Origin of the sequence: Dactylosporangium sp. NPDC000244 (genome assembly GCF_040300725.1) — a bacterium.
GTDB lineage: Bacteria > Actinomycetota > Actinomycetes > Mycobacteriales > Micromonosporaceae > Dactylosporangium.
Window position 1 is genome coordinate 171,456 of record NZ_JBEPEH010000002.1, and the last position, 170,404, is coordinate 341,859.

At 70.5% G+C, this 170,404-nt stretch carries 146 protein-coding genes and 3 tRNA genes (1 of these 149 running past the window's edge); 69 read left to right on the forward strand and 80 right to left on the reverse strand.

Features of this window, described 5'->3' with window-relative positions; translation table 11 throughout:
* Positions 1 to 2,890, forward strand: the 3' portion of a protein-coding gene (locus ABT369_RS03250; RefSeq protein ID WP_350610045.1) for a helicase-related protein. 239 nt of this gene lie to the left of the window's left edge; only the last 2,890 of its 3,129 coding nucleotides appear in the window; the start codon falls outside the window, past its left edge; it ends in the stop codon at positions 2,888 to 2,890.
* Positions 2,890 to 4,896 carry an AAA family ATPase gene (locus ABT369_RS03255; RefSeq protein WP_350610046.1) on the forward strand — a complete coding sequence of 669 codons (2,007 nt, stop codon included), beginning with the start codon at positions 2,890 to 2,892 and terminating at the stop codon, positions 4,894 to 4,896. Before ABT369_RS03250 ends, ABT369_RS03255 begins: the two co-directional genes overlap by 1 nt.
* 15 nt (positions 4,897 to 4,911) lie before the next feature.
* Here the strand turns inward: ABT369_RS03255 and ABT369_RS03260 are convergent, their stop codons facing one another.
* The 6 genes from ABT369_RS03260 to ABT369_RS03285 all read right to left on the reverse strand — a co-directional run bounded on the left by ABT369_RS03260 (position 4,912) and on the right by ABT369_RS03285 (position 9,681).
* Positions 4,912 to 6,441, reverse strand: a complete 1,530-nt coding sequence (locus tag ABT369_RS03260) for a hypothetical protein (protein WP_350610047.1) — start codon at positions 6,439 to 6,441, stop codon at positions 4,912 to 4,914.
* Positions 6,442 to 6,505: 64 nt separating this feature from the next.
* Positions 6,506 to 6,754, reverse strand: coding sequence for a PspC domain-containing protein (locus ABT369_RS03265; RefSeq protein WP_350610048.1), 249 nt, complete (start codon positions 6,752 to 6,754; stop codon positions 6,506 to 6,508).
* 116 nt (positions 6,755 to 6,870) lie between these two features.
* The gene (locus tag ABT369_RS03270) at positions 6,871 to 7,446 is read right to left on the reverse strand and encodes a DUF7691 family protein (protein ID WP_350610049.1); all 576 of its coding nucleotides are present in this window, start codon (positions 7,444 to 7,446) and stop codon (positions 6,871 to 6,873) included.
* On the reverse strand, positions 7,443 to 7,766 hold the full coding sequence (locus ABT369_RS03275) for a hypothetical protein (protein ID WP_350610050.1): 324 nt from the start codon (positions 7,764 to 7,766) through the stop codon (positions 7,443 to 7,445). The genes ABT369_RS03270 and ABT369_RS03275 overlap by 4 nt, the downstream gene beginning before the upstream one ends.
* 44 nt (positions 7,767 to 7,810) lie before the next feature.
* Complete coding sequence (locus ABT369_RS03280; RefSeq protein WP_350610051.1) at positions 7,811 to 8,284, reverse strand: FMN-binding protein; 474 nt, start codon at positions 8,282 to 8,284, stop codon at positions 7,811 to 7,813.
* 2 nt (positions 8,285 to 8,286) lie between these two features.
* A complete protein-coding gene (locus tag ABT369_RS03285) occupies positions 8,287 to 9,681 on the reverse strand; it encodes a ferredoxin reductase family protein (RefSeq protein ID WP_350610052.1) in 1,395 nt (464 codons plus the stop codon).
* Positions 9,682 to 9,864: 183 nt separating this feature from the next.
* Here ABT369_RS03285 and ABT369_RS03290 point away from each other — a divergent pair, with 183 nt between their 5' ends.
* Positions 9,865 to 11,310, forward strand: coding sequence for a protein kinase domain-containing protein (locus ABT369_RS03290; RefSeq protein ID WP_350610053.1), 1,446 nt, complete (start codon positions 9,865 to 9,867; stop codon positions 11,308 to 11,310).
* A 1-nt stretch (position 11,311) separates the two neighbouring features.
* On the opposite strand, the gene ABT369_RS03295 is transcribed toward ABT369_RS03290, so the two are convergent.
* From ABT369_RS03295 to ABT369_RS03310, 4 genes are all read right to left on the reverse strand, one after another.
* Positions 11,312 to 11,947: a CBS domain-containing protein gene (locus ABT369_RS03295; protein ID WP_350610054.1), complete on the reverse strand. Its 636-nt coding sequence runs from the start codon at positions 11,945 to 11,947 to the stop codon at positions 11,312 to 11,314.
* A 214-nt stretch (positions 11,948 to 12,161) separates the two neighbouring features.
* Positions 12,162 to 12,968, reverse strand: coding sequence for a hypothetical protein (locus tag ABT369_RS03300; protein ID WP_350610055.1), 807 nt, complete (start codon positions 12,966 to 12,968; stop codon positions 12,162 to 12,164).
* The gene (locus ABT369_RS03305) at positions 12,958 to 15,078 is read right to left on the reverse strand and encodes a hypothetical protein (RefSeq protein ID WP_350610056.1); all 2,121 of its coding nucleotides are present in this window, start codon (positions 15,076 to 15,078) and stop codon (positions 12,958 to 12,960) included. The genes ABT369_RS03300 and ABT369_RS03305 overlap by 11 nt, the downstream gene beginning before the upstream one ends.
* Positions 15,075 to 15,866: a hypothetical protein gene (locus tag ABT369_RS03310; RefSeq protein ID WP_350610057.1), complete on the reverse strand. Its 792-nt coding sequence runs from the start codon at positions 15,864 to 15,866 to the stop codon at positions 15,075 to 15,077. Before ABT369_RS03310 ends, ABT369_RS03305 begins: the two co-directional genes overlap by 4 nt.
* A gap of 148 nt (positions 15,867 to 16,014) precedes the next feature.
* Here ABT369_RS03310 and ABT369_RS03315 point away from each other — a divergent pair, with 148 nt between their 5' ends.
* Together ABT369_RS03315 and ABT369_RS03320 are read left to right on the forward strand one after the other, a co-directional pair.
* Positions 16,015 to 16,536: a Pycsar system effector family protein gene (locus ABT369_RS03315; RefSeq protein ID WP_350610058.1), complete on the forward strand. Its 522-nt coding sequence runs from the start codon at positions 16,015 to 16,017 to the stop codon at positions 16,534 to 16,536.
* Positions 16,537 to 16,588: 52 nt separating this feature from the next.
* The gene (locus ABT369_RS03320; protein ID WP_350610059.1) at positions 16,589 to 17,296 is read left to right on the forward strand and encodes a Crp/Fnr family transcriptional regulator; all 708 of its coding nucleotides are present in this window, start codon (positions 16,589 to 16,591) and stop codon (positions 17,294 to 17,296) included.
* Between the two features lie 166 nt (positions 17,297 to 17,462).
* On the opposite strand, the gene ABT369_RS03325 is transcribed toward ABT369_RS03320, so the two are convergent.
* Positions 17,463 to 18,035: a Fic/DOC family protein gene (locus ABT369_RS03325; protein WP_350610060.1), complete on the reverse strand. Its 573-nt coding sequence runs from the start codon at positions 18,033 to 18,035 to the stop codon at positions 17,463 to 17,465.
* Positions 18,032 to 18,346, reverse strand: coding sequence for an antitoxin VbhA family protein (locus ABT369_RS03330; RefSeq protein WP_350610061.1), 315 nt, complete (start codon positions 18,344 to 18,346; stop codon positions 18,032 to 18,034). The genes ABT369_RS03325 and ABT369_RS03330 overlap by 4 nt, the downstream gene beginning before the upstream one ends.
* 178 nt (positions 18,347 to 18,524) lie before the next feature.
* On the opposite strand from ABT369_RS03330, the gene ABT369_RS03335 reads away from it, so the two are divergent.
* Positions 18,525 to 20,906: a TOTE conflict system archaeo-eukaryotic primase domain-containing protein gene (locus ABT369_RS03335; protein WP_350610062.1), complete on the forward strand. Its 2,382-nt coding sequence runs from the start codon at positions 18,525 to 18,527 to the stop codon at positions 20,904 to 20,906.
* Positions 20,907 to 20,932: 26 nt separating this feature from the next.
* Here ABT369_RS03335 and ABT369_RS03340 read toward each other — a convergent pair whose 3' ends face one another.
* The 3 genes from ABT369_RS03340 to ABT369_RS03350 all read right to left on the reverse strand — a co-directional run bounded on the left by ABT369_RS03340 (position 20,933) and on the right by ABT369_RS03350 (position 25,175).
* Positions 20,933 to 22,099, reverse strand: a complete 1,167-nt coding sequence (locus ABT369_RS03340; RefSeq protein WP_350610063.1) for a hypothetical protein — start codon at positions 22,097 to 22,099, stop codon at positions 20,933 to 20,935.
* Between the two features lie 218 nt (positions 22,100 to 22,317).
* The gene (locus ABT369_RS03345) at positions 22,318 to 23,289 is read right to left on the reverse strand and encodes a hypothetical protein (RefSeq protein ID WP_350610064.1); all 972 of its coding nucleotides are present in this window, start codon (positions 23,287 to 23,289) and stop codon (positions 22,318 to 22,320) included.
* 308 nt (positions 23,290 to 23,597) lie between these two features.
* Complete coding sequence (locus ABT369_RS03350; protein WP_350610065.1) at positions 23,598 to 25,175, reverse strand: plasmid pRiA4b ORF-3 family protein; 1,578 nt, start codon at positions 25,173 to 25,175, stop codon at positions 23,598 to 23,600.
* A 751-nt stretch (positions 25,176 to 25,926) separates the two neighbouring features.
* Here ABT369_RS03350 and ABT369_RS03355 point away from each other — a divergent pair.
* Positions 25,927 to 26,685: a DUF5131 family protein gene (locus ABT369_RS03355; protein ID WP_350610066.1), complete on the forward strand. Its 759-nt coding sequence runs from the start codon at positions 25,927 to 25,929 to the stop codon at positions 26,683 to 26,685.
* A 50-nt stretch (positions 26,686 to 26,735) separates the two neighbouring features.
* Here ABT369_RS03355 and tcmP read toward each other — a convergent pair whose 3' ends face one another.
* On the reverse strand, positions 26,736 to 27,926 hold the full coding sequence (tcmP, locus tag ABT369_RS03360) for a three-Cys-motif partner protein TcmP (protein ID WP_350610067.1): 1,191 nt from the start codon (positions 27,924 to 27,926) through the stop codon (positions 26,736 to 26,738).
* 502 nt (positions 27,927 to 28,428) lie between these two features.
* Between tcmP and ABT369_RS03365 the strand changes: the two genes are divergently transcribed.
* Positions 28,429 to 29,709, forward strand: a complete 1,281-nt coding sequence (locus ABT369_RS03365) for a YecA family protein (RefSeq protein WP_350610068.1) — start codon at positions 28,429 to 28,431, stop codon at positions 29,707 to 29,709.
* An 869-nt stretch (positions 29,710 to 30,578) separates the two neighbouring features.
* Here the strand turns inward: ABT369_RS03365 and ABT369_RS03370 are convergent.
* The 13 genes from ABT369_RS03370 to ABT369_RS03435 all read right to left on the reverse strand — a co-directional run bounded on the left by ABT369_RS03370 (position 30,579) and on the right by ABT369_RS03435 (position 50,987).
* Complete coding sequence (locus ABT369_RS03370) at positions 30,579 to 31,811, reverse strand: competence protein CoiA family protein (RefSeq protein ID WP_350610069.1); 1,233 nt, start codon at positions 31,809 to 31,811, stop codon at positions 30,579 to 30,581.
* Positions 31,812 to 32,291: 480 nt separating this feature from the next.
* Complete coding sequence (locus tag ABT369_RS03375; RefSeq protein WP_350610070.1) at positions 32,292 to 34,742, reverse strand: hypothetical protein; 2,451 nt, start codon at positions 34,740 to 34,742, stop codon at positions 32,292 to 32,294.
* A 258-nt stretch (positions 34,743 to 35,000) separates the two neighbouring features.
* Positions 35,001 to 35,159, reverse strand: coding sequence for a hypothetical protein (locus ABT369_RS03380; protein WP_350610071.1), 159 nt, complete (start codon positions 35,157 to 35,159; stop codon positions 35,001 to 35,003).
* A 362-nt stretch (positions 35,160 to 35,521) separates the two neighbouring features.
* Positions 35,522 to 37,066, reverse strand: a complete 1,545-nt coding sequence (locus ABT369_RS03385) for a class I SAM-dependent DNA methyltransferase (RefSeq protein ID WP_350610072.1) — start codon at positions 37,064 to 37,066, stop codon at positions 35,522 to 35,524.
* Positions 37,063 to 38,544 carry a restriction endonuclease subunit S gene (locus ABT369_RS03390; protein WP_350610073.1) on the reverse strand — a complete coding sequence of 494 codons (1,482 nt, stop codon included), beginning with the start codon at positions 38,542 to 38,544 and terminating at the stop codon, positions 37,063 to 37,065. The genes ABT369_RS03385 and ABT369_RS03390 overlap by 4 nt, the downstream gene beginning before the upstream one ends.
* Positions 38,541 to 42,077, reverse strand: a complete 3,537-nt coding sequence (locus ABT369_RS03395; protein WP_350610074.1) for a DEAD/DEAH box helicase family protein — start codon at positions 42,075 to 42,077, stop codon at positions 38,541 to 38,543. The genes ABT369_RS03390 and ABT369_RS03395 overlap by 4 nt, the downstream gene beginning before the upstream one ends.
* Before the next feature lie 894 nt (positions 42,078 to 42,971).
* Positions 42,972 to 44,306, reverse strand: coding sequence for a class I adenylate-forming enzyme family protein (locus ABT369_RS03405; protein ID WP_350610075.1), 1,335 nt, complete (start codon positions 44,304 to 44,306; stop codon positions 42,972 to 42,974).
* Positions 44,307 to 44,419: 113 nt separating this feature from the next.
* Entirely contained in the window at positions 44,420 to 45,550 is a 1,131-nt protein-coding gene (locus ABT369_RS03410; protein WP_350610076.1) for a fibronectin type III domain-containing protein, read from the reverse strand.
* A 642-nt stretch (positions 45,551 to 46,192) separates the two neighbouring features.
* A complete protein-coding gene (locus tag ABT369_RS03415) occupies positions 46,193 to 46,954 on the reverse strand; it encodes a GPP34 family phosphoprotein (RefSeq protein WP_350610077.1) in 762 nt (253 codons plus the stop codon).
* Positions 46,911 to 47,945: an acetamidase/formamidase family protein gene (locus ABT369_RS03420; protein WP_350610078.1), complete on the reverse strand. Its 1,035-nt coding sequence runs from the start codon at positions 47,943 to 47,945 to the stop codon at positions 46,911 to 46,913. Before ABT369_RS03420 ends, ABT369_RS03415 begins: the two co-directional genes overlap by 44 nt.
* A complete protein-coding gene (locus ABT369_RS03425) occupies positions 47,942 to 49,351 on the reverse strand; it encodes an APC family permease (RefSeq protein WP_502891690.1) in 1,410 nt (469 codons plus the stop codon). The genes ABT369_RS03420 and ABT369_RS03425 overlap by 4 nt, the downstream gene beginning before the upstream one ends.
* Before the next feature lie 245 nt (positions 49,352 to 49,596).
* A complete protein-coding gene (locus ABT369_RS03430; protein WP_350610079.1) occupies positions 49,597 to 50,049 on the reverse strand; it encodes a phosphatase domain-containing protein in 453 nt (150 codons plus the stop codon).
* Positions 50,046 to 50,987 carry a radical SAM protein gene (locus tag ABT369_RS03435; protein WP_350610080.1) on the reverse strand — a complete coding sequence of 314 codons (942 nt, stop codon included), beginning with the start codon at positions 50,985 to 50,987 and terminating at the stop codon, positions 50,046 to 50,048. The genes ABT369_RS03430 and ABT369_RS03435 overlap by 4 nt, the downstream gene beginning before the upstream one ends.
* Positions 50,988 to 51,135: 148 nt before the next feature.
* On the opposite strand from ABT369_RS03435, the gene ABT369_RS03440 reads away from it, so the two are divergent.
* The 6 genes from ABT369_RS03440 (at position 51,136) to ABT369_RS03465 (ending at position 57,940) form a co-directional block, all read left to right on the forward strand.
* Positions 51,136 to 52,206, forward strand: coding sequence for a nucleotidyl transferase family protein (locus ABT369_RS03440; protein ID WP_350610081.1), 1,071 nt, complete (start codon positions 51,136 to 51,138; stop codon positions 52,204 to 52,206).
* Between the two features lie 16 nt (positions 52,207 to 52,222).
* Positions 52,223 to 53,362 (forward strand): hypothetical protein, encoded by a 1,140-nt coding sequence (locus ABT369_RS03445; RefSeq protein ID WP_350610082.1) that lies wholly within the window; start codon positions 52,223 to 52,225, stop codon positions 53,360 to 53,362.
* Positions 53,359 to 54,288, forward strand: coding sequence for an alcohol dehydrogenase catalytic domain-containing protein (locus tag ABT369_RS03450; protein WP_350610083.1), 930 nt, complete (start codon positions 53,359 to 53,361; stop codon positions 54,286 to 54,288). Before ABT369_RS03445 ends, ABT369_RS03450 begins: the two co-directional genes overlap by 4 nt.
* A gap of 15 nt (positions 54,289 to 54,303) precedes the next feature.
* Complete coding sequence (gene tyrS, locus ABT369_RS03455) at positions 54,304 to 55,731, forward strand: tyrosine--tRNA ligase (protein WP_350610084.1); 1,428 nt, start codon at positions 54,304 to 54,306, stop codon at positions 55,729 to 55,731.
* 189 nt (positions 55,732 to 55,920) lie between these two features.
* On the forward strand, positions 55,921 to 57,363 hold the full coding sequence (locus ABT369_RS03460) for a hypothetical protein (RefSeq protein ID WP_350610085.1): 1,443 nt from the start codon (positions 55,921 to 55,923) through the stop codon (positions 57,361 to 57,363).
* A gap of 10 nt (positions 57,364 to 57,373) precedes the next feature.
* Positions 57,374 to 57,940, forward strand: a complete 567-nt coding sequence (locus ABT369_RS03465; RefSeq protein WP_350610086.1) for a GNAT family N-acetyltransferase — start codon at positions 57,374 to 57,376, stop codon at positions 57,938 to 57,940.
* Positions 57,941 to 57,956: 16 nt separating this feature from the next.
* Here ABT369_RS03465 and ABT369_RS03470 read toward each other — a convergent pair whose 3' ends face one another.
* The 3 genes from ABT369_RS03470 to ABT369_RS03480 all read right to left on the reverse strand — a co-directional run bounded on the left by ABT369_RS03470 (position 57,957) and on the right by ABT369_RS03480 (position 60,187).
* A complete protein-coding gene (locus ABT369_RS03470; RefSeq protein ID WP_350610087.1) occupies positions 57,957 to 59,156 on the reverse strand; it encodes a glycosyltransferase family 4 protein in 1,200 nt (399 codons plus the stop codon).
* Positions 59,157 to 59,204: 48 nt separating this feature from the next.
* A complete protein-coding gene (locus ABT369_RS03475) occupies positions 59,205 to 59,723 on the reverse strand; it encodes a prepilin peptidase (RefSeq protein ID WP_350610088.1) in 519 nt (172 codons plus the stop codon).
* A gap of 146 nt (positions 59,724 to 59,869) precedes the next feature.
* Complete coding sequence (locus tag ABT369_RS03480) at positions 59,870 to 60,187, reverse strand: winged helix-turn-helix transcriptional regulator (RefSeq protein ID WP_350610089.1); 318 nt, start codon at positions 60,185 to 60,187, stop codon at positions 59,870 to 59,872.
* An 817-nt stretch (positions 60,188 to 61,004) separates the two neighbouring features.
* On the opposite strand from ABT369_RS03480, the gene ABT369_RS03485 reads away from it, so the two are divergent.
* The 13 genes from ABT369_RS03485 to ABT369_RS03545 all read left to right on the forward strand — a co-directional run bounded on the left by ABT369_RS03485 (position 61,005) and on the right by ABT369_RS03545 (position 72,804).
* Positions 61,005 to 61,553 (forward strand): hypothetical protein, encoded by a 549-nt coding sequence (locus ABT369_RS03485; RefSeq protein ID WP_350610090.1) that lies wholly within the window; start codon positions 61,005 to 61,007, stop codon positions 61,551 to 61,553.
* Positions 61,547 to 62,473, forward strand: a complete 927-nt coding sequence (locus tag ABT369_RS03490; protein WP_350610091.1) for a hypothetical protein — start codon at positions 61,547 to 61,549, stop codon at positions 62,471 to 62,473. The genes ABT369_RS03485 and ABT369_RS03490 overlap by 7 nt, the downstream gene beginning before the upstream one ends.
* Before the next feature lie 149 nt (positions 62,474 to 62,622).
* Positions 62,623 to 63,231: an SAF domain-containing protein gene (locus ABT369_RS03495; RefSeq protein ID WP_350610092.1), complete on the forward strand. Its 609-nt coding sequence runs from the start codon at positions 62,623 to 62,625 to the stop codon at positions 63,229 to 63,231.
* A gap of 2 nt (positions 63,232 to 63,233) precedes the next feature.
* Positions 63,234 to 64,046 (forward strand): hypothetical protein, encoded by an 813-nt coding sequence (locus ABT369_RS03500; protein ID WP_350610093.1) that lies wholly within the window; start codon positions 63,234 to 63,236, stop codon positions 64,044 to 64,046.
* On the forward strand, positions 64,043 to 65,482 hold the full coding sequence (locus ABT369_RS03505; RefSeq protein ID WP_350610094.1) for a TadA family conjugal transfer-associated ATPase: 1,440 nt from the start codon (positions 64,043 to 64,045) through the stop codon (positions 65,480 to 65,482). Before ABT369_RS03500 ends, ABT369_RS03505 begins: the two co-directional genes overlap by 4 nt.
* A complete protein-coding gene (locus tag ABT369_RS03510; protein ID WP_350610095.1) occupies positions 65,479 to 66,381 on the forward strand; it encodes a type II secretion system F family protein in 903 nt (300 codons plus the stop codon). The genes ABT369_RS03505 and ABT369_RS03510 overlap by 4 nt, the downstream gene beginning before the upstream one ends.
* Positions 66,378 to 67,274, forward strand: coding sequence for a type II secretion system F family protein (locus ABT369_RS03515; RefSeq protein ID WP_350610096.1), 897 nt, complete (start codon positions 66,378 to 66,380; stop codon positions 67,272 to 67,274). Before ABT369_RS03510 ends, ABT369_RS03515 begins: the two co-directional genes overlap by 4 nt.
* A 90-nt stretch (positions 67,275 to 67,364) precedes the next feature.
* Positions 67,365 to 67,556: a hypothetical protein gene (locus ABT369_RS03520; RefSeq protein ID WP_350610097.1), complete on the forward strand. Its 192-nt coding sequence runs from the start codon at positions 67,365 to 67,367 to the stop codon at positions 67,554 to 67,556.
* A gap of 75 nt (positions 67,557 to 67,631) precedes the next feature.
* A complete protein-coding gene (locus ABT369_RS03525) occupies positions 67,632 to 68,057 on the forward strand; it encodes a TadE family protein (RefSeq protein WP_350610322.1) in 426 nt (141 codons plus the stop codon).
* Positions 68,054 to 68,548, forward strand: a complete 495-nt coding sequence (locus ABT369_RS03530) for a TadE/TadG family type IV pilus assembly protein (RefSeq protein WP_350610098.1) — start codon at positions 68,054 to 68,056, stop codon at positions 68,546 to 68,548. Before ABT369_RS03525 ends, ABT369_RS03530 begins: the two co-directional genes overlap by 4 nt.
* Positions 68,545 to 69,009 (forward strand): pilus assembly protein TadG-related protein, encoded by a 465-nt coding sequence (locus tag ABT369_RS03535; RefSeq protein WP_350610099.1) that lies wholly within the window; start codon positions 68,545 to 68,547, stop codon positions 69,007 to 69,009. The genes ABT369_RS03530 and ABT369_RS03535 overlap by 4 nt, the downstream gene beginning before the upstream one ends.
* Positions 69,010 to 69,043: 34 nt before the next feature.
* Positions 69,044 to 71,950, forward strand: a complete 2,907-nt coding sequence (locus ABT369_RS03540; RefSeq protein ID WP_350610100.1) for an AfsR/SARP family transcriptional regulator — start codon at positions 69,044 to 69,046, stop codon at positions 71,948 to 71,950.
* Positions 71,947 to 72,804: a hypothetical protein gene (locus ABT369_RS03545; protein ID WP_350610101.1), complete on the forward strand. Its 858-nt coding sequence runs from the start codon at positions 71,947 to 71,949 to the stop codon at positions 72,802 to 72,804. The genes ABT369_RS03540 and ABT369_RS03545 overlap by 4 nt, the downstream gene beginning before the upstream one ends.
* A gap of 218 nt (positions 72,805 to 73,022) precedes the next feature.
* On the opposite strand, the gene ABT369_RS03550 is transcribed toward ABT369_RS03545, so the two are convergent.
* The 16 genes from ABT369_RS03550 to ABT369_RS03625 form a co-directional block, all read right to left on the reverse strand.
* Entirely contained in the window at positions 73,023 to 73,682 is a 660-nt protein-coding gene (locus tag ABT369_RS03550) for a hypothetical protein (protein WP_350610102.1), read from the reverse strand.
* A gap of 208 nt (positions 73,683 to 73,890) precedes the next feature.
* Positions 73,891 to 74,265: a hypothetical protein gene (locus ABT369_RS03555; protein WP_350610103.1), complete on the reverse strand. Its 375-nt coding sequence runs from the start codon at positions 74,263 to 74,265 to the stop codon at positions 73,891 to 73,893.
* A gap of 173 nt (positions 74,266 to 74,438) precedes the next feature.
* Entirely contained in the window at positions 74,439 to 74,960 is a 522-nt protein-coding gene (locus ABT369_RS03560) for a hypothetical protein (RefSeq protein WP_350610104.1), read from the reverse strand.
* 283 nt (positions 74,961 to 75,243) lie between these two features.
* Positions 75,244 to 75,381 carry a hypothetical protein gene (locus ABT369_RS03565; protein ID WP_350610105.1) on the reverse strand — a complete coding sequence of 46 codons (138 nt, stop codon included), beginning with the start codon at positions 75,379 to 75,381 and terminating at the stop codon, positions 75,244 to 75,246.
* A 300-nt stretch (positions 75,382 to 75,681) separates the two neighbouring features.
* Positions 75,682 to 75,960 carry a hypothetical protein gene (locus ABT369_RS03570; protein WP_350610106.1) on the reverse strand — a complete coding sequence of 93 codons (279 nt, stop codon included), beginning with the start codon at positions 75,958 to 75,960 and terminating at the stop codon, positions 75,682 to 75,684.
* A 356-nt stretch (positions 75,961 to 76,316) separates the two neighbouring features.
* Complete coding sequence (locus ABT369_RS03575; RefSeq protein WP_350610107.1) at positions 76,317 to 77,573, reverse strand: winged helix DNA-binding protein; 1,257 nt, start codon at positions 77,571 to 77,573, stop codon at positions 76,317 to 76,319.
* A gap of 472 nt (positions 77,574 to 78,045) precedes the next feature.
* Complete coding sequence (locus ABT369_RS03580) at positions 78,046 to 79,086, reverse strand: C40 family peptidase (protein WP_350610108.1); 1,041 nt, start codon at positions 79,084 to 79,086, stop codon at positions 78,046 to 78,048.
* On the reverse strand, positions 79,074 to 79,952 hold the full coding sequence (locus tag ABT369_RS03585) for a replication-relaxation family protein (protein ID WP_350610323.1): 879 nt from the start codon (positions 79,950 to 79,952) through the stop codon (positions 79,074 to 79,076). The genes ABT369_RS03580 and ABT369_RS03585 overlap by 13 nt, the downstream gene beginning before the upstream one ends.
* An 8-nt stretch (positions 79,953 to 79,960) precedes the next feature.
* Positions 79,961 to 81,565, reverse strand: coding sequence for a type IV secretory system conjugative DNA transfer family protein (locus tag ABT369_RS03590; protein ID WP_350610109.1), 1,605 nt, complete (start codon positions 81,563 to 81,565; stop codon positions 79,961 to 79,963).
* Positions 81,562 to 82,794, reverse strand: a complete 1,233-nt coding sequence (locus ABT369_RS03595) for a hypothetical protein (RefSeq protein WP_350610110.1) — start codon at positions 82,792 to 82,794, stop codon at positions 81,562 to 81,564. Before ABT369_RS03595 ends, ABT369_RS03590 begins: the two co-directional genes overlap by 4 nt.
* A gap of 200 nt (positions 82,795 to 82,994) precedes the next feature.
* The gene (locus ABT369_RS03600; protein WP_350610111.1) at positions 82,995 to 84,767 is read right to left on the reverse strand and encodes a VirB4 family type IV secretion system protein; all 1,773 of its coding nucleotides are present in this window, start codon (positions 84,765 to 84,767) and stop codon (positions 82,995 to 82,997) included.
* On the reverse strand, positions 84,764 to 85,723 hold the full coding sequence (locus tag ABT369_RS03605; RefSeq protein ID WP_350610112.1) for a PrgI family protein: 960 nt from the start codon (positions 85,721 to 85,723) through the stop codon (positions 84,764 to 84,766). The genes ABT369_RS03600 and ABT369_RS03605 overlap by 4 nt, the downstream gene beginning before the upstream one ends.
* Positions 85,724 to 85,729: 6 nt before the next feature.
* The gene (locus ABT369_RS03610) at positions 85,730 to 87,838 is read right to left on the reverse strand and encodes a TrbL/VirB6 family protein (RefSeq protein ID WP_350610113.1); all 2,109 of its coding nucleotides are present in this window, start codon (positions 87,836 to 87,838) and stop codon (positions 85,730 to 85,732) included.
* Between the two features lie 2 nt (positions 87,839 to 87,840).
* Positions 87,841 to 88,281, reverse strand: a complete 441-nt coding sequence (locus ABT369_RS03615; RefSeq protein ID WP_350610114.1) for a hypothetical protein — start codon at positions 88,279 to 88,281, stop codon at positions 87,841 to 87,843.
* 285 nt (positions 88,282 to 88,566) lie between these two features.
* On the reverse strand, positions 88,567 to 89,397 hold the full coding sequence (locus tag ABT369_RS03620) for a hypothetical protein (protein WP_350610115.1): 831 nt from the start codon (positions 89,395 to 89,397) through the stop codon (positions 88,567 to 88,569).
* A 227-nt stretch (positions 89,398 to 89,624) separates the two neighbouring features.
* Positions 89,625 to 89,831 carry a hypothetical protein gene (locus ABT369_RS03625; protein WP_350610116.1) on the reverse strand — a complete coding sequence of 69 codons (207 nt, stop codon included), beginning with the start codon at positions 89,829 to 89,831 and terminating at the stop codon, positions 89,625 to 89,627.
* A gap of 236 nt (positions 89,832 to 90,067) precedes the next feature.
* Between ABT369_RS03625 and ABT369_RS03630 the strand changes: the two genes are divergently transcribed.
* The 4 genes from ABT369_RS03630 to ABT369_RS03645 are packed head-to-tail and all read left to right on the forward strand — an operon-like array spanning position 90,068 to position 93,457.
* Positions 90,068 to 90,808, forward strand: a complete 741-nt coding sequence (locus tag ABT369_RS03630) for a hypothetical protein (RefSeq protein ID WP_350610117.1) — start codon at positions 90,068 to 90,070, stop codon at positions 90,806 to 90,808.
* Complete coding sequence (locus ABT369_RS03635; protein WP_350610118.1) at positions 90,801 to 92,030, forward strand: TRM11 family SAM-dependent methyltransferase; 1,230 nt, start codon at positions 90,801 to 90,803, stop codon at positions 92,028 to 92,030. Before ABT369_RS03630 ends, ABT369_RS03635 begins: the two co-directional genes overlap by 8 nt.
* Positions 92,027 to 92,239 carry a helix-turn-helix transcriptional regulator gene (locus tag ABT369_RS03640; protein WP_350610119.1) on the forward strand — a complete coding sequence of 71 codons (213 nt, stop codon included), beginning with the start codon at positions 92,027 to 92,029 and terminating at the stop codon, positions 92,237 to 92,239. Before ABT369_RS03635 ends, ABT369_RS03640 begins: the two co-directional genes overlap by 4 nt.
* Before the next feature lie 3 nt (positions 92,240 to 92,242).
* The gene (locus tag ABT369_RS03645; protein WP_350610120.1) at positions 92,243 to 93,457 is read left to right on the forward strand and encodes a tyrosine-type recombinase/integrase; all 1,215 of its coding nucleotides are present in this window, start codon (positions 92,243 to 92,245) and stop codon (positions 93,455 to 93,457) included.
* Between the two features lie 143 nt (positions 93,458 to 93,600).
* Here ABT369_RS03645 and ABT369_RS03650 read toward each other — a convergent pair.
* Positions 93,601 to 93,673: transfer RNA gene (locus ABT369_RS03650), tRNA-Thr, on the reverse strand.
* Positions 93,674 to 93,890: 217 nt separating this feature from the next.
* Here ABT369_RS03650 and ABT369_RS03655 point away from each other — a divergent pair.
* Positions 93,891 to 94,982, forward strand: a complete 1,092-nt coding sequence (locus ABT369_RS03655) for an ABC transporter ATP-binding protein (protein ID WP_350610121.1) — start codon at positions 93,891 to 93,893, stop codon at positions 94,980 to 94,982.
* 106 nt (positions 94,983 to 95,088) lie between these two features.
* Here ABT369_RS03655 and ABT369_RS57905 read toward each other — a convergent pair whose 3' ends face one another.
* The 3 genes from ABT369_RS57905 to cysS are packed head-to-tail and all read right to left on the reverse strand — an operon-like array spanning position 95,089 to position 100,269.
* Positions 95,089 to 97,740, reverse strand: coding sequence for an Hsp70 family protein (locus ABT369_RS57905; protein ID WP_502891691.1), 2,652 nt, complete (start codon positions 97,738 to 97,740; stop codon positions 95,089 to 95,091).
* Positions 97,741 to 97,769: 29 nt separating this feature from the next.
* Positions 97,770 to 98,855, reverse strand: a complete 1,086-nt coding sequence (rlmB, locus tag ABT369_RS03665; protein ID WP_350610122.1) for a 23S rRNA (guanosine(2251)-2'-O)-methyltransferase RlmB — start codon at positions 98,853 to 98,855, stop codon at positions 97,770 to 97,772.
* 7 nt (positions 98,856 to 98,862) lie between these two features.
* A complete protein-coding gene (cysS, locus tag ABT369_RS03670) occupies positions 98,863 to 100,269 on the reverse strand; it encodes a cysteine--tRNA ligase (RefSeq protein WP_350610123.1) in 1,407 nt (468 codons plus the stop codon).
* Between the two features lie 67 nt (positions 100,270 to 100,336).
* On the opposite strand from cysS, the gene ABT369_RS03675 reads away from it, so the two are divergent.
* The gene (locus ABT369_RS03675; RefSeq protein WP_350610124.1) at positions 100,337 to 100,969 is read left to right on the forward strand and encodes an IclR family transcriptional regulator; all 633 of its coding nucleotides are present in this window, start codon (positions 100,337 to 100,339) and stop codon (positions 100,967 to 100,969) included.
* A gap of 34 nt (positions 100,970 to 101,003) precedes the next feature.
* Positions 101,004 to 101,813: an endonuclease/exonuclease/phosphatase family protein gene (locus tag ABT369_RS03680; RefSeq protein ID WP_350610125.1), complete on the forward strand. Its 810-nt coding sequence runs from the start codon at positions 101,004 to 101,006 to the stop codon at positions 101,811 to 101,813.
* Positions 101,814 to 101,924: 111 nt separating this feature from the next.
* Here ABT369_RS03680 and ABT369_RS03685 read toward each other — a convergent pair whose 3' ends face one another.
* The gene (locus ABT369_RS03685) at positions 101,925 to 102,047 is read right to left on the reverse strand and encodes a hypothetical protein (protein ID WP_350610126.1); all 123 of its coding nucleotides are present in this window, start codon (positions 102,045 to 102,047) and stop codon (positions 101,925 to 101,927) included.
* A gap of 468 nt (positions 102,048 to 102,515) precedes the next feature.
* Here ABT369_RS03685 and ABT369_RS03690 point away from each other — a divergent pair, with 468 nt between their 5' ends.
* Positions 102,516 to 103,766, forward strand: a complete 1,251-nt coding sequence (locus tag ABT369_RS03690; protein ID WP_350610127.1) for a hypothetical protein — start codon at positions 102,516 to 102,518, stop codon at positions 103,764 to 103,766.
* Positions 103,767 to 104,171: 405 nt separating this feature from the next.
* Here ABT369_RS03690 and ABT369_RS03695 read toward each other — a convergent pair whose 3' ends face one another.
* Positions 104,172 to 105,527, reverse strand: a complete 1,356-nt coding sequence (locus ABT369_RS03695; protein WP_350610128.1) for a hypothetical protein — start codon at positions 105,525 to 105,527, stop codon at positions 104,172 to 104,174.
* Positions 105,528 to 105,954: 427 nt separating this feature from the next.
* Between ABT369_RS03695 and ABT369_RS03700 the strand changes: the two genes are divergently transcribed.
* From ABT369_RS03700 to ABT369_RS03725, 6 genes are all read left to right on the forward strand, one after another.
* The gene (locus ABT369_RS03700) at positions 105,955 to 108,849 is read left to right on the forward strand and encodes an AfsR/SARP family transcriptional regulator (RefSeq protein ID WP_350610129.1); all 2,895 of its coding nucleotides are present in this window, start codon (positions 105,955 to 105,957) and stop codon (positions 108,847 to 108,849) included.
* Positions 108,850 to 108,860: 11 nt separating this feature from the next.
* Positions 108,861 to 110,246 carry a class II fumarate hydratase gene (locus ABT369_RS03705; protein ID WP_350610130.1) on the forward strand — a complete coding sequence of 462 codons (1,386 nt, stop codon included), beginning with the start codon at positions 108,861 to 108,863 and terminating at the stop codon, positions 110,244 to 110,246.
* A 24-nt stretch (positions 110,247 to 110,270) separates the two neighbouring features.
* Entirely contained in the window at positions 110,271 to 111,425 is a 1,155-nt protein-coding gene (locus tag ABT369_RS03710) for a glycosyltransferase (protein ID WP_350610131.1), read from the forward strand.
* Positions 111,415 to 112,170: a class I SAM-dependent methyltransferase gene (locus ABT369_RS03715; RefSeq protein WP_350610132.1), complete on the forward strand. Its 756-nt coding sequence runs from the start codon at positions 111,415 to 111,417 to the stop codon at positions 112,168 to 112,170. Before ABT369_RS03710 ends, ABT369_RS03715 begins: the two co-directional genes overlap by 11 nt.
* A 70-nt stretch (positions 112,171 to 112,240) precedes the next feature.
* Positions 112,241 to 112,726, forward strand: coding sequence for a SigE family RNA polymerase sigma factor (locus ABT369_RS03720; protein ID WP_350610133.1), 486 nt, complete (start codon positions 112,241 to 112,243; stop codon positions 112,724 to 112,726).
* Positions 112,723 to 114,042 carry a WD40 repeat domain-containing protein gene (locus ABT369_RS03725; protein ID WP_350610134.1) on the forward strand — a complete coding sequence of 440 codons (1,320 nt, stop codon included), beginning with the start codon at positions 112,723 to 112,725 and terminating at the stop codon, positions 114,040 to 114,042. Before ABT369_RS03720 ends, ABT369_RS03725 begins: the two co-directional genes overlap by 4 nt.
* On the opposite strand, the gene ABT369_RS03730 is transcribed toward ABT369_RS03725, so the two are convergent.
* The 4 genes from ABT369_RS03730 to ABT369_RS03745 form a co-directional block, all read right to left on the reverse strand.
* A complete protein-coding gene (locus tag ABT369_RS03730; protein ID WP_350610135.1) occupies positions 114,039 to 115,457 on the reverse strand; it encodes a WD40 repeat domain-containing protein in 1,419 nt (472 codons plus the stop codon). The two genes, ABT369_RS03725 and ABT369_RS03730, sit on opposite strands and share 4 nt — an antisense overlap.
* Positions 115,454 to 118,231: a DUF4407 domain-containing protein gene (locus ABT369_RS03735; protein ID WP_350610136.1), complete on the reverse strand. Its 2,778-nt coding sequence runs from the start codon at positions 118,229 to 118,231 to the stop codon at positions 115,454 to 115,456. The genes ABT369_RS03730 and ABT369_RS03735 overlap by 4 nt, the downstream gene beginning before the upstream one ends.
* Positions 118,232 to 118,254: 23 nt before the next feature.
* Positions 118,255 to 118,803 carry a hypothetical protein gene (locus tag ABT369_RS03740; protein WP_350610137.1) on the reverse strand — a complete coding sequence of 183 codons (549 nt, stop codon included), beginning with the start codon at positions 118,801 to 118,803 and terminating at the stop codon, positions 118,255 to 118,257.
* A 197-nt stretch (positions 118,804 to 119,000) separates the two neighbouring features.
* The gene (locus tag ABT369_RS03745) at positions 119,001 to 120,938 is read right to left on the reverse strand and encodes an Ig-like domain repeat protein (RefSeq protein ID WP_350610138.1); all 1,938 of its coding nucleotides are present in this window, start codon (positions 120,936 to 120,938) and stop codon (positions 119,001 to 119,003) included.
* 166 nt (positions 120,939 to 121,104) lie between these two features.
* Between ABT369_RS03745 and ABT369_RS03750 the strand changes: the two genes are divergently transcribed.
* The 3 genes from ABT369_RS03750 to ABT369_RS03760 all read left to right on the forward strand — a co-directional run bounded on the left by ABT369_RS03750 (position 121,105) and on the right by ABT369_RS03760 (position 123,401).
* Positions 121,105 to 121,773, forward strand: a complete 669-nt coding sequence (locus ABT369_RS03750; protein WP_350610139.1) for an RNA polymerase sigma factor — start codon at positions 121,105 to 121,107, stop codon at positions 121,771 to 121,773.
* Positions 121,770 to 122,420 (forward strand): hypothetical protein, encoded by a 651-nt coding sequence (locus ABT369_RS03755; RefSeq protein WP_350610140.1) that lies wholly within the window; start codon positions 121,770 to 121,772, stop codon positions 122,418 to 122,420. The genes ABT369_RS03750 and ABT369_RS03755 overlap by 4 nt, the downstream gene beginning before the upstream one ends.
* A 249-nt stretch (positions 122,421 to 122,669) precedes the next feature.
* Positions 122,670 to 123,401, forward strand: a complete 732-nt coding sequence (locus ABT369_RS03760; RefSeq protein WP_350610141.1) for a DUF429 domain-containing protein — start codon at positions 122,670 to 122,672, stop codon at positions 123,399 to 123,401.
* A gap of 249 nt (positions 123,402 to 123,650) precedes the next feature.
* Here ABT369_RS03760 and ABT369_RS03765 read toward each other — a convergent pair whose 3' ends face one another.
* A complete protein-coding gene (locus tag ABT369_RS03765; protein WP_350610142.1) occupies positions 123,651 to 124,142 on the reverse strand; it encodes a hypothetical protein in 492 nt (163 codons plus the stop codon).
* Between the two features lie 80 nt (positions 124,143 to 124,222).
* Here ABT369_RS03765 and ABT369_RS03770 point away from each other — a divergent pair.
* From ABT369_RS03770 to ABT369_RS03795, 6 genes are all read left to right on the forward strand, one after another.
* Positions 124,223 to 124,295: transfer RNA gene (locus tag ABT369_RS03770), tRNA-Arg, on the forward strand.
* A 99-nt stretch (positions 124,296 to 124,394) separates the two neighbouring features.
* Entirely contained in the window at positions 124,395 to 126,107 is a 1,713-nt protein-coding gene (locus ABT369_RS03775) for an ankyrin repeat domain-containing protein (RefSeq protein ID WP_350610143.1), read from the forward strand.
* A gap of 62 nt (positions 126,108 to 126,169) precedes the next feature.
* Positions 126,170 to 126,242 (forward strand) — tRNA-Ala (locus tag ABT369_RS03780).
* A 103-nt stretch (positions 126,243 to 126,345) separates the two neighbouring features.
* Positions 126,346 to 126,777 carry a hypothetical protein gene (locus tag ABT369_RS03785; RefSeq protein ID WP_350610144.1) on the forward strand — a complete coding sequence of 144 codons (432 nt, stop codon included), beginning with the start codon at positions 126,346 to 126,348 and terminating at the stop codon, positions 126,775 to 126,777.
* A gap of 31 nt (positions 126,778 to 126,808) precedes the next feature.
* Entirely contained in the window at positions 126,809 to 128,305 is a 1,497-nt protein-coding gene (locus tag ABT369_RS03790) for an SMI1/KNR4 family protein (RefSeq protein WP_350610145.1), read from the forward strand.
* A 101-nt stretch (positions 128,306 to 128,406) separates the two neighbouring features.
* Positions 128,407 to 129,726 carry an outer membrane protein assembly factor BamB family protein gene (locus ABT369_RS03795; protein WP_350610146.1) on the forward strand — a complete coding sequence of 440 codons (1,320 nt, stop codon included), beginning with the start codon at positions 128,407 to 128,409 and terminating at the stop codon, positions 129,724 to 129,726.
* Between the two features lie 18 nt (positions 129,727 to 129,744).
* Here the strand turns inward: ABT369_RS03795 and ABT369_RS03800 are convergent, their stop codons facing one another.
* A complete protein-coding gene (locus ABT369_RS03800; RefSeq protein ID WP_350610147.1) occupies positions 129,745 to 130,302 on the reverse strand; it encodes a helix-turn-helix domain-containing protein in 558 nt (185 codons plus the stop codon).
* Positions 130,303 to 130,377: 75 nt separating this feature from the next.
* Between ABT369_RS03800 and ABT369_RS03805 the strand changes: the two genes are divergently transcribed.
* Genes ABT369_RS03805 through ABT369_RS03815 form a run of 3 tightly spaced genes read left to right on the forward strand, consistent with a single transcriptional unit; the run spans position 130,378 to position 132,993 of the window.
* On the forward strand, positions 130,378 to 131,046 hold the full coding sequence (locus ABT369_RS03805; RefSeq protein ID WP_350610148.1) for an AzlC family ABC transporter permease: 669 nt from the start codon (positions 130,378 to 130,380) through the stop codon (positions 131,044 to 131,046).
* On the forward strand, positions 131,043 to 131,351 hold the full coding sequence (locus ABT369_RS03810) for an AzlD domain-containing protein (protein ID WP_350610149.1): 309 nt from the start codon (positions 131,043 to 131,045) through the stop codon (positions 131,349 to 131,351). Before ABT369_RS03805 ends, ABT369_RS03810 begins: the two co-directional genes overlap by 4 nt.
* Before the next feature lie 13 nt (positions 131,352 to 131,364).
* Positions 131,365 to 132,993: a fumarate hydratase gene (locus ABT369_RS03815; RefSeq protein ID WP_350610150.1), complete on the forward strand. Its 1,629-nt coding sequence runs from the start codon at positions 131,365 to 131,367 to the stop codon at positions 132,991 to 132,993.
* Between the two features lie 53 nt (positions 132,994 to 133,046).
* Here ABT369_RS03815 and ABT369_RS03820 read toward each other — a convergent pair whose 3' ends face one another.
* Complete coding sequence (locus tag ABT369_RS03820; protein WP_350610151.1) at positions 133,047 to 133,532, reverse strand: Lrp/AsnC family transcriptional regulator; 486 nt, start codon at positions 133,530 to 133,532, stop codon at positions 133,047 to 133,049.
* A 93-nt stretch (positions 133,533 to 133,625) separates the two neighbouring features.
* On the opposite strand from ABT369_RS03820, the gene hppD reads away from it, so the two are divergent.
* The 4 genes from hppD to hisC all read left to right on the forward strand — a co-directional run bounded on the left by hppD (position 133,626) and on the right by hisC (position 137,535).
* Positions 133,626 to 134,783 (forward strand): 4-hydroxyphenylpyruvate dioxygenase, encoded by a 1,158-nt coding sequence (hppD, locus tag ABT369_RS03825; protein WP_350610152.1) that lies wholly within the window; start codon positions 133,626 to 133,628, stop codon positions 134,781 to 134,783.
* A 220-nt stretch (positions 134,784 to 135,003) separates the two neighbouring features.
* Positions 135,004 to 135,516 carry an RDD family protein gene (locus tag ABT369_RS03830; protein ID WP_350610153.1) on the forward strand — a complete coding sequence of 171 codons (513 nt, stop codon included), beginning with the start codon at positions 135,004 to 135,006 and terminating at the stop codon, positions 135,514 to 135,516.
* 16 nt (positions 135,517 to 135,532) lie between these two features.
* Positions 135,533 to 136,504 carry an RDD family protein gene (locus ABT369_RS03835; RefSeq protein ID WP_350610154.1) on the forward strand — a complete coding sequence of 324 codons (972 nt, stop codon included), beginning with the start codon at positions 135,533 to 135,535 and terminating at the stop codon, positions 136,502 to 136,504.
* Complete coding sequence (gene hisC, locus ABT369_RS03840) at positions 136,501 to 137,535, forward strand: histidinol-phosphate transaminase (RefSeq protein ID WP_350610155.1); 1,035 nt, start codon at positions 136,501 to 136,503, stop codon at positions 137,533 to 137,535. The genes ABT369_RS03835 and hisC overlap by 4 nt, the downstream gene beginning before the upstream one ends.
* Before the next feature lie 26 nt (positions 137,536 to 137,561).
* On the opposite strand, the gene ABT369_RS03845 is transcribed toward hisC, so the two are convergent.
* Positions 137,562 to 138,887 (reverse strand): outer membrane protein assembly factor BamB family protein, encoded by a 1,326-nt coding sequence (locus tag ABT369_RS03845; RefSeq protein ID WP_350610156.1) that lies wholly within the window; start codon positions 138,885 to 138,887, stop codon positions 137,562 to 137,564.
* 682 nt (positions 138,888 to 139,569) lie between these two features.
* Positions 139,570 to 140,778: a fumarylacetoacetase gene (gene fahA / locus ABT369_RS03850; RefSeq protein ID WP_350610157.1), complete on the reverse strand. Its 1,209-nt coding sequence runs from the start codon at positions 140,776 to 140,778 to the stop codon at positions 139,570 to 139,572.
* Positions 140,779 to 140,916: 138 nt separating this feature from the next.
* Between fahA and ABT369_RS03855 the strand changes: the two genes are divergently transcribed.
* Positions 140,917 to 141,420 carry a hypothetical protein gene (locus tag ABT369_RS03855; protein ID WP_350610158.1) on the forward strand — a complete coding sequence of 168 codons (504 nt, stop codon included), beginning with the start codon at positions 140,917 to 140,919 and terminating at the stop codon, positions 141,418 to 141,420.
* A gap of 61 nt (positions 141,421 to 141,481) precedes the next feature.
* Here ABT369_RS03855 and ABT369_RS03860 read toward each other — a convergent pair whose 3' ends face one another.
* Entirely contained in the window at positions 141,482 to 142,450 is a 969-nt protein-coding gene (locus ABT369_RS03860; protein WP_502891699.1) for a hypothetical protein, read from the reverse strand.
* A 99-nt stretch (positions 142,451 to 142,549) separates the two neighbouring features.
* On the opposite strand from ABT369_RS03860, the gene ABT369_RS03865 reads away from it, so the two are divergent.
* A complete protein-coding gene (locus tag ABT369_RS03865; RefSeq protein ID WP_350610160.1) occupies positions 142,550 to 143,713 on the forward strand; it encodes a homogentisate 1,2-dioxygenase in 1,164 nt (387 codons plus the stop codon).
* Positions 143,714 to 143,718: 5 nt separating this feature from the next.
* Here ABT369_RS03865 and ispF read toward each other — a convergent pair whose 3' ends face one another.
* Positions 143,719 to 144,189: a 2-C-methyl-D-erythritol 2,4-cyclodiphosphate synthase gene (gene ispF / locus ABT369_RS03870; RefSeq protein ID WP_350610324.1), complete on the reverse strand. Its 471-nt coding sequence runs from the start codon at positions 144,187 to 144,189 to the stop codon at positions 143,719 to 143,721.
* A gap of 103 nt (positions 144,190 to 144,292) precedes the next feature.
* Between ispF and ABT369_RS03875 the strand changes: the two genes are divergently transcribed.
* A complete protein-coding gene (locus ABT369_RS03875) occupies positions 144,293 to 145,006 on the forward strand; it encodes a TVP38/TMEM64 family protein (RefSeq protein WP_350610161.1) in 714 nt (237 codons plus the stop codon).
* 265 nt (positions 145,007 to 145,271) lie between these two features.
* On the opposite strand, the gene ispD is transcribed toward ABT369_RS03875, so the two are convergent.
* Complete coding sequence (gene ispD, locus ABT369_RS03880) at positions 145,272 to 145,955, reverse strand: 2-C-methyl-D-erythritol 4-phosphate cytidylyltransferase (RefSeq protein ID WP_350610162.1); 684 nt, start codon at positions 145,953 to 145,955, stop codon at positions 145,272 to 145,274.
* A gap of 42 nt (positions 145,956 to 145,997) precedes the next feature.
* A complete protein-coding gene (locus ABT369_RS03885; RefSeq protein ID WP_350610163.1) occupies positions 145,998 to 146,483 on the reverse strand; it encodes a CarD family transcriptional regulator in 486 nt (161 codons plus the stop codon).
* Between the two features lie 622 nt (positions 146,484 to 147,105).
* On the opposite strand from ABT369_RS03885, the gene ABT369_RS03890 reads away from it, so the two are divergent.
* A complete protein-coding gene (locus tag ABT369_RS03890) occupies positions 147,106 to 147,603 on the forward strand; it encodes a hypothetical protein (RefSeq protein ID WP_350610164.1) in 498 nt (165 codons plus the stop codon).
* Positions 147,604 to 147,671: 68 nt separating this feature from the next.
* Here the strand turns inward: ABT369_RS03890 and ABT369_RS03895 are convergent, their stop codons facing one another.
* Both ABT369_RS03895 and ABT369_RS03900 read right to left on the reverse strand, forming a co-directional pair.
* Complete coding sequence (locus ABT369_RS03895) at positions 147,672 to 148,688, reverse strand: type III polyketide synthase (protein WP_350610325.1); 1,017 nt, start codon at positions 148,686 to 148,688, stop codon at positions 147,672 to 147,674.
* Between the two features lie 20 nt (positions 148,689 to 148,708).
* A complete protein-coding gene (locus ABT369_RS03900) occupies positions 148,709 to 149,419 on the reverse strand; it encodes a methyltransferase domain-containing protein (RefSeq protein WP_350610165.1) in 711 nt (236 codons plus the stop codon).
* Positions 149,420 to 149,464: 45 nt separating this feature from the next.
* On the opposite strand from ABT369_RS03900, the gene ABT369_RS03905 reads away from it, so the two are divergent.
* The 3 genes from ABT369_RS03905 (at position 149,465) to radA (ending at position 152,547) form a co-directional block, all read left to right on the forward strand.
* Positions 149,465 to 150,286 (forward strand): UbiA family prenyltransferase, encoded by an 822-nt coding sequence (locus tag ABT369_RS03905; protein WP_350610166.1) that lies wholly within the window; start codon positions 149,465 to 149,467, stop codon positions 150,284 to 150,286.
* Between the two features lie 85 nt (positions 150,287 to 150,371).
* Positions 150,372 to 151,100, forward strand: a complete 729-nt coding sequence (locus ABT369_RS03910) for a hypothetical protein (protein WP_350610167.1) — start codon at positions 150,372 to 150,374, stop codon at positions 151,098 to 151,100.
* Positions 151,101 to 151,140: 40 nt separating this feature from the next.
* The gene (gene radA / locus ABT369_RS03915) at positions 151,141 to 152,547 is read left to right on the forward strand and encodes a DNA repair protein RadA (RefSeq protein ID WP_350610168.1); all 1,407 of its coding nucleotides are present in this window, start codon (positions 151,141 to 151,143) and stop codon (positions 152,545 to 152,547) included.
* 277 nt (positions 152,548 to 152,824) lie between these two features.
* Here the strand turns inward: radA and disA are convergent, their stop codons facing one another.
* The gene (gene disA / locus ABT369_RS03925; protein WP_502891692.1) at positions 152,825 to 153,964 is read right to left on the reverse strand and encodes a DNA integrity scanning diadenylate cyclase DisA; all 1,140 of its coding nucleotides are present in this window, start codon (positions 153,962 to 153,964) and stop codon (positions 152,825 to 152,827) included.
* A 200-nt stretch (positions 153,965 to 154,164) separates the two neighbouring features.
* Between disA and ABT369_RS03930 the strand changes: the two genes are divergently transcribed.
* On the forward strand, positions 154,165 to 154,665 hold the full coding sequence (locus ABT369_RS03930; protein ID WP_350610169.1) for a hypothetical protein: 501 nt from the start codon (positions 154,165 to 154,167) through the stop codon (positions 154,663 to 154,665).
* Between the two features lie 128 nt (positions 154,666 to 154,793).
* Here ABT369_RS03930 and ABT369_RS03935 read toward each other — a convergent pair whose 3' ends face one another.
* The 3 genes from ABT369_RS03935 to ABT369_RS03945 form a co-directional block, all read right to left on the reverse strand.
* Complete coding sequence (locus ABT369_RS03935) at positions 154,794 to 155,462, reverse strand: hypothetical protein (protein WP_350610170.1); 669 nt, start codon at positions 155,460 to 155,462, stop codon at positions 154,794 to 154,796.
* A gap of 51 nt (positions 155,463 to 155,513) precedes the next feature.
* Entirely contained in the window at positions 155,514 to 156,023 is a 510-nt protein-coding gene (def, locus tag ABT369_RS03940) for a peptide deformylase (protein ID WP_350610171.1), read from the reverse strand.
* Positions 156,024 to 156,105: 82 nt separating this feature from the next.
* The gene (locus ABT369_RS03945; RefSeq protein WP_350610172.1) at positions 156,106 to 156,615 is read right to left on the reverse strand and encodes a glycine cleavage system transcriptional repressor; all 510 of its coding nucleotides are present in this window, start codon (positions 156,613 to 156,615) and stop codon (positions 156,106 to 156,108) included.
* Positions 156,616 to 156,632: 17 nt separating this feature from the next.
* Between ABT369_RS03945 and ABT369_RS03950 the strand changes: the two genes are divergently transcribed.
* Entirely contained in the window at positions 156,633 to 157,520 is an 888-nt protein-coding gene (locus ABT369_RS03950; RefSeq protein WP_502891700.1) for an HhH-GPD family protein, read from the forward strand.
* 409 nt (positions 157,521 to 157,929) lie between these two features.
* Positions 157,930 to 158,868 carry a polysaccharide deacetylase family protein gene (locus ABT369_RS03955; protein ID WP_350610174.1) on the forward strand — a complete coding sequence of 313 codons (939 nt, stop codon included), beginning with the start codon at positions 157,930 to 157,932 and terminating at the stop codon, positions 158,866 to 158,868.
* Between the two features lie 160 nt (positions 158,869 to 159,028).
* On the opposite strand, the gene ABT369_RS03960 is transcribed toward ABT369_RS03955, so the two are convergent.
* The 3 genes from ABT369_RS03960 to ABT369_RS03970 form a co-directional block, all read right to left on the reverse strand.
* Positions 159,029 to 159,883, reverse strand: a complete 855-nt coding sequence (locus ABT369_RS03960; protein WP_350610175.1) for a hypothetical protein — start codon at positions 159,881 to 159,883, stop codon at positions 159,029 to 159,031.
* A 566-nt stretch (positions 159,884 to 160,449) separates the two neighbouring features.
* Complete coding sequence (locus ABT369_RS03965) at positions 160,450 to 162,984, reverse strand: ATP-dependent Clp protease ATP-binding subunit (RefSeq protein WP_350610176.1); 2,535 nt, start codon at positions 162,982 to 162,984, stop codon at positions 160,450 to 160,452.
* A 381-nt stretch (positions 162,985 to 163,365) separates the two neighbouring features.
* Entirely contained in the window at positions 163,366 to 163,722 is a 357-nt protein-coding gene (locus ABT369_RS03970) for a histone-like nucleoid-structuring protein Lsr2 (protein WP_350610177.1), read from the reverse strand.
* Positions 163,723 to 164,022: 300 nt separating this feature from the next.
* Here ABT369_RS03970 and ABT369_RS03975 point away from each other — a divergent pair, with 300 nt between their 5' ends.
* Positions 164,023 to 164,745 carry a class I SAM-dependent methyltransferase gene (locus ABT369_RS03975; RefSeq protein WP_350610178.1) on the forward strand — a complete coding sequence of 241 codons (723 nt, stop codon included), beginning with the start codon at positions 164,023 to 164,025 and terminating at the stop codon, positions 164,743 to 164,745.
* Here ABT369_RS03975 and ABT369_RS03980 read toward each other — a convergent pair.
* Positions 164,742 to 165,503 carry a type III pantothenate kinase gene (locus ABT369_RS03980; protein WP_350610179.1) on the reverse strand — a complete coding sequence of 254 codons (762 nt, stop codon included), beginning with the start codon at positions 165,501 to 165,503 and terminating at the stop codon, positions 164,742 to 164,744. The two genes, ABT369_RS03975 and ABT369_RS03980, sit on opposite strands and share 4 nt — an antisense overlap.
* A 44-nt stretch (positions 165,504 to 165,547) precedes the next feature.
* Here ABT369_RS03980 and ABT369_RS03985 point away from each other — a divergent pair, with 44 nt between their 5' ends.
* A complete protein-coding gene (locus ABT369_RS03985) occupies positions 165,548 to 167,599 on the forward strand; it encodes a hypothetical protein (protein ID WP_350610180.1) in 2,052 nt (683 codons plus the stop codon).
* On the opposite strand, the gene nadC is transcribed toward ABT369_RS03985, so the two are convergent.
* The 3 genes from nadC to ABT369_RS04000 form a co-directional block, all read right to left on the reverse strand.
* Complete coding sequence (gene nadC / locus ABT369_RS03990; RefSeq protein WP_350610181.1) at positions 167,596 to 168,474, reverse strand: carboxylating nicotinate-nucleotide diphosphorylase; 879 nt, start codon at positions 168,472 to 168,474, stop codon at positions 167,596 to 167,598. The two genes, ABT369_RS03985 and nadC, sit on opposite strands and share 4 nt — an antisense overlap.
* Positions 168,471 to 170,117: an L-aspartate oxidase gene (locus ABT369_RS03995; protein WP_350610182.1), complete on the reverse strand. Its 1,647-nt coding sequence runs from the start codon at positions 170,115 to 170,117 to the stop codon at positions 168,471 to 168,473. The genes nadC and ABT369_RS03995 overlap by 4 nt, the downstream gene beginning before the upstream one ends.
* Positions 170,118 to 170,216: 99 nt before the next feature.
* Positions 170,217 to 170,404: hypothetical protein (locus ABT369_RS04000; RefSeq protein ID WP_350610183.1), on the reverse strand; the 188-nt coding region annotated here is incomplete at its 5' end.

Here is a 170,404-nt window from a genome sequence, read left to right on the forward strand (position 1 = left end):
GGACGTCGCCAAGCAGAACATCGACCGTCTGCGGGTCACCCCGGACGAGGCCGTCACGCTCTCAACGCGCCTGACCCTGCTGGCCAAGGAAGTCGACAAGCTCACCAGCGGCCAACCCACGCACGGCAAGCCCATCAACCTGGTGGCGTTCACCCCTGGTACCTCGTTCGACCAGGGCTGGCGTACTGGGGCGAAGGAGGAGCGCGCGCTGATCTTCCTCCTGCTCGAAGAGGCCGAACGTTGGGACGGCTGGCGAAGCCGCTCAGCGATTCGAGCGCTGCAGGGCAGCGTCAGCTCGCCGGAGCGGTTCCAACAACAATGCCGGCAACTCGAAACCGCCCTGAACGGGCAGTTGGATCGCACAATCGCGAGGCAGTTCATCCGCCTCGCCAAGAAGGACGGACTGCTCAAGGAGTTCAACGCGCTTCTTGACGAGGTCGGGCGCCGCGCGGCTCTTCCGGACGCGCTGCGCGAACGCTCCCGCCGACTCATCGGCGACCTCCGCGCCGTGCTCGCGCGGGCCGGGGTCGACGCGCTGGAACCCGACCTAATCATCCTCGACGAGTTCCAGCGCTTCCGGGAACTCCTCGACCCGAACGGCGGACCGGCCGCAGACCTCGCCAAATCCTTGTTCGATTACGGGGATGCGCGAGTGCTGCTGCTATCGGCGACCCCGTACAAACCCTTCACCTACGCCGAAGAGCGCGCCGCCGGCGAGGACCACTATGCCGACTTCCGGCAGATTCTCGGGTTTCTCAACCCGGACGATCAGTGGCACACCGAGGTCGCGAAGACGTTCGAGGCACATCGCGAGGCTCTTGTGCACGCGGAGCCGAGCGAGGCGATCCGGGCAGACCTGCGGGAGCTGCTGCTGCGGGTGATGTGCCGTACCGAACGACCAGCACTGAAACAGGCCGAAATGCTGCACGAGAACATCGTCACCGTGCACAACCTCGCCGCCGACGACCTGCGCAGCTACGCCGCAATGCGAAGGATCGCGAAGGCCGTCGAAGCGCCGGTAACCATCGAGTACTGGAAGTCCGCCCCGTACTTCCTGAACTTCCTCGACGGCTACCAGATCGGCGAGAAGGTCCGCGCCGCGCTCAAGGGTCGGCGCGCCGCCGAGATCCAACCGCTTCTGGCGAGCGCGCAGTTGCTCGACGCGGAGGCCGTCATCCAGCGACGCGCCATCGACCTCGGCAACGCCCGGCTACGCCACCTCGCCGCCGACACCCTCGACCGGGGCTGGTGGCAGCTGCTGTGGCTGCCGCCGTCGATGCCCTACTCGACGCTCGGCGAACCGTTCGCCAGCGCTGCCGCGCACGGCATCACCAAGCGGCTGCTGTTCTCGTCATGGAACGCGACACCGACGGCCGTGGCCGGGCTGCTGAGTTACGAGGCCGAGCGGCGCATCGAGGACGCCCGCGGGCCACGCGTCGAGCCGCCGCGCCGGCGGTCACGGCTCGACTATCGCCTCGACGGGGAGCGCGCCGCCTCCATGAGCACGCTCGCGATGTTTTGGCCACATCCGGGACTCGCGCAGGCCTGCGATCCGCTGGCGATCGCCCGCCGACGGCCCACCGAGACCCTGCCTCTGGAGGCCATCGAGGCTGAGGTACGCGAGCGACTCAGCCGCGATGCGCCGGCCGAATTCAGCGACCCGCGCCACGTCGGCGAGGTCCAGCCCTGGCACGCGGTGTTCCGTTGGCCGGGCGCGAGGGCTGGAATCGAGGAGTACTCACCGGCCGACGCCGCCGGGAACCTCGGCTCCGCGCACAACGAGGACGGCACGCCGACCGGCCTCGATCGGCACGTCAGCCAGGCTTATGAGGTCATCACCGCCGCCGAGCATCCGGTGGCACGCGAGGTCTCGGCGGTCATTGATGACTTGACCGCTATCGGGCTTCATGGACCGGGCAACATCGCGTGGCGGGCACTTGCCCGGCTTATTACACCGGACAGCAAGGTCACACCGGAATGCCATTGGGACTCTGCCGCATGCATTGCCGACGGCCTGCAGTCGTTGTTCAACCGGACCGATGCGGCGCAGCTGCTTGATCATCTGCAACCCGGCGTCGTGTATTGGCGAGCCGTGCTGCGCTATTGCGCCGCGGGTGGGCTGCAGGCAGTGCTGGACGAGCACCTGCATGTGCTGCGCAGCGCGAGCCCCGACCTGCCGCTGGATGATGAATCCCTTTACGCACTCTCACTGCGGGTGTTCGAGACCCTCACCGTCCAGCCGGTCACGTACCGGGCCTTCAATCCGCACCAGCCCGACAAGCCGATCGGTCTGCCGGGCCGATTCGCGCTGCGGTACGGCGGGCGGGGCGAGGAGCAGGCGCAAGTCGAGCGGAAGATCGCCGTCCGGCAGGCGTTCAACAGTCCGTTCTGGCCGTTCGTCGTGGCCACCACCAGCGCCGGCCAGGAGGGCATCGACTTCCACCAGTGGTGTTCGGCCGTCGTGCACTGGAACACCCCGCCGAACCCGGTCGACTTCGAACAGCGCGAGGGCCGTGTGCACCGTTTCGGTGGGCATGCCGTACGCCGCAACATCGCCGAGCACAATCGCGCCGCCGCGCTGTCCTCCGACGAGCGGGACGTGTGGAAATCCGCCTACGACGCGGCCCGCACGGATTCCGGCGCGCTGGGCGATTTCGCGCCCTATTGGGTGTACGGCGGAAAAGCCAAGATTGAACGACACGTCCTGCCGTATCCGCTGAGCCGCGACGAGGCCAGGCTCGAACGCCTGAAGGCCGATTTGGCGCATTACCGGCTGGCGTTCGGCCAGCCTCGCCAGGAGGACCTGCTGGCGCTCCTCCGGCGCACGGCGAAGGACGGCACGCCGCCGCCGGACGCGCTCGATCTCCGCCCTTACGGAAGCGGATGCTGATGACGCAGGATGCGTCGCTGCTTGATCAGCTCATCGACCGGCTGGCCGCTGACAACGTGCCCGACGACGTCATCGACCTGGTGCTCGCGGCCTACGTCGGCGACGAGGCGCTCGACGGGGTGCTCGATGGCCGACCGGTTGAGCTGCCCGCACGCGACCCCACCGTTCGGGCGCGGCCGCAGCCGTTGTACCTGGAGTCCGTCTCCGTCGCCGGGTTCCGTGGTGTCGGGCCGGAGCAGAGTCTGCGGTTGCAGCCGAACGCGGGCCTCACGCTCGTCGTCGGGCGCAACGGTTCCGGGAAGTCCAGTTACGCCGAGGCCGTCGAGCTCGCGCTCACCGGGGACAGCGCGCGATGGGCCGAGCGGAACAGTGTGTTCAAGGACGGCTGGCGCAATCTTCACCACGGATCGCCCTGTCACATTGAGGTACACCTGCGAGCCGACGGTGCCGGCAAGCCCATTCGCGTGCGGCGCAGCTGGCGGGACGACGACACCGAGGCCGATCAGGGCGTCGGGAGCGTGCTGACTGGGGACGGCACCGCGGACTTGCGATGGCAGCAGCCGCTGGAGACGTACCGTCCATTTCTGACCGCCAGCGACCTGGGCCGGCTCGTCACCTCCAGACCCAGCGGGCTCTTCGACGCCCTGGCGCCCATCCTCGGCATGACGCCGCTGACCGAGGCCGACGGGCGGCTCATGCGGGTCCGCCGCGAGCTGAGCGACAGGATCGCGACCGTCAAGGCCCGGCGCGAGGCCCTGCGCCTGGCGCTGGCGGAGGCCGACGACCAGCGGGCCGCGGACGCCGTCGCCATCCTGGCCAAGCGGACGCCCGACCTCGACGCCCTCGATCGGCTGCTCGCCGACGCGGGCGAGGACACCGCCGACCCGGTCGCGGTCGCTGGTCGTCGCGTGGTCGCCGTCGAGTTCCCCGAGCTCGAGCAGGTCGATCGGGTGGGTGAGGAGCTCGCGGAGGCGTCGCGGCGAGCCGATGAGCTGGTCGCCGCCAGCGCGGGCGCCGCCGACGAGGCCGCGCGGCTGCTGCGAATGGCGGTCGCCTTCCACGACGAGCATGGCGACGTCGCGTGCCCGGTCTGTGGTGCCGGGACACTCGACGCCGCCTGGCGCGCGAACGCCGGCGAGACCGTCGCTCGGCTGCAACGCAGTACCGCGGCGGTCGACCGGCTGCGGGAGGTGCGCGCTCGGGCCGAGCGCCTGCTCGATGTGGGCCCGCGAGTCCGTTCCGAGGATCTTGAAGCGCTCGGCGAGCCCGCGACGCGGTTCCGCGCGCTGCTCGATGCGTGGGATGCGAAAGCACTCTCCGCCTATCCCCCGCTGCTGGATGCGCTCACCGAACTCCAGGAGCACACTCGCGCCTGGCTGCGCCAGCGCCACGACGCCTGGCGCGAACAGGGGGCCGCGTTGCAGGAATGGCTGCTGCGGGCCCGCGCCACCTCCAAGGCTGACGCGCGGCTGAAGCGCGTCAACGCCGCCCGGGACTGGCTGAAGCCCGCCATCACCGCGCTGCGCGACGAGCGGTTCGAGCCGTTCGCACAACACTCCCAGGAGATCTGGGACGCGTTGCGCCAGGAGAGCAACGTCGAGCTGGCCGGGATGCGACTCGCCGGCGCCAACACCCGCCGCACCATTGCCTTTCCGGCCAAGGTGGACGGCACGGTGGTGAGCGGTGCCCGGGGCACGTGGCCGCGGGCCTGCGCGTGGCTCCTGCGGATGGCCCTGGAGTCGGCGATGGACGACTACTGGCGGCGCTGTCACCCCGGCGTGGCCGGCCTCAGGGCGAGGGCACCGCAGTTCCTCGTGCTCGAGCGGTACGCCGGCCGCCGGATCGCCGCCAACGCCGGCTACACGTGGTGGGCCCTGTCCCGCGCCGGGCACCACCACTGCTACGAGCTCGGCCTCACCGCCGGCGAACTTCGCCGGTTGCGGGACAGGGTGACGGAGCTCGTCGCCGACCTCCGCAGCGCGGAGGCCGGGCCGATCGCGCCGTGAAGGTCGCGGGTTTCGTTACGAGGCCAGGGCGGCGCGGAGGGCGGTCAGGTCCTCGGGCGCCCTGCGGCGGGCCTCGTCGAGGCGGCGGCACAGGTCCGCCAGGGACTGCCGCTCCTGCTCCACCATCTTGTCGGCCCGCTCCCGGGCGCCGCGCAGGCGCTCCTGCCGCTCGGCGGCCTCCATGCGGTCGGCGAAGATGCGGCGCACGCCCACGAAGGCGAAGATCAGGGCGACGATCACCAGCACGACCGCGAAGCCCAGCGGCACCGCCAGCGCGCCCAGGAGCAGCACGGCCGCGGCGGCGAACCAGGCGTACCGCTGCCAGATCTTGGAAGGTGGCTCGGGGTAGCGCGACTCGATCGCCTTGGCCAGCTCGGCGGCGTCGGCCGGGGCCGGGCCGCCTGCGCGAACGCGCACCGTCTGCCGCTCGATCGTGACCGTCTGCTCCTGCGGGTCCGGCACGTCGGTCTCGGCGCGCAGGGCCTCGCCGACCGCCAGCACCCGGTCCCGCAGGACGCGCCGGGCCAGCGCGCGGGGGCCCGGGGCCTCGCCGAACGCGTCCGTCACGAGCAGGCCCAGGGGCAGGCCGGCCGGGTCGTCCCAGCGCGCGGTCGGCGTGACCTCGCGATCGTCGATCACCGCGCGCAGCTCCGCGATGCGCCGGAGGGTCGCGGCCTCCTCCTTGCTGCCCTCGTCCACGAGGCCGGGCAGCAGCGCCTCCAGCGCCACCCGCGACTCCGCCGGAGCGTCCGCGGCAACCGGCGCCTGGGCCCAATCGCGAAGGGCGGCCAGGCGGGAGCTCGCGGTGAGGGCGGCGACGGCCCCGCGATCGGCGGAGGTGGTCACGCCCGTCACCGGGGCGGCGTGAATCCGGTCCGACAGCGAGCGGTCGAGCTCCGCGCGGCGTTCGTCGCCCAGGCCCGCGACCAGCGCGGACAGGCGCGCGGCGACGAGCTCGAGGGCCCCGTCGCCGAGGTGGCCGTCGGCGGCGGCGATCCAGACCGCGCGCTCGGCCGCCGTGAGCTGCGTGTCGGCCAGCAGGTCCCCGAAGGCCGCGCCAACCCAGCGGGGGTCGGCGGCGGCGCCGGACATCACGAGCAGCAGCGCGGTGCGGCGGGAGTCGCGGCCGGCGGCCCGCTCCAGGTCGGCGGCGGCGTCGTCGCCGCGGGTGAGGGCGGCCAGGGCGGAGGCGGCGGGCGCCAGCCAGTAGCCGTCGACATCCTCCGGAGCCGCGGGAAGGGCCGGAACGGCACCGGCGCGAAAGGCCAGAACCTGACGCATTCGGTACCGTGTGCGAGCCGCCTCATCGAATCCCGCCAGCTCGGCGCGCAGGTCACTGAGCTCGACGAACGCGTCGAAGGAGCGGATCAGGCGGCTGAGGCGCTGCTCCAGGGAGCCCTGCAGCCGCGACAGCTGCGAGCGCAGGGCCCGGCTCTCGGCGCGCTGCCCGTCGAGGGAGGACTCGATCTCGCGGATCGCCCGCTGTTGCTTGTAGTCCTGCCAGCTGTCGCTGACCAGCCAGTCCTGGAACGCGCTGTCGGACACCGGGACGACCTCCTCATGATCGGTCTCCCCCGGCACGGTATCGACACGGCGCCAGTCCCGCTGGTCAGGCGATGGAGGCGTCCCGCTCGCTCGGAGCCACGGCGGCCTCGGCCGGCATCAGAATCCACAGGATCGGGTAGATGAGGATCTGGGTGCCGGGGATGGCGAGCAGGATCAGCGCGAACAGCAGCCGCGCGGGCCACGGGTCGATGCCGAACCGCTGCCCGAGACCGGCGACGACACCGCCGAGCACCCGGCCCTGCGTCGGACGAACGAGGCCGTGCTGACGCAGCTTGCCGTAGACGGTTTCCATTGTCGGCTCCCTTGTCGAGGTACCAAATCTGATGCATTCAGCTTGGCCGTCGAAGGGGTTTCCGGGCATCAGGGACCGACCCTGGCCGGCCCCTGATGCCCTCACCCCGAGAGCGATCAGTGGTAGAAGCAGACGAGGTCCATGTCGTCGCGGCGGCATTCCAGCAGCCAGGACTTCACCTGTTCGACGGCCTCCACGACCTGGCGATCGTCGACCTTGGCGAGGTCGATGCCGCCCAGACGGTCGAGGTGCGACTGGAGGCGGTCTCGGGTGATGTGCCCCATCAGGGGGAAGTCGTCCGGCGCGGGGCAGTCGACGCCGGGTCCGCCGATGATGAGGTCGGTGAAGTCGTACTTGACGCCGGCCCGCGCGACCGCTTCGGAGACGGTGCCGAACCAGCCGTACCGCATCCCCCACCAGCCCTCGTTCGCCAGGTGCGCGCCCCAGAGCTCGCAGAGCGCCTTGACGCAGTACCCGTACAGATGGACGCTCCTCTCGACTGGGATTCGTCCGAGCACCAGGTCGGCCAGGAACTCCCTCGCCGGGCGTTCGGTATCGCTCCAGTCGTCGAGGTCGGCGAGCTCGGCCCGGCAGCGGTCGCGAAGCCAGGCGAAGAGCGCCTCGTCGCGCAGGGCCAGCACCTCGTTCAGGGCGTCCAGCCGAATCTTGAAGGGCATGATCGCGTAGCTCATCGGCCGGCCTCCTGCAGTCGTATCCAGCCCCAGATCAGCTCGACCACCTTGGCGGGCGCATCGACCGCGGTGGACACGGTGTCCGCCTCGATGCCGTCGCGGTGCTCGAGCGTGTAGTCGTCCGGGGCGTTGCGGTAGGTCTGAATGAACCGGCAGTCGTCGCCGGGGCGGCCGACGATGAGGAACGGGTTCGGCCCCTGCAACGCGTGCACCCAGAGGTCCAGCATCGCCTTGGTGAGAAACGGTATCCCGAGGTCGTCACCGCCGACGTTGAGCGTCACGTTCGCCCGGCCCAGTGGCCGTTCGTTGCTCTCGATCACAGCGCCACCGTACTGCCCCGGGACATCGACCGGGGGCTGATGCCTCAGGCGGCCGGGCGGCCTGCGCGGGCGGCGTCGATGGCCGACTGGAGCGATCGGCGATATCCGTCGCTCGTGTACGTCGCCCCCGAGACGGTGTCCAGGTCCGCGCTCTGCCGTTGCAGCGCCTGCTCCCGAAGCCGCGGCGCCGCGCGCTGGCCGATCTCGATTCCGCGCGCCGCGGCCGTGGGCAGCTGGACCGCGGCGACGTCGACCATGCGCCCGTCGTGGACCGTGATGCGCACCTGCACCGGCCCGAAGTGGTTCGGCACGACCGCGCCGAGGTGCTCGCCCTCGGTCATCCGGCTCAGGTCGACGATCCCGACGAGCGGCGCCTTCGTCGGCTCGGTGGGTGAGGGCGATGGCTCGGCCGCCGGTTGCGGCCGTGCCTCGGGCGCCCGCGCCTTCACGGCGACGAGGAGGGCGGTCAACAGCCCGGTGCCGAGCAGGGCGATCCCGATCCGGTGCAGGCCGGCCATGCTCAGAACTCGAACGGGTCGAGGTGGATCTGGCGTGGGGGAACCCCGGCCCGGCGCAGCGCGATGACCGAGGCGTCGACGAGGGCGGCCGACCCGCACAGGTACACGTCGCGCCGGACCAGATCGGGCACCAGCTCCAGCAGGCCGGCCGGGCTGAATGCCCGCTTCGGGCCGGGGTCGTTGCGCCCTCCGGTGACGTACCAGATGCGGGCGTCCCGCGCCTCGGCCAGCTGCTCGAGCTCCTGGCGGAAGACCAGCTCGTCGGCGCTGCGGGCGCGGTACAGCACGACGGTGCGCGGGGGCAGCTCCTCCAGCAGGGCCCGCACCGGGCCGATCCCGCTGCCGCCGGCGACGAGCAGCGCGCGGGCCTGCCGGCGCCGGTCGGCCGTGAAGTCGCCGCTCGGGCCCTCGATGTACACCCGTGTCCCGGGCTTCAGGCGCCGCAGTCCCGCCGTGTGGTCGCCGACGACCTTCACGGTGAGCCGCAGCCAATCATTGTTCGGCGCCGCCGACATCGAGAACGGATGCGCCTGCCACCAGTTCTCGGCGTCCAGGAACCGCCAGCGGAAGAACTGCCCGGCCCGCACCTCCAGGCCCCGCAGGCGATCCCCGCCGATGTAGATGGAGATCATGTCCGGCCCCTCGTCGACGACCGCACGGACCCGGAACCGGTGGCGCAGGTTCAGCCGCAGCGGCGCGGCGATCCGGCCCCACACGACCGCGGCAACGACAAAGATCCAGAGCAAGAGGGAGCTGTACCGCGAAAATCCCGCGACCGACATCTCCTGCCCGACGGCGAACTGGTGCCCGACGGCCAGCACGAGCACCGCATAGGCGCTCAGGTGCAGCAGGTGCCACACCTCGTACCGCAGCCGCCGTTTGATCCTGGGCACGGCCAGCACTGCGAGCGCGACGAGCAGCCCGGTCGCCACGAACGCGCCGGTCATGTACGCGTACTTGTCGACGGTCAGCAGCCGCGCGACCTCGTTCGCGGGGGACGTGTGCTCGAACCAGGCGTACCCGGCGACGATGAACCCGGCGTGGGCCACGACGGTCGCGACGACGAACATGCCCAGGTCGCGGTGCCAGTGCAGCAGGTCCCGGGCCCCGAGCCAGCGCTCCAGCCAACCGACGCGGGACATCAGCAGGACCTGCACCAGCAGCACGTACCCGGCGACCAGCCCGGTGATCCGGCCGACCGCGGTCAGCGAGGCGGCCCCGCCGGCCAGGAACCCGTCCGGCGTGTTCCACCACCACGGCGCCAGCGTCGCCGCCAGCCCGGCCCAGAAGACCGCGATCGTCGCCGCGCGCCACCCGTCGACCGACCTCCGCGGCCGATACGGCCGCCGGAACCGCCACGGGATCCGAGCCTCGTCCAATGCCCCTTGTGCGTCCACCGTGGACGGTTGTACCAGTCCGATGTCACACCGGACGAACGCTTGAAAGTCTTTTAACCAAGCCCTAATCGGACGGGCCTACAACCTTGATTGACTCCAGAATGCCGCCCGGCGCCCGGCCACAGTGACGTATCGCGACGGCCCTATGCGTTGATTGGGGCGATTGTGTCAGGGTTGGCCACCATGGCAGGGCGACTGTTGAACGGCCGGTACGAGCTGCGATCGGTCATCGGCCGGGGCGGCATGGCCGACGTGTGGCTGGCCGTCGACGGGCGGCTGGAACGACCCGTGGCCGTGAAGATTCTGCACGGCGACGGCGGCGCCGACCCGTCGCTGCCGGAGCGCTTCGAGCGCGAGGCGCACACCGCCGCACGGCTGTCGCACCCGAGCATCGTGGCCGTGTACGACTTCGGGGTCGACGACGGCACGCCGTACCTCGTGATGGAGCTGGTCCAGGGGCACAGCCTCGCCGACGAGCTGGCCGCGGGCCCGCTCGACCCAAGGCGCGCGGCGCACATCGCCGAGCGGGTGTGCGACGCCTTGGAGGCCGCGCACAACGCCGGCGTGGTGCACCGGGACGTGAAGCCGGCCAACATCCTCATCAGCGGCGAGGGCGAGGTGAAGGTCTGCGACTTCGGCATCGCCAGCATCACCGACCGGGCGCAGACCGCGCTGACCGCACCCGCGACCGTGATCGGCACCAGCTCGTACATGGCGCCGGAGCAGGTCCTCGGCGAGCCCGTGGACGCCCGGACCGATCTGTACGCGCTGGGCTGTGTGCTGTACACGATGCTCACCGGCCGTCCGCCGTTCATCGCCGACTCGCCGGTGCAGACCGCCTGGCAGCAGGTTCATGAGGCGGCGGTACCGGTGGCAGTCCTGCGGCCCGGCCTGCCGCCCCGGCTCGCCGAGCTCGTCGGCGCGCTGCTGGCCAAGCGCGCGACGGATCGCCCGGCCAGTGCGGCGCAGGCGGGTGCCGTTCTGGCCGGCGCCGCGACGACTTCCTTTGATCCAGAACCGGCGCCTTTTCGCGGCCGCGCCCCAGTACGAGCGGCAACGCGCAGCCTGCCCATGCTCGCCGAGCCACCCGCGCCGACCGCCCGGCGGCGACGGGGCCGTTCGGTCGGGATCGCCCTGGCGGCGCTCGGCGCGGTCGCCGCCGCCGTGTTCGCGCTCGGGACCCTCCCGGGCCGAACCGACCACCACCCGGCCGCGGCGCCCACCCCCGCAGAAACGACCCTGTCCCAGCCGTCCGCGGATGTCTCGAGCGCGGCGCCGAGCGAGACACCGAGCGACACCCCGAGCCCGACGCCGACCGACACCCCGAGCGAGGCACCGAGCGAGGCACCGAGCGAGGCACCGAGCCAGACGACCGAGGCGACGCTGGCCGCGGTTCGCGCCGCCCTGCGCGACGGCGGCCTGGACTTCCTGACCGCGCGTGATCTGAACCGCCGGCTCGACAGATTCGCTCGCGATCACGCGCGCGGCGATGACGACCGCGCGGCGGCGGAGCTGTCGGGTCTGAACGGCCGGCTCGACGAGCTGCACCAGGACGGCACCCTCACCAGCACCGGCTACTCGGCGATACGCGACCTGACCGACCAGCTCGCGGCGAATCTGCCGGCCTAGTTCAGGACGTCGTGTAGACCTTCCCCACGAACTCGGCGAGCCGGCGTTCGTCGAGGTTACGAGCCAGGTCAGACTCGCTGATCATGCCGACCAGGCGGTGGTTCTCGATGACCGGCAGCCGCTTGACCTGGTGGTCCTCCATCTGATGCAGCACCTCGTTCACATCGGCATCGGCATCGACCCAGACCAGCTCACCCCCGGTCAGGTCACGCACCCTGATATGGCCGGGGTCCTGGCTCTCGGCGATGCACCTCACGACGATGTCGCGATCGGTGATGATGCCGTGCAGCCGATCGTCCGCGCCGCAGATCGGCAGGGATCCGACGCCGAGATCGCGCATCTTCCGCGCGGCGGATGCGACGGTCTCCCCTTCGTCGACGCACTCGGCTCCCGGGTGCATGATGTCTCTCGCCTGCCGCTCCTGCTTCTCGCGAAGCGCCTGCTCATGGTCATCCAGAGCACGAAGCCTGCTGGCGACGGCCTCGGGTGTCGCGTGGCCGGTGTGCTCGGCGTAGCTGGCCTCGCCGAGCTCGTGCAGCAGCTTGTCGCGCTGGCGCTGGGCTCGCGTCTCGTCCACTCGGGCCCGGCTCGTCGCCAGGCCACGCTTGGCGGACTCCATCATTTTGTTGAAGGCCATGGTGCCCTCCCTCCGGCGTACCTCAACGCGGGGGTCAACAACGGCGGTGCAAAGCCAACGCTACGTCGCCCCCGCCGAGGAAACACCCGCGCCGCCACGACTCCAAGCCCTGGCCCTGCCTCGGCCAGATCCCTCGTTCGGGGGAGATTGGGGCCGGCGTCGTTCATCTCGGCCCGGGTCAGTTCGCCTACCGGAGTGTGGACGGTCGGCTCGGTCACGCAGCCTCGTCCATGCCGGCGCGTTTGCGGTACTCCGCGAGTGCTGCATCCAGCCCTTCTGCGTACTCGTAGAGTCCGATCTCGTTGAAGCTTCTCCCAGCCTTCTCCAGCAGGTCGATCAACTTCAGCAGCTCGTCCTTCCGCCCCTGCGTCATCGCCGTGAACACCTCAGCGAACGCCTCGTGTCCGACCAGCGCTGCCGCGTGCCGGTTTCGCGGATCCGCCTCCAATGCGGCCATGACTCGCGACCACGCTTGCGTACGCTCGCGCGTCAGCTCGGCTCCACGCATCGCCAATTCGTGCTCGGTCTGCATCTCGATGCGCCGCTGCCAGTAGGGCTGCATGCTCTTGCGAACACGGGGATCCGGCAGGACGAAGACCTCCGGCCGGCAGATGATCCGCTCCTTCAACTGGCCCATAGCCCAGTCCTTGGCAGACAGGCGCGTGTTGAGGTCGCGCTCGAGGTCGCGCGAGCGATGCGGTTCGTACGATCGTGCCACCCGCTCGGAACGAGTCCTCAGCGTGTACAGCGCATCCGGCATGTACGTGTCGACGAGGTTCTCGAATTTGCTGCGGGTCATGTGCTCGGCGTACCAGGTGAAGGTCGGCCTTACAGAGAAGTCGAAAGCGTCGCCGTGCGCGGCCAGAGCGATTGGTACGTCCGTGCGACACTCGCTCAGCTCGACCTCGAGGTCGGGTTGCTCAACGGCCGGGGGCTGCATCAGGCTCGCCAAAAAGCGGAGGAACCCTTGTTTGCCGGGCTGCTTGGCGGTCTGTGCTTCTGCGTAATAGTCAGTGGCCACGGCGGCGTTCCTCCAGCATGGTCGTGACGGTGATGAGAGTCGGGTTGTCCGGCATGCTGTGACGCCAGAAGCACTGAAGATAGAAATTGGCACGGCGAATGATCGGGCCGCCAGTGAGGACGTGGCTCAGTACCTCATGAACAACATCGGCGAGAGCCTCGTCGGTGGCGGCCAACCCGATCCAGCGTCCGAACGCCGACCACGCCTGACGCGCCGTGCCAGGGTGCAGCAGGGCACCGGGCCAGAGCCGGGCATGCTCCGCCGGCGCGACCTCACCAGCGGCGGTCTGGCAAAGGAGTGCGGGCCAGGCGGTGGTCCCCGCTTCGCGATCGGCGTTGCTGTTCACGTCGGCCAGGCGTACCAGGCAACGGCTCGCCATGGTCCGCAAGTTCGCGAACGGGGAATCGGACCACTCTACGAGCCGGTGCACGACCGCGGCGCCGAGCGAGTCGTAGATGCCACGGACTCCGAAAGGAACGGCGTTGCTGGTGCGCTGCATGTCGTCGCGGGCAGCCATGCTCAGCACCGTCAGTGCTTCCTGCGGGAGGCGTCGAAGGAAAGTTCGCGTGGCGTATGTGCGTACTGCGGTGTCACGTCGATACCCCGACTGCTCGGCCCAGGCCGCCACGCAGTGCAAGATCTGCGGTGTAAGGGCAGGATGATTAAGAACCGCCATTTCACACGCAAGCGCCGCCGCTTCCCGCCGCGAGCGCTGCTTGCTCACCGCCCATTTGTCCAGCAGGCGACTACGGATCTGCTCGAAGTCGTATTCACAGAGCAGGCCGGTAGCTGCCGCGACCGGTCGGGCGTCGGCGTTCTCGGCGAGATCGTCGAGCCACTCCAACAACGGCTGACGAGCTGTGTCGTACTCGTGCCATGCGACGTCGAGCAGTCCCCGAACCAGGCCGGGTTGGCGGAGCAGAGCCACCCGCGCGGCACCGACCGCACCGTCGACAGGCGCAGCGAGCCGGATGTCGTCGAGCAGGTCCTCGAGGTTGTGTTCGAGCACCGTGCGCTCGTTTATGGACCGGCCGACCGCCTCGTCAAGGCGCATGTTCAGAGCACTGGTGGCGTCAAAAACCCTGGTCAGTGGGTAATTGTTGAACACCGCAAACGCAAGGCGGGCGGCGCGGCGGTGCTGCGCCAGGTGGCGAGCGCGACGCCTTTCATAGGCCACGCCGTCCTGAGGATGCGCCGCCTCGAGCAGATCGACGGCCTTGGCGCGCAGTGCTGCGCGATCGGCGAGGAGGTCGCTGGCCACGCTGCCGTCCGGCACGAGTTCGGCGAAGTTCACAGCGAACCGCACGGCGTCCGTCATGGTGTTCACCGATAGGTGCCGCACATACTCGGCGCGGCAGCGCTCGACGTACGCCTGGACGCATTCGCCCTCGCAAGCGGGACAAACATCGATACAGCGGCCTTTGTCCCGCAGGTTTCGCTCAAGCCACACCAGGAAGACCTCGCGCGGGTCGGGACGGACGTGCTCGACGTTGTATTCGAGGAGTTGCCGGTTGCCGGCGTCGGCGCCGACGAATACCACCGAGGCGTGCGCTTCCCGGGCGAGCGTGGACAGCTGGGCCAGCTCCGACGACTCCGGCTTCAACGCACCCGTCAGTTCGACGATGTGTCCGTGGCTCGGGCGGAGCAGGTTGGGATCGGCGAAGTATGCACGAATCGGCTCGTCACCGAGGAGATGCAGCTGGGTGATCTTGTCCGCCGCGTGTGCGCGCGCCAGCGCGACAAGCGTCGCCGTCATCCGGCCGCTGCCGGGCGGTCCGCTGAGATACGCGACCGGCAGCCGGGCAAGCCGCTCGATCAGGCGGTCGGGCGTCGCGGTCTTGGCGTAGGTGTGGATGCGCTCCAGCACCAGAGCGCCGTCCAGTCGCTGGTTGACAAGCCGTTGCCCGGCTTGGCCAGCACCGATATTCAGCATCGTGCCGATTGCCGTCGAACCGGGCCCGAACGCAGACGGTCCGGGGAACTCCGAGTCCAGGATGCCGTAGGACCGGATCATGTGCGCCGGCAGCGACCGCACATGATCAGTGGTGCTGTCGTCGTCTTCCACGACTTCCGGATCAGGTTTCGGTTCCGGCTCTTCGACGGTGTTCATCGGTCAGCCGTCCCGTGCCACGGACCGTTCGCGGTGCCGATCGCGGTGCCGCCCGGTCCGAAGACTGCCGGTCCATGGGTCGTCACGCCGCTGATCTGATAAGTTGCCGCCGCCGCACTCGTTGCGGCGGCTGGCGTGGGCGGCTTCGATGGGGGCGGCTGATCCGCTGCGGGTGGCGGCTGCTTCCCGGCGAGTGCGCTTGCGTCCTCATCCGGTACAAAGATCCAAGCGTCGGTCAGCAGTTCCTTCACCTGCACCTTGACCTGAGCGAAGCGTTCAGGGCGCAGTCCGCGGTACCCGTGCCGAACAACGTCGTGGAAGATGCTGCGCGACACGATGAGCCCGACCGAGGCGTGCGGAAAGGCCACCAACGCCTGCCGAAGCGGGTCCGAGTCGAGCAACCGGCACACCTCGACGATCGCCTCGCCCGGGTACCCGTTGGCACCTGTCATGTGGACCAGACCCTGGTGAATCGCGACGCGCAGCCGAACCTTCGCCTCGGGCAGGAGACTGCTGTTGCGGTCGCGCAGGATTCGGTCGAGGGCGGGAACGAAGTCCGCCACGACGGTCAGCTCCGACGTATCAGCCGGCAGGATCGCCAGTTCGCCGTCGCCGCTCTGCTGCGTCGTCCAGCTCTGGCGATCCAGCCCGATGCCCGCGACTGTCTCGTCCATGACCTCGCGAAACAACTGCTGTGCACGGTACTGCCCTAGGTTGGTCCGCGGGCTGTACCGCTCGACGTCGACGGCAAGGACGATGCAACGTCTGGGATGGGTAGGCTCGGACACGGGGTCACCTCTCACCGTTCGGTCATGAGACCTGCCCATGTATATCGACACCTTCCGCTGGACATTCCGTCGAAATACGGCATGACCGAAGACGGTCAACCTGTCTTGTGACGCAATTGTTCATGGCGGTCCCGGCTGCGATGGATACATGAGCGAAACGCCCGAACCTCTGGAAGACCTGCGCACCGCGATGTCGGTCGGCACGGCAGCACAAACCGCGATTCAACACGCCGACTCGAAAGCGGCTCTCCTGTTGACCGGGCTGACCGGTGCGGGGGCTCTGACGGCCGACCAGCCAGGAATCGTGGCTGTTGCCGTGCGCACCGGCGCTCTTGCCACCATCGCCACGATCGGACTCGGAGCAGCGATCGTCGTCGGCGTCGCAGCCGCCGTATGGCACCTGGGCCGGTGCCTCGCACCGCGATTGACCGCACCGGAAAGTGCCGTTGGGAACCGGTTTGCACTGCCGGATCTCGGCGCGCACCGGAGGCCGCTTACGCCGGCGCCGATGGAGCAGCAACGTGACGAAGCCTGGGCGGCGGCAGAGGTGCTGGCCGGCATCGCGATGGAAAAGTACCGAGCGATCCGAGCGAGCCTGCCATGGGCGGCCTTGGCCGTCGTCGGCTCGATCGGGTGGCTATGCGTCGCCATCGTCACGGATACGCGATAAGGACTAGCCTTACGGCGGAGTGTGCATAGATCTGCACGAAGGGTGATTCCTGGTGGAGTTCCCGGACGTCGACACGACTGGGTGGGCGCACGGCACATACCTGCATCGGCTCACCGCCCCTGCGCGCAAGAATCTTCAAGCAATGTCCCCACGCCGTCGGATCGAACCCGGCGATGTGCTGATCCACCAAGGCGCGCTGGAACGCCACGTGATCCTGATGCACAACGGCATCGCGAAGGTCACTGCGCTGACCAGTGACGGCGCTGAGTCATTACTCGCCATCCGCGTCGGTGGAGACCTCGTGGGCGAAATGTCCGCGCTCAACGACCTTCCCCGCTCAGCTACCGTCGCGGCGTGCACACCGGTGGTGTACAGCGTCATCCACCGGCCACAACTCCATAAGTTCCTGGAGTGCCAGCCCGGCGCAGCCGTCGCACTGGCCGGCATGGTGGCAGATCGCCTCCGCTGGGCCAACCAGTTCAGGGTCGAGTTCACCGCGTACTCGGCGAAAGTGCGGGTCGCGCGGGTGCTGGTGAAGATGGCGCTTGCGTACGGACGCCGTACACCGGCCGGACTGGAGATCGGGTTCGAGCTGACACAGTCCGAGCTGGCGAGTCTCTGTGGCACAGCGGAGGTGACAGTGCAGAAGGTGCTGCGAGATTTCCGCCGCGACGGGTCTATCGTCACCGGGTACCGCACGGTGACCGTGATCGACCCGGAATCGTTGCGGAGAGCGGCAGAACTGCACGGCGAACTGTAGACCTACCACCCTTTCCCCGGCCGATTGCCGTGTACGACGCACTGACGCGCGACGCCCGACCTGTGCAACCTATTGCGTCGAGCCCGAGCTAATCCACTGTGGACGACCGGTGGCAGAGCTTTGGACCGTCCACCGCGCCGGTCCGGTCCCGTGGGTGCGACAGCAATCAGCAACCGACGAGTGAGTCGAGCATCTCGTGGAGCAGGCGGTTGTCGCCACGGAGCGAGGCCATCGAGGCCTCGGCGTTCCGCTCCGGATCAAGATTCGACCAGTTGATCGGCCAGCCGGCCTCCCGGCTCAACTGCCGGAAGAAAGCTCGCTGCGCCCGGCCATTACCCTCGCGGAACGGATGGATCGCGTTTACCTCGGCAAAGTAGTGCGCCAAGCGAGCGACGAAGTCGTCCCTGGACAAACCCCGCAGGAAGCGCTCCTTCCCCAAGGCATCGAACACCTCCGCCGAGTACCTCTCGATGTGGTGCGGCAGGCAAAAGGGATCCGTCTTGGCGATTCCTACGGTTCGGATCTCGCCGGCCCACGGGTAAAGGTCACCGAAGATCTCTGCATGGAATAGCCGCAGGTGGGTGAGGTCGTAACCGCCTGGCAGGATACGGGTGCCGAGATCCGCCAGTGCCGCCGCGGAGAGGTCTGCCTCCGCGTCACGAAGTCGCTGCGGGTCGGTGATCCCGAGCCGGTTACGCAGGACGCCGGAATCCGGGTCGGTATACGGATCGACAGTCATGCGACGTGGAGCTGCCGAATCAGTTCTCGCATCCGGATGGTGCTGAGCTCGCCGCGAGCCCACCGTTCCATGATCGTCTCAGCATCGGAGCTGATCGTGAGTCCCTCGGCCCGCACAGATGCGCCGGCCTGCGCAAGCGATTGGTTACGCTCGGCGGTCAGCTCATCGAACACCTCGACAGAAACCATGATCGCTTCCGTCTTTCGATGCGACCCCACGCCGACGGGCGTACGGTCGCCCTGGCGGAATCGCTCGAGCACCGTGGGCAGCTGTTCCCGGGCTTCTCGAACCGACAGCGTCTCAATCAGCATGGAAAAAGTGTACCCGACTGTGTACACATTTCGGAGGTCAACGAGCCGCGCGGGCCGAAGCCGGTATTGCTCCGCCAGGAGCTGGTTGCCTCCTTGCGCCACGCAGCACGGGGTGTGGCCACAGCAACCGTCGAATCGCGCGGACATGCATTCCGGAGCCGCATGCGACGATCCTGCCGTGGATGCCGATATTTCCGTGGGCGGCGATCTTGCTCGGCTTCGCCGGGAACTGGAGCGGTTACGGGCCGAGAATGCGCGCCTGGCGCGACTGCTGGACCTGCGTGGTGAGGACACCGTCCCAGCGCCTGAGCAGTTGTCCGTGGCGGTCGCGCCGCCCGGGTTCGTCAGCATGGCATCGCCGGTCGCGGAGAAGCTGGCCCTTTACGCCGACCGTTTCCGGGCTCGAGCCGATATGTACGCGGTGCGTTGGGAGAACGCCAGGACCGGCGCGGCAGGATGGATGCCCGCGGTCGCCGGAGGATGGCGAAAGGGTACCGATCGAAAGGCGGCCACCTATCTCCCGTTCACTGCCGAGGTCATTTCGGCGCATCTGGTGGGTGAGGTCTTCGTCGGGCTGTATCCGCTGCTCGGCGACAACTCGTGCCGGTTCTTGGCGGCGGACTTCGATGGCCCGGCCGCGATGCTCGACGCGCTCGCGTACACCAAGGCGGCTCGCGCGAACGGAGTGCCGGCCGCGTTGGAGATATCCCAGTCCGGGCGTGGTGCGCACGTATGGGTGTTCTTCACTGAAGCGATCTCAGCGGCCGTCGCCCGTTGCGTCGGCACCGCGTTGATCCACGAGGCCACGGTACTGCGCGGCTCGATGGACCTGCGTTCGTACGACCGGCTGTTCCCGAACCAGGACGTGTTGCCCGAGGGTGGCTTCGGCAACCTGATCGCCGCCCCGTTGCAGGGCCGGCGCCGCAAGGACGGGCTGACAGCGTTTCTTGACCTGGCCACGCTGGAACCCTACGAGGACCAGTGGGCGTTCCTGTCGACCCTCGACCGGCTCAGCCCCGGGGATGCGGCCAGACTCGCGCGCCGCGCGAAACAGGCCGTGGTCGGCGCGGAAGTCGCCGCCCTGAGCAGGTCCGACGCGACCCGGGTCCATCCGCCGCTACCTGTCGTGGTGCACGCCGAACTCGGCGCCACGCTGAGCCTGGACGCGACCCAGCTGACTCCCGCGGCTCTGTCGACGTTCAAGCACGCGGCCTCCATGGCCAACCCGAAGTTCTACGAGCTGCAACGGTTGCGCAAATCCACCTGGGACACGCCACGGTTCGTCCGTGGGTACGACCTCACCGTCGACGATCGCCTGGTCCTCCCCCGCGGGCTGCGGCACGCCGTCGAGGGGATCGTCGAGCGTGCCGGCTCGCGCCTGGCCATCGTGGACCTACGAACCCCGGGCCGCGAGATCGATGTCACCTGCACCGCAGAGCTCGACGGCACGCAGAGCACGGCAGTCGGCGCGCTGCTCGCGCATGACGACGGTGTCCTCGTCGCCCCGCCGGGATCGGGCAAGACCGTCATGGCCTGCGCGATCATTGCCGAACGGGCCGCGGCAACGCTGGTGCTCGTCGACCGCAAGGCACTGGCCGAGCAGTGGCGCGCCCGGATCGAGCAGTTCCTCGGCATCAGACCGGGGCAGGTCGGTGGCGGCCGGCGCAAGCTCAGCGGGGTGGTCGACATCGCTATGCTGCCGTCCCTGGCCAGACGCGATGACATCGCCGAGCTTACCAGCGGATACGGGCACGTCGTCGTCGACGAATGCCACCATCTCGCGGCAGCGGCATACGACCATTCGGTCAAGCGCATGGCCGCCCAGTTCTGGCTCGGCCTCACCGCCACCCCGACCCGCCGCGACGGACTCGGCGAACTCGTCACCTGGCAGCTCGGACCCATCCGGCACACCATCACCCACGAGCCGCCCCGCAACGACGACCGAGGGACGCTCCTGGAAGCCTTGAGCGCGAATGCCGGGCCTCGGCGCCTGCTGTACGTGCACGAGACCGGCTTTGAGTTCCGCTCCGACGATGCCGAGTCGTCCGCTCCCTCCGCGATCGCCGAGGCGCACCGCGCCCTCGCCGTGGATGAGGCACGCAACACTCAGGTCGTCGCCGACGTGACCGCCGCTCTGCAACGCGGGCGCAACTGCCTGGTGCTCACCCGCCGCGTCGCACACGTCGAATCGCTCACCGCCGCGCTCGCCTCGCATGGCCGGCAGGCCCTCGTACTGCAGGGCAACATGTCCACCAGCGACCGGCGTGCCACCGTTCGACTGCTCACCGACGCGAGAGCCGGTGATGGGGTACTGGTCGTCGGTACCACGCCGTTCATCGGTGAAGGCTTCGACGCACCTGCACTGGACACGCTGTTCCTGGCTGCGCCGGTCTCCTACGATGGGCTGCTCGTCCAGTGCGCCGGCCGGGTGATCCGCACGGCGCCCGGCAAGGAAGTCGCCGAGGTCCACGACTACCACGACCGGGCCGTCCCGATCCTCGCCGCCTCACTCCAACGCCGCCTGCCCGGCTACCGCGCGCTCGGCTTCACCAGGGCATGACACGCGCCGAGATCACGGAACCGCGCTCATGCCGACGTCTTCCCGGTGGTGCCCGCGATGAGGCCGGCGCGTTCGAGTCGGTCCAGCAGGCTCGGCTTACGGGCGTGCTCCAGGCGCAGCTGGTCCATCCGCCCGCGGAACGCCTTGCGCCGGCCGTCGCGTTCGCCGAGCGCCTTCAGGTCGGTCAGCAGCCCGACCGCCGAGTCGTACTCCTTGGGCTTCTTGGTCGCGATCAACTCCGCCACCTGCTGCCACGCCCGCTCTGGATCGGCGGCCAGCGCGTCGAGGCGCTGCTCGCGGGCAGCAGCGGCCGCCGCCTCCCGACGCGCCTGCTCGGCCGCCTTACGCTCCTCGGCCTGCCGCTGCCGGTCCGCCCAGCGCGACTCGGCGCCGGCCAGCAACTCGCCCACCGTCCGACCACCGCCCACGGCCTCCAGAGCCGCCCCGCCGCCGTACCGGCGCAGCAACTCGGCGCGAAGGTGCGCGCCGTCGCCACGCAGCAGCCGCACGATGACCTCGTCCTTGTCCGCCACCGGCAGCCGCCGCACCCACTTGGTCAACACCGCCACCGAAGGCGCTTGCGTGGTCAGAGGCGCGCTGGCCTGAGCCGCCGTGTCGAGCAGATCCGTGTCCAGGCGCAGGAAGTCGGCGAGGCTCCGCATCGGCCCCGACAGTTTGCCCAGGCCGGGCGGGACCGGTGGCTCGAACTCGTCCTCGTCCAGCTCCCGGTCCTGCACGCACAACAGCCACGCCAGGTACAGCAGCCGGGTGTCGCCGGCGGCCAGCTCCGCCCGGACGGGAACGATCGACGCGAGCGCGGCCTCGTCTTCCCACCACTCCTCGTCGCCGTCCTCGTCCCTGCTGTACAGGTCGAGGATCACATGCTCATCCGTGGCCCACGACGAGGCGGAGTCACCCGCGCAGTACGTCGCGGCAAGATCCGGATCCAGTACCTGCACCGGCAGTCGCAAAGCCACCCGGCGAGTGCCCCAGTTCGCCAGGTAGAGGTGAGCGTCGAAGTATCGCTCCATCCATTTACGTGGGTCGGCCTTCAGGTCACCCCACTCGTACTCGTTGACGAAGCTTGACGCGCTGATCCGGCCACGCGTCGACACCGCCCGCAACTCGCCCTGCTCGGCCTCCGTCAACGGCCGGTCGATCGCGACGAACTCGTAGTACTGGTACTCGCTCACGTGTCATCCACCCCAGTGCCGGTACGCCTCGATCCACTGAACGCCACTGGGCGGCGGATCCGGCAACGGAAGGTCCAGGATCGCGATCGCCTGCCGCTCATGCGGCAGAGTATCCCGGCCTTCGATCGACCCGCGTGAGAGGTCCGGTCCCACCGCCGGGCCATCACGGCGCGGGTGTTGTCGACGCGGTCGGCGACACCTCGTCGTGCCCGGCGTTGTCAGCGCGAGGAGCCACCCGATGAGTCACGGAGCCGGTTGGCAATGCGTTCGGCGTTGAGCCGGCCGATCACCTCGTCGACGGCGTCGGAGTCCCGCGGGTCGACGCCGCGGGCCTTCAGCTCGGCGGCGATCTGCTTCGCCGGCCCCCAGGACGTCTCGTCATCGACCGCGTGCTCGAACTGCGGCAGCCACATGTCGACCGCGGCGGTCACCGGCGTGATCCATTCGTCGGCAACCCCACGGCGCTCCAGCGCAAACCGCAACCAGTCCCGGAGGGCGTCGGGCAACGCGAGCCGGCCGTCCGCGTCGAGGAACGCCTTCCGCGGCAGCCAGTCGGCGAGGAAGATCGCGACCGCGTCGGGGCTCCAGCCGAGTGGGCGACTGTTGAGGTACCCGTCGCCGTAGTCGAGAAACAGATCCGCCAGGCTCCGGTACGCATCGGAGTCCGTCGTCTGCCCGACGAACGCCTCGATGAGTTCCGCTCGCTTCCCCTCGGCGAGGGGCTCGAACTCCGGCCACTCCGGCAGATACGCCCGGGATCGCGCCCACGCGAGCGCCCGCAGGTCGACGTAGTCCTCGTCGTCATGGCGCGGCCAGATCATGTCGGTGTGCCGCAGCAAGCCCGCCAGATCGGCCAGCGCTTCGTCGATCGGCACCTCCTCGAGCGGCATCGGCACCTCGCCGGGCTCCCGCGTCCTGTCCCACGCCTCGGCCGCGCCGCTCTGCGACAGGTACAGCTTCTCCACCATCGTCCCGCCGGTGGCGAGGATCTGGGCGAGCAACGTGTGGGTGCCGTACTCGACGAACAGAACCCGTTCGCTGTCGTACACGTCGACGGCGCGCAAGGCCCGCACGGGGACGAACGCCGCATCGAGCCATGGCGGCGCCGGCTGAGACTGCCGCAGCAGGTCGATCGCCTCGTCAAGCAGTGTGTACGCACGCGGCGGGGCGACCCTGCGCAGCGCTGCCACGGCGGCCAGGCCGTGCGCCGACGGGCGGGTGCTGCAGCGGCCGACGACCTCCAGGCAGAGCGTGTGCTCGGGCTCCTTGTCGCCGAGTGGTGCGGCCAGCCAGGCCTGGCCGAGCCAGCCGGAGGCCCATTCTTCGGCCTCGAGCGGATCGGTGCATGTGAGCAGATCCTGGGCGGCCCGGACGAGGCGGTCGGAGGGCCGCAGTGAACGCACGGGCTCCTGACGACGAGCCTTCGGCCTGCCCCGGCCGGCCGGGCGCCCGCGACTCTTCGGGCTCATCCCAACAGTTCAACACATCGACGAAGATGCTATCCATTCGGTACGCCGAGCAGCGCTGCCAGCCTTTTGTTGATCGCGCCGATGTCGAACGGCGTCGTACCGTCGCCGTCCTCGGGATGCCAGTCCTCGATCGGGGCGTCACCGCGGCCGTCGGTACACGTGATGGCAACAGCCGCGTCCGGCTCCTCCAGCTCGTCGATCTTCTCGACGGTGATCCGATGCTCCCAGCAGTCGCCGAGGTCGTAGACGTACGTCATCGTGGCGCCTTCGCGGGGCATGGCCTTTGCCAGCCGTACATCTGACTCGTCTTCATGCTCGTCGAGCGCAACATCCGGATCGGAATAGCGGCGCCGGTCGGCCTCGAAGGTGTGCAGATGACTGTCGTCCCATTCGAAGGCGGCCTGGATCGTGTAGTGCAGGACGTCGAGAGGGATTGACGCCGGTACGCGCAGCCGCCGCCACACGGGTGGCCTGACGTCGGACAGGACGATCTTCAGCTGGTACACCCGCTGGCGAGGGCGCCCGGCGGCGATGAGCGCGTCACGGAGTCCGGGCGCGCCCGGATGGCCGCTTGCGTCGACGACCGCCATGCCGCCGAATTCCTGCACGAGGTAGTACGCCTCTTCGAGGTCCTCGACGGCGAGCGCGTACTCCACGGCCAGCCAGCACCGGTCCGCCTCGCTCGGCTCCGGCTGATCCTCCGCCGCATCCCAGGTGGCCAGGGCCGCACGAGCGTGCGGGGCGAGCATCGGCTGTTCGAGCGCTGCCTGCCACACCGGTCGCATCGACTCACCCAGCGCGCCGACCAGATCGATCCCGGCGACCCGAGCCGCCGGCGTCCCAGCCTCAGCGGCGATCAAAACGTCCGCGACGGCCTCGTTGACGTCCCGACCGGCGAGCCAGCGCTGCGCGTGGCGCAGAAGGTCCTGCTCGGACATGGTTGCCAGCCTGGCCAGCAGTTCGGACGCCGACAGGTCCGGCGAGACCGATGGTGACGTAGTCGCCGCGAAGCGCCCGCTCGCCCACCGGCCCAGCGACGTCAGCCGGGCCGCGGTGTCCACTGCCCCGAACTCGGCCAGCACCTCCAGCCCGCCCTCGACGGGCATCACCCCTCGGCGGAACGCCTCGAAGACCGCGCCGAACTGCCACACGTCCTCCGCACGAAGCCGTTCGTCGACCAGGTCTTCGAGCTCGTCGACCTGTGGCTCGCCTTCCAGGACCGCCAGCAGCGTCCGGCACAGTACGACCGCACCCTTGGCGCGGCGATCGTGAGATTCCGCCCGCAGTACCGCGAGCAGCGCGGTCCACCACGCTTCCAGCTGATCGCCGACCGGGCCGGCCGTCGCCGTAGCCCGGGCCGCCCCGACCGCCACAAGTCCCATGGAATGGGCTGCGACCCATGGCCGGTGGAGCACTTCGATGTCGGCGGCGGTGCGAGCCTTCTCCGGAGCCTCCACGCCCATGGCTGCCGCGGCGGGCGAGATGTCGACCGGTCGGAGCACACCCTTCGCGGTCACCGGCCGCCCGGCGCCCACCCAATCGGCCAGCCGGCTGGCACGGGCCATGATCGTGCAGTTGACGGCGTCCTGGATGAGTGCGGCAGTCATCGGGAGAGCATAGGAGGATCGCCGCCAAGGCGCTCGCGCGCGACTCGCGCCTGCAGGCCGAAACGTTGCACACCATGGGCGAACCTGAGAAACCTCAGGTCGGGGCTTGATCAAGGGAGCCGACGGGGGGACTTGAACCCCCAACCTTCCGTTACCGACCGTCACGGTCGCGAGCTTGGCATTGACTGTCGAATATTGACATTGACCTGGGCGAACGCCGTCACGGGTTGGTCAACGTTCGTCGGTAGCGTTCAACGTTCGGTAAGGGTTTTCGAGGGGTAAACGGGGGGCACGATCCCAACCAACCCTTGGCGTTCGGTGACATCGGGCACAGGTTGACACCCCGCCGGGGGCACCAAAAAGAACTGCGCCACCCCACGGGGCGTGCTGATCGTCGAAGCGACCTACCCACTACCGCCGCTTCGACAGTCCTGACCTGCGGCTCATCAAGTCCTTCTGCTGCGGCGGTCCGCTGTTGTGACCGATCCGAGCGCAGGCGCTGTTGATCACGCCCGGAGATGGTTAGTCAGCGGCCGACGTAGGTTGATCCACTTTGTAGGCTGTTGCGGCTACGCACACGCTCTGGTCGGAGACAAGCGGCATGCCTGGCGCTGCCCAATGACGTGGAGAAGCCTGAGGCGTTGTACCAGGTGACCGACTCGACAGGTAACCAGTGGGGTACGACAGCTCGTGAGCCCTTCCGTACTGTACGGATGTTCGACAAGATGGTTGATCTCAGGGAGGTGATCCGGTGGCGGACCACAGCACCATCGAGTGGACAGAGGCGACGTGGAACCCGACGACAGGGTGCGACCGCATCTCTCCCGGCTGCGATAACTGCTACGCCCTTACCCTATCGAAGCGGCTGAAGGCCATGGGATCGGCTAAGTACCAGACCGACGGTGACCCACGTACCTCCGGACCTGGGTTCGGAGTCGCAGTTCACGAGGACGCCTTGGACATCCCGCGACGATGGCGGGATCCACGGGTGGTATTCGTCAACTCGATGTCCGACCTGTTCCACGCCCGCGTGCCGTTGGACTACGTTCAGCGCGTGTTCGCTGTCATGCGCGAAACGCCCCGGCATACCTACCAACTGCTCACCAAACGAGCCGCGAGGCTAGCGAAGGTGGCGCCGCAACTCGATTGGCCAGCGAACGTATGGATGGGCGTCAGCGTTGAGAACACCAGTGAAGTGGCTCGCGTCGATGATCTATTGCACGTTCCGGCCACCGTACGGTTCGTCTCGGCGGAGCCCCTCCTCGGTCCGCTTCCCGGGTTGACACTTGCGGGCATCGATTGGCTCATCGCCGGCGGCGAGTCCGGACGGAACTGCCGCCCCATGGACCCGCAGTGGGTGCGAGAACTTCGGGACCAGTGCAACGCGGCAGGGACGGCGTTCTTCTTCAAGCAATGGGGTGGCAGGACACCGAAGGCGGGAGGCCGGCTACTCGACGGTCGGACGTGGGACGAGATGCCATCCGGTCGGCGACTGACCACAGTGGGATAGAGGGCGTACGCTTCGCTGCTAGCATCCGCGCCAGCACGGTCGACGCGTACCTACCCGCGATGCAGTAGGTCTCTGAAAAAATACTTGCCCTTGCCGTCGTGGTCGATCTTGCGGCTGCTATGTAGCAGTTTGACCGCCGCTTTGACGTGTCGTTCCCATGCCTGGCCAAGTACAGTGCCGTAGACCTCCGGTACCCGGTCGGAGAGCTTGAAAGGGTCGCCATGGGCAAGTAGTGCCTCGATGTTTGCGGCGATGGTTCTCGTCCACACATCTCGGTTATCCACCTCGTACTGATTGTGGTCGAAGACCGGCGTTTCGCCGAACAGCGACCCCTGCCCAGCAGGCCCTTCTCGTTTCATCCGCTCCGTGAACCACGCCGCCGTCCAGTCGCGTCCGGCTCTGCCCAGCGCGTCAGCGAAGCACCAAGCCCCTTCACTGTCGGCGGTCAGCAACATCAGCACGTACTTGGGCGCCAGGTCCGGGCGAGGGCGCACGGGCATGCTGATCGCCTGGTATCTGGTTCCGGCGGTCAACCTCTGCTGGTACTCGGCACAGACTCGCATGGCGACGTCCGTGGCCTTCTGCTCGTCGCCGTCGTCGTGGACTCGGGCGAAATAGTCCTTCCACCAACCACCGTCAAGGAACCGGTCCAGACGCGCCGCCGTCTTACCGTCATCCGCTGAGAGCGCACCGTTCGACTGGCGAGCAGCGTGGACCGCTCGGCCCATGCGAGCGACGCTGAGCACGCTAAAGTGCAGCAAGACCTCGGTGGGCGGCCACTTCGGGCGTCCGAGCAGAGAACTCTTGATGATGTTGAAATCCAGCGCCGGACCGAACGGATCGAGGAAGGCGAACAACGAAGCGCCACCCGAGAGAGTGAGCAGCTCGGATAGGTGATCGTCCACTGAGCCGTGGCGAACCTCGAAGTTTGCCGGGCCGCCCTTGTCGCGCAGAACCCGTTCAAGGTTCGCGAAGCTGTCGTCGTCTTGCTCGACGAAGAACCCCAGGACATCGCGGCTGCCCTGCAGAAATTCGGCAGCCTGCGACAGCAGCAACGGCGACCCAGGCGATCCGTCCCTGTACTCGCCACGGCCGGCATAGCCGTCAAGGAACACGACCCGGCCGCCGTCCACGGCCGACCCCGTCTTGGAGGCGAAGACAACGGGGTAGCGCTTGAGGATCCCGTGCTTGAAGACGGCCTCCGCCTGCTTCGTGTTGAAAAACTCGTCGTGGCTACTCACAAACCCCCCTACACGCCGTGTTGTCAACATAGCGGACGGTGGAGGTTCGCAGAAGAGGCGTCCAGTAGCCATGGCCGATCTACGCATCGCGCCCCTCGGACGACAAGCAGGCAGGCGTGGCCATCACCACGCCTCCCCCGTTTACGCTTCCCCGGCCGGTGCGCGGCAGGGCGGACAGTGCGAACGTGGCCCTACCGTGTCCAAAGAGAGATGATCCGGTCGGCGGCGATCAATCACGCTCCGCGCGACGTCAGTATCCGGTGGATGATTCACCCCCGTTCGTCAGGCGGCCTGAACATCAGTCCGCACATTGATCCTCTCCAACTGATCGTGCTTCGCGTGCGGCGAGGCTGGGGCCGTCGCGTCGTTCCCCGCATCACGCCCGTTGCCGTTGGAGGGCGCTTGGGGCCGTACTTCTTCGACGATCCCTCAGTGATGCGCCCGCACGTGGGTCGAGAGGCAGTGGAACGCCAGACACAGCGATCGGTTGAAGTAGCGGTTCGTGGACAATGGGGTGATGTCGTCGTCACACGGAGATGCTGCGGAACGCCGTGCGAGCCGGGTTGCCGCAATGCTCGGCGTCCCCGAGTTCGTATACGGTCAGCCCGTCGTTCCCACCGGAAGCGGTATCCGTGAGGTCGGTGACGGCATCTTGTTGTGTGGTTTCGGCGGCGCAATCCTGCAAGTCAAGGCGCGCGGCCGGCGTGAAGGGCTTGCAGATTCAGACGACGCGGCTTGTCGGTGGATCCGCAAGCACAGCGCGAAGGCGGTCCGCCAAGGACGCGGGTCGAAGCGGACCATCACCTCATTTCAGACACGGGGTAACCCACTTACGGCAGTACCCGTACGGTCGATGGTCCTCAGCGGCGATCAGAGAAAGCAGTTTCACGTCCGACTCGATGAAGACTGTTCAGACTGGCCGGTCATCGTGGTCATCGCGCACCCACGCACTCCTGAGTTGATCCTGCCGTTCCATGACGATGTCTTCTACGTGACGATGGAGGACTGGCATCTGCTCAACCACCATCTGCGGTCGGTTCATGAGGTTCTTAGATATGTTCGCCTGGTCTTGGAGAACGGGTCGACCTTGGAGGTGCCCCTAGGGCGAGAAGGTTTGCGATTTCGAGCGTTGGCCTCGATGTATCTCAACGATGACCGGCCTCATCGATCGTCGGTAGCGCCGATATCGTTCGCTGCCGTCCACGCCCCTTCCGCCGTCGCGGCCTACAGGGATCTGATCGACAAGACGGCTGCGGAGAACGACGACTCCACAGGCTTCGTGGCCACAGATTATCGTGAGATACTGGACTATCTCGATGACGTTCCAGCCGCTGTGCAGGCGAACGTCGGGCAGCGCCTTATGCGATGGCATGACGAACTCCAGTCCACCCGGTCAATGGTGAGCGGCTCCGCACTGCTCAAGGATCGACTGCTGGTTTATATGGCGGACTTCGACAGCAATCAGCCGGACAAGAAAAAATGGTTGGCCACGCTGGGCATGTTGACCGCCCTACGTCAGATCGAATGGTCCGAACGGGTATCGAAAAGCGGCGCGGTGCTCGGTGTTGGCGTCCGCTTTAGCGACGGCGATCTAGTCGAGTACTCGTACATCCTAGTGCGTGGCGGCTCGAAAATCAGCACTCAAGACCGACGTCGCCTGGAGTGGGCCTTCGGCGTTTCGAATTTCAGCACCTTCCATGCTCGGCGGCCCCGAGTAGCCCGCAACGAACTGTGTCCCTGTGGTTCATCCCTGAAATACAAACGATGCCACGGAAGACGGTGAGACACACTCACATGCCACCGATGATGCGTGGTCGGTCCGCGTGGGAATGGGTTGGCGACACCGACCGCGCCCGGCCCGTGTCGGTGGCGGGTTTGCAAGCCTTCAGGCGGTATTCTCTTATTGCCGCCGGTCACGCGTTGCGAGGCTGCCGAAGGTGATCGTTCCTATCCGCATGTGGACCATCGTGTCGGACACGGGTGCTGGGGCCAGGGAGCACCGGATGATTGGCGATAGAGGCACCAACCTGCGCCACGTTCCGGACCTGAATACGCAGGTCTGGGCGGTCATAGCCGCAGCTCAACGGGGCTTGGCGGCCCCTTCGGCAGGCGCAGGTGCATCTCTAGCCGGGGGGCACCAAAAGAACTGCGCCACCCTACGGGGCGTGTTGATCATCGAAGCGACCTACCCGTTGCCACCGCTGCGGCAGTCCTGAAGCACGACCGTTCTCCGGCTCGAAGACGGTTCAGGCCGGTATCTCCCCGGGCAGGAGATACCGGTTCTGAACCGGTACTTCACCAAGTCGGGTAGCCGGATTTGAACCGACGGTTCCGTTATCGGCCGTCACGGTCCCTAGCTTGTGACTGGTCGTCAAATTTTGGCACTGAGCTGCCCAAACAGCGCCACGCAGTGATCAACACTTGTCGTCGATGGTCGACTCTTGGCAGGGGGTTTTCGGGATAACGGGGGGCATGATCCACTGTCTGGTGCCGGTGTCGTCAGGGCGCATGACGGCACAGGTCGGCGGCTTGCGCCAGGCGGAGGCCCGGGAGCTTCAGGTCACTGCCAGCCGCCGAGGCGACATCGAGCAGGCGCTTGCCTGTCGGGGAGTTCGCCGGCCGAGCGGTGCGGCAGGCAACACCTGTGATTAATCAGGTCGCCGGTGAGAGTGACCAGTCCTGGAGTTCGAGGCCACAGAGGTCGCAGGAGGAGTCGGCGTGGATTTCCGGCGGCCAAACGTGTGCGCAGGTGGCCGGGTCATGGCGGAGTTGTATCTGGAGCCAGCCGACGGACAGGGGTCGTACGCGTGCGATCCCGGCTGGTGAAGGTGTCAGCGGTGCGCTCTGCCTGTGTTGGTGTTTGGTGACGTGGTCGAGGGTTACGGTTGGGGCTTCGATGTGCTCGCCGGTGTCGCGTGGCCGCGCGGGCTCGGCGCGGACTTCGCTCTCCTGGCGGTAGTTGCAGGAGCGGCTGAGCGGCCGGGGAGCGACGCGGTTGTCTGCGGGAACGGCCGGACGAGTGTGGGTGGTCGTGCTGTCGGCTGCGTCGTGGACGCTGGCGATGTAGGTGGCCTTGTCGTCGTTGGTGACCCAGAACCAGTGTCCGGAGCCGCGGCTGGTCGGTATGTGGACCGGGACGTATTGCTGCCCGGCGGCGTTGACGATCAGGTCGTCGAGGCGCAGTTCTCGTGGAGTCCAGCTGGCGTGCCACCGGTTGCACCGGCCTCGTTTCCTGTCTGGGCAGACGACGGGGCGGTCCTGGCACCGTTCCATTCGCAGCGCCCGGATGCCACCACGGACGGGCAGTTCGGCGCCGTTGGCGATGTCGTGCCAGGGCATCCGGTCGATGCGGGCCCACGGTACCTGGTCGATGAGCTGCGCCTTGCGGTCGTTCGTCGTCCACAGCGGAGTGATGCCGTCCTGGCGGGCGATTGCTGAGCGTTTCCGGACTGCCGCGGCGGTGGCGTAGGAGATCTGCGCTTCGCAGCCGAGCAGGAATCCGTCGCTGCCGTGGACGAGAACGTCGGTGCGGCGTTTGCCGTGTTCGGCGCGGGCTTCCAGTTCGGCGGTGAAGCCGCCGTCTTCTGCGGCGGCGGCGATGCGGTCCTTGAGGGCCTTGTGGGTGTTGCTCTCGGAGCTCGTGTGTTCCCGGATCGAGGTGTTGTGGTGGACGGCGACGCGACGGTTGCCGGCGCGGGTCTGCAGGTACATCCATTCGGGGCAGTCGGGGTCGTTCTCCCTGCACTGGAGGCATTGCAACCGGCCGGGGCCGATCTTCGCCTTCCGCAGTTCTTCCCATAGGTGGGGTAGATCGGGATGGCCGAGATCCGGTAGGGTGAGGTTGAGTTCGATGCCGCGGTCGACGTAGTAGACGCTGTGAGCCACAAATCTCCCGTGTCTTTGTAGCGACAGGATGACGCACGCGGAGAGGTCAACCGCAGTGACCGCAATCTTTATTCCCGTGCTTGCATGCTCCCTCCATGATGCGGACCTAGGGACAATTCGGTCATTCAGCTCCAGGGTCCTCCGGCCAGCGCGTACAGCAAACAACGAGCCGTCGGCGCCAGCCCGACCTGGGCGGTTCTCGGCATCTTCCGAACGTCCCGGACATCAGTCCGGGACGTTCGTTATCTCTTGATCGCCGCTCTCACCAGCAGGTGGCCGCCGAAGCGCTGGACGAGCTCGTCGTCCTGCCCCGCTCCTGCGCCGCACCAGACACTTTCGGCCCACCTGTAGACCGTCGCAGTACCGCGGGCCCACGCTAGGAGACCTTGGTCGTCGGATAGCCGCACAAGGAGTGCCACGACGCCTTTCACGGCCCCAGTGGCCCACTGCGGTGGCAACTGATGTAGCGGGCGGCGACGATCATCGCGGCCACGGCGACGTCCGCCCCGTCTCGGCGTCAACGCGCAGATCAGTCACCGTGCTGGTTCCCAATCCGCATACGAGACGCGCAACCGGAGCGGCGACAGACCACGGCCGTTCCCTGATCTCCCGGCATAGGGCATCAATGCTGGACTGCTCCCACTCGGTGTGGGCAGTGGCGAGCACGATCTGATCTGCACGTAGCTGCTCAGCAAGTAGCGCCCGCTTCGCGACAACGCGCCGAAGTTCCTTGGCTACGCCAAGCGATCCTGGTCGTTTCGCCTCTGCCGTGACCAGCTGCCCGTCGCTGAGCGCAATGAGGTCGGCCTCGGCAACCGGGCCAGTGTCGGCGTTCCTTAGCTCCACTTCGGCGATGTCGACATAGCTGCGGCTGTTGACACGCAGGTGATGGGACAGCAGTAGCGGTATCTCGCCGTCCTGACTGAGGTGTTCGCGGACCGTCGGGTGCAGGTCGTAATACCAGTGCGGTTCGGTCTCTGGTTGCCGCCATCGCGCTTGGGACAGATTGTTGAGCGTCGCGCATCGAGGGCAACGATTGACCTGGGCGAGGTCGTCGACTGTGATGAACGCTGGACGGCCGCACTGGACGCAGCCCAAGACGAGGCCCCTGCGGAGAATGCCGCGTTCCAGCATTTCGTCCACCCGGGTACGGAACTCGGTTGCCGAGTCTCCACCCGCGTTGCCGTGGGCAAGGATGCCGGCGAAGGTCAGGTAGCCCTCCCAGAGATGATCGCCGGCTCCGGTGGGCAGGACGACCCCGTCCGTGTTATCGAACTTCAGGGCGGATTTCTTGCTCGATGGTCGAAACGCACGGAGCATCGGCAGCATCGATCCGGCGAAGTGCGCCGCCAGGGCAGCACGGTCGCCCCACAGTTGCCGCATGACCTCCACCCGTCGCCCAGCGGCCGAGAAGACCATGCGCTTGCCGTCCTGTGTGGCCATCAGGTCCGTCCACGTCGCCAAGCCGGGAGCGCGAAGCCGTGGCCGTGCGAGGCGTGACGCTGGTGGCGTGCCAGCGGCGATGAAGTTGAAGCGTTCAGACTCGTAGACCACGCTGTCTCGTCCGCTTCGGATCCACGTGAGGTAGGGGTCCTGTCCGTCTGCAAGCAGGACGTGCCCGTCGAGGCCGCGACCGCGAGGCGTGCTCCCCTCGATCAGCTCGACATCGACCTGCCAGTGCAATCCTGCGCTTGCGGCAAGGTCAGGGTGATTGATGACCGGAGATGGGCAGGGGACAACCATCTCGAGATCGTCAGCGTCGTTCCGCGTGATTGGAATGGCGTAGTCCTGATCGAACTGGCCATCAACCGCGAGGTATTGAACACCGTCCACAGGCCAGTCAACGACACCGCGTGTGACCTGCTCTTGAAAGCGTTGAGATTGTCGCTCCTGGTCTCCCTCGACCCAGAACGTAGGTTGCCGGAGGTCAGCCAGGATCGAATCGACGGCGGGGTCGTCGAGTGACGTCGTCGTAATGGTGACTGTGTCACCACGGGAGACGTGTCGGGAGATCACCCGACGGACAGAACTCGCTACTTGTTCGTCCGTTACGTCGCTCGGCTTCCACCACGTCGTGGGCAGCCAAATCGCGCGGCCGTAGAGGCGCTGGTATGCGTAGGCGAGGGCGAAGTCGTCCGCCGTCTCGCCAACGGACACCACGACGCGCCGCCGGCGCGAGAGCCCCCGGCCAATCGACGTGAGGCCGTGGCGGGTTCGGTCAAAGGCCGTACCGACAGCGGCAGGATCGACATTGAGCGCCGAATAAGGGCGCCAGACAATCTCGGACGGCGGCGCGCCGAGCCCTCCGTCGGCGTCGACTAGCCAAGAAACCAGCCGACGAAAATCCTTTTCATCGAGGCCGTGATCCCCGCCGAGACGTGGCTCTTCCACGACACCACACCGAGCGGCGACCGCCACACCCAGCGGGCCTCCCCAATCCTGCGGAGCACTCAAGCATGTACCTGCGGTGACATTCGGAATGTCGACGGCCTTCGTCAGTCTCAGCGCATCACCGTCAACGGCCAGCACCGTCACATCTTCGTCCCAGCCCGCCGTTCCCTCGTTGTGGCGACGGCGGTGAGGCGAACAGACACTGGTGACCCGGTCCCGCGCCTGGACGTCTGCCGCGAACCTGATCGGGTCATCGCCTTGCGCCTTGATGACCTGATCACGGTCTGCACCCTCCAGGTGCGATCCATCAGGCTTCGTTAGCTTGAGGGAGCCCGGTGCCGCCAGTTCTACAGTCCGCAGCGTCCGCTGCAGGGTGACCACATAGTCGGGGTCGTACACGCGCACCGCAGCGAGCAACTCTGACCGGACCCGGCCTTCGCTGTGCGGGACGAGGATGAACCCTTCCCCACCCCAGACCTTCGTGCAGGCGTGCAAGGCCAACCTTGCCCAGAAATGCCAGTTCTTGCCGCCGTCGAACACAACCGCGACCCTGGGAGGCCGTACCCCCACTCGGAGCGTCGCGTACCCCGGACTACTGACCAATGATTCCCCCGGCGTGGTCATAGGACAACCCGGGCTACAAGTTACCGTCAGCGGCTGACGCCAGCCCGTGCAGGCATCGCCCGGTACCTTGTCGAGACGCCGCGGACCCGCGTCCCTCAACGAGCGTGGGCGGGTTGCGGCAACGGCCGAAGCTCAACAAACGGCAACCCGGCCGCCGACAACTTCGTTTGAATCTCATACACGGATCAACGACGTCGGCGATACCTCCGGACAACAGCGTGCCCGCTCATCCGCGGTGACCAGGTGGACCACCGGTCCGCCCGCACCGTCATGCTCGACCGCGACGACAGCCAGGCCCTCCAGGCCCAACAGCTGGGTCGCATCGTTGACCATGCCCGTGGCTCCCTGTGATTTCCCTGCGTCAGCAACAGAGATGATCACCGATGAGTCGCGTGCCCCCACCACCGGGGCGTATGTCACCAGCCGGACAACGACTCACACGCGAATCCCGTTCAACTTCGAAGAGCCCCTTTGCTGCTCACTGTCGGTCACGAGGGTTGAGGGTAGGCCGACGGGTGCGCTCCAACTAGATTCAGGGATACCAGCACGTGGCGGGCCGTCGTGGCCTGCGGCGGGCTCGGCTGGTGGGCTCTAGGAAATCCTGCATCGCACGCAGCACCGAGGTGGGGAGCATGACCGCGACGAGCGTTGCCGCGGTGTAGTGGTCGAGGCCGGCCTGCGGCATAGATACGGCGTTACGCGAGTGTGTCGTCTGGAACCGGTTCGCCGAGTGCCTCGCCGATTGCTGCGAACTCCTGTAGCGCGGCTTGCAGGTCGTCAACGATCTCGCGGGCGATCACTCCCGGGGGCAACAGGCTGTCGGCATCATCGAGCGCTGGGTCTTTGAGCCAGGTGATGTCGAGATTCACCTTGTCTCGTTTGAGTAGCTCGTCGAGGGTGAAGGGGCGGAACCGGTCTGTCTCGACGCGTTCGGTACGGGGCCTTCCTGGCAGGTAGGCGCTGACGAAATCGTCAAGGTGCGCCCGGCGTAGGGGCTTGGTTTTGAGGGTGAAGTGCTGGCTGACCCGGAAGTCGTACACCCACAGTGCCGACGTCCACGGCTGCCCGTCGGTCCGCGGTGGCTTCTTGTCGAAGAACAGCACGTTGGCCTTCACGCCGCCCGCGTAGAAGATTCCGGTCGGCAGGCGGAGCAGGGTGTGGACGTCGAACTCCTTGAGCAGCCTGCGGCGGATCGCCTCCCCGGCGCCGCCCTCGAACAGCACGTTGTCGGGCAGTACCACGGCCGCACGGCCGTCGACCTTCAGCGCCGACATGATGTGCTGGACGAAGTTGAGCTGCTTGTTGGTGGTGGTGGAGCGGAAGTCGGTGCGATCGTACGAGATGTCCTCCTTGTCTAGGCGCCCGTCGGTGCCGTAGACGGTGATCGAGGACTTCTTGCCGAAGGGCGGGTTGGCCAGGATGAGCGACACCCGCTCGTTGCCGGTTGGTTGTTTCGCCAAGGCGTCGCGGACATCGATGAGGGATGGGCCGTCGCTGGCGCCGACGCCGTGTAGGAGCATGTTCATCGCGGCCAGGCGAGCCGTTCCAGCCACCAGTTCGACCCCGCGGATGGCGCCGCTGGATAGGCGCTCGCGCTGGGCTTTGGTCATGCGGTTGTGGTACTCACGGGCGATGTAGGCGTGGGCGGCAATGAGGAACCCGCCGGTGCCGCAGGCCGGATCGAGGATTGTCTCGTCCGGAGTGGGCTGGGTGACCTCCACCATGGCGTCGATCAGGGCGCGTGGGGTGAAGTACTGGCCGGCGCCGGTCTTGATGTCCTCGGCGCCCTTGGCGAGCAATCCTTCATAGGCGTCGCCCTTGATGTCGACGCCGGCAGCCGCCCATTCCTGCTTGCCGATCAGATCGACGGCCAGTTTCTGGAGCTTCGCAGGGTCGGCGATCTTGTTCTGGGCCTTCGCGAAGATCGTGCCGAGGTTGGTGTGCGGGTGCTTGGCCAACTCGATCAGGACATGTCGATAGTGCCGTTCCAACTCCTCGCCCTGCTTAGCGATTAGCGACGGCCAGTCCAGATTCTCTGGCACGATCCGTTTCGGCGCGTCGCTCAGATCGTTTCGGTACTGCTCGTCCGCGATTTTCAGGAACAGCAGGTAGGACAGCTGCTCCACGTAGTCGATCGTTGAAAGGCCGTCGTCGCGCAAGACTGTGCAGTAGTTCCACAGCTTCGCGACAAGGGAATTCGTCTCGGCCCGGGCAGTGGCGGCACTCGTGTCAACGCTCACAGCGGCAACTCCTCCTGAATTCCACTCGGTGCACCGCGAGCTAGTTTCGGCACTACCGCGGCCGATCTGGCATGTGGCACGCGAGGGCTCGTGAGACCACCCACTAGTGCGCCTTTGGCTCTAGTCAGTAGCTCCGACGCCGGTTCGTCCTCGGGGTTCTGAGGAACGAGCTTGCCCGAGAAGGCGTATGTCAGCAGTGCACGTCGGAGAGCGGCCGCCTTGCGATGCGCAGCTCTGCTCAGATCCGCGGCGTTGTCGAGTATGGATAACTGCTCCTCGATCTCCTGCGCCATCGCAGCCTGTTCGGCCTTGGGTGGAATCGGAACGGGGAACATCTTGATCTTACGAAGGCTAATCGAGGCCAGGTTGACGCTCTGCTTGCCGTTCGCCTCGAACCATCTACGGCCGAACCCATTCGCATGCCATGCGAGCAATCTGGGGTCAAGCATCTGGTCCTTGATTCGTGCGCGGAAGACGTGGTTCTGATGGATCATCTCCGGGATCTGATCTTCCCAGATCCATCCTCGCCCGAGCTTGTCGCGGTCTCCACCCTCATTCAACAGGACATCGCCAAACTGGAGGAAAAGATGTGCTGCTTTCGCCTTCGGGACGCGGATGTGCGCGATAGTAGTTAGGTCGATGTGTCCCCGCTGCACGTTGGCGACGCGCAGGTATGGAACATCGACGTAGTCGTCGCCTGCTTGCCTCTTTGCATCCTTTGTGACCCCGCCGACAACATCGGCCACTTCGCCAAGTCGCATCCAGCGCCACGACGATGGGATAAACGGAAGCTCGCCGTCGTCAACACCCGCAGGCGACGGGAAATGTGCCGCCTCGGATGGACGTGTCACGGCGATCCGATTCGTCGGCACCATCACGGCCTCTCGCAGGCGGTCAAGTCGCCGAAGTGTGACACCCAGACTCTTCTCTGCGGCATCCAAGCGTGAAAGGTGATCTTCGAGGGCATCGACAATGCGCTTCTGCTCGACCGTTGGCGGAAGTAGTACTTCGATTTCGGCGAGTGCGCTCTGCGAAATGTTGCGCATCGACTGCTGGGCACCGGTAGATCCGGCCGAGATCTGTCGGCGGGCAGTCGGGGAGGCAAGGGCATAGACGAGCCAGTGTGGATCAATTCCATCTACAGGCTTCAACCGAAGGCTTTTATCCGACAAGAGCAGGCGCGGCCGGCACTTGCCGACGAGAACCGGGGCGCCCACGTACGCCTCAGTGTTAGCGCGGCTGACAAGGATGTCGCCGGGCTGAATCTCGAACCTAGGGTCTGGCTCACGATGCGCAGGAAGTGCCTTGTTTTCCTTCTCGTTGAAGGTTCCCCACGTCATCGCGCTGACCTTGACTACGCCCCACTCGTCGGGTTCGGCGGGACGCGGCTCGCATGTAAACGACTTTCCGGCTTCAATACCGAGCAGAATGTCGCCTAGCCGGACGCGAGCCCAACCTTTAGGGAGTTCCTCGGTCAAGCTAGTTCTCGATCCAGTTCGGTGATGAGGGTTCGGGCCTGGTCTCGCCCGCCGAAGTGTCTGACGAGTCCGGCCTGGCCGCCGCGCTCGGTGAAGGGTATGTCATTGATGTCCTCGACGGTAACGCCGACCCCGATGGCGATGGTGTCGCGGATGTGTTCGAGCCACCACCGCTGTTCGATCGTGAAGTGGACCCCGGCCTGCTCCTGGCGCAACAGCCAGCCGGCGAAGCGTTCTTCGACGACGCTGCGATACGGCCGCAGGTCGGTGTCGAGACCGAGCTCGTAGCGGATGAGGCTGACGAGGTCTGGCAGGCCGGCGTCGCCGTCCGGGGTGGTCGCGGCCTTGTCGAGGGTTTCGTAGGCGTCCCAGAGGACGGCTGGGGTCCAGGTGTACGGGGGGCGGCGGATACGGGCGGCGATCTCGCCGAGTTTGGCCAAGGCGTCGCGCCCGCCGCCGCGGGTGTTGGTCAGGACGTGGATCGCGGTGATCTCGTCACGGTGCGCGTCGAGGTAGGCGTGCCAGGAGCCGATGACGGAGGCGGCGCGTTCCTCGCGCGGAACGAGTTCGAGCCGGGTGATCTGATCGGTGCTGGTGGCGTCGTAGGTGATGTCATGGTCGCGGCGGATCTCCAGGATCCGGACGCGGAAGTCGGGATTGCTCGTCAGGGGCGTGATGGCTTGGGCGACGAGCTGCCGGGCTGCGGCGTCGCCGCCGGTGAGCTGTGCCTGCTCTTGGGCGTCGGGATCGATCGCGGCAACGATATTCCGGGCCAGCGCAGCGATGCTGAGCCCGCCGACGGTGGCGAGTTCCTGCCGCTCCGCGGGGGTGATCTGCTGGTTGAGTCGCGACAGCCGTCCGGCGAGGGTGGCGGCTTCGGTGGCGTCGATGGACAGGCTTGCGCACTTCTGCAACAGCTTATCCAGGCTGACCTGTTTCTCGCTGGCCATGGTGAGCGGTTTGGCGTCCACGAGCGGGGAGTCGGTGACGCCAGCGGCGTCGAGCAAGATGAAGCGGGTCTTGGCGATGTCCGGGCCAGCGCCCGGGGTGACCTCGCGCAGCTCGTCGTTGTCGAGCGTGCGGGCGGCGCGGCCCTTCATCTGCTCGAACAGCACAGCGCTGCGTACGGCACGCATGAAGATCACGCATTCGAGGGCGCGGACGTCGGTGCCGGTGGCGATCATGTCGACGGTGACCGCGACCCGCAGCTCGGGGTCGTGCCGGAGGTCGTTGATGAGGCTGTCCGGGTTCTTCCCAGCGGCCCGGACCTTGTATGTGATCTTCGTGGCGAAGGCGTCGCCCTTGCCGAAGACGAGCTTGACGTGCTGCAGGATCTCCTCGGCGTGGTTGTCGTCCGCCGCGAAGATCAGCGTCTTGGGCAGCACATCCCGGTCGGGGAACCACGACCGCCAGTTGTCCCGGTAGGTGGCCAGCACGGTGCGGATGTGGTCCTCGGCGATAACGGACCGGCCGAGCTGCCGCCCGGTGTAGGTGAAGTCGTCGTCGAGCTGCTCGTACCGCTGAGCACGGGTCGCCCGATTGCGGATCTTGACGGTGGTGCCCTCATCGATCAAGGAGCCCTCGGTGCCGATCTGCGTCGACAGGCGGACGATGTCGAAGTCGACGTTCACCCCGTCAGCGACGGCCAGCTCGTAGGTGTACTCCGAGACCAGGTTCTGGTGGAAGAACCCGAGCGTCTGCTTGGTCGGGGTCGCGGTGAGCCCGACGATGTGCGCATCGAAATAGTCCAGCACGCCACGCCACAACCCATAGATCGACCGGTGGCATTCGTCGACCACGATCAGGTCAAACGACTCTGGCGGCACACGCGGGTTGTAGACCACCTCGACCGGTGCATCCGCCGCGTAGGTGTCGTCACCGGCGTTCACGTCGGCGTCGTCACCAGCGTCATCGGCCGCGTCGTCGTTGACGACCGTCTCGCCCCGCAGCAAGGCGTACATCTTTTGGATCGTGCAGATCACGACGCTGGACGACTCTTGCACGGTGTCACCGGCAAGCCGCTCAACGTTGTACAGTTCGGCGAACTTGCGCCCATCATCCGGCGGAACATAGTTGCGGAACTCCGCAAGCGCCTGACGGCCGAGGTTGTTACGGTCGACCAGGAACAGCACCCGCTGCGCCTTCACGTGTTTGAGCAGCCGGTACACCTCTGTCACGGCAGTGAAGGTCTTCCCGGCACCTGTCGCCATCTGGATCAGACCTCGCGGCAGATCCTGTGCCAGCGACGCTTCCAGGCCGGTAATCGCCTCGATCTGCGCCGGTCGCAGTCCGCTCGTTTCCAACGCTGGCAGTGCACGCAACCGCGCCCGGAAGGTTGGCGTCTCAGGGTGCTCCTGGGCCTGACGCATCCACCGGGAAATCGTCTCCGGCCGGTGGAACGAGAACACCTCCCGGCTACGCGCCTGCGGATCGAGACGGTTGAGGAACACCGTCTCCGTACCGGTCGTGGCATACCGGAACGCCAACGGTTCGTCCTGCCGCCACACTGCGAGCGAATGCTCCTTGAGCACACCCTTGGCATATCGGGCGTTCTGCGCCTGCGCAGCCGTCAGCGACTCGCCCTCTCGCTTCGCCTCGACGACCCCCACGATCACGCCGTCGACGTAGAGCACGTAATCCGCAGGCCCGGATGCCAGCCGGAACTCCCGCACCGCAACCCCGCGCCCAGCCAGCGGATTCAGATCCCGCATATCCTGCACAGCCCAGCCCGCGTCGGTGAGCATCCGGTCAATGACCCGACGGGCCTGCGCCTCGGTCAACGGCGCTGGCCGCGTTGCCCGCTCAACGATCGTCTCCCGCTGCGCCGCCGAGACCCGGGCAGGATGCTCCTTCACCGCAGCGAACGCAGCCTGCTGCGCCGCCCCCAATGCATCCAACTCCGCCAGCAACGCCGCGTTCCGCGACCGCAACTCCTCATGCAGGGCACGGGACACCGCGATCATGGACTCCGCCTCGACCAACGCCCGTTCATGCGCCTGCGCCATGTCCACGGCCTCACCAAGCCGAAGCTTCGACTCCGCAAGCGCCTGCCGGTCACGCTCCAGAAGCCTGCGCAACTCAGCTAGCTCGGCCGGATCGGCAACCGCCAGCTCAGCCGGGGGAACGAAGCCCTCCACCGCGCGGTCGCCCGACAACGCCCGGTGCAGCCACACCCCCAACTCCCACGCCAGCCGAATAGCCTCCAGCGCGCGAGCAGTGTCGAACATGTGCCGGTGCGCCGCCTGATTCCCCGACATACGCAGCGTGTCAAACGCCGCCCGCACCTCCCGGGTCAACATCCCCGCATTCGCCAGCACCGCCAGCCGGTCCACCTGACGGTCCCCATGCACCCGCAACCCCGAGCGGGTAATCAGTTCTTCGGCGAGAACCTCACCAAACTGCCGCATATGCACCAACGCAGCATTGGCATCGGTGAACGCCACCGACTCCGCCTGCGCTCCATACAGCGCCAGCAACGGACTGTACACAAACAAACGACCAAAGTTCGACGAAGACCGGGCAAGCTCAGCCAACCGCCTGTCCATACCGCCCCCTCGCACCAGACGCCCACGAGATACTACGCGACCCACCAAACACAGAACCGTGAAGCCACGTCCCGCGCGACTTCACGGACGATCGATCCACCCCACCCACGAGCACCGCAGTGTCGCGACGCCGACGAGCCATTATGGCGTTGCAGCCTGACCTCCACGACGTGACTGGTCACGTCGAAATGATCCGCTGGAATCACGCCGCCTCGCGTCAAGCCGGTCGCGGAACGCCGGGCTCACTACGTCGACGCGGTGCGGCGATCATTGATCGATGTCGGCTCCTGACGCAGTGCGGTGAGCAGTTCGGATACGCCGCTGTTGCGGATGGAGTGACCGTTGCGGCGCAGCCGCCGGGCGAGGGCGTCACGACTGACAGGGTGGCCTTCGCGGGCCAGTTCGTTCCGGGCTCGTTGCGGCGATACCGGCAATGGCCGAGGTGGCGGAGATGCGGACCAGGCCGCGGGCGCGGTGGCCCACGGGGACGCGGGTGACGAGCTCGGCCATGATCAACAACGCGAGGGGCTCACAGAGGACGCCGATTGGGTGAAGCCGGACGGTTCTGTGGCCACGCTGGGTGGTTGGCCTGGGCGATCGGTCGGCGGCAGGGGGTGAGGTCGCCGAGGTGGCGCCAGGTACTTGTGCTGCGGTCGTACAGGGCGGGAGTCCCGCATTGTCCGTCACATTCTGGTGCGTCGAGCGACAGCAGCAGTTTATGCGTGGTGGCGAATGTCTGGAAAGCAGTCGACGCTGCGCTGTCGAGCAACGGTTCGCGTTGAACGTTTCCCGAGTTGGCTCTCCGCCGGCGGCCGGAGCCGACGGCTTGAAGCCGGTTGCGGCACGCGATCAGGACGGCGTGCACCTGCGCGACCAGGCGGTTCATCGGGCGCCGGCTGCTGTTGGCGCTGCCTGGTCGGTGGTGATGGTGATCTGTTCGGCGGTAATGGCGGCACCGTGCGCAGCGCAGTGGTGCGCGAGCGCGGTGGCGGTGAGGGCTGTGGTGGTCCATGCCTGGACGTGGGCGCGGCGTAGTCCCTGTTGGTCGGGGACGATGTAGACGGCGGTGGAGGTCAGGTCGGGGTGGTCGGTGAGGGCTTGGCGGAGGGCGGTGACCCTGGTCCGGACGCCGTACGGGTCGAGGTAGTGGTTGGCTGGTTCCAGGCGGGTGAGGGTGAGGTTGCCGGCGGGGGTGAGGGTGCCGATGTCGCCGATGGTCCGCCAGGCGGTGGGTGGGGGGCAGGGCTGGTCGGCGCGGTGGGCGGTGGCGTCGCTGCTGCTGGCGCCTTCGATGAGGCCGGGCATGCCGGGCGGGGTGGGTCGGCCGGTGGGGTCGACGACGCGGAGCCGGGTGCCGGGTAGCGGGGCGAGGACGGTGAAGGGTTGGCTGGTGGTGTGGGCGCCGTCGTAGGTGGGGGCGTGGTACCAGACGGTGACGGTGGTGTCGGTGCCGGTGGTGAGGGCGGCGAGGTGGTCGACGTTGATGGCGGGCACCGTGGCAGGGACCACGACGCGTCGGAGTGTGCGGGTGGCCACGGTGAGCCAGCCGGCCATGGTGTCCTGGTGTTGCAGGAGGGCAAGCACCATGCCGGGGGCGAGGATGGCCCAGTCGGCGCCGGTCTCGACGGCGGTGGCCAGCCAGTCGTCGGTGGTGAAATCGGGGCGCAGCACGATGGTGCCGCCGGTGCACAGCTGCCGGATGGCGATGTCGAAGATGGCCGCGCGGTGCAGTGGGGCGGCGATGAGGGCGATACCGCCGGGGGTGAGGCCGATGGCGTCGGCGATGCGGGGGACGGTGGGTGGTTCACCGCCAGCGAGGTAGACGTATCGGCTGCCCTGTTCGGCGTGCAGGTGCGCACGCCACGGCCGGCAGTGGTGGGTGTGGCGGGTGGCGCGTTGCACGGCGGTGGCGACGAGCTTTGGTCTGGTGGTGTTGGGGATGGGCAGTGGGATGCCGCCGCCGAGCCAGACGCCGAGTGTCGCGGCGAGGGTGGCGCTGGCCGGTCGTACGGCGATGGGCACGATGGCGCCGGCCGCGGGCTGGTGGTAGGCGAAGTATTCGTATGCCTGCTGCCACAGCTCGCCGTACGTGGTGGCGCCGACGGCGTCGATGACGGCGATCCGGTGGGGTTGGCTGGTCGCGTGGTCGCGGAACCGGGCAACGATGTTCCGGATCGTGGTCGAGGTGCTCGCGGCGGCGTCCGCCGTAGTGATCATGGTCGGCTCCGGAGGGGGTAGCGGTTGGACGATGCGCCGTTGCGGCGCAGGCAGTAGATGCGCGAGCGCAGCCACGGGGATCGGTAGGCAGCTGACGTCCGGAGGTGGCGACGTCATCGCGGTCTGCCGGACGGTGTGGTGCTCGCGGTGGGTCTGGTGCTGCACACGTCGGGCGCGGCCACGACGGCGGTGGGGTGGTAGGCGACAGCGACGCGGATGCAGTAGCGGCGGGCGTGCGGGTCGAGTCCGGTGAGCCGGTAGCTGATAGTGGCGGCGGGCAGCGTCGCCGCGACTACCGGCGGATCGTCGTCCTTGATGAGGAAGATGACCGTGGCGGCGGTGCCGCCGCTGGGGTCATCCCAGGCGATGGAGATCGTGGTCCCGGTGTCCCGCGCAATGCGCACGTTCCATGCCGCTGCGCGCTGGGGCTGCCATGACTCGCGCGCCGCCTCCGTGGTGGTGGTCGGCGATGGAGTCGGCGGCGCTACTTGATGCTGCAGCGCGACGCCGAGCAGGACGACGGCGGTCACCGTGCCGGCGAGCAGGCACACGATCGCAGCGATCCGCAGCCAGTACCACCTCGGCGGCTCGGGCGGCGTGATGGCGCGGCCGTGGTCGGGTAGGGCGATGTCGGGCGTCTGGCCGAGCGCCGCCAGTTGTTCGACGAGAGGGTGGGCGGCGCCGAGGGTCCGGGGTGCTGCTGGTTGGAGGTGGGCGAGGAGGTTGCGGGCGGTGTCGTGGTAGCCGAGCGACCGGCGGAGCCTGGCCAGGTCGGTGCCGATCTGGACGACTTCGACCGGGGCGGTGCCGTATTCGCTGAGCAGGCGGTGGTAGGCGCGGGTGAGCGCCGGTTCGGCGTCGTGCGGGCGGCCCAGCGCCGCGACGGTGAGCGCCTGGCCAGCGGTGGCCAGCAGCATCGGCCAGCGTGCCCTCGGGTGGTCCTGCCGGGCTGCTTGGTGGTAGCAGGCGTACGCGGCGTCGAGGTGGCCTTGGGCGGCCAGGACCCGGCCTCGGGTGCAGGCCAGGATCGTCTGCTGGTACGGGCCGAGGTCAGCGTCGGCGAGCTCGACGACCAGTGTTTCGGCTTGGTCTGGGTCGCCGAGGGCGAGCATGGTCTCCGCCAGCAGCCGCCCCGCGTCGAACACGTCGGTGCTGGTGGCCTCAACCCCGTGGCCGATCAGCGACCGCGCCTCGACCAGCAGCTGATATGCCTCAGGGAACCGGTACGCGGTCAGGCACGCCATGGCTGCATCGATCGCCTCGGTCAGACTTTGCCCACCGCCGGCTGCTGACAGCGGCGAAGGGTCGGAGCCGCCGCGGTGCCGGCCGGCCACGCTACCGAGCCCGCGCCGGTCGCGAGCGGCAAACGACAACATCAGGGTCCTCGTAGTGCATCCGTGTGCGGGCAAAGGCTGGGCGGGCAGGGTTGGGGCCGCCCGCTGCTCTGTGCGCGGGTGCACACGCGGGCGGGCGGCCCCGGCGGTGACGTGGACGGCCGCCCTGCCGGGCTCTCGTTCGGGGGTCGGATCCCGATCAGGCCGCCGTGTGACGGTCACACGTCACCGCGCCGAGGAGGCGCTTCCAACGCCTACTCCGCCCGGGGTGGTGTCCGGGCCGGGCACCGTGGCCCAGACACGCGTCGTCGAACCGATCCGGACGCCCCCAGGCGCCTTGCGGTGCCGAGTCCCGGGGACGTCGCGGTGGTGCGCGGTGCGGGGCGGCCCGGCCGGGGAGGCTCGGGCGGGCCGCCCCGCGAGGGCGGCGGCCGGCCCTCGGCGGTGGAGGGTGGTGGCCGCCGCCCGGCGTCCCCGGGGCCGGGTGGCACCGCCGGTCCGGGAACGCACGCCATACGGAATGCAGGCAGCATCAGGTGGTTCGGGTCAGGGTCATCCGTACACCGGCACGGCTGCTTCGCCGATGAGGTGGTCGGTCTCGTCGAGGACCAGCCGCGTGGTCGGTCCCTCCGTGCCGATCCGGTCGACCATGTGCCCGAGCAGGCCGCGCACATCACGGCCAGAGCCGTCCAGGTACAGCTCGGAGACCAGGTCGAGGGCCAGGATCAGCCCGCCGAGCGCGTCGGTCTGCGGGTCCGGGCGGGTCGACCCGATCAAGGTGCTGTTCAACCGCCCCCGGATCCGGGGCAGCACATTGGGGTCGGTGGGCGGGTACCGGCGCCGACCCCGCATGATCCGCCGATGCGAACTCTGCACGATCAGGTTCCCGGCATACATCCCGGCCGCCGTGCGCTCGTAGGCGTCCGCCGCGAGCGCGCGGATCGCGTCCCGGACCGGCAACGGCTGGCGCGGCGGCGCGAACGCCGACCGGGTGACAGGACCGGCGAGCAGACCGACCGCCCAATCAGCGACCGGATCCCCGGACACACTCAAGCTGGTCACGAACACCCGGCGCTCCACCACTCGGATCCGCTCGACCGGCCGCAACAGTTCGTCGATGAGCACCGCCCCGGCCAACGCGACACCTGCTGCGGCGAGGCTGGCCAGCCGCTCACCGGTCTCGGAATGGGCGAGGAAGAACAACTCCACCCGCAGCGGCTGGCGCAGGCTCGGCGGCGGCTTCTCACCAATCGGATACGTCATCCGCGCATCACCGCATCGGCCGTACCAACGCCCGCAACCGCCGGTGCGCACCGCCGTAGGCGGTCGCGCCACGCAGGACAGCGGTGTCGATGGCGGCGTGCATCGTGTAGAGCGGGTCACACACGTTGCCCGGGGCGGCCTGCCCGGCCTGCGACACCAGCTGGTAGGCGTCGAGCAGCTCGAGGCCGGTGAGCTCGACGACCCAGCCGACCAGGTCCTGCTGGCTGATCCGGTACGCATCTTCCAGGGGCCGGGCGGCGCCGATCGAGATGAGCTGGGTGTCGGTCTCGATCCGCGGCCACGGCGTCGCCACCTGCTTGATGAGGTCGACGGCGACGGTGACGTGCATCGCGCACTCGACCGCGACCCCGCACACCTCACCGTGGCCTTGCCGGGCGTGGCCGTCGCCGAGCGCGAATAGCGCCCCGGGCACGTTCACTCCGAGGTACAGGGTGGTCCCGGGCCGCAGTTGCGGGGTGTCGAGGTTGCCGCCGTGCGCGTCCGGGACGATGCTTTGCCGGACCTCGCCGTGCGCGGGGGCGACACCGACGGTGCCGAGCATCGCATCGAGGGGCAGCTCCACCACGAAGTCCGACCGTCGGGCCGCATACCGCACCGTGCCCGTCTGGAGGTTGAGGTCGTACTGCCAGACCCGCTCCTCCAACGGAGGCTGCAGCGTCGGCGTGGTGTGCGTGGAGGTGAGGGCGCCGAAGTGCGGGAACGTCGCCGACATGCCCCAGTCCCGGGCCGGGGCGATCGCCGCGAAGTGCAGGGCCAGGGTGTCGCCCGGCTCGGCGCCGACCACGTGGAACGGGCCGGTGACCGGGTTGAACTGCGCACACACCTCCGACGGCAGATCATCCACCGTGCGGACCGCGCCGCCGAAGCAGTCCTCGGTGAACGTCCGCAGCACGTCACCCGGCCGGATCTCCGCGACCGGCGGCACGCCGCCGAAGGTGTAGAGCGCCGGGCCGGCGGGCTGGTGGTCGATCACTCGCACCCCGCGGTTGGCGCCCGAGGCGCTTGTGGTGGTGGTGGTCATGACTGCTCCTGGTTGAGGCCGGACAGCACCGGACGACGGCCCGCCAGATACAGCCCGATCAGCACGACCACGCCGATCCCGACCCAGATGAGGGCGAGGCGCTGCGCGGCGACGTTGGCGTTGACCGCCACGTAGGCCAGGATCGCGAACCCTGCCACAGGCAGCAGCAGGTGTGACCACAGGTTCCGGCTGCGGCGGCGGACGAGGTAGTGCCAGACCACGGCGACGTGCAGGGTCAGGAACGCGGCCAGGGCACCGAAGTTGATTAGCGAGGCAAGCAGCGCAATCCCGTCGGAACGCCACGCCATGTACAGGCCGATCCCGACCGATAGCACGCCGGTGAGCACGATCGCGTTGGCTGGCACCCCGTGCCGTACTGAAATCTTGCGCAGGAAGGCGGGCAGTTGCCGGTCGCGGGCCATCGCGAACAGCAACCGCGAGGTGGCGACCTGCGCGACGAGGGAGTTCGCCACCCCCCAAGCGATCGCCGTCGCCACCGCGCAGAGCGTCGCCAGCCAGCCGCCGCCGGCGACCCGGGCCGCGTCGTAGAACGCCACCCCGTCCGGATCACCGTTCGCAAGGAGCCCGGCCGGGTCCGGGACGAGGAGCGCGGCCACCCAGGTCTGCACGATGAACAACACGCCAGCGAGGATCAGGGCGGCGGTCATCGCCCGGCCGATCTGCCGCGGGCCGCCCCGGTTCTCCTCAGCCAGCATGGAGATGCCGTCGAAGCCGAGGAAGCTCAACACCGCGACCGAGACCGCGCCGAAGACGAGGGGCCAGGTGAACGTGCTCGGGTTGAACAGTGGTTCCCATGAGAAGCCGCGGCCCCGGCCGTCCAGCAGCGCCCGGACGCCGACCGCGAGGAAGATGGCCAGGACGATGATTTCGCCGACGAGCATGATGCGGGTGATGGCGGCGGTCATGCGGATGCCGAGCAGGTTCGTCACGGTGTTGAACACCACGAACCCGACCAGCCACGCCCACACCGGCACCGCCCCGACCGCCGCGTGCATCGCCACCGCCGCGATCAGGTACAACAGGCTCGGCACGAGGAGGTAGTCGAGCAGGACCGACCAGCCGGCGAGGAACCCGACCGGCGGCGCGATGCCCCGCCCGGCGTAGTTGTAGACGCTGCCGGCGAACGGGAACGCCTTCACCATCTGCGCATACGACGCCGCGGTGAACACCATCGCCACCATGCCGATCACATAGGCGAGGGCGACCATGCCGCCGGAACTCTGGAACACCCCGCCGAAAATCCCGAACGGCGCGATCGGCACCATGAAAATCAGCCCGTAGAACACCAGGTCCCTGAACCCCAGCGTCCGCCGCAACTCCGGCCGATACCCACCAACCGGCGACGACCCCTCCGCAGGGACCGGTATCTGCTGTGCCGTACTCAAGATCTTTGTCCTCCCACATCGATCAACTTCGGGGAAACCCGCCGACCGGCGGGCATGACCCATCCGTGCGTCTCCGCCCAACGCACTGATGTGTTGCTTTAGGTAGGACTGGTCGCCGCCTCAGCTAACGCAGTGACGACGACCAGCAGCCCCCTGGAAAACAGACGAGAGCCAACAGTCGGCAGCCATCGCTGTCCTATATGGCCGCTACGAACAGGTGCGGCGAGCGAACCGCATTGCACAGCTCATCGGGCCATCCACTGGGCGTGTTGAACCAACCATCCGGCTTGACGTAGAGAGGTCACGACCAGATCGTCATCGTCGATGATCAGGACGATGTCAAAGCTGCCGCGCAGCTGACCGAGACGTTCGACCTTGTAGATGGCGGCCGGCCGCATGTCGTCGTCCGCGCGCATGTGAAGGTTGGCAGTGGGTAAGCCCTGGGCCGCCAGCCAGCTGGCGGTGAGTTGTCGGTAGCGCTCGGGGCGGCCAGTCAGCCAGATGACAGTGGAGTCCAGGGCGTGCTCGTTGGCCACCGCAACGCCCTCAGGTAGCGATTCGTCGAGCGCCGCGCTGGCGAAGAACGCCTCCCAGTTCGGGGTTTCGCCGGTGACGAGGTGTTGGCGGTGGCGGCAGTTGGCCACGGTGCCATCGATGTCGATGATGACCGCGGCGGGCCTCGCCTCGGCAGGCTTCACAGCACGCCTTCCTTCGTGTCCGGATGGTCGAATTCGTTGTGACGCAACGCGTGTGCCTGACGAATGAGGGGCGCGAGACCGATCTCAAGCAGGTTGCCGAGTGCGGTGTTGCGGGGTGCGGCGACACTGCCGAGATCGACAGTCACCGCTCCATCAGCGAGCACCCACGCCCGGAAGGGATAGGGGTCGGTCTCGGCGCGGGTGGGTTGGTCGAATATCTGAACGCTGCCCAGGTCGTCGCGTACGGCGGCGATGGCGGAGCGGAACTGCTCGGTGGCGTAGCCGTAGATGTCGGCCTTGCGGGCGTCGGCGCGGCCAATCGGTCGGTACTGGGAGATAAGCCAGTATTCGACCCGCGTGCGCTGCGCGACGCTGCGGATCATGGCGGCCGTCTCCGGAAGGCGGCCGATGCTGTTGGCGGCCGTGAAGGTGTTGAAGGCCAAGGTCTTGCCGTGGTCGGCGAGCATCGCGACGTTGGCCGTGAAGCGGTCAAAGTAGCCCCGCCCGCGGAACCAGTCGGCTAGCTGCGCATCTGGACCGTCGATGGCCAGGGAGTAGACGTCAATCCACTCGCGTAGGCCGTGGAAGCGATCCTGGAGCAGCAGCCCGTTGGTGTGCATGTTGACGGCAAAGCCGAGCTCGGAGGCGTGCCGTACCGCCGTCTCCACGTGGTTGTCGTAGGGCATCAGCGGGTCGCCGCCGGTGAACACGACGCGGTGGGCGGCCGACTCGGCGCGCAGGGCGTCGAGGACCCGCAGGACGGTGTCCCGGTCGGCCTGGACGCGGTTGCGCTCGCGATAGCAGAACTTGCACACGCCAGGCGATCCAGACGTCGCCTCCAGCTGCCAAGCGTTGCAGTCTGTGTTGAGAATCAGGTGAATGATCGGTAGCTCCGCTTCGGTCAGCTGACCGCCAGCGACGGGGCGCGGGATCGTCACCCCGCTACCGTCGCTCGCCCACACTGATAGCGGCCAGACCACGGTGCCCCCTCACAATGAAGGTTCGCTATGGTCTGGCTCCCCTCGGATGCATCGAGCATCGTCGTTGAGAACCCAATGACGACCGCTCAGCCAAGAGGAGCGCACCGTGAAATCGAATACCGCACCTGGTCCGCCGATCGGCACCGATCCGGCCCAGCCGGTGATCTTTTCCGAGGGTTACTACCAGCACGTCGTGCGAGAGCATGGCTACGACACGTTCGAGCTGGAGCGGTTCACCTTCGACCTGGCCGGGCTCGGCGCCGGCGAGCTGAACGTGCGCTGGCTGTGCCACCACCGGGCCACCGACTTCCTGGCTACCCCTCAGCCGTCGCGGATTATCACGACCGGGTTCGGCATGTCTGGGGTGCCGCACATGGGCACGGTGTCGCAGATCCGGGGCATTACCGCGTTGCAGAACGGTGGCGAGCGGTGCCAGATCGTGCTCGGCGACCTGGACGCACACAATGGCAAGGGTCGGTCGCTGGAGCAGACTCGCGAGCTGGCCGACCGGTTCGCCGGGTTTTGTCGCAGAATGGGCTTCAACGAGACCACCGGCATCCTGCGCAACCAGTTCAACGACCTGGACTGCCTGCGCAACATGTATCTCCTCGGTTTCTACGCAGAGGACTCCGACTTCGACCGAGCCGAGGAGGACAACCACGGCTACTACGCCTCCATGGGCATCGTGGACGGCCGAATGACCTTCCGGCGCAAGGTGTCGCTGGCGCTGATGGCCGCCGACTTCGTGACGCTCGGCCAGGACTTCGACGCTGTACTGGTCACGCTCGGCGTCGACGAGCACAAGTACGTGAGGTTTACCCGCGAGGTCACTCAGCGGTTCGGCGCCGATACCAGCCTCCGCCGCGGCTTCACGCTGGCATCGATCTATTCGCGGCTGACCACCGGGTTCGATGGGTATCCGAAGATGTCCAAGAGCGTGCCCGGATCGTCGATCAACGTGGAGACGACGCCGGAGGAAATCGTGGCGCGGGTTATGGGCGACGAGGCGCGCACGCCGGAGGCGTCTCCGTCGTATCAGCTGGTCTGTCAACTGTTCTTCCGGCCCGTCGACGAATGCCTGGCGTTGGTCCACGAGTGCGCGACAGCCTCGCCCGCGTGGCGCAAAACCAAGGCGGAGCTGGCCGAGTACCTGATCTCAATTACAGAGCTGTGGTGACCACGAGGGGGACAGCATGTTCGCCGATCTGATCGGCCCCGCCGCCGCGCTGCTCGACATGGCACCGGCGCACTTCGGGTCGTACCTGCACCGCGTCAACGCCGGGCAGAGCCTCACCTACGAGGAAGCGAACAACTACATGCGGCTGGTGCTGGCGATCGAGGACGACCGGCAGCGCAGCGCCCAGCTTGGCGTACTCCTCAACGGCATCATGGCCAAGCGCCCGGCCGCCGAGGAGGCGGCCGGAGTCATCGACGCCGCCCTCGAACTGGATGTGCACCAGCCCGCCGACCGGCCCGCGCACCCGTTCACCGGAGAACAGGTCATCGGCATGGCCGGCAGCGGCAAGAAGGGCGTCAAGACCCCCAACATCTCCACCCCGGCGGCCATCGTCGCGGCAGCGGCCGGGATCAAGGTCGCCAAGTGCGCGTCGGCGGCTACGTCCTCGGTTGCGGGGTCGGCCGACACGCTCAAGAACCTCGGCGTCAAGATCAGCGGAGACCGTGACCGGACGCTGGAGGTGATGGGGGCCTGTAACCTGGGTGTTTTCGAGATCGAGCAGTTGGTGCCCCGATTCGACGCCGCCTACGGCGGTTTGTTCTTCGCCCCGCATGTGCTGTCGTTGGCCTTCCCCGCACTGTTGCTGCCGATCAAGGTCGACAACCTGCTGTACGGCATCGCGCATCCTGACGTCACGCTGTCGCTGGAGGTGCTGCGCCGCTACCACCGCGGCGATATGCTCGTGGTCTCCTCGACCCCGGACAATATGCGCTGGATCGACGAAGTCGGGATCATCGGCGAGACCTGCGTCGTCGGTGTGCGTGGCGGTGAACGCGGGCACATGCGCCGTCTGGCACTGGATGATGTGCTTGGCGTCGGCCCGTACAGCCTGAGCGACCTGGCACCGGGCCGGACCGCCACCGAGCAGGCGCGCATCGTCGTGGACATCCTGGCCGGGAAGGCACCTCGCGCGCTGATCGATCTCGTCGCGGTTAACGCGGCGACATTGATCTACCTCGGTACCACCCACCGCACCGTCCCTGAGTCGTTCGCGCTGGCCTGCGAGGTGCTGTCAAGCGGCGCGGCGCTGGCCATGCTTCGCGACCTCGCCCGGTTGTCCGGTGGCACCGATGCAGTCATCCGGGGGTGGTTGTGAGCGCCGCCGGCCAGATCGAGGTGGTCGCGGTCGGGGTGTGCGGCTCCGATGTGCAGCGACTGCGGGCCGGGTTCGACGTGCGCTCGTTGGGCCATGAGGTGGTCGGACGGGGGCCTGATGGACAGCTGCTTGCCGTCCGGCCGCTCAACCCCTGCCGGTCCTGTCCGGCCTGCGCACGCGGCTGGACCGAGCAGTGCCCCAACGACGCGAGCATCGGCCGGTTCGACACCCGCGACGGCGGCTTCAGCGGCCGGGTGCGAGTCACGTCTGGGCAGCTCTACCCAATTCCGGAGCGGCTGCCGGTCACCGTGGCGACCCTGGCCGACCCGCTGGCCTGCGTGCTGCACGCCCTGCACGACATAGCCATCGAAGGCGTGAACGTGCTGATCATCGGAGACGGACCGTTGGCGGCACTCGCCGCCATCCACGCCCGCCATCGGGCCGCCGCGCAGGTCACCATCGTTGTCAAGGACGGCGGCCGGACCGAACGGATGTCCGGTTTCGCCGATTCCGTGGCCACTGCGGATGCGATGGCCGAAGCCCAGTACGATGTGGTACTGGAATCGGTGGGAGGCATAAGCAGTGAACCGATATTGACAGCAGTAACAGCCGTGGCGCCCCTGGGACAGGTGGTCGCCCTCGGCGTGTACGCCCCGAACGTGGCTGCTGGCATACCGGTTCGTACCCTCCTGGAGAAAGAGTCCTCGCTACGAGGCAGTAAGGCGTACCGCGTCAACGACGACCGGGACGATTTTGCTGCCGCGCTGGACTTGCTGGCGATCGACCCCCGCGCCTATGCGCCGGTCATCACGAGCACACCTTCATGGTCACCGCACGGCCCGCAGCCGCCCGTCCTGGAACGCAGGACCCACACGCTCAAGATCGTATACGTGAATGAGCCTGCAACGGCCCGACGCCTGACTTGAAGAGGACACACCGCCATGCTCACCGATACGACCCGTCTCGGCGCCTCCCATACGGCGCTGATGAACATCCTGCGTAGTGCGCCCGACCTGCGCGAAGGAAGTGAACTCACCGCCATTCTCGAGCTGCTGCGCGGGCGCCGGGCGATGGACCTGTCCGACCTGCCGCCCGCCGAGCAGGCCGCCCTGATCGCCGCCCGCACCCAGGCGCTGTTGCCCTCCATCGGCCAGCTCGGCGAGCTGCTGGCCGCCGCCAAGACCGAGCAGCGTCAGCTTGTGGTCAAGTTCGGCATCGATCCCACCGCCGCCGACGTGCACGTCGGCCATGCCGTACCCATGATCATCGCCAGCCGGTTCCAGCGCATGGGTCACCGGGTCGTGTTCATCGTCGGCGACATCACCGCCAAGATCGGTGACCCGTCCGGGCGCACCGCCGACCGGCCACCGCTGACCGATGACGACATCGCGCACAACATGAAGACCTACCGCGAGCAGGTCACCCCGTTCTTCGACTTCGACCATGCCGATTTCCGCTACAACAGCGAATGGCTCGCCCCGATCACCCTGCCCCAGTTCATCGGCGTCCTGGAGCAGCTGCCCGTCGCCGCGTCCCTGCAGCGCGAGGACTTCCGCAACCGGCTCGCCGCCGGCAGCGGCCTGACGATGGCCGAGTTGGTCTACTCCGTGGTTATGGCGCTGGACTCGGTGGAGATCACCGCCGACATCGAACTCGGCGGCCTGGACCAGTTGCTGAACATGCAGATGTGCCGCCGTGTGATGGAGAACGCCGGCCAGCAGCCGGAGATCATCATCGCGACCGGGCTGATCGAGGGCACCGACGGCACCGGGGCGAAGATGAGCAAGAGCAAAGGTAACTACGTCGGCCTGGCCTTCGACCCCAAGGACGTGTTCGGCAAGCTCATGTCGGCGGCGGATCGACTCATGCCGGAGTACCTCAAGGCGTTGACCGAGCTACTCGATCCCGAGATCGAGCTGCTGTTGCAGCTGATGGCTGATGGCAAGGTCCACCCGATGGGTGTGAAGACCCTGCTCGCCTCCGATGTGACCAGCACCGTGCACGGGCTCGACGAGGCCGCGGCCAGCCGGGCCGGATTCCGGGCCCAGTTCTCCCAGAAACGCTTCTCCGACACTCCCGACCTGCCCACCGTCACGCGGGCCGAGCACGACAACACCAGCGTCGGGGAACTGTTCGTCAAGGTCACCGAGCAGGTGCCGAGCATGAACCAGGTCCGCCGGGTCGCCAGCGGTGGCGGCCTGCGCCTGGTCGCCGAAACCAGCGGCAGCGGACAGGAAACCGTCACCCTCACCGAGTCCGACGTCAACGGCACCCTCGCGGCCCTACTCACCTCGCACGCCGAACTGGCCGGCCAGCCGCAAGCGCGTAGATTCCTCAAATGTGGCCGGTTCCTCATCGAGGTCAAATAACCCGCAGCGTTCCCGTGAGGTGCCAGTGCGGTGGCGGCGGCACTGGCACATGTCACGTACTCGGGTCAGTGAGAGCAAGGCTCAATGTCGCAACGACTTCCTCGCGATGGGTCGGTATACGATCGATCCAGCCGGTATGGTCGACGAATCGTCTCACATCGATCGTCGACAGGTCCGGACAGGAACCGCATGTCAGCGCGCCAGCCCATCGACCCGGCGTGGTGGAACGCCGACGACATCGACGGTGTCGCCATGCGCAAAGCACTCGCCGAACGTGACATCCAGGCCATCTTCAACTTCCTGCACCGCCGGGGATGGAGCTGGGCCGCCATCGCCCAGGCGACCGATATCGGCGAGCAGCGCGTCCGTGAGATCGCCGGTGGAAAGCGCCGTATCGAGAACTACGACGTGTATGTGCGCGTCGCGGTCGGCCTGAACATCCCCCGCGACTACCTGGGCGTCGGGCTGCGCGAAGTCGGTCAACGCGATGCCGTCGCCGGATCCTCCTCCTCCGCTGCCGACGTACCCGCAGCACGGACCGCCACGCTGCGGCATACGCTGACGGTCGACACCTCAGCGAGCGCTCGGCGCTCGTACCACGAACATGAGGACACCGACGTGCACCGCCGACGTCTGCTCCAAGACATTGCTATCGCCGGGCTTGCCACGCCACTTCTCGGCGTCGAGCAACTCCGGCACGACCTGCTGGCAGCCGCGCACGGCCAGTCATACGATCATGCCGAGTGGGAAGCTATCGCCTGGGACTACGGCTGCCTGTACGCCACCATGCCCCCGCGCGCACTGCTTGCCGACCTGACCCAAGACCTGCTCGTCGCAAACACCCAGATGCGACGGCTGAACGACGAAGCTGATCGCCGCGATCTTAGCCGCGTCATGGCCCAGCTCGGCGTCTTCCTCGCCCAGACCATGGGCAACCTCGGCGACATCCACGCTGGACGCCGCTGGTGGAGATTCGCGCGCCGCATGGCCGATACCTCCACCGACCCACAGGTCCGCGTTTGGGTGCGTGGCCGAGACATCATCCGTAGCCTGTACGAGCATCAGCCCCTCCAGCAGGTCATCGACCTTGCCGACGAGGCGGCCTCGATCTCCCGAAACCCTGGCATGGGCACGGGCTCTGCGCTGATCGGACGAGCCCAGGCCCTCGCCGTTCTCGGCCGCAACGACGAAGCACGTACCGCCATGAACGCTGTATACACGGTGCTCGACCGCCTTCCCGCCCAGGTCACCAGCGATACCGCCTCCATGTACGGCTGGCCGGAGTACCGTCTGCGGCACGGCGAGAGCTTCGTCTACACCTACCTCGGCGACGCCGAACGCGCCGAAACCGCCCAGCGCCAGGCGCTTACGCTCTACGCGCCGGACATGTTCAGAGAACGAGCGCAGGTCCAGCTACACGAGGCACTCCGTCTAGTACGGACCGATCCTCAACACGGCGTCAACCACGCCGTGCAAACCCTGTCCGGCTTGCCCGGCAGCCAGCGCATTGAGGCCGTACTCGAGGTAGCGCGCTCTGTCGTGCGCGCCGTACCAGCAACCGAGCAGCAACACTCAAACGTCCACGAGCTTCAGGAAATTCTGAGTGCGCCGGCGCAGCTCATCACTGGATAAACTGCCGTACGTGACTGAGCCCCTCGCGATCACCCATCATCCAGCAAGCGCTGTGCCGGCCATGCGGACAGACCTCATCGAGGTTCACACGGACGCACGCGCCGAATTGCTCGATCAGCCGTTCTACTCGGCAGATCGGTTCTGGGAACGATTCGAAAACTACATCACTGCGCCGGATTTTCACCTCGTCGTAGGCCACATTGGCGATGTCATCGTTGGATACACATTCGGCAGTCCACTGCCCGCTGACACTAAGTGGTGGCAACATCTCCAGGGCTCCGACGATCCGGACCTCACGCGAGAAACAGGCCAACGGACGTTCGCATTTCGAGAGATCCTGGTTCGCAAGCAGTTTCAACGCCGTGGTATCGCCCACCGACTTCACGACGCACTCCTGCGTGGCCGCACAGAGGAGCGTGCGGCGCTGCTAGTCCGATCGGACAACCCTGCCGGCGAACTGTATCGACGCTGGGGGTGGCGCCAGATCGGCTTTCTACAACCCTATCCGGATAGTCCGCGCTTTGAAGCGATGATCATTGACCTTCATTCGATGTTCACTACAACTGCAGAGGACTAGCCTTCCGCAAGTCCGACTAGCTCCCCAGCAGGCCGCAAGCGGTCATCGCCTGAACCGCGTTGCGGTGAAGGTGGTAGTCTCGTAAAAATCTCTGCCGTCCCGCCTCGACCATCCGAAAGCGGTCCATTACGGAAAGCTCGACGGCGGCGCGGATCGCCTCAGCCAGCGATTGAGCATCCCAGCCCTTTGCCACGATTCCCGTTGCGTGGTCCACCGACTCAACCAATCCACCAGAATCGACCACTACTGGTACGGCGCCCGCACCCCAACAGTACGTCTCGACGGGTGCCAGACCTGTAGGTTCATCCATGGATGGCACGACTACGGCGGCGAGATCGTCGTGGCCGTAGAGAGCCGACATGTCTTCGACCCGACTGGTTAATAGCCGAGTCGAGGCGGATGCGTCAGCCACACCGGAGAGTTGTCGGAAGTAGTCATCCGCTCCGGCTTCGGGAATCGCGATTAGTGTCAGCCGTATTTGTAAACCAGATGCTTGGAGCATATCGACAGCGGCGACGACCAGATGGAGCCCCTTTCTGGGTAGCGCTCGTCCGTACGCTAGGACGGAACGCCTTTCCTTATCCTCCACAGGAAGAGCCCGGAGTTCCGAAATCGGAAATCCATACCGCCACAACGACACTCGCGACGCGAGATCCGGCCAGGACGCCAGCAAGCTTGTGCGTAGGAAGTTCGAGGGCACCGCGAGGCGTCCATTGCGGGCAAGCCACGTGCCGTACGCTTCAACTTCCCATCGGCACCAGTCCGCGTCGTCTGGAGCTTGGAGCGTCGCGAGTGTGTGCGTGACGTGAAGCCACGTAACTCCGCGTGGACAAACGACTCCCAGAAACGGCACGTCAGAAGACAATAGACCGGTAGCCGAACGGCTGTTGTCAGGCGTCACCCGGGATGCAAGGTCTGAAGCCGCATGAGAAATGGCGGACCATTCAGCTATTCCTGCATAACGGCCTCGCAGTTCGTACCCGTTTGGTATTTCCAGCAGATCCCATCCGCCCTTGGACAAAAGGGCCTCTGTCCGCCGCCATACTCGTTCGTCCCAGGCCGGCGAGTCTGGGCTCACCTTCGTCGCGACGATGGTCACCCGCGCCCAATGGTCGCCCATCGACCCGATGAATTGAAGCATGTTTTCGTTCGCGCGGCCCGCACCTGTACGGCGGCTGAAAACACCGTCGTTCATCATAACTAGCAAATGCCTCATCGGTAAATCTTAGCTGCTCGCGATGCGTTGAGTCACCGCCGCTCCGTCTCACTGGAAGATGATGGCAATCACCCACGCGCCAAACAGGGCGGGCCCCAGCGGAAGGGCGACTCCGCGGTGGCGTGTCCTGACAACGGTTATCACTGTCCAAACCCACTGGAAGGTCAAGGCAACTGCGATAGCCATGGCAGCACTCTTCCATTCAAGCCAGCCAAGCGTAAAGGCGACGGTGCCAGCTAAATGGACGTCACCTAGACCGAGTTGGCCGGGCGCCGCCAATGCGATGAGCATCAGTGCTGCGGACACCGCCAGTCCCGATATCACGGCCTCCGCTAGGTCGCCGACTTGGTGGCGATAGACAGACTCGGCGGTGAAGAGGATGGCACAGATCGCCCAGATCGTGCCGATGACGAGGTGTGGGAGACGACGTCGCCGAAGATCCACATAGGTTAGGCCGACTCCAAGGACGCTGAACAGCCAGTAGCCCGGGGTCGAGATGCTCCAGCCAATGTGGAGGCAGATTGCAAAGGCTATGGCGGCGGTTGCCCCGGCGCAGGCGGCGCTCACTGTCCTTGGTGTCGTGCTGGAGCACCATCGAAGGAGCGGCCGGATGGGGCCGGTGGCTGGAACCGCGTAGGCTGTTGCGGCGACCGGGAGGGCGGCAACGAGGCCCGTGGCCGCAGCTACGAGGGCCACGGGGCCGGCCGCGCTCGTCATGCGTCGCGGCTGTCTGACTGCTCGGCTGGGTGCTCCTGGTCCCAGGCTTCGATCTGCCGGAGCGCGTGCGTCAGGCGTCGTCCACTGGCGGTCAGCGCGTATTCCTTGGGCACTCGGGCGGTTCTGTGTTCGAGAAGGCCCTGATCGATGAGCGCCTTAAGCGTGGCTTGGAAAGTTCGGGAGTGGACGGGTCTGTCTGCGACCTCGCCGAGTCGGACGAACAGGTCGGTGTACCGGAGCGGTCCGGATAGCAGGATTTCGAGGATCTCGCGGCCCCAGGTGCGGTCGACCGCTTGATGGACGCGTTGCAACATATTCTTCAGCGCGACTCACCTCCCCCGTCGTGGGCGCGCTGAGGTACTAACGGCGGTCATTGTATTGCGACGCGTCAAGCTCGGCGAATCATTTGTGATCGAGGCGACAGCGCGATGAACTGCCCCATTAGTCCTTTAGGCGCCATACGCTCGGAATGGACCAAATAATCGTGAGTGCAACGGTCGCCGAACCGGCCTGCGCGGGAAGTCATCGGCCCACGCCTGGAGCGCGCCGAGCCTGTCCAGTAGCGCAACGCCCGTCGCGGTCAGCGTAAAGGGGGTGTCAGCTCGCGGTGTGCCGTCCCAGGTTCCGCATCGAGGGGTGGCGACGATGCCCTCTGCGGCTAAGGCGCGCAAGGATCGTTCGGTGTTCGGGTATGCCGCAGCATCGATTTGTGCGAAGGTGGCCTCGGCCCGTGCATGCAGGGTGGTCAGCGTCTCGTAGACCCCGGGACTACCGACGAGTTCGAGGATTCGATCAAGTGGCCGGCGGCGTTCACGCACGGGCGTCTCCTGAAATTGCGACTAATTTTGGTCGGAGTGTACGGTCGACCGAAATATGGTGATCTGTCAGGTTTGCGACACTTCGTTTTGCCTCTTTGGTCCCGTATGCCGGATTGGCGATACGCGTCGAGGTGCAGGGCGTAGCGCGCGTCGGAGGCCGAAAACTCGCGCGTTTGCAGGTGCGCGTAGTTGTCACCCTCGATAGTTGCGGGCTAGACACGTGAGGTGACCTTGCTCGGCAGTCGGGTGAGGCGCCCGCGGGCTGCTCGATGGATGCGGCGCGCGGTTGATGGCCGACAGAGGAGGCGGACACGTGAACCGGCACACGGGGGTGGTTGGGCTCGCAGGAGTCCTGACGTTGGTATTGGCCGCCTGCGGCTCGGGCACGCCTGAGGGTAAGCCGTCCGCGAGCGCTCCGTCGTCGTTGATGCCCTCGGCGTCACTCGCGCCGAGCGCTGCGGCCGGGCGCGACGCTTTGGTCGCGTACCGCGGTATGTGGGCGGCGTTCGTCGAGGCGGGCAAGACATCCGATGCGGATGCCCCAGACCTGCGCAAATATGCCTCGGGCAACGCGTTGAAGCTCATCGTCAGTTCGCTCTACACGAATCGGGATCAAGGGAAGGTCTCCAAGGGAGCGCTGATGCTGGACCCGAAGGTGACGGAGCTGAAGCCGTCGGAGGCACCCACTGAGGCCACGATCCTCGATTGCGTCGATTCCACGAATTGGCTGGAGTACAAGGCGTCGGGTGAGTTGTGGGACGACAAGCCCGGCGGCAAGCATCGCACCACCGCAACCGTGACGCGGACAGATGGCTCGTGGACGGTCTCCTCCTTCGTCCTCGAAGGGGCGGCGACATGCTGACCATGTTCCGACGCCTTGTGCTGGTTGCGGTGCTCACGGTTGCCGCCATCGCGGCGGTACCGGGGCCAGTCTCTGCTGGGGATGCCACCGGCAGCGTGCAGTGCCCGGAAGGCTCCACAAATCCGGGTTGTGATGTCAACGCCGGTACGAAGGGAAACTCCGGCAACACCAACGCCGGCAACACCAATAAGGGCGGTGGGGGCGGCGACGGGAAATGCCGTGACCCCCGAGGCGTGGAAATTCCGTGTCAACGTGACGGGTCGTGGGCCGGGGGTGATGGCTGCTACTACAAACCGGCTGACCTGTCGCAGGCGGTCATCGACGCGTTGGGTGGGCAGCCCTCGGGTGAGGGTGGCTGGTATCAGCGCACCTGCTACAACGATGCGTCCGGTGCCACGGAGGGGTTTGGTGGGCCGGTGTGGATCGCTGGGGCGCCGCCGGTGATCTCGCCTGCGGTGTTGGCTCGTCAGGCGCGGGCGCGGCTGGACCTGCCGAAGGTGATCATCGAGCTGAATCCTCCGGGTAAGCAGTTGCCGAATCTGCCGACCTGGTTGTCTATGGACCCGTCGTCGTGGGCGGCGAAGTCTGCCACCGCCTCGGTGCCCGGCGTGTCAGTGACCGCTACGGCCCGGCCGGTTCGCGCGTCGTGGGCGATGGGCAACGGCGCGACGAAGGTGTGCGCCGGTCCGGGCACCGCGTGGACCCTGGGCATGGATCCAGCGCGGCCTTCGCCTGACTGCTCCTATACCTACACCCGCTCGTCGGCGAGCGCGCCGGGTGGCGTGTTCACGGTGACGGTGACGGTGACGTGGGAGGTGACCTGGGCCGGGGCCGGGGAGTCCGGCACGGTGCCGGGGCTGACGACGACGGCGAGCGTACCGGTGACGGTGCAGGAGTCGCAGGCCGTCGTCACGAACTGACGTCCAGCGCCACAGCGGCGCCATCCATGGGGGAGATAGTCATGTCGGTGGGTGCCGTGCGCCCAAAAACAGGTACTGAAGATCGCCCGAGGGCGGCGCAGCCGCGTGCCGGGCGAGGGCCGTGGCGGGCAGTTCGCCGCCGTCGCCGGATGCCGTTCGTCGCGCTCGGCGGGCTGCTGGTGATCGTGTGCGTCCTGGCGTACGCCTACGGGGCGGTGGCGTTGGGCGACCGGGTCCAGGTGCTGGCGGTGGCTCGTGCGGTGGCTGCGGGGCAGGCGTTCGCGGCGGCTGACCTGCGGCCGGTGTCGGCCGCGCAGGACGGCAGTGTCCAGCTGATCCCGGCGGCGCAGGTCGCGCAGGTGGTCGGCCGCACGGCGGTGGTGCCGTTGCTGCCCGGGACGTTGTTGACCCCGGCGGTGGTCGGGGATGCGGCGTTTCCCCCGACGGGCAAGGTGACCGCGTCGGTGGCGGTGAAACCCGGCCAGTACCCGCAGGGTCTCGGGCCCGGGGCGCGGGTGTCGGTGTACGTGACGCCTCCGTCCGGGGTCGATGCGCAACCGGCACCGGCGGGCAGCTCCGCCCCGGCCTCGTCGACGCCGGCGCGGTTGGAGGCGGTCGTCCTCGCCGTGGACCTGGCTGGTGATGGGCAGGGCGCGACGGTGGTCACGTTGCTGCTCGACGCGGCCGACGGTGGCCGGTTGGCGGCGGCTCCGGCGGGCGGCGTGGTGCTGATGCAGACCGCGCCGGAGGGGAGCTGACGATGCCTTTGCTGGCGATGTGTTCGGTGAAGGGCGCACCGGGAGTGACCACGGCCGCCCTCGGCCTGGCCGCGGTCGCCGACACCTGGGCGCGGGTGGTGCTGGTGGAGTGCGACCCGGCGGGTGGTGACCTGATGCTGCGGCACGGGTTGGCCGCGAAGCCGAGCCTGGTCGATCTCGCCTCGGCCGCCCGGGGCACCGGCGGCGACCCTGCCGTGTACGAGGCTGTGACGCAGGAACTGGCGCTCGGTGACCGGGTCGCGCCGGTGGTGGTGGCACCGCCGGGTGGGGCGCAGAGCCGGGCGGCACTGCCGGAACTGACCCGCGCCGGCCAGCTCGTGCTCAGCCCGCCGGGCCGCCTGGTGGTGGCTGACTGCGGCCGGTTCGAGGTGTCGTCCCCGGCACGGCCGGTCCTGGCCCTCGCCGATGTGGTGGCGGTGCAGGTGCGGGCGACCGCTGACGGGTTGGCCCACGTCCGGGAGCACCTGGCCGAGCTGTTGGACGTGGTGACCGGCCGCCTGGTGGTGCTCCTCGGCCATGGCGGGCTCTACGGCGAGGCCGATGTCGCCGAGGTGCTCGGCCGGCATCTGGCCGAGGAGCTGATGGCGCCGGATGCCGACGTGACGGTGCTCGGCCCGCTACCGGAGGACCGGCAGGCAGCGGCGCTGCTGTCTGGTGGTCTCGTCGCGGGACGGCGCTGGCAGCGGCTGCCGTTGCTGCGGGCGTTGCAGGGCGTTGCCGGGGAGCTGGCGCCGCTGCTGGTGACCGCGCCGCATGACGAGGCCGCGGGCGCGAGAGCGGAGACGGCCGGATGAGCGCACCGTTCGGTCCGTCACCGGCCGTCGTCGCGCCGGTGAACGGCCGCCGCTACCCCGGGCAGCCCGCAGCGGCGGAGCCCAACCTCGACGCGGCTGTGCTTCGCCAGATCCGCCGGGAGGTTGCCGAACGGCTGACCCGCGCCAACCGCGCCCACGAAGCCGCCAACACCACGCCGATGCCCGCCGAGGAACGGGAGGCGTTGACCCGCCGGCTGATCAGCGAGGCCCTGGACGCCTACGCGACAGCGGAGATGCAGGCCGGACGCCCGCCGCTGCACCCGCACGTCGAGTCCCGGGTGGCGCGGACCGTCGCTGACGCGCTGTTGGGGGCGGGCGGGTTGCAGCCGTGGCTGAGCAACCCGGACGTGGAGGAGATCGTCGCCAACGGCTGTGATCAGGTCTTCGTCCGGTTCGCCGACGGCACGATCGAGCAGGTCGATCCGATCGCGGACTCCGACCCGGAGATGGTGGACCTGATCCGGATGCTGGCAGCCCGGACCGGCAATGACGAGCGCCGGTGGGACCGGGCCGCGCCGCTGCTGAACCTCCAGCTCGCCGACGGCAGCCGGTTGAACGCCGTGCTCGATGTGGTCCGGCGGCCGTCGCTGTCGATCCGACGGCACCGATACCTGACGATGACCCTGCCCGAACTGATCGAGCTCGGCGCGATCGACACCGCCCTCGCCGAACTGTTCGCCGCCGCAATACGCGCCCGGCTCAACACGGTGGTGGGCGGCCCGACCGGCGCCGGGAAGACCACGTTCCTGCGCGGGCTGGCCTCGGCCATCCCCGCCTGGGAGCGCCTGGTCACGATCGAGGACACGTACGAGCTCGGCTTCGACCGCGACGAAACCGCGCACCCGAACGTCGTTGCCATGCAGGCCCGCGACGCCAACGTGGAAGGCGAGGGCGAGGTCGACATGGCCGCGTTGTTCCGCAACGCGCTGCGGATGGTGCCCTCCCGGGTGTTCGTTGGCGAGGTCCGCGGGCACGAGGTGGTGCCACTGCTCAACGCCATGAGCCAAGGCAACGACGGCTCCATGTCGACCATCCACGCCTCGTCGTCTGCCGGCGTGTTCCGCAAACTCGTCCTCTACGCCGCCGCGGCCCCCGAACGCCTCGACCCGGCCACCACCAACCTGCACATCGCCGAAGGGCTGCACCTGGTGGTCCAGCTGCGGCTCACCGAGACCGGCCGCCGGTTCGTCACCAGCGTCCGGGAGGTCGTGGACGCCGACGGGCTGCAGGTGACCTCCAACGAGATCTTCCGGCCCGGCCCGGACGGGCGCGCGGTCCCCGGGGCGCCGCCCTCTACCGGGTTGCTGGACCGGCTCGCCTTCCACGGGTTCGACCCGGCGCTGTTGCAGCGACGAGAGGGCTGGTGGAACACCACCGGCCCGAGCACGCAGACGGGCAGGAGGCGAGCGGCATGACGTTGACGGTGCCCCTGGCGGCGCTGCTGGGGCTGGGAACGGCGCTGGGGCTGGTCCTGGTCACCATCGGGCTGACCGGGCGGGAGGATCGGCCGGCGGGACTCGATGCCGAGGCGTCGTGGTGGTCGAGGCTGACCGCCGGTCGCCAGCCGGTGGACCGGCGGCGGCTGGCCGTGTGCGCTGCGGTCGGTGTCGTGGTGGCCGTAGTGACCCGGTGGCCGGTCGCGGCGCTGCTGTCCGGCGCGGCCGTGTGGGTCCTGCCGGACCTGCTCGGCCCGGACCGGGGCCACTCCCGCCGGGTCGCCCGGATCGAAGCCATCGCCACCTGGACCGAGGCCCTGCGCGACAACCTGTCCGGCGCGGCCGGGCTGGAGCAGGCGATCGGGGCCAGCGCGATCGAGTCACCCGAACCGATCCGCGACGAGGTATCCCGGCTGGCGCTACGGCTGCAACGCGGCTGGCGGCTCCAGGACGCCTTGCGCGGCTTCGCCGCCGAACTGGCCGACCCGACCGCCGACCTCGTCGTGATCGGCCTCATCATGGCCGCCAAGGGCAGCGCCGGGCAGCTCGGCGAGGTGCTGGGCGAGCTGGCCACCGCGGCGCGGGCGAAGGTCGCATCCCGGCAGCGGGTTGCCGCCAGCCGCAAACGCAACCGCACCTCCGTGCGGGTCGTGGTCGGCGCGACCCTCGCCATGGCCGTCGTGCTGACGCTGCTCAACGGGGGCTTTCTCGCCCCGTTCGACACCGCGACCGGGCAGCTCGTCCTCCTGGTCGGCGTCGGCGGATGTTTCGGGCTCGCGTTCTTCTGGCTGGCCCGGCTCATGCGCGACACGGACACCAGCAGAGTCCTCGCCGCTGCCGCCGACACCCCGGCCGACCGGCAGGTGATGCCGTCATGACCGGGCTCGTGCTGTTCACCGGGGTCGGCACCGGCCTGGGCCTGTGGTTGATCCTCATCGGCTGGTTCCCCCGGCCGCCACGCCTCGACAAAGTCTTCGACGCACCGTCCGGCCTAATCGCGCTCGTCGATGAGGCCACCGAACCGGTCTCCGGTTGGACCGCCCGGTGGGGTCGTCCGGCGGTGCGGTGGCTGCGCCACGCGGGACTACCCATCGCCTCGACGCGTCGTGACCTCGCCACCATCGACAAGCCCGCCGATGTGCACCTCGCCGAACAAGCCACCGCCGCCCTGGCCGGGGTGCTGCTGCCGCCGGTCGCCGCAACGATGCTCGCCTTCGGGGGTATCGGTACCGGCCTCGTGGTGCCGGTGGTCGCGTCGCTGGTCCTCGGGGCGGCCGGGTTCCTCGCCCCCGAGTTCTCGGTCCGCACCGACGCGGCCAAGCACCGGGCGGCGTTCCGGGACGCCCTGTCGTCGTTCCTGGACCTCGTGGTCATCAGCCTCGCGTCCGGCGCCGGCGTCGACCAGGCCCTCGACGAGGCCGCCCAGATCGGCACCGGCCCCGCCTACACCGAGATCCGGTACGCCCTCGCCGAGGCACGGCTCGCCCGGGTACCGCCCTGGGACATCCTCGCCGTCCTCGGCCGCCGCGTCGCGATACCGGAGTTGCAGCAGCTCGCCGCCAGCGTCGGCCTGGCCGGCACCGAGGGCGCCCGGGTCCGTGCCTCGCTCCGGTCACGGGCCGTGGCGCTGCGAGAGCGGCAACTCACCGACGCCGAGGGCGACGCCAACGCCGCGACCGAACGCATGGCCCTACCCATCGTCGCGCTCTTCGCCGGGTTCCTGATCTTCCTCGGGTACCCCGCCGTTGCCGCCGTGCTGAGCGGCCTATGACCACCTCGACCCCGGGGCACACCGCCCCCCGATCGCACGGCGCCACCCCGGCGCCGCTGTCGCGCAATGACCCCGAAGGAGGCACAATCCATGTCCGCACTGCTGAGCTACCTCACCGCCGAGCTGCGGCACCGCTGGCAGCTCGTCCGCGACACCAAGGACGGCGGCTACACCACCGAGTCCGTAGTCGTCACCGCCGTCCTGATCACGATCGCGCTCGCCGTCATCGCGATCATCGGCCTGAAGCTGGTCGACAAGGCCAACTCCCTCGACCTGGGTTGACCGGTGGGTCTCGATATCCTCAGAGTCCGCCGTACCGGTCGCCGTCCCCCGTCGGCGGTCGGTACGGCAGGGTGGCTGCGCGCCCGGTGGAGACGCGCGGCCACCCGCCCCGACGCGGGCGCGGCCACCGCCGAGCTGGCCATCGCCACGCCTCTCCTCCTGCTGATGATCATGTTCGTCATCCAGGCCGGGGTGTGGATGCACGCGACCCATGTAGCGCAGGCCGCCGCGACCCGCGCGGCGAGTACCGCCGCCGCCTACCAGGGCTCCGCCGCCGCCGGCCAGGCCGCCGGAGCGCAGACGCTCGCCGCGATCGGCAGCGGCGTGCTCAAGTCGCCGGCGGTCTCGGTCACTCGCACCGCCACCGAGGTCCGGGTCGAGGTGACCGGCACCGCCGCGACCGTCGTCCCCGGCGTGCAGTGGAGTGTCCGGGCGGTCGTCGTGCGGCCCGTCGAACGCTTCGTACCGCAAGACCTGACAACGGCAGGAGGATCACCATGAGCCGCACGGTCCGGACCCGACTGGCAGCGCGGTGGAGACGTGTCGCCGCGACCGGCGATGCCGGGTCCAGCACCGTCGAGGTCACCCTGCTCACGCCGCTCGTGGTCGGTCTGCTGCTGTTCGTCGTGCTGTGCGGGCGGCTCGCCTCCGTACAGCTCGACGTGGACGCCGCCGCCAGCAGCGCGGCCCGAACCGGCTCCATCGCCCGCACCGAATCCGCCGCCCGCATCCAGGCCGAACAGACAGCCCGGGACACCCTCGCCGCACGCGGACTGACCTGCTCCGACGCCACCGTCACCGTCACGACCGGCGGGCTGCGCCCAGGCGGCGCGGTCACCGTGTCCGTGTCCTGCCGAGTGCCCCTCGCGGATCTGGTCCTCCTCGGTGTGCCCGGCAGCCGGGTGGTCACCGCGACCGCGACCTCACCCATCGACCAGTGGCGCGGTGTCGCGGTCGGCCGCGCCGCGACGATGCCCGGACCAGCCTCATGACCCGCCGACCAGCGGCGGGCCTTGTCGCGGCGTGGGTCCGGCGGCGCACCGGCGGTGACGATTCCGGGAAGGTGACCGCGTTCGTCACGGTCCTCATGGTGGCGTTGCTGGGCGTGGCCGGGCTCGTCCTCGACGGTGGCCTCGCGCTGGCGGCGAAGGTGCAGGCCCTCGACGTCGCGCAGGCCGCGGCGCGGGCCGGAGCCCAGCAACTCGACCTGGTCCAGTACCGCACCACGAACATCGCGGTCCTCGACCCGGCCCGAGCCGCCGGCGCCGCCCGCGCCTGGCTGACCGCTGCCGGAGCTGAAGGCGACGCGACCGCGACCACCACGACCGTCACGGTGACCGTCCGCCGCACCAGCAACACCCAGCTCCTCCAGCTCGTCGGCGTCGAGCAGCTGCACGTGTCGGCCACCGCCACGGCGACCGCCGTGCAAGGCGTCACCGCACCGAACCCCTAACACGGCAACGACCACCCGAAACGGAGCGCCCGAGATGTTGCGAGTCCTCGCCACCGGCGGCCGGCTGCTGCGCGCCCTGGCCGCGCTCGTGCTCCTGGCCGGGTTCCTCGTCGGCGTGCCATGGCTCCTCGTCCAGTGCATCGGCTGGCCCCTCGACTGGATCGGCTGGTCCCACGCCGCCACCGTGCCCAGCCTCGATGACCTCGCCACCGCGCTCACCACCCCCTGGTCCGACGACAAGATCCTCGCCCTGCTCGCTACCGTCGGCTGGGCGCTGTGGCTGCTGTTCTGCCGTGACGTGCTCGTCGAGGTCCTGGACGCGTCCGCCGCACCGTCCCACCGTGACCGCGACCGCCGCCCGGCTCGGGGCCGGAGCCCGATCCGGTGGGTCGCCGCCGTCCTCGTCGGCGCCATCGCCGGCGCGGTGCTGCTGGACTCGATGCGCGGCCTCGCCGGGGCACCGCCGCCGAGCGCCGCCGCTGCGGATGCTGCCGCGCGCCGCCCCGCCGTCACGATTGCCCCCGCCGCCGACATGACGGCCCCCACCCTCACCGTGACCGCCCAGACCTCGCCCGCACTGGCATCAGCCGCGACCTCGATCCCCACCCTCACAGTGACCACCACCAGCGGCGCGGCCGGTGCCGTACCGGCGTGGGCCAGCGACGCGCCGGGCGGGGTGCACCACGTCGTGGCCGGGGACAACCTGTGGGACATCGCCAAGGCCGACCTCGGCGACCCGCACCGTTGGCGGGAGATCTACGTCCTCAACCGAGGCCAGCACCAAGCCAACGGGTACGCCCTCAGCGACCCCGACGAGATCCACGTCGGCTGGGTCCTCGCCCTTCCCGCCCGCGACCCCGCCGCGGCTGCCCCCTCGACCCAACCCGTCGAACCCGCCGAGTCCGCCGAACCGGCGCCGGGCGCTGCCGATCCCGGCCCACCCACCACTGCCAGCCCCAGCACCACGAGCACGGCGAGCCCCGCGGCCAGCCCGAGCGCCGCGAGCACGCCGAGCCCGGCGGCCAGCCTGAGCCCCGCCGTGTCGAACACGCCCGCCAGCGCGGCCCCCACGGTCGAGGCCACCGGCACCGGCGAGGCCGCCGCCCCGGGCGACAGCCGGCAGACCGGGGTCACCCTCCCGTCGCAGGGCTGGATCAGTCTCGGCCTCGCGGCCACGATCGCCGCCGTCGCCGGGCTGCTGCGCATGCACCGCCGCCGCCACGCCCGCCTCGGCAGCCCTATCCCGGTGAGCACCGGCCCGACCCGGCCGCCCGTCCCGGCGGGGCTGGCCCTCGCCGACGCCGCCGGCCGCCGCGACCTCGAACCCGACCCCGAGTCAGAGCTGACCGACGAGCAACCCCTGCCGACGGCCCGGCCCGCGCTACCGGTCCTCGACGCCCCGGTTGGCGTTGACGCCGGAGGCGTCGAAGTAAGCCTGTTCGACCTGCCCGGCCCCGGCGTGGCCCTGCACGGGCCGGGCGCCGAAGCCACCGCACGGACCATCCTCGCCAGCGCCCTCGCCACCGGGGTCTCCGACACCCCAGCCCTCCGGCCCATCGTGGTGACCACACCAGACACCCTCGCCCGGCTGCTCCCGGACGGCACCGACCCGACCGGCCTCGACCCACACGGGATCACCTTCGACGGCGAACGGCTCCTCCTCCTGGCCGACACCGCCGCCGCCGTCACCCACGCCGAAGAAGAGATGATCAGCCGGCGGCGGCTCCTCGACGCCATCGACGCGCCCTCGATCGCCGACCTCAACGACCGCGACGACCACATCGAGCACCAACCCCCGTACGTCCTGCTCATCGACAGCGACCCCCGCCACGCTGGCCGAGTCGCGGCGATCGGCGCGCACCGCACCGCCCTGCACCTGCACCCGGTCATCCTCGGCGACGCCGACACCCTCACCGCCCTCACCATCGCCGCTGACGGAACCCTGCCCGACCGAGGCCGGTTCGCCACCCTCACCGCCACCGACCTCGCCCAATTCCTCGACATGATCGCCGAGACCGCCGCCCGGCCAGAGCCCGGCACCGACCCCGACGAGCGGCCCGAACCCAGCGACGAGACGCGCGACGCCGGCCACCCCGACGAGACCTCCGCGGAGGAGACGGCACCGGCCCTCGCCGTGGTGGTGCCCGACCTGCCCGCCCCGAGCGGTGACGCTCCGGCCCTGGTCCGGCTGACCGTCCTCGGCGCGGTCACCGTCACCACCGACGCCGGGCCGATCACCACCGGCATGCGCAGCGGCTCCTACGCCGCCCTCGCGCTGCTCGCCGCGCACCCACACGGCCGCACCCTGCGCCAAATCGCCGCCGACCTGCACCCCGACACCAACCCCGACGCCGCCGTCAAACGTGTCCGTACCGACATCTCCACCGCCCGCCGTGTCCTGCGGACCGCGACCGGCAGCACGGAGGCGAAGTTCATCGTCTACGACCCCGCCGCCACCCGGTACCGGCTCGATCCCGACACCATCGAGGTCGACCTGTGGCGGATGCTCGGCGCCATCGGGCGTGCCAACATCGCCACCGATGACACCACCGCCCTCGCCGCGCTCCGCGAAGCCGCGGACCTCTACGCCGCGGACTTCGCCGAAGGCCAGGACCGAGCCTGGGTCACCGACTACGCCACCACCCACCGCCACCAGATCCTCGGCGTCTACGCCCGCATCGCCGAACTCCTCGAGACCGACCAGCCCGACGCCGCCGTAGCCGCCCTCGAAACAGCCCTCCGATACGATCCGGTCAACGAGGAGCTCTACCAACGCGTCATGCGCATCCACGGCCGCCAGCACCGGCCCGACGCCGTCCGGCGCACCCTGCGCCAACTGGAGGCCCAGCTCGCCGAACTCGGCGACGCCGAACCGTCCGAAGCCACCCGCAGCCTCGCTGAACGACAACTCCGTCCGATCGTGGCTGGAGTGCGGTCATGACCCTGGCCCGGCTGCGCCGGATGCAGTGGATCCTGCGGGCCGCGCTCGCCTTCGCGCTGCTGATCAGCATGGCGACGAACATCCTGCACGCCGAGCATGACCTGATCGCACAGGGCGTTGCCGGGTGGTCGCCCCTCGCGCTGTTCGTCGCGATCGAGGTCATGATGCGCGTCCCGATCCGCAGCATGATCCGGGCCGGGCTGCGGATCGTCGCCACCGCCTCGATCGCTGGCATCGCCGCATGGACGAGCTATTGGCACATGGTGGGCGTCGTCGGCCGCTATGAGCACGGCGAAGTGCCGTATCTGCTGCCCGTCAGCGTTGACGGGCTCATCGTCATCCTGTCGGTCTCGTTGTTCGACGTGGCCAGCCAGATCCGAGAGCACCTCGACGCCGCGCCGCCCATCGCCCCGGTCGCGGAGGCGCCCACGGCAAGCCCGACGGTCGAGACGGTGCGACACCCGCAGACGCCACTCTCGGCCGTTGCCACCGCTCCAGATACCCGGCCGACCAGCGAGGCAGCGCCCGACGATGCGCCTGCGCACGCTGGTCCCGATGACGAGGACCAGGACCGCGACGAGGACCCTGGTGAGGACGAGACCGACACCGAGGACAGCGAGCCGGAGGACCGCCCCGACCTCGCGTCCGACCTTGTGCCGCTACTGCCGGCCGCCCGAGCAGCCCGCGACGAGCTGCTAGACGAAGGCATGACGGTCAGCCGCGACGCCCTCGCCCAACGACTACGCCGCAACGGCACCGCCATCCGCAACACCCGTGTCTCTGAGCTACTCGCCGTCATGAAGGCGGAAGCCCTGTCCACCAACGGGTCGCGGCCGAAGGCGTATATGAGGTGACGGCAGCAGCCGGAGCGGGAGCGCCGGTCAGCAGACCGGCGCTCCGTGTCGATCGTCATCCCCGCTGACGCGGGGCAGTGGCTCTCAAGTGCGAGGGTCGCGCGCGGTTCTTGGGCTCATCCCCGCGTGTGCGGGGCAGCGACCGACGTCGCTCACCGTACACCCAAACCTCGGGTACCCGCGTCGTCGCGTCCGGCCTGCGGGCACGGCCGGAGGCATCACCCGGCTATCGGGTCCACCTCACGGGCGACGGCGAGAAGGCGCTGCGCGGTGCGCTCGGTGACTCCGAGTCGGGTCGCCAGTTCCACGCCGAGGCCCCTGCTGTCGCGGCCTTCGGCGCGAGCCGCGTCGAGGAGGGCGATGGCTGTGGCGAGGCGCGGATCGTCGGCGTAGGGGTGTGCTTTGCGGGGGCCGGTGGTGGTGCCGGGGGTGCGGCCGGTGGACTGGCGGCCGGTGCGGGCGTCGGCGATGGCCCACACGGTGCGCCGGTGCCAGCGGCGCCGCACCCGTCCGCTGGGGAGTTCCTCGGTGGCGTCGGGGCAGTCGAGCAGTTCGTCGGGCAGGTTGCGGTATGAGCTGTAGCGCATGATCTTCGCGGCGGTGCCGGAGCCGACGAGTTCCCAGGGGTCTCCGCTGCGGTCGATCTCGGTCAGCACGGCGAGTTTCGCGGCGCGGTGCGCGGTGTGGAAGGTTCGGACGTCGTCGAGCCAGAACCATTCCCGGCCTGTCTCGTCGGTGAAGGCGGCCGGGAAGCCGGTGGTGTGCCGGTGGCGGTGCCAGTGGTTGACGGTGCTGCGCGCCGCACCCGTGTACGTTGCCACTCCGTCCCGGTCCAACGCGACGCGTCGGCCGAACCTGCGTCGAGCCACGATGGTCATTCTCCCTGAACCTCGTTCCGAGGTCTCTGCCAATGCCGGCCGTGCGGGTCCGCCTCTGGACATCGAGCGGGCCGGTACCATCGCGGTACCGGCCCGGGGATGAAGCGGTTTCGTGTGTGCGCCGTGGGTGGCTTCGGGGCGGGTGAGGTGGCCGGTCGGGGTTTGCGCGCACCCTCGGGTGTGTCCCACCGGCCACCGTCGGCATGTGTCAGGTCGAGTGCTGGCCCACGATGCGCCAGCACACGGCCGCCATCTTCGCAATCGGCAGCGCGACGAGTTTGGCTCGTCCGGCCTCACCGGCCGCCTCGTACACGGTGAGGATCACGTTCGCCGTGCTCATGTCCAGCACGACTCCGTCGACCTTGCGCCACTGCCCGGACCGGGCCGCGCGCAAGACGTTGATGATCTCCGGGCCGCCGCTGGTGGCATCGTCGGGCATGGCCTCGATCTCGGCGAGGTCCGGGCAGTCCGGGCAGGTGACACAGTGCGGATCCTCGGTGATGCGGGTCAGCGGTCCGTCGTCCGCGCCGCAGACCGGTCCGACGCTGCGGACGGCCTTCATGTGGGTGTATCCGGGCGTCATGACGAGGCTCCGTCTCCGCGGGCCTCGGCCAGGGCGCCGGCGGTGCCGAGGTGGTGTCGGTGGTCGAGGATGTTGTCGGGTGCGGTGATCGTGGGCATCGGTTGTCCTCCGGTGGTCGAGGTGCGGCGGCGCGGGCGGGCCGGGGTCGACGTCCCGGCCCGCCCGTGTGCGGGCTAGCGGGTGGCCGGTCGGGTCGCGGCGCCGCGTGCGTGCGCCGCCGGGGCCGGGCCAGGCGCGGGAATGAACTTCGGTGGGATGAACGGTGCTGCGGTGGCGATTGGTGGCAGCACGTCGGCGGCTTTGCCGCCGGTACGGTCGAGACCGATCGCCGCGTATGCGGTGAGGTGCGAGCCGACCGCGAGGGCCTGCACAGCGCTGAGCCGGACGACGACGGGCCGGTCACGTTCGTCACGGGCACGGAACGCGACCTCGCCGGACGGCATCGGCTGCACCGGCAGGAAGGACTCCACCGCCGCCTCTGCCGTGAGCGCATCGTCGAGCGTCTCGCTGATCGTGCGATGCAGCGCGCGCCCGGCGTTGCTCCAATACTTCGCGACCCCGAGGTGCTTGGCCCGCGCCTCCAGGTCGGCCGTGTACTCGGCCATCGTCTGCGCCACCTGAACTTTGGCGTAGGCCACGCACAGCTCGTCCACGAGGCGCATGATGTCGACGCCCGTCGTGCTGGCGATCTCCACGGCTGGCGGGACGGTGCGCGTCCCGGGCGGTAGTGGAGGCGCGGGCGTCGCCGTGGCGGACGACGCGGGCTGTGCGGGTGCGCCGGGAACCGTCCGGCCCGGTGACCCGCCAGACGGGCGCTGGGGACCGCTGGACTGCGGCGGACGCGACGGGGCCGGGACCAGGGACGCCGGGGGGCGGCGGTCGGCCGTGGCCACGCCGACCGCGTCCGGGCGGTGCGTGCCCTGGTGGCGCGTGCCCTGGTGGCGTCGTCCCCACGAACGGGGCAGGAATCGGCGCATGTCAGACCCCCGCCCCGTCGGACGCGGCGGTGTGCAGGGTCGCGCTGGTGGCTGGGGTACCGGGTCCGGGCAGGCCGGGCGGCATCGTGGACGCGTGGGGCGCCCGCCCGTTGCGGGTGGGCGTGGTTGTGTGTGCCATGGCTGGCGTGTCCTTTCGGTGAGACGGCGTGGGGTGGGGCGGCAACGCCGGGGGTTTGCGGTCCCGGCGTCGCCGTCACGAACAATGTTTCCGACCCCCACCGGCCGATCAAGGCAGCCGGTGGAGCCGATCGAGGCGGCCGGAGGCTTCCGCCGATGCCGGCGGGGTCAGGAGCCGCGACGTGCCTTCGTCGGCCTCATCGGGCGCGACCGGACACGGTGCGGAACGAGGGTCAGCCGGTGTGGCGGCACGGTGCGGACGGTCGGCGGAAGGCTTCCGCCGAGGCGTCGCCGGGCGAGGTCACGACGGACCGCCGCTCACGTCGGTGATCTCGACCTCGGGGTGTCGGGTGCGCAGCTCGGCACGGACCTCGACCCAACGCGCCCAGGTGAGCCGTGACCGCGTGGTGTCGAGGTTGGCCCCGATCATCACGTGGTTCTGGATGTCGGCTGACGTCTTGTCGGCGAACACGGCGACCATGTCACCGCCCGCGACCAGGTAGACGACCTCGGGCGCCGGTGCCGGTACCGGCACCGGCACCGGCGGGCCGGTGCCCGGGTCGGCGGCGTTAGGGGACACGGGGTCGGGTGCCGTGCGCCCGTGCACGGCGATCGGTTCGGCCGGTCGGGATCCGCCGGGGTGGTCGGGCACGGGGCACAACGGGGTGCCGTCGTGGTGCGAGTGTCGGGGGCGGGATGCCCACCCGGCGAGGGGCCAATCAGTCGGCGGCACCGCGCGGGCCGGTTCCCGGCATTCGGGGCAGGCCAAGCCACCGGCGGCGGGCGCGCCGATGGCGGCCGGGTCGGCGGCGGCCGGATCGGTCGTGGGTGTCCGGGCGGGGCCGGGTCGGTGGGGGCGGTTGGGTGGTGTGGTGGTCACGGTGTACCTCCGGTGTCGGTTGTCGGTTGTGGGCGCACACGCGCCGCCGGAGGGGGTCACGCGGTGGCGGGCACCGTGGGCGCGGCGGCGGCCGGGGTCTCGTCGGCCGGGGCGTCGGTGGCCGTGTCGGTGGTTGCCGCCGGGGTGGCCACGACCGGGGGCGTCATGTGGGCCGCGACGGCGGCGGACGGGGCCGGGAGGTTGGGCAGGGTCTCGAACATGACGGGCGCGTCGTTGACCCGGGTGACCACCTCGGGCATCTTTTCCATGGCGTTGTTCACCGCGCCGGGGCTGCGGCCGAGCTCGCGGCCGACGTGGCCGGGGGTGACCCGGTGGCCGGGGCCGAGGGTGCGCATGAACGCCTCCACCATGGTGCGCAGTTCGTTCTTGCCCAGCCGCGCGGACCCGTCGCTGTTGATCTCGACCGTGGTGCGGCCGGTGGGCGCGGAGCGCAGGGCGGGCGTGCGGCGCACCGGGCCGGGGTTGTACGCGCGCCGGATCGGGCTGGCGTGCCCGCAGGCGTGGCACGTGACGTGGGTCGGGGCGTTGGCCGGGTCCACGGCGTCGAGGTCGCCGTCCGCCAGCAGGAACCAGGTCTCGTGCCCGTCGTCGTCGGCCTGGCGCTCGGCCACGCCAACGGCCTCCATCGCGATCAGGATGGTGTCGCCGACCCCGATGGCGAGGCCGCTTTCGGCGATGGCCTCGGCGGCGCTCACGCCGTCCGGGTGATCACCGAGCACCCCGGCCATGAGCAGCACCCGCAGGTCCTTTTTGCGCGGCGCGGCCGGGGCCGGGGTGTCGGCGGTCGGCTGGTCGGCGCCGACCGGCACGCCCGAGGCAGCGTCGCCGGTCGCGTCGTCGCCGGTCGCCGTGGTGTCCGTCGCCGTGGTGTCCTCGGTCGCGTCGTCGGTCGTGCCGTTGTCGGTCGCCGTGGCGTCGTCGGTCGTGGCGTCGTCGGTCGTGGCGTCGTCGGTCGTGGCGTCGTCGGTCGTGGCGTCGTCGGTGGTGGTCGTGTCGGTGGTGGGCATGCTGGCCTCCTCGGTGGTGGTGTCGTCGGCCGGGGTGTTGGAGGTGGTGTCGCTGGTCGCGGGGTGCCACAGGTCGGCGGGCTTGCGGTTGCCGTTGGCGGGGCCGGTGGTGCGGGTGGCGGTGCCGTCGGCTTCCATCGCGGTCAGGGCCTTGCTGGCGGTGGAGGCGCCGATCCCGGCGGCGGTGGCGAGGTCTTTCACGGTGATGCCGTCCGGGTGGTCGGCCAGCACGCGGGCGACGGTGTCGGCGGCGGTGGTGGTCTGTTCGGCGGTGGGCGCGGACATGGCGATATACCTCCGTACGGAATGAATGGAATGACGGTCCCGCGAATGCGTGTCGCGCATTTGTTTGGTGCGGTGCCGCCGGGGCGTTTGTTGCTGCCCACGTCCATGGACCCTCTTCACCCAACGAATGTCAACCCCGTGGTTCATGACTCTTTCCGGGAACCCGTTCCCGGCCCATCACACGCCTCGTTGACGGGGTGCGGGTATTAACGCCATAGCAATTGCCGGGGCTGTACGCGACGCTGGCGGGCGTTTCGCGGGCAACGGTTGGTCGGTGTGGGCGTGGTGATCGGCACGCCGTACGGCCGTTGTGCGGATGGGTCGTTCCGGGCCGGAAAGGACCTCGTGCCCGGCCGATGGCCGGGCACGGATATCGGGGCAAACATGGGCTAGAACAGTGACGAATATCACTTCATCGGCAATCGCGGTGAATCGCCACTCCGCGCACCTCAATTGCCTCGGAAATCTCTATTCAGCTCGGCACGATGCGTCGTATTGCCGCTATCTGAGAAACCCATCCGGAGAGTTTGCTGATCTTCACGAAGTCGCCGGTTTTCGGCGCCTGCACAATCAGCCCGGACCCAATGAACATACCGACGTGACCGGGGTCGGTGCGGGTGCCCCCGCTTCCGGGAATCAGAATCAGGTCACCGGGTCGGAGCGAGTCGGCGCCGGATACGAGGGTGCCCGCGTGGACCTGATCGTGCGTGGTGCGCGGGATGACGATCCCGGCGGCCCGGTACGCCTGTTGCATGAGCGAGGAACAGTCGCACTGTCGCTGGGGTATCCCGGAGTGGGCGGCGGTGCAGTCACCGCCGAACGTGTACGGGGTGCCGAGCTGTGCCAGTGCCCACCCGATCGCGACCACCACCGGCGGCGGCGTGTCGGGCGGGAGCGTGAACCTCTCCGGCAGCGATGCCGCGACGTCCGGGGGGAGTCCGTCGCCTCCGTCGCACACGACGCCACCGGTGTATCCGGCGACGATGGCGGCGGCACGCGCCTCGTGTTTGGCGTACGCCTCACCGTAGGCCGACCGTTGCACCGCCTGTGCGGCGTCAGTGAGTGGCAGGGTCTCCCACCGGGGTACCTGGTTGAGCCGCTGGTAGAACTTCGTCGCGGCGTAGTCCGGTTGCATGATCTGTTCCGGGGTGCCCCACCCCTGCGACGGGCGCTGCTGGAACAGGCCCAACGAGTCGGTGTCGTTGCTGTCGCCGAGGTGCCCGAGGTTGACCAGGTCAGACTCTTGCAGGGCGGTCGCGATGGCGATCACCCAGCCGCGCGGCGGCACGCCGAGGCGTTGACCGACCGCGATGATGACGGCGGCGTTGCCCGCCTGTTCGGCGGTGAGCCCGGCGGGGGCCGCGCCGGGGGTGGTCACGGTGGCGCGGCATCCGGAGGCGGCACCGGCTCCACCGGCGCCGAACAGCGCCACCACCGCGCCGGTAGCAGCGGCGATGATGACCACGAGCAGGACGAGCACCGCGCTGAGCGTCGCTGAGATCAGGCGTCCCATGCCGCACCGTCCCTGGTGCCCGGGAGGTCGGCCAGGGTGACCCGGGCCGGGTCGCCGGGTCGGCGCCACACCGGCCCAGCAGGGCCACCGTTGGCGGCGGCGTAGTCGTCGGCGCCGGTCGCAATGGCCACCCCGTCCGGTATCCCGGTGCGGGACCACAGCGCGTGGAGGTTGGCCTCGCGGGCGGCGGTCGGTAGCCAGAACAACACGGGGTAGGCGCGGCGGGGGCCGAGGGCGGCGTACCCGGTCAGCTTGCCCGCGACCCGCTGCAACGCCTCGGTGCCAAGGTCCATCTCCAGCCAGAACGGCACCGCCCGCCCGCCGGTGACCCACACGCCGTGCCCGTCCGGGCGCACGAGGTTGCCGGTCGCGTCCCGGCAGCGTTGCTCGTTCCACCACCGCGCCAACCGCACCCCGGACCCCGCCTCGGTGGTGGCGCGGGCGTGTCCGGTCAGCGCGACGAAAAACCCGTTCGTGGCAAGGAGGTGGTTCAACCTCGGCGACATCGCCAGCCGGGCCGTGGTGTCGCGGACGGCGGCCGGGCGGGGCATCGCGTCGCCTCGCCCGGCCGCGACGATGGCCGCGCCGACCGGGCCGAGGGTCCACCGCCAGGACTGCGAACCAGGTCGGTGGAACAGCCGGAACCGGTCGAGGATGTCACGCCCGTAAAGGGTGTTGAGCCGGTTGCGGGCACGACCGACGGAACCGAACGCGAGGGTGACGAGTTGCTCGGTGGAGAACGTCTGGTGCTGATCCAGGAGGTCGAGGAGGAGCCGGTCTCGTGGGGTGAGCCTGGCGAGTTCGGCGGCGACGACGGACGCCGTGAGGCGGGAGCTGCTGGCAGCTTGACCACTGGTGGGAGTGATAGTTCTTATCAGTCGGTTCCGGTCCACCAGTCCTCCTCACCGTCATCGGCCAGCAGGGATGACGCGTTCATGGGCGAGGGTTCAGCCGCGTGTTCGCGGTCGTTGGAACCCTCGTTGGACCGCTCGTTAGAACCCTCTAGTGAGCTCGCGCCGTGAACAGCGAAGGTGTTGCGGCCGACCAACGGGGTCTCGCCACCGCGGCCGGCGTCGGCGTCGGGCTCCGCCTCGACCGGTGTGGTGGCCGCGTCGCCGAGCAGTCCGCGGCGTTCGGCGATCGGCAGGCCGGTGTGCCGCCGGGCGAGGCGGCGCAGCTCGGCGGCTCGGCCTCGGATCGGCTTGGGTGGGGCGATGGTGTCCGCGGTGACCGGCGGAGCGACCCGGCCGCCGGCCACCGGACGGAGGACCACCTCAAAGCCGCCGAGGCGCATCAGGTCGCCGTGGTCGAGGTAGGGGCGGACGTGGTGGGCCTGGTCGACGGCATCGCGCGGGGCGAGTGCGAAGTACACCTTGTTTCTGGCGTTGGCGTCGATCGCCTCGGCCATCTCCCCGGACAGCTGGCCCAGGTACTGGTGGGCCAGGACGAACGAGGTGTGCAGGCCGCGGGCCTCGGCGAGGGCGTCGTCGATGCCGATCGGCAGGTGCAGGAAGTTGTGACACTCGTCCAGCACGACCATCGCGTCGCGGCGGTCGGCCTCGGGGATGCGGGCGCGGGCGGCCGTGGCCTGCCACAGCCCGGCGAGCAGGAGCGACCCGATCAGGCGGGTGCCGTCCTCACCGATGATGCCTTTCGGCAGCCGGGCGAGGAGCACGCCGCCGTCGAGGACATCGGCGAACCGGAACGTCGTGGACGGCACGCCGAACAGGCCGGAGGCGAGGGGGTGGGCCAGGACGAGACGGAGCCGGGACAGCAGCGGCGCGACGAGCCCGGCGCGTTGCCCGGCGGGCAGGCCGTCGAAGCCTTCCCAGAACTCGCCAAGGGTGTTGCCCTCCCACGCGCCCAGGCTGCCGACCACAGCCCGGACCCGTCCGGCCCGCCACTTCGGATCGGACAGCAGCCGCGGGAGCTGCGCCAGGGTTGAGCCGGGCAGGTGGGCGAGGGTGAGCAGGGCGTGATAGCAGATGTCGGCGGTGCGGTGGCCCCACCAGCGGGCCCACACCTTCGACATGACGGAGGTGACGGCGGCGGCCACGTCGTGCGCGGTCCCGCCGTGCACCTGCGGGTCGAGCAGGTTGATCGCCGGCGGGGCGGCCCGCTCGTCCGGGTCCACGATGACCAGCCGGTCCCCGCAGCCGCTCGGCAGCACGTCGAGGAGGTCGCGGATGAGGTCGCCTTTGGCCGGGTCGAACGCGGCGACCCCACGCCCGGCCTCGACGTCATCGAGGATCATCCGCAGCAGCAGCGACGTCTTGCCGGTGCCGGTCGGGCCGCAGACGTGCAGGTGGTGGCGGCAGTCTTGCAGGGAGATGCCGACTCGGACGGCGGGGCCGGCGTTGGCTACGCCGATGACTTTGCCGCCGAGGCCGTGCCGTTGCGCCGGTGGGACGAGGTTGAGCCGCCGCTGCTCGCGGCCGTTCGGCAGGGCGGAGCTCGCGGCGTTGCGGGTGGCCGTCACGGCGCGCTCCACACGACCGGCGGGTCCGTCTCGTCCGGGTCGGCTGGCCCCGTCGCGGGGGCGGGTGCCGGGCGGCGGCTCGGCCGGGGCGTGACCGGGGCCGGTCCGGCGGTGAACACGTCGCGGCTGGCCGGGCGGCGCCGGGAGGCGGCGGCGGGCAGCCCGTGGGCAGAGGGTTCGGCGGGCAGCCCGGCCACGGCGGCGGTCTCCTCGACCGAGGCGAGGGTCATCCGCGACGCGGGCACCCACCGCCATGTTGCGGCCGTGTGGGCTCGGCGCAGCCAGCGGCGGGTGAAGTGCGCCGACAGCAGCCCGAACCCGGAGGTGATGTCGGCGGCGGCGGCCCGCGCCGCCGCGACGGTCGGCCCCGTCGTGGTGGCGTGGACCGCGACGAGCAGGTGCGGGGCGGCGGCCAGCTTGCCCCGCGCTTGCCTCGCCAGCTCGGTCAGGTAGGGATCGGAGCGGCTGGCCTGGTGCTTGCGGCTCGGGCCGGGCGTGACCACGTTGAGCACGCCGATGATCAGCGCCCGGAGCCCGTCCGCGAGCAGGCCGGCCGCCCTCGATGTCCCGGTGCGGGGGCGGCGGGCCCGCTCGGGGTTGATGGTGGCGCGTCGCAACCCGGCGACCCGGCAGGCGGGGGCACGGGTGACGTGGACCTGCAGCAGTCCTCCGCCGGTGCGCCCGGCGGCGGCGAGCCCGTCGTAGACGGCCCGGAGCCGGTCCTCCTCCGGCGGTGCCTCGGCGTCCCACCGCTGCCCCCGCGACGGCGCGGCGCCCTCGACGATGGGCAGCCACTCCGGTTGCGTCGTCCGCACCGCGACCGCAACGACCAGGGCACCGGGCGCGAAGGTGGGGGCGCTGGTCTGTTCGGCGCGGGCGCCGGGCCAGGCTCGTTGCAGCAGCCGCAGCACGGCGGTCGGGTTGACGCCGGGCGGCAGCCAGAGCCCGCACCGCATACCGCGCGGGGTGGCGTGGACCTCCCAAATCAGCCGGGGCGGGCGCCACGACCAGCCGCTCGAGACGGGCAGCGCCGTGGCGAGCAGCCGCCACAGGCCCACGGTCGCGGCGGGCGTGGCCGAGACCGGCGGGACGATCTCCAGCCAGCGGGCGCGGGCGGCGTGGCGGCGCCACACCCGCCGCCGCCACCACGTCCAGCCGACCCGGGCCGCGATCAGCAGCACGAGCCCGGCCAGCATCGCGGGCCAGTGGTCGCGGACAAACAGCGACACCGTGGCCGGGGCGCCATCGGCCCAGGTGCCACACATCAAGTGCCCGAATACTGAGCCGGGCACACCGTCGTGTCCGGGGACACAGCTGGACGGCGGACCTGCGGGCGGCGGGCTCGGCACGGCCGGGGTCGGGGACGACGGGGCGAGGAGGGTCAGGTCCAGACGCATGGGGAACTCCATCCGGGTTCGGTCGAGGCTCGTCAGCGGCGGCCGGCGGCCGGGCCGGTGACGATGAGCTGGTGTTCGACCTCGGACGCGAGGCTGTGAAAGGCCACCCGGCTGTTGCCGCAGGCCAGGAGCGCGTCACCGCGGGCCGCGGACAGCAGGAACGCCCGCTCCCCGTCGGTAAGGTCGAACGCCTCGGTGACGGCGTCGATCGCCTGCGGCGCCTGCCGCAGCAGCACCTGTGTGGCCGCGTTGGACACCACAGCGCGGCCGATGTCGGTGCCGAGCACGTCGGCGGCGTCCTGGGTGACGACGGTCAGCCCGGCCCCGTACTTGCGGGCGGACTTGGCGAGACGGAACAGGAACTTGGCGCCGAGCCCAGCGCGGAGCATCAGCCACGCCTCATCGACCAGCACCATCCGCCGCACGTCCGGCGAGGCCGCGTTGGCGACCTTGCGCCAGATCGCGTCGAGGGTGAGCAGCGTGCCGACCGGCTTCAGCTCGTCGGGTAGGTCCTTGATGGCGTAGACGACCAGGTGCCCCTCCGGGGCGGTGGTCGTCGGGCCGTCGAACAGCCCGGCGAACGACCCGGCCACGTACGGGTGCAGCCGCGAGGCGAGGGTCCGCCCGGCCTCCCCGATGTCGGTCAGGGCCTGGGCGACGTCGACGAGCAGCGGCGGCGGGCGCCGCCAGGTGCGCGGGTCGGTGGTGATGCCCTTCGCCCGGTACGCGGCCAGCACGGCCGCGTCGAGGACCGGCACCTCCAAGGGGTCAAGGACGGCGGCCGGGTTGTCGCCTGCGGTGAGGACCGCGACGAACGTCTGCATGAACAGCGTCCGCCGGAACAACGCATCGTCGCCGTCGGCGGCGGACAGGTCGAGCGGGTTGATCCGCACACCGGCGGCGCCAGGCCGGATGACCGTCCCGCCGACCGCCTCCGCGAGCCGGAGGTATTCGTCTTCGGGGTCGATGACGAACGCCTCCACCCCGAGGTACAGGTTGCGGAGCAGGTCGAGTTTGGCCAGGTAGGACTTGCCCTCGCCGGAGCGGGCGAGGATGACGGCGTTGAAGTTCGGCTGCGCCCACCGGTCCCAGACCACCACCCCGGCCGAGGCCAGGTTGAGCCCGTAGAGCACGCCCATGCCGGTGTCCCCGACGGTGACCGGCAGATCCGGGCTGGTGAACGGGAAGCTCGCGGCCAGGGCGTCGCTGTCGAAGACCCGGCGCATCCCGAGGGCGTCGTAGGCCAGGGGCAGGCTGGTGATCCAGCCCTGCAACTGCCGCCAGGTCACCGGGGCCACGTCGAGCAGCAGCGACGAGGCCAGGCCACGGACCTCGGCCAGCCGATCGGCGAGATCTTCGGCATCGGCGCCGTGGACGGTCAGGTACAGGCCGAGCCGGAACAGCCGCGCCTCGCCCCGGGCGACCCGGGCGGCGAGGTCGGCGGCATCCGCCGCGGCGGCGTCGAGCTCGGGGTCGTCGAGGCGGCCCTTGTCGGCGTCGGACCGGCGCGACGATTCAAGTCGGCCGCGCTGTTTGCGCAGCCGGTCGGAGGCGACGACCGGTGGGACGGGCTCGATGTGCAGGGCGACGTCGACCCGGTCCGGGTAGGACAGGATCGGCTCCAGCCACCCGGCGCCGACCTCGGCCGGATAGCCGACCACGGCCAGGGTCGCGGAGTAGTCGTCACCGACGCGGACCGACCGGCCGCCGACCTCGACGGCGTCCGGGCTGCCCGGCAGCACGCCGGGGCTTCCGGCCGTTGTGCCCGCAGGGCGGCGGCTGCGGAATGGGGTGAGCAGGTTCATGCGAGGTCACCGTCTTCCGGGTCCGCCGGCGGCTCGGCCGCCGGGTCCGAGGCGTCAGCCGTCCAGCCGGAGCTGGGGGCGGCCGGGTCGAGGCAGGCGGCGAGTGCCGCCTGCGCGTGGTAGCCGTCCAGGACGGTCGCGGCGACCTCGCACCCGGCCAGGGCCCGCACCGCCTCCCGCGCCTGATGGGCCGTGTGGGCGGGGCCGCGCCGTCCCCGCATGGCGACGGTCACCTCCCGGTGCAGCAGCTCGCGCTGGGTGGCGAGGTCATCGAGGAACGCGACGTGTGAGCGGGCCGCGTCTTCGAGGGCCGGGTGTGGCAGCCCGGGGGCGCGGTGCTCGATCCGGTCGGCGACGTGGGTCAGGTCGACGCGCTGCGCCCGCACGAGGATCTGCGTCGGCCCGGCGAGGCTGTTCAACCAGCGGGCGAACCCGGCGACCAGGCCGTTCTGCTCGCCGGGCGAACGCAGCCCGAACGCCACGGTCGAGGCGGACACGAGGGCGGTCGTGCCGTCCGGGCCGAGGTCGATCAGCCCCTCTGTGGTGATGCCTTTCGCGGGCAGCCGCAGCGGCGCCGGGAGCGGTAGTTTGCCACCGGGGGCGCCGGTGGTGGCGACCCAGGGCGGGGCGGCGCGGATCGGCTCGTCGGCCGGGACGAAGCGGTGCGGGGCGCGGCGGTGCCGGATCGCGGCCAGGAGCCAGCCGTCGAGGCTGACCCCGTCACGCCGGCCGACCGCGAGGAAGAACGCCGCCCCAGCGACCGGGATCGACCCGGCGATGAAGTACAGCGGGTCGACGACCGGGGCGAGGGCGGTCCACACCGCGTAGAGGATCAGCGCGGTCACGGCCAGAATGACGACCTGCCGCAGGGTCAGACCGAACACGATCCGGTCAGGCCGTTCCACGTCTGCGGGTACTCGCGCCCGCAGCGGCTCGTCAGGGATACGACGGGGCATACGTGCTCACGCCTTTCGGGGACGGCGACGCGGGGACGGGGGCGAGGCCACCGGCGGGGACGGCCGGGCGGTCGGGGACGGACCGGCCACCGGGGACGACCGGGGAGCGGGGACGGGCCGAGCCGCCGGGACGGGGCGGGGAGCCGGGGACGGGCCGGGCCGGGGCGTCGGGGACGGGACGGCCGGGGGCACAGGCGGGGACGGCCGAGCCGCCGGGGACGGCGCGCGGCTGGTGCCGGTCGGCCGGGGCGCCCGTGTGGACGCGGCCGAGGCTCGCCTCGCCGCGGTCGGACGCGGCCGAGCCGGCGCCGCCGAGAACACCGGCGTGACCGGCGCTGGAGGCCGCTTCGGCGCGGTCTGCGCCTTCGGCGCCGCCGAGAACGCCACCGCCGGCGCCCTGGTGGAGGCCGGTGCCGAGCCAGACGCGGCCGTGCCCGACCCCGGCGCGCTCGACGCCGCGGTGCTCGGTGCGTGGCTGAACGGCGTCACGCTCGGCGGCGCCGCAGCCGACGAAGCCGAGACCGTCCCTGGTGCGGTGCCCGGTGCCGCCGAGAACACGGCGGGCGGGGCGGCGCTGGCCGGGGCGGGCCCGGGTGTGCTCGGTGGGGCGGCGTTGCTGAACGCCGGGGCGGCCGTCGTCCCGGCGGGCTGCGGCAGGGGCGTGTGGGTCACCGGGGCGTGGCTGAACGGGGCCGGTCCGGGCGGCGCCGGGGACGGCCGGGACGGTCCCCGACGCGGCGGCCGGGGCGGGACGGGACGGGGCGCCCGCGCGGGACCGCCCGGACGGGGACGGGGCGCCGCCCCGCCTCCTCGCCGGGCGGCCGTCCCCGCGACGCTGCCCGCCGCCTTCGCCCCGCCGAGGATGCCGGCCGCCGCGCCGAGGGTCTTGATCGTGAGGTACGTCTGCACGAGCTGGCCGAGCAGTCCCCGGCCACGTTTCTGGCCGAGTGGCCCGAGGACGAAATGCTTCGTCCAGCCGGGCACCTTGATCATGATCCAGAGCATGGTGATGCAGACGAGCAGGCCGATGATGCCGTTGGTGGTCGACGGCACGCCGAGTGTCGTGGCGCCGGTCGGGGTCAGGAACACGCGCACGGTGGCCAGGACGAGGGCGGCCTGGGCCAGCTGCATGCCCAGGCAGGCGCCCACGGCCCGCCACCACAGGTAGGCGAGCCCTTCGGTCTGCGGTGTCGCGTGGCAGATCAGCGCCGCCGGGGCGATCCCGAACAGCACCGCGAGGCAGGCCACCCGCAGCACGAACGTGACTTCGAGGATGAGCATCATCACGATCGCCGCGAGGACCAGCAGCACGGTCAGCAAGCCGTTTCCTGAGTCGAGGGCCGCGGTGAGTGTCTGCCCGATCGCGGCGGCGGCCTGCGGGCCGTCGACGCCTTGACCGGCGATGGCGGCGCTCAACCCGTTGGTGACGGTGAGCATCTCCCCGCACAGCAGCAGCGACACGTTCGCGCCGACGCCGCCGAGGATCAGCCGCGGCAGGATCTCCTTGAGCCCGAACCGGTTCTGCAGCGTCTCCCGGGACGCCACGACGAACCCGGCCAGGACCACGAACAGCACGAACAGCGCATTGGCGGTGACCAGGAAGGTGGTCCACATCGCCTTGACCTGCGGGTTGTTCGTGAGGTCGGGTGTCGACAGCCAGCTCTGCCCGACCGCCGACAGCACCGGGGCCAGGCCGGTGCGGGCCACGTAGGTGAGGAAATCGTTGATCGCCTTGCGGATCTGGCCCGAGATGTCGTACCAGGCCGGATCGTCGTCCCCGCTCGACGTCGCCGGCGGCGACGGGCTCTGGCCGGGCGAGGGGTTGGGGTTCGGGTTGGGACTCGGGCTCCCGGACGGCGACCCGGTCGGGTTCGGCGTCGGAGTGGCCGTCGGATTCCCGGTCGGGTTGCCCGGGTTCGGGGTGGGATTCGGGCTGGGGTTTTGGGTCGTCGTCGGGTGCGGGTACGGGCTGGGCGTACTGCCCGGGTCGGCCTGCGCCGGCGAGGCCGCCGCGACGGCGACCCCGCCCACGACGCCGAGGACGAGCACCAGGGCTACGCCGAGCCGGGCGAGGCGGCGGCGGCCCCGCCCGGCGGAGTTCGGCCGGTGGGTCATGGCTAGGCCACCCACTGCCCGACGATGCCGACGATCAGCGGCGCGAGCGCCGCTAGGGCGTAGCCCAGCGCCGCCGACTTCAGCGCCAGCTTGGCCCGTTCGACTTCGCCGGGGTCGCCGTTCGCGGCCATGTAGCGCAGGCCGCCGACGGTGAGGAACAGCGTGGCGACCGCGACAAGGATGCCGACCAGCCACAGCCGGATACGGTCGACCAGAACGTTGATCGTCTCCGGCGCGGCCAGCACGATCGTGCCGCGCTCAGCCGCGTACGCAGCGGTTTCGCCGAGCACGAGGACGACCGCGACGCATCCGGCCAGCAGGGTCAGGACCGGGATTGCTTGCGTGGCCCAGTAGAGCACCCAGTTCGAGGGGTGCATCCGAGGGCGGCGTGGCCGCCTCGGCTTGCGCCGCAGCGGGCGCACGCGGTCGGGCTTGGTGGTCATGAGATGTGGGCACCTCCGGGCGCAGGCCGGCACCGGCCCCGGGCATGGCGGGGCTCGGACGCGGCGCGTGGGTGGCAGAGGCGGGAGCGAACGATCCGCGCGTGGTGACCTGGAATTCCGACCGGCGCGGGGGCCGTCCTCCTCACAGAGGTCAGATGGGCCGGGCGAACGGGGTGTCAGCGCCGTCAGCGGGGCCGGTCGGAGGTCACCTACGCGGGAAGTCCCGCACTAAGGGAATACAAATCCGCGGGTCGTTTTGGAACAGCGCAGCTCAGCGGTGGTGTCTCAGGGGCGGCCGGGCACTGGCTCGGGGGCGGTGCGCAGGGTGGCCTCGGCGATGACGTCGGCGGTCGGGTCGCTGAGCGCGCCGGCTCGGATCGCGGCGACGAGCCGCTCGACGGCGGCGGTGCGCCGCTTGTAGACGCCCCACCGGGGCAGGCCGGAGCGCTCGGCGTAGTCGGCGACGCTGGTGTCTTCCAGGTATGTGCCGCCGATCAGGTCGGCCTCCGCGGTGGTGAGCACCCCGAGGCGCACCGCGCGGGCGAGGACCAGGTCGGGGTGGCCGTACGGGGCCGGCGGCAGAGCCGAGCCAGGCGCGAAGTTCGCCTCCCCGGACATGGCCGGTTCCTGCTCCCGCAGCGCGGCGCGAGCACCGGAAAACGTGGCGTTGAGCAGGGCGTTCACGATGCCCGGCTGGTCGATGTCGACCGTGTGCAACGCCTTCAGGAACGCCTCAACCAGCGCGGCGTGCAGATCCCCGGAGGACAGCTTCGACAGCAGGTACGCCCGGTGCCGCAGCCCCGGCAGGGCCACGCCGACCGCGCCGACCACCCACCGCTCCGCGCCGGTGCGGGCCTGGGTGACGAGGAACCTCCACGCGGCGTCCTGCGCCGGCGCGCTGCACGAGGGGTGCATGAGGATCGCCGACAGCTCGGGTAGGACGATCCGGCGGCGGGGCAGGCCGTGGCCGAGCTGGCGGCCGTCGACCGCCTGCGGCTGCGGGCCTTCCGCCGCCAGCCGGAACCGGTACTCGATCGCGTCCAGCAGCGCCGCGCCGGGCCGGGCGCCCGGGTGCCCGGCGAGCTGGCCGGCGGCCGGGCGGGTGTTCGCAGACATGCAGGTACTCCCTGATGGTGAGGTGGGATGCCGAACCGCGACCGGAGTCCGATCGGCGGTGCAGCACCCACGCCACCAGGGCCTTTGAACAGATCACGAACACTGATGATCTTGTTGCACATTGAACAAGGCGCGTTCAACGAGGGCGACGCGGACGGCCGTCAATGCAAAGGGTCCGAGCCGTGCGCAGCCGCGTTGGTGGTCTGTGCAACGTCGTGGCAGCCCGTTCAACCTGCCGTCTTCAGGGACGGACGCTCGTCCCGAATCGCACGAACGCCTCCGGCGAAGGGGACACCAAAAAAGGTCCGCGCCAGGCGGCGCGGACCGGAGGTGTTCATGGTCATCGGCGACATGTCCACCGGCATCTGATCTTGTTCAAGCCGCTCAACCGTTGCAATGATCTTGTTCAACCCGGCGGTGTCGATCTTGTTCAAGGGTGATGCCGGGACACTCCCGGCTAAGGCAGAGCAACGGCGGCGCGGCATCGCGGCAAAGTCATCTTCATCGTTCTTTCGGCCGGAGGCTCTGCGCCGGTGTTCAAGGTCTGACCTGCGTGTTCAACGTTGAATGGATCTTGTTCGTGGAGGTTGAACACAGCGCTCGTGCGAGGCTTCGCGGGCGGGTGGGCTCCAAATCGGGGCCCGGATTTGTATTCCCTTAGTGTCAGCGCTTGTCGGCGGACGTGGCCACACCATCCATGCCGCAGACGCCCCAGCACACTCCCGATCCCAGCCCCGAACGCCCGCGCGTCGGGCTGTTCCTGATCCCGACGCACCGGCGGCGCGTCCCGCTGGTCGACGCGGACGCCTGGCACGGCCTCGACCCGCACCGTCTCGCCTGGCTGATCCGGCACTACACCAGGCCCGGTGACGTCGTCCTCGACCTCGACATGCACCCGACCGTCGCCCGCGCGACCTGCTACCTGCACCGGTACCCGGCGATCCTCGTCCCCGACGGCGACGCCACCAGGGTCCGGCTCACCGGCGTCCGCGCCCGGCCCGAGCGCATCCGGCGCCTCACCGATCGCGGTGTCTCGCTGCTGCTGGCCGGACTGCCCCGGCCCGGCGGTGACCGCCTCGGCCTGCGCGCCCTGACCGATGCCATGGACCAGTGGCGCCGCCTGCTGCGCCCCGACGGGTTCCTGCTCACCAGACTGCCCGCGCAAAGCCCGCAACCGGGCCAGGTCTCCGCGCGCAGCCTCGTCATCACCGCCGCCCGCGCCGCCGGGCTGCGCTACCACCAGCACCTCCCGGTACTGCTCGTCCCGCTGCCGGAGACCGAGCCGCGGACCGACCCGGCCACCGCTGCGGGCACCCGGCCCGCGCTACTCGACGGCCGACACATCCCCGTCCACCTCGACCTCCTCGCCTTCGGCTCGACCACCACCGATCAGGAGGCCGCCAATGCCTGAACCCACCTCCTCCACCCGCGGACAAGCCCTCGGCATCCAGCCAGCGACCGGTCGTGACCCGGACGTCGCCCGGCTGTTCGAGCTCATCACCGAAGGCGTGCAAGGGTCGGTGCTGCTGACCGGGCAGACGTCATTTCGTGGCCAGCGCAGCGGCCGGTACACCCCGGCCTCGACGGCGCACCCGGCCAAGATGCTCCCGGCCATCCCCCGCTACCTCATCGCCACCTACACCGACCAAGACGATCTGGTCGCCGACCCGATGGCCGGCATCGGCACCACCATCGTGGAAGCGATGCACCTCGGCCGCCACGGCGTCGGCGTCGAGTACGAACACCGCTGGGCCAACCACGCCGCCGACAACATCCACCTCGCCACCAGCCAAGGCGCAACCGGCACCGGCGAGATCCACACCGGCGACGCCCGCCAGCTGCCCGCACTGCTCCCACCCGAGACGCACGGCCGGATCGCGCTGGTGGTGACCTCCCCGCCGTACGGGGACTCCACCCACGGCCGGGCCATCACACCCGGCCCCGGTCGAGGGAAAGTCCGGGCGGTCAACAACCGGTACGGTGCCGATGCCGGGAACCTCGCCTACGCCGGGCACGACGAGCTGATCGACGGGTTCATCCAGATCCTCACCGGCTGCGCCGCGCTGCTACGACCGGGCGGCCACGTCGCGGTGACCGCCCGGCCGTACCGGCATCGCGGAGAGCTGATCGACATCCCGGGCATGGTCGCGGCGGCCGGTCTCGCCGCCGGACTGACACTGATCGAGGAACTCGTGGCCCTGATCGCCGGAGTGCGTGACGGCGTGATCGTGCCGCGGGCCTCGTTCTTCCAGCGCAAGAACGTCACCGAAGCGGTCGCCGCCGGTGACCCGCAATGGCTCATCCAGCATGAGGATCTGCTCGTGTTCCGGCTGAAGTCCGGCGGGCGCTACTCCGAATCGAGCGGGTCAGCGCTCGGCGGCAGGCTTGATGCTTCTGCCCTGTCGCGCATGGATCGACGTCCACCGGCGCCCCCCGCCAACGCGGGCGGTAGCGCCACCGCACCCCCAGCCCACCCGGGCCGGGACGCCGAAAGGACACCCGATCCGTGCCCGCCCTACCCACACCCCGCCCCGGGGTCCGCACCGACCGATCCCACCGACCACCGGCCATCCCCCAACCACGACACGTCGTCCCCGCAGCCCGATCCGTCCGATGCGGCAGGTCGGGGATGACCACGCCGACCGCCGCCGCAGAATGGCGGCCCGACCCTCTCCTGACCATCGATGACGTCGCGGCCTGGCTGGGCAAGCCGAAGAACACCCTCTACGCCTGGCACAGCCGAGGCAAGGGACCACGCGCCATCCGGGTCGGCAACACCCTGCGCTACCGGCGCAGCGAGGTCGAACACTGGCTCGACGCCCACACCGACGCGGAGCGCTGAACCATGGCCCGACCTCCACTACCCGTCGGCACCTGGGGCAACATCCGCACCGAGACGCTCGGCCCCAACCGGCACTGCGCCCGAGCCCGATTCCGCGACTACGACGGCACGACCCGCGACGTCGAAGCCACCGGCACCACCGGCCCCGCCGCCATCCGCGCATTGAAAGAGAAGCTCCGCGACCGAACTGCCCCCAACGATGACGAGATCACCAGAGAGACCCACGTGAGCGCCCTCGCCGAACTGTGGATCGAGGAAATCACCGCAGAGGAAGCGGTCACACCACAGACGATCGACAAGTACGCAAGCGTGGTCCGTACCGCCGTCGTGCCAGCACTCGGCAACCTACGGATCCGCGAAGCCAGCGTCGGCCGCCTCGACAAGGTCCTCCGTGGAATCGCCAAAGACCATCCGGTTGCGGCAAAACTTGCCAAGGTCGTCCTCGGACAGATGTTCGCCTTCGCGGTCCGCCGAGGCGCGTTGACGACCAACCCGGTCCGTGACACCGGTCGACTCCGTGCACCGCAGCGCAAGGTGGTCGCCCTCGACACCGAGCAACTGGACGCCGTGCGCTCGGCAATTCGCACATGGCAGCAGCCCACACCAGGCAAGTCGGGGCCTCGACCCACCGGCGACCTGGCCGACATCGTCGACCTCATGCTCGCCACCGGCGTCCGCATCGGCGAGGTCCTGGCGCTGCGGTGGGCGGACGTGGACCTCGCCGCCGACCACCCGACCGTGACGATCTGCGGCACGATCGTCTATGTCAAAGGCAAAGGCTTCTTCCGGCAGGACTGGACCAAGAGCAACGCCGGATACCGGACCGTCATCCTGCCCGGATTCGCGGTCGGGATGCTGCTGGCGCGCAAGCTCACCGCCGCCGACAACCCCATCGATGCGATCTTCCCCTCCCGGCGCGGCACCTGGCTGTCCCCACACAACGTCCGTCGCCAGTGGCGCCAAGCGCGAGCCGACACCGGTCTCGAATGGGTCACGCCGCACACCTTCCGCAAGACCGTCGCCACCCTCATCGACAAGGAGGCCAACACCAAGAACGCCGCCGGCCAACTCGGGCACGCCACCGAGCACGTCACCAAGAAGCACTACGTCGAGAAGCCAGCCCTAGCGCCCGACAACTCCGCCATCCTCGAACAGCTCGGCGGCAGCCGGACGACACCCGACCAGCGCGGCGCACGGGGACCACGCCGGGCCGCGTAAGCGCCCACGGCCAGCGGGCCGACAGCCTGCCGAACCTGACCGCGCACCGGCGTTACCGGGGGGTTATCGGGGGACAGTTCAAAACCACATAGATAAACTTGAAGCCCTGGCCAGCATAACCGCTGGTCAGGGCTTTTGCTGGGAGCCGACGGGGGGACTTGAACCCCCAACCTTCCGATTACAAGTCGGGTGCGCTGCCAGTTGCGCCACGTCGGCCTAGACCCACGATCGTACTTGGTCTCGATGCTCCCTCGCGCGGGAGATACCTCCGGGCGGAAGTGGGCGAAGGCGGGCAAAAGTGGAGCATGACCTTGGCATACGGTCCGTAAGCGCTTAAGGTGAACCCCACTCCGTGTCTGGCATCGTCGCCCGGCTCGGTGAACTTCTACTCGGATCGTCCGGCACGTTCCTGCCGGTGGAAGGTGGCTACCCCATGGCTACGGTCACTTACGCGAAGGCGTCCCGGATCTACCCGGGCACCCCGCGTCCCGCGGTTGACCAGCTCGAGCTCCAGATCGGTGACGGCGAGTTCCTCGTGCTCGTCGGGCCCTCCGGCTGTGGCAAGTCGACGTCGCTGCGCATGCTCGCCGGGCTCGAGGACGTCGACGCCGGTGACATTCTCATCAACGACCGCAACGTCACGCACCTGCCGCCCAAGGCGCGCGACATCGCGATGGTGTTCCAGAACTACGCGCTGTACCCGCACATGACGGTGTACGAGAACATGGCGTTCGCGCTCAAGCTGCGTAAGACGCCGAAGCACGAGATCGACCGGCGCGTGAAGGAAGCGGCCGCGATGCTGCAGCTCGAGGACTACCTCGGCCGCAAGCCCAAGGCGCTCTCCGGTGGTCAGCGGCAGCGTGTCGCTATGGGTCGCGCCATCGTGCGTGAGCCGCAGGTCTTCCTCATGGATGAGCCGCTGTCGAACCTCGACGCGAAGCTGCGTGTGCAGACCCGTTCGCAGATCGCCACGCTGCAGGCCAAGCTCGGCATCACCACCGTGTACGTCACGCACGACCAGGTCGAGGCCATGACCATGGGTCACCGCGTGGCCGTTCTGCTGGACGGCGTGCTGCAGCAGGTCGACTCGCCGCGCGCGCTGTACGACCGGCCGGCCAACGTCTTCGTCGCGGGCTTCATGGGCTCGCCGGCGATGAACATCAAGACCGTTCCGCTCACCGAGCAGGGCGGCCGCTTCGGCGACGTCATCCTCCCGCTGACCCGCGAGCAGATCGCCGCGGCGCAGCAGGACGGCTCCAACGGCCGCGTCACGGTCGGGTTCCGGCCCGAGGACACGGACCTGGTCGGGCCGAACGACGGTGGCATCCCGATCACGGTCGACCTGGTCGAGGAGCTCGGCTCGGACGCCTACGTGCACGGCACCGTCGCGCTCGAGGGCCAGGACGAGCGCTTCGTGGTTCGCGCCGACCCGCGCCGCACGCCGCGCCTGACCGAGATCGTGTACGTTCGCCCGCACGCGAACACCCACCACGCGTTCAACGCCGCGACCGGCCACCGGATCTGAGGATCCCGCTGAGTCCGGAACAATCGGGCGAAAGCTAGCACGCAAACGAAAGGGCGGCGCCGAAAGCGCCGCCCTTTCGCGTCGGTCACGCGAGGGAAAAGGCAGTTCAGGCGAACGACCAGACCTGCAGCTTCCCCCCGCCCACACAGGCGATCTTCGTGACGTTCCAGGAGCAGCTCGCCGACGCCACCTTGTTCAGCGTCCCCAGCGCCACCCGCTCCCCAGACGACGACGTAACGCCGGTCAGCGTCACGTTGTCCTCGATCGAGCTGGGCGCCTTCGCGAAGAAGAGCAGGCTCCCGTTGGTGATGCGGACGCCGTACCCCTCCTGGTCCTCCGGCTTCAGCAGCTGCCCGCCGTCCTCGCCGAAGAGCCGGCTCGTCTCGCTGCTCCCGCGAGGCGTCGTGGCCAGGATCTCCTTGCCGACCGGAACCAGCCCGGACGTGCCCTTCGCGTCGCCCTGCCACACCTGCTTCTTGTCCGGGATCGAGATCGACCGCAGCACGGTGTCGTCCGACGAGGATGAGTCCAGCACGCACAGCCGATCGGAGCCGCACGCGGCCACGTCCACGATGCGGCGCTTGTCGTCCGGCGCGGTGTAGAGCTGCTCGGGCTCCCCCGTCTTCGTGAGGTCATAGGCCTTGATCGTGTACTTCGAGCTGGTCCCGTACACGAAGAGCCGCTGGTCGTACATGGCGTAGCCGGCGGAGCTGTCGGCCGTGTCGTTCCACGAGCGCACGATCTTGCCGCTGCCCGAGTCCCGCAGATTGATCTTGTCATCGTCGATGGTGACGAACTGGGTGCGGGACTTCAGTTCGCGGTTCGTCGGGGCGCCCACCAGGTCGGACGGGCCGCGCTCGTCGCCGGCCACGATCGGCCCGAGCACGCTGGTGCCCCTGGCGTTGTCGTCGAGCGTCCACTTGTTGGCGCCGTCCCAGCCGTACGCATTCGTCTTCTTCGCCTTCGTGGAGTGCCAGATCCACACGGAGTCGAGGAAGTACACGGAGTCGCCCGTGGCGAACGGCTGCTTGCCCCGTTCCTTGCCCGAGCTGTTGAGCATGATGAGCACCGGGCTGGTCCCGGAGGTGCCGATCAGGATGATGCCGTCCGGGTTCGGGTAGATCTGCCACCGGTAGTTGTCGTCCGCGAGATCGTACTGCCAGACCTTCTTGCGATCGTCGAGGTCGTACGCCACCACGTGCACGTTCTTGTCCAGGGTGTAGAGCGCGTACGTGCGCGAGGCCAGCGTCGCCGTCACCGGGTAGTCGAGCTTGGCGTCGAGGTCCAGCGAGCCGGCGGTCGCGACCGTCTTGAAGTCGATTGAGTTGATCTTGTCGCGGAAGAAGAACCAGTAGGTCCCGGCGCCCACCAGCGCGATCACGACCAGCGCCGCGACCGCGCCGACGAGCAGCCCGGCCCGGCCCCGGCGACGCGGAGGTGCGACGGGCACGGCGGACGGCGGCGCGGAGAAAGGTGCGGCGGACGGCGGCGCGGAGAAAGGTGCGGCGGACGGCGGCGCGGAAAAGGGTGCCGTGGGCGGGCTGACCGGGGCCGCCCGCATCCCATAAGCCGAGGGTGGGGCCGACACGGGAGGCGGGCCAACCGGCGAGATCGGCGCCGTGGGCGGTGCGGAATGCGGAGCCGCCGAGACGGGGATGCTTTCGGTTTGGTAGCCGGTGACGGGTACCAACTCCGCCAAAGCTCCTTCGGCGACCGGCAGTTCGGGCTGCTCCAGTACAGTCGGCGCAATTCCCAACTCGGCGTGCAGCAGCCGCGCGGCCAAGGGCAGGCGCGACGAGCCGCCCACCAGGAACAGGCCGGCGAGTTGGTCGGGGCGCAGGCCGGCGCCGTGGAGGACCTTGCCGGTCTCCCACACGGCGCGGCGGATGAGCGGCTCCGTGACCCGCTCCAACTCCTCGCGCGTGAGGTGCAGCGCGGCGTCCTGGCCGGGAATCGCGATCGGCGCCACCGTGGCGCGCGAGAGCATCTCCTTGGCCCCGCGGATGTCGTCCCAGAAGAGGCGCCGGTCGCGGCGCTGCGTGGTGGACTGCGGGTTGCGCAGCGCGGCCCACGCGCCCGGCGCGGTCTGGTTGATCACGGCGCCGAGGTGCTCGACGATCGCCGCGTCGACGTCGAGGCCGCCGAGGTCCTCGATGCCGCCGGAGCCGATGACCGTGAACCGGCCGTTGTCGTTGCGCACGACGGCGATGTCGAGCGTGCCGCCGCCGAAGTCGAACACGGCGAGCGAGGAGCCGACGGCGACGGGGCGGCGCAGGACGTCGGCGAAGTACCGGGCCGCGGCCACGGGCTCGGGCACCAGGCGCACCGGCGGCCAGCCCGCCCGCCGCGCGGCCTCGGCGAGCGTGTCGCGGCGGCGGTTGCCCCAGGCCGCGGGGTACGTCAGGATCGCCGCGGGCAGGAATCCGACGGCCTCGACGGCGGCGCGGGCGACCGCCGCGAGGATCGCCGCCAGCAGGTCGACGGTCGCGAGCTCGCGGTCGCCGAGCAGAACGGTCGGCTCGTCGATGCGCCGCTTCGGGTTGGGCTCGAAGCGCGACGGGTCGAGGCCGGCCATCCGGTACGCGTCCCGGCCCACGTGGATGCGGCCCTGCTCGTCGACGTACACGCCGCTCGGCATGATCGGCGCGCCGTCGACGAGCAGGGGCCGCGTCCGGCCGTCGGGGTGGCGAACCACCGCGACGGTGTTGGACGTGCCGAGGTCGACCCCGATGGCGAAGCCCTGCTGAGGCTGAGTCACCGGCCCATCCTAGGGTCGGGGGTAAAGATCTACATTCGGCGACGACGGCTGACTTCGGCCAACGTAACGGCGGCCGCGACCGATGCGTTCAGCGACTCGACATCGGACACCATGGGGATGCCGACCCGCAGGTCGCAGGTCTGGCCGACGAGTCGCGACATGCCACGGCCCTCGGAGCCCACGACGACGACCATCGGGCCGACCGCGGCCTCCAGCTCGTACAGCGAGGCCTCACCGTCGGCGTCGAGCCCGGCGACGACGAAGCCCTCCTCCTGACACTGCTTCAGGGTGCGTGTCAGATTCGTGACCTGGGAGACCTTGACCCGCGCGGCGGCGCCCGCGCTCGTGCGCCAGGCGGTCGCGGTGATCGCGGCCGAGCGGCGCTCGGTGAGGAAGACGCCGTCGGCCCCGAACGCGGCCGCCGAGCGGATGATCGCGCCGAGGTTACGCGGGTCGGTGATCCCGTCGAGCGCGATGAGCAGCGGTGCGGGGGACTCGAGCGAGGCGGCCAGCAGGTCGTGGAACGGCTCGTAGGCGAACGGGGGGACCTGCAGGCCGAGGCCCTGGTGCAGGACCCCGCCGGTCATGCGGTCGAGCTCGTTGCGCGTGATCTCGAGGATCGCGATGCCCCGCTCGGCCGAGGTGCGCACGGCCTCCTTGACGCGCTCGTCCATGTCGAGGCCGAGCGCGACGTAGAGCGCCGTGGCCGGCACGTGCGTGCGCAGCGCCTCGACGACGGGGTTGCGCCCGACGAGCAGCTCCGGGCCGTCCTTGGGCGTGGCCGACTTCCGGCCCGGCGAGACCCTGGTCTTCGCGATGGGCGAGGATCGCTTGGCGCCGAACGGGCCCTTGCCGGCGGTCCGCTTCGTCCCCGGCTGCCCGATCTTGGGCGCGCGCCCCTCGGCCGCGGCCGCCCGGCGCTCGTTGTCCTGCTTGCGGGCGGTCTTCTGCGGCAAGGGCTCGTCACCGGAGTAGCCCTTGTGCCACGGGCGCTCGTCCGCGGGCAGGGTGCGGCCGCGCCCGGCGAGGGACTGCCGGTTCTTGCCGCCGGACCCCTTGACGGCGCCCTTCTTCGATACGACCCGCTTGCCGCGGCGTTCGGAGTTTCCTGGCATCAGTTTCTCAGTGCTCCAACGTCCATCGTGGACCGGCCGCGGTGTCCTCCACCACGACGCCGGCGGTCTTGAGCTGGTCGCGGACCGCGTCGGCGGCGGCCCAGTCCTTGCGCGTGCGAGCCGCGGCGCGCTGCTCCAGGGCGAGCGCGACGAGCGAGTCGACGACCTTGGTCAGGTCGCCGGCGTCGGTCGAGCGCCACTGCGGGTGCAGCGGATCCACCCCGAGAACATCAAGCATCGCTCGTACTTCCCGCAGCGCCCGCTCGACCTGAGGCCGATCGGCGGCGTTGAGGGCGGCGTTGGCGTCGCGCACCGCGTCGTGCACGACCGCGAGCGCCCGCGAGGTGTTGAGGTCGTCGTCCATGGCCTCGGCGAACGCGCTCGGCACGGTGCCGAGCTCGCCCTCGCCGACCTGCTCGGCGGCGCGCAGCACGAAGTTCTCGAGCCGGCGATACCCCAGCGCCGACTCCGCGAGCGACTCCGGCGTGTATTCGATGACCGAGCGGTAATGCGGGCCGAGGAGGTAGTAGCGCACCTCCACAGGACGTACACCCGAATCCACCAGCGACTCGAGGGACACGACGTTGCCGACGGACTTGGCCATCTTGGTGTTGCCGAGGTTCAGCAGCGCGTGGTGCACCCAGTAGCGCGCGAACCCGTGCCCGGCCGCCTTGGACTGCGCGATCTCGTTCTCGTGGTGCGGGAACTGCAGATCGAGCCCGCCGCCGTGAATGTCGAACGCGGTGCCGAGGTATCGCCAGCACATCGCCGAGCACTCGATGTGCCACCCGGGCCGCCCGGACCCCCACGGCGACGGCCAGTTGGCGTCGGTGGGCTCGTCGGCCTTGATGCCCTTCCACAGCGCGAAGTCGAGCGGGTCGCGCTTGGCCCGCACCGGCCCGTCCTGCGCCGCCTCCATCGCGTCCGGCCGCTGCCCCGACAGCGCTCCGTAGGCGGGGTACGAGCGCACGTCGAAATACACGTCGCCGCTGCCGTCGACCGCCTCATAGGCGTGCCCGTCCGCGATCAGCTGCTTGATCAGCTCGTGCATCTCGGGGATGTGCCCGGTCGCCCGCGGCTCGTAGGTCGGCGGCAGCACCCCGAGGCGCTGGTAGGTCGCGGACAGGAGGCGCTCGTTGGCATACGCGATGGCCCAGAAGGGCTTGCCCGCCTCGACCGCCTTGACCAGGATCTTGTCGTCGACGTCGGTGATGTTGCGGATGAACGTCACGTCGTAGCCCGACGCGAGGAACCATCGACGCAGGACGTCATAGTTGACGCCGGAGCGCAGGTGGCCGATGTGCGGCCCACCCTGCACCGTGAGCCCACACAGGTAGATGCCGACCTGCCCGGGCGTCAACGGGACGAAGTCCCGGACCGATCGGCTGGCGGTGTCGTACAGGCGTAGGGTCACACGTCCAAGGGTAACCGCCGATACTGATCATCCTTGCGTCCGCCGTCGGCCTTATACCCTGAGCCCCGTGGCTACCGAGACGGCGCAGACCCTGGATCGGGGACTGCGTCTCCTCCACCTCGTCGCCGAAACCCCCGCCGGCCTGACCATGACCGAGGCCGCGACGGCCCTGGGCGTGGGCCGCGCGGTGGTGTACCGCCTGGCCGCCACCCTCACCGAGCACGGCATGATCCGCCGCGACCGCTCCGGCCGCCTCCGCCTCGGCGCCGGCCTGCTGCACCTCGCCCGCCGCGCCCAGCCGCTCGTCGCCGACGCGGCCCTGCCCGCCCTGCGCCGCCTCGCCGAGACCGTGGGCGCCACCGCCCACCTCACGATCGCCGACGGCGGGGAGGCCTACGCGCTGGCCGTGGTCGAGCCGAGCTGGACCCAGTTCCACGTGGCGTATCGCACCGGGTCGCGTCACCCCCTGGAGCAGGGCGCCGCGGGCAAGGCGATCCTGGCGGGCCGCCGCGGCGACTACAACCCCGTGACGACAACGGGCGAACTGCAACCGGGCGCCCACGGCGTCGCGGCGGCCGTCCCGCGCGTGGAGGGCCTCGACGCGAGCGTCGGCGTGGTGGCGCTCACCGAGCTGGATCCGGCAACGGTACCGGCTGAGGTGGCCAACGCCGCCGCCGCGATCGCGATGGCCTTGTCCTGACAACCGGCGGGGCGGGTCGCGCGTCTTCGTTGCCGTGGGTGTTGTGCTGGCGTGGTCGGCGATCGCGCTGCCGTGGCTCGGGCTGGGCGTGCCGGTGCTGTTCGGGGTCGCGGTCTGGCGGCGGTCGCTCTCGGCGTACCTGGCCGTGCTGGTGTGTGCCTCGGGCTGGCTCGCGGCCTTCGGCGGACCACTCCTGCCGGCCTCGGCCGCGCCCGGCGATCTCGTCGTCGTGCAGCACAACTTCAGCGACGAGAACCGGGATCCGGCCGGGACGATCGCGACGCTCATGGCGGTGCGGCCGGACCTGATCGGACTCGAGGAGGTCACCGTCGACCTCGAGGTGCCGCTCCCGCATCACGTGGTCTTCGGGACCGTCGGGCTCTGGTCGCGGTATCCGATCTCGAGCGCCGCTCCTGTGGACATCAAGCCGCACGGGCTGGACGCGGACTGGCGGCGAGGGCTGCGGGCGGTCGTGCGGGGCGTGGTCGTCTACGTGGTACACCTGCCGTCCGTGCGCTTGGACACCGGATGGCGCGACGACAGCGCCGCTCAGCTCGGGCGGTGGCTGGCCGGCGAGCGGGGGCCGGTCGTGCTCATGGGCGATCTCAACGGCACCGTCGAGGACCGCGGGCTCCGGCCGATCACGGCACGCATGTCCACCGCGCGGGGCGGGTTCGCGTGGAGCTTCCCGGCCGCGTTTCCCGTCGGGCGCATCGATCAGGTCATGGTGCGCGGCGGGGAGGTGTCCGGGGTCTGGACGCTCGCCCGGACCGGGAGCGACCACCTTCCCGTTGCCGCGCGCGTCACAGTAGGCGGTGCAGGCGCTCCCGGGTCCGCTCGGTGAGCATGCCGGCCGCCGCCTTCCCGCTCCCGCGCGCGTCACAGTAGGCGCTGCAGGCGCTCCCGCGTCCGCTCGGTGAGCATGCCGGCCGCCGCCTTCCCGCTCCCGCGCGCGTCACAGTAGGCGCTGCAGGCCCTCCCGCGTCCGCTCCGTGAGCATGCCGGCCGCCGGGCCGAGCGCGTGCTCACGGACCTCGGCGTGTGCCTCCGGGGCCGGGCACATGAACACGGCAAGCACGCGCAGCGAGCGTTCGCCAGCCGCGTGCGCCGCCCCTCGACCGAGAGCCAGTCGCTGATGTCGATCCGCGTGAGGTCCCCCACGATCTCGCGATTGCGCTGGTTGCGGCGGAATCCGCGCTGAGCCAGCACGCGATCCCGGCGGTTCCACCGTTGCGCGCGTTCGGCATTCGGCCCGATGGCCAGATCGAGCCACGCCCGCCAGCCGTGCAACGATCCGCCGCAGCTGCCGCAGTGGCAGGCATGCCTGCGCCCGTTCGAGCAACTGTCATTGTGACGACCGGTAGCCACGCTGCATCACCGACCTCTTCACTCACGAACACTCAGCGTCACACGCCTGTTACCCCAGTCCATAGGCATGAACAGATGCATGAGCGCCTGAATCCGTGCCGGCTTTGGGTTCGTACGTGTGTTCGAAAAGGAGTAGGATTGAGGGGTCGGTTCGGACCGTCGCGGGAGGTTTTCGCCAGTGCTGTTCAACCCGGTCGCGAACTTGGGCGGCGCCCATGACCTGCGCATCATCGCCGGTGACGCCGCGGTGGGGCAGGCCTTCTGCGACCCGCTGACCTTCGGCGGGCCGCGCTTCGACGCCCGGGTGCGGGAGCTGCTCCGGCTGGTCTGGCCGAGCACGCCGGCTCAGGCGCGGCTCATGTGGGGCGGCCGGATCGCGGCTCGGGCGCGGCAGCATCCGGTGGACGAGCTCGTGGCGGAGGCGGTGGCCGACGTGATGGGCGTGCCGGCCGCGGTGCTGCGCGCCATCGAGTCCCAGTGGCGCGCCGCGGCCCTGTCCACGACCTTGCCCACTGCCACGTCGGCGGCTTCGGGCCCTTCTCCGGCTTCAACTTCCGCTTCGACTTCGTTTTCCGCTTCGACTTCGGCTTCCGCTCCGGGTTCGGGTTTTGCTCCGGCTTCGGTCTCCACTTCGGCTTCCGCTCCGGGTTCGGGTTTTGCTCCGGCTTCGGTCTCCGCTTCGACTTCCGGTTCTGCTCCGGGTTCCGGTTTTGCTCCGGCTTCGGTCTCCGCTTCGACTTCGGGTTTCGCTCCAGCTCCGGAGCATGCGCTGGCCACGTTGCCGATGGAGCTGCTGCGCGCCGCGGTGGCTCGGGCGGTTCGCGATCGGGGTGTGGCGCGGCCGGAGACGGTGCTGGACGAGCTGCTGTTCTGGCGCGGGCTCGGGCCGGAGCGGGTCTCGCTGGACGATGTCGCGGAGCTGGTCACCGCGCTGACCGCCGCGCTGTGGGACGCCGCCTCGATGCTGCTGCCGGCACTGCTCGACGCGGCGCTCACGCATCCGGCCGCCGATCGCGCCTCGCTGGTGGAGCGGGTGCTGAGCGACGGGCCGGGCGTGATCGGGTGGCTGCGGGAGAGCACCCAGGCGGTGCTGCTGGACGGCGACCTGATCCCGGCCGGCGAGCGGTGCCTGCTGCTGGTCGAGGCGGTCGAGCCGGCCGGCCGCCGGGCGCGGGAACCGTTGCGGACGCTGCGATGGCTGGCGCCCGAGTCGCCTTCGGGCGCCGGTGCGACCTTCGCGCGGCTGGTGGGCAACGCGCTGCCGGTGCTGCCGACGGAGCTGCCGGGGGTGCCGCCGCTGGAGGAATTACGGACCGCACCACCGCGGCGGCTGCAGCTGCTCCTCCAGGCGGCGGATCAGAGCGGGACGACGTCGGCGCCGGCCAAGGCGAGCGGCCGATTCCAGACGAGGAGGTCGCGGAGGGTCTGACCGCGGCCGCCCGGCCGCGCCGAGCCTGACCACGCCCGGCCAGCTGGGGCCTGACCACGGCCGCCCGGCCGCGCCGAGCCTGACCACGCCCGGCCGGGCGGGGCCTGACCGCGCCCGCCCGGCTGGGCGGGACCGGGCGGCTGGGCGGGACCGCGCCCGCCCGCCCGGCTGGGCGGGACTGGGCCGAATCGGGCCGCCCTCGCTCAGCTGGGTCAGGACCCGCGTCCACGCAACCACGGTCGAGCCCGATCAGACCGCAGCCACCGGTCAGGCCGCGATCGAAGCCCACACAACGCCGTCGCGAACGAGTGCGATCGAGCCAGATCCGGGCGCAACCACCGGCCACGCGAAGACCTGCGCTCACACAAACGCGATCGCCAAAATGAGAGCCGTCGGACGTGTCGGTCAGATCGAGGCGCCGGTCCAGGCCAGGCGGTCGCGGAGGGTCTGGCCCCGTGCGTCGCGGGCGTGGCGGTCCATACCCGACTCCACCGCGGCCCGCAGCGCCCACACGTCGCCGTGCTGGGCGAGCAGCATCGCCTCGTCGCGGAGGCGGCGCATCGCCCGCGGCATGCGTATCCGGCCGTCCCGCCAGCCGTCCAGGGCGGCCAGGCAGCCGGTTCGCTTCCCGCCGAGTGCGATCAACGCCCGCTCCCGCCGAATCTCCTCCTCGCTGTGCGGGATGACGATCCGGCCGTCGCGCATCTGGATCGTGTGCGTGGCGGTGCCGCACCGGACCCGGATATCGGTGGGTAGGCGCACCGGCGGGTGCGGGTGCGGGCCCGGCAGGCCGGGGAACAGGGTCTCGAACGTCACCGGGTGCAGGTCGCCCGGGCCGAGCTCGCCGCGCAGCAGGGCCGTGAGCTCGGGTGGGCGCCGGGCCAGCGCCAGGGGCATCGAGGGGACCCGCGCCAGCTCCACACCGAACTCCTCGAGTTCGGCGCGGGCCGCGGGGGTGCCGTTGAGCAGCCACGCTCGGGGGCCGCCGGCCTCCAGCACCAGGCGGCGGCCCCGCAGGTCAATGCGGACCAGGCCGGTGGCGTCGGCCACGCGCCGGGTCGCCTCGGGCAGGAACGCGAAGGCCGGGCGGAGCCAGGCCAGCGATTGATCGACGGCTCGCGCGCGGCGGGACGGGTCGGACCACGCGGCCGGGTCGGTGCGGTCGCGGCCCCAGCGGTCGTCGAACAGCAGGACGCGCAGGTCGAAGCCCGCGGCCGCCCAGGCCTCGGCGTGCCGGCCCGACTCGTCCAGTAGCAGCGGGCGGGAGGCCAGAAAGCCGGGGCCGCCGCAGCGGGTCAGCAGCTCGCCGGTGTGGCGGGCGTCCCAGCGGTCGCGCAGCTCAAAGAAGCGGAGGTCGGTGCGCGAATCGCTCCGGGGGGCGCGCGGCAGAAGCGGCCCGAGGTCGGTGCGAGGGAGGCGGCCGAGGGCCTCGACGCCCAGGGTGATGCGCTGCGGCTGCTGGGCCGAGGGCGTGCGGGCGACCAGGACGTAGTCGTCGGGCAGCGCGGTCAGCGGGTAGCACATGTCGGGAACGAGCACGCCGGTGTCCGGGCGGCGCGGGAGGTGCCAGCGCAGCAGGTCCGGGATCACGTGGCGCAGCTCCGCCTCGACCGCCTTGGCGAACCGGGGCCCGTAGTGCCGGTGGAGATCCGTCGGGTCGACCGTGACGTAGGCGGCCTCGAACGCGCCGAGCCAGTCGCCGGCGAAACGGCGCTCGGTGGCGTGCTCGATCATGCCCGGCGGGGCCACGGACGGGTGCATTCGCCGAACGTACGGCATCTGCGGCACCCCCTCGACGCCGCAGATGTCCGGACAAAAAAGCGGCCAAATTCGGCGAATACCCCGTTGGGCGATAAGTCCGTCTAGTCGACGACCCAAAACGCCGGTTGCGCGAAGATTTGGGGGCCACACACGGCGTCGGGCGTGGCCCCGCATCAAATGTTTCGCCCGCTCGGACCGAAATATCCCCGTTCGTCCAGCGTGACGCGCCGGTCTTGACTGAGTAAGACCGGCGCACTGGACGCATTCCGGCACAAGCATGCGCTCCGATGAAAAAGGGTCGCCGCCCGTGCTCTTTCCTGCCTCTCATCTGACTACCATCAAGTTTCCAGTGCAGCTTCGAGGGGAGGCGGCGGCCGCACAGAGGGTGATGATGCGCGATTCGACCCGATTTTCAATCCTCGGCCCGGTGCAGATCCGCACACCGGCCGCGGAGATCACGGTCGCTGCGCCTCGGGAACGGGTGCTGCTCGCGCTCCTGCTCCTGCGTGAGGGGCAGCTCGTACCGGTACAACAGGTCATCACCGCGCTCTGGGACACCAACCCGCCGTTGACCGCGCGGGCCCAGGTGCACAGCTGCGTCTCGCGGCTGCGACAGGTGCTGCGCAAGGCCGGGCTGCCCGAGGACCTGGTGGTGACGGAACCGTCGGGGTACCGGATCAAGGTCGGCCCCGAAGATCTCGACGCCGCCCTCTTCACCTCGCTGGTCGAGCGCGCCCGGGCCGCCGCCGCGGACGGGGACCTCGCCGGCGGCCGCGACGATCTGCGCACCGCCCTGGCGCTGTGGCGGGGCCGGCCGCTCACCGACGTCGACTCCGAGGTGGTGCGGGCTGCGGCCGCGCACCTCGAGGAGCAGTGGACCGCCGCCACCGCGCTCTGCCTCGACCTGGAGCTACAGCTGGACCTGGCCGAGGAGGTCCTGGCCGAGGTCGCCGACCTGGTCGAGCGCTATCCGCACCACGAGCAGTTCCGCGGCCACCTCATGACCGCGCTGGCCCGCACCGGCCGGCGCGCCGACGCCCTCGCGGTGTTCCGCCGCGGCCGGGCGCTGCTGGCCGAGGAGCTCGGCATCGAGCCGGGCGCCGAGCTCGCCGACCTGCACCGGCGCATCCTCAACGGCGACGCGGAGCTGCTGCTGGCGCAGGCGCCGCGCACGCTCGGCCGCCGGGCCGCCCGCTGCCTGCCCCGCGACGTCGCCGACTTCTCGGGCCGGGCCGAGCTGGTACGGCGGCTGGTCGGGGCGCTGCGCGACGAGCGGCCCGAGGTGATCGCGATCGACGGCATGCCCGGCATGGGCAAGACCTCCCTCGCGGTGCGGGTCGCGCACGCGGCGGCCGAGCGCTACCCGGACGGTCAGCTGTACCTCGACCTGCGCGGCCACAGCGACCGCGCCCCGCTCGACCCCGGCGAGGCGCTCGGGTCCCTGCTGCGGCAGCTGGGCGTGCCGGCCGAGCGGGTGCCGCCGGGGCTGGACGACCGCGCGGTGCTCTGGCGCACCGAGCTCGCCGACCGCCAGGTGCTCGTCCTGCTGGACAACGCGCTGGACACGCGGCAGGTCCTGCCGATGCTCCCCGGCACCGCGCACACCGGCGTCGTCATCACGAGCCGGCGCCGGCTGGCCGGGCTCGACGGGGCGCAGACCGTGTCGCTGGACGTGCTCCCGGTCGAGGACGCCGTCGAGCTGCTGCGGCGGACCGTTGGCGAGCGGGCCTACGCCGATCCCGCGTGCACCATCGAGGTCGCCGAGCTGTGCGGGCGGCTGCCGCTGGCGGTGCGGCTGGCGGGGGCGAGGCTGCAGCACCGGCACGGCTGGAGCGTGTCCGACCTGGCTCAGCGGCTGCGCACCGCGAACCGGCGGCTGCCGGAGCTCGCGGTCGACGGGAGGACGGTCGCGGCGGCGTTCACGCTGTCGTACCAGCAGCTGGCGGTACCGCTGCAGCAGCTCTTCGCCGTTCTCGGCCTTCACCCGGCGGGCGATTTCGAGCCCGCGGCGGCCGCGGCCCTGGCCGGCCTGCCGGTTTCGCGCTGTGAGGATCTGCTCGAGGACCTGGTCGACGTGCACCTCGTGGAGGCGCCGGCGGCGGGCCGGTATCGGCTGCACGACCTGTTGCGCGACTTCGCGGCCGAACTTGCACAAGACGACACCGCGGCGGTCGGAAGACTGCTCGATCATTACCTGTACAGCGTCGTCAGCGCCACGAAGTTCATGGAGCTCTCGGACGCGAAGTCGCTGCTGCGCCTCGAGACACCACCGCCGACGGCACTGGATTTCGCGGCTCCACCGGCGGCTCGCCGCTGGCTCGAGCGCGAGCTGCCCAACGTGCTCAGCGTCGCCCGGCTCGCGGCCGAGTCCGGGCACCATCGCCACACGTGCATGCTCACGCGCGCGGTCTCGCCGTTCCTGTTCGGATTCGGGTTCGGTTCGCACCAACTCGACCTGTACGAACGCGCGATCGAGGCCGCCGTGGCCCTGCCCGACGCCGAGCTCGAGGCCGAGTCGCGCAACTACCTCGCGGCGGTGTACTTCCGGATGGGGCGCCTCTCGGACGCGCTCACCACGTTGCAGGCGGTCATTCGCATCGCCGAGCGGGCGGGCCTGCCGCGGCTGGTCGGGACGGCGCTGACGAACCTGGCAATGCTGCACAGCCGGCTCGGGCAGTATCCGGAGGCGATCGCGTCCGCCGAGGCCGCGGCGCGGGTGCGGCTGGCGGAGATGCCGCCCAGCCTCGAGTTCAAGCTGCACAACACGGTCGCCCTCGTGCACACCCAGGCGGGCAACTATGCGCAGGCGCTCACCGCGAACCGCCGGGCCATGGCCGTCGCGCGGCGCATCGGCGGGATTCGGCCGTTCTCGATCAGCCTCGGCGAGCTCGGGCTGGTACACCTGCACCTCGGCCACCTGCACGTCGCCACCGCCCTGCTGCGGCGGGCCCTGGCGCTGAAGAAGGACTCGGTGAACCAGTACGGGGCGGCCGAGACGCTGAGCAAGCTCGGCACCGCGTACCGACTGGCGGGTCGGCTCGCCGACGCCGAAACGTGCCAGCGGGCCGCTCGCGATCAGATGGAGCGCGTCGCGGACGTATCCGGACAGTGCCTGACGGCGAACGACCTGGCGCTGACCCTGCGCGCGCTCGGGCGCTCGCAGGAGGCCGACTGGCTCAACAAGGAGGCGTTCGCCAAGGCCTCGCGCATCGGCGACCGCTACGAGCAGGCCCGCGCGCTGTTCGGGCTCGGCGACACGGACGACGCTGTTGCGCTGTTCACATCCCTCGGCGCACGGGACCTTTTGGCCCTCTCCCGCTGAAAGATGGATCCATGGGGTACCGCATCGAGCATGACACCATGGGTGAGGTCCGCGTTCCCGCGTCCGCCTTGTGGCGGGCTCAGACGCAGCGCGCGGTGGAGAACTTCCCCATCTCCGGGACGGTGCTGGAAGCCGCCCTGATCCGCGCCCTGGCCTCGGTCAAGGCGGCGGCCGCCGCGGTCAACGGATCGCTCGGCGTGATCGACGCCGACGTCGCCGACGCGATCGCCGACGCGGCGCGCGCGGTGGCCGACGGCGAGCACGCCGACCAGTTCCCGATCGACGTCTTCCAGACCGGCTCCGGCACCTCGTCGAACATGAACGTCAACGAGGTGGTCGCCACGCTCGCGACCCGCGCCCTCGACAGGCCGGTCCACCCGAACGACCACGTGAACGCGTCGCAGTCGTCCAACGACGTCTTCCCGTCGGCGATCCACATCGCGGTCGCCGGCGAGCTGGCGCACACCCTCTCCCCCGCGCTGACCTCCCTGGCCGGCGCGCTGTCCCGCAAGTCGGCCGAGTTCGCGACGCTCGTGAAGGCGGGCCGCACGCACCTCATGGACGCGACGCCGGTGACCCTGGGCCAGGAGTTCTCGGGGTACGCCGCGCAGGTCTCCTACGGCGTCGAGCGCATCGCGGCCGTGCTCCCCCGCGTGGCCGAGCTGCCGCTGGGCGGCACCGCGGTCGGGACGGGCCTGAACACGCCTCCGGGCTTCGCCGAGCGGGTGATCGCCCTGCTGGCCGAGACCACGTCGCTGCCCCTGACCGAGGCGCGCAACCACTTCGAGGCCCAGGGCGCCCGCGACTCCCTCGTCGAGGCGTCGGGCGTGATCCGCACGATCGCCGTGGGGCTGTACAAGATCGCCAACGACATCCGCTGGATGGGCTCGGGTCCCCGGGCCGGCCTGCGGGAGCTCGCGATCCCGGACCTGCAGCCGGGCTCGTCGATCATGCCCGGCAAGGTCAACCCGGTCATTCCCGAGGCCCTGCGCCAGGTGGTCGCCCAGGTGATCGGCAACGACGCGGCGGTGGCGTTCGCGGGCTCCCAGGGCGACTTCGAGCTGAACGTGATGCTCCCGGTGATCGCGCGCAACCTGCTGGAGTCGATCCGTCTGCTGGCGAACGTGTCCCGCCTGTTCGAGGAGCGCTGCGTCGCGGACCTCGCGGCGAACGCGGACGTGCTGGAGGCCTATGCGGCCGGCTCGCCCTCGATCGTGACGCCGCTGAACCGCTACCTCGGCTACGAGGAGGCCGCGGCGATCGCCAAGCAGGCGCTGAAGTCGGGCCGGACCATCCGCGAGGTGGTGCTGGAGCGCGGCCACGTCGAGCGGGGCACGCTGAGCGAACAGCAGCTGGACGAGGCCCTCGACCTGCTCGGGATGACCAATTCCCGCTGAGTGGGCGACCACTACGATGTGCCGGTGCGCTGGGTCGTGTTCGGCACGTACGACAAGGAGCGCCACCCCCGGGTGGCCGTGCTGGTCGAGGGGCTGCGCGCCTGCGGGGACGAGGTCGTCGAGATCAACGAACCGCTGCGGCTGGACACCGCCGGCCGGGTCGCGATGCTGCGCCAGCCGTGGCGGCTCCCGATCCTCGCCGCGAAGCTCCTCGGCGGCTGGTCCGGGCTGCTGCGGGGGCGCCGCCGCTATGCGCGCCGGCCGGGCGGCGACCCGCCCGACGCCGTGCTGGTCGGATACCTGGGCCACTTCGACGTCCGGCTGGCCCGGCGGCTCTTTCCCCGCACGCTGATCGTCCTGGACCACCTCGTCTCGGCGGCCGGAACCGCCCGCGACCGGAACCTGGCCGAGAGCGGCGGTCTCAAGGATCGGCTCATGCGCGGCATCGACGCCGGCGCACTGCGCGCCGCGGACGTCGTCGTCGTCGACACCGCCGAGCACCGCGCCGCGCTGCCCGCCGCCGCGGCCCCGGACGCCGTCGTGGCACCGGTCGGCGCGACGGACGAGTGGTTCCGCCGCGGGCGGGTGCCCGGCCGCGAGCCCGGCCCGCTGCGGGTGATCTTCGTCGGGGTGTTCACGCCGCTGCACGGCGCGCCGACCATCGCCGAGGCGGTGGCCGAGCTGGCCGGCGACGAGATCGAGGTGACCATGGTCGGCACCGGACAGGACCATGCCCGGTGCCGGCAGCTCGCCGCGGGCAACGGGCGGGTGCGGTGGGTGGACTGGGTCGAGGGCGCCGAGCTTCCCGCGCTCGTGGCCTCCCACCACGTGAGCCTCGGCATCTTCGGTACCACGGCGAAGGCGCGCGCCGTCGTGCCGACCAAGGTGTACCAGGGCGCCGCCGCGGGATGCGCGATCGTCACCTCGGACACGCCGCCACAGCGGGCCGCGCTCGGCGAGGCCGCCGTGTACGTGCCGCCCGGCGACGCCGCCGCGCTCGCCGCCGCGCTGCGTGCGCTCGCCGCGGACCGGGCCGAGGTGGAGCGGCTCGGCGCCGCCGCGCACCGGATCGCGGTCGATCAGTTCACCCCGGCCGGCGTCGTGAGCCGGCTGCGCGAGCGCGCGGCCGCGGTGCGGGGCGGGCGCGGTGCAGGCGAGGATGTACCCCATGCGGCTTGAACCGGCGCCCCCGCTCCCGCCGCGGGCCCGCCTTCGCTGGACCGTCGTGCGGTCCCTGGTCGCCCGGCTGCGGCCGGCGACGATCCTCGAACTGGGCTGCGGGCTGGGCGCCGTCGGCGTCCGGCTCGCCCGCACCGCGACGTACGTGGCGGCCGAGCCCGACGCCCGGTCCTACTCGGTCGCGAAGCCGCGCATCGCCGCGGCGGGCGGCGAGGTGATCCACGGCGATCACACCGCGGTCCCCGACGGACGGCGCTTCGACCTGGTGGCCGCGTTCGAGGTGCTGGAGCACATCGAGCACGACGCCGAGGTACTCGCGCAGTGGCTCCCGCTCGTCAAGCCGGACGGCCACGTCCTGCTGTCGGTCCCGGCGGATCCGCGCCTGTTCGGACCGCACGACGCGCTCGTCGGGCACTACCGCCGCTACACCGCCGAGGACCTGCGGCGGCTGCTGACGGACGCCGGCGCGGTGGACGTGCAGGTCCGCCACTACGGATGGCCGCTGGCCTACCTGCTGGAGCACGTGCGCAACGGCGCGGCCCGCCGGCGCGAGGGCACCGCCGCGGACACGGCCGCCGAGCGCACCGCGGGCTCGGGCCGGTTCCTCCAGCCTCGCTCGGCCGTCCTCGGGCACGCGATCCGGGTCGCGGTCATGCCCTTCGGCGTGCTGCAGCGGCTGCGGCCCGGAACGGGACCCGGGCTCATCGCGCTGGCACGGATTCCGGGGCCGGCGACCGGCGGCTGACCCGCGCCGCCGAAGTGCCTCACAACCGTTCGAGGCCCTGCCGCACTCTTACTTGAGCGGGAGGCCTGGATTGCGTGATGAGCAGGAGTTCGTGGAGTACGTCCGCGCGCGGATGCCCGTGCTGCGGCGGCTCGCGTACCGGTTGTGCGGGCAGTGGGCGGCCGCCGATGACCTGGTGCAGGAGTGCCTCGTCGCGCTGTACCGGCACTGGCGCAAGGCCGCCGCGGCCGAGTCGGTCGACGCGTACGTGCGGGCGATCCTCGTCCATGCGTACCTCGCCGAGCGGCGGCGGCCGTGGGCGCGGCGGGTGCAGCCGGCCGCCGAGGTGCCGGTGCCCGCGATGAGCCCGCCCGGGATCGAGGACCGGGTCGACGTGCGGGCCGCGCTCGGCCGGCTCACCCGCGGGCAGCGGGCCGTGCTCGTGCTGCGGTACTGGGAGGACCTCGACGTCGCCCAGACCGCGGCCGCGCTCGGCTGCTCGCCCGGCACGGTCAAGAGCCAGACGTCCTACGCGATGGCCGCGCTGCGCCGCCTGCTGGGAGGGGACGCGTCATGAGGGACCTCTTCACCGCCCTGCCCGACGATCCCGCCCCGCCGCTCGCCGACGGCTACCTCGACCGGGTGCTGGTGCGCGGACGGCGTTCGGTCCGGCGCCGCCGCATCGGTACCGCCGCCGCCTGGACCGCCGTCGTCCTGGCCTTCGCCGCGCTGCTGGTTCCGGTCGTACCGCAGGCCGAGCGCCCGGCCGCCCCGGCTCGCCGTCCCTCCGTGCCCGACCACTTCGCCGGGTACTCCACCCTCACCAGCACCGTGGAACGCTCCGCGCCCGGGCGCGCGATCGCCATGTACACCTACGGCAACGGCGAGCTGTTCAACATGTTCCAGCCGCTGGTCGTGGGCGCGGACAAGGACACGTACCGCCGCGTCGGCGCGGTCGAGGAGCGCGACAAGCCGCAGAGCCTCCTGTCGCCGGACGGCACCCGGGTCCTCGTCGGCGAGCGGCGCGGCGAGACGACCGACCTGCTGCTCGTCGACCTCACGACCGGCGACCGGCGCTCGATCGACCTCGGCGCGTCGTTCGAGGTGCGGCTCCTCGCCTGGTCACCTGACGGGCGGTACGTCGCCCTCGGCGCGGCCGTGACCGACCCGTCCCAGGGCCAGCCGGACAGCGCCGAGTACGACGCCCTGCGCCACGGCACCCTGCGCCTGCTGGACCTGTCGACCGGCCGCAGCACCGCGGTCCCGTCGGTCAGGTCGCCGTTCGCCGCCGCGTTCGCTCCCGACGGTGCGCGGGTGGCGGTGCAGTCGGCACAGGAGGTACACCTGCTGGATCTTCTTGGAACGGAGCAGGCCGTCGTGCCCGTCGGCGCCGGTCGGGGCCTGGTCGCGCGGGCGGGCTGGTCCGCGGACGGCCGCTTCCTGGCCACCGTGCCGTGGGACGGCACGGCGGTCGAGGACGGGACCTTCCTCACCGAGAACGCGCAGGTCACCTTCGTCCCGATCGCGGCCGGGACGCCGGCCCCGCCCCCCGTGGCCGACGTGGTCCGGCTGCTGGGCTGGCGCGATCCCGACCACATGATCGCCGCGACGGCGGACGCGCAGGGACGCCTGAGCCTGAACGAGCTCACCCTGTCCTCGGGCGACCGGCGGGTGCTGTCCCGCTTCGACACCGGCATGACCTGCGAGTTCCACCTCCAGCACTGCCAGGTGACCGACCTGCAGCTCGCGACGGGGCTGCTGGCGGACCTGGGCACGCGCGCCGCGGAGTCCGCGGACCACGGGCCCTGGCCCTGGGCGCTGCGCGCGGTCGCCGCCCTTCCCCTGGCGGGGCTGGTGCTGCTCTACTTCCTGCTGCGCCGCCGCAGGAGCTAGGAACGCACTCGGCGGGAGGTTGCCCGGCGGCTCGACCACCAGCCGGCCATCGACGCGGGGAGCGAGCGGAGGGGGACGTCACGCGGGGACGGGCGCGGGCGTCCCCGGTGGCGGGGCGCGGGCGGCTCGGGGCGGCTTTCCAGCAGTACACCCGTGGGCTCGGCGGCCAGCAGGCGCCCCAGGGCATCCGTGCAGCGCGCGTGCAGCCGCTCCCAGTCGAGGGCCCGCGGGTCCTCGGGGATCGCGCCGGCGAACCCCTCGACGAGGGTGATCGGGCGGCCGAAGCCGTCGCGGACCGGGTTGGCGCCGTCCGGGCCGTCGTCCGCGCTCGTCGTGGCGACCAGCCGGCCGTCCGGTGACACGGCGACGGCCCCCACCCGGCCGGGCGGGCCGGCGATCGAGCGGACCGGGACGCCGTTCGGGAGGGCCGCGATGTGCAGCGAGCGGCCGGGAACGGCGAGCCAGCCGCCGCGCGGGTGCACCGCGCAGCCCGGCGCCGGATCGGACCACTCGGCGACGACCCGCCCCGCGGGCTCGGCCGAGTCGCCCCAGACGCGCGCGGTGCCGTCCCAGCCGGTCGAGGCGATCCACTCGCCGCGCGGGCCGAACGCGCAGCCGGTGACCCAGCCGTCGTGGCCGGCGAGGCGGTCGGCGGCGGCCCCGGTCGCAAGGTCCCACACCCGGACCGTGCCGTCCCAGGATGCGCTGGCCAGCGTCCGGCCGTCCGGGGCGATCGCGCACTGCGTGACCCGGTCGGTGTGGCCGGTCAGCCGCCCGCGCAGGGCTCCGGTGCGCAGGTCGACGACGTGGACGCCGTGATCGGCCCCGCCGACGGCGAGCACCGTGCCGGCCGGGTCGATCGCGCACGGGCTGACCAGCGCGACGCCGGCCGGCACCCGCTGGACCTCGGCGCCGGTGGCGAGGTCCCAGCGGCGCACGGTGCCGTCCCACGAGGTCGTGTACGCGCTGCGGCCGTCCGGCGCGATGACCCCGCCGCCGAGCCAGCCCTTGTGCCCGGCCAGCTTCACCGGCTCGTCGCCGCCGAGCCGCCACAGCCGCGCCGTGTGGTCCCAGGCCGTGGTGAGCAGCCGGTCGCCGTCCGGGGAGAAGTCGCAGGTGACGACCCGGCCGGTGTGCCCGGTGAGGGTGTACCGCAGCCGCCGGTGCTTCGGGGAGTACACCCGCACCGTCGCGTCGCTGGTCAGCGGGCGCCGCCGGAACGCCACGGCCAGCCGCGAGCCGTCCGGCTGCCGCACGACCCGCGTCTGGACCGACGTGTCCTCGGGATCGCTGTCGCGCAGCGCCGCGGTCAGCACGTCGGTTCGCCGCTCCCGGGCCAGGAAGTCCGGGGCCAGGACGACGCGCAGCCCGAGCCGACGGCCCGGGCTGACGAGGAACGGCCACACCGCGGTCACACGTCGCTCCCGGCGAGCCCGAGCTGTGGCGGCACCGGCGCGGGCGGCGAGGTGGTGGCGCGCCGCTGGTTCGGCATGTGCTCGCGCGCGCTCTCCGCCTCGAACCGCCGCAGCCGGGCCTCGAGCCGTTCGAGCAGCGTCTCCTTCGCGCGCACCGACCAGCTGGCCCGCTTCTGCAGCTCCCGGGCCTTGTCGCGCAGCTCGTCGGCGAGGTCCTTGCCGATGCGGCGGCGGCCGAACCGCTCGCTCTGGGCGTACGCCCGCATCCACCCGGCGTCGGGATCCCGGTCGATCTCGGCCTGGCCCCAGTTGAGCTCGATGGCCGGGACGGGCAGGGCGGTGAACTTGACGGAGATGCCGCGGACGACCCAGCCGGCGAACCCGGCCAGGCGGCGCAGCCAGTAGATGCTCTGCGCGCGCCGGGCCCGGCGGAACGCGGCCTTGACCGCCTGCGGGCCGAGGTCGTTGAAGGCCTCGGTGAGCCGGTCGGGCAGCATCGCGGCGAACGGCACGTCGATGTTGATCGGATTGGGCGCGCTGACCTTGGCCATGCGGACGATGCCGTCGTCGCTGCGCTGCTCGTCGACCACGTTGCGGCCGGTCACCGACAGCGGAATGACCCGCAGCTGCCCGGCCGTCTTCCGGCCGGTGATGAGGTTGCGCATGGCCGGCACACGCTGGATCTCCCGCAGCGCCTCCTTGAGCGTCCAGGGCCGCGCCTGCGGCTCGTACGGGTTGGGCTCGACGAGCCGGTCCCACTTGGTGATGAGCAGCTGGATCGGGCATTCGACGTTGTTGACCAGCTGCGCGTACTCGGTGAGCTGCTGGTCCAGCTCCGCGCTCTCGAACCGGTCGAACTCGGAGTCGCGCAGCCGCATGCCGTCGATGGCCACGACGACCACGTCGGCGGTCCGCAGGCGCTTGTCCAGCTCGGTGCGCAGCTCGGGCTCGATCGTGGCGTCGGTCCCGACGACCTCGCCGGCGTAGTCCCAGTACCGCAGCCGCAGCACCGGTGTGCCGCCCCGGTCGCCGCTCTCGACGTAGCAGTCGAACTCGAACTTCTCGATCGCCTCGAAGCCGGTGGGCGGCGGCCAGGCGTCGCCGGGCGAGGCGAGCTGCCGGTAGAACTTGTTCAGCTGGGCCCACTTGACCGGATCGGTACAGCGGATCGAGTACCCGCGCGGGTTGTCGTGGTCATCGGTGCTCAGCTCGTGGTGCAGCATCGCCATGAGGGTCGTCTTGCCGGTGCCGCGGCCGCCGATCATGACGACGTTGAAGAACGGGATGCGCTTGAGCTGCGGCGCCGGCTCGGGCGGGGTGTCGTCGGCCGCGTCATCCAGGCCGCCGGGGCCGACGTCGTCGTGCCCCTGGATCCGGCCGTCCTGGTCGAGCCGGGTGAAGCCGAGCTCGCCGGTGAAGTCCTCCAGCAGCGTCGCGCCGCCGTAGTCGGTGCCGTTGGCCTTCGGTATCCCGGGTACCGTCCAGGTCAGCTGCAGGTCGTCCATGATCTTCTCGCGCTGGCCGGCCCGCTCCGCCGCGCGCCGCGCCTCCTCGATCGCGAGGTCGTCGCGCTGCTGCATCGCCCACATGCGGGCCCGGTTGAGCCGGTCGGCCTTGATCGCGGCGAACTCGAGCTCGCCGCGCTCGAGGCTCTCGACCGTGAGCCGGTCGTAGCGGGTGATGCCGCCGAGGAACTTGAACAGCGCCGGCACGATGTCGACGAGGATGAACAGCAGCCGGACCGCCCAGATGCCCCAGGCCAGCGTGCCGTGCTGGCCGGCCAGCACCCGCAGCGCGTCCATGCGCTCCAGCAGCCCGATGTCGCCCTGGTTCGCCCGCAGGCTGTCGGTCTGCTCCGCGATGTACTCGTCGCGCTTCTTGCCCCACGCCGAGGTGGCCGTGCCGATGTCCTCGGTGAGCTTCGTGATGTCGGCGTCGAGGCCGGCGATGGCCTGGTGCTTCTCGGTGGTCTGGTGGGTGCGCTCGAACTCCTCGCGCGTGGCGGTGAGCTTCTGGCAGACCGGGCCGTTGCCGTACCGCCCGGTGAACCCGCTGCCCGGCTCCCCCGCGCACTCCTTGCGCTCGTTCTCGCGCATGACGGCCAGCTGGTCGTCCAGCGGCTTCACGGCCGCCTGCAGGTCCTGGCGCTGCTTCTCCTTGTTCGCCTTCTCGTCCTCGAGCCGGTTCAGCTCGCCGGCCGCCGGGGCCAGCAGCTTCTCTCCGCAGCCGTCCTTCGGCTGCCGGGGCGGCGGCACCGGGTTGCACTCCTCGAGCTGCGAACGCAGGCTCCGCTCCGCGTCGTCGCGGGTGTCCTTGATGTACTGCACGATCGCGGTCTCGAAGATGCGCAGCACCAGCGGCTCGGCGATGACCACGCCGATGACGACGGCGACGACGAGCCGGATCAGCACGGAGGAGAAGCGGTGCCGAAGCTCGGGGCCGGGCGGGGTGGCGACGATCCACCGGTCGAGGTTGAGGATCACCAGGAACCACACGCCCGCCGGGATCAGCACCCAGAAGGTGAACCCGCCGAGGAGCTGGCCGATCGCGAACGCCATGGACAGAAACGCCAGCGTCGCGGTCGACAGGACGGTGCCGCCGAGGCCGGTGTACCGCGGCCGCTCCTGCGGCACCCAGGACAGCAGCTCCTCGTCGACGCCCGCGAGCCGGCGCAGCATGCGCCCGGGGTGCCAGTACGGCGGAATCGGCGCCGCCTCCGGCAGGCTCGCGGTGCGCGGCGCCGGGTTGGACGGGGTCGTGCTCGGCTCGGTCAACGGGCCCCCAAGGTCGGGTCGCGCTAACGGGTGGACAACCGGATCTCGGCGAGGCGGAACTCCATGCCGGGAACCGTCAGCGGATGGGCCACGAACCGGGCCGCGACCCGGTTGCTCACCACCCGGAAGACCTCGTTGACCGTCCGGTCGGCGAGGCCGGCCGCGGTCCAGCGCAGGCGCTGGTCCTCGGTGAAGTACGTCAGCAGCTCCGGCGCGACGTCACGCAGCCCCTGCTGGGCGACGATGCACGGGTCGACCACCCGGCACCGGATGCCGAGGCGCAGGTGCAGGTCGCGGTCGGCCCGGGGCGAGGCGATCGGCAGGTCGAACAGCATGCTGCGCGGCCGCATGTCGACCACGCAGACCGCGCGGGCGGCGACGACGACGTGGTCGGTGGGCCGCGGATTGCGGCCGCCCGGCAGCTGTTGGTAACGCCCGTCCACCAGGAACACGAGCACTGCGCCGTCGCCGGGCGCCGGGATGTCGCCGAGATGGCGGCGGCGCATGCCGAACGCCGACACGCCGGGTGGATCGAGCGGTCGCACGTCGATGACGGGGAACGGTCTGCGCACCCGACGACCTCTCGCGACCGGCTACTGGACGTGTCGAGGTTACGGCGGAGCGCAATGGCGGCGAATCGGTCTTCCGGATCGCCGGAATCCGATGTTGTACGCCCAGAAGCGCCGACCCGACGATGCCATTCCGGGTCCGGACGCAGCACGAAGGCCGCCCCGGACAGTGGGGCGGCCTTCGCGTTGATCGGCGGGTTTCAGTAGGCCCGGCGGCCCGCCTTCAGCAGAGCCGCGCCGGTGAGGGCCAGGGCCAGGCCGGTCAGCAGCAGCAGGCCGAACGGCGGGCCGGTCACCGGGAGGGTGCCGCCGCCGCCCGTGGTCACCGGACTCGTGACCACGGGAGCGGTCGCGACGGTGACCGTCAGGGCCATCGAGCGCGGGCTGCCGTCCGGGGCCGCACCCTGCGCGACCACCGTGTGCTGGGCCGCCGCCAGCTGCTGGGGCAGCGTGATCGGCGTCTGGAAGGCGCCCGTCGCGTCCGTGGTGACCCGGCCGAGCTCGATGGGGGTCGAGTAGATGGTCACCAGGACGGTGGAGTGCGGCGCGAAGCCGGTGCCGACGAAGACGATCCGCTGGCCGGGCTCGGCGGTGGCGATGTTGCCGTCGGTCGTGGTCAGCGTGAGGTTCGTCGACGGCGGGGTGTCCGGCGCGGTCGGGGCCGCCGGGGTGACCGCGGTCGACGGCTCGCTCGGGGCCGAGTCGCCGGCCTCAGAGTGGGCGACGACGGTGTACGTGTAGGTCGTCCCCGCGACCGCTCCCAGCACGCACGTCTTGGCGCCGGTCGTGGTGCACGTCTGCGGGCCCGGGCTCGCGGTGACCGTGTACCCGGTCACGTCGGCACCCGTCGCCGGCGCGTCCCAGTTCACGGTGACCGACGAGGCACTCGCGGTCGCGGTGACGTTGCGCGGCCGGCTCGGCGGCGACGGAGACGGATTCGAGTCGTTCACCGTCACGCTCGTCGTGCCCGAGGAGACGGCGAAGTCGGCGGCGCCGTTGTACGCGGCGTTGATCGTGCCCGTCGCCAGCGACGTGCTCGTCGTGCACGCCTCGCCGGCGCTCAGCGGCACCGTGTCGGTGAGGCCGGCGCCGGTGAAGGTGACCGTGCCCGTCGGCGTACCGCTCGCCGGCGCCTCGACGGCGACGGTCGCACAGACCTGGACCGACTGGCCGGCCGTCGACGGGTCGGGGGTCGCCGACACCGTCGTCGTGGTGGTGGCCGGGTCGACCGTCGCCGGGAAGGTGTCCGTCGAGCCGCTGAAGTCGGCGTCGCCGTCGTAGGTCGCGGTGATGGTGCCGCCGGTGAGGGCGGTCGTGGTGGTGCAGCCCTTGCCGGCGCCGTTCAGCGTGACCGTCTGGTTGAACCCGCCCGCGGCGGTGAAGGTCAGGGTGCCGGTGGGGACCCCGGTGCCCGGCGGCAGCGCCTGCACGGTCGCGCAGACATCGACCGACTGGCCGGCCACCGACGGGTCGGGCGTCGCGGTGACCGCGGTGGTGGTGTCGGCCTGGTCGCGGGTCACCGTCGTGGTGCCGGAGGAGCCGGCGAAGTCGCCGTCGCCGTCGTAGGTCGCCTCGACCGTACCGGTGGTCAGGTCGGAGTCCGTGACGCAGGCCTCGCCGGCGCTGAGGGTCGCGGACTGGCTCCCGCCCGGGTACGTGAAGGTCACCGTGCCGGTCGGCCCGGTGTCCTCGGGCAGCTGGTCCGCGGTGACCGTGGCACACAGCTGCACCGACTGGCCGCTGACGGACGGGTCGGGCGTCGCGGTGACCACGGTGGTGGTGCTCGCCGGCTCGATCGTCACCGCCGCGGTCCCGGATTCGGGATCGTAGGCGGCGTCGCCGCTGTACGCCGCCGTGACCGTGCCGCTCTCCAGGTCGGTGCTGGTGATGCAGGCCTCGCCGGACTGGTTCAGCGCGACGGTGCCGGAGGCGCCGGCGCCGCTGAAGGTCACCGTGCCCGTGGCCTCGGTCAGACTCACCTCCGCGCACACCTTCACGGCCTGGCCGCGGACCGAGGGGTTGGGCGTGACGTTGACGACCACGGCCCCTGGCTGCGCGAGGGCAGGAGTGGCACCGGCGGTCAGGGCCGCGACGCTGACGATGGCCGCGAGCGCGGCTCCTATGCTGACCCTGCCCATGCACTCCCCCGCGATTAGTAGTCGATCGGTCACGCTAAGCGACTTTGACGCCACGTGTGGGGGGATTACGCATCACACCAGCCGAATGATCTGATCTTTATTTCGAGCGCGCTTTTCGGCGCACGGTCACCGAGAAATCTGACCCGACCTGGCCTACCGTGTGCTAGTGACGGCGTCGGTGCGAGGGGTGCGGGACGAGGACCTCGCCGTGCCGCTGGCCGCCGCGATCGACGGGGATGCCGAGGCGTTCGCGGTGCTGTGGCGGTCGCTGCATCCACTCGTGCTGCGCTACCTGCGCGTCGTGTGCGGCGACGCGGCCGAGGACGTCGCCTCCGAGACCTGGTTGCAGGTCTCTCGGGATTTGGGGCGATTTGACGGTACGGCCACCGCTTTTCGCATTTGGTTGTTCCGCATCGCAAGGCATCGCGGCATCGACGAGAACCGCAAGGCGTGGCGCCGGCACGAGGAACCGCACGAGGCCGTGGACCAGCTGCGCGTCATGGTGGCGACCCGCGACGCGGCGACCGAGGTCCTCGAACTGGACGACACGGAGCGCGCCCTGCGGCTCATCGCGGGCCTGCCGCGGGATCAGGCCGAGGCCGTGATGCTGCGGGTGGTGGCCGGGCTGGACGTCGCCGGAACCGCGCGGGTGCTGGGGAAACGCCCCGGCGCGGTGCGGATCGCGGCGATGCGAGGGCTGCGGAAGCTGGCCGCGCATCCCGAGGTCCAGGCCGGGCGCCCCGTCGGTTATGTCAACGGCGGCCGCGGTGGCTCGAACGAGTTGCCGAGCCAGCGCGAACGTGCTCATTCCGCCGACGAGAGGCGGGCGGGATGAGGCGAAGGCACGAGCGCCCCGAGGACCGGCTGGACGACCTGCTGTCCGCGGCGGCCGCGCCGGGCCGCCGGCATGAGCTGCGCGGCGAGGAGGAGGCGGTCGCGGGGTTCCGCCAGGAGTACCGGCCGCGCAACGCCCCCGCGCGCCGCCCCCGTCGCAAGCGCCGCCTGCTCGCGGTCATGGCTGCGGCGGTGGTGGCGGTCGGCGTGGGCGGCACGGCGTTCGCGGCGAGCACGGGCCGCCTCCCGGCGCCGGTCCAGACCTGGTTCGACAGCCACACGTCGTCCGACTCCTCCCCGACGTCGAACATGTCGGCGCCACAACTTCCGCGCGTGTCGCCGTCGCCGTCGCTCTCGCCGTCGCCCTCGCTGCGCCCGAGCAGGACGCCGGTGGAGTCCTGCCGCACCTGGAACTCCCGCGACAACAAACCGGTCACCGAGGAGCTGCGCAGGGAACTGTCCCGGCTGGCCGGCGACGAGGCGTCGATCGACTCCTACTGCCATCGCGTGCTCGGCACCGCATCCACCTCATCCTCGACACCCCCGCCCCGCCCGTCGACCAGCACGGGCGCCCCACCGATCGGCGCCCGAACCGGCGGAAATCAGGGCGAAAACGACAATTCGGGCGGCGATAGCGACGGCGGCTGAGGCCTGTTTCGCGGAGCGAGGCTGAGTCCAGGTTGCGCGGCGCAGGTCCGCGCGGGTCTGCGTCATCGTCCCGCGCAGCCGAGGCCCCGCTACCGGCTATGACCCTGCTTTCGCGGCGTCCGCGCGGCGCTCGGATCGCGCGCTCGTGGCGGGGTCGAGCCATGTGCCCGAACGCCGTTGGCGGCGGTGCGGCACGGGGCGCGCGGCTGGGGTGTAACGCAGCGCGGGGCGGCGACGCTGTTTTCTCTCGTGCTCACCGCAGGCGTCGATCTCGCTCCCACCGACGAGCGGACCGCCCTCGCGACCATCGCGTGGTCGCGAGGCCGGGCCATGCTGCGCGAGTTGGCCGTGGGCGTGCCCGACGCGCGGATCGTGGCGACCGTTCGCGGGGCCGTCAAATCCGGCCTGAACTGCGCACTCGGCTGGCCGGAACCGTTCGCCGCGCTCGTGAACGCGCACCGCGTCGGGCACACCGCCTCGCTGCCCAGCAAGGAGAACGGCGCGAACTGGCGGCGGGCGATGATGTACCGCGCGACCGACGAGGTCGTCCGCGCCAACGTCCCCGGCGTCGTGCCGGCCAGCGTTGCCGCGGACCGCCAGGGCCACGCCGCCGTGCGGTGCGCCGCCCTGCAGGCCATGCTCGCCCGCTCCGGCCAGGACGTCGACCGCAGCGGCACCGGCCTGATCGTCGAGACCCACCCGGCGGCGTCGCTCTACCGCTGGGGCGTCACCCGCCGCCACAAGGGCCGCCACGAGGGCCTGGCCGCCGCCCTGCTCGAGGCCACGCCGTGGCTCGACCTCGGCTCGTTCGGCCCGCTGGTGAGCACCAACCGCGACGCGTTCGACGCCGTGGTCGCCGCCCTGACCGCGCGCGCCGCGGCGCTGGGCCTCACGATCCGCCCGGACGGCAACCAGCTCGCCCTGGCGAAGATCGAGGGCTGGACCGCCATCCCGTCGGCCGGACTCGAGCACCTGCCGTAGCCACGAAGAGCACCTGCCGCAGCCACGAAGGGCGCCCTCCGTGCCACGAAGTGCAGAAGAGCATCTGCCGTAGTCGCCAAGAGCACCTGCCATAGCCACGAAGAGAACGCCGAGGCGCGCGATAGATCAAAGGAAACGCGCGCATGCCTGGGCGGTGCCGGCTCCCATCTTTCAAACCTAAGCATAATTACTGAGAGAAATTCACATCCGCCGCGAGCACGCTGAGCGAAACACCGTCACGCTCAGTTGCTAGATCGACTCGTCCAAGTGGGCGTTCCAGACCGCGTTGGCCTCCTCGTGGGAGTCGACGCCGTTGAAGAACGCGTCCGCCAGATTCCCGGCCTCCGACTCCGATACCCCCTCGATCTCCAGGAACTTGGGGCGATACACCGCGAACGGCTCCGGACGGTACGGCACGGCGATCACCAGCTTCTTCCGAACCGGGCCGTACTCGACCGCCTCGGCGATCAAGGCGTCCACCTTGCCCGCCTCGAGGTGGATGTACGCGTCGAGCACGAGAACCGCCCGCGCCCAGCCCTCCATGTTGGACTCCAGCGCCTCCCGGCCCTTGCGCGCGCCCTCGGCGAGGTCGTCCGCGACGAAGCGGGTGAGGCCGCGCTGGCCGCTGGCCTCCTCGTACCCGAGGATCGGGGTCAGCGGGCCGCCCTCGGACACGCTCCACACCCCGTGCGCGGCGAAGAATCCGGCAAGTCTCGCGAAGCCGTACATGAACTCCAGCATCGCACGCGAGCCCCGGCCCGCGCCGACCCGAAGCCGCAGAACAGGGGCCGGTTGCCAGAGATCCTTAGACTCTCCTCGGCGGGGTCGTAGCGCAGAGGTAGACGCATCGGAATCCGGATCCGAAGAACGCCGGTTCGACTCCGGTCGACCCCGCCCTCGAAGAATGTCGACCCGCCCTCAAAAGACCCGCCCTCAAAGACCCGACCTCAAAGACCCGACCTCAAAAAATCGCCCTCGAAGAATGGAGGATGGATGCGACCGCTGCATCCGTCCGCGGTGCCGGCGACGATGATCGAGCGCGCGACCGAGCGCCGCGAGGCGGGTGACTGGCAGGGCGCGTGCGCGGCGGCGGGTGTGCTGCTCGGCTTCGAGCTCCGCTCGGTCGAGCGCGAGCTCGGGCCCGAGGCCGTCGACAAGGCCGAGGACGACCTGCGCCATCTGGCGCCGGACCTGCTGCGCTGGCACATCCCCCGCGATCACGCCGGCCTCCCCCGCACCGACGCCTTCTACCCGCTCACGCTCCTGCCCGACGACCACGCGGTGTTCGCGCAGGCCGACGCGCGCACGCAGCGGATTCAGCTGTGCTTCGGGCGCATGATCGAGCAGCCGGGCCGGCGGGACGACACGTTCGTGCTCCTGCGGGATCGGTGGGATTCCCGGTGTACCGCCGAAAAACTGACGAGATCCGGCGGAGTCACCCGGCTGCCGTTCTTCGCCGCGACCGGGGAACGGCTGCCGGAGGACGCGCTCGGCGACGACTCCCCCGAAGGGCGGGTCGAGCGCGCGCTGCGGGCCCGGACGCAGGCGGCCGCGTGGGCGATCGCCGGGTACGACCTGCGCGTCCTGCTCTTCGATCGCCGCTTCGGCCGCGAGCGCGTCGACCCCGCCGCGTTCGCGATCGACCCCCGCCGGCGCAACCACGCGCGCGGGGTCGCGGTCGAGCACTCGCTGGCCCCGCTGCGCCCGGTGCAGGCCACGCTGGCCGACGCCGCGCGGCGCACCCTCGAATACGTGGCCGAGCTGCGCTACAGCGCGCCGCATCGCAATCCGCGCGTCATCCCGCCCCCGCCGCACCCGATGACCGAGGTCGACGACCACCGGGGCCTGGTGCGGCTCGACGTGCGGGGCCGCACCGTCGTGCTCGACGGCACCCGCGCGCGGCTGCTGACCCGCGCGCCCTATCACGAGGCCGACGGGTCCCGCTTCGACGCCGAGCTCGACGAGTTCGGCACGCTGCTCGAGCGCATCCCGGTCGTGCCGCCGGTGCTGGTCCGCCGCCCGGAGGAGTTCGACGCGTTGCTCAACGGGCCGGTGCACCTGCACCCGCTGGCGCATCGGGCACTGTTTCCAGAAGCCCCGGCAGCGGTACCGCCAGAGCCCACCCGCCTCCCCACCGCCATCCGCGTGCGTTGCGACCACGCGACCCACGAGGTCGTCATGCGCGACGGCGCGACCGTCATCCCGCACACCCCCGTCGAGATCGACCGCGAGCTGGCCCTGGCCGCGCTCGGCGGCGAGCTGCAGGGCTGCGTGGCCGCGCGCGAGGGCTGGCGCGACCCCGAGCACCGCCCGCCGCGGCGGGTGCTGCGGCTGCAGGTCGAGCTCATGCACGTCATCCAGCACGGCGACACCGCCGCCGTGCTCGACGCGCTGGAGCGCGGCCTCGACCCGCACGTGCGCTTCCGAGCGCACGGCGAGACCCTCCTGCACCTGCTCCCGCTGCTGCCGGGCGGCGACCCGCTGCTGCCCCGCCTGCTCGCGGCCGGCCTGGACCCGAACGCCCGCGACTCCCGCGGCCGCACCCCGCTGCACGAGGCCGTGGCCCGGGGCTCGACGGCCCTGGTGCGCCGCCTGCTGAAGGCGGGCGCCGACCCGACGGCCCGCGCGAACCCCGGCGGCTACACGGACATGGCGGGCTTCACGGGCCGCCCCGACCTGGACTTCCTGCGCGCCATGATCCGATGAGGACTCCCACCGCCCCGGCCTGGCCTTCGCGCACGCATCGACCGTCTAAACTCCGCTCGGGCAGGGCCGTAGCGCAGAGGTCGACGCACCGCCTTCGCATGGCGGGGAACGCCGGTTCGATTCCGGCCGGCTCTGCCCCTCGTGCCGTCCCGGACAGCCGAGCGGTTCTGCATGTTCGGCCGCCCGGCCCACCGCCGCACCTGATCCATTCCGGCTGCCGGTTCGCGACGATCGGGGTGTGATCGTTCGCCGCTGGATCGTCGCCGTCCTCGCCGTTGCCGCGCTCGCCGCCTGTGACCCGAACACGCCGGCCAAGCCGAACAACCTCGTGGGCGTCGCGCCCTCGGCCGAGGCGAGCCCCAGCGAGTCGCCGAGCCCGTCACCATCGGCGTCACCGACGCCGTCCGCGGAGATCCCGACCACGGCCGCGGCCGTGCCGACACCGCCGCCGCCGACGCCCGCGGCCACGACGAAGAAGCCCGCCCCGGCGAAGACGACGACGAAGCCGCCCGCGCCGAAGACCACTCCGCCGGCGGGCAACCCGGTCGGCAACGTCCACCCGGGCGCGTTCTGCTCGCCGGAGGGCGCGATCGGCTACACCTCCGCGGGCACGAGGATGCGTTGCACGCTGAAGGCGGGCGAGAAGCAGCCGCGGTGGCGTGCTGCCTAAAACCGCGACGTGCGAGCTACGATGTGCCGCCATGACGGCGGACGGGGCGACCGGCGGGGCTGAGGCGTTCGAGCGGTTTGCGCGGCACATGTACGAGCAGGCCCCCGAGGGCTGGCACACGGCGGTGCTCTCAGCCGACCTCGTGCGCAACGGGCACGGCGGCGAGGGGGTGCGCTACCTCCGCGAGGACGGCAGCGGCATCTTCCATCCGTCGATGGACTACCGCTCGGTCGGGCCGGCCCTCACCGAGCTCTTCCGCGAGCTCGCCGCCGGTGAGCGGTTCCGCAACGTGATGGTGCACCTCACGCTCGACGCCGCCGGCCGGTTCGATGCGGTCGCCCGGTTCAACCTGCGCGGCTCCGACGTCGGGAACACCTACACGGCGGTACTGCGCGACGGCCTGCCCCCGGAGGCGCTCGACCCGGAGCCGGTCGTGGCGGATTCCTCGTACGCCGGCGATCCCGAGCGGGCCGTGGCCCTTCTGCGCGCGCTGGAGCCGGCCGGCCTGCGCGCACCGGCGGGCGAGGCGGCCATCGCCGCGGCCGAGGCGGCGCTCGGCTTCCCGCTGCCGCCGGACCTGCGCGCGCTGTACGCCATCGCGGACGGCGGCGGCGAGATCATGGACGGCTGGCAGTGGTACTCGCTGGCCGAGCTCGGCAGTGCCGATCTCACCTCGGCGCCGCGGCCGGGCGGCTGGACCGAACGCTGGGAACGGGTCGTGCTCGACGCCGAGCCGTTCGACACGGTACGCCGGGCCACCGGCCGCCCGGGTTGGATCCCGATCGCCGAAGACTACGACGGCAACTTCATCGCCATCGACCTGGCGCCGGCCCGGCTGGGCCGCCCCGGCCAGGTGATCCGGGTCGGCAACGCCCACGACCACGGCCCGGCCTACGTGGCCGACTCGGTCACGTCACTGCTCGCCGCCGCGGCCGCCGAGGACGACGGCGAAGGCGTAGGCGAAGGCGAAGAAGGGCCGGAGCTGGTGGTGGGCTCGCTGCGCCTGCGGCCCGGCCAGCAGGAGCTGCGGCTGTATGAGGCCGGCGTGGACACCGAGCCGGTCGCCGCGCTGCGCCGCCTGCGTCGGCTGTGGTGCAGCGGCCCGCTCGACCTCGGCCCGGTGCGGGACCTGCCCGTCGAGAACCTGCGGGTCAACGGGGGCAGCTCGCTGGCGCCGCTGGCCGGGCACCCGACCCTGCGGTCGCTGGCCGTGTCGCGCGGTGCCGTCCCGGTCACGCTGGCGCCGCTGCGCGACGTGCCGAACCTGCACGGGCTCGCCCTGGCCGACGCCGCGGCGGTCGCCGACCTGGAGACCGTCGCCGAGCTGTCCGGCCTGTGGTACCTGGAGCTGTCGTTCGAACAGTGGCAGAGGATCCGCCCGGCGCTGGACCGGCTCGACGGCCTGCGGGCGGTGACGCTCGCCGGCCGGCCGAGCCCGCGGCAGGCGATTGCGTGGCGGTCGTTCTTCGATGCCGGCCCGCACATCACGGCCCGGCTGACCCGCGCCGCGAACGGCCTGGTCAGCTAGCGCACTGCCTGAACCGCCTCCCACGTTCGGGTGAATCGGCTCGACACGGGTAAATGGGGCGATCCGCCGGAGTAGGGTGCCGCGGCGCTACGCTCGCGGCCGTGGCTAGGGGAGCTGTCCGCAACTTCGAGACGGCGCTCGGCGCGATCGGTGTGCTGGCGCTCATCATCACCGCGATCATCGTGACCGGCTGGAACCCGCTGCCCAAGGTCACCGACTGGTGGGACAAGGTCGCCGACAACACCGGCAAGCTGTCGACCCCGGATACGACGTGGACCGAGCGCGTGGGCGGGCAGCCCTCGTCGGCCGTGATCGCCGGTACGGCCGCCATCGTCAGCATGCGGGGCACCGTCGAGGGGCGGTCGCTGAGCTCGGGCCAGGTGTTGTGGACCAAGGAGGCCGACTGGGCCGGGGTCGCGGGCGACGGCTCGAACACGGTCGCGATCGTCGGGCGGCGCGGTGTCGGGCTCGAGGCGCTGGACCCGGCGAGCGGGTCGGCGAAGTGGAAGGACGGCGACGCGGTCGGGGCGTGGACGTATCGCGACTCGGTGCTGACGCTGTCGTGCGGGGGGCTCAGCGACTGCACGCTCACGGCGCGGGCGCCGCGCGACGGGGCGCAGATCTGGAAGCTCACGCTGCCGGGGATCGGGCGGGTGCTCAACGGCATCAACAGCGATCTGCTCGGGACCGAGGTCAAGGCCGACGCGTACCGCGACGCCATCGACGCCATGCCGCGGGCGATCCCGGCGATGCTCGGGTTCCCGATCGAGCAGAAGGTCAAGGTCGTCGACACCGGGCGCGGCAAGCTGCTGCCCGAGGCGAGCCCGTCGAAGACGGCGCGGGTCGTCGTCGCGGGCGGGCGGGTGCTGGTGTCGACGGCGGCGCCGAAGGACGGCAACTGCCGGTACACCCTCGAAGCCCGCGACGCGAGCACCGGCAAGACCGTGTGGAAGAAGGACGGCTACGACCTGCACACCGCCTCCGGCGCCGGGTGTGAGCAGCGCCGGGACCCGGCCGGGGCCGACTCCGTGCTCATCGCGACCCGCGGCGACAACCGCGAGGTGTTCCTCTCCCCGCGCGACGGGCGCGAGATGTGGGCCGGCGCCGAGGGGGACGAGATCGTGGCGGCCGACAGCCAGTACGGGCTGGTGCGCTCCAACGGCGGCAAGACGCTCTCGGTCGTCGGCTTCGACAAGGGCGGACGGCTCTGGCAGCACGAGGTCCCGGCGAAGGCGGACATCGCGGTGTCGCGCTATGCGGTGCTCGTGCGCGACTCCGCCGGCGGGCGGCTGCTCGCCTACGCGCCGGACAGCGGGCGCACCCTCGTGGACGCGAAGACCACCGCGGACGTGATCGGCATCAGCGACCGGGGCATGATGATCGGCCGCGGCCGGACGATCGGCTATCTCCCGTTCAGTTAGCGGATTCGGTACCGGCGGTCAGCGATGCTCCATGACCAGCGCGAACGAGGTGTGCGGGGCCAGCGCCTCGTATCCGTGCGCGACGTCGCCGGCGAAGGAGGCGTAGTCGTGGACGTCGAGGTCGACCGGTGAGTCCTCGGGCCCGACCCGCAGCCGCCCGCTGATCATCACCACGTGCTCGACGGTGCCGGCCAGGTGCGCGTCGGCCTTGCGGGCGCCGACGGGCTCGACGCGCATCAGGTAGATGTCCCGGCGCACTCCCGGCGGTGAGGTCGCCAGGAGGGTACCGATGAAATCCGCCTGTCCGGACTTCACCGTCGGGCCCTCTCCGGCCCGGATCACGCGGGGCGCGGTCGGCGGCGGCTCGACCAGGCGGCTGAACGGCACGTTGAGCGCGACGGCGAGGGCCCAGAGCGTCTCGATGTTCGGGTTGCCGGCCCCGGACTCGAGCTGGCTGAGCGTCGACTTCGCGATGCCCGCGCGCTTGGCGACCTCGCTCAGGGACAGCTTCTCCCGCTCCCGCTCGCGGCGCAGGGCGGCGGCGATGAGGTCGATCGGGGGCTTGGTGGGGTCCAAGGTACATCCGTTCGGTACAGCGAACGACTTATTCGGCTTGACGAACACTCGGGGCTGGGTCCAGCATACCGAACTATGCGTTCGATTCTCCGAACAGATCCCATCGCCCGGGACGTCGCGGCGCTGTGCGCGGCGGGTGTGGTCGTCGGGCTGTCGTTCGGCGCGATCGCCTCGGCCGCCGGGGTGCCGTTGTCGCAGATCATCGCCATGAACGCGTTCGTGTACGCGGGCGGCGCCCAGTTCCTCGCCGTCGGCATGGCCGGCGCCGGGGCCACCGCGGCCGCGATCGTGCTCGCCGGGCTGCTGCTCAACGTCCGGCACCTGCCGTTCGGCCTGGCGATCGGCAACGAGGTGCTCGGCGCGCGCCGCGGCGCGCGGCTGCTCGGCAGCCACCTCATGACCGACGAGTCGGTCGCCTTCGCGCTGGCCCAGTCCGACCCGGCCCGCCGCCGTCGCGCGTACTGGCTGACCGGGATCTGCCTGTTCCTGACCTGGAACGTCGCCGCGGCCGCGGGGGCGATCGTGGGGTCCGCGCTCGGCGACACGGAGACGTTCGGCATCGACGCGGCGTTCCCGGCCGCGTTGCTGGCGCTCACGCTGCCGTCGCTGAAGGACCGGCCGTCGCTGCGCGTCGCGATCGGCGGGGCCGTGCTCGCCCTGGTCGCGACCCCGTTCCTGCCCGCGGGGCTGCCCGTCCTGGCCGCGCTGCTCGCCCTCGTCCTCGGAAGGGAGCGACCGTCATGAGCTGGATCGCGATCATCGTGCTCGCCGCCGGGACCTACGCGTTCCGCTTCGCCGGCCCCGTGCTGCGCGACCGGATCACGGTGTCCGACGAGCTGAAGCGGTACCTCTCGCTCGCGGCCGTCGCCCTGCTGGCCGCGCTCATCGCCACCGCCGCGCTGGTGGAGGGCGGCAAGTTCGTCGGCATCGCGCGCCCGGCCGGGGTGCTGGTCGGGGCCGTGCTCGCGTGGCGCAAGGCGCCGTTCGTGGTCGTTGTGGTGGCCGCAGCACTGACGGCCGCCCTGCTCAGGGTCGCCGGAGTCGAGTAATACAGTCGAGGGCATGCCCGACTTCGCGTTCTCCCCGCTGCTGCCGCTCGGACCCGACACCACCGAATACCGCCTGGTCACCAGCGACGGGATCGGCCGCGACGGACGGTTCCTGACCGTCGAGCCGGAGGCGCTGACCCGCCTCACGGACGAGGCCATGCACGACATCGCGCACTTCCTGCGCCCGGCCCACCTGACCCAGCTGCGCTCGATCATCGACGACCCGCTGGCCTCGCCGAACGACCGGTTCGTGGCCCTCGACCTGCTGCGCAACGCCAACATCGCCGCGGGCGGGGTGCTGCCGATGTGCCAGGACACCGGCACGGCGATCGTCATGGGCAAGCGCGGCCGGTTCGTGCTCACCGACGGCAACGACGAGGAGGCGATCGCCCGCGGCGTGTTCGACGCCTACACGCGCCTCAACCTGCGCTACTCGCAGCTTGCCCCGCTGACCATGTGGGACGAGAAGAACACGGGCTCCAACCTGCCGGCGCAGATCGAGTTGTACGCCGAGGGCGACGACGCGTACAAGTTCCTCTTCATGGCCAAGGGCGGCGGCTCGGCCAACAAGAGCTACCTGTACCAGGAGACCAAGGCCCTGCTCAACCCGACCCGCATGATGCAGTTCCTCGAGGAGAAGCTGCGCCTCATCGGCACCGCCGCCTGCCCGCCCTACCACCTGGCGATCGTGATCGGCGGCACGTCGGCCGAGCACGCGCTGAAGACGGCGAAGCTGGCCTCGGCGAAGTACCTCGACACCCTGCCCCTGGAGGGCTCGTCCGTCGGCCACGGCTTCCGGGACGTGGCGCTGGAGGCCGAGGTCCTCCAGCTCACGCGCGAGTTCGGCATCGGGGCGCAGTTCGGCGGGCGGTACTTCTGCCACGACGTCCGCGTCGTGCGCCTCCCGCGCCACGGCGCCTCCTGCCCGGTCGCGATCGCGGTCTCCTGCTCCGCCGACCGCCAGGCCGTCGCGAAGATCAACGAGCAGGGTGTGTGGCTCGAGCAGCTCGAGCGCGACCCGGCCCGCTTCCTGCCCGACGTCACCGACGAGCACCTCGACGACGACGTCGTGGCCGTGGACCTCAACCGCCCGATGGCCGAGATCCGCGCCCAGCTCTCGCAGCTGCCGGTGAAGACGCGCCTGTCGCTGACCGGCCCGCTGGTCGTGGCCCGGGACATCGCCCACGCGAAGATCGCCGAGCGCCTCGACGCGGGCGAGCCGATGCCGCAGTACATGCGCGACCACGCCGTCTACTACGCCGGCCCGGCGAAGACCCCCGAGGGCTACGCGTCGGGCTCGTTCGGCCCGACGACCGCGGGGCGCATGGACTCGTACGTCGAGAAGTTCCAGGCCGCCGGCGGCTCGATGGTCATGCTGGCCAAGGGCAACCGCTCGAAGCAGGTGACGAACGCCTGTCACCAGTACGGCGGCTTCTACCTGGGCTCGATCGGCGGCCCGGCCGCGCGGCTGGCGCAGGACTGCATCAAGCACGTCGAGGTGCTGGAGTATCCGGAGCTCGGCATGGAGGCGGTCTGGAAGATCGACGTGGTCGACTTCCCGGCCTTCATCGTGGTCGACGACAAGGGCAACGACTTCTTCGCCGAGGTCACCAAGCCGGTCCTGACGGTCGGGCGCCGCTAGCGACGCCGCCGGCCCCCTCGGCTCGATGAGCGCGAGGGGGCCTGGACCACGTGCTAGGCGTCGGCGGCCGCGGCGACGAGGGGCAGGACGCGGTACGGGATCTGCGCCGCCAGGGCGATGATCGTCGAGGAGCGGACGATCCCCTCGAAGCTCATCACCCGGTCGATCACCCGCTGCAGGTCGGCGTTCGAGCGGGCCACGATCCGGCACAGCAGGTCGCCCGAGCCGGTGATCGTGTGGACCTCCAGCACCTCCGGGATGTCGCGCAGGTGGGCCGAGACCGGGTCGTGGCCGAAGCGCTGGCGGATCTCCAGGGTCACGAACGCGGTCACCGCGTAGCCGAGCGCGGCCGGGTCGACGTCCGGGCCGTGGCCGCGGATCACGCCGCGGGCGGCCAGGCGGTCCAGGCGGGCCTGCACGGTGCCGCGCGCGACCCCGAGGCGGCGGGAGCACTCCAGGACGCCGATGCGCGGCTCGGCGTACAGCAGGCTGATCAAGCGTGCATCGAGAACATCGATTTCACCGGACAATTTGCTCACCCGTACCCGCGAAACAGCCAGCTAATTGTGCAACTTGACCAAGCAGAATAGCGTTCCTTGCCCAGCCCGGGAATGCCGGGCGACGCTTGTCCCATGACCCGCGCCATCGAAGACCTGAACGAGCTCATCGGGGCCGTCGAGCACGACGTATCCCACGACCCCTTCCCGCTCACCGGGCTCGATCACGTCCGGTTCTACGTCGGCAACGCGAAACAGTCGGCGCACTACTACTCGACCGCGTTCGGCATGACGCTGCTGGCGTACCGCGGGCCGGAGCAGGGCTACCGCGACCACGCCGAATACGTGCTCAAGTCCGGCTCCGCGATCTTCGTCCTCGCCGGCGGGGTGCACCGCGAGGCCGAGGCCACCCAGCACTACGAGCGCCACGGCGACGGCATCGCCGACATCGCGCTCGAGGTGCCCGACGTCGACACCGCGTTCGCGTTCGCCGTGCGCCAGGGCGCCCAGCCGCTCGAGCAGCCGCACGACGAGGAGGACGAGCACGGCGTCATCCGGCGGGCGGCGATCGCGACGTACGGCGAAACCCGCCACACCCTCATCGACCGTTCGCGTTACTCGGGCCCGTTCCTGCCCGGGTTCGTCGCGCGCAAGCCGATCGTCGCGCCGCCGGCCAGGCGCTACTTCCAGGCCGTCGACCACGTGGTCGGCAACGTGGAGCTCGGCCGGATGGACGAGTGGGTCGAGTTCTACCGCCGGGTCATGGGCTTCACGAACATGGCCGAGTTCGTCGGCGACGACATCGCCACCGAGTACTCGGCGCTCATGAGCAAGGTCGTCGCGAGCGGCACGCGCAAGGTCAAGTTCCCGCTGAACGAGCCGGCGGTGTCGCGCAAGAAGTCGCAGATCGACGAGTACCTCGAGTTCTACGGCGGCCCCGGGGCGCAGCACATCGCGCTGGCGACCAACGACATCCTGCGTACCGTCGACGAGATGACGGCCGCCGGCGTCGAGTTCCTCGTGACCCCCGACTCGTACTACGACGATCCCGAACTGCGCGAGCGCATCGGCCAGGTGCGGGCGCCGATCGAGGAGCTGAAGTCGCGCGGCATCCTGGTCGACCGCGACGAGGACGGATACCTCCTGCAGATCTTCACCAAGCCGGTCCAGGACCGCCCGACGGTCTTCTTCGAGCTGATCGAGCGGCACGGGTCGCTCGGCTTCGGCAAGGGCAACTTCAAGGCGCTCTTCGAAGCGATCGAGCGCGAGCAGGAACTTCGCGGAAACCTGTAACACTGTTCGGGTGACGTATCCGGGTCAGCCGCAACCGGGTGGTGTCCCGAACTACGGGCCGCCATCCGGCAATCCGCAGGGTTATCAACAAGGTTATCCACAGGGTGGACCGCCGCCTGCGGGTTATCCACAGGTCAGTGGCGCTCCCGCGAGTTATCCACAACCCGGTTATCCACAGCCTGGCGGTTATCCACAGGGCGCCTATGCGGTACCGCCACCCGTGCCCCGGGCCCCGAACGGCATGCCGCTGGCGAACTTCGGCGACCGGCTCGTCGCCGTGCTCATCGACGGCGCCGTGCTGGTCGGCGTCGCGCTGGTGCTGGCCATCCCGATGTTCATCGCGATCTTCGCGGTGATCGCCGGCGCGACGGCGGCCGCCTCGTCCACCGAGACCCCGAACGCCGGCCTGCTGTTCGGGCTGCCGCTGCTCATCGAGCTGCTCTACCTGGTTCTGGTCCTCGCGGCCGGGTACGTCTACCACGTCGAGATGTTCCGCCGCACCGGCGTCACGTGGGGCAAGCGGGCGATGAAGCTGCAGCTGATCCGGGCCGACGACCCCTCCGCGCCCATCGGCCGCGGCGTGCTCGCCCGGCGCTGGGCCACGCAGAGCCTGGTCGGCGCCGTCGTGCCGTTCTTCTCGTGGATCGACGGGCTTTGGCAGCTCTGGGACAAGCCGTACCAGCAGTGCCTGCACGACAAGGCGGCGGGGACAATCGTGGTGAAGGTCGGATGAGCGGCACGGAGGCTTTGTGACAGCGCCTGGGTGGTACAAGGACCCTGCGGACCCGGATGTCCAGCGGTACTGGGACGGAGAGGGCTGGATCGGGGAGCCCGTTCCGGCCTCGGAACCGGCCCCGGCGGCCCCGCCCGTGATCGCCGAGAAACCGGTGACCCCGGCGGCGCCGCAGGTGCCGGTCGTCACGACGCCCGGTGCGCCGCTGCCGCAGGGCGCCGTCGTGCTGCCGCCCGGCACGCCGATCCCGCCGGGCGGGTTCCCCCCGGGGCAGCTGCCGCCGGGCGCGATCGTGCTGCCCCCGGGCACGCCGCTGCCGGCCGGGCTCCTGCCGCAGGGCCAGCTGCCGGCGGGCGCGGTGCAGGTGCTGCTGCCGCCGCAGGCCGGGTTCGCGATGCCGGCGCAGGTCCGCCCGCACGGCTACGCACTCGCCCCGCTCGGCAAGCGGTTCGTCGCCCGCCTGGTCGACATCCTCGCGGTCGCCGCGATCATCGCCGCGGCCACGGGTTTCCTGGTCTACCAGTGGATCCAGGAGGTCGGCCCGGTCATGGCGGAGATCTACCGCCGCCAGTCCCGCGGCGAGTCGATCGGCGACCTGACGACCTCCGACCGCGCGCAATACCTGCAGATCGTCATCCTGCTGCTCATCGCCGCGATCTGGTTCGCCTACGAGGTCCCGGCGCACGCGGGCAGCGGGCAGACCCTCGGCAAGCGGCTCATGAAGATCAAGGTTGTGGGGCTGGAGGCCGATCAGCCACTCGGCTTCGGCCGCGCCATCCGCCGCTGGAACCCGATGGGCCTCGGCGTGCTGCTGTGGACGTGCGGGGTCGGCTTCGTGCTGCAGTTCGTCGACGCCATCTCGCCGGTGGTCGACTGGCCGCTGCACCGCGCGCTGCACGACCGCGCGGCCCGCACCGTCGTGGTGATGGCCGAGCGGCACCCCGACCACGCCCTCACCCCCGAGTCCATCCCCGGAGACGAACGATGAGCCTCACCCGCCCGGATCTCGACGCCCTGCCCGCCTACGTCCCGGGCCGCAGCGTGCCCGGCGCCATCAAGCTGGCCAGCAACGAGGTGCCCTACGGCCCCCTGCCCGGCGTGGTGGAGGCGGTGACCGAGGCCGTCGCCGGCGTGCACCGCTACCCCGACATGGGCGTGACCGAGCTGCGCGGGCGCCTGGCCGAGCGGCTGGGCGTCGACACCGAACGGATCGCGACCGGCTGCGGCTCCGTGGCGCTGTTCGAGCACCTGTTCCGCGTCGCCTGCCTGCCCGGCGACGAGGTGGTCTACCCGTGGCGTTCCTTCGAGGCGTACCCGATCATCGGCGCCACCACCGCCGCGAAGAGCGTGCGCGTGCCCAACACCGCGGACCACGGTCACGATCTGGACGCGATGGCCGAGGCGATCACCGAGCGCACGCGCATCGTGATCGTGTGCAACCCGAACAACCCGACGGGCACCGCGGTCCGCAAGGCCGAGCTGGACGCCTTCATCGACCGGGTGCCGGCCAACGTGATCGTGGCGCTGGACGAGGCCTACCGCGAGTTCGTGACCGACCCCTCGGTGCCGGACGGGCTGGTGGAGTACGGTGACCGCCCCAACGTGGTGGTCCTGCGCACCCTGTCGAAGGCGTGGGGGCTGGCCGGCCTGCGCATCGGCTACCTGATCGGCTCGCCCGAGGTGGCGGCGGCGGTGCGCAAGGTCGTCACGCCGTTCTCGACCTCGCTGGCGGCCCAGGCCGCGGCCCTCGCCGCGCTCAACCAGGAGCCGGAGATGCGCCGCCGGGTCGAGCTCGTCGTGGCCGAGCGCGCGCGGGTCGTCGAGGCGGTGCGCAAGGTCCACCCCGACGTGCCCGAGACCCAGGCGAACTTCTTCTGGCTGCCGCTGGGCGAGCAGTCGGCCGCGTTCGCGGCGCAGTGCGAGCGCGCGGGCGTGATCGTGCGCGCCTTCCAGGGCGACGGCGTGCGGGTCACCATCGGCACGCCCGAGGAGAACGACGCCTTCCTCGGCGCCCTCTGACGTCGTGACTCCTGGTCGGGGCGGGCTCAGCCCATCCCGACCAGGACCACGGTGTCCTGGCTGAAGTAGTACTTGTCGTCGATCTCGGATTCCTTGGTGGTCTGCAGGCGCTCGATCACCAGGTATCCCGCGTGCAGGTAGTACATGCTGTAGACGAACCGGTCCGCGGGCCGGATGCGCAGCTCGGTGCTCGACGTCACCGCGCCGGTCTCCAGGTTCAGGACCAGCAGCTGGTACTCGTTGTTGATCACGTAGAAGTTGCGCTGGTCGCCGCCGATGAGCCGGCCGGCGACCTCCGACATCCACAGGCGCTGGCCCGTCGAGCGGGAGAACGCCCAGATGTACCCGCCGGTCATCTGCTGGGCGATGACGTCCCCGACCGCGATCACCGTGTCCTTGTCCGCGACCGGCTCCGCTTTCACGGTGCGGTCGGCGGCGAGCGACCAGTACGAGGCCGTGATCGTGCCCAGTCCGGCGGCGGCGTCGGTGTACGTCACGACGCCCTCCCCTGTCGGGGCGGCCTTGAACATCGTGCAGCCGGACCGCCCCAGCTCGCACGAGGCCGGATCGACGAACCAGTTGGAGACGCCGTCGGTGCCGATCGAGGCCCCCGGCGGCCGCCAGGTGCTCAGCAGCGTGCCGCTGGCCGCGTCGTAGATCTCCAGCGTGGCGGGCTTCGCGCAGGTGTTCTTCACCATGTACGTGTCCGGGCCCGTCCAGTCGTTGGTGCGGCACCCGGGCTCGGCCGTGAACGAGCGCGTCCACTTGATCGTCCCGTTGACCGGATCGATCCCCTCGACGACGTCCTTGCCGGTCGCGATCACGACGGGCTGGCGGTCGAGCACGGACGCGCTGACGAACAGATCCTCGGGCGACCACATGGTCTTCGCCCCGGTCCGGCGCCCCTTGAACGACTCGCCGTCGGCGGGGTCGATCTTGGCCTGCCAGACGATGTCGCCCTTCTCGGCGTCGAGCGCGACGATGTCCCCGTCCGACCACTTCGTGACCACGACGGACATGCCGACCCCGCTGGCGGGCTTCTCCACCTCGACGATCGACACCACCTCGGCCGGCCACCGCCGGTACGACCAGTGCGGCGTGTTCAACCGCTGCGACGTCACCGGCGTGTCGGCGAAGACCCGCCTTTGCTCCGTGTAGACCCGCAGCCGCCCCTCGACGATCAGCGGCGCCGAGGGCAGCTCCGAGTACTGGATCGCCTTGATCGGCTCGGCCGACGGCACCGGCTTGTCCGCGCGGCTCACGGTCTCGGCCGGCTTGAGCGTGCGGTAGGCGGTGATGCCCATCGCGAAGAGCACCACGAGAACGAGCAGCCCGGTCAGCACGAACCGCACCGGCCGCGACCAGCTACGCGGCGAAACCAGCCGACGCAGCCCCGCTGCACTCGTCCCCATAACCACCTCCGCCGCGCACGATACCTGCCGAGCACCGAACAACGCGCACGGCGACCGTCGATCCGCAGAAGACTCACACCGCGTTCCCACCGCCCCGTGACATTCCCGCACGCCACTCGACCCGCGGCTCGTCAAGCGCGGCGACGCCGGCGCACGGCACCCGATCACCCGTTCGTGGCAACGCTCCCGATGCGCGCGGCGGCCTGACCGCTTGCTTGCCACGGCACCGCTTGCTTGCCACGGCCTCAACTCGCCGCGACTCGCCACTGCGCCGGGTCGCTGCTTGCCACGACCGCGACTCGGCACCACCACTGCCACGATCGCGACTCGGCACCGCCACTGCCACGACTCCCCACGGCCGCGGTCGCGACTCGCCGCGGCTGGGGTCGCGACTCGCCGCGGGTGCCGTCGCGACTCGCCACAGCTGCGGTCGCGACTCGCTGCGGCCGCGGTCCGGCGAGACCGTGGTCACGCGTGCGAGGTTGGCTCGGCGCAGGGGTGCGCACCGAAGCGGTCGCGGCCGGCGATCGCTGCGGCCCGCCTCCCGGCGAAGAGCGTGACGCATCACCGCGCGGTAAGGCCAACGGCCACGCGCGTGGTCAAGCCGCGGCCGAACTCCAGGTCACTCGGGCTTGGTGATCGTCCCGGTCACCTCCCCGAACCCGATCCGCGACCCGCCCGGCCCCGGCGCCGTAGCGGTGATCGTCACCGTGTCGCCGTCGAGCAGGAACGACCGCGCGGTGCCGTCGGCCAGCTGCACCGGCCGCGCCCCGTTCCACGTGCGCTCGATGAACGAGCCGGTCTGCTCGGCCTCGGCCCCGCTCACCGTCCCCGAGGCATACAGATCCCCGGTCCGCGCCCAGGCCCCGTTGACGGTCAGATGCGCCAGCTGCTGCGCCGGCGTCCAATACATCCCGCCGAACGGCGGCCGGGAGACCAGCGTGCCGTTCCAGAAAACCTCCATGCCGATGTCGTACCCGTAGTGCTCCCCCGCCCGCAGATACGGCAGCACGGGCGGCTCTTGGACCGGTCCCGGCACCCGAGCCGCGTCGAGCGCGTCGAGCGGCACCACCCACGGCGAGATCGACGTCCGGAAGGACTTGCCCAAAAACGGCCCCAGCGGCTGGTACTCCCAGGCCTGCAGATCCCGCGCCGACCAGTCGTTCACGAGCACAGCCCCGAACACGTGCGAGCGGAAGTCGTCGATCGCGACCGCCCCCTCGGACGGCACCCCGACCACGAACCCGACCTCGGCCTCGATGTCCAGCCGCAGCGAGGGCCCGAACCCCGGCCCGTCCTCGTCGGGCGACTTGCGCTGCCCGAACGGCCGCGGCACGTCGGTGCCAGAGACGACCACGGTCCCGGCCCGCCCGTGGTACCCGACCGGCAGATGCTTCCAGTTCGGCAGCAGCGGCTCCCCACCGGGCCGGAACAGCTTCCCGAGGTTGGTCGCGTGCTCCTCGGACGAGTAGAAATCGACGTAGTCGGCGACCTCGAACGGCAGCTTGAGCCGCACATCGGCCACGGACAACAGCAGCGGCTCGATCGACTCCTGATACCGCCCGGCGCTCAGCAGCTCGCTCAGCCGCTCCCGCACCCGGGACCAGACCGGCCGCCCGGCCGCCATGAACCGATTGAGCGTCCCCTGCCCGAGAAACGCCCCACCGGCGTCGATCAGCCCCCGCCCCTCGGCCGCGGCCAGGTTCAGAATCCGATCCCCGATGCGCACCCCGGTCCAGCGAAACCGATCCTGCCCGAACGCGCAGTACGGCAGGTTGCCCACCCCGAACGCATCATCCTCGGCGAGCTCCAGCCAAGCGGCACCACTCATCGCGCACCTCCAACAACCGGAACCCGCTCCCGCGAGACGACCCCGACTCCAGCACCGAACCCGAGCGAAAGCTCATCCGGCAACCCCGCCGCCGACGGCCGCGAGAGCACCAGCACCCGCTGCCCCGACCCCGCGGCCATGGAAAGCGCCCGAGGAAGCCCCCTTCGCCGCCGCGGCAACCCGGAACGCGACGACCCGAGGCCGAACGCCGACACCACCCGCGGACGCACCGCCCAACAGCGCGACACCCCGAAGCCCGACGGCCTGAAGCGCGACGACCTGATGCCGAACGCCGGCAACGCCTGCGGACGCACCGCCCGTTCGCTCGGCACCCCGGAACGCGACGCCTCGGAGCGGAGCGGCAACAGCATGAGCAAGGGCCGGCGCTCCGGCACCCCCGAGCGGAACGGCGACGAGCGCAACCGCGACCGATCCGGCGAGGGCAACGACCGCCGCGTGCGTGAGGGAGACACCCGGGCGGTCGATGCCCCCGACCACGATGAGGGCAAGCGGGACGCCGCCACGGCCGGACGCGCTTGCGAAGTGCCGGATCGCCACCGGCGCGACCACGACGAGCGCGAGCGAGACGCCTCCCGAGCCGGATCGGGCTGCGACGAGCGGAACGGGACCCGGGCCGGGTGAGGCGGCGCAGAGGACAGCGCTCGCGGGAGGGCGAGCCACCGCAGCGTGCGCAGCAGCGTCCTCATCGCGGGTCCTGCGGTCGCGGACGGTCCAGCAGGCCCAGCGTCACGAGGTCGCCGACCGGGTCCTGGACGCTGCAGCTGCCGAACCCGGCCCACAACGGCCGCTCGCGGTCGAGATGCGGCCGGACGCGGTCGGCCAGCGGGTTGGCCTCGGCCGAGGACAGCAGCGCCGCGAGGTCGGAAGGGTCGGCGCCGTCGGCGGCGGCCAGCACGGCGGCCAGGATGTTCACGAAGCCGTGGTGGACCAGGCCCGTCTCGGCGTCGGTGTGGCGGACCGCGTGGTGCAGGCCCGCGGTGAGCTTGAACGGCAGGTCGCGGTCGCGGCAGGCGATGATGACGGCGGCGAGCTCGGACGGGCTCGGGAAGAGCTCCGCGGCCAGCCCGCCGGTGCGGAACTTCGCGGCCACGGGCAGGCCCTCGGCCCGCAGCGCGGCGATGGCGTCCAGGCCGGACATCAGGCCCCAGGCGAGCGGCACCTCCAGATACCACTGCAGGGGCGACTCGCGTCCGCGCATCAGCCGCGCGAGCCGCTCGATGCCGGGCAGCGGGTCCTCGCCCCGCTTCGCGACCGGGCTCTCGAGCTGCCTGGTGCCCGCGGGGAGGTCGCCGAGCGCGGCCTCGAGGGCGGCCGGCTCACCGATCAAGCCGAGCGAGACGGCCGCCTCGGAACCGGGCGCGACCGAAGGCGACACCTGCGAGGCAGCCACGAGCAGTCCGGCCGCGTAAGAACCAGCCGCATGAGAACCGGCCGGATAGGAAGCAGGTGCGGGTGAATCCGGCGGGTGAGATGCGCAAGCGAGGGCCAGGAAGGCGGCCCGGTCGGCGACGGGGAGGAGAAGGGGGCCGATGAGCTCGGAATACCAGCTCCGGCGGTGGCCCGCGTGCGCGGGCACGGCGTCGGTCAGTGGCGCGCTGCCCGGCGGAAACACGGCGGCGTCGTCGACCAGTGTGGTCAGCAGGGTTGGCACTGCGTTTGACACGGCTTCCGAATCTAGTGGACGCTTTACAGGGCGGACAACTTCGTCCGTTATCCGGACACTCCATGAAGCACGACCTGGAGGGCCGTGATGCCGTACTACCGCCGCGTCGGCGAGGTGCCGCCGAAGCGCCACACCCAGTTTCGCCAGCCCGACGGCTCGTTGTTCGCGGAAGAGCTGATGGGGCAGGAGGGATTTTCGAGCGACTCCTCCCTGCTCTACCACCGCAATCGGCCGACGGCGATCACCTCGGCGGTGCCGTTCGAGCCGCCGGCCTGGTCGCGAGTGCCGAACCTGCCGCTCAAGCCGCGCCACCTGCAGACCGGCAAGATCGGCGGGGGCAAGGTGGACGCGGTGCTCGGGCGGCAGCACCTGCTCGCGAACGACGATGTCCGGATCTCGTACGTCGAGGCGACCGAACCCTCGCCCCTCTACCGCAACGCGGCCGGCGACGAGTGCCTCTACGTGTCGGCGGGCGCGGTCACCCTGGAGTCCACCTTCGGCGTGCTGGACCTGGTCGAGGGTGACTACGCGATCATCCCGACATCGGTCATCCATCGACTGGTGCCCAAGAACGGGCCGGTGAAGCTGCTGGCGATCGAAGCGACCGGACACATCGGACCCCCGCGGCGCTATCTCTCCGTGCGTGGACAGTTCCTGGAGCACGCGCCCTACTGCGAACGGGATCTCCGTGGTCCAGCGGAGCCCATCATCGCGGAGGGGTACGACATTTCCGTGCTGGTGCAGCACCGCCGGGGCTGGACCGAGCACATTTACGCAAATCACCCATTCGACGTCGTCGGCTGGGACGGCTGCCTCTACCCGTGGGCCTTCTCGATCCACGACTTCGAGCCCATCACCGGGCGCGTGCACCAGCCGCCGCCGGTGCACCAGACGTTCGAGGGCCCGAACTTCGTGATCTGCTCGTTCGTACCGCGCAAGGTCGACTACCACCCGCTGGCGATCCCGGTCCCGTACAACCACCACAACGTCGACTCCGACGAGGTGCTCTTCTACACGGGCGGCAACTACGAGGCCCGCCGCGGCTCCGGCATCGAGCAGGGCTCCATCTCGCTGCACCCGAGCGGATTCACCCACGGACCGCAGCCGGGCGCGGTCGAGCGCGCGATCGGCGCCGAGGCCTTCGACGAGCTCGCGGTGATGGTCGACACCTTCCGGCCGCTGGACCTGTGTGAGCCGGCCCTGGCGATCGAGGACACCGGGTACGCCTGGACGTGGGCCCGCCAGGCCTGACCGTCCTAGTGGGAGACCGGATAGATCAACGCGACGGCCGTGGCGGCCAGTCCCTCGCCGCGGCCGGTGAACCCGAGGCCGTCGGTGGTCGTGCCGGACAGCCGCACGATCGCCCCGAGGGCGTCGTGCAGCACCCGCTCGGCCTCCGACCGCCGCTTGCTGATCTTCGGCTTCACCCCGATGACCTGCACGGACACGTTGCCGATCTCGAACCCGGCCTGCCGGATCAGGCGCGCGGTCTCGCGCAGCAGCGTGACGCCCGAGGCGCCCGCCCACTCGGGCCGTGACGTGCCGAAGTTCGCCCCGAGATCACCCAGCCCGGCCGCGGAGAGCAGCGCGTCGCAGATCGCGTGCGCGGCGACGTCGCCGTCGGAGTGCCCGGCGAGCCCGTCGACGCCCTCCCACCGCAGCCCGGCGACCCAGCACTCGCGGCCGGATTCAAACGCGTGGACGTCGGTGCCGTTCCCGATCAACATCACGACGGGAGGGTACGACGTTTTGGTGCACAACCGTGAACCTTCGGTTGCCGAACCGACGCACGGGTCGGCATATGGGCGAATCGGGCCTAGGCTGGGTGGGGTGCGCAGCGATCAGACGACCCCGACGAGCCCCAGTCCGTGGTGGCGCACCGGAGCCGCGATTCGCTTCGGTCTGCTTGCCGTGATCGTGGTGTCCCTGTCCGTGGCGATCATCATTGCCCACCCGACCCGCTCGTCGCTGGCCCACGCGGTCGGCAGCAATCACCCGCTGGCCCCGTTCATCGCGATCGGCGGCTCGGCCGTGCTCACCACCGCGCTCGCCCCCCGCACGCTGCTGGCCGGCGTTGGCGGGCTGGTGTTCGGATTCGTGGGCGGGGCGCTGTACATCATGCTCGGCATCACCATCGGCGCGCTGATCGCGCACACGGTGGGCCGGTTCCTGGGCCGCGAGTTCATGGCCCGCCACCTGAGCGGTCGCATGCTCGCCATGGAGCAGGCCGTCGCCAAACGCGGGACGCTGGCGATCTTGATTTCCCGAATGGTACCGATCGTGCCCTTCGGCATCGCCAACTACGTCTTCGGGACCACGAGCGTGCGCATGAGCGCGTTCATCACCGGCACGGTCGTGGGCGCCCTCCCGGCCACCCTGGCGTACTCGGCGCTCGGCTCGGCCACGGCCCGCGGCGACGCGGTGGGCATGTCGATCGCGGGCGTCATGATCGCCACGCTGGGCATCGGCGGCTCGGTCGGCAGCTTCCTGCTCTGGCGCCGCCGCCCGAAGAGGACGACGACCCCGGCTCCCGCCGCAGCGTAAAGCGGCCGGCACGACTGACATTCCGGAAATGTCGGAATCCCGCACGAGGCGCAACGGCGGCAAAAGCGCGCCGCGGCGGTGAAAGCGGCGCCGCGGTGAAAGCGGCGCCGCGCAGTGCGGCGGTGGCAGCGGCGCGGCGACACCATCGCGGTGCGGTGACAGCAGCACACAGCGGCGGGGTGACAAGCAGCGAGGCGCGGCGACAGCGCCAGGCCAGAGCAACAGCGCCGGGTCAAAGCAACAGCGCCCGAGCGGCAGCGCCCGGTCAGAGCAGCAGCGAGGCCACAGCCAGGTCAAACGGCCGGGTGATCTTCAGCGCCGCCTCGGACCCGGGCACGGTATGCACCGGCTCACCGATCCGCTCGGCCATCCCGGCGTCGTCGGTGTGCTCGTCGATCGCCGCCGAGTGCGCCTTCTCCAGCACCTCGCGCCGGAACCCCTGCGGCGTCTGCACCGCACGCAGGGACGACCGGTCCACGGTCGCCACGACCGAGCCGGAATCCGAAACCTGCTTGATGGTGTCGACCACCGGAAGAACGGGTATGACGGCGCCGTGCCCCCCTCGCACCGCCGCCGCCACGGACTCCACCAGCTCCGGTGGGGTCAATGCGCGCGCCGCGTCGTGGACGAGCACGATGTCGAAGCCGTCAGGGACCGCCGCGAGCGCCGCGGCGACCGAGGCCTGCCGGGTCGCCCCGCCGGGCACTACCGTGACCGGGGCCACGGGCTCCAAGAGCTCCGCGACGAAGGACACGGCATCGGCCGGCGCGGCGACCACGATGCAGCCGACACTGGGCGCGAGCGCAAGACGCCGCACGGCGTGCACAAGAAGCGGCTCGCCGCCCAGGAGGCGAAGTGCCTTGGGGCCGCCAGGTCCGAGTCGGACCCCCATGCCGGCCGCTGGCACGAGGACCGCGACGTCACCACGCACAGACACGTGCGCCGTCACGTCGCGGTCCTCGGTATCGAAGGGATAGCCAGGCTGGATTCGTCAGGCCTCGGTCAACACCTTGTCGAGCAGCGACTCCGCCTCGTCCTTGGTGCTCTTCTCGGCGAGCGCCACCTCGCCGACCAGAATGTCCCGCGCCTTGGCGAGCATGCGCTTCTCGCCGGCCGACAGACCACGCTCACGGTCGCGACGCCACAGGTCGCGGACGACCTCAGCAACCTTGAGCGGATTGCCGGAGGCCAGCTTCTCCAGATTCGCCTTGTACCGCCGCGACCAGTTGGTCGGCTCCTCGGTGTGCGGAGCGCGGAGGACGTCGAAGACCTTCGTCAGGCCTTCCTCGCCAACCACCTCGCGCACGCCGACGATTTCGGCGTTTTCGGCGGGCACCCGCACCGTCAGGTCACCCTGAGCGACCCTGAGGACGAGGTACTGCTTCTCCTCGCCCTTGATGACGCGAGTCTCGATTGCCTCGATGAGTGCGGCCCCGTGGTGGGGGTAGACAACGGTCTCGCCGACACTGAAAACCATAGGTTCGAAACCCCTTTCGCTGTGTCTAGGGTAACACGGTCACGCGCTGTCGTCCCACCCCAGAGAGCAGCATTCGCGCAGGTCAGAACACATGTGAGTCCCCTTTCTCCTGCTTGACAGGAAACGCCGGACCTGCTGTGTAGCGGATCAACAACCGGGAGCACGCACAAATGACCTGGCAGTCGGACATATCCGATTGATTACGGCAAGTGTCCTCCGTCGTTCGCCGCCGGTCCAGAACCGACACGCTGCGTGACGTGACCAGCGGCGGAGCGTAGATGATACGCACAGATCTCGATGTAGTCACCTCTGGCGCGGGACCGGAAGGTGAGGGAAAGTTGAGGCAGGTGCGAGGAGAACAGCGATGGGCGCGCTGCGGGATGACAACGGCGGTGGTGAGCGACCACAAGAGGGTGGTGGCCTCCCCGATCTCCCGCCTGAGTGGGGAACGATCATCATTCCCGACGATCCCGCCGCACTCGACGACGAAGGCGCACCGATCCGTCGGCAATTCCGCCGCGACGCAATCCACCGCCGCTGGCGGCGTCGACTGCACCTGAGGCCGAAGCCGGCCCGGCGTGTGTCGGACGATTCACCCGGACTCGTCGTACCGCTGCTGATCATGACGATCGCGGTCATCGCGACCCTCGTGAGCCTGTTCGCCGTCGCGTGGCCCGGGCGCGCCCCCAAGACGAGTCCCAAGGTCGGATCCCCGACGAGCGCCCCGGCCGTGGTGTCGCTGACCGGCGTGAGCCTGCAGGACTCGGACGGCAAGCCGGTCGGGCTCGTGGAGGTCTCCCCGGCCGTGGTGCTGCTCGTGGACGGGTGCTCCTGCGAGCAGCTCATCCGCAGCACCGTCGACGCCGTCGCGACGGCGAAGAACACCGTCAAGGTCATCGTGGTCGCGGCTCGCCCGCCCACGCTGCCCAGCGGGCTCAGGGCGGGCGTGACCGTGCGCTCCCTCGCCGACCCGAACAACTCGCTGCGCGCCTCGGTGCCCGACCTGGCCGGCGACCGGACCACCGCCGCGGTGCTCGTCAGCTTCCACGGCAAGCTGGTGAAGGCGGTCCGGTCGGTGACCACGCCGGAGTCGTTCGCGGCCCAACTGTCAGACCTGTAGGAGCACCCCGTAGAGGGTGAGGCCGGCCGAGCGCGACCGTGGCGGACCCGCGGCGCAGGGCGTCACTGTCAGACCTGTAGGAGCACCCCGTAGAGGGTGAGGCCGGGGCCGAACGCGAGCGCGACCGTGGTGCGCGGCGGACCGGCGGCGCGGCGGCGCAAGGCGTCGAGGATCAGCAGCACCGTCGGCGAGGAGCAGTTCCCGTGCGCCGCGAGGGTGTCGCGCGACGCGGCCAGGGCCGACTCCGGCAGCGCGAGCTCGTCGCGGACGACGTCCAGGATTCGGGGGCCTCCGGGATGTACCGCCCAGGCATCCACGTCCCGGGGAGACATCCCGCGCGGGCGCAGCAGCCGCTCGACCAGGTCGGCGACGTAGATCGACAGCACGTCGGGCACCCGCGGCGACAGCCCCATGCGGAAGCCCAGATCGGTCACGTCCCACGTCATGTGGTCCGCGGTGGCCGTGTCGGTGACCGCGGCGATGTCGGCCACGAGCGCGCCGGGGCCGTCCGGCACGAGCACCACGGCGGCCGCGGCGTCGGAGAACAGCGCGTGCGCCACGATCTGCTGCGGGTCGTCGGTGGGCGGCTGTACGTGCAGGCTGGTCAGCTCGAGGCAGAGCAGCACCGCGGGGCGGCCGCGCGCGGACACGTAGTCCGAGACGGCGCCGAGCCCGGGCAGCGCCGCGTAGCAGCCCATGTGCCCGATGAACAGCCGCTGCGTGTCGTCCGCCATGCCCAGGTCGCGGGCGAGCAGGATGTCGAGGCCCGGCGTGGCGTATCCGGTGCACGAGCACACCGCGAACAGCCCGATCTCGTCCGGGCGCAGTCCCGCGGCGTCCAGGGCGCCCGCGACCGCGTCCTTGCCGAGCGGGAGGGCCTCCGTGAGGTACCGCTGCATGCGTTTGGCGGTTGACCAGGAGGACGCGTCCTCCAGCAGCGGGTTGACCGCCCCGTGACGGGTGACGACGCCCGAGTTGGCGAAGATCCGTTTCGCCAGCCCGCGGCGGGGCCCGTCGTAGTGCCGCCTGAAGTAGCCGTCCCACACCTCGTCCTGGCTCATCTGCCCGGGAAACGTCACGTGCATCCCCGCTATGGCGGCACCCGTCACTGGCTCACCTTCCTGCCGCGCCCCTGGTAGAGGATCGCGGTCGAGAACGTCGGCACGATCGGCACGCGACCGCGGCGGGTCACCAGCCAGCGGGCGAGGGAGGGCAGGGCGGGGCGCACGCCGCGGACGACCAGCGGCACCCCGTGGCGCGCGCACTCGGCCCGCAGCCGCTGAGGGTCCACGAACAGCGCGGGGTCGTGGATGCCGCGCACCGCGGGGACGACGGCCTCGGCGAGGCGCACGGCCACGAGTCGCGACAGCGCGGTGTCGGCGAGCGTGTCGAGCACGAGCCAGCCACCCGGGCGCAGGATCCGGCACGCCTCGGCGACCACGCGAGGCAGGTCGGGGACGTGCTCGAGCAGTTCCCCGGCGCTGACGACGTCGGCGCTGCCGTCGGCGAAGGGCAGGTGCCTCACGTCGCCGAGCACCGGGGTGACGCCGTGCGCGGCGGCCTGCTCGAGTCCGGAGACGACGAGGTCGACGCCGATGTGGGTGTACCCCTTGCCGGCCACGTGCGGCGCGAGCAGCCCGCCGCCGCAGCCGAGATCCACCAGCACGGCCCCGTCGCGCTCGGCGGGCGGGATCAGCCGCGCACGGGCGCGCGCGAGCCAGTAGAGCATCGAGAACGGGCTGCCGGGGCGCCACCATTCCCCGGCCAGGTCGTCATACTGACCAGGGTCGTTGCGAGCGCGCCTCGGCGACGGCATGAGACGAGCCTGACATGGGACCCCTCCGCCCGCCACACTTGCCGGATGTGGGTTGCGATCCCGCTCCTGCGGGCGAGTCATCCAGAGCCTGCCGCCGGGGTCACGGCGGTGGCGGTGCTGCTGTCCATCGGGCTGGATCGGCCGCTCGGCGGGGTGATTGCGGCCGGTGCGGCGGTACTGGCGAGTCAACTGTCGATCGGATGGGTCAACGACGCTCTCGACGCGGAGCGGGACGCCGCGGCCGGGCGCTCCGACAAGCCCGTGGCGGCCGGGAAGGTCTCCCGGCGGCTCGTGGCGGTGCTGGGCGCCGTCGCGGCCGCGGTGTGCGTGCCGCTGGGCTTCCTCTCCGGCTGGGAGGCGGGCCTGGTGTCGGCGCTCGCGCTCGGTTCGGCGCTGCTCTACGACTGGCCGCTGAAGTCGACGGCGGCCTCGGTCGTCCCCTACGCCGTCTCCTTCACCTGCCTGCCCGCGTTCGTCGTGCTCGGCGCGGGGAAGACTCCGCCGCTGTGGCTGCTCGCCGCCGGCGGCCTGCTGGGCGCGGGCGCGCACTTCGTCAACACGCTGCCGGATCTCGACGCCGACGAGCGCAGCGGCGTGCGCGGGCTCCCGCAGCGCTTCGGCCGCCGGGGGTCGCTGGCCGCGGCCGCGGTGCTGCTGCCGGCCGCCACCGCTGCGCTGGCGTTCGGGCCCCCCGGTCCGCCGCCGGTGCTGTTCTGGCCGGCGCTCGGGGTGTCACTCATCGCGCTTTCCTGGGGGTGGTACCGCATGAATCGCGACACAACATCGCGTGCCCCGTTCCTCGCCGTCATCGCCGTCGCTCTGATCGATGTCGTGTTTCTCCTGATCAGCGGCCTGAATCTGGATTGAGTCACCATTGCCAGGGTGCGCGTAATCCACCGATCAAGGGCATCTAGGCTGTAGTGCGGCTGCCCCTTGATTTGGAGGAATCACGGTGACGCGTTCGACTGAGGCCAAGCCGCTGGCTCGCCGCCGCACGGTGCTGGGCGCCGCGCTCCTGGCAACGGCCGCTTTCGGCGTCGGCCTGCTCTCCGCCTGCGGCTCGGGTCAGATCACCCAGACCGACCAGCAGACGGCCGCGGTGCCGGGCGTCAACGTCCAGAGCGCCGACGGCAAGATCGCGCTGCGCGACGGCAGCGTCGCCTACGCCGACCAGTACAAGCCCGGCTCGACGGTCCCGCTCAACATCCGGCTGTTCAACAACGCCCAGCAGGCCGTGAAGCTGACCGGCGCGACCAGCGACAACGGCACGATCGTCCTCGTCGGCGGCCCGCAGCCGGCCGCGGCTGCGACCTTGCCGGCGGCGCCGGCCGTGCTTCCCTCCGGCAGCAAGAAGCCGTCCGGCTCGCCCTCGGAGCCGGTCGCCGCCGCGCCCTCGCTGGCGCCCACCTCCGCGGGTTCGTCGACGATCGCCGTCAGCATCCCGGTCTCGGGGGTGGCACTGCTCACCCACGACAACGGCGGCGAGCAGTACCTGGCCGTCGACAAGCTGACCGGCGAGCCGCTGCTGCCCGGCGGCGCGCTGACCAACGTGACCTTCACGTTCACCTACGCCGACGGCAGCACCACCACGATCAAGCTGCCCAACCTGCCGATGACGCCGCCCGGCACGGCGCTGCCGAAGCCGAGCTCGGTCGTGCACGGCGAGGGTGTCGAGGAGTAAGCCCGGTTTTTTTGTCGTACCCCTTCGTTAAGTTGGGGGCGTGACGAAGACCAAGGGCTCGATCTATCAGTGCGACGTCTGCGGGCATCGGCCACCCAAGTGGATCGGCCGGTGCCCGGAGTGCGGTGAGTGGGGGGCGATCCTCGAGCTCGCCGGCGGCGCCGCCGTCACCGGTCCGGCCGCCCTGCGCTCCGTGCCGTCCCGCGCCCCGCTCGAGCCCGCCCGCCCGATCGCCGAGATCAGCGCGGCCCCGGCCAAGGCCCGCCCGACCGGCGTCGGCGAGTTCGACCGCGTCCTGGGCGGCGGCATCGTCCCCGGTGGTGTGGTCCTCCTGGCCGGCGAGCCCGGCGTCGGCAAGTCCACCCTCCTGCTGGACGTGGCCCAGCAGTGGGCGGTGCAGGGCGAGAGCCCGTCGCTGGTCGTCAGCGGCGAGGAGTCCACGAGCCAGGTCCGCCTGCGGGCCGAGCGCATCGGCGCCCTGCACGAGCGCCTCTACCTCGCCTCGGAGACCGACCTCTCGGCCGTCCTCGGTCACCTCGACGCGGTGAAGCCCGGCCTGCTCATCCTCGACTCGGTGCAGACGGTCTCGGCCCCCGGCGTCGACGGGGTCGCGGGCGGCGTCACCCAGGTCCGCGCCGTCACCGCGGCCCTGGTCGCCATCGCCAAGGAGCGCGGCCTGGCCACGGTCCTGGTCGGCCACGTCACGAAGGACGGCAACGTCGCCGGCCCGCGCGTCCTCGAGCACCTCGTCGACGTGGTCCTCAACTTCGAGGGCGACAAGCACTCGTCGCTGCGCATGGTCCGCGGCCTCAAGAACCGCTTCGGCGCCGCCGACGAGGTGGGCTGCTTCGAGATGCACGAGGGCGGCATCACGAGCCTGCCCGACCCGAGCGGCCTCTTCCTCACCCGCTATGCGGACGCCGTCTCGGGCACGTGCGTCTGCGTGGCCATGGAGGGCCGCCGCGCCCTCGTGACCGAGGTGCAGACCCTCATCGGCGCCCAGATGCCGGGCTCACCCCGCCGCACCGTCTCCGGCCTCGACTCGGCCCGCCTGGCCATGGTCCTGGCCGTCCTCCAGCGCCGCGCGGGCATCCAGCTGCACGACCGCGAGGTCTACGCGGCGACCGTCGGCGGCCTGCGCGTCACCGAGCCGGCGGCGGACCTGGCCCTCGCGCTCGCCGCGGCTTCCGCAGCCCACGAGCTGCCCATGCCTCCGGACCTCGTGGCGCTGGGCGAGGTGGGGCTGACGGGCGAGGTCCGGCGGGTGGGCGCGGTGCCCCGCCGCCTGGCCGAGGCGGCCCGGCTCGGCTTCCGCTTCGCCCTGGTGCCGCCGGGCTGCGGGCCCGCGGCCACCGGGGTGACCCCGCCGGGCATGCGAGTGCTGGAGGTCAACGACGTGCGGACGGCCCTGCACTACGCGGTGAAGGCAACGGCGGAGGACGTTTAGGCCCTGTCCCGCCGATTATGGCGGCCTCATGAGGGCGGCGATGAGTTGCCAGCTGGCTTGCTGGTGGACGGCCGGGTCGAAGTGCGGAGGTCGTCCGCCGTGGCTGCCTTTGGTGGCCCTGCGGGCGATCTGGTCGGACGGTTCCGGGATCGCGTGGCGGAGGCGCCGCCGCTGGCCGGGGCCGGGCGATGCTGCCGAGTCCTGACCGACAACGGCGGCCTCGGCAAGCCTCAGCAAGGCCGAGCGACCAAGCGCCCCGCGTAGCCTCAGGCCCTGGTCAGACGTAGCGCTCCAGTATTGAGGCCTCCGCGAGCCGGGACAGTCCCTCGCGAACCCCTCGGGCGCGGGCGTCGCCAACACCCTCGACGGCCTGCAGGTCCTCGACCGTCGCGCCGAGCAGCCGCTGCAGGCTCCCGAAATGCTCCACGAGCCGGTCCACCACGAGGCTCGGCAGCCGCGGCACCTTCGCCAGCAGGCGGAAGCCGCGCGGAGAGACCGCCGCGTCCAGCGCGTCGCTCGCCCCCGGGTAGCCGAGGGACTTGGCCACCGCCACGAGGTCGATCAGCTCCGTCGCCGTCAGGGCGTCGAGCTCCTCCAGCCCGAAGTCGGACACGCGCGTGCGGCGCACCGCGGGGATGTAGTCGCGGATGACCAGGGTGCGGTCGGCCTCCACGCCGGCCATGAGCTCCTCGAGCTGCAGGGCCAGCAGCCGGCCGTCGGTGCCGAGCTCCACGACGTAGCCCGCGATCTCGTCCGCGATCCGGCGCACCATCTCCAGGCGCTGCACCACGGCCACCGCGTCGCGGACGGTGACGAGGTCCTCGATCTCCAGCGCGGACAGGGTGCCGCTGACCTCGTCGAGGCGCAGCTTGTACCGCTCCAGCGTGGCCAGCGCCTGGTTGGCCTTCGACAGGATGGCGGCCGAGTCGTCGATGACGTGACGCTGGCCGTTGACGTAGAGCCCGATGATCCGCATCGACTGGCTCACCGAGATCACCGGGTAGCCGGTCTGCTTCGCGACCCGCTCGGCGGTGCGGTGGCGGGTGCCGGACTCCTCGGACGGGATCGTCGGGTCGGGCATGAGGTGCACGGCCGCCCGGACGATTCTCGTGCCGTCACTCGACAGGACGACGGCGCCGTCCATCTTGCACAGCTCGCGCAGCCGGGTCGCGGAGAACTCGACATCCAGCGGGAAGCCGCCGGTGCAGATCTGCTCGACCACGCGGTCGTACCCGAGCACGATGAGGGCTCCGGTCCGGCCCCGCAGGATGCGTTCCAGGCCGTCGCGCAGCACGGTGCCCGGGGCCATCAGGGCCAGCGTCGCGCGCAGGGGGTCGGCGCCGGGCAGCGCGGCGGCCCAGCCCCCGATGAGGCCGGTGTTGGCGGCGCCCCTGCCGGGCTCGCGGTCAATCGGCACCCGCACAGTCTACGGATGCCCGGTCATCAGGTGCTGGTGCGGTATCGACCCAGCCCGTAGAGTGGTCGGATGCCCTCCACAAATGGACGGCGGTTGATTTTCGAAAGCCAAGGGGTTTGTCGCCGGTGGCCGGTCCGGAGCGGATCGAGTGGCGACGGAGTTTTCCGTCCCGGTCTCTAGGAACCCTGGCGTGGTATGCCGTGTCGGCGACGCTCGCCGTCCTGCTCATCCGGGCGCTGTTCGGCGACGAGCCCGAGACGCTGGACTCGGGCGCGCACAACCCGCTCGCGAACGTTCCCATGTGGACGGCCGGCCTGGCCGTGGTGGGAGCGGTGCCGATCGCGCTCGCCGTGCTGCGCCGGCCGCGGGTCGGGGCCAACCACTTCGCGCTCACCCTGCGGCCCGGCTGGGTGCGTACGCTCGTCCTGCCCTGGTCACGGGTCGGCGAGGTGGCCGCGATCGAGGTGGGCGACGAGCGGTTCCTGGTCGTACGGCTGCTGGAAGGGCTCGACCGCACCGGCACCAACCCGGCCTGGATCGACCAGAACGTGCTGCGCGACCTGGCCAGGCTCGACGAGCGGCGGACCCGGGGCCTCGGGGTGGCGGTGCGCCTGCGGGACTTCAACGGCACGCCCGACGGTCAGCTGGCCGCGCTCGCCGCGTTCGCCCCCGACCAGGTGCAGATCGCGAACAAGCTGTAAGAACGGCATGACTCGGGTCCGCCGGGGTGCGGACCGTCGCTCCCGCCAGACACCGCTGGGCGCTGGCGCGCCGACGCTGCCAGGCCCGCGGTTGGTCACCCCACCCGAATGTCAGCCCCTCGGCACCGTCAGGTCAGCTGGACCTGAACGGGCTCGCTGAGCTTGGTGTCGAGCCGGCCGACCAGCTCGTACTTGCCCGCCGGCGGCGTCTCCCGGTTGGCGCAGCCGTTGTTCGTGGCCTTCCCGCTCCACGTGGTGCTGAACTGCACCTCGATGCCGGGCTTCAGCACCGTCAGCTGGCTGCCGTGCGGCGGGTCGCACGCGTCCGAGGACCAGATCTTGCTGGCCGCGACCTGGAGGTACAACTCCTGGGAATCGGCGCCGAGGTCCCGCACGCAATCGTGGGTCGCGACGTTCTTGATCTTCAGGAAGAACTTCAGGTAGGCGCCCCGGAACTGCACCGCCTGCTCGGGCGAGGCCACCAGCGTCAGGTCGGCGTCGGCGCACGGTGGCACGGTGGTGGTGGGCGCCGGCGGCGCGGCGGCCGAGGAGGAGACCGGCGGGGCCACGGACTCGGGCGCTCCGCCGGTCGTCGGCACCTGGATCGTCACCGTCGGTGTCGGGTCGCCGGTCGTCGGGCCGGCCGAGCCAGCGGCCGAAGTGCGTTTCTGGTCGTCACCGCCGCTGCCGCCGCAGGACGCCCACAGCATCAGGGACGCGACGACGAGCACGCCACCGATGATCGCCCGGCGCCGCCAGTAGACGCCTGCGGGCAGTGGGCCAACCGTCAGCTTCATGATGCACTCACCGTATCGGGGGAATGCCCCATGGTCGGGAAGGCTCGCCGCTCAGAGATAAACCTTCCGGGCATATACCGCGTGCGCCCCCGCGACCCGATCGAGAAACAGCAGCCCGGCGCAGTGGTCGATCTCGTGCTGCAGGGCCCGCGCCTCGAAGGCATCCGTCGTGATCTCGATTTCTTCGGTACCGCCCGGTGCATACCCGGCCACCACGAGCCGGTTGGCCCGCTTGACATCGCCGGTGAGATCCGGCACCGACATGCACCCCTCGCGGCCCTTCTGCCACTGCGACGCCTCGACGATCCGGGCGTTGCACAGGACGAAGGCGCCGTGCACCGTACGCGCCTTGGGGTGCCCGGTCACGTCCACGGCGAACACCTGCGCGCCGACGCCGACCTGCGGCGCGGCCAGCCCGACGCAGCCGGGCGAGACGCGCATGGTCGCCAGCAGGTCCTCGGCGAGCTGGAGGATCTCGGGGGCGGTGGGGTCGACGGGCTCGGCGGCGGTGCCGAGAACCGGGGCGGGCGCGCGAACGACAGGCAGGACCGCCCCGCTCACGCCGCCACCTCCACGGCCGCCCGGTGATCGGCCCCGGCGCCGCGCTGCCGGTCGCTCACGAGAGAGCCGCGCTGCCGTTCGCTCACAAGAGATCCGCGTCGGCCGGGCGCATCGAGACCTCGACGCCGAGCCGCTGCGCCGCGGTGCGCAGGGCCTCGTCGAGCCGCTCGGCGTCGGTGACGTCGACCTCGGCGACGATCACGTACAGGCTGCCGGAGAGCCGCGTCGTGAGGTCGGTGATGTTGCCGCCGCACTCGGCGACGGTGCGGGCCAGCGTCGCGACGATCCCGAGCCGGTCGGCGCCGTGCACGGTGACGACGTGGTGGGTGCCGGCGGGCTCGTAGACGGGCTCCTCCACGACCCTGCGCACGGTCACCAGCAGCGTCCGCTCGGCGGTGAGCGGCTCCAGCGCCGCCTCGATCTCCGCGCCGGCCGGAGGCCCCGAGCACACCAGCGTCATCGCGAAGTGTCCGCGCAGGCGGGTCATGGTCGAGTCGGTCAGGTTGAGGCCAAGGCGGGCCAGGATCTCGGCGACATCGGCGATGATGCCGGGCCGGTCGTGGCCGATGACCGTGACGGCGTACTCGTTCACGAGCTATATCCTTGCGTATCGCCAGTCACCCGAATGCACAGACCGCCATCGCGTCCACCCTGACGCGGTGGTACAACGCCAACGCCCGCGACCTCGCCTGGCGCCGGCCCGGCGCCTCCCCGTGGGGCGTCCTCGTCTCCGAGGTCATGCTCCAGCAGACCCAGGTGTCGCGGGTCGAGCCGGCCTGGGAGCGCTGGATGGAGCGCTGGCCAACGCCGGCGCACCTGGCCGCCGACCCGCCCGGCGAGGCCATCCGCGCCTGGGATCGCCTCGGCTACCCGCGCCGCGCCCTGCGCCTGCACGCGTGCGCGACCGCGATCGTGGAGCGGCACGACGGCGTGGTGCCCGACGACGTGGAAGCACTCCTTGCGCTGCCCGGCATCGGCGTCTACACGGCCCGCGCCGTGGCCGCGTTCGCCTTCCGCCAGCGCCACCCCGTCGTCGACACGAACGTGCGCCGCGTCGTGGCCCGCGCGGTCACCGGCACCGCGGACGGCGGCGCGAACACCACGCCCGCGGACCTGCGCGCCGTGGAGGTCCTGCTGCCGGAGGACCACGAGGCGGCGGCCCGCGCCTCGATCGCGTTCATGGAGCTGGGCGCGCTCGTCTGCACGGCCCGCGCCCCGCGCTGCGCCGAGTGCCCGCTGACCGCCGTCTGCGCGTGGCGGCTCGCCGGCTCGCCGCCGTCGGACGAGAAGGGCCGGCCCTCGCAGCGGTACCACGGCACGGACCGATACGTCCGCGGGCTGCTCATGGCCGTCCTGCGGGCGAGCGACGACCCGGTGCCCGCCGAGCGCCTCGACGCCGTGTGGCCCGACGCCGACCAACGCCGGCGCGCGCTGGCCGGACTGCTGGTCGACGGGCTGGTGAACCAGCGGGCCGAGACGTACACCCTGCCCGGCTGAGCCACCTCCCCGCACGCGCGCAACGACCAGCGCTGGCACCGACTCCCACACGCACGGCGCGGAACAACCGGCACGGGGCAGCACGACCGGCGCGGGCCGGTGCATGCGGCGGTCGGCGCGGAGCGGGGCGGGGTGGCTGGGGCCTGGGCTGTCGGCGGGGCGGCGCGATGCGATCGGTGCTGGGGGCGGCCAGCGCGGGACGACCGGCGCGGCCAGCGCGAGACCGCCAGCGCGAGGCCGCCGACCCTGGTGTGCGCGACGACACCCTCGTCGATGGGCTCGCGAACGGCGGGAAAAGACGTACACCCTGCCGGGTTAGGTTGCAGGCCCATCGGGTGGCGTTATTCACCGGAGCGGATGCCCGAAATGGGTGGTCCTTCAAGCGAATTCCAACGCTAATCTCAGGTTCGTGCTTGTTACCGGCAGAACGGGCCGCCTCGGGGCGCTGATCGGCGTGGTCACCGCGCTGGCGCTCGCGGTCACCGCCTGCGACGACAAGGCCGCACCCGGCCATTCCCAGCTCAACGGCAGCGGTTCGGCCGCCTCGGCGTCGGCCGCGCCCGGCGCCTCCACCGCGTCCTCCTCCGACGCCGCCGCCACCGATGGCGGCGGCGGCGCACCCCAGGCCTCCGGCTCGGCGAACCCGGGCGGCAAGCCGGGCGCGACGAAGACCACCCAGGCCCCGCCGCCCGGCAACACCTTCGCGGGCCGCCTGCCCAAGTTCGGCGCGCCTCCGGCCCCGGTGCGCATCAACTTCCCGGAGAGCGGCGCGGGCGCGGCCTACTACTCCCGCATCCCGACCGACCAGCCGGTGGCGTTCCTGACCATCGACGACGGCTGGGTGAAGCGCCCGGAGGCCCTCGAGCTCCTGCGCGAGTCGGGCGTGAAGGTCACCCTGTTCCTGACGATCAACGCGATCCGGGACAATCCGGACTACTTCAAGCAGCTCCGCGACGCCGGCGCCGACATCGAGGCGCACACGCTCACGCACCCGAACCTCAAGGGCAAGTCGTACGACTTCCAGAAGCGCGAGATCTGCGGCTCGGCCGACCAGCTCGCCGGGCTGTACGGTCAGCGCCCCAAGCTCTTCCGCCCACCCTTCGGCGACAAGGACTCGACCACGCTAAAGGTGGCGCGCGACTGCGGTCTGCAGGCCGGCTTCTTCTGGAAGGAGACGGTGGACAAGGGGATCGTCCGCTATCAGGAGGGCCACTCCGTGCAGAAGGGCGACATCATCCTGATGCACTTCCGGGACCGCTTCGTGGACGACTTCATCGCGGCGCTGCAGGCCATCTCGGACGCGGGCCTGACCCCGGCTCTGCTGACCGACTACATGCCGGCGACGTAGTTCCGCAATGCGATCCGCGGGGCGCCCACCACCCCGCGGAATCCGGCCGCTCGGTCGACGTCGCCGCAAGCACGGCCCCGAACCCAGCGAGGCCGGAGCGGCTTCAAAAGCCGGCGGCCACAACGCGCCACCCCGCCGAGGACCAGCCCGGTCGAGGTAGCTAGCGGCTCTGACCGAGAACGGCCAGGAATCCGCCGGCCAGACGTTCTGCTTCGGCGGCGCTCAAGGGCAACTCCGCCCTGAGCGCCGCCTTCCATCCCTCTGGAACAACGAACCACCCGGGCCGGCGCAACAGCCCTTGCACGAACGGAGCAACGGGCCCGAGGTCCTCGGTGATGTCGAGCCGGTCGGCGGTACGCGCGTCGAGCCCCGGCAGCCCCGCCATCCGCCGCACGAGCTCCCGGTCGTGCTCGGTGAGCCCCGCGACGACGGCCGGAATCAGGTACTCGGCGAGCCCCGCCTCGGACCGGGCCAGCGCGACCAGCCGCTCCCGCCGCTTGAGGGCCGGGTGCTGGGCGAGCCAGGAGGCCGCGAGCGATACGAGCCCCGGCCACCCGTTGGTCAGCAGATGCAGATCCGGCGCGAGCACGTCGGCCGCCTCGGCGTCCCCGAACGCGGCGGCCAGCACCTGATAGGTCTCGTCCTCGGCGAACCCCAGCTCATATGGTGAGACCCGGACAACCCCGGCGATTCCGGGATCGTGCTCGACGGCCACCACGACACCCCGCCGCCTCCTGAGCGCCGCGACGTCCCCCGCCGTCGCCGAGTCGACGGCCACGACCCCGTCGTCGGGCACCGCGTCCAGCGACTCGCACGCGAGGTCTACGAAGACTCCCCCGCGCCCGACCACCCAGGCGTCGAGCAGTGTGCTCTTCCCGGCCCCCGTACCGCCCACGAGCACAACCATCTCGTCGGCGTCATCGAGCCGGGCCATCAACCCGGGCCGCGCGATGGGCCGCCCCGCCGCCCGGCGCACGAACCGTCCGGACTCAAACGGGAAACGCCCCTTACTCACGCCGCGCAACATACCCGCCCGGTCGGGAGATCACGCGTTTCGAGTCTCTTGTACGACTGAGGAACCCGACAAACTCCCCACCCGAGCATCGATTAGACGACGCACACAAAAGGGCAAGAAACGCGAGGTGCAAATCGACACCTGGCCCGAAAACGAATGGAAAGCCGGCCCACCGAGGGCGACAGGGCCACACGCGATTGCACCCCGAAACCGCGCGACTCGGAACCGCGCAAACCCAACCGGCCAGCCGGACACGCGAGGGTCAGCGAACCGCCGACCGGGCAGCCAGACCGAAGCCGGCGCATCGACCGATCCGCCGAGCGACCGCCATGCCAGCCGAACAGCACGGCGCACCGCCCGACGCCCGGCACGGAACGCGAACCAGCCGAACAGCACGGCGCACCGCGCCCGACGCCCGGCACGGAAAACGAACCAGCCGAACGCTGGGACGACCGCGCGGAGAGCGGGCGGACAAAGGCCGAGGCCGCGCTGCGAAGGAATCGCGGCGCGGCCTCGGAACGTGCAGGCAGTGCGATGGTGCGGTGGTGCGTGACGGTCGGGACGCGTCAGGCCGAAGCCTCGTCCGAGCCGCCGCCGGCCAGCTCGGCCGGCACCGCGTCGGGCACATCGCCCGGGCGTTCCGCCCCGTTGAAGACCAGCTTGGACTTCTCGAACTGGGCCGGGTCGCCCTCGCAGTCGATGACCACGATCTGACCCGGGCGCAGCTCGTTGAACAGGATGCGCTCGGACAGCGAGTCCTCGATCTCGCGCTGGATCGTGCGACGCAGCGGCCGCGCGCCCAGCACCGGGTCGTAGCCCTTGTTCGCCAGGAACTTCTTGGCGTTGTCCGTCAGCTCGAGGCCCATGTCCTTGTTGCGCAGCTGGGTCTCGATCCGGGCGATCATCAGGTCGACAATGCCGAGGATCTGGTCCTGCATGAGCTGGTGGAAGACGATCGTGTCGTCGATGCGGTTGAGGAACTCCGGGCGGAAGTGCTGCTTCAGCTCGTCGTTGACCTTCTGCTTCATCCGCTCGTAGTTCGACTCGGTGTCCTCCGACGCCTGGAAGCCCAGGGACACGGCCTTGGCCACGTCGCGGGTGCCCAGGTTGGTGGTCAGGATGATCACCGTGTTCTTGAAGTCCACGATGCGGCCCTGACCGTCGGTGAGCCGGCCGTCCTCCAGGATCTGCAGGAGGGTGTTGAACACGTCCGGGTGGGCCTTCTCGATCTCGTCGAATAGCACCACCGAGAACGGACGCCGGCGGACCTTCTCGGTCAGCTGGCCGCCCTCGTCGTAGCCCACGTATCCGGGGGGCGCACCGACGAGTCGGGACACCGTGTACCGGTCGTGGAACTCGGACATGTCGAGCTGGATGAGCGCGTCCTCGGAGCCGAACAGGAACTCGGCGAGCGCCTTGGACAGCTCGGTCTTACCCACGCCGGACGGGCCGGCGAAGATGAACGAGCCGGACGGGCGCTTCGGGTCCTTCAGGCCGGCCCGGGTGCGCCGGATCGCCTTCGAGACAGCGCGGACCGCGTCCTCCTGGCCGACGAGGCGCTTGTGCAGCTCGTCCTCCATGCGGAGCAGGCGGGCCGTCTCCTCCTCGGTCAGCTTGTAGACCGGGATGCCGGTCCAGTTCGCCAGGACCTCGGCGATCTGCTCGTCGTCGACCTCGGACACGACGTCGAGGTCGCCGGCCTTCCACTCCTTCTCGCGCTGCGCCTTCTGCCCGAGCAGCTGCTTCTCCTTGTCCCGCAGCTGCGCGGCGCGCTCGAAGTCCTGCGCGTCGATCGCGGACTCCTTGTCGCGGCGGACCTGGGCGATGCGCTCGTCGAAGTCGCGGAGGTCTGGCGGCGCGGTCATCCGGCGGATGCGCATCCGGGCCCCGGCCTCGTCGATCAGGTCGATCGCCTTGTCCGGCAGGTAACGGTCGGAGATGTAGCGGTCGGCGAGGGTCGCCGCGGCCACCAGGGCGGCGTCGGTGATCGTCACCCGGTGGTGCGCCTCGTAGCGGTCCCGCAGGCCCTTGAGGATCTCGATGGTGTGCGCCAGCGACGGCTCACCCACCTGGATCGGCTGGAAGCGCCGCTCGAGCGCGGCGTCCTTCTCGAGGTGCTTGCGGTATTCGTCCAGCGTGGTCGCGCCGATCGTCTGCAGCTCGCCACGGGCCAGCATCGGCTTGAGGATGCTCGCCGCGTCGATGGCGCCCTCGGCGGCACCCGCCCCGACGAGCGTGTGGATCTCGTCGATGAACAGGATGATGTCGCCGCGGGTGCGGATCTCCTTGAGCACCTTCTTGAGGCGCTCCTCGAAGTCACCGCGGTAGCGGGAGCCCGCGACCAGCGCGCCCAGGTCGAGGGTGTAGAGCTGCTTGTCCTTCAGGGTCTCGGGCACCTCGCCCTTGACGATCCGCTGGGACAGCCCCTCGACCACGGCCGTCTTGCCGACGCCGGGCTCGCCGATGAGAACGGGGTTGTTCTTGGTGCGGCGGGAGAGCACCTGCATGACCCGCTCGATTTCCTTCTCCCGGCCGATGACCGGGTCGAGCTTGCCCTCGCGAGCGGCCTGGGTGAGGTTGCGACCGAACTGGTCAAGCACCAGGCTCGTGGACGGGGCGGCCTCGCCGGGGGCACCGGTGCCGGCCGCGGCCGGCTCCTTGCCCTGGTAGCCGGAGAGCAGCTGAATGACCTGCTGGCGGACCCGGTTGAGGTCGGCGCCCAGCTTCACCAGCACCTGGGCCGCGACGCCCTCACCCTCCCGGATCAGGCCGAGGAGGATGTGCTCGGTTCCGATGTAGTTGTGCCCGAGCTGCAGGGCCTCCCGCAACGACAGCTCCAGCACCTTCTTGGCGCGTGGCGTGAACGGGATGTGCCCGCTCGGCGCCTGCTGGCCCTGGCCGATGATCTCCTCGACCTGCTGGCGAACACCCTCCAGCGAGATGCCGAGGCTCTCGAGCGCCTTGGCCGCCACGCCCTCACCCTCGTGGATGAGGCCGAGCAGGATGTGCTCGGTGCCGATGTAGTTGTGGTTGAGCATCCGGGCTTCTTCCTGCGCCAGGACGACAACCCGTCGTGCTCGGTCGGTGAACCGCTCGAACATCCCTGCTCCTCACGTGCCGTGTCCGTCGCCGCCGCTTCTCGCGGAACCCCGTATCAGGGGGTCGCCACGCCGAAGCTCTGTCGGACGCCAACGTGACCGTGCCATCACTCTATCGCCGCGGGCCGACTCATTGCGGGGTGTGCGGCGTTGCCGCACCCCGCAATCGGTCGCCGGAACCCCCGGTCCTTGACTGCCTACCCTCCGGGAACCACGTGTACCCGGCGCTTTCGACCAACGTTCGCACCCGCCGGCATGTTCCTGCACCCCCGCCCGTACGCCAAGAGCGAAATCGGACTCCCGGATACACAACACCCACCGTAACTGAACCGCTACGGTGGGTGTCTGGAGCGTCTAGAATCGTACGGGCCGCAACAAACGGCGCTATCGCCCCGCTTCGGCGTTAAAACGGTCGACGATTTCCTGCTTGATGCGACCACGGTCGGACACCTTGATGCCCTTGTTCTGCGCCCATTCCCGAATCGCCTTGTTCTGCTCGCGATCCGCCGCGGCGCCGCCCCGGCCACGAGCGCTGGCCGCACGGCCGCCGACCACCACGCCACCCCGCCCGACCTTGGTTCCAGCGGAGAGGAAGGGGCCGAACGCATCGCGCAGCTTCGTTGCGTTCTTCTTGGACAGGTCGATCTCGTACTGCACCCCGTCGAGCGCGAACTTCACCGTCTCGTCGGCGTCCCCGCCGTCGAGGTCGTCGACCAGCACGTGGATGGTCCGCTTGGCCACTGTCGTATTCCCTTCGAGGAAGCCCGCCCCGCGTTGTGCGATTGCAAAGATAACGTAGTAAGGCCGCGCCGCGTCAACGGTACGCCGAAACTGCGCGGCTGCACCAAGGCCAAAGGGTTCGTTTCCCTGTCGCAAAGGGCGACGGATTCGCGAGGGCGATGTCCGAGGTCGGGTGCGGGGTGAGCCACCCGGCGACCGGTTCAGGAATAGCTCACAAGCAATATGCAACGTACAGATCCGTGTCGAGCGCATTGCTATGTGTGACGAGCCGGAGAATGACGGCGGCGTACGGTTGGCGACGTGGACTTGAGCAAACACGCGTCTTCGTTCGGGGCGGCCGCCGACCTCTACGACCGAATCCGCCCGCGCTATCCCCTCGAGGCCCTGCGCTGGGCGCTCGGCGCGCGGCCGGCCGAGATCGTGGACCTGGGCGCCGGCACGGGCATTCTGACCCGCCAGCTGCGCGAGCTCGGGCATCGTGTCATCGCGGTCGAGCCCGACGACGAAATGCGGCGGCAGATCGACGGCGACACGCGCGCGGGCAGCGCGACCGCCATTCCGGTCGAGGCGGAAAGCCAGGATGCGGTCACCGCCGGGCAGGCCTATCACTGGTTCGCCGGTGAGCCCGCGCACGCCGAGATCGCCCGGGTGCTGAAGCCGGGCGGCTGGTTCATCCCGATCTGGAACGTCCGCGACGAATCGGTGCCGTGGGTCGCCGAGCTGTCCGAGGTTTTCGACGGCCACCGCGCCCGCACGGCGATCGACGAGCGCACGTTGACGCCCGAGCAGTTCGGGCCATTGTTCGGTGCCGCCGAACTCGAACTCTTCCGCTGGAGCGCGACGCACACGGCGGAGTCGCTGGTCGACCTGATCAAGTCCCGCTCGTTTTACCTCGTGTCCGACGCCGGCACCCGGGCGGTGCTGGAACAGCGCGTGCGCGAGCTCACCGCGGCGAACTTCGAGGCCGGCGAGCACTTCGAGCTGCCGTACGTCACATACACGTACCGCGCAAAAAAGCTCTAGGTGTTTCGCTCGAAGATCAGGCGCAGCCCGATGAGCGTGAGCATCGGCTCGTGATGCGTCACACTCTGACACTCCCCGATCACGATCGAGGCGAGGCCGCCGGTCGCGACCACGGCCTTCACATCGCCACCGAGCTCCGCGGTCACCCCGCGCACGACCCCGTCCACCTGGCCCGCGAACCCGTAGACGACGCCGGACTGCAGGCACTCGACGGTGTTCTTGCCGATCACCCGCGGCGGCTTGACCAGCTCGACCTTGCGCAGCTGGGCCGCGCGCCCGGCCAGCGCGTCGACCGAGATCTCGATCCCCGGGGCGAGCACGCCGCCCAGGAACTCGCCCCGGGCCGACACCACGTCGAAGTTGGTCGAGGTGCCGAAGTCGACCACGATCGAGGGACCGCCGTAGAGCGTGTAGGCCGCCAGCGTGTTCGCCACGCGGTCGGTGCCGACCTCTTTCGGGTTGTCGATGGCCAGCTGGACGCCGGTCCGGACCCCGGGTTCGACGATGACGGTGGGCACGTTCGCGTAGTACCGCTGCAGCATCGTGCGCAACGAGCGCAGTGCGGCGGGCACGGTCGAACACGCCGCGATGCCGGTCAGGGACACCGCGTCGGTGGCCAGCAAGCCCCGGTAGAGCAGCCCGAGCTCGTCCGCGGTGGCGCGCGAGTCGGTCTTGATCCGCCAGGAGTGAACGATCTTCTCACCCTCGAACGTGGCGAGCACCGTGTTGGTGTTCCCGATGTCGATGCACAGCAGCACCCCGGAAGCCTAACCAACGACCGTTCAATTACGATCGCGAGCCAATGATCCCCAACGCCCGCGTGCTGCTCGCGCTGCTGCCGGTGCTCACGCTGGCGTTCGCGGCGGTCGCGCTGCGTCCACGGGCCGAGGCCGACCGCGCCCTGATGATCATCCGCGCCGCGATCGCCGTCGCCGTCGGCGCGGTGCTCACCGCCGAGCTGTTTTCGCTGGTGCATTGGATTTCGCCGGTACCGTTCGTGCTCGCCTGGCTCGCCGCCGCCCTCGCCACCGGGTGGCTCGCGTGGCGTTCCCTGCCCGACAAAGCGCGGAAAATCACAAAAAATCCGGCACTGTGGTGGCCGAAGCGCCCGTTCGCGGGTGCGGCCGGCGCCGAAAAGAGCAGTTCAGAGGGCGATTCAGAGCGCGGCCGCTGGCTTGTGACCGGGCTACGGGTCGCCGTCGGGCTGCTGGTGGCGAGCGAGCTGGTGCTGGCCCTCGCGAGCTCCCCGAACAACTTCGACTCGAACTCCTACCACCTGGCCAAGATCGAGCACTGGGTCGCCGACGGCAGCCTCGGCAACTTCGCCACCGTGCAGACCCAGCAGATCATCCTGGTGCCGGGGGCCGAACTGCTCCTGCTCCATCTGCGCCTGCTGACCGGCTTCGACGGGCAGTACAACCTGCTGCAGTGGGCCGCGGGGCTGCTCGGCGCCCTGGCCGTGGCCCGCTGCGCCCGCCAGCTCGGCGCCGGCCGCGCCGGGCGCTGGCTGACCGCGGCCGTGTTCCTCACCGCGCCCGCGGTCGCCCTGGAGTCCACGAGCACCCAGAACGACCTGGTGGTGACCGCCTGGGTCGCCTGCGCCGCGACCCTCGCCCTGGACGCGCGCCGAGCCCTCGCGTTCGGCTCGCCCAAGCCGGCCGCCGCCGACGCGCGTGAGATCCCGGCGACGACTGGTCGCGCCCCGGTGGACTGGCCGAACGTGCTCGGGCTGGCCGGGGCCGCGGGGCTGGTCATGGTGACGAAGTCCACCGGCGCCATGGCGCTGCTGCCGGTGCTCGCCTACTGGGGCGTCTGCCGGTTGCGCCAGAAGAGCTTCAAGCAGGTGTCGTACGCCCTGTGCTCCGTCATCCTCGCCACCGCCGCCCTCGCGGGACCGTCGCTGCTGCGGGTGCACGACGCGTTCGGATCGCCGTTCGGGCCGCCGGGCTATCGCGAGGCGCTGTCCAACACCCGCCACGATCCGCCCGCGATCCTCGTCAACGGGCTGCGGCTCGGCGCCTCGACGCTGCTGACCCCGGTCGCGGCGGTCAACGAGGCGATCGGCGGCTCGGTGGTGCGCATCGCCGACGCGGTGGGCGTGGACCCGAACGACCCGGGCATCACCCAGTGGCGCAGCACCTTCCCCGGCGACCGCTGGAAGCCCGACGAGGACCGCTCCCCCTATCCGGTGCAGTCCGCGCTCGTGCTGCTCGGCACCGTGGCCGGCCTCTGCTGGCGCCGGACCCGCGGCTACGCGCTGCTCGTGCTCGGCGCCCTGCTCGCCACCGCGGCGGTCGTGAAGTGGCAGGACTGGGGCAACCGCCTGATCCTGCCCGCCTTCGCGGTGGCCGCCCCGCTGGCCGGGTACGCGCTCGAGCGGGCCTTCACGATCGAGCGGGCCGCGCTCCGGCGGGCGCTCGGCGCACTGGTGGTGCTGGCGATGCTGGCCGGGACCGCGCATGGGCTCGTCGCGGTCTACTACGGCCAGCCGCGCCGGCTCGTCGGGCAGGCCTCGGTGTTCACGCTGGACGACTGGCAGGAGCGCTTCGTGCGCATGCCGGACCAGGCGGCGAGCTACCGCACGGCGATCGACCAGGTGCGGGCCAGCGGGGCGAAGCGGGTGGGGCTGGTGCTGGAGGGGGACCTCTGGGAGTACCCCCTGCAAATCGAACTGCGGGACAAGGAACTGATCGAGCTCGAGTCCGAGGTGCCCGGACACCCGGCCGGGGACGTCACATCGGTCGATGCGGTAATCTGCGTGAGCAGCGCCGAGCGCTGCCACCGGATCGTGCCGGCGAACTGGCAGTACAACCGCATCGACCAATATGTGGTGACGGTCTTTCCGAACCGCTAGTGCAGGCGCAGGTCCATGGCGATGTCGAGGATCGGCGAGGAGTGGGTCAGGCCGCCGACGGAGAGATAGTCGACGCCCGTGGCCGCGTACTCGGCCGCCGTGCCCAGGGTCAGGTTCCCGGTCGCCTCGAGCTCCGCGCGGCCGCCCACGGCGCTGACGACCTCGCGCAGCGTCTCCGGCCGCATATTGTCCAGCAGCAGGAAGCCCGCGCCGGCGGTGACCGCCTCGACGGCCTCGCCGACGGTGGTCACCTCGACCTGCACGGGGACGTCGGGGAAGGTGGCGCGCACGCGCTCGTACGCGGCCGTGATCCCGCCCGCGGCCAGCTTGTGGTTGTCCTTGATCATGGCGACGTCGTAGAGCCCCATGCGCTTGTTGGTGCCGCCGCCCGCGCGCACCGCGTACTTCTCGAGGATGCGCAGGCCCGGGGTGGTCTTGCGGGTGTCGAGCACGAGCGCCTTGGTGCCCTCCAGCAGGTCCGCCCAGCGCCGGGTGTGGGTGGCGACGCCCGACATCCGGCAGAGCAGGTTGAGCGCCGAGCGCTCGGCGGTGAGCAGGCCCCGGGTCGGCCCATGGATCGTGGCGAGGACGTCGCCGCGCACGACACGGTCGCCGTCGCGCTTGCGGACCTCGGCGGTGATGCCGCCCGAGGCGGCCTCGAAGACCGCGACCGCGACCCAGAGGCCGGCGACGACCCCGTCCGCGCGGGCGACGATGTCGGCATCGTCGGTCTGGTCATCGGGGATCGTGGCCACGCTGGTGACGTCCAGCCGGTCCGGCCCGAGGTCCTCGGTCAGGGTGCGCTGGACGATCTCCTCGACCGCGACGGGATCGAGTCCGACCTTGCGCAGTTCGGCCTCGGTCTGCAACTTCACGCGTCCTCCCAGGTCTCCGTGAGTGCGCCGGCGTCGTCGAGGGCGGCGAGGAAGTGCCCCCGGAACACGTCGCTGGCGTCGGGAAAGTCCTCGCGCCAGTGGCAGCCCCGGGTTTCCTGCCGCTGCGTTGCGGCCGCGACCAGGGCACTGGCGACGGTGAGCAGGTTGGTGGCCTCCCAGGCGGCCATGTTCGCGGTGGCGTTCGGGTCTCGGTCGAGCGAGAGCTTGGTGAGCGCCTGCGCGGCGTGCTCCAGCGAGTCGGCGCTGCGCAGCACCGAGGCGTGGGCGGACATGGCGGCCTGCAGCTGCGGGCGGATGGCGGGGTCGGCCGACCAGGCGGGCAGGTCCACGGCGATCGGCTCGGCCTGCGGCGGCAGGTCGCGGGCGATGTCCTCGGCGATGCGGCGGGAGAAGACCAGCCCCTCCAGCAGCGAGTTGGACGCCAGGCGGTTGGCGCCGTGGACGCCGGTGCAGGCGACCTCGCCGCACGCGTACAGGCCGGGGATCGAGGTGCGGCCGTGCAGGTCGGTGCGCACGCCGCCGGAGGCGTAGTGGGCGGCGGGCGAGACGGGGATCAGGTCGGCGGCGGGGTCGACGCCGGCGGCGCGGCAGGAGGCGACGATGGTCGGGAAGCGCGCCTCGAGGAACTCGCGGCCGAGGTGGCGGGCGTCGAGCCAGACGTTGCTCGTGCCCTCGGCCCGCATGACCCGGTAGATGCCCTTGGCGACCACGTCACGCGGGGCCAGCTCGGCGAGTTCGTGCTTGCCGACCATGAACCGGTTGCCGTCGCCGTCGCGCAGGTAGGCGCCCTCGCCCCGCAGCGCCTCGCTCACGAGCGGCTGCTGCGAGTCGTGGTTGCCCAGCGCCAGCGCGGTCGGGTGGAACTGCACGAACTCGAGGTCGGTGACCCGCGCCCCGGCTCGCAGCGCGAGCGCGACGCCGTCGCCGGTGGAGACGATCGGGTTGGTGGTCGCGGCGAAGATCTGCCCCATGCCGCCGGTGGCGAGCACGACCGCGCGGGCGTGGACGGCGCCGACGCCGTCCTCGGCACCCTCGCCGAGCACGTGCAGCGTCACGCCGCAGGCCCGCCCCTTCGCGTCGGTGAGCAGGTCGAGCACCAGCGCGTGCTCGATGAGGCGAATCCAGGGATCACGGTGTACCGCCGCGTGCAGCGCCCGCTGCACCTCGGCCCCGGTCGCGTCCCCGCCGGCGTGGATGATCCGGTTGGCGTGGTGCCCGCCCTCGCGGGTGAGCATGAGCGAGCCGTCGTTGTTCCGGTCGAACTCGGCGCCCCAGCGGATCAGCTCCCGGACCCGCGTCGGCCCCTCGCGCACCAGCACGTCGACGGCGGCCGCGTCGCACAGCCCCACCCCGGCCACGAGCGTGTCCTGCGCGTGCGCCTCGGGCGTGTCGAGCGGATCGAGCACCGCGGCGATCCCGCCCTGCGCCCACCGCGTCGACCCGTCATCGATGTTGACCTTGGTTACGACGGTGACGTGAAGCCCGGCCTCGCGCAGGTGCAGCGCGGCGGTCAGGCCCGCGACGCCGGACCCGATGACGACGACGTCGGTCGGCTCCGCCCAGCCGGGCGGTGGCCCGGCAAGCCGGCGCGGGGCGATCGGCCCGTTCATGCCTGCTGTCATCACTACAGTCAACATCACTCACCCGTTCGACGGGTGGTGATGCTCGTCGCCCTCCCGTAACGGTCCGTTCGTCTGTTTTCGCACTCGTCCCCAATCGTTTCACGCTCTTGTGCGGTCGCCCGCTTTCCGCGCTCGAGGCAATGCGCTCGCTTGCCCTCGCGCCCGAAGCCGCACGCTCAGGGCCGCACGCTCAGGGCCGCGCTCGAAGCCCGCCCGGTCGGCGCCGCGCTCGAAGCCCGCCCGGTCGGCGCCGCGCTCGAAGCCCGCCCGGTCGGCGCCGCGCCCGA

Bases quoted from the DNA above. Each gene is read 5' to 3' on its own strand.
- ABT369_RS03620 (WP_350610115.1), bottom strand. From the start codon at position 89,397: ATGTCTGCGAACACCCGCCCGGCCGCCGGCCAGCTCGCCGGGCACCCG.
- ABT369_RS03745 (WP_350610138.1), bottom strand. From the start codon at position 120,938: ATGGGCAGGGTCAGCATAGGAGCCGCGCTCGCGGCCATCGTCAGCGTC.
- ABT369_RS03470 (WP_350610087.1), bottom strand. From the start codon at position 59,156: ATGAGGCATTTGCTAGTTATGATGAACGACGGTGTTTTCAGCCGCCGT.
- ABT369_RS03505 (WP_350610094.1), top strand. From the start codon at position 64,043: ATGAGCGCACCGTTCGGTCCGTCACCGGCCGTCGTCGCGCCGGTGAAC.
- ABT369_RS03325 (WP_350610060.1), bottom strand. From the start codon at position 18,035: ATGACTGTCGATCCGTATACCGACCCGGATTCCGGCGTCCTGCGTAAC.
- ABT369_RS03405 (WP_350610075.1), bottom strand. From the start codon at position 44,306: ATGATCACTACGGCGGACGCCGCCGCGAGCACCTCGACCACGATCCGG.
- ABT369_RS03995 (WP_350610182.1), bottom strand. From the start codon at position 170,117: ATGACAGCAGGCATGAACGGGCCGATCGCCCCGCGCCGGCTTGCCGGG.
- ABT369_RS03935 (WP_350610170.1), bottom strand. From the start codon at position 155,462: ATGAAGCTGACGGTTGGCCCACTGCCCGCAGGCGTCTACTGGCGGCGC.
- ABT369_RS03565 (WP_350610105.1), bottom strand. From the start codon at position 75,381: ATGGCACACACAACCACGCCCACCCGCAACGGGCGGGCGCCCCACGCG.
- fahA (WP_350610157.1), bottom strand. From the start codon at position 140,778: ATGAGTGGTGCCGCTTGGCTGGAGCTCGCCGAGGATGATGCGTTCGGG.
- hisC (WP_350610155.1), top strand. From the start codon at position 136,501: ATGAGCCTCACCCGCCCGGATCTCGACGCCCTGCCCGCCTACGTCCCG.
- ABT369_RS03890 (WP_350610164.1), top strand. From the start codon at position 147,106: ATGACGATCGCGGTCATCGCGACCCTCGTGAGCCTGTTCGCCGTCGCG.
- ABT369_RS03315 (WP_350610058.1), top strand. From the start codon at position 16,015: ATGAGCGAAACGCCCGAACCTCTGGAAGACCTGCGCACCGCGATGTCG.
- ABT369_RS03635 (WP_350610118.1), top strand. From the start codon at position 90,801: ATGCCTGAACCCACCTCCTCCACCCGCGGACAAGCCCTCGGCATCCAG.
- ABT369_RS03790 (WP_350610145.1), top strand. From the start codon at position 126,809: ATGACGGCGGACGGGGCGACCGGCGGGGCTGAGGCGTTCGAGCGGTTT.
- ABT369_RS03815 (WP_350610150.1), top strand. From the start codon at position 131,365: ATGCCCGACTTCGCGTTCTCCCCGCTGCTGCCGCTCGGACCCGACACC.
- tyrS (WP_350610084.1), top strand. From the start codon at position 54,304: ATGCTCACCGATACGACCCGTCTCGGCGCCTCCCATACGGCGCTGATG.
- ABT369_RS03600 (WP_350610111.1), bottom strand. From the start codon at position 84,767: ATGAACCTGCTCACCCCATTCCGCAGCCGCCGCCCTGCGGGCACAACG.
- ABT369_RS03640 (WP_350610119.1), top strand. From the start codon at position 92,027: ATGACCACGCCGACCGCCGCCGCAGAATGGCGGCCCGACCCTCTCCTG.
- rlmB (WP_350610122.1), bottom strand. From the start codon at position 98,855: ATGCCAGGAAACTCCGAACGCCGCGGCAAGCGGGTCGTATCGAAGAAG.
- ABT369_RS03530 (WP_350610098.1), top strand. From the start codon at position 68,054: ATGAGCCGCACGGTCCGGACCCGACTGGCAGCGCGGTGGAGACGTGTC.
- ABT369_RS03420 (WP_350610078.1), bottom strand. From the start codon at position 47,945: ATGACCACCACCACCACAAGCGCCTCGGGCGCCAACCGCGGGGTGCGA.
- ABT369_RS03510 (WP_350610095.1), top strand. From the start codon at position 65,479: ATGACGTTGACGGTGCCCCTGGCGGCGCTGCTGGGGCTGGGAACGGCG.
- ABT369_RS03715 (WP_350610132.1), top strand. From the start codon at position 111,415: ATGCGGCTTGAACCGGCGCCCCCGCTCCCGCCGCGGGCCCGCCTTCGC.
- ABT369_RS03550 (WP_350610102.1), bottom strand. From the start codon at position 73,682: ATGACCATCGTGGCTCGACGCAGGTTCGGCCGACGCGTCGCGTTGGAC.
- ABT369_RS03330 (WP_350610061.1), bottom strand. From the start codon at position 18,346: ATGCTGATTGAGACGCTGTCGGTTCGAGAAGCCCGGGAACAGCTGCCC.
- ABT369_RS03705 (WP_350610130.1), top strand. From the start codon at position 108,861: ATGGGGTACCGCATCGAGCATGACACCATGGGTGAGGTCCGCGTTCCC.
- ABT369_RS03480 (WP_350610089.1), bottom strand. From the start codon at position 60,187: ATGTTGCAACGCGTCCATCAAGCGGTCGACCGCACCTGGGGCCGCGAG.
- ABT369_RS03985 (WP_350610180.1), top strand. From the start codon at position 165,548: ATGATCCCCAACGCCCGCGTGCTGCTCGCGCTGCTGCCGGTGCTCACG.
- ABT369_RS03280 (WP_350610051.1), bottom strand. From the start codon at position 8,284: ATGGCCGGCCTGCACCGGATCGGGATCGCCCTGCTCGGCACCGGGCTG.
- ABT369_RS03545 (WP_350610101.1), top strand. From the start codon at position 71,947: ATGACCCTGGCCCGGCTGCGCCGGATGCAGTGGATCCTGCGGGCCGCG.
- ABT369_RS03805 (WP_350610148.1), top strand. From the start codon at position 130,378: ATGCGTTCGATTCTCCGAACAGATCCCATCGCCCGGGACGTCGCGGCG.
- ABT369_RS03270 (WP_350610049.1), bottom strand. From the start codon at position 7,446: ATGAGCTACGCGATCATGCCCTTCAAGATTCGGCTGGACGCCCTGAAC.
- ABT369_RS03540 (WP_350610100.1), top strand. From the start codon at position 69,044: ATGTTGCGAGTCCTCGCCACCGGCGGCCGGCTGCTGCGCGCCCTGGCC.
- ABT369_RS03885 (WP_350610163.1), bottom strand. From the start codon at position 146,483: ATGGTTTTCAGTGTCGGCGAGACCGTTGTCTACCCCCACCACGGGGCC.
- ABT369_RS03900 (WP_350610165.1), bottom strand. From the start codon at position 149,419: ATGCCGTCGCCGAGGCGCGCTCGCAACGACCCTGGTCAGTATGACGAC.
- ABT369_RS03755 (WP_350610140.1), top strand. From the start codon at position 121,770: ATGAGGCGAAGGCACGAGCGCCCCGAGGACCGGCTGGACGACCTGCTG.
- ABT369_RS03645 (WP_350610120.1), top strand. From the start codon at position 92,243: ATGGCCCGACCTCCACTACCCGTCGGCACCTGGGGCAACATCCGCACC.
- ABT369_RS03535 (WP_350610099.1), top strand. From the start codon at position 68,545: ATGACCCGCCGACCAGCGGCGGGCCTTGTCGCGGCGTGGGTCCGGCGG.
- ABT369_RS03520 (WP_350610097.1), top strand. From the start codon at position 67,365: ATGTCCGCACTGCTGAGCTACCTCACCGCCGAGCTGCGGCACCGCTGG.
- ispF (WP_350610324.1), bottom strand. From the start codon at position 144,189: ATGTTGATCGGGAACGGCACCGACGTCCACGCGTTTGAATCCGGCCGC.
- ABT369_RS03655 (WP_350610121.1), top strand. From the start codon at position 93,891: ATGGCTACGGTCACTTACGCGAAGGCGTCCCGGATCTACCCGGGCACC.
- ABT369_RS03765 (WP_350610142.1), bottom strand. From the start codon at position 124,142: ATGCTGGAGTTCATGTACGGCTTCGCGAGACTTGCCGGATTCTTCGCC.
- ABT369_RS03265 (WP_350610048.1), bottom strand. From the start codon at position 6,754: ATGGAAACCGTCTACGGCAAGCTGCGTCAGCACGGCCTCGTTCGTCCG.
- ABT369_RS03865 (WP_350610160.1), top strand. From the start codon at position 142,550: ATGCCGTACTACCGCCGCGTCGGCGAGGTGCCGCCGAAGCGCCACACC.
- ABT369_RS03445 (WP_350610082.1), top strand. From the start codon at position 52,223: ATGTTCGCCGATCTGATCGGCCCCGCCGCCGCGCTGCTCGACATGGCA.
- ABT369_RS03605 (WP_350610112.1), bottom strand. From the start codon at position 85,723: ATGCCCCGTCGTATCCCTGACGAGCCGCTGCGGGCGCGAGTACCCGCA.
- ABT369_RS03855 (WP_350610158.1), top strand. From the start codon at position 140,917: ATGGAAAGCGCCCGAGGAAGCCCCCTTCGCCGCCGCGGCAACCCGGAA.
- ABT369_RS03695 (WP_350610128.1), bottom strand. From the start codon at position 105,527: ATGCACCCGTCCGTGGCCCCGCCGGGCATGATCGAGCACGCCACCGAG.
- ABT369_RS03580 (WP_350610108.1), bottom strand. From the start codon at position 79,086: ATGGGACGCCTGATCTCAGCGACGCTCAGCGCGGTGCTCGTCCTGCTC.
- ABT369_RS03725 (WP_350610134.1), top strand. From the start codon at position 112,723: ATGAGGGACCTCTTCACCGCCCTGCCCGACGATCCCGCCCCGCCGCTC.
- ABT369_RS03305 (WP_350610056.1), bottom strand. From the start codon at position 15,078: ATGAACACCGTCGAAGAGCCGGAACCGAAACCTGATCCGGAAGTCGTG.
- ABT369_RS03410 (WP_350610076.1), bottom strand. From the start codon at position 45,550: ATGGCGTGCCTGACCGCGTACCGGTTCCCTGAGGCATATCAGCTGCTG.
- ABT369_RS03615 (WP_350610114.1), bottom strand. From the start codon at position 88,281: ATGACCACCAAGCCCGACCGCGTGCGCCCGCTGCGGCGCAAGCCGAGG.
- ABT369_RS03905 (WP_350610166.1), top strand. From the start codon at position 149,465: ATGTGGGTTGCGATCCCGCTCCTGCGGGCGAGTCATCCAGAGCCTGCC.
- ABT369_RS03350 (WP_350610065.1), bottom strand. From the start codon at position 25,175: ATGACTGCCGCACTCATCCAGGACGCCGTCAACTGCACGATCATGGCC.
- ABT369_RS03380 (WP_350610071.1), bottom strand. From the start codon at position 35,159: ATGGTCAACGATGCGACCCAGCTGTTGGGCCTGGAGGGCCTGGCTGTC.
- ABT369_RS03810 (WP_350610149.1), top strand. From the start codon at position 131,043: ATGAGCTGGATCGCGATCATCGTGCTCGCCGCCGGGACCTACGCGTTC.
- ABT369_RS03610 (WP_350610113.1), bottom strand. From the start codon at position 87,838: ATGACCCACCGGCCGAACTCCGCCGGGCGGGGCCGCCGCCGCCTCGCC.
- ABT369_RS03255 (WP_350610046.1), top strand. From the start codon at position 2,890: ATGACGCAGGATGCGTCGCTGCTTGATCAGCTCATCGACCGGCTGGCC.
- ABT369_RS03295 (WP_350610054.1), bottom strand. From the start codon at position 11,947: ATGGCCTTCAACAAAATGATGGAGTCCGCCAAGCGTGGCCTGGCGACG.
- ABT369_RS03460 (WP_350610085.1), top strand. From the start codon at position 55,921: ATGTCAGCGCGCCAGCCCATCGACCCGGCGTGGTGGAACGCCGACGAC.
- ABT369_RS03515 (WP_350610096.1), top strand. From the start codon at position 66,378: ATGACCGGGCTCGTGCTGTTCACCGGGGTCGGCACCGGCCTGGGCCTG.
- ABT369_RS03555 (WP_350610103.1), bottom strand. From the start codon at position 74,265: ATGACGCCCGGATACACCCACATGAAGGCCGTCCGCAGCGTCGGACCG.
- ABT369_RS03965 (WP_350610176.1), bottom strand. From the start codon at position 162,984: ATGTTCGAGCGGTTCACCGACCGAGCACGACGGGTTGTCGTCCTGGCG.
- ABT369_RS03495 (WP_350610092.1), top strand. From the start codon at position 62,623: ATGCCGTTCGTCGCGCTCGGCGGGCTGCTGGTGATCGTGTGCGTCCTG.
- ABT369_RS03490 (WP_350610091.1), top strand. From the start codon at position 61,547: ATGCTGACCATGTTCCGACGCCTTGTGCTGGTTGCGGTGCTCACGGTT.
- hppD (WP_350610152.1), top strand. From the start codon at position 133,626: ATGACCCGCGCCATCGAAGACCTGAACGAGCTCATCGGGGCCGTCGAG.
- ABT369_RS03775 (WP_350610143.1), top strand. From the start codon at position 124,395: ATGCGACCGCTGCATCCGTCCGCGGTGCCGGCGACGATGATCGAGCGC.
- ABT369_RS03500 (WP_350610093.1), top strand. From the start codon at position 63,234: ATGCCTTTGCTGGCGATGTGTTCGGTGAAGGGCGCACCGGGAGTGACC.
- ABT369_RS03895 (WP_350610325.1), bottom strand. From the start codon at position 148,688: ATGCACGTGACGTTTCCCGGGCAGATGAGCCAGGACGAGGTGTGGGAC.
- ABT369_RS03290 (WP_350610053.1), top strand. From the start codon at position 9,865: ATGGCAGGGCGACTGTTGAACGGCCGGTACGAGCTGCGATCGGTCATC.
- ABT369_RS03575 (WP_350610107.1), bottom strand. From the start codon at position 77,573: ATGTCCGCGCCCACCGCCGAACAGACCACCACCGCCGCCGACACCGTC.